The 230,686-nt window shown below is 53.5% G+C and carries 219 protein-coding genes, 2 tRNA genes, 12 pseudogenes and 1 other annotated feature (2 of these 234 cut by a window edge); of the genes and pseudogenes, 67 read left to right on the forward strand and 166 right to left on the reverse strand.

The genetic code is table 11. The features are described 5' to 3' along the window. The 16 genes from BFV65_RS22435 to BFV65_RS11080 all read right to left on the reverse strand — a co-directional run. On the reverse strand, positions 1-544 hold the 5' portion of the coding sequence (locus BFV65_RS22435) for a C40 family peptidase (RefSeq protein ID WP_071892843.1). 407 nt of this gene lie to the left of the window's left edge; the window shows 544 of its 951 coding nt (coding positions 1-544); its start codon is at positions 542-544; its stop codon lies off the left edge, out of view. Positions 545-590: 46 nt separating this feature from the next. After that, positions 591-908 (reverse strand): hypothetical protein, encoded by a 318-nt coding sequence (locus BFV65_RS11015; protein WP_127353267.1) that lies wholly within the window; start codon positions 906-908, stop codon positions 591-593. Positions 909-1,194: 286 nt separating this feature from the next. Beyond that, on the reverse strand, positions 1,195-1,470 hold the full coding sequence (locus tag BFV65_RS11020) for an XAC2610-related protein (RefSeq protein WP_069596628.1): 276 nt from the start codon (positions 1,468-1,470) through the stop codon (positions 1,195-1,197). Between the two features lie 558 nt (positions 1,471-2,028). After that, a complete protein-coding gene (locus BFV65_RS23115) occupies positions 2,029-2,211 on the reverse strand; it encodes a hypothetical protein (RefSeq protein WP_062932966.1) in 183 nt (60 codons plus the stop codon). A gap of 451 nt (positions 2,212-2,662) precedes the next feature. Next, the gene (locus tag BFV65_RS23120) at positions 2,663-3,478 is read right to left on the reverse strand and encodes a hypothetical protein (RefSeq protein ID WP_127913519.1); all 816 of its coding nucleotides are present in this window, start codon (positions 3,476-3,478) and stop codon (positions 2,663-2,665) included. Positions 3,479-3,577: 99 nt separating this feature from the next. Continuing rightward, positions 3,578-4,036: an XAC2610-related protein gene (locus BFV65_RS11030; protein WP_236724035.1), complete on the reverse strand. Its 459-nt coding sequence runs from the start codon at positions 4,034-4,036 to the stop codon at positions 3,578-3,580. A gap of 6 nt (positions 4,037-4,042) precedes the next feature. Beyond that, a complete protein-coding gene (locus tag BFV65_RS11035; RefSeq protein WP_069596629.1) occupies positions 4,043-6,211 on the reverse strand; it encodes a M23 family metallopeptidase in 2,169 nt (722 codons plus the stop codon). Positions 6,212-6,225: 14 nt separating this feature from the next. Further along, entirely contained in the window at positions 6,226-8,667 is a 2,442-nt protein-coding gene (locus BFV65_RS11040) for a type VI secretion system Vgr family protein (RefSeq protein ID WP_081330544.1), read from the reverse strand. After that, a complete protein-coding gene (gene tssH, locus BFV65_RS11045) occupies positions 8,664-11,309 on the reverse strand; it encodes a type VI secretion system ATPase TssH (RefSeq protein ID WP_069596630.1) in 2,646 nt (881 codons plus the stop codon). Before tssH (BFV65_RS11045) ends, BFV65_RS11040 begins: the two co-directional genes overlap by 4 nt. A gap of 172 nt (positions 11,310-11,481) precedes the next feature. After that, the gene (hcp, locus tag BFV65_RS11050) at positions 11,482-11,973 is read right to left on the reverse strand and encodes a type VI secretion system effector Hcp (protein ID WP_069596631.1); all 492 of its coding nucleotides are present in this window, start codon (positions 11,971-11,973) and stop codon (positions 11,482-11,484) included. A 5-nt stretch (positions 11,974-11,978) separates the two neighbouring features. Next, positions 11,979-13,685 (reverse strand): OmpA family protein, encoded by a 1,707-nt coding sequence (locus tag BFV65_RS11055; RefSeq protein WP_069596632.1) that lies wholly within the window; start codon positions 13,683-13,685, stop codon positions 11,979-11,981. Next, positions 13,682-14,371, reverse strand: coding sequence for a type VI secretion system protein TssL, short form (gene tssL / locus BFV65_RS11060; RefSeq protein WP_023300235.1), 690 nt, complete (start codon positions 14,369-14,371; stop codon positions 13,682-13,684). The genes BFV65_RS11055 and tssL overlap by 4 nt, the downstream gene beginning before the upstream one ends. Then, positions 14,368-15,708, reverse strand: a complete 1,341-nt coding sequence (gene tssK / locus BFV65_RS11065; protein ID WP_022648283.1) for a type VI secretion system baseplate subunit TssK — start codon at positions 15,706-15,708, stop codon at positions 14,368-14,370. Before tssK ends, tssL begins: the two co-directional genes overlap by 4 nt. A gap of 15 nt (positions 15,709-15,723) precedes the next feature. After that, positions 15,724-17,265, reverse strand: coding sequence for a type VI secretion system contractile sheath large subunit (gene tssC, locus BFV65_RS11070; protein WP_081330545.1), 1,542 nt, complete (start codon positions 17,263-17,265; stop codon positions 15,724-15,726). Positions 17,266-17,299: 34 nt separating this feature from the next. Next, the gene (tssB, locus tag BFV65_RS11075; RefSeq protein ID WP_023300236.1) at positions 17,300-17,791 is read right to left on the reverse strand and encodes a type VI secretion system contractile sheath small subunit; all 492 of its coding nucleotides are present in this window, start codon (positions 17,789-17,791) and stop codon (positions 17,300-17,302) included. 612 nt (positions 17,792-18,403) lie between these two features. Next, positions 18,404-20,020 (reverse strand): peptide ABC transporter substrate-binding protein, encoded by a 1,617-nt coding sequence (locus BFV65_RS11080; protein WP_069596633.1) that lies wholly within the window; start codon positions 20,018-20,020, stop codon positions 18,404-18,406. 183 nt (positions 20,021-20,203) lie between these two features. On the opposite strand from BFV65_RS11080, the gene mpaA reads away from it, so the two are divergent. Then, positions 20,204-20,917, forward strand: coding sequence for a murein tripeptide amidase MpaA (gene mpaA / locus BFV65_RS11085; protein WP_063145833.1), 714 nt, complete (start codon positions 20,204-20,206; stop codon positions 20,915-20,917). Here mpaA and ycjG read toward each other — a convergent pair. After that, positions 20,908-21,873, reverse strand: coding sequence for an L-Ala-D/L-Glu epimerase (gene ycjG / locus BFV65_RS11090; protein ID WP_045308907.1), 966 nt, complete (start codon positions 21,871-21,873; stop codon positions 20,908-20,910). The two genes, mpaA and ycjG, sit on opposite strands and share 10 nt — an antisense overlap. Positions 21,874-21,979: 106 nt before the next feature. On the opposite strand from ycjG, the gene tpx reads away from it, so the two are divergent. Next, on the forward strand, positions 21,980-22,486 hold the full coding sequence (tpx, locus tag BFV65_RS11095) for a thiol peroxidase (RefSeq protein WP_003856889.1): 507 nt from the start codon (positions 21,980-21,982) through the stop codon (positions 22,484-22,486). Positions 22,487-22,520: 34 nt separating this feature from the next. On the opposite strand, the gene tyrR is transcribed toward tpx, so the two are convergent. The 3 genes from tyrR to BFV65_RS11110 all read right to left on the reverse strand — a co-directional run bounded on the left by tyrR (position 22,521) and on the right by BFV65_RS11110 (position 26,620). Beyond that, the gene (gene tyrR / locus BFV65_RS11100) at positions 22,521-24,062 is read right to left on the reverse strand and encodes a transcriptional regulator TyrR (RefSeq protein ID WP_023300239.1); all 1,542 of its coding nucleotides are present in this window, start codon (positions 24,060-24,062) and stop codon (positions 22,521-22,523) included. A gap of 111 nt (positions 24,063-24,173) precedes the next feature. Continuing rightward, entirely contained in the window at positions 24,174-25,226 is a 1,053-nt protein-coding gene (locus tag BFV65_RS11105; RefSeq protein ID WP_069596634.1) for a YcjF family protein, read from the reverse strand. Next, positions 25,223-26,620, reverse strand: a complete 1,398-nt coding sequence (locus BFV65_RS11110) for a YcjX family GTP-binding protein (RefSeq protein ID WP_022648291.1) — start codon at positions 26,618-26,620, stop codon at positions 25,223-25,225. Before BFV65_RS11110 ends, BFV65_RS11105 begins: the two co-directional genes overlap by 4 nt. 155 nt (positions 26,621-26,775) lie before the next feature. Here BFV65_RS11110 and BFV65_RS11115 point away from each other — a divergent pair, with 155 nt between their 5' ends. Then, a complete protein-coding gene (locus BFV65_RS11115; RefSeq protein WP_022648292.1) occupies positions 26,776-27,786 on the forward strand; it encodes a LacI family DNA-binding transcriptional regulator in 1,011 nt (336 codons plus the stop codon). A 33-nt stretch (positions 27,787-27,819) separates the two neighbouring features. On the opposite strand, the gene BFV65_RS11120 is transcribed toward BFV65_RS11115, so the two are convergent. From BFV65_RS11120 to pspA, 15 genes are all read right to left on the reverse strand, one after another. Further along, on the reverse strand, positions 27,820-28,734 hold the full coding sequence (locus tag BFV65_RS11120; RefSeq protein WP_023300241.1) for an OmpG family monomeric porin: 915 nt from the start codon (positions 28,732-28,734) through the stop codon (positions 27,820-27,822). A gap of 66 nt (positions 28,735-28,800) precedes the next feature. Next, positions 28,801-29,883: an ABC transporter ATP-binding protein gene (locus tag BFV65_RS11125; protein WP_022648294.1), complete on the reverse strand. Its 1,083-nt coding sequence runs from the start codon at positions 29,881-29,883 to the stop codon at positions 28,801-28,803. Between the two features lie 13 nt (positions 29,884-29,896). Beyond that, complete coding sequence (pgmB, locus tag BFV65_RS11130) at positions 29,897-30,562, reverse strand: beta-phosphoglucomutase (protein WP_022648295.1); 666 nt, start codon at positions 30,560-30,562, stop codon at positions 29,897-29,899. Then, positions 30,552-32,831 (reverse strand): glycoside hydrolase family 65 protein, encoded by a 2,280-nt coding sequence (locus tag BFV65_RS11135; RefSeq protein ID WP_069596635.1) that lies wholly within the window; start codon positions 32,829-32,831, stop codon positions 30,552-30,554. Before BFV65_RS11135 ends, pgmB begins: the two co-directional genes overlap by 11 nt. Next, positions 32,825-33,883 carry a D-glucoside 3-dehydrogenase gene (locus tag BFV65_RS11140; RefSeq protein ID WP_113788074.1) on the reverse strand — a complete coding sequence of 353 codons (1,059 nt, stop codon included), beginning with the start codon at positions 33,881-33,883 and terminating at the stop codon, positions 32,825-32,827. The genes BFV65_RS11135 and BFV65_RS11140 overlap by 7 nt, the downstream gene beginning before the upstream one ends. A gap of 11 nt (positions 33,884-33,894) precedes the next feature. Then, positions 33,895-34,638 (reverse strand): 3-dehydro-D-guloside 4-epimerase, encoded by a 744-nt coding sequence (locus tag BFV65_RS11145; RefSeq protein WP_236724036.1) that lies wholly within the window; start codon positions 34,636-34,638, stop codon positions 33,895-33,897. A gap of 62 nt (positions 34,639-34,700) precedes the next feature. After that, entirely contained in the window at positions 34,701-35,753 is a 1,053-nt protein-coding gene (locus BFV65_RS11150) for a D-guloside 3-dehydrogenase (RefSeq protein ID WP_069596636.1), read from the reverse strand. Between the two features lie 28 nt (positions 35,754-35,781). Continuing rightward, entirely contained in the window at positions 35,782-36,624 is an 843-nt protein-coding gene (locus BFV65_RS11155) for a carbohydrate ABC transporter permease (RefSeq protein WP_003856865.1), read from the reverse strand. Next, positions 36,611-37,492, reverse strand: a complete 882-nt coding sequence (locus tag BFV65_RS11160; protein ID WP_022648300.1) for a carbohydrate ABC transporter permease — start codon at positions 37,490-37,492, stop codon at positions 36,611-36,613. The genes BFV65_RS11155 and BFV65_RS11160 overlap by 14 nt, the downstream gene beginning before the upstream one ends. Positions 37,493-37,513: 21 nt before the next feature. Next, positions 37,514-38,806: an ABC transporter substrate-binding protein gene (locus BFV65_RS11165; RefSeq protein ID WP_069596637.1), complete on the reverse strand. Its 1,293-nt coding sequence runs from the start codon at positions 38,804-38,806 to the stop codon at positions 37,514-37,516. Positions 38,807-38,819: 13 nt separating this feature from the next. Continuing rightward, a complete protein-coding gene (locus BFV65_RS11170) occupies positions 38,820-40,517 on the reverse strand; it encodes a sugar phosphorylase (RefSeq protein ID WP_045308902.1) in 1,698 nt (565 codons plus the stop codon). A 184-nt stretch (positions 40,518-40,701) separates the two neighbouring features. After that, the gene (gene pspD, locus BFV65_RS11175) at positions 40,702-40,926 is read right to left on the reverse strand and encodes a phage shock protein PspD (RefSeq protein WP_006810818.1); all 225 of its coding nucleotides are present in this window, start codon (positions 40,924-40,926) and stop codon (positions 40,702-40,704) included. Between the two features lie 12 nt (positions 40,927-40,938). Next, positions 40,939-41,298 carry an envelope stress response membrane protein PspC gene (gene pspC / locus BFV65_RS11180; RefSeq protein ID WP_006810819.1) on the reverse strand — a complete coding sequence of 120 codons (360 nt, stop codon included), beginning with the start codon at positions 41,296-41,298 and terminating at the stop codon, positions 40,939-40,941. Further along, complete coding sequence (gene pspB / locus BFV65_RS11185) at positions 41,298-41,522, reverse strand: envelope stress response membrane protein PspB (RefSeq protein ID WP_022648304.1); 225 nt, start codon at positions 41,520-41,522, stop codon at positions 41,298-41,300. Before pspB ends, pspC begins: the two co-directional genes overlap by 1 nt. Positions 41,523-41,571: 49 nt before the next feature. Then, the gene (gene pspA / locus BFV65_RS11190) at positions 41,572-42,240 is read right to left on the reverse strand and encodes a phage shock protein PspA (protein ID WP_022651342.1); all 669 of its coding nucleotides are present in this window, start codon (positions 42,238-42,240) and stop codon (positions 41,572-41,574) included. A gap of 151 nt (positions 42,241-42,391) precedes the next feature. Between pspA and pspF the strand changes: the two genes are divergently transcribed. From pspF to sapF, 6 genes are all read left to right on the forward strand, one after another. After that, positions 42,392-43,384 (forward strand): phage shock protein operon transcriptional activator, encoded by a 993-nt coding sequence (gene pspF, locus BFV65_RS11195; RefSeq protein ID WP_169819292.1) that lies wholly within the window; start codon positions 42,392-42,394, stop codon positions 43,382-43,384. An 88-nt stretch (positions 43,385-43,472) separates the two neighbouring features. Then, the gene (gene sapA, locus BFV65_RS11200; protein ID WP_069596639.1) at positions 43,473-45,113 is read left to right on the forward strand and encodes an ABC transporter substrate-binding protein SapA; all 1,641 of its coding nucleotides are present in this window, start codon (positions 43,473-43,475) and stop codon (positions 45,111-45,113) included. Then, positions 45,110-46,075: a putrescine export ABC transporter permease SapB gene (sapB, locus tag BFV65_RS11205; protein WP_022648308.1), complete on the forward strand. Its 966-nt coding sequence runs from the start codon at positions 45,110-45,112 to the stop codon at positions 46,073-46,075. Before sapA ends, sapB begins: the two co-directional genes overlap by 4 nt. Next, the gene (sapC, locus tag BFV65_RS11210) at positions 46,062-46,952 is read left to right on the forward strand and encodes a putrescine export ABC transporter permease SapC (protein WP_003856843.1); all 891 of its coding nucleotides are present in this window, start codon (positions 46,062-46,064) and stop codon (positions 46,950-46,952) included. Before sapB ends, sapC begins: the two co-directional genes overlap by 14 nt. Further along, positions 46,952-47,944 (forward strand): putrescine export ABC transporter ATP-binding protein SapD, encoded by a 993-nt coding sequence (gene sapD / locus BFV65_RS11215; RefSeq protein WP_003856840.1) that lies wholly within the window; start codon positions 46,952-46,954, stop codon positions 47,942-47,944. Before sapC ends, sapD begins: the two co-directional genes overlap by 1 nt. 1 nt (position 47,945) lies before the next feature. Then, a complete protein-coding gene (sapF, locus tag BFV65_RS11220; protein WP_003856838.1) occupies positions 47,946-48,752 on the forward strand; it encodes a putrescine export ABC transporter ATP-binding protein SapF in 807 nt (268 codons plus the stop codon). On the opposite strand, the gene BFV65_RS11225 is transcribed toward sapF, so the two are convergent. Beyond that, positions 48,749-49,339: a TetR/AcrR family transcriptional regulator gene (locus BFV65_RS11225; RefSeq protein WP_022648309.1), complete on the reverse strand. Its 591-nt coding sequence runs from the start codon at positions 49,337-49,339 to the stop codon at positions 48,749-48,751. The two genes, sapF and BFV65_RS11225, sit on opposite strands and share 4 nt — an antisense overlap. A gap of 132 nt (positions 49,340-49,471) precedes the next feature. Between BFV65_RS11225 and BFV65_RS11230 the strand changes: the two genes are divergently transcribed. From BFV65_RS11230 to pdeR, 5 genes are all read left to right on the forward strand, one after another. Beyond that, the gene (locus tag BFV65_RS11230) at positions 49,472-49,873 is read left to right on the forward strand and encodes a RidA family protein (protein WP_045308900.1); all 402 of its coding nucleotides are present in this window, start codon (positions 49,472-49,474) and stop codon (positions 49,871-49,873) included. A 281-nt stretch (positions 49,874-50,154) separates the two neighbouring features. After that, complete coding sequence (fabI, locus tag BFV65_RS11235) at positions 50,155-50,943, forward strand: enoyl-ACP reductase FabI (protein ID WP_003856831.1); 789 nt, start codon at positions 50,155-50,157, stop codon at positions 50,941-50,943. Between the two features lie 153 nt (positions 50,944-51,096). Beyond that, positions 51,097-52,083, forward strand: coding sequence for an oxidoreductase (locus BFV65_RS11240; RefSeq protein WP_069596640.1), 987 nt, complete (start codon positions 51,097-51,099; stop codon positions 52,081-52,083). A gap of 88 nt (positions 52,084-52,171) precedes the next feature. After that, the gene (locus tag BFV65_RS11245; RefSeq protein WP_023300251.1) at positions 52,172-54,106 is read left to right on the forward strand and encodes an exoribonuclease II; all 1,935 of its coding nucleotides are present in this window, start codon (positions 52,172-52,174) and stop codon (positions 54,104-54,106) included. Between the two features lie 206 nt (positions 54,107-54,312). After that, positions 54,313-56,301 (forward strand): cyclic di-GMP phosphodiesterase, encoded by a 1,989-nt coding sequence (pdeR, locus tag BFV65_RS11250; RefSeq protein ID WP_032624132.1) that lies wholly within the window; start codon positions 54,313-54,315, stop codon positions 56,299-56,301. Here pdeR and BFV65_RS11255 read toward each other — a convergent pair. Further along, positions 56,298-57,167 carry a crotonase/enoyl-CoA hydratase family protein gene (locus tag BFV65_RS11255; RefSeq protein ID WP_022648314.1) on the reverse strand — a complete coding sequence of 290 codons (870 nt, stop codon included), beginning with the start codon at positions 57,165-57,167 and terminating at the stop codon, positions 56,298-56,300. The genes pdeR and BFV65_RS11255 overlap by 4 nt on opposite strands. A 191-nt stretch (positions 57,168-57,358) precedes the next feature. On the opposite strand from BFV65_RS11255, the gene BFV65_RS11260 reads away from it, so the two are divergent. The 3 genes from BFV65_RS11260 to osmB all read left to right on the forward strand — a co-directional run bounded on the left by BFV65_RS11260 (position 57,359) and on the right by osmB (position 58,812). Then, positions 57,359-57,541, forward strand: coding sequence for a YciZ family protein (locus tag BFV65_RS11260; RefSeq protein WP_022648315.1), 183 nt, complete (start codon positions 57,359-57,361; stop codon positions 57,539-57,541). A 37-nt stretch (positions 57,542-57,578) separates the two neighbouring features. Beyond that, positions 57,579-58,331, forward strand: coding sequence for a DNA-binding transcriptional regulator YciT (gene yciT, locus BFV65_RS11265; protein WP_022648316.1), 753 nt, complete (start codon positions 57,579-57,581; stop codon positions 58,329-58,331). Positions 58,332-58,593: 262 nt separating this feature from the next. Then, on the forward strand, positions 58,594-58,812 hold the full coding sequence (gene osmB / locus BFV65_RS11270; RefSeq protein ID WP_003856823.1) for an osmotically-inducible lipoprotein OsmB: 219 nt from the start codon (positions 58,594-58,596) through the stop codon (positions 58,810-58,812). Positions 58,813-58,916: 104 nt separating this feature from the next. Here the strand turns inward: osmB and yciH are convergent, their stop codons facing one another. The 5 genes from yciH to pgpB all read right to left on the reverse strand — a co-directional run bounded on the left by yciH (position 58,917) and on the right by pgpB (position 62,565). Beyond that, entirely contained in the window at positions 58,917-59,243 is a 327-nt protein-coding gene (yciH, locus tag BFV65_RS11275) for a stress response translation initiation inhibitor YciH (protein WP_063147223.1), read from the reverse strand. Further along, positions 59,243-59,980, reverse strand: coding sequence for an orotidine-5'-phosphate decarboxylase (gene pyrF, locus BFV65_RS11280; RefSeq protein WP_022648318.1), 738 nt, complete (start codon positions 59,978-59,980; stop codon positions 59,243-59,245). Before pyrF ends, yciH begins: the two co-directional genes overlap by 1 nt. 184 nt (positions 59,981-60,164) lie before the next feature. Further along, positions 60,165-61,334, reverse strand: coding sequence for a lipopolysaccharide assembly protein LapB (lapB, locus tag BFV65_RS11285; protein ID WP_003856819.1), 1,170 nt, complete (start codon positions 61,332-61,334; stop codon positions 60,165-60,167). Positions 61,335-61,340: 6 nt separating this feature from the next. Beyond that, entirely contained in the window at positions 61,341-61,649 is a 309-nt protein-coding gene (locus BFV65_RS11290; RefSeq protein WP_006810839.1) for a LapA family protein, read from the reverse strand. A gap of 148 nt (positions 61,650-61,797) precedes the next feature. Further along, positions 61,798-62,565, reverse strand: coding sequence for a phosphatidylglycerophosphatase B (gene pgpB, locus BFV65_RS11295; RefSeq protein WP_069596641.1), 768 nt, complete (start codon positions 62,563-62,565; stop codon positions 61,798-61,800). A gap of 197 nt (positions 62,566-62,762) precedes the next feature. Between pgpB and ribA the strand changes: the two genes are divergently transcribed. After that, positions 62,763-63,353, forward strand: a complete 591-nt coding sequence (ribA, locus tag BFV65_RS11300) for a GTP cyclohydrolase II (protein WP_013096372.1) — start codon at positions 62,763-62,765, stop codon at positions 63,351-63,353. Between the two features lie 37 nt (positions 63,354-63,390). On the opposite strand, the gene acnA is transcribed toward ribA, so the two are convergent. The 6 genes from acnA to topA all read right to left on the reverse strand — a co-directional run bounded on the left by acnA (position 63,391) and on the right by topA (position 70,876). After that, positions 63,391-66,066 carry an aconitate hydratase AcnA gene (acnA, locus tag BFV65_RS11305; RefSeq protein ID WP_069596642.1) on the reverse strand — a complete coding sequence of 892 codons (2,676 nt, stop codon included), beginning with the start codon at positions 66,064-66,066 and terminating at the stop codon, positions 63,391-63,393. A gap of 165 nt (positions 66,067-66,231) precedes the next feature. Then, the gene (gene ymiC, locus BFV65_RS23390) at positions 66,232-66,330 is read right to left on the reverse strand and encodes a small membrane protein YmiC (protein WP_032103392.1); all 99 of its coding nucleotides are present in this window, start codon (positions 66,328-66,330) and stop codon (positions 66,232-66,234) included. Between the two features lie 137 nt (positions 66,331-66,467). Then, complete coding sequence (locus BFV65_RS23125) at positions 66,468-66,632, reverse strand: YciX family protein (RefSeq protein ID WP_162200559.1); 165 nt, start codon at positions 66,630-66,632, stop codon at positions 66,468-66,470. A gap of 8 nt (positions 66,633-66,640) precedes the next feature. Further along, on the reverse strand, positions 66,641-66,781 hold the full coding sequence (locus BFV65_RS11320; RefSeq protein WP_096168876.1) for a YmiA family putative membrane protein: 141 nt from the start codon (positions 66,779-66,781) through the stop codon (positions 66,641-66,643). Positions 66,782-67,117: 336 nt separating this feature from the next. Continuing rightward, positions 67,118-68,092 (reverse strand): HTH-type transcriptional regulator CysB, encoded by a 975-nt coding sequence (gene cysB, locus BFV65_RS11325; protein WP_006810844.1) that lies wholly within the window; start codon positions 68,090-68,092, stop codon positions 67,118-67,120. A 186-nt stretch (positions 68,093-68,278) separates the two neighbouring features. Then, positions 68,279-70,876 carry a type I DNA topoisomerase gene (topA, locus tag BFV65_RS11330; RefSeq protein WP_022648322.1) on the reverse strand — a complete coding sequence of 866 codons (2,598 nt, stop codon included), beginning with the start codon at positions 70,874-70,876 and terminating at the stop codon, positions 68,279-68,281. A gap of 398 nt (positions 70,877-71,274) precedes the next feature. Between topA and BFV65_RS11335 the strand changes: the two genes are divergently transcribed. Beyond that, positions 71,275-71,526 (forward strand): YciN family protein, encoded by a 252-nt coding sequence (locus BFV65_RS11335; RefSeq protein ID WP_003856804.1) that lies wholly within the window; start codon positions 71,275-71,277, stop codon positions 71,524-71,526. Positions 71,527-71,561: 35 nt separating this feature from the next. Here BFV65_RS11335 and sohB read toward each other — a convergent pair whose 3' ends face one another. Continuing rightward, entirely contained in the window at positions 71,562-72,608 is a 1,047-nt protein-coding gene (sohB, locus tag BFV65_RS11340; RefSeq protein WP_045621558.1) for a protease SohB, read from the reverse strand. A gap of 252 nt (positions 72,609-72,860) precedes the next feature. Here sohB and BFV65_RS11345 point away from each other — a divergent pair, with 252 nt between their 5' ends. Then, positions 72,861-73,622 (forward strand): YciK family oxidoreductase, encoded by a 762-nt coding sequence (locus tag BFV65_RS11345; protein WP_022648324.1) that lies wholly within the window; start codon positions 72,861-72,863, stop codon positions 73,620-73,622. Beyond that, positions 73,619-74,209, forward strand: coding sequence for a cob(I)yrinic acid a,c-diamide adenosyltransferase (gene cobO / locus BFV65_RS11350; RefSeq protein WP_023300262.1), 591 nt, complete (start codon positions 73,619-73,621; stop codon positions 74,207-74,209). The genes BFV65_RS11345 and cobO overlap by 4 nt, the downstream gene beginning before the upstream one ends. 35 nt (positions 74,210-74,244) lie before the next feature. Here cobO and rluB read toward each other — a convergent pair whose 3' ends face one another. The 3 genes from rluB to rnm all read right to left on the reverse strand — a co-directional run bounded on the left by rluB (position 74,245) and on the right by rnm (position 76,716). Further along, positions 74,245-75,120: a 23S rRNA pseudouridine(2605) synthase RluB gene (rluB, locus tag BFV65_RS11355; RefSeq protein WP_003856794.1), complete on the reverse strand. Its 876-nt coding sequence runs from the start codon at positions 75,118-75,120 to the stop codon at positions 74,245-74,247. A 97-nt stretch (positions 75,121-75,217) separates the two neighbouring features. Beyond that, positions 75,218-75,838: an L-threonylcarbamoyladenylate synthase gene (locus BFV65_RS11360; protein WP_003856793.1), complete on the reverse strand. Its 621-nt coding sequence runs from the start codon at positions 75,836-75,838 to the stop codon at positions 75,218-75,220. Continuing rightward, positions 75,835-76,716, reverse strand: a complete 882-nt coding sequence (rnm, locus tag BFV65_RS11365; protein WP_032622438.1) for an RNase RNM — start codon at positions 76,714-76,716, stop codon at positions 75,835-75,837. Before rnm ends, BFV65_RS11360 begins: the two co-directional genes overlap by 4 nt. 139 nt (positions 76,717-76,855) lie before the next feature. Here rnm and trpL point away from each other — a divergent pair, with 139 nt between their 5' ends. From trpL to yedF, 8 genes are all read left to right on the forward strand, one after another. Beyond that, on the forward strand, positions 76,856-76,900 hold the full coding sequence (trpL, locus tag BFV65_RS23130) for a trp operon leader peptide (RefSeq protein WP_071524153.1): 45 nt from the start codon (positions 76,856-76,858) through the stop codon (positions 76,898-76,900). Further along, positions 76,877-76,971: a sequence feature (Trp leader region), on the forward strand. It overlaps the preceding gene by 24 nt. Positions 76,972-76,994: 23 nt before the next feature. Next, entirely contained in the window at positions 76,995-78,557 is a 1,563-nt protein-coding gene (locus BFV65_RS11370) for an anthranilate synthase component 1 (protein WP_063849110.1), read from the forward strand. Next, positions 78,557-80,152: a bifunctional anthranilate synthase glutamate amidotransferase component TrpG/anthranilate phosphoribosyltransferase TrpD gene (gene trpD / locus BFV65_RS11375; protein WP_022648332.1), complete on the forward strand. Its 1,596-nt coding sequence runs from the start codon at positions 78,557-78,559 to the stop codon at positions 80,150-80,152. Before BFV65_RS11370 ends, trpD begins: the two co-directional genes overlap by 1 nt. Before the next feature lie 3 nt (positions 80,153-80,155). Then, a complete protein-coding gene (gene trpCF, locus BFV65_RS11380; protein WP_032624116.1) occupies positions 80,156-81,514 on the forward strand; it encodes a bifunctional indole-3-glycerol-phosphate synthase TrpC/phosphoribosylanthranilate isomerase TrpF in 1,359 nt (452 codons plus the stop codon). 10 nt (positions 81,515-81,524) lie between these two features. Beyond that, positions 81,525-82,718, forward strand: coding sequence for a tryptophan synthase subunit beta (gene trpB / locus BFV65_RS11385; RefSeq protein ID WP_022648334.1), 1,194 nt, complete (start codon positions 81,525-81,527; stop codon positions 82,716-82,718). After that, the gene (gene trpA / locus BFV65_RS11390) at positions 82,718-83,527 is read left to right on the forward strand and encodes a tryptophan synthase subunit alpha (protein ID WP_022648335.1); all 810 of its coding nucleotides are present in this window, start codon (positions 82,718-82,720) and stop codon (positions 83,525-83,527) included. Before trpB ends, trpA begins: the two co-directional genes overlap by 1 nt. A gap of 174 nt (positions 83,528-83,701) precedes the next feature. Further along, a complete protein-coding gene (gene yedE, locus BFV65_RS11395; RefSeq protein ID WP_069596643.1) occupies positions 83,702-84,913 on the forward strand; it encodes a selenium metabolism membrane protein YedE/FdhT in 1,212 nt (403 codons plus the stop codon). Further along, positions 84,910-85,143: a sulfurtransferase-like selenium metabolism protein YedF gene (gene yedF, locus BFV65_RS11400; protein WP_003856774.1), complete on the forward strand. Its 234-nt coding sequence runs from the start codon at positions 84,910-84,912 to the stop codon at positions 85,141-85,143. The genes yedE and yedF overlap by 4 nt, the downstream gene beginning before the upstream one ends. 35 nt (positions 85,144-85,178) lie before the next feature. Here the strand turns inward: yedF and ymcF are convergent, their stop codons facing one another. Together ymcF and ompW are read right to left on the reverse strand one after the other, a co-directional pair. Beyond that, positions 85,179-85,466, reverse strand: coding sequence for a cold shock small protein YmcF (gene ymcF / locus BFV65_RS23610; protein ID WP_463726436.1), 288 nt, complete (start codon positions 85,464-85,466; stop codon positions 85,179-85,181). Further along, a complete protein-coding gene (ompW, locus tag BFV65_RS11405) occupies positions 85,430-86,062 on the reverse strand; it encodes an outer membrane protein OmpW (protein ID WP_063150506.1) in 633 nt (210 codons plus the stop codon). The genes ymcF and ompW overlap by 37 nt, the downstream gene beginning before the upstream one ends. Before the next feature lie 282 nt (positions 86,063-86,344). Between ompW and BFV65_RS11410 the strand changes: the two genes are divergently transcribed. The 5 genes from BFV65_RS11410 (at position 86,345) to yciA (ending at position 90,932) form a co-directional block, all read left to right on the forward strand. Beyond that, positions 86,345-86,749 carry a YkgJ family cysteine cluster protein gene (locus tag BFV65_RS11410; protein WP_069596644.1) on the forward strand — a complete coding sequence of 135 codons (405 nt, stop codon included), beginning with the start codon at positions 86,345-86,347 and terminating at the stop codon, positions 86,747-86,749. Positions 86,750-86,774: 25 nt separating this feature from the next. After that, positions 86,775-87,518, forward strand: a complete 744-nt coding sequence (locus tag BFV65_RS11415) for a YciC family protein (RefSeq protein ID WP_023300270.1) — start codon at positions 86,775-86,777, stop codon at positions 87,516-87,518. A 13-nt stretch (positions 87,519-87,531) separates the two neighbouring features. After that, a complete protein-coding gene (locus BFV65_RS11420) occupies positions 87,532-88,071 on the forward strand; it encodes a septation protein A (protein WP_003856762.1) in 540 nt (179 codons plus the stop codon). 180 nt (positions 88,072-88,251) lie between these two features. Beyond that, positions 88,252-90,438, forward strand: coding sequence for a TonB-dependent siderophore receptor (locus BFV65_RS11425; RefSeq protein WP_069596645.1), 2,187 nt, complete (start codon positions 88,252-88,254; stop codon positions 90,436-90,438). A gap of 98 nt (positions 90,439-90,536) precedes the next feature. Then, a complete protein-coding gene (gene yciA, locus BFV65_RS11430) occupies positions 90,537-90,932 on the forward strand; it encodes an acyl-CoA thioester hydrolase YciA (protein WP_022648341.1) in 396 nt (131 codons plus the stop codon). 39 nt (positions 90,933-90,971) lie between these two features. On the opposite strand, the gene tonB is transcribed toward yciA, so the two are convergent. Next, entirely contained in the window at positions 90,972-91,694 is a 723-nt protein-coding gene (gene tonB, locus BFV65_RS11435; RefSeq protein WP_069596646.1) for a TonB system transport protein TonB, read from the reverse strand. 221 nt (positions 91,695-91,915) lie between these two features. Between tonB and BFV65_RS11440 the strand changes: the two genes are divergently transcribed. Both BFV65_RS11440 and BFV65_RS11445 read left to right on the forward strand, forming a co-directional pair. After that, positions 91,916-92,212, forward strand: coding sequence for a YciI family protein (locus BFV65_RS11440; protein ID WP_032624111.1), 297 nt, complete (start codon positions 91,916-91,918; stop codon positions 92,210-92,212). A gap of 366 nt (positions 92,213-92,578) precedes the next feature. Beyond that, a complete protein-coding gene (locus tag BFV65_RS11445; protein WP_069596647.1) occupies positions 92,579-92,839 on the forward strand; it encodes a hypothetical protein in 261 nt (86 codons plus the stop codon). Positions 92,840-93,044: 205 nt separating this feature from the next. Here BFV65_RS11445 and BFV65_RS22455 read toward each other — a convergent pair whose 3' ends face one another. The 8 genes from BFV65_RS22455 to BFV65_RS11480 form a co-directional block, all read right to left on the reverse strand. Further along, a complete protein-coding gene (locus BFV65_RS22455) occupies positions 93,045-93,266 on the reverse strand; it encodes a DNA-binding transcriptional regulator (protein ID WP_071892846.1) in 222 nt (73 codons plus the stop codon). 76 nt (positions 93,267-93,342) lie between these two features. Continuing rightward, positions 93,343-94,512: a phage late control D family protein gene (locus BFV65_RS11450; protein WP_069596648.1), complete on the reverse strand. Its 1,170-nt coding sequence runs from the start codon at positions 94,510-94,512 to the stop codon at positions 93,343-93,345. Next, complete coding sequence (locus BFV65_RS11455; RefSeq protein WP_069596649.1) at positions 94,509-94,973, reverse strand: phage tail protein; 465 nt, start codon at positions 94,971-94,973, stop codon at positions 94,509-94,511. Before BFV65_RS11455 ends, BFV65_RS11450 begins: the two co-directional genes overlap by 4 nt. Before the next feature lie 10 nt (positions 94,974-94,983). Then, positions 94,984-97,434 (reverse strand): phage tail tape measure protein, encoded by a 2,451-nt coding sequence (locus tag BFV65_RS11460; protein WP_069596650.1) that lies wholly within the window; start codon positions 97,432-97,434, stop codon positions 94,984-94,986. Next, positions 97,424-97,546, reverse strand: a complete 123-nt coding sequence (locus BFV65_RS11465; RefSeq protein ID WP_006175769.1) for a GpE family phage tail protein — start codon at positions 97,544-97,546, stop codon at positions 97,424-97,426. The genes BFV65_RS11460 and BFV65_RS11465 overlap by 11 nt, the downstream gene beginning before the upstream one ends. A 32-nt stretch (positions 97,547-97,578) precedes the next feature. Then, a complete protein-coding gene (locus BFV65_RS11470; RefSeq protein WP_032658725.1) occupies positions 97,579-97,872 on the reverse strand; it encodes a phage tail assembly protein in 294 nt (97 codons plus the stop codon). 56 nt (positions 97,873-97,928) lie between these two features. Further along, positions 97,929-98,447 (reverse strand): phage major tail tube protein, encoded by a 519-nt coding sequence (locus BFV65_RS11475; RefSeq protein WP_006175773.1) that lies wholly within the window; start codon positions 98,445-98,447, stop codon positions 97,929-97,931. 12 nt (positions 98,448-98,459) lie between these two features. Then, positions 98,460-99,653 (reverse strand): phage tail sheath protein, encoded by a 1,194-nt coding sequence (locus BFV65_RS11480; protein WP_069596651.1) that lies wholly within the window; start codon positions 99,651-99,653, stop codon positions 98,460-98,462. A 228-nt stretch (positions 99,654-99,881) separates the two neighbouring features. On the opposite strand from BFV65_RS11480, the gene BFV65_RS23500 reads away from it, so the two are divergent. Next, positions 99,882-100,004 carry a hypothetical protein gene (locus BFV65_RS23500; protein WP_255303433.1) on the forward strand — a complete coding sequence of 41 codons (123 nt, stop codon included), beginning with the start codon at positions 99,882-99,884 and terminating at the stop codon, positions 100,002-100,004. Between the two features lie 23 nt (positions 100,005-100,027). Here BFV65_RS23500 and BFV65_RS11485 read toward each other — a convergent pair whose 3' ends face one another. The 18 genes from BFV65_RS11485 to BFV65_RS11570 all read right to left on the reverse strand — a co-directional run bounded on the left by BFV65_RS11485 (position 100,028) and on the right by BFV65_RS11570 (position 111,954). Next, positions 100,028-100,543 carry a tail fiber assembly protein gene (locus tag BFV65_RS11485; protein ID WP_069596652.1) on the reverse strand — a complete coding sequence of 172 codons (516 nt, stop codon included), beginning with the start codon at positions 100,541-100,543 and terminating at the stop codon, positions 100,028-100,030. 2 nt (positions 100,544-100,545) lie between these two features. After that, positions 100,546-102,378, reverse strand: a complete 1,833-nt coding sequence (locus BFV65_RS11490) for a phage tail-collar fiber domain-containing protein (protein ID WP_081330546.1) — start codon at positions 102,376-102,378, stop codon at positions 100,546-100,548. Between the two features lie 11 nt (positions 102,379-102,389). After that, complete coding sequence (locus BFV65_RS11495) at positions 102,390-102,920, reverse strand: phage tail protein I (protein ID WP_069596653.1); 531 nt, start codon at positions 102,918-102,920, stop codon at positions 102,390-102,392. Continuing rightward, positions 102,913-103,821 (reverse strand): baseplate assembly protein, encoded by a 909-nt coding sequence (locus BFV65_RS11500; RefSeq protein ID WP_069596654.1) that lies wholly within the window; start codon positions 103,819-103,821, stop codon positions 102,913-102,915. The genes BFV65_RS11495 and BFV65_RS11500 overlap by 8 nt, the downstream gene beginning before the upstream one ends. Positions 103,822-103,826: 5 nt before the next feature. Next, positions 103,827-104,177 carry a GPW/gp25 family protein gene (locus BFV65_RS11505; RefSeq protein ID WP_069596655.1) on the reverse strand — a complete coding sequence of 117 codons (351 nt, stop codon included), beginning with the start codon at positions 104,175-104,177 and terminating at the stop codon, positions 103,827-103,829. Further along, positions 104,174-104,815 (reverse strand): phage baseplate assembly protein V, encoded by a 642-nt coding sequence (locus BFV65_RS11510; RefSeq protein WP_069596656.1) that lies wholly within the window; start codon positions 104,813-104,815, stop codon positions 104,174-104,176. Before BFV65_RS11510 ends, BFV65_RS11505 begins: the two co-directional genes overlap by 4 nt. Before the next feature lie 129 nt (positions 104,816-104,944). Continuing rightward, on the reverse strand, positions 104,945-106,111 hold the full coding sequence (locus BFV65_RS11515; RefSeq protein WP_069596657.1) for a hypothetical protein: 1,167 nt from the start codon (positions 106,109-106,111) through the stop codon (positions 104,945-104,947). A 162-nt stretch (positions 106,112-106,273) separates the two neighbouring features. Further along, positions 106,274-106,726, reverse strand: a complete 453-nt coding sequence (locus BFV65_RS11520) for a phage virion morphogenesis protein (RefSeq protein ID WP_069596658.1) — start codon at positions 106,724-106,726, stop codon at positions 106,274-106,276. Then, positions 106,719-107,186 (reverse strand): phage tail protein, encoded by a 468-nt coding sequence (locus BFV65_RS11525; protein WP_069596659.1) that lies wholly within the window; start codon positions 107,184-107,186, stop codon positions 106,719-106,721. Before BFV65_RS11525 ends, BFV65_RS11520 begins: the two co-directional genes overlap by 8 nt. Continuing rightward, the gene (gene lysC, locus BFV65_RS23395) at positions 107,149-107,394 is read right to left on the reverse strand and encodes an Rz1-like lysis system protein LysC (RefSeq protein WP_074166796.1); all 246 of its coding nucleotides are present in this window, start codon (positions 107,392-107,394) and stop codon (positions 107,149-107,151) included. The genes BFV65_RS11525 and lysC overlap by 38 nt, the downstream gene beginning before the upstream one ends. Next, positions 107,282-107,707: an Rz-like lysis system protein LysB gene (gene lysB / locus BFV65_RS11535; protein ID WP_069596660.1), complete on the reverse strand. Its 426-nt coding sequence runs from the start codon at positions 107,705-107,707 to the stop codon at positions 107,282-107,284. The genes lysC and lysB overlap by 113 nt, the downstream gene beginning before the upstream one ends. After that, on the reverse strand, positions 107,704-108,213 hold the full coding sequence (locus BFV65_RS11540; RefSeq protein ID WP_069596661.1) for a lysozyme: 510 nt from the start codon (positions 108,211-108,213) through the stop codon (positions 107,704-107,706). The genes lysB and BFV65_RS11540 overlap by 4 nt, the downstream gene beginning before the upstream one ends. Then, the gene (locus BFV65_RS11545) at positions 108,197-108,418 is read right to left on the reverse strand and encodes a phage holin family protein (protein ID WP_014170137.1); all 222 of its coding nucleotides are present in this window, start codon (positions 108,416-108,418) and stop codon (positions 108,197-108,199) included. Before BFV65_RS11545 ends, BFV65_RS11540 begins: the two co-directional genes overlap by 17 nt. Next, positions 108,409-108,612 (reverse strand): tail protein X, encoded by a 204-nt coding sequence (locus BFV65_RS11550; protein ID WP_017382979.1) that lies wholly within the window; start codon positions 108,610-108,612, stop codon positions 108,409-108,411. The genes BFV65_RS11545 and BFV65_RS11550 overlap by 10 nt, the downstream gene beginning before the upstream one ends. Beyond that, positions 108,612-109,118, reverse strand: coding sequence for a head completion/stabilization protein (locus BFV65_RS11555; RefSeq protein WP_032609900.1), 507 nt, complete (start codon positions 109,116-109,118; stop codon positions 108,612-108,614). The genes BFV65_RS11550 and BFV65_RS11555 overlap by 1 nt, the downstream gene beginning before the upstream one ends. Positions 109,119-109,217: 99 nt before the next feature. After that, positions 109,218-109,973, reverse strand: a complete 756-nt coding sequence (locus tag BFV65_RS11560; RefSeq protein WP_023323597.1) for a phage terminase small subunit — start codon at positions 109,971-109,973, stop codon at positions 109,218-109,220. A gap of 3 nt (positions 109,974-109,976) precedes the next feature. Continuing rightward, positions 109,977-111,044, reverse strand: coding sequence for a phage major capsid protein, P2 family (locus BFV65_RS11565; protein WP_069596662.1), 1,068 nt, complete (start codon positions 111,042-111,044; stop codon positions 109,977-109,979). Between the two features lie 55 nt (positions 111,045-111,099). Further along, the gene (locus BFV65_RS11570) at positions 111,100-111,954 is read right to left on the reverse strand and encodes a GPO family capsid scaffolding protein (RefSeq protein WP_069596663.1); all 855 of its coding nucleotides are present in this window, start codon (positions 111,952-111,954) and stop codon (positions 111,100-111,102) included. A gap of 166 nt (positions 111,955-112,120) precedes the next feature. Here BFV65_RS11570 and BFV65_RS11575 point away from each other — a divergent pair, with 166 nt between their 5' ends. From BFV65_RS11575 to BFV65_RS23135, 5 genes are all read left to right on the forward strand, one after another. Further along, positions 112,121-113,890, forward strand: a complete 1,770-nt coding sequence (locus BFV65_RS11575) for a terminase ATPase subunit family protein (RefSeq protein ID WP_069596664.1) — start codon at positions 112,121-112,123, stop codon at positions 113,888-113,890. A 1-nt stretch (position 113,891) separates the two neighbouring features. Then, complete coding sequence (locus tag BFV65_RS11580) at positions 113,892-114,917, forward strand: phage portal protein (RefSeq protein WP_069596665.1); 1,026 nt, start codon at positions 113,892-113,894, stop codon at positions 114,915-114,917. A 490-nt stretch (positions 114,918-115,407) separates the two neighbouring features. Further along, on the forward strand, positions 115,408-116,145 hold the full coding sequence (locus tag BFV65_RS11585; RefSeq protein ID WP_069596666.1) for a hypothetical protein: 738 nt from the start codon (positions 115,408-115,410) through the stop codon (positions 116,143-116,145). Then, positions 116,142-116,912 carry a hypothetical protein gene (locus BFV65_RS11590; protein ID WP_069596667.1) on the forward strand — a complete coding sequence of 257 codons (771 nt, stop codon included), beginning with the start codon at positions 116,142-116,144 and terminating at the stop codon, positions 116,910-116,912. The genes BFV65_RS11585 and BFV65_RS11590 overlap by 4 nt, the downstream gene beginning before the upstream one ends. A 38-nt stretch (positions 116,913-116,950) precedes the next feature. Continuing rightward, a complete protein-coding gene (locus tag BFV65_RS23135; RefSeq protein WP_071892849.1) occupies positions 116,951-118,009 on the forward strand; it encodes an MBL fold metallo-hydrolase in 1,059 nt (352 codons plus the stop codon). 65 nt (positions 118,010-118,074) lie between these two features. On the opposite strand, the gene BFV65_RS11600 is transcribed toward BFV65_RS23135, so the two are convergent. The 5 genes from BFV65_RS11600 to BFV65_RS11620 form a co-directional block, all read right to left on the reverse strand. Next, positions 118,075-120,135 (reverse strand): replication endonuclease, encoded by a 2,061-nt coding sequence (locus tag BFV65_RS11600; RefSeq protein WP_236724037.1) that lies wholly within the window; start codon positions 120,133-120,135, stop codon positions 118,075-118,077. A gap of 1 nt (position 120,136) precedes the next feature. Next, on the reverse strand, positions 120,137-120,400 hold the full coding sequence (locus tag BFV65_RS11605; RefSeq protein ID WP_062934567.1) for a DUF5405 family protein: 264 nt from the start codon (positions 120,398-120,400) through the stop codon (positions 120,137-120,139). A gap of 22 nt (positions 120,401-120,422) precedes the next feature. Next, entirely contained in the window at positions 120,423-120,641 is a 219-nt protein-coding gene (locus BFV65_RS11610; RefSeq protein WP_069596669.1) for a DUF2732 family protein, read from the reverse strand. Positions 120,642-120,707: 66 nt separating this feature from the next. Beyond that, positions 120,708-121,208, reverse strand: coding sequence for a phage replication protein B (locus tag BFV65_RS11615; protein ID WP_032658815.1), 501 nt, complete (start codon positions 121,206-121,208; stop codon positions 120,708-120,710). A gap of 166 nt (positions 121,209-121,374) precedes the next feature. Further along, positions 121,375-121,650 carry a regulatory phage cox family protein gene (locus tag BFV65_RS11620; RefSeq protein WP_059354248.1) on the reverse strand — a complete coding sequence of 92 codons (276 nt, stop codon included), beginning with the start codon at positions 121,648-121,650 and terminating at the stop codon, positions 121,375-121,377. Between the two features lie 124 nt (positions 121,651-121,774). Between BFV65_RS11620 and BFV65_RS11625 the strand changes: the two genes are divergently transcribed. Next, positions 121,775-122,074 (forward strand): helix-turn-helix domain-containing protein, encoded by a 300-nt coding sequence (locus BFV65_RS11625; protein WP_069596670.1) that lies wholly within the window; start codon positions 121,775-121,777, stop codon positions 122,072-122,074. 96 nt (positions 122,075-122,170) lie between these two features. Then, complete coding sequence (locus BFV65_RS11630; RefSeq protein WP_069596671.1) at positions 122,171-123,181, forward strand: phage integrase; 1,011 nt, start codon at positions 122,171-122,173, stop codon at positions 123,179-123,181. A 110-nt stretch (positions 123,182-123,291) separates the two neighbouring features. Here the strand turns inward: BFV65_RS11630 and leuE are convergent, their stop codons facing one another. From leuE to BFV65_RS23140, 4 genes are all read right to left on the reverse strand, one after another. Beyond that, positions 123,292-123,927 (reverse strand): leucine efflux protein LeuE, encoded by a 636-nt coding sequence (leuE, locus tag BFV65_RS11635; RefSeq protein ID WP_006810877.1) that lies wholly within the window; start codon positions 123,925-123,927, stop codon positions 123,292-123,294. Positions 123,928-123,994: 67 nt separating this feature from the next. Continuing rightward, complete coding sequence (locus tag BFV65_RS11640) at positions 123,995-124,405, reverse strand: Exc2 family lipoprotein (protein WP_023300275.1); 411 nt, start codon at positions 124,403-124,405, stop codon at positions 123,995-123,997. Positions 124,406-124,416: 11 nt separating this feature from the next. Then, the gene (locus BFV65_RS23565; protein ID WP_209662595.1) at positions 124,417-124,545 is read right to left on the reverse strand and encodes a KPN_01571 family protein; all 129 of its coding nucleotides are present in this window, start codon (positions 124,543-124,545) and stop codon (positions 124,417-124,419) included. 118 nt (positions 124,546-124,663) lie between these two features. After that, positions 124,664-124,837 carry a YciY family protein gene (locus BFV65_RS23140; protein WP_017384232.1) on the reverse strand — a complete coding sequence of 58 codons (174 nt, stop codon included), beginning with the start codon at positions 124,835-124,837 and terminating at the stop codon, positions 124,664-124,666. A 143-nt stretch (positions 124,838-124,980) separates the two neighbouring features. On the opposite strand from BFV65_RS23140, the gene cls reads away from it, so the two are divergent. Together cls and BFV65_RS11650 are read left to right on the forward strand one after the other, a co-directional pair. Next, on the forward strand, positions 124,981-126,441 hold the full coding sequence (cls, locus tag BFV65_RS11645) for a cardiolipin synthase (protein ID WP_022648349.1): 1,461 nt from the start codon (positions 124,981-124,983) through the stop codon (positions 126,439-126,441). A gap of 33 nt (positions 126,442-126,474) precedes the next feature. Then, positions 126,475-126,804: an HI1450 family dsDNA-mimic protein gene (locus tag BFV65_RS11650; protein ID WP_006810881.1), complete on the forward strand. Its 330-nt coding sequence runs from the start codon at positions 126,475-126,477 to the stop codon at positions 126,802-126,804. A 31-nt stretch (positions 126,805-126,835) separates the two neighbouring features. Here the strand turns inward: BFV65_RS11650 and BFV65_RS11655 are convergent, their stop codons facing one another. From BFV65_RS11655 to BFV65_RS11690, 7 genes are all read right to left on the reverse strand, one after another. After that, positions 126,836-127,672, reverse strand: coding sequence for an ion transporter (locus BFV65_RS11655; RefSeq protein WP_022648350.1), 837 nt, complete (start codon positions 127,670-127,672; stop codon positions 126,836-126,838). Between the two features lie 46 nt (positions 127,673-127,718). Next, entirely contained in the window at positions 127,719-128,723 is a 1,005-nt protein-coding gene (gene oppF / locus BFV65_RS11660) for a murein tripeptide/oligopeptide ABC transporter ATP-binding protein OppF (protein WP_022648351.1), read from the reverse strand. Further along, positions 128,720-129,733 (reverse strand): ABC transporter ATP-binding protein, encoded by a 1,014-nt coding sequence (gene oppD / locus BFV65_RS11665; protein ID WP_017384234.1) that lies wholly within the window; start codon positions 129,731-129,733, stop codon positions 128,720-128,722. Before oppD ends, oppF begins: the two co-directional genes overlap by 4 nt. A gap of 11 nt (positions 129,734-129,744) precedes the next feature. Next, positions 129,745-130,653 (reverse strand): oligopeptide ABC transporter permease OppC, encoded by a 909-nt coding sequence (oppC, locus tag BFV65_RS11670; RefSeq protein ID WP_069596672.1) that lies wholly within the window; start codon positions 130,651-130,653, stop codon positions 129,745-129,747. Positions 130,654-130,665: 12 nt separating this feature from the next. Then, positions 130,666-131,586, reverse strand: coding sequence for an oligopeptide ABC transporter permease OppB (oppB, locus tag BFV65_RS11675; RefSeq protein ID WP_003856738.1), 921 nt, complete (start codon positions 131,584-131,586; stop codon positions 130,666-130,668). Positions 131,587-131,668: 82 nt separating this feature from the next. Continuing rightward, positions 131,669-133,300 carry an oligopeptide ABC transporter substrate-binding protein OppA gene (gene oppA / locus BFV65_RS11680; protein WP_023300277.1) on the reverse strand — a complete coding sequence of 544 codons (1,632 nt, stop codon included), beginning with the start codon at positions 133,298-133,300 and terminating at the stop codon, positions 131,669-131,671. A 769-nt stretch (positions 133,301-134,069) separates the two neighbouring features. After that, on the reverse strand, positions 134,070-134,717 hold the full coding sequence (locus BFV65_RS11690; RefSeq protein WP_017384236.1) for a YchE family NAAT transporter: 648 nt from the start codon (positions 134,715-134,717) through the stop codon (positions 134,070-134,072). A 480-nt stretch (positions 134,718-135,197) separates the two neighbouring features. Here BFV65_RS11690 and adhE point away from each other — a divergent pair, with 480 nt between their 5' ends. Then, positions 135,198-137,879: a bifunctional acetaldehyde-CoA/alcohol dehydrogenase gene (gene adhE, locus BFV65_RS11695; RefSeq protein ID WP_069596674.1), complete on the forward strand. Its 2,682-nt coding sequence runs from the start codon at positions 135,198-135,200 to the stop codon at positions 137,877-137,879. 70 nt (positions 137,880-137,949) lie between these two features. Here the strand turns inward: adhE and tdk are convergent, their stop codons facing one another. Next, positions 137,950-138,564, reverse strand: a complete 615-nt coding sequence (gene tdk / locus BFV65_RS11700) for a thymidine kinase (RefSeq protein ID WP_032622434.1) — start codon at positions 138,562-138,564, stop codon at positions 137,950-137,952. A 550-nt stretch (positions 138,565-139,114) separates the two neighbouring features. Here tdk and hns point away from each other — a divergent pair. Then, positions 139,115-139,528, forward strand: coding sequence for a histone-like nucleoid-structuring protein H-NS (gene hns, locus BFV65_RS11705; protein WP_003856724.1), 414 nt, complete (start codon positions 139,115-139,117; stop codon positions 139,526-139,528). Between the two features lie 201 nt (positions 139,529-139,729). On the opposite strand, the gene galU is transcribed toward hns, so the two are convergent. From galU to rssA, 3 genes are all read right to left on the reverse strand, one after another. Then, positions 139,730-140,635: a UTP--glucose-1-phosphate uridylyltransferase GalU gene (galU, locus tag BFV65_RS11710; protein WP_022648355.1), complete on the reverse strand. Its 906-nt coding sequence runs from the start codon at positions 140,633-140,635 to the stop codon at positions 139,730-139,732. Positions 140,636-140,834: 199 nt separating this feature from the next. Beyond that, positions 140,835-141,848, reverse strand: coding sequence for a two-component system response regulator RssB (gene rssB, locus BFV65_RS11715; protein ID WP_003856721.1), 1,014 nt, complete (start codon positions 141,846-141,848; stop codon positions 140,835-140,837). An 89-nt stretch (positions 141,849-141,937) separates the two neighbouring features. Further along, entirely contained in the window at positions 141,938-142,840 is a 903-nt protein-coding gene (rssA, locus tag BFV65_RS11720; RefSeq protein ID WP_022648357.1) for a patatin-like phospholipase RssA, read from the reverse strand. 113 nt (positions 142,841-142,953) lie between these two features. On the opposite strand from rssA, the gene BFV65_RS11725 reads away from it, so the two are divergent. From BFV65_RS11725 to BFV65_RS11740, 4 genes are all read left to right on the forward strand, one after another. After that, entirely contained in the window at positions 142,954-143,418 is a 465-nt protein-coding gene (locus tag BFV65_RS11725) for a YchJ family protein (RefSeq protein WP_022648358.1), read from the forward strand. A 41-nt stretch (positions 143,419-143,459) separates the two neighbouring features. Next, positions 143,460-144,302 (forward strand): formyltetrahydrofolate deformylase, encoded by an 843-nt coding sequence (gene purU / locus BFV65_RS11730; protein ID WP_003856715.1) that lies wholly within the window; start codon positions 143,460-143,462, stop codon positions 144,300-144,302. A 157-nt stretch (positions 144,303-144,459) separates the two neighbouring features. Then, positions 144,460-144,544, forward strand: a tRNA-Tyr gene (locus tag BFV65_RS11735). A gap of 34 nt (positions 144,545-144,578) precedes the next feature. Beyond that, positions 144,579-144,663 (forward strand) — tRNA-Tyr (locus tag BFV65_RS11740). 211 nt (positions 144,664-144,874) lie between these two features. Here BFV65_RS11740 and narI read toward each other — a convergent pair. The 5 genes from narI to BFV65_RS11765 form a co-directional block, all read right to left on the reverse strand. Further along, positions 144,875-145,552 carry a respiratory nitrate reductase subunit gamma gene (gene narI / locus BFV65_RS11745; RefSeq protein ID WP_022648359.1) on the reverse strand — a complete coding sequence of 226 codons (678 nt, stop codon included), beginning with the start codon at positions 145,550-145,552 and terminating at the stop codon, positions 144,875-144,877. Further along, positions 145,552-146,262, reverse strand: coding sequence for a nitrate reductase molybdenum cofactor assembly chaperone (narJ, locus tag BFV65_RS11750; protein WP_022648360.1), 711 nt, complete (start codon positions 146,260-146,262; stop codon positions 145,552-145,554). Before narJ ends, narI begins: the two co-directional genes overlap by 1 nt. Next, a complete protein-coding gene (gene narH, locus BFV65_RS11755; RefSeq protein ID WP_069596675.1) occupies positions 146,259-147,794 on the reverse strand; it encodes a nitrate reductase subunit beta in 1,536 nt (511 codons plus the stop codon). Before narH ends, narJ begins: the two co-directional genes overlap by 4 nt. Further along, a complete protein-coding gene (locus BFV65_RS11760) occupies positions 147,791-151,534 on the reverse strand; it encodes a nitrate reductase subunit alpha (protein WP_023300281.1) in 3,744 nt (1,247 codons plus the stop codon). Before BFV65_RS11760 ends, narH begins: the two co-directional genes overlap by 4 nt. Before the next feature lie 381 nt (positions 151,535-151,915). Next, a complete protein-coding gene (locus tag BFV65_RS11765; protein WP_022648363.1) occupies positions 151,916-153,313 on the reverse strand; it encodes a NarK family nitrate/nitrite MFS transporter in 1,398 nt (465 codons plus the stop codon). A 309-nt stretch (positions 153,314-153,622) separates the two neighbouring features. Between BFV65_RS11765 and narX the strand changes: the two genes are divergently transcribed. Both narX and narL read left to right on the forward strand, forming a co-directional pair. Beyond that, on the forward strand, positions 153,623-155,419 hold the full coding sequence (gene narX, locus BFV65_RS11770) for a nitrate/nitrite two-component system sensor histidine kinase NarX (protein WP_069596676.1): 1,797 nt from the start codon (positions 153,623-153,625) through the stop codon (positions 155,417-155,419). Next, complete coding sequence (gene narL / locus BFV65_RS11775; RefSeq protein WP_003856701.1) at positions 155,412-156,062, forward strand: two-component system response regulator NarL; 651 nt, start codon at positions 155,412-155,414, stop codon at positions 156,060-156,062. Before narX ends, narL begins: the two co-directional genes overlap by 8 nt. 1 nt (position 156,063) lies before the next feature. Here the strand turns inward: narL and BFV65_RS11780 are convergent, their stop codons facing one another. The 7 genes from BFV65_RS11780 to nasR form a co-directional block, all read right to left on the reverse strand. Continuing rightward, on the reverse strand, positions 156,064-157,482 hold the full coding sequence (locus tag BFV65_RS11780; protein WP_023306424.1) for a YchO/YchP family invasin: 1,419 nt from the start codon (positions 157,480-157,482) through the stop codon (positions 156,064-156,066). Positions 157,483-157,656: 174 nt separating this feature from the next. Continuing rightward, positions 157,657-160,134 carry a nitrate reductase gene (locus BFV65_RS11785; RefSeq protein WP_069596677.1) on the reverse strand — a complete coding sequence of 826 codons (2,478 nt, stop codon included), beginning with the start codon at positions 160,132-160,134 and terminating at the stop codon, positions 157,657-157,659. Continuing rightward, positions 160,131-164,117, reverse strand: a complete 3,987-nt coding sequence (gene nirB / locus BFV65_RS11790; RefSeq protein WP_081330547.1) for a nitrite reductase large subunit NirB — start codon at positions 164,115-164,117, stop codon at positions 160,131-160,133. Before nirB ends, BFV65_RS11785 begins: the two co-directional genes overlap by 4 nt. Positions 164,118-164,129: 12 nt before the next feature. Beyond that, a complete protein-coding gene (locus tag BFV65_RS11795) occupies positions 164,130-164,918 on the reverse strand; it encodes an ABC transporter ATP-binding protein (protein ID WP_042715167.1) in 789 nt (262 codons plus the stop codon). A gap of 9 nt (positions 164,919-164,927) precedes the next feature. Further along, on the reverse strand, positions 164,928-165,806 hold the full coding sequence (gene ntrB, locus BFV65_RS11800; RefSeq protein ID WP_022648369.1) for a nitrate ABC transporter permease: 879 nt from the start codon (positions 165,804-165,806) through the stop codon (positions 164,928-164,930). Positions 165,807-165,808: 2 nt separating this feature from the next. Continuing rightward, a complete protein-coding gene (locus BFV65_RS11805; RefSeq protein WP_063146351.1) occupies positions 165,809-167,056 on the reverse strand; it encodes a CmpA/NrtA family ABC transporter substrate-binding protein in 1,248 nt (415 codons plus the stop codon). 227 nt (positions 167,057-167,283) lie between these two features. Beyond that, complete coding sequence (gene nasR / locus BFV65_RS11810) at positions 167,284-168,456, reverse strand: nitrate regulatory protein NasR (protein ID WP_069596678.1); 1,173 nt, start codon at positions 168,454-168,456, stop codon at positions 167,284-167,286. 73 nt (positions 168,457-168,529) lie between these two features. Here nasR and BFV65_RS11815 point away from each other — a divergent pair, with 73 nt between their 5' ends. From BFV65_RS11815 to BFV65_RS11825, 3 genes are all read left to right on the forward strand, one after another. Beyond that, positions 168,530-168,883 carry a DsrE/DsrF/TusD sulfur relay family protein gene (locus BFV65_RS11815; protein WP_023300288.1) on the forward strand — a complete coding sequence of 118 codons (354 nt, stop codon included), beginning with the start codon at positions 168,530-168,532 and terminating at the stop codon, positions 168,881-168,883. Between the two features lie 106 nt (positions 168,884-168,989). Continuing rightward, positions 168,990-170,774 carry a methyl-accepting chemotaxis protein gene (locus tag BFV65_RS11820; RefSeq protein WP_063146350.1) on the forward strand — a complete coding sequence of 595 codons (1,785 nt, stop codon included), beginning with the start codon at positions 168,990-168,992 and terminating at the stop codon, positions 170,772-170,774. Positions 170,775-170,970: 196 nt separating this feature from the next. Continuing rightward, complete coding sequence (locus tag BFV65_RS11825; RefSeq protein WP_015570352.1) at positions 170,971-171,210, forward strand: hypothetical protein; 240 nt, start codon at positions 170,971-170,973, stop codon at positions 171,208-171,210. A gap of 30 nt (positions 171,211-171,240) precedes the next feature. Here the strand turns inward: BFV65_RS11825 and BFV65_RS11830 are convergent, their stop codons facing one another. Together BFV65_RS11830 and chaB are read right to left on the reverse strand one after the other, a co-directional pair. Further along, positions 171,241-171,936, reverse strand: coding sequence for a gamma-glutamylcyclotransferase (locus tag BFV65_RS11830; protein ID WP_017384255.1), 696 nt, complete (start codon positions 171,934-171,936; stop codon positions 171,241-171,243). 177 nt (positions 171,937-172,113) lie between these two features. After that, positions 172,114-172,344, reverse strand: coding sequence for a putative cation transport regulator ChaB (gene chaB, locus BFV65_RS11835; RefSeq protein ID WP_003856674.1), 231 nt, complete (start codon positions 172,342-172,344; stop codon positions 172,114-172,116). A gap of 268 nt (positions 172,345-172,612) precedes the next feature. On the opposite strand from chaB, the gene chaA reads away from it, so the two are divergent. Next, positions 172,613-173,713 carry a sodium-potassium/proton antiporter ChaA gene (gene chaA / locus BFV65_RS11840; protein WP_003856672.1) on the forward strand — a complete coding sequence of 367 codons (1,101 nt, stop codon included), beginning with the start codon at positions 172,613-172,615 and terminating at the stop codon, positions 173,711-173,713. A 105-nt stretch (positions 173,714-173,818) separates the two neighbouring features. On the opposite strand, the gene kdsA is transcribed toward chaA, so the two are convergent. The 6 genes from kdsA to hemA are packed head-to-tail and all read right to left on the reverse strand — an operon-like array spanning position 173,819 to position 179,122. Next, positions 173,819-174,673, reverse strand: coding sequence for a 3-deoxy-8-phosphooctulonate synthase (gene kdsA, locus BFV65_RS11845; RefSeq protein WP_022648375.1), 855 nt, complete (start codon positions 174,671-174,673; stop codon positions 173,819-173,821). A gap of 36 nt (positions 174,674-174,709) precedes the next feature. After that, positions 174,710-175,519: an invasion regulator SirB1 gene (gene sirB1 / locus BFV65_RS11850; protein ID WP_022648376.1), complete on the reverse strand. Its 810-nt coding sequence runs from the start codon at positions 175,517-175,519 to the stop codon at positions 174,710-174,712. Between the two features lie 3 nt (positions 175,520-175,522). After that, positions 175,523-175,915, reverse strand: a complete 393-nt coding sequence (gene sirB2, locus BFV65_RS11855; RefSeq protein ID WP_069596679.1) for an invasion regulator SirB2 — start codon at positions 175,913-175,915, stop codon at positions 175,523-175,525. Beyond that, the gene (prmC, locus tag BFV65_RS11860) at positions 175,912-176,742 is read right to left on the reverse strand and encodes a peptide chain release factor N(5)-glutamine methyltransferase (protein ID WP_069596680.1); all 831 of its coding nucleotides are present in this window, start codon (positions 176,740-176,742) and stop codon (positions 175,912-175,914) included. The genes sirB2 and prmC overlap by 4 nt, the downstream gene beginning before the upstream one ends. After that, positions 176,742-177,824: a peptide chain release factor 1 gene (gene prfA / locus BFV65_RS11865; protein ID WP_003856667.1), complete on the reverse strand. Its 1,083-nt coding sequence runs from the start codon at positions 177,822-177,824 to the stop codon at positions 176,742-176,744. The genes prmC and prfA overlap by 1 nt, the downstream gene beginning before the upstream one ends. Before the next feature lie 41 nt (positions 177,825-177,865). Further along, the gene (gene hemA, locus BFV65_RS11870; RefSeq protein WP_003856666.1) at positions 177,866-179,122 is read right to left on the reverse strand and encodes a glutamyl-tRNA reductase; all 1,257 of its coding nucleotides are present in this window, start codon (positions 179,120-179,122) and stop codon (positions 177,866-177,868) included. Between the two features lie 201 nt (positions 179,123-179,323). Between hemA and lolB the strand changes: the two genes are divergently transcribed. The 4 genes and pseudogenes from lolB (at position 179,324) to dauA (ending at position 183,677) form a co-directional block, all read left to right on the forward strand. Further along, positions 179,324-179,935 carry a lipoprotein insertase outer membrane protein LolB gene (lolB, locus tag BFV65_RS11875; RefSeq protein ID WP_069596681.1) on the forward strand — a complete coding sequence of 204 codons (612 nt, stop codon included), beginning with the start codon at positions 179,324-179,326 and terminating at the stop codon, positions 179,933-179,935. Then, positions 179,932-180,771 (forward strand): annotated as a pseudogene (ispE, locus tag BFV65_RS11880) (4-(cytidine 5'-diphospho)-2-C-methyl-D-erythritol kinase); the annotation flags it as partial. The gene lolB and the pseudogene ispE, both read left to right, overlap by 4 nt. A gap of 154 nt (positions 180,772-180,925) precedes the next feature. After that, on the forward strand, positions 180,926-181,873 hold the full coding sequence (gene prs, locus BFV65_RS11885; protein WP_003856663.1) for a ribose-phosphate diphosphokinase: 948 nt from the start codon (positions 180,926-180,928) through the stop codon (positions 181,871-181,873). 124 nt (positions 181,874-181,997) lie between these two features. Beyond that, entirely contained in the window at positions 181,998-183,677 is a 1,680-nt protein-coding gene (gene dauA / locus BFV65_RS11890) for a C4-dicarboxylic acid transporter DauA (RefSeq protein ID WP_023300295.1), read from the forward strand. Here the strand turns inward: dauA and BFV65_RS11895 are convergent. After that, positions 183,663-184,721 carry a MerR family transcriptional regulator gene (locus BFV65_RS11895; protein ID WP_069596682.1) on the reverse strand — a complete coding sequence of 353 codons (1,059 nt, stop codon included), beginning with the start codon at positions 184,719-184,721 and terminating at the stop codon, positions 183,663-183,665. The genes dauA and BFV65_RS11895 overlap by 15 nt on opposite strands. 120 nt (positions 184,722-184,841) lie before the next feature. Next, on the reverse strand, positions 184,842-185,117 hold the full coding sequence (gene ychH / locus BFV65_RS11900) for a stress-induced protein YchH (protein ID WP_022648382.1): 276 nt from the start codon (positions 185,115-185,117) through the stop codon (positions 184,842-184,844). A 274-nt stretch (positions 185,118-185,391) separates the two neighbouring features. Between ychH and pth the strand changes: the two genes are divergently transcribed. Together pth and ychF are read left to right on the forward strand one after the other, a co-directional pair. Next, positions 185,392-185,976 (forward strand): aminoacyl-tRNA hydrolase, encoded by a 585-nt coding sequence (pth, locus tag BFV65_RS11905; RefSeq protein ID WP_032624091.1) that lies wholly within the window; start codon positions 185,392-185,394, stop codon positions 185,974-185,976. A gap of 126 nt (positions 185,977-186,102) precedes the next feature. Beyond that, positions 186,103-187,197 carry a redox-regulated ATPase YchF gene (ychF, locus tag BFV65_RS11910; RefSeq protein ID WP_010432886.1) on the forward strand — a complete coding sequence of 365 codons (1,095 nt, stop codon included), beginning with the start codon at positions 186,103-186,105 and terminating at the stop codon, positions 187,195-187,197. Positions 187,198-187,747: 550 nt separating this feature from the next. Here the strand turns inward: ychF and BFV65_RS11915 are convergent. Both BFV65_RS11915 and BFV65_RS23570 read right to left on the reverse strand, forming a co-directional pair. Continuing rightward, positions 187,748-188,536 (reverse strand): macro domain-containing protein, encoded by a 789-nt coding sequence (locus BFV65_RS11915; protein WP_069596683.1) that lies wholly within the window; start codon positions 188,534-188,536, stop codon positions 187,748-187,750. Between the two features lie 153 nt (positions 188,537-188,689). Next, positions 188,690-188,848 (reverse strand): annotated as a pseudogene (locus BFV65_RS23570) (RHS repeat domain-containing protein); the annotation flags it as partial. Here BFV65_RS23570 and BFV65_RS11920 point away from each other — a divergent pair. Then, positions 188,835-189,242, forward strand: a pseudogene (locus BFV65_RS11920) (DUF933 domain-containing protein); the annotation flags it as partial. The pseudogenes BFV65_RS23570 and BFV65_RS11920 overlap by 14 nt on opposite strands. 32 nt (positions 189,243-189,274) lie before the next feature. Here the strand turns inward: BFV65_RS11920 and comJ are convergent. The 3 genes and pseudogenes from comJ to BFV65_RS22475 all read right to left on the reverse strand — a co-directional run. Then, positions 189,275-189,757 (reverse strand): competence protein ComJ, encoded by a 483-nt coding sequence (gene comJ / locus BFV65_RS11925; RefSeq protein WP_023314287.1) that lies wholly within the window; start codon positions 189,755-189,757, stop codon positions 189,275-189,277. 164 nt (positions 189,758-189,921) lie between these two features. Then, positions 189,922-190,473 carry a hypothetical protein gene (locus tag BFV65_RS22895; protein WP_022651387.1) on the reverse strand — a complete coding sequence of 184 codons (552 nt, stop codon included), beginning with the start codon at positions 190,471-190,473 and terminating at the stop codon, positions 189,922-189,924. A 929-nt stretch (positions 190,474-191,402) separates the two neighbouring features. Further along, a pseudogene (locus BFV65_RS22475) lies at positions 191,403-192,146 on the reverse strand (RHS repeat domain-containing protein); the annotation flags it as partial. Between BFV65_RS22475 and BFV65_RS23400 the strand changes: the two are divergent. Then, positions 192,130-192,285: pseudogene (locus tag BFV65_RS23400) on the forward strand (hypothetical protein); the annotation flags it as partial. The pseudogenes BFV65_RS22475 and BFV65_RS23400 overlap by 17 nt on opposite strands. A 52-nt stretch (positions 192,286-192,337) precedes the next feature. Here the strand turns inward: BFV65_RS23400 and BFV65_RS23575 are convergent. The 5 genes and pseudogenes from BFV65_RS23575 to BFV65_RS23405 form a co-directional block, all read right to left on the reverse strand. Then, positions 192,338-192,684, reverse strand: a pseudogene (locus tag BFV65_RS23575) (YciI family protein). A gap of 100 nt (positions 192,685-192,784) precedes the next feature. Next, complete coding sequence (locus BFV65_RS22480; protein ID WP_236724038.1) at positions 192,785-193,114, reverse strand: hypothetical protein; 330 nt, start codon at positions 193,112-193,114, stop codon at positions 192,785-192,787. 296 nt (positions 193,115-193,410) lie between these two features. Next, entirely contained in the window at positions 193,411-193,638 is a 228-nt protein-coding gene (locus tag BFV65_RS11945) for a hypothetical protein (RefSeq protein WP_023300301.1), read from the reverse strand. 132 nt (positions 193,639-193,770) lie between these two features. Continuing rightward, entirely contained in the window at positions 193,771-194,214 is a 444-nt protein-coding gene (locus BFV65_RS11950; RefSeq protein WP_058646411.1) for a DUF6386 family protein, read from the reverse strand. Between the two features lie 8 nt (positions 194,215-194,222). Then, positions 194,223-195,396, reverse strand: a pseudogene (locus BFV65_RS23405) (RHS repeat domain-containing protein); the annotation flags it as partial. On the opposite strand from BFV65_RS23405, the pseudogene BFV65_RS11960 reads away from it, so the two are divergent. Then, a pseudogene (locus BFV65_RS11960) lies at positions 195,395-195,643 on the forward strand (DUF933 domain-containing protein); the annotation flags it as partial. The pseudogenes BFV65_RS23405 and BFV65_RS11960 overlap by 2 nt on opposite strands. Before the next feature lie 427 nt (positions 195,644-196,070). Here the strand turns inward: BFV65_RS11960 and BFV65_RS11965 are convergent. From BFV65_RS11965 to BFV65_RS12125, 33 genes and pseudogenes are all read right to left on the reverse strand, one after another. Next, on the reverse strand, positions 196,071-196,550 hold the full coding sequence (locus tag BFV65_RS11965) for a hypothetical protein (protein ID WP_058677893.1): 480 nt from the start codon (positions 196,548-196,550) through the stop codon (positions 196,071-196,073). Next, positions 196,547-197,923 (reverse strand): annotated as a pseudogene (locus BFV65_RS11970) (RHS repeat domain-containing protein); the annotation flags it as partial. The pseudogene BFV65_RS11970 and the gene BFV65_RS11965, both read right to left, overlap by 4 nt. A gap of 32 nt (positions 197,924-197,955) precedes the next feature. Then, positions 197,956-198,232 (reverse strand): annotated as a pseudogene (locus BFV65_RS23410) (YciI family protein). A gap of 116 nt (positions 198,233-198,348) precedes the next feature. Continuing rightward, a complete protein-coding gene (locus BFV65_RS11980; protein ID WP_038416218.1) occupies positions 198,349-198,714 on the reverse strand; it encodes a hypothetical protein in 366 nt (121 codons plus the stop codon). A 16-nt stretch (positions 198,715-198,730) separates the two neighbouring features. Beyond that, positions 198,731-199,111, reverse strand: coding sequence for a hypothetical protein (locus tag BFV65_RS11985; RefSeq protein WP_023300298.1), 381 nt, complete (start codon positions 199,109-199,111; stop codon positions 198,731-198,733). 176 nt (positions 199,112-199,287) lie between these two features. Next, positions 199,288-199,692, reverse strand: coding sequence for a hypothetical protein (locus tag BFV65_RS11990; protein ID WP_069596687.1), 405 nt, complete (start codon positions 199,690-199,692; stop codon positions 199,288-199,290). 371 nt (positions 199,693-200,063) lie between these two features. Beyond that, positions 200,064-200,918: pseudogene (locus BFV65_RS11995) on the reverse strand (RHS repeat domain-containing protein); the annotation flags it as partial. 331 nt (positions 200,919-201,249) lie between these two features. Next, complete coding sequence (locus BFV65_RS12005; protein WP_023300305.1) at positions 201,250-201,447, reverse strand: hypothetical protein; 198 nt, start codon at positions 201,445-201,447, stop codon at positions 201,250-201,252. 14 nt (positions 201,448-201,461) lie between these two features. Then, positions 201,462-203,027, reverse strand: a pseudogene (locus BFV65_RS23415) (RHS repeat domain-containing protein); the annotation flags it as partial. Positions 203,028-203,323: 296 nt separating this feature from the next. Further along, positions 203,324-203,842 (reverse strand): hypothetical protein, encoded by a 519-nt coding sequence (locus tag BFV65_RS12015; protein ID WP_063148493.1) that lies wholly within the window; start codon positions 203,840-203,842, stop codon positions 203,324-203,326. Positions 203,843-204,126: 284 nt separating this feature from the next. Continuing rightward, positions 204,127-204,333, reverse strand: a complete 207-nt coding sequence (locus BFV65_RS12020) for a hypothetical protein (RefSeq protein ID WP_022648388.1) — start codon at positions 204,331-204,333, stop codon at positions 204,127-204,129. Between the two features lie 5 nt (positions 204,334-204,338). Then, on the reverse strand, positions 204,339-208,772 hold the full coding sequence (locus tag BFV65_RS12025; protein WP_069596690.1) for an RHS repeat-associated core domain-containing protein: 4,434 nt from the start codon (positions 208,770-208,772) through the stop codon (positions 204,339-204,341). A gap of 3 nt (positions 208,773-208,775) precedes the next feature. After that, positions 208,776-209,216, reverse strand: a complete 441-nt coding sequence (locus tag BFV65_RS12030) for a DcrB-related protein (protein WP_022648394.1) — start codon at positions 209,214-209,216, stop codon at positions 208,776-208,778. Positions 209,217-209,422: 206 nt separating this feature from the next. Further along, on the reverse strand, positions 209,423-209,929 hold the full coding sequence (locus BFV65_RS12035) for a hypothetical protein (protein ID WP_227746611.1): 507 nt from the start codon (positions 209,927-209,929) through the stop codon (positions 209,423-209,425). A 1-nt stretch (position 209,930) separates the two neighbouring features. Continuing rightward, positions 209,931-212,513: a type VI secretion system Vgr family protein gene (locus BFV65_RS12040; RefSeq protein ID WP_069596691.1), complete on the reverse strand. Its 2,583-nt coding sequence runs from the start codon at positions 212,511-212,513 to the stop codon at positions 209,931-209,933. Positions 212,514-212,597: 84 nt separating this feature from the next. Next, complete coding sequence (locus BFV65_RS12045; protein WP_227022502.1) at positions 212,598-213,014, reverse strand: hypothetical protein; 417 nt, start codon at positions 213,012-213,014, stop codon at positions 212,598-212,600. 52 nt (positions 213,015-213,066) lie between these two features. Further along, on the reverse strand, positions 213,067-213,828 hold the full coding sequence (locus tag BFV65_RS12050) for an ankyrin repeat domain-containing protein (protein WP_023300316.1): 762 nt from the start codon (positions 213,826-213,828) through the stop codon (positions 213,067-213,069). After that, a complete protein-coding gene (locus tag BFV65_RS12055; protein WP_069596692.1) occupies positions 213,825-215,291 on the reverse strand; it encodes a Tle-like phospholipase domain-containing protein in 1,467 nt (488 codons plus the stop codon). The genes BFV65_RS12050 and BFV65_RS12055 overlap by 4 nt, the downstream gene beginning before the upstream one ends. A gap of 25 nt (positions 215,292-215,316) precedes the next feature. Then, positions 215,317-216,750, reverse strand: a complete 1,434-nt coding sequence (locus BFV65_RS12060; protein ID WP_069596693.1) for a serine/threonine protein kinase — start codon at positions 216,748-216,750, stop codon at positions 215,317-215,319. A gap of 24 nt (positions 216,751-216,774) precedes the next feature. Beyond that, a complete protein-coding gene (tssH, locus tag BFV65_RS12065; protein WP_045621071.1) occupies positions 216,775-219,390 on the reverse strand; it encodes a type VI secretion system ATPase TssH in 2,616 nt (871 codons plus the stop codon). Between the two features lie 38 nt (positions 219,391-219,428). Next, positions 219,429-220,472 (reverse strand): type VI secretion system baseplate subunit TssG, encoded by a 1,044-nt coding sequence (gene tssG / locus BFV65_RS12070; RefSeq protein ID WP_022648402.1) that lies wholly within the window; start codon positions 220,470-220,472, stop codon positions 219,429-219,431. Beyond that, entirely contained in the window at positions 220,469-222,340 is a 1,872-nt protein-coding gene (tssF, locus tag BFV65_RS12075) for a type VI secretion system baseplate subunit TssF (protein WP_063146339.1), read from the reverse strand. The genes tssG and tssF overlap by 4 nt, the downstream gene beginning before the upstream one ends. 2 nt (positions 222,341-222,342) lie before the next feature. Next, positions 222,343-222,906, reverse strand: coding sequence for a type VI secretion system baseplate subunit TssE (tssE, locus tag BFV65_RS12080; protein ID WP_015570336.1), 564 nt, complete (start codon positions 222,904-222,906; stop codon positions 222,343-222,345). After that, entirely contained in the window at positions 222,899-223,711 is an 813-nt protein-coding gene (locus BFV65_RS12085; RefSeq protein ID WP_069596694.1) for a type VI secretion system accessory protein TagJ, read from the reverse strand. Before BFV65_RS12085 ends, tssE begins: the two co-directional genes overlap by 8 nt. Positions 223,712-223,720: 9 nt before the next feature. Then, positions 223,721-224,707 carry a hypothetical protein gene (locus tag BFV65_RS12090; RefSeq protein ID WP_023300322.1) on the reverse strand — a complete coding sequence of 329 codons (987 nt, stop codon included), beginning with the start codon at positions 224,705-224,707 and terminating at the stop codon, positions 223,721-223,723. 16 nt (positions 224,708-224,723) lie between these two features. Then, on the reverse strand, positions 224,724-225,521 hold the full coding sequence (locus BFV65_RS12095) for a PP2C family protein-serine/threonine phosphatase (RefSeq protein ID WP_022648406.1): 798 nt from the start codon (positions 225,519-225,521) through the stop codon (positions 224,724-224,726). Beyond that, positions 225,518-227,293 carry a type VI secretion system-associated FHA domain protein TagH gene (tagH, locus tag BFV65_RS12100; protein ID WP_069596695.1) on the reverse strand — a complete coding sequence of 592 codons (1,776 nt, stop codon included), beginning with the start codon at positions 227,291-227,293 and terminating at the stop codon, positions 225,518-225,520. Before tagH ends, BFV65_RS12095 begins: the two co-directional genes overlap by 4 nt. 90 nt (positions 227,294-227,383) lie before the next feature. Next, complete coding sequence (locus tag BFV65_RS12105) at positions 227,384-227,806, reverse strand: hypothetical protein (RefSeq protein ID WP_063147831.1); 423 nt, start codon at positions 227,804-227,806, stop codon at positions 227,384-227,386. Between the two features lie 4 nt (positions 227,807-227,810). Beyond that, positions 227,811-228,203, reverse strand: a complete 393-nt coding sequence (locus BFV65_RS12110; protein ID WP_058677560.1) for a hypothetical protein — start codon at positions 228,201-228,203, stop codon at positions 227,811-227,813. Next, positions 228,204-229,220: a hypothetical protein gene (locus BFV65_RS12115; RefSeq protein ID WP_069596696.1), complete on the reverse strand. Its 1,017-nt coding sequence runs from the start codon at positions 229,218-229,220 to the stop codon at positions 228,204-228,206. A 128-nt stretch (positions 229,221-229,348) separates the two neighbouring features. Beyond that, positions 229,349-229,579: a hypothetical protein gene (locus BFV65_RS23270; RefSeq protein ID WP_123906481.1), complete on the reverse strand. Its 231-nt coding sequence runs from the start codon at positions 229,577-229,579 to the stop codon at positions 229,349-229,351. Positions 229,580-229,819: 240 nt separating this feature from the next. Further along, entirely contained in the window at positions 229,820-230,302 is a 483-nt protein-coding gene (locus tag BFV65_RS12120) for an Hcp family type VI secretion system effector (RefSeq protein WP_014884229.1), read from the reverse strand. Between the two features lie 180 nt (positions 230,303-230,482). Further along, on the reverse strand, positions 230,483-230,686 hold the 3' portion of the coding sequence (locus BFV65_RS12125; protein ID WP_052952468.1) for a T6SS amidase immunity protein Tai4 family protein. It continues 246 nt past the right edge of the window; only the last 204 of its 450 coding nucleotides appear in the window; its start codon lies off the right edge, out of view — the gene reads right to left on this strand; its stop codon occupies positions 230,483-230,485.

Consider the following 230,686-nt stretch of genomic DNA (forward strand, 5'->3'; position numbering starts at 1 on the left):
CTAGATTTTTTATCCATTTATGACCTATTAATGCATGATAATTGCTGGTAATAGAGTCTTCTTTAGTTCCATGCCATTTCTTTGCCTCACTCAGTGCAATATTCATCCACGGAGCTTCTCTCTGGTCGTGAAGGAGTATAGCTATTGGATTTCCAGAATTTTTTCCCCCAATCGATTCCAGCGTTTTTTTATTCACTGATTTTGATGCTGGAGGGCTAACTGCTGGTTTTTCTGTTTCGCCAACAGCATTACTACCACTTTTGCTTATGGAAAATGATTGCCCTGGGTAAATTTTATTAGGATCGGATATGTTGTTCTGTCGTGCGATTTCGTCTAAACTAACATCGTATTTATCCGCGATCTCCGCAAGAGTATCACCCGGTGAAACGATATACACTGAAGGGTCACTAGTATTGACACCATAAATCGTCAAGTGCTGACCGGGGAAGATCTTACTTACATCTTTTATATTATTATTTTTAGCAATTTCATCAGTACTTGTCTTATAACGTTCGGCAATTTTCGAGAGGGAGTCTCCTGACATGACTATGTACTCTATCGTTTTTCGCTGTCGACCAAGAGGCCGAGATTCAGCTGGCTCTTGCTTTTTTGGTACTAATTACTCTCTCCCCACCGGAAACATGCAAGGAATATTGCCCATACTTATTACAACCAATTCTGCCAGAAGATTGAGTGCAATATTTATTCAGTAATTTAATGTATTCCTCTTTTGCCTGAAAACCCGTATCTTCGCTTAAATTTTGCGTAGCAAATTGATTCCACGCCTCATAGTCACTAATAAAATCAATGACTGTTTGTTGAGGAGTAAGTTTTGCATTTGATCTCATTGCAAAAGCTGAGAAGATCATTAACACAAATAATATAATTAACAACTTAAGAAATTTCATTTTCATTACGTAATAGCATAATAATCGGATTCTTGTTCTGTAGAATCGTTAGGCACATACCAGGTATACTTAAACGGAGGCCATCTGACATCCTCAAATGTCATTCTTCCATTTAATCCATTTATCCCTTGACGATTTTGTTTGCTGATAGTTCCAGACAAATTCATTGTTGCAATAGCCCTCCAGAATGCTGATTTTCTAAGCCATCATCTTCACTAGTTTTTACAATCAAAGGTGATTTTTCACAACTATTACCAATTTTCACTTCCTTATATTGATACTTATTTCACTTAAGAGCGTCAATTGGCATAGCGCATGATTTCGGAGCGTTACCATCATAAAACGTGTTAATTAAATTGTCACCATCAATCCGAATATTAACAAAGTCATCGCCGCATCCAGGCTTTATCTCTTTGAATTTTCCCTCAGGTGGAGAAAAGATAAATAATCTATAAATTTTATACGTACCCATTCCTTCATCTAAATGCCATACACTGAAGTCTTTATAACCATCACGATTATAATCTTCGAGTGTAAAATGATTTTTTCTCAGATGAAACATCTATTTCTTCTGTGCTAATAATCTTACCATGATTTAAAATCGACATTAACAACGAATCATTATTTTTCAGCAAAACCTTCGCAGAAATACCTTCTGCAAAGTTAACATCTAAAAGTTTATTATCACAACCTAATGCAGTATTTGTAAAAATGTAAAAAAGAAAAATAATATACCTCATTATAACACCTTAGGATTTTGTTAAGTCCACAACAATGCGAGATTTTCCAGTAAGGCTTACAGTAACAGTTGCTTAACGCCGGGTAAAACTATTCGCTTTACTGTCCTGTAATGGCCAGAGCCATATGCGAAAACCGAAACTTACAATCCACACAACGACAGGTGTGCCAATAGCAAGCAACCAGAAGTGTCTGGTATCGATGTAGCGTCAGAATATACGCATAAGGGTCACGCTAATAACCAACATTGCCGCCAGAACGACAAACCAGCGGGATGTTTTTGGTGAAACTGGTCGTGGATAACATTCAGGAGGATGTTTCAGTGAGTACGACATTCATACTTCATAATTTATAATTTATAATTTATAAATATTAACTAAGGTTAGTTATCATCAAATGAAATACTCTCAAGCAGTTTCAACGCATCTTTAGAGAGCTCTTCATTTTTATCATCAGGGGAATTAATGCCAGAGCCACATAGAGCATTATTTTTATGTATCAAACAGAAATAAATGCTCTCACCTAGAGTTCCATCTATGAGTTTCGCCATACTGTTAACAGCCATAAAACCAGATGCATTTTTACTTTTTACCTGCACTAGGGATAGATGATTTATCTTTCCATTTTTTACATAAGCTGTATCTGGTATTAGTTTCCATATCTTATTCTTATAATCATAAACAATTTTATTATCAGTACTACTAACACTAATTCCTTTAGTGTTTACTTGCTGTGTATCATATCCCGCTTCAAATGCCTCACCAGAATATAAACAACTCCACTCTGATATTGGCGATTTTTTTTAAAGTACTCATCCTCTGACAATGTAGGGAATTTGTAATCCCTGAAATGCACATTACATGCATCAAAACTGGATGACGAAGAGATTTCTGCGTTAGAATCTGAAGTCAATGCTCTGGTTACTGAAGTATTTTCAACTTTAGCTTCAGGAGCAGAGGCCATAGCGAAGGAACTAATACTGAGAAAAACCACTATATATAACAATTTCATATAATTTACGTCTTATGATTATATCCTTCTGGAAACTCCAAAACAAAACTTCCAGAAGCATTCGGGAATTTATTTTCAGTTAAAATAGCAATGGCAACTCCGTAGGCACAGCATCTTGAATCGAATCCATTTAGTGAGCGATGGTAAAGTGAACCGATCCTTCCAGGTAAATTAACTGCGGCACTTGCTTTCCAAAAACTAGGACTTTGGTAGTAATACTTAATTCCTAAATTTGAATTAACAGAAACCCTCTCTAAAACATGCTCCTCATCGGCATATTTAGCTATCTTATTTTTTACCCAATAAAACCCAGCGCTATCTGCAGCTAATGTACCTTGTGAATCACTAACCTCGCTCCTTAGTCCTATAAACTCTGTTGGAAGCGTAGGGAAGTGGCGATCTTGCAATGTCGCATTAGTTCTATTCGCAGGTGGTTGTGCTGCAATTAATGCATATGCGTCAACCAAACTTCGTTTTAAGTGATCCTGAACTACCTTGCCAATATATTTAAAATAATTTAGATAGTTTTCTGGATTAGTTAATTGCAAAAAAACGCGTCCGTACCACGGGGCGTACCAGAGGTTACTGCCATTTCCTTCATGAAGGGTACTTAACCAGCCTGTTTCTTGTATTGCATTACCTAAAAAACAAGAAATCCTAAAGGGAGTATTAATACAATACTTTCTCATCGAGGAATTTAAATTTGAAATCTGGTTACTTAAAATAGAGCCCGGCTTTCTTAAATTCGTATTAATTGCCTCCCAAGCAAACCGATCTCTGCCAGTTTGCCGCAGTGCATGGCTAGGTACTATTTGTTTCATTTCATAGAAACTTAACCATCCATAGTTTCTAAAATGTTTAATGAATGTTTTTGGCTCAAAATGCCACAGTCTTCCACTACTCAATTATTGATACTTATTTCACTTAAGAGCGTCAATTGGCATAGCGCATGATTTCGGAGCGTTACCATCATAAAACGTGTTAATTAAATTGTCACCTTCAATCCGAATATTAACAAAACCATCGCCGCATCCAGACTTTATCTCTTTGAATTTTCCCTCAGATGGTGCAAAGATAAATAATCTATAAATCTTATACGTACCCATTCCTTCATCTAAATGCCATACACTGAAGTCTTTATAACCATCACGATTATAATCTTCGAATGTAACATGATTTTTTTTCTCAGATGAAACATCTATTTCTTCTGTACTAATAATCTTACCATGAATTAAAATCGACATTGACAACGAATCATTACTTTTCAGCAAAATCTTCGCAGAAATACCCTCTGCAATGTTAACATTTAAAAGTGTATTATCACAACCCAATGCAATATTTGTAAAAATGTAAAAAACAAAAATAATATATATCATCATAACACCTTAGGATTTTGTTAAGTCCACAACAATGCGAGATTTTCCAGTAGGGCTTACAGTAACAGTTGCATCAGTATTTATCTCATCCATTAAATAAAAACCAATAAATTTCGAGTAGGCTTGTCTTTCATAGTACCCATTCGAGCCCCCATTAACCAAACGATTGATTAACCCGACATTATCTGCTGTGAAATCTTCATCCGCGACTCTATTCATTGAGGTTTTTCGTCTATATACCTTTGAAGCCCAATAAAATCCACCAGAATCACAAGCGTTGTATTTATCTTCAGCCACGATATCAGGATCGAATCTTGGAGACCACCGAAACAAAGTCCCCCCATCATCGGGATGGGCTGCATAATGGGTTGAGATTGAAGTAAGCCGCGGAGCATCAGGGCGTAATCGATCCGTATATGAACCTGAATGATTTGGAAAATTTCGGTATTCACCGTAGGTTTTATACAGTCCTGCCCATGTAAGTTGCATGATCCCTCTACCATAAAAAACAGTATAATACTCCGTGGCAGGATTCACTGAATTATAACGTCCAAACCCCCACTCATGTAATAACCTCTTACTACCACCTAAATCCCTCCACTGAGCAGTTTCTAGTAATGTTTGGGGTAGAAAAAATGATATTCTTTTTTTGTCGTTTCCAATGTATTTTCTAATACACAAATTCAACGATTCGTAATGCGACTCAATCCTAGTTTTGGCTTGTTCATGATCTATTGTATACACGCTTGCAGGCTGCTTTTGAGCAGTTCTTGGGTTTCCATTTGAAGAGTAAAATAAATATTTCGGAAATGTGGCAGCTAACTCATCAAGATTCATCCAACTACATTTTCTAAAATGTTCAATGAATGCGTTTGGCTCAAAATGCCACAGTCTTCCACTATTGAATGCTCCGGAATCAAAGCACAACGCTTCTGCATGAGCCTTAAATTTTGCATAATCTGCTTCCGTCATCGGAGCACGCTTGTCATTCCCCGTTTTCAGCCATGAAAAACGGGTATCGAACGTACTTTTTTCCCATTCGAACGGGAAATGACAGATTAACTTTCCACACTGATTATTGTACTCACCGTCCTCCTGCAGTTTCCTGATTATGGCTGAGCTACACTGACTATTACTGTCAGTATCGTCATCAACCAGCTGCCAGCCCGTCCAGTGAGGAAAATCAGCGTCACTGAATTTTTTAATATTCGGATCAGCGAGATTGACCACCCCTTTGCCACCCGGATAACTGACCGTCATCCATAATGGCGCATCTGCCGGTACCAGCGTTTCATGCTCCGTATTGATCACCCGGCCAAAACGAAGCAGCTCAAACCCGGCGCTGGGGCTTTCCTTATAATTCCGCATCGCGGTGTTATAGAGATTATATTCGTAGTCCTCTCCGTCAGCATTCACCAGAGGGTCGCCCAGCAGGTCATACTTCCCGTCAGTCTGCGTATTTTTCTGCCGGGTCACCATCGTGCAGCTGCCCTGTGCCAGCGTCATACTGGCATACAGAGGCGCACTGCTGGTATACAGCTCAGAAAGCCCGGTTATGGAAGTACTGTTATTTGCGGGTGCCTTATCATAAAACTTCGTTCCGGCCGGAAGATAAAAGTGAATATCTCCGTAAACGGCATCAGTCCGGCCATCTTTCGACACGTCCAGTTCACGGGTCGTTCTGCCCGTCAGCTTGCTGATATTGTTGTCATCACAGAAAATCTGGAAATGGAATTCATTCCGTCCACTGCACGTGCCTGAAGAGCCCAGGGGGGCTTTACGGTATATTTTTGCATCCTGCTTTATTTCTGCCTCCAGAAATTTCATATGCATGCACAGTGAATAGAATACGACCTTCCCGTCATCTCCGCTTCCTGTCTCCGTTTCATGCTTCAGCAACACATAGCCGTCATCTGTCGGTCCGAGATAATTGAGTGGTTCTGCATCTTTAGACGGCGATGGCTGGCGGAACGAAACAACCACGCCATCAGCAATTGCCCGTATTTTTTCATTAGGCATTCCTTCGTCTGTATGTGTGATGTGAACACCTCCATGCCAGGATTCTGCTCCGTTCAACGGGAATCCCTGGTCTGGATTAACCGGCATCATTGCGCCAGTCCAGTCGGCATCAGACTGGGATGCAGTTCTGTTTCTCAGAAACGGTGGGCTGATAATCATGTTATGACTCCGTGTCAGGAAAAAAGGAAATAACTGGCTGGCTCTGCTGCTTCCGGAGCAGCAGGACCAGTACCCGGGACATCTTCGTCTTTGTCTGGTTTTTCTTGCTGGTTGTTACCGGAGCTGGCAGGTTCTGCTGCTATCGGGGCAATACTCGGGAAATCTTCTGGTTTATTTGCCTTCTGCTGCCGGTCATAAAATCCCGCCCGTGTCCGGTAATCCCCGAGCGTCGCCGCCTCAATCGCATTCGCATCCAGTGTGATATAGCTCCCGCCACCATTCAGCGTGATCTTCTTCTTCGCAAGGATTTTGATTTCATCTTCCGTGCTGACGATGCTGATTTCCTTGCGGGCCAGTAATTCCATCAGGTCATTCTGTGCCTGTACCTGCACCGGCCCCTGGTTCGCGATAAGCTTTATTCCCAGCTTGCGCACAAACACGCTCAGGGCACTGCCCACCCCGATGAACATATTTTTCACCACGCTGACGTCCGCATTTTTACCGGCTGTGGCAATCAGGTTCTGCCCGGCCGAGACCTGCAGGTGTTGTCCGCTGGTCAGCGCCATACCGTCCGGTGCGCTCATCAGCAGCACCGATTTTTTAAGGTCCGTCAGATGCTGCTCCAGCAGGGCGATTTGCGCCTGAAGGTCTGCCGGGTTCGCGGTCGCCTGCTGCGCATCACCGGAGATGGATGTCATCTGCTCCCGGGCATCGCCGAGATTGCTGACCGCCGGCGCCATCTCCAGCACCTGGCCCTGCGCCTTCGCCTGGCCGTCAGCACTGATAAAAATCCCCTTCTGCGCCCGGATGGCACCCCGGCTGTCCGTCCTGAGCTCAAACCCCTCGCCGCGCTTCTGCCTGTCGCTGTCAACCAGATGGCCTAGATTCAGCTGGCTCTTGCCGCCGTACTCCGTACTGACCTTGATATGCTCTTTCCCGCGCTCGTCGTCGAGGCGGATTTTGTTGTTCGCCGGCGTGCGCAGCACGTTGCGTCTGTAGTTGCGGATGGTGACGTGGTCGCCATGCGCCGAGTCGTGCAGCACACCGGCAATGTACGGCCGGTCCGGGTTGCCGTCCTCAAAACCAATCGCCACCTCGGTGCCTGCCAGCAGCGGCAGGTGCAGGCCGTAGGTGCCCCCCGCATACGGGCGGGACTGACGGACCCACAGGCTCTCGAACCCGGTTTCCCAGTTCTCACGGTCAAACAGCATATTGACGCGGTAGCGACCGTCCTTGTCGATATGCCCGTAGGTGTCATTTTCGGTGGTGCTGGTGACGCGGGCCGGTAAGGTGCCGGCCATCACCGGGCGGCGGCCTGGCGCCGGGCGGAAGCAAAAATCCGCGCTGTCCGGGATACCGTCAAACCTGACGCAAAAGTCTGCATCACGCCGGGCATGGCTGTGCATCGCCGTGACCACCACGCCCTGGGTAAACACCTCCGCCACTTCGTACCCGCCGGTGACTTTCAGCCGCATACCCGGTGAAAGGGTCGGGCAGCTGGTGAAAGCAACGGTCTGCGTCTGGCCATTCAGGTAGCGCTCATGCCGGATGCGGGCGTAAAACGCCCCGGACTCCGCTGCCGGGTTGCGGTCATACGCGCTGCCCGGCGTCAGGTAGTTATCCGCCCAGTGGTAGGCATCACCGTACGTGGTGACATCCCCGCCGGTCGCGTCAACCCGGGTGTTCATGTCCTGCGTGGCCTGACGGTAGTTGTAGTCCCGGGTGCTGACCTGCTTCTGCACCACATTGTGATGGCATTCCATTCCCCAGACTGAATCCACGCCTTTTGAATGCTGGCCCGATGGCGGTACAGACGGCAGCGTCAGGCCTTTCTCATACCCCTGCTGGCTGTCATAAAACTCCACCACGTCAATGCTGAGGCGCGTGTCGGTGGTGAAGCGGAACCATATACCGACCTCACCCAGCAGGCGGGTGATAAAGTGCAGGTCGTCCTCAGCGTACTGCATCACCTGCTCACGGCGTGGATACTCTTTACTCAGTGAGAACAGGAAGTCCTGGCCGCGCATGCCGTGACGTTCGCGCAGGATTTTTTCCACGATTTGCGGGACGGACATGTCCTGGTAAATCGCGTTCTGGTGCGAGCGGTCGAGCAGCGCCAGACGCGGCTCAAGCGTCAGGGCGTAGCGGGTTTCATCTTTTGACGTGCTGAGGCGTTCAAAACCGGTCACCACGCCCTGAATCACCCGCACCGGCTGCTGTATTTTGATACCGTAACCCTGGTCTACCGGGGCCTGTAGCGTCAGGGAAGCCGCTTTCATCAGCATCATCTCTTTGCTGATGGCATGATCCGCGCTGGTGAATTCAGTACGGTAGCTGAACGGCGTGCTCAGGGCTTCATCGCCCTCAAATGCCAGCACATCAAGCCCTGCATCGCAGCCCTTCACCGAAAGCAGGTGATGGCTGTGGCTGAATCGTAAGGGAAGATTACTGCTCATGCATGCTCACCTTCTGTCCGGTCAAACTCGAGCACTATGCCCTCTTCCTCATCCCAGCCAAGCGTCAGGGTATGCGGCTTCCTTCCCGCCGCCATCTGGCTCAGCAGCTGCTGGCTCAGGACCGGCAGAATCTGCTGGTTCAGCAGGCTGTCGATATTGCGCGCCCCGGTGTCCGGCAGCAGGCAGGCATCGGTCAGCGCATCAGACAGGCTGTCTGCTATAGCGGTTTTCATGCCGTAATGCCGGGCCAGGCGCTGACTCACCTGGCCGAGCTTCATGCCGACAATCGTACGCATCGCTGCCTGTGCCAGCTGACGGTAAATCACCGTCTGGAAGCGCGCCAGCAGCGCGGGCTGGAAGTGGTCCCGCAGGACAGGACGCAGCAGTTCATGCAGGTCGCCTTCGGTGGCGTCCGGATTTTCATCCAGCATCTGCATGATAAGGTCGCTGCCAAGGTTCGAGGTCATCAGTATCACCGTGTTACGGAAGTCAATTTCCCGCCCCTCGCCGTCGCGCATGAAGCCCCGGTCAAACACCTGGTAGAACAGGTTCATCACGTCCCGGTGTGCCTTTTCCACTTCATCCAGCAACACCACGCTGTACGGGCGCTTACGGACGGCTTCGGTCAGAATGCCGCCCTGACCGTAACCCACGTAGCCCGGCGGTGAGCCCTTGAGCTGCGAGACGGTGTGTGGCTCCTGGTATTCCGAGAGGTTGATGGTGATAAGGGACTTCTCGCCGCCGAACAGTTCATCGGCCAGCGCCAGGGCGGTTTCGGTCTTGCCTGTGCCGCTCGGCCCCACAAGCAGGAACACGCCCTGCGGGCCGTTCTCCGGCGCCAGACCGGTTTTGCTGGCGCGCAGGCGCTGCGCAATGGCATTCAGTGCGCTGTCCTGGCCGACAACGCGTTTCGCCAGACTGTGCTCAAGACTCAGCAGTTCCGTCTGCTCGTCCTTCATCAGGGAAGAGAGCGGTACGCCCGTCCAGTCGGCGATAACGGTGGCGACGGTACGCGCGTCCACATCCAGCCCCAGCAGCGGGGTATTCTGCTGCACGGCAGTAAGCTGCATCTGAAGGTCCGCAATCTCTCCCTGGCGGGAGATATCCGTACGGCAGGCAAGCAGTTCTTCCGTGAGTTTCAGCTCCTGGCCGTACCGGGTTTCCCGTTCATCGAGCTGCAAAATGATGCCGACTTCTTCCTCTCCGATGGCGGCCAGACGTTCGCCGTGGGCGGTATTGCCCACCGCGATATCCTCCAGCAGCGCCTGTTTCTCCATGGCAAGTGCCGTGAGCTGCGCCTTCATCCTGGTCAGTGGCTCCGGCACCGTATCGAGGCTCATGCGGACACGGGCCGAAGCGGTGTCCAGCAGGTCAACCGCCTTGTCCGGCAGCTGGCGTCCGGTCAGATAGCGTCTGGAGAGCGTGACGGCCGCCCTGACCGCCTCATCGGTAATATGCACACCGTGGTGCTGCGCGTAACGTGGCTTGAGTCCCCGCAGCATCAGGCACGCGGTGTCGTCGTCCGGCTCGTCAACTTTAACCATCTGGAAACGACGCTCCAGCGCGGCGTCGCGCTCAAAGTACTGCTTGTATTCGCTCCAGGTGGTGGCGGCGATGGTTCTGAGCTCACCGCGGGCGAGCGCCGGTTTCAGCAGGTTGGCCGCATCGGCGCCCCCCGCCTGGTTGCCCGCACCGATAATGGTGTGCGCCTCGTCAATGAAGAGCAGAACCGGCAGGGGTGACTGCTGCACCGCGTCGATGATGTTTTTCAGGCGCTGTTCAAACTCACCCTTCACGCCTGCACCCGCCTGTAACAGGCCGAGGTCAAGGGTGCGTACCGAGACCGGCTTCAGCGCGTCCGGCACATTGCCTTCCGCGATGCGCAGCGCCAGTCCTTCCACGAGCGCGGTCTTGCCGACTCCCGGTTCGCCGACCAGAATCGGGTTGTTCTTGCGGCGCCGGGAAAGAATGTCCACCATCTGGCGGATTTCATTGTCGCGGCCATAGACCGGGTCGATTCTGCCCTCACGGGCGCGGGCGGTGACGTCGAGGGTGAACCTGTCCAGCGCATTCTGTAACGCCGGGTTCAGCTCTCCTTTTATATCCGCATTCACCGGACGGCCGACAAACTCCACCTCATCGCCCTGCGTAAGCTCCGCTTCCTGCTGCACCTCCGGGCGTTCATCCGACTGCGCATCCAGAAGCCCCCGCAGGCGCTCAAGCTGGCTCTGCGCCAGCGTCAGCAGCGGCCACAGGCCGTCGCAGCGCACCAGTTTCGGTTTGTCCACCAGGGCCATCAGGAGGTGAATGCTGCGGATGTGCTCTTCCCCCGACAGCGAGGCGTGCAGCCAGGCCTCCTGCATCAGAGCCCGGACACTGTCCGACAGCTGCGGACGGCTGCGCACCGAACGTGGCAGGCTGTCCAGAAAACCCAGCATATCCTGCCATATCGTATCCATATCCCATTCGTAGCGCCGCGCCAGCACCGTCAGGTCGCCCTCACCCTGCTCCAGCAGCTTCAGCAGCCAGTGCTCGGGCAGGATTTCCGCATGGGCGCGGGTCTGGCACAGGGAAGCGGCCCCTTCCATCGCGCGGGCACAGTAAGGGTTAAGACGGCGTAACAGGATGGCTGGATTTTCCATGAGACTCTCTCTTTATCAGTTCCGGACACGCTACCGCCCGTCGCTGTTCCCTGTTATTCAGGATCCCAAAGCGCATCAGGTCGGGCAGGCAGATTGTGTTTTTCTTTGCACAGCGTCCGTGCATACAGACGCTGTGCAAAAAACTGCGGACAGGGCCCTGTCCGCATGCGACTTACGCGGTGGCGCGTTCGTTCCAGGAATCGGAATGAATGATGTTGCCGTCCTTGTAGGTCCAGGTGATTTTTTCGTAGCGCAGTTCAATCTGCTCGAGGTGGTTGTGCTTCTCGAACGCCGGATCTTTGATGTCGTGCATCTTCGGATTCACTTTCACCAGCTTCACGTTCTCAAGCTTCGTGTTGAAGTACTCCACTTCCTGGCCTGCGTCATTGATTCTGTACCACTTAAATTCCGCAGACTTCAGGGTCTGGCCGGTGGTCACCGCCTTGTACAGGTACGGGCTGGAGGAGTCGATTTCCTTGGTGAACAGGAACGGGGTGTGGATACGCGTGCCGGTCAGCTTGCCGGTGTTATTGTCGGTCGGGATGTACAGGTTATGCTCCTGGGCCACCACCTCGATGCTGCCTTCACGATCCTGAACGTCCACAGACCCTTTGATGTCCGAGCCGCCGTCGTCCTTCAGCCACAGATAGACTGGTATTGCCATGTTAATTACTCCGTTAAGTTGTTATCAGCGCCATCATCCTGCGATGACGCGGGGGTGTTGCCCGGCAGCTGGCAGGCGTTCGCCTGCGGCACCAGACTGATTTCGACACGGCGGTTCAGCGTCCGGCCTTCTGCCGTGTCGTTGGTGGCGACAGGACGGCTTTCACCGTAGCCCTGCACCGCAAAACAGCTCTCCGGCACGTCGCCGGTATCACGCATCCAGTCGCGCACGGACTCCGCACGCTTCAGGGACAGGACCTGGTTGGACTGGTCATCCCCGGTGCTGTCGGTATGGCCTGCGACCACAATCAGCCAGCCGGGTTTCGCCTTGATCCCCACAAGTGAGTTCACCAGCAGCTTTGTTGAGGCGGGTTTCAGCGCCCATTTGCCGGTATCGAACAGCGACATGCTGTCGAGGCGGATGATTTTCGGCGCGACCTTTTCCACAGGCTTTGGTGGAGGAGGTGGTGGCACATATGAGCGGATCGCTTCCAGCACCGGTATTCGCAGACGTTCCCCCCGATAAAGCCCCAGACCCAGCCGGGCCGGTACACCATTGCGTGCATGCTCATCCAGCAGCGCCGCATCCTCGCGCAGCACCTGTACGGCGCTGGCTTTAGGACCGTAATCATCCATGGCGATGCTGTTGTAACGGACAATATCGAAGCTAACGCGTTGCAGCAGCTGGCGGTTGTTCCAGCCACTGCTGAGCAGTGCAGCAATGGTCGCCAGCGTGACGATTCCGAGCGCACCGCGCCAGGTTCGTCCATGCGGTGTCAGGCCTCGTCCTTCTGGCAGTAAAGGGAGGACAAAATTCGGGAACAGGGAAATAACCGTACTGTCCGTTCCCGCCGGCTGCCAGCCAGACACCTGCTGCATCGCAGTATGGCGGGACAACCACGCTGTCCAGACAGAGGTGGCCATGCTTCCGGCCAGGATCGGGCCCAATCCCCACAGAACCGCAACAGGTTCAATGACAGGAATATCGGGGTTTTCATCCATAAGGACAGCGTGGACGTGCTGTTGGAACCAGCTCATCAGGCTGTTCATAAGCACCTGTTGATGCATCGCAGGCGTTCCGCCAGTATTAACCCATTCAGCAACTGAGCCAGGCGCTGAAGTCCCACTCCAGACTTTTACCCCTTCCCCCAGGATCGCCGTCTGCCAGAGCATGTCATTCATCATCGCACTGCCGACCTGTCCATTCAGAACCAGTGGCACAGAATGGCCGGTTGCTTTACGCAACCGACTAATCTGCCAGCGCAGGGCAAGCAAACGACTGGTAAGGCGTTCACTGTCAGGGTGCTGCTGCGGACAAACACTGACCATCACTGACAGCTGACGTCCCCAGTCGGGGCGCAACCACAGTACCTGACGGGCGGCCTGCTCCAGTTCCAGATGATCCTCCACACGGATCCAGCAGCCCTGCGTGACAGTAAGTACCGGTGACTGATGCGGCCAGGCAAGCGGCAGATCGCCACAGACCAGTACCACGGGCTGGCAATAACTGGTTTCAGGCAGGTCCTCCAGACACAGGGTTAAATCGTGCTGCACGCGACGGCAGGCGACAGCCCAGAACGCCATGATTAGCCCCAGTACCGCCAGCAGGACGAGAACGGAAACCAGCCGGGATGCTGGCAGAAACCACAGGCAGACCACTGCACTCAGCAGGGCAGCCCAGAGCGCAAGCCCGCGCTGTTGTGCAGGGCTCATTTCACGGCTCCCGGCAGCAGGGTAAGCAGTGTCTGATCCAGCCAGCAATCCAGTCCCCACCATAATGCGGTGACCACCACCACACTCAGGCCAATGCGCATGGGCCATGAAGCAAGCCAACCCCCTATCCCCCGTCCGGCATGGCTTTCCGCCAGAACGGGATGGGGTTGTGAATAGCTGAACGGCGCAACATGTTCATTAAGTGCATTCATGAGTTTCTGCCGCTCAGGATCGTTCAGGGAGCGGAAGTTGCCGAGGAATCCGAGCATCATGACCCGCTGGAAGCAGGTCACGACAGCGTGGTCAGGAGCCGGTTCACGCAGCACATCGCGCATCCGATCGCACAGCGTGTCACCGGCGTCCATGGTGCCAAGGAAGTGCCCCTGCAGGGGAATGTCATACCACTGCACGCAGGCATCATCCTCCACACCGCGACTCTTAACCGCCTCATCCAGCAGCGCACATTGTGCGGTGAGAATATGCCGGCAGCTGGCTTCATCAAGTTCGCCCGCTTTCAACTCACGCTGCACACGTTCGACATCAGCAATGCAACGCTCCCACAGCGTGCGCCCTTCTCCATCCTGAAATTTCGGACCGTGACGCAGGCTGATCACCTGCAGCCAGGTATCCTGCAGCAGGGCATCAATATCAATGGCCGCGGCAGCGCCGCGTTTACGCTCACTCATGTTCTCAGCACCGCAAAGAGTTCAAGTTCAGGCTCGCCGAGCATGCCCGGAACGTAAAACATGCAGGTGCCGCCCTGGAGCATTTCAGTGGCCTGAGGATGAGAGACATCAAGACTGAAATACTGATTTTCCAGACGTAACGGAATGGCTGCCGGCACATGGCGCAGCGGGGTCAGCGGCACGCCCACCCGCGATGAATTGACGATACTTCTGACATGATCGGGGCTGCCAACCTTGCACTGGCGCGGGAACTGCTCCTGCAGCTGAGCTACCGGCACCATTGAACGCACGGAGAGGTAGTAATCCGCCCCTTCACGCAGACGCGGATCATGCAGACGGGCCTGCCAGAAGTGCAGCCGGGCATCGTGCTCAAGCTCAATCGCCACCACCCGCGATGGCAGACTGGCTTCCAGAAGGTCCCCCAGTAAATCAAACAGCGGCGGAAATACGTTATTCAGTTGCTCGTGCTGCCAGACCGGGATCGCACTCACCTGGTGCTCCAGCGAGAAGGTCAGCAGGCTGCCCGCCAGGCGGGCCAGCTCCGGATACAGGCGTTCAGGCGGACTTTGCGGATGGCGCTGAAACTGCCCCAGCACGGGCTCAGCGCTGTTGAGGGCATTCAGCAACCAGAACAGCGACACGTCGGCCACGGCAAAGTCTGCCATGCGCTCATTACTTTCCCGTCGCATGGCCATCAGTCGGCTCAGGCGTACACGTAGCTGGATCATCAGCTGTTCGAGCTGGGTTAACAGCCAGCGGCTGCCCTCGATGGCCAGGAGCGGGGGGAGAAACGTCTCATCAGGCTGCCACGCCCCCTGCAGATCCTGCTGCAGGCGGGCAACCGGACAGGTCAGGTAATCGCTGTTGTTCTGATGTGCAAACCGCAGCGTCAGCTCAGGACGCATTACCGCAATCTGGCGGGTATCGTCCCCGAAGGTATTGCGGATATCCTGCCAACGCTGGCGATAGCGAACAGGACGCCCGGCTACCTCATCGGGCTTAAGACAGTTGCCACCATTCGCGCGCAGCAGCGGTAGCGCGAGCATCACTACCACCTCATTTGATTCACTCTCCAGCGCCAGAACCGGTGGCAGATCGTCAGCATTATCCGTGTCGATAAGCGTCCCGTCGGGGAAACGGATGTGCAGATGGCGGGCCTGCAGGCGGCCCAGTTTCAGTGCATCCGGTTCGAAAGTGGCTTCAATCACTCCCCAGGGATGGGAGAGGCCTAACCGGGCGATGCATTCCGCAGACCAGGCCGCATACGCGGCCTGTTGCTGGAAGTGCTGGGGAGAGACCATCTGGCCCCTGCCCCATAACGGTTGTTCCGTTTTCATGCTTCCTGCCTTACGTTACGCTTTCGCTTTCGGCATCTGGCTCACCAGAGAAAGGTTCACATCCATGCCTTCCACCTGGAAGTGCGGCACCGCAAACAGCTTCACGCGGAAGAAGCCCGGGTTGTCTTCGATATCTTCCACCACCACCTTCGCGTCACGCAGCGGATGAGAAGCCTGCAACTCATCGCCCGGATCGGTCATTTCCGTCACCAGACTACGCACCCAGGTATTCAGCTCCAGCTCCAGCAGACGGCGGTCCTTGGTGGTGCCGATGTTCTCGCGCTGGATGAGCTTCAGATAGTGCGCAATACGCGACAGCAGGAAGATGTATGGCAGACGGGCGTTGATGCGGCTGTTGGCCGTGGCATCTGCGGTGTCGTACAGCGCCGGTTTCTGCGCGGAGTTCGCCGAGAAGAAGCAGGCATAGTCGCGGTTTTTGTAATACGAGAGCGGAATAAAGCCGAGGTTGGCAAACTCAAACTCGCGGGTCTCCGGGATCATCACCTCAGACGGGATTTTCACCTGGTTGCCGGTACCCAAATCGTACAGATGAATAGGCAGATCTTTCACCGCCCCGCCCGCCTGCGGGCCACGGATCTGCACGCACCAGCCGTTATTGATGAAGCTCTTCACCATGTTTGACGCGAAGGAGAACGACGCGCTGGTCCACAGGTATTTCTCATGATCCGGGCCTTTCACCTGCTCAACGTAGTTAAAGCTGCGTACTGGTACGGTGTCCGGGCCATACGGCAGACGCCCCAGCACGCGCGGCATCACGAGGCCGATGTAGCGGGCGTCGTCGGTGTCGCGGAAAGATTTCCACTTGATGTACTCGGCGCGGTCGAAGTAGTTGCCGATATCCTTAATCGCAGCAACCTCTTCCATAGAGTCTTTCAGGAAGAATTTCGGGCCGACAGAGCCAATAAACGGCATGTGTGCGGCGGCAGACACTTTCGAGATGTTGCGCAGCAGCGCCACATCCTGCGGGCTGGCGTCAAATTCATAGGATGAAATCACGGAACCAATCGGCTCGCCGCCCGGGGTGTCGTATTCGGCGGTATAGGTGTGCCAGTAGAGGCCGCTCTGGATCAGTTCCGGTGCATCCTCAAAATCCTGGCGCAGGTCGTCCTTGGAGACGTCCAGAATCTCGGTTTTCACATTCTGGCGGTAGTCGGTGTTGTCCACCAGCTGCTTCAGGCCGCGCCACAGGGACTCCACCTTCTGGAACGCCTGGTGATGCATTACGGCATCCAGCTGACGGCTGATCTGGAAATCCAGTTCGGCGATATGGTGGTCAATCAGCGTTTTGTCGAGCTTCTCCACGGGCTGACCGGATTTGCGGATGCAGTCCATAAACACCTGCATCGCCGCCGTCAGGCGTTCACCCGCCGGCGCGTCAGAAAGCGCGGCATCATCCAGAAACGCATTGATATCACCCAGGCTCGAGGCCGGAGTCAGGTTGATTTTTTCAAACAGGGAGGCGTAAACGCCCTCTTTTTCCAGTACGATGATCTGCCCCTGCGCGGAGGCGGTTTCACTATTCACAGACATCAGCATATTCCCGGTTAATCCATTAAATTACACATGCCGCTTATTTCGGGGCCAGTGCACTCATTTCGTCGCGTAATTCCTGAGACAGCGCCGGGTCCTTAAGAATTTTCTCGAGTTCTTTTCTGAAAGTGGCGTTATCAAGAAGATTGGATTTGAGGTCGCGTAATAAATTACGCATGGCCAGCATGGCGCGGAGCTGGGGGATCTGGCGGGCAACCTGTTCAGGTTCGAAATCCTTAATATCGGAGAAATTCAGTTTTATACTTTCCTCCGAACCATCGACAGCCATGGTGTTAGGCACCGTCAGATTAACCTCCGGGTTAAATTCCGAAAGTACGCTATTAAAGTTATTTTTGTTGACGTTGATTTTCTTCCTTTCGGACAATGGACGATTCTCTTTTCCATTACTGAAATCACCGACGGTGAGAAGTTTAAGCGGCAGTTCGACTTTCTTCTGCGCGCCGCCTGTATGCAGCGCCAGTTTTAAATTTATGCGTGCCTTGGGCACCTCATTCTGAAATGAATCGGCCATAGCAGTCCCTTTCTTTGCAAGAAATACGAGTTAAGTGAGTGACGGGTCTTTACAAAACCATATTAGAGCAAAAGCCCATTCATGATCAACTTTTCAGATCAAAGATCTGTATATGGATTTTTCTTAAGAATTTTCCACTAATCAGTAGTATTTATAAATTCCAGATATAAGTGGCACGCAGAAAGTATTAACCATTTATTCACAATAGATTAGCAGGAACGTCTGCCTTGATAGAGAATATTGAATTCATTGCCACCTGTCGTTGAATAATTGATTTATATCAATGCTGATCTAAGCATCAGCTGCAAAATCGCAGAGACATATCATCTTATTCAATAAACCTCCTGAATATGGAAAAATCCTATATCGGACAAAAGTCAGGTTTTAAATAGCAGGAATTAAGCTATTACATGGAGGATGTATAAATGCTTGCACGCTTTTCAATAAACTGGAAAAGAGATGTCGCTCGAAGCATTCATCAAAAGAATAAATGATTTTTTATGAAAGGAATTTTGATAATAACTAGCCTGTAGGTACCATGAACCGTGTGTTCAGGCGCTTAAGCGATGTATAGCTATTTGCCAAAACCACTTAAGCGCCTTTCCTGTTTTTTTAATGCTTTTCAATATACATTGTACGACTGTACGCAACATCCTCTGGGTTATTTATCGGATACCCTTTAACCCAGGGCTTAATGAGGCGGCCATTGGTGTATTGATAAATAGGGGCTATCGGCGCTTTCTCGGCGAGGATCTTCTCGGCCATGTTGTAGTCTGCATTACGCGCTTTTTCAGTGGTTTCGAGCGTCGCCTGATGAATAATCTTATCGTAAGCAGGGTCGTTGAACCGTGAGATGTTGCCGGTGTGAGAGGACGTCAGCAGCGACAGGAATGTCGACGGCTCATTGTAATCCCCTACCCACGACGCACGGATCACGTCGAAATTCCCGGTATTGCGGCTGTCGATGTAGGTCTTCCATTCCTGATTCTGCAACTTAACGTCAACACCCAGATTTTTCTTCCACATAGATGCGACGGCAATGGCGATTTTCTGGTGGTTTTCAGACGTGTTGTACAGCAGCGTTAATTTCAGCGGGCGCTGGGGACCATAGCCTGCTGCCTGTAATAACGTTTTCGCCTGAGCGTTTAGCTCCTGCTGCGACATCTGCTCAAATGGCGAGATTTCCGGTGTAAAACCGGCAGTGACATCGGGAGTGAAATGCCAGGCCGGTTTCTCACCGGTTCCCAGGACTTTTTCCGCCATAATACGTCTGTCGATAGTCATGCTGAGCGCCAGACGTACGCGGGCATCCGCAGTTGGGCCTTTTCGTGTGTTAAACGCGTAGTAATAGGTCCCAAGCTGTGGCGGTGTATAAACCTGTCCCGGAATATCTTTAAGCAGCTTCTGGTACATGTTTTTCGGAAATGATTCCGTAATATCGATATCGCCCGCCAGGTAGCGTTTGGTCGCTGAGGACTCCTGGTTGATTGGCACAAAGGTGACTTTTTTAAGCACCGTGTTGGCGTTATCCCAGTAGTGAGTATTCGGCTCAACTACCAGTTTTTCATTCACCACGCGATCTTTCAGCACATACGCACCGTTGCCGATGAGCGCGCCAGGGCGCGTCCATTCTTTACCGCTTTCCACGTTTGCCTTTTGAACAGGATAGAACGCAAAGCTAGCCGTGAGGTTGCTGAACCATGGCAGCGGTTTATCCAGCTGCACGCGCAGCGTTTTAGCATCGACTGCCGTCACGCCGAGCGTTTCCGGTGCAGCTTTACCATCGATAATGGCCTGCGCATTATTAATACCCGCCAGCGCTGCAAACCAGGCGAAAGGTGACGTAGTTTTAGGATCAACCAGACGACGCCAGCTGTAGACAAAATCTTGTGCCGTCACCGGAGTGCCGTCAGACCACTTCGCGTTATCCCGCAACGTAAACGTCCAGACACGGTTATCGTTGCTCTGCCAGCGCGTCGCCACGCCGGGAACCAGCTCCCCTTTTTCGTTCTGATTCACCAGCCCTTCATAAAGGTCGCGGATCACCTGTATCTCGGGTAAACCCACCGCTTTTGCCGGATCGAGCGAGGCGGGTTCATCTTTAATGTGTCGAACCAGCTCCTGCTTTTGCGCCAGCTCCGTTCCCCTGGGAACCTCCGCGGCATATGAAAGTGAAGAAAACCCGCACAGCCACAGCGCAGTGCAAAGAAGCGAAACAGGATGCTTCATACGATCCCCTTAATGATGTCAGGTAACAGGCAGATGCGTAATTATTTGTTTCGAAACGGAGAAATGCAAATGCTTCCTCAGGAAAGTTGATGTCAGGCAATTTTACACACAGACGGAAACTATTTGATTAAGCGCGGGTTTTGCACAACACTGCCAGAAGCGACTTCATCATCAGGGTTTATTATGGCAACCACCCGACCAAGAACGGAACGCGGCGCCTTCCCGCCCGGGACTGAACATTATGGCCGCTCATTTTTAGGCGCCCCACTGATCTGGTTTCCGGCTCCCGAGCCCGATCGCACTAGCGGCTTAATCATTGCGGGCACACATGGCGATGAAAACTCGTCCATCGTGACGCTTTCGTGCGCGCTACGTACGCTGGCCCCCGATTTACGACGACATCATGTGATTTTGACCGTCAACCCGGACGGATGCCAGCTTGGATTACGGGCGAACGCACGAGGCGTTGACCTTAACAGGAACTTTCCGGCAGCAAACTGGCGTGCCGGTGAAACGGTGTATCGCTGGAACAGTTCGGCGCAGGAACGAGATGTGGTCCTGCTTACGGGAGAAAAACCGGGTTCCGAGCCCGAAACCCAGGCGCTGTGCCAGCTTATTCATAAGATCCACCCGGCCTGGGTTGTCTCTTTCCACGATCCCCTCGCCTGTATTGAAGATCCTCGTCATACGGCGCTCGGGCAGTGGCTGGCGGAAGCGTTTGCTCTACCTCTGGTAACCAGCGTCGGGTATGAAACGCCCGGGTCGTTTGGCAGCTGGTGCGCGGACCTCAGTCTTCACTGTATCACCGCAGAGTTTCCGCCTATTTCCTCGGATGAAGCGAGTGAAAAATACCTCAGAGCGATGACAGATCTTCTGCGCTGGCAGCCTCAAAGATGAAGTACGCCGGAGGTAAAACTCAGGGCGGGTGAAACGTCAACCGCCAGCCAGGTTGGGCCATCCAGATCGGCAAAACGCACGCTGTTCACCAGCGGGAGTGCAGCACCGATCGCTCTGGACGTGCACAACATACAGCCCAGCATCAGGGAAAAGCCTTGCGCCTGGGCATCTTGTGCCAGTGCCAGGGCCTCGGTTAACCCACCCGTTTTATCCAGCTTGATGTTCACCATCTCGTAGCGGCCCTTGAGGGCTGACAGGCTCTCACGGGTATGACAGCTTTCGTCTGCACAGACGGGAAGCGGATGAATAAAATTCGCCAGCGCGGCATCGTCTTCTGCCGGGAGAGGCTGCTCAAGCATGGCAACGCCCAGATCGGCAAGCAGCTGACAACGGGCTGCCAGCCCTTCGCTGTGCCATGATTCGTTCGCATCGACGATAAGGGTGGCATCAGGTACCGCCGCACGAATGGCGACCATGCGTTCGCTAATCAGACGATCGTCGAGCTTCACCTTTAATAAGGTTGCACCGGTTGCATATAGCGCCTGGGCGCTGGCCGCCATTTGCTCTGGTTCACCGATGACCACCGTTTGCGCGGTGACGATCGATTGCGGCAGCGTAACGTCCAGCAGCGAAGGTAGCGGTTTTTGTTGTTTCGCCGCTTCCAGACTCCAGAGTGCGCAGTCAATCGCGTTACGTGCCGCTCCGGCCGGCAACCTCTGCTGAAGAGCCTCACGCGTCAGGCCCGCCTGCAACTCGGGCACCACCGTCATAATTTGCGCCATGACTGACGCCAGGCTTTCTCCGTAGCGAGGATAAGGGGTACATTCCCCGACGCCTTTTACGCCGTCCTCTTCACATTCAACCACGACCACACAGGCCTCATTACGGCTGCCACGCGAGATCACAAACGGGGTGTGCAATGGCCAGGCTTCTTCATAGACCTTAACGCTTCTCATCACTGACTCCTTGCAGGCCGGAAAGGCAGAAAATTGGTTTGCCGTGCTAACTGCGGATGACATACACTAGCCACGACGTTAACTATTTGTAAACAGGAAGATATCTATGTCACAACTCGTTCATTTCCAGGGCAACCCGGTTGCTGTTGCAGGTTCCATCCCACAGTCTGGCAGCAAAGCACAGCCTTTTACTCTGGTGGCTAAAGATCTGTCTGACGTCACGCTGAGCCAGTTTGCTGGCAAACGTAAAGTCCTGAACATTTTCCCAAGCATCGATACGGGCGTTTGTGCTGCATCAGTGCGTAAATTCAACCAGCTGGCGACCGAAATGGACAACACCGTAGTGCTGTGCATTTCTGCTGACCTGCCGTTTGCCCAGTCCCGCTTCTGCGGCGCTGAAGGCCTGAGCAACGTCATCACCCTTTCCACTCTGCGCAGCCCGGATTTCCTGGAAAAATACGGTGTTGCCATTTCCGAAGGCGCGCTGAAGGGTCTGGCTGCTCGTGCGGTGCTGGTGATCGACGAAAACGACAACGTTGTTTTCAGTGAGCTGGTTAACGAAATCACTACCGAACCGGATTACACCGCTGCACTTGAGGCACTTAAAGCCTAAACGTAAAAAAGCCTCTGCAAAGAGGCTTTTTTATTTATTCGTCACCCTTCTTCTGATTTAACCCATACTCGCGCAGTTTATTCGCAATCGCGGTATGTGACACCCCAAGACGTTTAGCCAGCTTGCGCGTGCTCGGATAGCTGCGATAAAGCTGCGTTAACACCGAACGCTCGAAACGGCTGGTGATGTCATCCAGCGAGCCTTCCATTGCCTCTTCGCCTACCGAGACCGTCCCGGCATCGTAATCCGGCAACAGAATATCCTGAGGACGCAGTTCATACCCTTCAAGCTGAGTTAATGCGCGATAGACCGCATTTTTTAGCTGACGAATATTGCCCGGCCAGCCGTAACGCGTCAGCACGGTACCCAGGTCGGCAGAGAGCTTCGGACGCGGCACGCCCTGCTCGTCGGCAAAACGGGCGACGAAGAGTTCCGTCAACGGCATGATGTCCTGCGGGCAATCGCGCAGCGGAGGAATATTAAGCGTCAGAACGTTGAGACGATAGTAGAGATCTTCGCGGAATACCCCTTTCTGCACCAGCTCCACCAGGTTTTTCTGGGTGGCGCAGATGACGCGTACATCCACGTGCACTTCATGATCTTCCCCCACGCGGCGGAACGTGCCGTCATTGAGAAAACGCAGCAGTTTCGCCTGCATGCGTGGCGACATTTCACCAATCTCGTCCAGCAACACCGAGCCGCCATTCGCCTGTTCAAAGAAGCCTTTTTTGCCTTCCGGCGCATGCCCGAACAGTTCACTTTCCACCGCATCTTCAGGAATAGACGCGCAGTTCAGCGCCAGATACGGTTTTGCCGCACGCGGGCTGGCCATATGCACAGCATGCGCCAGCAGATCTTTCCCCGTACCGGTATCCCCGGTAATCAGCAGCGGTGCCGTAAGATTTGCCAGCTTGCGCGCCTGGTCGAGCACGTGACGCATCTTCGGGCTCACCGCAATAATCTGGCTGAATGCGCCGACGTCCTGGCTGGAAAGGTTCTGTAACTGGCGTCCCATGCGCACCGTGGAGCGCAGCATGATTACCGCGCCGGTGAGCACCCGCGCGGCATTTTCCCCTTTCAGGTAGACCGGCGTGATCTCCATCAGGAAATTCTGTCCATTGATGACGACGTGCTCGCTATGGGTATTTTGCGGGTTGCTGTCCAGCCAGCGCTGGAAATTAAAACCTGGGATCAATTGCGTGGCGTGATGACCGATAAGCTTTTCCTGAGTCTGCGCAAACAGCTGGCAACTGGCCTGGTTAACGCGCTCGACTTTGTTTTTCAGATCGAGAGAGAGAAACGGCTCCGGCATTGCTTCCAGCAGTGCGCTCAGCGCAAGGTGTTCCCGCTCGGATGGCATCCAGGGGATGGTGCGTACATCCGTAACGCCAGCGATACGGCGGATTTCGGCCATCAGGCTACTGAAGGTATTAAATTCAATTTCGGCAAAATTGAGGTAAATTCGCCCGACAGGGTCGATCTCTATGCCACGTAAATCAATGCTACGTAAAACAAGAAGATCAAGTAACTCGCGGGTCAGACCGAGACGGTCCTCACAAAAGACTTCCAGACGCATGGGAAATTCACCGTTTAAGCCAATAACAGTAAAATGATATGTCAGATCACGGTATTCGGGAAGGTGGCTGTCAACAAATATTGACAGCCCGCACGATTAGTAAACGAAACCTCACTGAGCAGGTTTTTTATTGAGCGTCTCTTTAAGCTGACCAATCAATTCGCGACGGAAATCCCCCAGCCGCGGCTTATCGCCATCGATCCAGGGGAGTGGACGACAAACCTCCATCGCTTTGATTCCTAAGCGTGCCGTCAGCAGACCGGCACCAATCCCCTGCGCCGCCCGGGCAGAGAGACGCGCCGCAAGATCCTGCGACATCCAGTCCATCCCGACCTCCCGCACCAGTTCGCTTGCCCCGGCGAAGGCGATATTCAGCAACACCAGTTTGAACAGGCGCAGTCGGCTGTAATAGCCAAGCTCAATGCCATACAGTCTGGCGATGCGGTTGATCAGGCGCAGGTTGCGCCAGGCGATAAAGGCCATGTCCACCATCGCCAGCGGACTGACGGCAATCATCAGGGTGGATTCCGCCGCCGAGCGGCTGATCTCACGACGAGCCTGCGCATCCAGTACCGGCTGAACAATGTGCGCATAGAGCGTGACCACTTCCTGGTCATTCTGGGTTTCGTGGATCGCCGCATACCAGCGCTGAAGCGCCGGGTGAGAGTGATCTATCCCGGCCTGAGCCGCAAGCTTTTCACAAAAAGCACGCCCTTTTCCGGTGCCGTGACTGTGCAGCAGATCCCGCGCTTCATCGCGTTCGTGCGCACGCTGACGCAGACGCCAGAGGCGACGCCACTCGGTCACGACCGAGCCGACGCCCGCACCAACGATCAACGCCCCGGCGGCGCATCCCCCCAGCGCTACCCAGTCCTGGGTTTGCCAGGCATTGACGCCCCACTGCACGCCCTGACCAATTACGCTCACACCAAAAAGGGCTAACCCGGCGGTCACCATCTTACGCCACAGGCTGCGTTTCGGGCGCAGTGCCGCATCAACGACCGCTTCCGCCTGCCCCTCTTCAACCAACGGCTCCTCTGCCAGCACGGGAGCAAAGTTGTCGGCCTGCGGACCGGTGAAGGTTTGCGCTGTTCTAAACGCCTCATGCGGGGACTGCTCAAGCTGGCCGGTAAAATCAATGCGGGGCTTTAACGGTTCCGTCATCGTAATTTATCTCCAATTAAAAACTCCAGCGCGGCATCCAGACGGATATGCGGCAATGGCTGGTCAACGTTCATGCTCTGCGGACGGAAGTCTTCAAACTGAAAACCCTGGCTTTGCCAGAAAGCCTGGCCCGGCAGACGTGGGGGAACTTCGCCCGGATAGACCGTGAGCGGCTCACCGTCGCTGAGTCGGTTGCCCCGCAGGGCCGGAATTTTCTCGCCATTCACGTCAATCAACCCACTCTGCGTAGCCTGTACGGACGCCAGACCCAGACAATCCATACTAATCCCTTCGAACGCCGCGTTCTGCCAGGCATCCTGCACCAGCTGTTGCAGCAGGGATACCATGTTGGCGTGCTGATCGACCGTCACATGATCAGCTTTTGTGGCGGCAAACAGCAGCTTGTCGATGACCGGCGAGAATAAACGGCGAAACAGCGTACGCTGGCCATAATGAAAACTTTGCATCAGCTGCGTCAGCGCCAGCCGCATATCATTGAACGCCTGCGGCCCGCTGTTGAGGGGTTGCAGGCAGTCCACCAGCACGATCTGGCGGTCAAAGCGTAAAAAATGATTTTTATAAAAACCCTTAACCACCTTCTCACAGTAATAATTGTATCGCTCGCGGAGCATACCGGCGTTGGTGGTCTTGTCTGCCTGCGCCAGCTTCGATTCGCCGATGCGGTCAACGTCCGGCCACGGGAAAAACTGTAGCGCGGGAGCACCGGCTAGATCTCCCGGCAGAACAAAACGGCCCGGCTGAATAAAATGCAGCCCCTCCTGCTTGCACTGATGCAGGTAATCCGTCCAGGCCTGGGCTATCACGGCCAGACGGTTTTCATCCGCCGGCGCCAGCGGATCCAGCCCTTCGCAAAGCTGGCGCCATTTGGTCGACCACTCTGCCCGCTGCCCCTGCAACAGACCGGTCATCTGCCGGGACCAGCTCAGGTAATCCTGCGCCAGCATCGGTAAATCGAGCAGCCATTCTCCCGGATAATCCACAATTTCGAGATACAGCGTGGACGTTTCTTTGAAGTGACGCATCAGGGATTCATTCGAGCGAAAACGAAGCGCAAGGCGAATTTCGCTCACGCCACGCGTCGGGGTGGGCCAGGCGGGAGGCTCCCCGTATAACTGTGCCAGACCTTCATCATAGGTGAAACGGGGGATGCCAAAATCACGTTGCGGTACGCGTTTTACGCCTAACAATCGCTCCTCGCGCACCGCGCTAAGCAGTGGCAGGCGCGCCCCAGCATGCAGGTTCAACAGCTGATTGACCATCGCCGTAATGAATGCCGTCTTACCGCTGCGGCTCAGCCCGGTAACGGCAAGACGCAGATGGCGATCAACGCCACGGTTCACCAGAGAATTGAATTCGTTTTTAAGTCGCTTCATCGCCGTCCTTCATTGTCTGGAACCCTGAACAAAGTCACTTCAGAATACAGTAAATTGGGGCAGATCGTTGATTATCAATTCTTAATTATTGCTATTGCCGTTTTCTCTCCAGTAAGATGGACGCAATTGCTGTCCGTCTGGAGTGAGTAAGGTGTATGTCACCCACCATCTATGATATTGCCCGCGTTGCTGGCGTTTCGAAATCAACCGTGTCACGCGTTCTGAATAAACAAACGAATATTTCTCCTGAAGCGCGTGAAAAGGTGTTGAAGGCGATAGATGAGTTAAATTACCAACCTAATAAACTTGCCCGCGCACTCACCTCTTCTGGCTTCGACGCCATTATGGTTATTTCGACCCGCTCAACCAAGACCACTGCAGGAAATCCCTTTTTCTCAGATGTACTGCATGCCATTACGGCAAAAGCAGAAGAAGAAGGTTTTGATGTTATTTTACAAACGTCCAAAAGCAGTGAAGATGATCTGCAAAAATGCGTGGGTAAAATAAAGCAGAAGATGATCAAAGGCATCATCATGCTAAGCTCGCCGGCGAACGAGTCGTTTTTCTCGACGCTGGATGAATACGGTGTGCCCGTGGTCGTCATTGGTAAAGTGGAAGGAAATTACCAGAATATCTATTCTGTCGACACGGATAATTTCCGCGACAGCGCCATATTAACAGACTCGTTTATCACGCATGGCCGCACCAAAATTGCCTGCCTGCATGCCCCGCTCGATTATCACGTCTCTATCGATCGCCTGGCGGGTTATAAATTCAGCCTTGAGAAACACGGCATCGAAATTAACCCGACCTGGGTTATCGATGGCGGCTATACCCATGAAAGCGCGCTTCAGGCGGCCTGCCAGCTACTCTCCTCAGACAACCCGCCCGATGCGGTTTTTGCGACTGATAGCATGAAATTGCTGAGTCTTTATCGTGCCGCGGATGCGCTAAATCTGGCGATCCCGGAACAGGTCGCAATGGCAGGATACAGCGACCCGATGCTATCTCTCATTTTAACCCCTGCACCAGGCGGCTTTGATATCCCCACGAAAAAGCTGGGCGAAGAGAGCTGCGATTTGTTGTTCAGGTGCATTGCGGATAAACCTGCGCCGCATAAGGTATTGGTTGAAACACATTTTTCAGATGCAGCTTCGTTACGCTAAAAACCAGGGGCAAACGCCCCTGGTATAACGTCATCAGAACGCGTAATTGACGCCGACACCCGCATAGTGGAAGCGGTCGCTCTCGCCTTCGTCATGATTTTCCCATTCGTAGGCATACTCGAGCGTCATGGAAAGGCCATTCGCAAAGTCATAAGCATAGAGCAGACCCAGTCGGTTGAAGTCATGCCCTTCACGAGTTGGATCGTCCTGCCAGTCCCAGTTTGACCAGCGATCGAGCCCCAGACGGGTGTAAGGTGTAAGCGTTGTCTGGCCTAATGAAACAGGCAGGTAGGCACGAATCTCCTGGGTGGAGAATTCACCGTTATTACGTGAACTGTCCATATTGAAGCCACGCTCTAAATAGTAGTTAACTTTTGCAGAGACGGTTTCGTTTATTGTCCAGGTAAATCCGGTTTCCGTTTCGACGCGGCTGTCAGAATAACCGGTTTTTCCCAGGTCATTCGCAAACTGGTACATGGCAAACCAACCGCCAAAACGCCAGTCATCTGTTAATTTCACATCCCAGTCAGGCTGAATTTTATAGCGCTGCATATTAGCACTACCGTCTTTCGCACCGTGCTCATCTTTAAAATGATATCCATAATTACGGAAACCGCCCGTAAGACCCAGCGTAAAATCCTCTGTGCCAATGAAGCGATACCGTAATTCAAATTCAGGACGATCGAAATAGGTGCCGCGCGTCATGCTGCTGTAATCAACCGGGCCTTCCTGATACATCGCCAGTGAAATTGTCCACGCATCATACGTGGCGTTAAACCACACGGAAGGTTCATATAATCCATCTTTATCGTCGCCCTGACCTTCGACGTTTTCAATTTCATACATGGCACCAATATTAAATTCCCACTGTTTGGTTGACTCTGTTGCTTGCGCGCAGCTTACCCCTGCGCACAGAACGAGCGCAGCACTTCTTAGTAGAGTACTCATTAAAATATTCCTTTATAATTAACATACAAAAAAACCGGAAACTTTCATTTCCGGCGAATACCTTTCTTATCTAATAGCTGCTTCAGTATCAGCATCGAAGAAATGGCACTTACTCATATCGAACTGGATGCCGATATTATCTCCTGCAACGTAATCATCCGCCGCTCCCGCACGGACAACCAGTTCATGCCCGCCCACGTTGGCATAAAGCATAAATTCTGCCCCAGTCAGCTCAGCGACGCTGATCTTCGCCGCGATGTTTTCACCGCTGCGCTGTAGCGTGAGAATGTCTTCCGGACGGATCCCAAAGACGACCGCTTTGCGCTGGTAACCTTGCGCATTCAGTACGGCCAGCTTCTCCTCCGGGATCTCCAGACGCAGCGTTTCCGTCACGAAGTATCGGTCGTCGATCGCGCCACGAATGAAGTTCATCGCAGGTGAACCAATAAAGCCTGCAACGAACATATTCGCCGGCTCGTTGTAAACCTGCTTCGGCGCGCCCACCTGCTGGATGATGCCGTCTTTTAAAATCACGATGCGGGTCGCCATGGTCATGGCTTCCGTCTGATCGTGCGTCACGTAAATCATGGTGGTATTGAGCTTCTGGTGCAGCTTGCTGATTTCAGCGCGCATCTGCACACGAAGCTTGGCATCAAGGTTTGACAGCGGTTCATCCATCAGGAAAACCCCGGCTTCACGCACTATCGCCCTGCCTAACGCCACGCGCTGACGCTGACCACCTGACAATGCGCCAGGTTTACGCTGGAGATAGTCGCGTAAACCCAGGATCTGGGCCGCCCAGCTAACACGTTCTTCGATGATGGAAGGTGCTATTTTTTGCATCTTCAGACCAAACGCCATGTTGTCGTAGACCGTCATATGCGGATAGAGCGCATAGTTCTGGAAGACCATTGCGATATCACGGGACTTGGCGGGAACATCATTCATACAAACCCCGTCAATAATCAGTTCACCTGCGCTGATCTCCTCAAGGCCGGCAATCATTCGCAGCGTCGTGGATTTCCCACAGCCCGATGGACCGACGAAGACGATAAATTCTTTATCTTCAATCTCGAGATTGAAATCCTTAACCACGTGGACCTGGTTATCATAGATTTTCTGAATGTGTTTCAGAGACAGTTGAGCCATTATTAATTCCTTATCAATACGCCCGGGATGCCCAGAACGCCGTCAGGCGTTCCCAGGTCAGTTCCTGCGTTGAATGAAGTTGTAATCCCGCATGGTTCAGGCCAGGCCCAATCCCGACCGACAGCATTCCTGCGGCGTTGATCGCATCTACCCCTGCGGCGGCATCTTCGATACCAATGGCCTCTTCTGGACGCACGTTCAGTCCTTTACAGGCTGCAAGGAAGATCTCCGGGTCCGGCTTTGAGCGGCAAATGCGCGAAGCATCGGCGCAAAAATCGAAAGCCTGATGAATACCCAACGCGTGCAAAATCCCAGGGGCATTAAGCGATACGGATGCCAGCCCAATTTTGACCTTCGCGGCGCGAATATCCGCCAGCACGTCGCGAATACCCGGGAGCAGCGAATCCTGCGTCAGTGATGCCAGCGACTGGACGTAAAGCGCGTTTTTTTTCGTTGCCAGCGCCAGGCGCTGCTCGTCACTGAACATCCCCTCTTTCCCGCCATGTTTCAGAATGCGCTGGAGGGAGTCCATACGGCTTATTCCCTTCAGCTGTTCGTTAAATACTTCATCGAAGGTAATACCAATCTCCTCCGCCACGGCGCGCCAGGCCAGAAAGTGAAGATGCGCGGTATCGGTGATCACCCCGTCCAGATCGAATACAACAGCGTTAAGCGTCATGGCGCCCCTCCGTGGTAGCGGTCCCATTAACAGGTGCAAGAAAGTCCTTATACGCGCAGACTTTACGCCCTGATACATGCAGCGTTTTACCCCACAGCGTCAACGTGACAGGTGCGGTAGTCTCAATGGTTAACTGGTCATTTTCACAGTTAATGTGCATTGTTGCGTCCCGCCACCGCAGCGGGAAGGCGAGTTTCTGCCAGTGAACAGGCAGTTTCGGTGAAAGATGCAGCTCCCCTTCGCTAATGTGCAGGCCAGCAAACCCCTGAATAGCGCCCAACCAGATCGCACCGGTGGCGGCAGCATGAATACCGTCATCACTGCTGTGTGGGTCGTCCCCCAGGTCGATGGCGATACCGTCACGCCAGAAGGCATACGCCCCCTCGGTGTCACCGCAGCGTGCGAGCACAATGCCGTGAATCGCTTTACTCAGGGATGAATCATGAATCGTACGTGGCTCGTAGAACGCCAGATTGGCGGCACATTGCTGCGGCGTAAACCGTTCCGGCAGCAGGTAGTTAAGCATCACCACATCGGCCTGCTTCAGGATCTGCATCTCGTTCACTTCCGCGCGAGAGTAATCAAGCAAAATGGTTTGCTTACCCGCTTTGGCTTTATAGCGGCTCAGATCGATGGCAGGTTTTGCCATGAAGGTATCATCCTGCGGGATCACACCGTCTGCGTCGGCCTCTGGCAGCCACAGGCGCGCCAGGAACTTCCCGGCATTCTCCGTAAAACGCGCATCTTCACGGCCAAACATCGCCATAAACTGACGCGCGCAGGCAACGTTGTGCCAGGCCAGATAGTTGGTGTAGGCGTTGTTGTTGACATGCTCGGTGTATTCATCCGGTCCGATCACGTCATGGATCTCAAGACGACCATTGATTTCCGTCGCGCGTCCCATCCAGAACGAAGCGGTTTCTATCAGTAGCGTCAGCCCCTCATTGCGCATAAAGGCATCGTCGTGTGTTGCCTGCCAGTAAGCGACCACGGCCCAGGCGATATCAGCCACGATGTGATGTTCAGCGAGTGCGGAAGCCACCTTCTGGCGAACCCCGGTGCGGATGTTAATGGCCGCGAATTCTGGCGTCTCTTCCTGTCCGCTGGCCGCACTTTCCCACGGGAACAATGCACCCGGCCAACCGTTACGGCGCGCTTTTTCCCGTGCGCCTGCCAGATTAAGCCAGCGATAGCGTAGCAGGCTGCGGGCAATCTGCGGGCGGGTAAACAGATGGAACGGCAGCAGGAAAATTTCGGTATCCCAGAAGACGTGCCCCTTGTACCCCTCACCCGTCAGCCCTTTCGCCGCAATACTGCTTCGCTCATCATGAGCAGGCGTCATTGTCGTCAGATGCCAGACGGCGTAATCCAGCGCCAGCTGATCCTGTTGCTCTGTGGAAGTCACTTCCACACGTGCGTCGCGCCAGACATCTTTCCAGGCATACGCTGAGCTTTCAAGCAACGCCTCATAACCTCTTGCCGCACAGACTTTAAGATCGGCCAGCGCGTTGCGCGCGAATGACTCCTGCGACAGCGCTTTCTCGCTACGATGAGCCACCCAGACGATCTTCTCAAGCGTGACAGTGTCACCTCTAGCAATCGTCAGCGAATGATGCACGCTGAGACGGCGGTTTTTGGCGGTGAAACAGCTGTCGCTTTTCGTCGAGAGCTGGCAATACGCCGAAACCACAACCTCAGATGCACGGTCCTGCGTTTCATACACGCCCTGCATGTAGTGCTGGTCAAAGATCCTGACCGAGATTTCATCCAGATGCTGTCTGCCGCTGTTCGTTTGTGTCGCATCTATGCCGGTTTTCAGCACGGCCTGAGCGTCGCCATCAAGCGGTGTGATCGAGAACTGCATTGCCACTAAGGGCAACTGGTCCAGCGAAACAAAACGACGGCTCTCCAGCCGATAACGTTTCCCGTCGGGTGCACGCCAGACAACGTTGCGATGCAGTTCGCCGTTAGCAAAGGCCAGCTCGCGCTGCCATTCAAGAATTTCGCCTGACAGGAGCGTGAAATTGACGCCATCAAGCTCAACATCAATACCGGTGATATCCGGCAGATTGACCAGCTCAGTAGTCTCGTTGCGACCCGCGCAATGATAAAGCCCCGCGAGATACATGCCTCTGGTCTGCTGGGTGTAATCTTCTTCATGCGTAGCGCGAATGCCCATGTATCCATTCCCGCATGTCATGACAGAGGCATATTTGTTCAGGCTGTGAGGACAAAAGCCCGGATCGTTTAATACAGACACGTTCAGCATAATGTCACGCTTTCCCCTGTTTCTGCTGATTCATAAAGCGCGGCAACAAGCTGTTGTATAACCAGACCCTGTTCTGCGTCAGCGATCATAACGTGCTCTCCCAGCACATGACGCACGAAGGCATCCATACTGCGCAGATGGCGCTGATCGTCCGCCTCTTCACGATGGAAAAGGGTTTCTAAAACACCGGCTTCGTCGTTATAGATATGCGCCGGGAACAGCGTTGCGCCTGCCTTTTCACCGCAGAAAGAGACGTTCATGATGGACTGCTCGCGGATGTTAAGCGCAAAGGAGGTGTCCAGACGCAGAACGCCGCCGTTGCAGAATTCAATCGTGCCAAACAGGGCATCTTCCACGGTAAACTGCGTAGGATCCCATTCGCCAAACTGACCGTTGTGTTTCCGGTTCCCCAGTCTCTGGAAGCTGTGCGCGGTTACCCGCTTCACAGCCGGGAAGCCCAACACGTACATCGCAGCATCCAGCATATGAATGCCGATATCGATAAGCGGCCCGCCACCCTGGAGCGATTTATTGGTGAAAACGCCCCACCCCGGCACACCGCAGCGACGCAGCGCCTGCGCGGAAGTGAAGTAAATTTCACCGAGTGTGCCGTTCATTACCGCATCGCGCAGGAGCTGGGTGTCCAGGGCAAAGCGATGATGAAAATCATACGCAAGGACTTTTCCTGCCTTGCGCGCCGCGATGCGCATCTGGTCGGCCTGTTCCGGCGTCATTGCCGGCGGCTTTTCACACATCACATGGCAACCCGCTTCGAGAGCCGCCATCACATGTTCAAAATGGAACCGGTTAGGCGAACAGACGCTCACCACATCCGGTTTTACTTTCTGCAACATCTCGTGAGCGTCCTGCCATGCCGTTGGAATGGCATAACGTTTCGCGAACGCCTGTGCCTGCTCAAGGCGGCTGTCCATGACAGCCACCATTTGAACATCACTGCGCGTGGCGTAATACGAGGCATGCACTTTGTCTGCAACCTGCCCGGCGCCAATGATGGCGACGCGCAGAGGCAAAGGTGTAGAAGCACTCATCACGCTCGTCATCCTTAGCATTCACGCAGGTAATTGAGTGAGTCCTGATAGGCTTGAGCCGGATCGTCGGCACGAACCCGGCACTCGTACACCACATAACCCTGATAGTTATCAGCACGCAGCTGACCGAACAGGCTGGCGAAATCAAGGCTGCCGCTGCCCGGCTGATAGCGGTGGTTATCAGCAATATGCACATGACCCAGCAGATCGCGGTTGTGATGCAACGCTTCCGTCAGTGAGTCTTCTTCAATGTTCATGTGGTAGAAATCACCGATGATCTGCACGTGCTTCAGGCCGTTCTCTTCGATATAACGACGCGCGTCGGCCAGGGTGTTGATCATATGATCCTGATAGCGGTTCAGCGGCTCCAGGTAGACGGTAGTACCGGTGCGCGCTGCTACCTCATCCAGCCAGCGCAGGGAAGCGCTGACCGCTTTGCGATCGCCATCCAGGCTACGTGGCGAAGTCATTGGCGGCAGACGGAAGGTAAACATCCCCCAGGCAGCCGGGACGATAATCCCTTTGCCGCCCACTTCTGCCAGCGCTTCCAGAATGCGTTCAATCTGCTGGAGACCGTTCAGGCGGCGTTCTTCGATGAAATCCCCGATCCAGCCATCGTATCCGCCACACGCCGTCGTAACCGGCAGACCGGTGGCTTTGATAGCGGCTTTCACTTCGTCGAGATGTTCAACCAGCAGCCGGCCATCTATTTCGTAGCCATCAAATCCCATCGCTTTGATGTATTTGAATTTTTCCATGATAGTGGTCGGGAAAAAGGCCTAGTTTTGTGTTGCGATTTTCATGATTTGCTGTCCTTAGCTTAAAAAGTAACGCCCATTTTGATACTGAGTTCCGGGTGCTGATCGACATACTTCATGTAGCTTTCCGGGCTGGTGGTGAAGGTGACGACCGGGTCGATCAGATCTTCACAATTGAGATAACCGTTCATCAGCAATTCCCAGCAGGTCTCTTCAATACGCTTGCGACTCCAGCGTGGATAATCCGGGTTGGGTTCACTGCATGCGCGGGAGAAGACAATCTTCGCGTTGTTGAAGTGTGCTTCGCGGCCCAGGTTGAAGCCTGCCGCAAAAGGTTTGGCGAAAGCCACGTAAGAGATCGTGCCGCCGTAGGCGAGTCCGCGCAGCGCAGATTGCAGCGCATCTGCAAAGCCGCTGGTTTCGATGATCACATCCGCGCCCTGCTTGCCGGTCAGTTTCTTAATTTCAAGACCGACATCGGTACCGATTGGGTTCAGGCAGTGGTCTGCACCGTGACGGCGGGCGATCTCACAGCGATGTTCAATAGGATCGACACCAATAACCACTGACGCGCCAGCTTTTTTCGCCAGCTGAATCGCAATCTGGCCAATAGCGCCCAGCCCGACAACTACAACGAAATCCCCTACGCGGACGTTAGCATCACGCACGCCGCTCATGGCGAACTGAGCCGGATCGTAACAAACGGCGTTTTTCCAGGATGCGCCCTGCGGCATTTTGCGCAGCTTATAGTTGTTCACCGCGTTGACGATGACCGTTTCCTGCAATGGACCGTAGCAGCAAACGCTGTCGCCGATCTGGTATTCCGTTACGTCCGCACCACATTCGATGATGTCGCCGACGATCATGTTTCCCAGCTGGCATTTACCAAATTCGATGCCGCGTGCTGCCCCCTCTTCACGTGGGGTAAACATCTGCCACTCGGCGTTAAACTCTTCATCAATGAACGGGCTTGCCGCGCGGAAATCCACAACTTCGGTGCCGTGTTTCGGGGCGCCATAACGGGCACGAATCTTCACTTCATGTGCTGCAACAGGACGATCTTCGTATTCCACCAGCGCCGCTACACGAGGCGCTGTCGCAACTAATTTTTTCATGACTCACTCCTTGTTAAAATCGGCCGCCTCAGCCCTTTACGCCGCCGGCGGTCAAACCACTTTTAATAAAACGTTCAGACAGGGCATACATAATGACAACGGGCAGTGCGGTCACAAGCGATGCCGCCATCATGCGACCCCAGATGTAATCTGGCGTACTGAAGAGCGTGTTCAGCCCCACCGGCAACGTGAAGTTGCTGGCGCTGGACAGGAAAATGGAGGCGAACAGGTAGTCATTCCACGCCACCATGAAGCAGTAAACGAAGACTGACACCAGACCCGAGATCGCCAGCGGCACGGTGATGCGGAAGATGATTTGCAGGCGGTTCAGGCCGTCCATCATCGCGGCTTCTTCTATCTCATCCGGGATAGTGTCGAAATAGCTGCGCAGCATAAAGACCGCAGTCGGCAACGTCTGCGTCACCATGGTGATGATCAGCGCCAGCTCGGTGTCATAAATGCCGAGCGCGGTGATGATTTTGAACAGCGGCACCACCAGCAGGATCCCGGAGAACATATAGACGGTGTAGAAGCTCGCATTGATCGTCGTGCGCCCTTTAAAGCGCAGTTTGGATAACGCATAAGCGCCCAGCGTACCGAGAAACACCGCAATGACAGAGGAGGTCAGTGACACCACCATGCTGTTACGGAAATAATCCACAAACGGGAAAATCAGCGGGTTAAAGATGTCGATGTAGTGCTGTAACGTCCACTCCTGCGGCAGGATAGTCGGGTGCAGTGAGATCGCCTCTTTCGCGCTTTTGAACGATGTCATCAGCATCACAAAAAACGGAAACAGCGTGATAATCAGGAATACCGCCAGTCCCAGATAAAAACCGATACGGCCCAGAACGCGTTTATTTGTTGCCATTGAGGTTTACCCTTTTTCTGGTCAGCAGAATGACAGCGAATATGATCACAAACAGCACAACGGAAATGGCGGCTGCTTTACCCAGGTCATTGAACGCAAAGGCGGTTTTGTAGAGATATACGCCCAGAATGTCGACCTTGGTGGTGAGCAGATAAACATCCGCAAACATGTAGAACATCCAGATGGTGCGCAGCGTGACCACCGTGGCCAGCACCGGCATGATGGCGGGCAACGTCACGATACGAAAACGCTGCCAGGCATTCGCCCCGTCCATCTCTGCCGCTTCGTACAAGGATTTATCAATGGTCTGTAGAATCGCGAGGAACGAGATAAAGGCATACGGGAAGTAACGCCAGATGGCGAACAGCACGACCAGGACAAAACTGCTGCCAGGGTTATCGAACCACAGCGGCGCCTGATCGTAGAGATGCAGCAGATCAACGCCAAGATAGTTCACAATTCCGTAGCCGTTGTTGAACATGTATTTCCAGGCAAATACCAGTGAAATAGACGGCGTCACATAGGACAGTATCACCAGTGAACGTGCCGTTTTCCGCATGCGGAATTCACGGTTAAAGAAGATCGCTACGGCCAGCCCCAGTCCGGTGCTGCCGATCACCACCAGCGCCGTATACCAGAACGTCATCCACAGGGAGTGCCAGAACGCAGCATCGCCCAGGATGCGAATGTAGTTATCCAGACCGACGAACACCGCATCAATACGCGGATTCAGCGGTAAACGTAAAAAACTGATTTCAATGTTAGAAATCATTGGCCAGGCCACCAGGCCCCCCAGCAAAATCAGGCTGGGGGCCAACAGCAGCATGGCGAAAGGCATATCTGAACGACCAGAAAACAACGTCTTCATAATTCCCTTCGCAAAGCGCTCCTATCGTTGTGATATCAGGTCAGTCAGTTTCTTCTGGCTGTTGCTTAACGTCGCACTGAGATCTTTTTGTCCCACCGTCACGTTATGCACCATGGAACTGATAATGCCGGACCCGGTAACATCTCCCATGCGGGTAAAGTTCTTGTCGCCCACGGCACCAAACACCTGGACGTTCGGGAACTGCGCAATCAGCTCGTAAGGCAGTTGACCAAAGGCCTTGATAACGTCGTTGTTTTTCCAGGAATCAGTGCCCACCACGAGTTTATTGACCGGTAGCGCGGCGCCCGGAGACATCATGACCCAATCAGAGGCGTTCTGAGCCTGCTCCATCCAGGTGACAAATTTCTCGGCGGCCTGCGTTTCCTCTTCGGTCTGGCCGGTAGTGATCGTCAAAGAAGTGATCATGCCGTACACGGCTGATGATTTTTCCGTCGGGACAACGAACCCCAGGTTGGCCGGATTGCCATCTTTGAAGACCGCGGGCAGGATATAGGTAGAGTAAACGGCCATAGGCGCAGAACCGTTCATGAAGGCGTCTTTGATCTCCATGACATCATTCGAGCCCGGCATGGTGTTCGCGGCCAGTGCCCTATAAAACTCCAGCGCTTTCGACATCTCAGGGGTATCGATTTTCACGCTGCCGTTTGCATCAAAGACGTTGGCCCCTCCTGACAAAGCAAATTGCGAGAAAGCCTGCTCCGTCATGACGCTTTCTGCGGTTGGAAGCGCGATACCGTAATGTTTTTTAGCCGGATCGTTGAGCGCCTGACTGGCTTTCAGCAGTTGCTCCCAGTTGTGCGGCTCTTCAATACCCGCTGCCGCGAGCGCATCTTTGTGATACCAGACGCCGGACAGCCAGGCGCTAACCGGCACCCCCGTCCATGCGTTGCCATCTTCCGTGCGAACTACGCGTAAAATGCCGTCGTAAAATGTCTCCTCGCCCACCGCCTTGATGGCGCGGCCGATGGCGTCACGATCCAGTAGCTGCTCTTTATCCATGACTTTGGCGTAGTCATGGCTGATCTCAATCACCTCCGGCAGCGCACCGGTACGAGCCAGGGTAATTACCTTGGTGTTGTAGGCATCTTCTTCAACGGGTACCTGCTTCACCGTAATCGACGGGTTCTCTTTCTCGAATTTTTCAATCAATTTCGTGATAACGGCCTGACGCTCCTGTTCTACCGACGAGTGCATAAACTCAATGGTGACCTGAGATGCTTTATCGTCCTTACAGCCTGATAACAGGGCGCACGAAACCAGTGCTGATAACAGCACAATTTTTGGCATTTTCATTTTAGGGTCCTTTTTAGTTTTCTTTAATCCACATTACCTGCCATGGATTGAGGATCAGCTCCGTACCGCTAATATCCTGTCCTGATAATAATTCCTTACCAGAAAGCGTTTGTTCATAAACGGTCTGCATTTTATTGCTAAAATTAAATAATGCTGTAATTCGCTCGCCATTTTCAGCAACACGAATAATTTTAAGAATTTGTTTACCCACTGCGTCGAAAGCAGCCTGACTATCCGGATGGAACGCCCTCTCGCCGCGACGAATAGCGATAAACTCACTCAAACGAGAATAAATTTGATAACGAATACTCTTCTTATTATTCAGTTCGCTATCAAGCTGCCCCGCCGTGTATTTTTTCCGGTTAATCGCGCGGTTATATCCGAGGCGTTCGACGCCTTCATAATCGTTCCGCGAACCAAGAATGCTCTGAATATAAACAGCCGGGACGCCTGGGAAACTTAACAACACAGCATGCGCGAGGAGGAACCGTGCAATACGTTCCTCATCTGAACTGTCTTGTAAACTTAACGCATCAAGATAGGTGACATTAATTTCATAAGGGCTTCGCGTTCCGTCAGGATTATTTTTCCAGTTGACCAGCGCGCCTTCCTGCTGAAGATTTTCGACCAACGAGAGGATCTCTGATTCCGGAAGAATGCCGCGCAGCGGATTCAAACCGATACCATCATGCGAGGCCAGGAAATTAAACCATGTAGTGTGTGAAGAAGGCAGTGCCAGCGACCCCGCCCATTGGCAAAGTGCTTTCACATCCTGACGATGAACGGCATGCAGCACCAGCGGAGGTAAGGAAAACTGATAGACCATCTGGGCTTCGTTTTCACCATCACCGAAGTAAGAGATGTTGTCTTTGTGCGGAACATTTGTCTCAGTAATGATCACCGTTCCAGGTGCCACGGCGTCCGTAATGGCGCGGAACAGCTGGATAAGGCAATGAGTTTGTTCCAGATGGATGCAGGTTGTTCCCGGGATTTTCCACATAAACCCGACCGCATCCAGACGGATATAACGCGCCCCTTCCATGAGGTAATGGAGCAGAACGTCAACCATTGCAATCAGCACCTGCGGCGAGGCGAAATTGAGATCGATCTGGTCATCGCTGAATGTAGTCCATAAATGACGAACGCTGCCATCATTAAGCGTAAACGGCGTCAACAGCGGTAGAGCGCGTGGGCGCGTCACCGCGGATAAATCGGTTTCCGGGTCGACAGAAATAAAGAAATCTTCATAACCAGGCTTCTGCGCCAGATAATTAGCAAACCATTCGCTTTTCGCTGACATATGATTGCAAACGAAATCAAACATTAAGCTGGCTGACTGTTTTAATTCCGCGACATCGCGCCAGTTTCCCGTTTCAGGTGCAACGGTATGATAATCAATAACGGAAAAACCATCATCTGATGACCACGGATAGAAAGGTAAAAGATGGACATGAGAAAAAGTACGAGAAAGCCACTCATTATAGAACCGGGTAAATACCGGCAATGCTTTCTCCCCTTTCGCGGAGATCTGATCGGCATAGGTAATCAGAACAACATCTTTTTCATCCCAGCCTGACTTACGCTTCTCCGTAATATTAACCGCCGCCTGTTGAAGCTTAGTTAATAACACGTCAAGGTGTGCATCTGAAAATGATTCACCGTAAATATGATTGATAAGGTATTTAATTTTTGCGTTCACATTATTTTCCATGGTAGCGGTCCCACGGAGTGGCAATCTACTCCCATGAAAAATATCTGTCAACGGACCAGGGGGCTGAAAAAGGCATTCTCAAAGCAGCGCAATGCAGTAATGTGAGCTGCCGCAAAGAAAGAGAAAAAGCAGAGGGGGAATTCATGCCCTCTCTCAGCGCGAGAAAGGGCTTATATGAGCGGGATTAGCGTGAAAAGTAGCGACGTGAAACGCGTTTTGCCAGTTTTTGTAACAGCGGCTCCAGGGCGACCGCCAGCAACATTCTGACCGGCTTACGGGCAACAGACTTGATCGCCCAGCCCGCCACACCAGCCGGACCATAACGTAACGCCGTCATCAGAACCAGTTTACCTGCGATTTTCAGGCCGGGTTTTACCTTCTGACCGGCCTGTTGCCAGTTTTGTTTCATGTAAGTTCTCTCTTAAAGCTGACGGAAACGACTTCTCAGCGTAAAGGTATCGGAGGTGACATAACGTTCCATCTCGCGCAATCGCTTCTCCCCTGCGCTCAGCTGTTCATCCACCGCGTTAAGAAGATCGCTGCTGGTTGGCGTGTTTTCCGCATCCAGCTCACCTTCCGGCATCGGATCAAGTACAAACGACAGAATGATGTAAGCCACCAGTGTAATAAAGGCCAGGCCAAAGAAAATCGACAATACGGTGACCACACGTACCAGTTTTACCGGGACATCCAGATAGTGTGCCAGCCCGGCGCAAACGCCCCGAACCATGCCCTGCTGCGGGATGCGCCACAGTTTTTTATTCAGATTTAGTCCAGCCATTAACGCTCCCTCCAGTTCGGGTGTTCCGCATCCAGGATGGCTTCCAGCGCCTGAATACGTTCGCGCATTTTGTTTGCCTCAGAAGAGAGCTGCGCCAGCCGCTGTTGCTCGCTTTGCGACAGCTCCCCGCGAGAAGAGCGGTTGCTGTAGTGCAGCCATAACCAGATGGGCAGAACAAACAGCACGAAAATTGTCAGGGGTATTGCCAGAAAAAGCGCGCTCATGTGTACTCCTTGTCTTGCGATGCGGCACGCTCAGGTGCCGCAGGATTTATTATTGGTTGTCTTGCTTCATTTTGGCTTTCAGCGCCGCCAGCTGCTCGCTAATTTCATCATCGGCTTTCAGGTCAGCAAACTGCTGATCCAGGGTTTTCTGCTTACCGATGCTGTGGCTTTCGGCTTCCGCTTCCATGTGGTCGATACGACGTTCGAACGATTCGAAACGCGCCATCGCTTCATCCAGTTTGCCGCTGTCCAGCTGGCGACGCACGTCGCGGGACGAACTTGCAGCCTGGTGGCGCAGCGCCAGCGCCTGTTGACGTGCACGGGTTTCGCTGAGTTTGTTTTCAAGCTCACCAATCTCTTTCTTCATACGCGTCAGAGTATCATCCACCAGCGTCACTTCATGTTCCAGCGTGGCCACCATATCGGTCAGCTTCTGCTTCTCAATCAGCGCAGCGCGGGCCAGATCTTCTTTATCTTTGCGCAGCGCCAGTTCAGCTTTTTCCTGCCACTCGTTAAGCTGGGCAGTCGCCTGCTCGATACGACGCGTTAACTGCTTCTTCTCTGCCAGCGCGCGGGCGGAGGTGGAGCGTACTTCAACCAGCGTGTCTTCCATCTCCTGAATCATCAGGCGCACCAGCTTCTGCGGATCTTCTGCTTTCTCCAGCAGCGAGTTGATGTTGGCGTTCACGATGTCGGCAAAACGAGAAAAAATACCCATAATTCAATCCTCATAGTTCTGTTATCGGGCGATGCCCTGCTGAGTAGTTAATACAAATCCCATGCCAACTTTTTATCTTATTGATTTTACTGAGTGTGATTGATATTTATCCATCCAGCGGCTATTCTCACCTGGTGAATATCACTAAGGAGTGGTTAATTTCATCATGGCTGAATATAAAGACAATTTGATTGGCGAGGCAAACAGCTTCCTGGAAGTGCTTGAGCAGGTATCGCGCCTGGCGCCGCTGAATAAACCGGTGCTCATTATCGGTGAGCGCGGAACGGGTAAAGAACTTATCGCTAACCGTCTGCACTTTCTGTCTGGCCGCTGGGACGGGCCTTTTATTTCGCTTAACTGCGCGGCGCTGAATGAAAATCTGCTCGACACGGAGCTTTTCGGTCATGAAGCCGGCGCGTTTACTGGCGCACAAAAACGGCACCCCGGTCGTTTTGAACGTGCCGACGGTGGAACGCTCTTTCTCGACGAGCTGGCGACCGCGCCAATGCTGGTGCAGGAAAAGCTGCTGCGCGTCATTGAGTATGGCGAACTGGAACGCGTTGGCGGAAGTCAGCCGCTTCAGGTTAACGTTCGCCTGGTGTGCGCCACTAACGCCGATCTGCCCGCGATGGTGGCAGAAGATAAATTCCGCGCCGACCTGCTGGACCGGCTGGCTTTCGATGTCGTCCAATTGCCGCCGCTGCGTGAGCGGCGCAGCGATATCATGCTACTGGCCGATCAATTTGCCATTCAGATGTGCCGGGAACTGGGCCTGCCGCTCTTTCCGGGCTTCAGCGAACAGGCCACCGAGACCCTGCTCGGTTACCACTGGCCGGGGAATATCCGTGAACTGAAAAACGTGGTGGAACGGTCTGTTTACCGTCATGGCAGCAGCGAGACCGAACTGGACAACATTATTCTCGATCCGTTTCGGCGCGAGGTTAAACAGCCCCTTGCTCCGGCGGCGCGCCAGCATGATCCGGCGTTGCCGCTCGATTTACGCCAGTTCCAGCATCAGCAGGAGCAGCAACTGCTGGAACGGAGCCTGAAAGAGGCGAAATATAACCAGAAACGGGCAGCTGAACTGCTGGGTCTGACCTACCATCAGTTAAGGGCATTGCTCAAAAAACATCAAATGCGCTGACATTATCAGCACTTACCCCCAGACATTTTTACGAAGCAGGCGTAAGTGCGATACACTTTGCAGATCGAATCTAAAAACCTTAAAAACTATGCGCCTGGTTTTATCATCCCTGTTTGCACTCGGTCTGTTCAGCAATCTGGCCTTTGCTGCGCCCGATCGTACTGCGCCTCCTGATATTCGTGATAGTGGTTTCGTCTATTGCGTCAGCGGGCAAGTTGATACCTTTAACCCGCAAAAGGCGGGGAGCGGCGTGATTGTTGATACGCTGGCCGCACAGATTTACGATCGCCTGCTCGACGTCGATCCTTATACCTATCGGCTGGTTCCGGAGCTTGCTGAAAGTTGGGAAGTGCTTGATAACGGCGCTACATACCGCTTTCGTCTACGCGATGATGTCGCCTTTCAGCACACCCCGTGGTTTACGCCAACCCGTAAACTCAACGCGGATGACGTGGTTTTCACCTTCCAGCGCATATTCAACCGCAATCATCCGTGGCATAACGTTAATGGCGGAAACTTCCCCTACTTCGACAGTCTGCAATTCGCGGACACGGTCAAAAGCGTTCGTAAGCTGGATAACCGCACGGTTGAGTTTCGCCTGACGCGCCCGGACGCCTCATTCCTCTGGCACCTGGCGACGCACTACGCGTCCGTCATGTCAGCCGAATACGCGGATCAGCTGACGAAAAAGGATCGTCAGGAACGTCTCGATCGTGAGCCTGTGGGCACAGGACCCTTCCAGTTAGCTGAGTACCGCGCCGGACAATACATTCGCCTGCAACGACACGATCATTTCTGGCGCGGCAAACCGCTGATGCCGCAGGTTATTGTCGATCTGGGTTCAGGTGGAACAGGCCGCCTCTCCAAACTGCTGACCGGTGAGTGCGACGTCCTTGCGTGGCCTGCGGCCAGCCAGTTGACTATTTTGCGCGACGACCCCCGCCTGCGCCTGACCCTACGCCCGGGAATGAACATCGCCTATCTGGCGTTTAACACCGATAAGCCACCGCTGAATAATCCGGCCGTGCGCCATGCGCTGGCGTTAGCGATCAACAATCAGCGTCTGATGCAGTCGATTTATTACGGCACCGCGGAAACCGCCGCCTCTATTCTGCCCCGCGCCTCCTGGGCCTATGACGGCGAGGCGAAGATCACGGAATATAATCCGGCGAAAGCGCGCGAACAGCTTAAAGCACTGGGGGCAGAAAACCTGACGCTTCAGCTGTGGGTACCCACCAGCTCTCAGGCGTGGAACCCCAGCCCGCTGAAAACCGCCGAACTGTTGCAGGCAGATATGGCCCAGGTGGGCGTGAAGGTGATCATCGTTCCTGTCGAAGGCCGTTTCCAGGAGGCGCGTCTGATGGACATGAATCACGACTTAACGCTGGCTGGCTGGTCTACCGACAGTAACGACCCGGACAGCTTCTTCCGTCCGCTGCTGAGCTGTGCGGCGATCAACTCCCAGACCAACTACGCCCACTGGTGTAACCGGGAATTTGATGCTGTGCTGCAAAAAGCCCTCTCATCTCAACAGCTTGCTTCACGCATTGAGGCCTACGATGAAGCGCAAGATATTCTGGCCAGAGAGCTTCCCGTGTTGCCGCTTGCCTCTTCCCTGCGCCTTCAGGCCTACCGTTACGATATAAAAGGGCTGGTACTCAGCCCGTTTGGTAACGCCTCCTTCGCGGGCGTGACTCGTGAGAAAGAACAAGAGGTGAAAAAACCATGATTATATTTACCTTGCGGCGGCTGCTGTTACTGCTGGTCACCCTGTTCTTCCTGACCTTTGTCGGCTTTAGCCTTAGCTACTTTACGCCGCACGCCCCGCTTCAGGGCTCATCCCTCTGGGACGCCTGGCTGTTCTGGTTTAACGGCCTGTTGCACTGGGATTTTGGCGTGTCCAGCATCAACGGACAGCTCATCTCTGAGCAGCTGAAGATGGTTTTCCCGGCCACCATGGAGCTGTGTATACTCGCCTTTGGCTTTGCCCTCATGGTGGGGATCCCGGTGGGGATGCTGGCGGGAATTTATCGCAATAAATGGCAGGATAAATTCATCAGCGCGCTTGCCTTAATTGGCTTTTCCATCCCTGTTTTCTGGCTGGCGCTGCTGCTTACCCTCTTCTTTTCACTGACGTTAGGCTGGCTTCCGGTGTCTGGCCGTTTCGACCTGCTATATAACGTGCAAACGGTGAGCGGCTTCGCCATCGTTGACGCCTGGCTTTCCGATTCAGTCTGGCGCGACGAAATGATCGTGAGCGCCCTGCGCCATATGGTGCTGCCAGTGCTCACGCTGGCCGTCGCACCGACGACCGAAGTGATCCGCCTGATGCGCATCAGCACTATCGAAGTCTTCGATCAAAACTATGTGAAAGCCGCCGCCACACGCGGACTGTCTCGCCTGACGATTCTACGTCGCCATGTGCTGCACAATGCGTTGCCGCCGGTAATCCCACGGCTTGGGCTGCAATTCTCAACCATGCTGACGCTGGCGATGATCACCGAGATGGTTTTCAGCTGGCCGGGCCTTGGACGCTGGATGATCAACGCCATTCGCCAGCAGGATTACGCTGCGATCTCCGCCGGAGTGATGGTGATTGGCTCGCTGGTTATTATTGTTAACGTTGTTTCCGATATTTTGGGTGCCATGGCCAACCCGTTGAAGCATAAGGAATGGTATGCCTTACGATAACGTCTACAGCGAAAAGCGCACGCCTGGTGCGCTACGCACCGTGTGGCGTAATTTCTACGGCGACACCACGGCGATGATCGGCTTTTACGGCTGCATTGGCCTCGTGTTGCTGTGTGTTTTGGGTTCGTGGTTTGCGCCGTATGGCATCGATCAGCAGTTCCTTGGTTATCAGCTTTTACCGCCATCGTGGTCGCGTTACGGGGAGGTTTCGTTCTTCCTGGGGACTGACGATCTCGGACGCGACGTGCTAAGTCGTTTACTGAGCGGCGCCGCACCTACGGTAGGCGGCGCGTTCGTGGTCACCCTTGCCGCCGCGATATGCGGCCTTGCGCTGGGCATTTTTGCCGGCTCAACCCACGGGCTGCGGTCTGCCGTGCTTAATCATATTCTTGATACCTTGCTCTCGATTCCTTCGCTGTTGCTGGCGATTATCGTCGTGGCCTTCGCGGGGCCGCACCTCACACATGCGATGTTCGCCGTCTGGCTGGCCATTCTGCCCCGCATGGTGCGATCGGTTTACAGCCTGGTTCACGACGAACTGGAGAAAGAATATGTCGTCGCCGCCCGTCTGGACGGCGCCACCACGTTTAATATTTTGTGGTTTGCCGTGCTGCCTAACATTGCCGCCGGGCTGGTGACGGAGATCACCCGCGCTCTGTCGATGGCGATTCTTGATATCGCAGCGCTGGGCTTCCTGGACCTGGGCGCACAGCTCCCCTCCCCGGAATGGGGCGCAATGCTCGGCGATGCGCTGGAGCTGATTTACGTTGCGCCGTGGACGGTCATGCTGCCGGGCGCGGCCATTATGGTGAGCGTTCTGCTCGTTAACCTGCTTGGCGACGGGATCCGCCGCGCAATCAATGCGGGGGTGCAATAATGCCGTTACTTGATATCCGCAACCTCACGATCGAAATTAAAACGGGCGAAGGCTGGGTTAAAGCGGTGGATCGCATCAGTATTACGCTCGCTGAGGGCGAAATACGCGGGCTGGTGGGCGAATCGGGTTCCGGTAAGAGTCTAATCGCCAAAGCCATTTGCGGCGTGGCAAAGGACAACTGGCGGGTGACCGCCGACCGTATGCGTTTCGACGACATCGATCTGTTGCGTCTCTCCCCACGCGAACGCCGTAAACTGGTGGGCCATAACGTCTCGATGATTTTTCAGGAGCCGCAATCCTGTCTCGATCCGTCCGAGCGCGTCGGGAAACAGCTGATGCAGAACATCCCCGGGTGGACCTATAAAGGCCGCTGGTGGCAGCGTTTCGGCTGGCGTAAACGCCGTGCCATTGAGCTATTGCACCGTGTGGGGATCAAAGACCATAAAGACGCGATGCGCAGTTTCCCCTACGAACTGACCGACGGTGAATGCCAGAAAGTGATGATTGCTATCGCCCTGGCCAATCAGCCGCGTCTGCTGATTGCGGACGAACCGACGAACGCGATGGAGCCAACGACTCAGGCGCAGATTTTCCGCCTGCTCACGCGTCTGAACCAGAATAACAACACCACCATTTTGCTGATCAGCCATGACCTGCAAATGTTGAGCAAGTGGGCGGATAAAATTGACGTGATGTATTGCGGACAAACGGTAGAAACCGCGCCAAGTGAAGACCTGGTGACGACGCCGCATCATCCCTACACGCAGGCGCTGATCAGGGCGATCCCTGATTTCGGCAGCGCAATGCCACACAAGAGCCGTCTGAATACTCTGCCTGGCGCGATACCGCTGCTGGAATCGCTGCCCATTGGCTGCCGTCTGGGTCCGCGTTGCCCGTATGCTCAGCGTAAATGCATTGAAACACCGCGCCTGACAGGGCCGAAAAATCATCTGTTTGCCTGTCATTTCCCGCTGAACATGGAGAGAGAGTGAAATGGTCGAAACCTTACTGGAAGTGCGTAACCTGAGTAAGACCTTTCGCTATCGCACCGGCCTGTTTCACCGTCAGACCGTCGAGGCGGTTAAACCGCTGAGCTTTACGCTGCGCGAAAAGCAGACGCTGGCGATTATCGGTGAAAACGGCTCGGGCAAATCGACCCTGGCAAAAATGCTCGCGGGTATGGTTGAGCCAAGCGGCGGTGAAATACTGATTGACGATCATCCTCTGGAATTTGGTGACTACTCTTTCCGCAGCCAGCGCATTCGGATGATTTTTCAGGATCCGTCAACGTCCCTCAACCCGCGCCAGCGTATTTCGCAGATCCTGGATTTCCCGCTGCGGTTGAATACCGACCTGGAGCCGGAAGCACGTCGCAAACGGATTGTCGAAACCCTGCGTCTGGTAGGTCTCCTGCCCGACCATGTCAGCTATTACCCCCACATGCTGGCCCCGGGCCAAAAACAGCGTCTCGGACTGGCCCGCGCGCTGATCCTGCGCCCGAAGGTCATTATCGCCGACGAAGCGCTGGCGTCGCTGGACATGTCGATGCGTTCGCAACTCATCAACCTGATGCTGGAGCTACAGGAAAAGCAGGGGATATCGTATATCTACGTGACTCAGCACCTGGGCATGATGAAGCACATCAGCGATCAGGTGCTGGTGATGCACCAGGGTGAAGTCGTTGAGCGCGGCAGTACCGCTGACGTGCTGGCCTCCCCGCTCCACGACCTGACAAAACGCCTGATTGCCGGACACTTTGGTGAAGCATTGACGGCCGATGCGTGGCGGAAAGATCGTTAGCCGTTGCGTAACCCGCTTGCCAGCAGAGTAAACACCTCGATGGCATGCGGCAGCGTCTTCTGCGGCTCATCACTCGCGGCAATCATCAAGGCAGCATTCAGCGCAACGCCGTTCAACAGATGGGCTGCGACTTTCGCATCCATTTTTTTAAGCACGTTGCGTTCGATTAATTTTTCGATGGTCTGGCGGGTCGACTCAAGACAGCTGTTCTGGCTGGGCCATTGCGCCGGATCGCCCAGAACGGCCGGACCGTCAAGAAGCACGATACGCTGAACTTCCGGAACGAGCGCCATGTTGATGTAGGCGATGCCTTCCGCCAGCAGTCTCTCCCAATCATCGTCTGTGGCCGCGGCAACGGCTTTCGCGTTGCCCGCCATTTCGCTGTCTATCTGCGCGACCACCGCCGCCAGTAACCCTTTCTTATCTCTGAAATTATGATACAGCGCACCGCGCGTTAACCCCACGCTTGCCGTCAGTTCATCCATCGACGCTGCAGCAAAGCCTTTCTCAGCAAACGCCTTTCGCGCCGCATGAATCAATTTTTCGCGATTTTCCTGAGCTGTTTCAGCACGACGTTTTGTAGCCATAGAACTTCCTATAAAAGCGATATTTTTAATTTGACATACGCGGCGTATGTGAATTACATTTTTTCACATACATTGCGTATGTTACTTCTCTTAAGTAACCACAACAACGCCTCTGACAGAAAAGGAAATGCCATGCATCCACGTAATCCTGTCTTCCCTGCCAATCGACATGCCCTTTATGAGGAGCATGGCTATTCGGCTGCCATTCGCTCTGGCGATCTGTTATTTGTTTCCGGTCAGGTCGGCAGCCGCAGCGATGGCACGCCTGAGCCTGATTTCGCCGCTCAGGTGCAGTTGGCATTCGATAATTTACAGGCGACTTTGGCCGCCGCAGGATGCACTTTTGACGATCTGATTGATGTCACGACGTTTCATACCGATCCAGAAAACCAGTTCCCCGTCATCATGGAGGTGAAAAAACTGGTGTTTCCACAGCCACCTTACCCAAACTGGACGGCTATCGGCGTTAACTGGCTGGCCGGATTTGATTTTGAAATTAAGGTTATTGCCCGAATCCCCTCGCCAGCGAATTAATATCCGGCCGTCTTAGCGTGAAGCTTCTGGCCAACCTCTGGTTGGATGAGGCGAACCCAGCACCTGGTGATATACTGCTGGAATACACACGAAATAGCCTGATAAAGAGTCAGTTCAACGTCTTTCGTGCGCCCAGCCACGGCACGTGAGCGAGAAATATCGTGACACAAGGGGCTGTGAGTGGGCTATAATTTCGAGCTAATTTCGAATGATTTTGAAATACTGCCTGTAACGCTATGAATTACAAGGCAAAATAAGCAATGAATATAAGGATTAAAGCTATGGGTTTTCTTTCCGGTAAGCGCATTCTGGTAACTGGCGTTGCCAGCAAACTGTCCATCGCATACGGCATCGCACAGGCTATGCATCGCGAAGGCGCTGAGCTGGCGTTCACCTACCAGAACGACAAGCTGAAAGGCCGTGTTGAAGAATTTGCCGCGCAGCTGGGTTCCAGCATTGTTCTGGAATGTGACGTTGCACAAGACGAAAGCATTGATGGCATGTTTGCTGAACTGGCTAAAGCATGGCCGAAATTCGACGGTTTCGTTCACTCCATCGGCTTCGCTCCGGGCGACCAGCTGGACGGCGACTACGTGAACGCGGTTACCCGTGATGGCTTCAAAATCGCCCATGACATCAGCTCCTACAGCTTCGTTGCGATGGCAAAATCCTGCCGCGCGATGCTGAACCCGGGCGCAGCCCTGCTGACCCTGTCCTACCTGGGCGCAGAACGCGCTATCCCTAACTACAACGTTATGGGTCTGGCGAAAGCGTCTCTGGAAGCCAACGTGCGCTATATGGCGAACGCAATGGGTCCTGAAGGCGTGCGTGTTAACGCAATTTCTGCGGGTCCAATCCGTACTCTGGCCGCTTCCGGTATCAAAGATTTCCGTAAAATGCTGGCACATTGCGAAGCGGTTACCCCGATTCGTCGTACCGTTACCATCGAAGATGTGGGTAACTCTGCGGCATTCCTGTGCTCTGACCTTTCCGCGGGTATCTCCGGCGAAGTGGTTCACGTGGACGGCGGCTTCAACATCGCTGCCATGAATGAGCTGGAAATCAAATAAGTCTGTTACTCTCTTCCCGCCTGGGAAGAGAGTTTTCTCCCCTCCCCGCACTTCGTTATTCCGTTCTGCTATTTGTTATCACCTAACAATATTTTTCCCCTCATCCGCCTTACGCCAGGATATTGATCGCCATTTTGAGATCAAGGAACGCCCATGGAACAACGCCGTTTTTCCGGCAAAGGCCACTGGTATCACGAAACCCAGTCGAATCATTCGCAGACGGACGTTCTGCCGCTGGTGCCTGAAGCCGCTAACGTCGACGATCGTTTTTTGCTCGATTTAGCCCTGCCTGACGACATTGCCGCAAGCTGTTGTGGGTGGCTTACGCCAGCCCGAACGTTGTGCCGCCTCTTATTCCCACTCGATACTCCCGTAAACCGTCTGCACACGCTTAGCGCCTACGACAGACTGAGCACGGCGTTGACGGTTTCCCAGGCGTGTGGCGTCCAGCGGCTCTGTAACCACTACGCGGCGCTCCTCGCCCCCCTTCCGGGCCCCGACTCTTCCCGGGAAAGCAATCGACGCCTTGCAGAAATCACTCAGTATGCCCGCCAGCTGGCGAGCTCTCCGGACGTCATTGACGATAAAGCGCAAACTCAGCTTGATGAGGTGGGACTGACAACGTATGACATTGTGCTTATCAACCAGATCATCGGCTTTACTGGTTTTCAGGCGCGGGCGGTTGCAGTGTTTCAGGCGCTGCTTGGCCATCCGGTACGCTGGCTACCGGGACACCACATTCAGCCCCATACACTACCGCTGAGCTTTACCCGATGGACAGCCACCCAGCCCGTAGTCGAACTAAAATATGCCAGTGCGGTTCAACTTGAGGCGCTCTCACGCTGGCAGGCCGAACCTGCGCTTTCAGCGCTCACGCCGGTTCTCTGCCATGAGCCGATGCTGCTGAATCTGACGGGCGAGATACTGGTTAACCACCCACAAAGCGAAGCCCAGCCATCTGCATTGCTCTCAGCCGCCCATACGCTGCTGCTTACGTCTCCCGATCGTTTTAGCGCCGCCCAGTTAACGCCTCTCACGGAGGCCGGTATCCCACCGGGCAAGGCAATTAACCTGTTAACCCACGGCGCTTTTAATGGCTGGCTGGACCGTCTTCGCGTGGCGCTTGGCAAAGAGGAATAACCACACGCTTTACCTAAAGAGCGCTTGCTGTAGCAGTGAGAATCGCGTAAAACTGTCAGCCGCTCAATGGCTACGAAAATAGAACATTATGTTTCAGGACAACCCGCTGCTAGCGCAGCTTAAACAGCAACTACATTCCCAGACGCCCCGTGCAGAAGGGGTCGTAAAAGCCACGGAAAAGGGCTTTGGCTTTCTTGAAGTTGACGGACAGAAGAGCTACTTCATTCCGCCTCCTCAGATGAAGAAAGTGATGCATGGCGACCGCATTTCGGCCGTTATTCATACCGAAAAGGAACGAGAGTCTGCCGAGCCGGAAGCACTGATCGAACCTTTCCTGACCCGCTTTGTCGGGAAAGTGCATAAAAAAGACGATCGTCTTTCTATCGTACCGGATCATCCTCTCCTGAAAGATGCCATCCCTTGCCGCGCTGCGCGTGGCGTTGAGCATGACTTTGTCGAGGGTGACTGGGCGGTTGCCGAAATGCGCCGTCATCCTTTAAAAGGCGATCGCGGTTTCTACGCCGAGCTGACCCAGTTCATCACCTTTGGCGACGACCATTTCGTCCCATGGTGGGTGACGCTGGCGCGCCACAACCTCGAAAAAGAAGCGCCGGATGGCGTAGCGACCAAAATGCAGGACGAAGGTCTTGAGCGTCGCGATCTGACAGCGCTGGACTTTGTCACCATCGACAGCGCCAGCACCGAGGATATGGACGATGCGCTGTATGCCGAAGAGGCAGCGGATGGCAAAATGCATCTGACCGTCGCCATCGCCGACCCTACCGCATGGATTGTCGAAGGCAGCAAGCTGGACGAAATGGCCAAAGTGCGTTCGTTCACCAACTACCTGCCGGGCTTCAACATCCCGATGCTGCCGCGCGAGCTTTCCGACGATCTCTGCTCCCTGCGTCCCCATGAAGTGCGTCCGGTACTGGCCTGCCGCATGACCATCGCGGCTGACGGTACCATTGAAGAAGATATCGAATTCTTCGCCGCCACTATCGAATCCAAAGCTAAACTGGCTTATGACAACGTGTCCGACTGGCTGGAAAATACCGGCAGCTGGAAGCCTGAATCCGATAATATCGCTGCGCAAATTCGTCTGCTGCATCGCGTCTGCCAGAGCCGCAGTGAGTGGCGCCAGACCCACGCGCTGGTATTTAAGGACCGCCCGGACTACCGCTTTGTGCTGGGGGAAAAAGGCGAAGTGCTCAATATCGTCGCCGAGCCACGCCGTATTGCCAACCGTATCGTTGAAGAAGCGATGATCTCCGCCAACATTTGCGCCGCACGCGTGCTGCGCGACAAGTTAGGCTTTGGCATTTACAACGTGCACACCGGCTTTGACCCGGCTAACACCGAAGCGCTGGCCGCCCTGCTCAAAACCCATGACGTCCACGTCGATCCGGAAGAGGTGCTGACCCTGCCAGGCTTCTGCAAGCTGCGCCGCGAGCTGGACGCACAGCCGTCAGGTTTCCTTGACAGCCGCATTCGCCGCTTCCAGTCCTTTGCGGAAATCAGCACGGAGCCAGGCCCGCACTTCGGTCTCGGTCTTGAGGCTTACGCCACCTGGACCTCCCCGATCCGTAAGTACGGCGACATGGTTAACCATCGTCTGCTGAAAGCGATCATCAAAGGGGAATCTGTTGCCCGCCCACAGGATGAGACTACGTTGCAGATGGCAGAGCGTCGCCGTCTGAACCGTATGGCGGAGCGTGATGTCGGCGACTGGTTGTACGCGCGTTTCCTGAATGATAAGGCAGGGACTGACACCCGTTTCCCGGCTGAAATCATTGACATCAGCCGCGGCGGTATGCGCGTGCGTCTGGTGGATAATGGCGCCGTTGCCTTTATTCCTGCCCCGTTCCTGCATGCCGTTCGCGACGAACTGGTTTGTAGCCAGGAAAACGGGACCGTGCAAATTAAAGGCGAAACGGTTTACAAAGTCACTGACGTGATTGATGTAAACATCGCTGAAGTCCGCATGGAAACCCGCAGCATTATCGCGCGCCCTGTCGCCTGATAACCGCGTAGACTCCCGGCCGTTCCGTTCAGGGATGGCCGGGAGTTCTCCCCAGTATTATCTCTCGCAAAATCATCGTTTTTTCTCACACTTTTCTGTTTCCTACCGCCACATTTCGCCAGAATTATCTACAGTAAAAAGAGCCGTCATAGTCGACTGCAAATGAATAATTTGTGCGCTACTCAGCAGCCGCGGGAGAAAACGGGATGGACGATCTGGAGCAGAATTTGCTGTTTCGTTACATGGGTACGCATAGCCCCTGGTGGCGACTAACAGCAGACAGCAATGCTCTGCATCTTGCTGCCAGTGAAAGCGCTGACATCGTTCAGGTGGTTGCGCTGGACGATGAGCAGGCTGCTCTGATTCGCCAGCTCACCGTTATCACCGCCAGCATTGCCATGACCCTTCCCTTGTATGGTTTGGACGTTCCCGTCCATCTTGTCGGTCGTAAAATTAACAAAAATGAGTGGGCGGGAACGGCATCAGCATGGAACGACACGCCTTCCGTGGCGCGCGATCTGGCGCAGGGACTCTCCTTCGCCGAACAGGTGGTGTCCGAAGCTAACTCCGTAATTGTCATCCTCGACCAGAACGGGAATATTCAGCGCTTCAACCGTTTAAGTGAAGAATATACGGGCCTGAAGGAACAGGAAGTCATCGGGCAAAACGTGTTTAAACTGTTCATGAGCCGCAGCGAAGCCGCGGCCTCAAAACGCAACATCACCGGTTTTTTTCGTAACGGCAGCTCCTACGAAGTCGAACGCTGGATCAAGACCCGCAAGGGGCAACGCCTGTTTCTCTTCAGAAATAAATTCGTTCACAGCGGCAGCGGGAAAAATGAAATTTTCCTCATCTGTTCGGGTACCGACATCACGGAAGAGCGTCGGGCCCAGGAGCGCCTGCGCGTTCTCGCCAATACGGATACGATTACCGGTTTGCCTAACCGAAATGCCATCCATGAGCTGATCTCCGACGCCATCACCTCCCGGGGTGAAACGCAGGTGGGCGTGGTTTATCTCGATCTGGATAACTTTAAAAAAGTGAACGATGCCTATGGGCATATGTTTGGCGACCAGCTGCTACAGGCCGTTGCGCTGGCGATCCTGAGTTGCCTGGACGACGGACAAACCCTGGCGCGCCTGGGTGGGGATGAGTTTATCGTGATGGCCACCGATACCTCGCAGGGCGCTCTGGAAGCTATGGCGTCGCGCATTCTGACCCGACTGCGGCAGCCTTTCCGCATCGGGCTGATAGAGGTTTACACTGGCTGCTCGCTTGGTATCGCGCTTGCGCCCCAGCACGGTAACGATCGGGAAAGCGTCATTCGCAATGCCGACACCGCCATGTACACCGCCAAGGAAAATGGCCGGGGTAAATTCTGCGTCTTCTCGCCAGAGATGAACCAGCGCGTATTTGAATATCTGTGGCTGGATACCAACCTGCGTAAAGCGCTGGATAACGATCAGCTGTTAATTCACTACCAGCCAAAAATGACCTGGCGCGGCGAAGTCAGAAGTCTGGAGGCGCTGGTGCGCTGGCAGTCACCAGAGCGTGGCCTGATCCCGCCGATGGAATTTATCTCCTATGCAGAAGAGTCAGGGCTGATAGTGCCCCTTGGCCGCTGGGTTATGCTCGATGTGGTGCGCCAGGTGGCAAAATGGCGCGACAAAGGGATCAACCTGCGCGTCGCGGTCAACGTCTCCGCCCGTCAGCTGGCGGACCAGACCATCTTCAGTGACCTGAAGCAGGCGCTGAAAGACCTGAATTTTGAATACTGCCCGATTGACGTGGAATTGACCGAAAGCTGTCTCATCGAAAATGAAGAGCTGGCCCTGTCAGTGATCCAGCAATTTAGCCGCCTGGGGGCGCAAATTCACCTTGATGACTTTGGTACGGGGTACTCTTCCCTGTCGCAGCTGGCGCGCTTCCCTATCGACGCCATCAAGCTTGACCAGTCCTTCGTCCGGGATATCCATAAGCAGTCCATTTCACAGTCGCTCGTGCGCGCGATAGTCGCCGTGGCACAGGCGTTGAATCTGCAGGTCATTGCTGAAGGGGTGGAGAGTGCAAAAGAAGACGCCTTTCTGACGAAGAATGGCGTCAACGAACGGCAGGGTTATCTTTTTGCTAAGCCCATGCCCGCAGCCGCATTCGAGCGATGGCTAAAGCGCTATCAGGCCAGGAATGTCCGTTAGCTGGCTTTGCGTAAGCCCGTCGCCTGATGGCGATTTTGCAGCATAACCAGCCGCTCCATGTAGGCGATATCCTTCGGTTCAAGGCAGAAGGCGGCATCCACCCAATCCTCTGTAATGTCCATCAACTCGCTTCGCGGAAGTGGCAGAACACGCGTACGCGCGCGCAGCATGGCCCTTACGCCGTTCAGCTTCGGCTGTAGCGTGTCGATAAACGTCCGTACCGAAACATAGCTCTGTAACGGCTCGAATAAGAGATCCACAAGACCGTGCTGTTCATACCATTCCGCCGTATGCGACTCACCTTTATAAATCAGCGCCTCTGCCATTTTCATGCCGGCACGACGCGCCACCAGTGAATAACCGCCCATGCCCGGGAACAGATTGAACGCGATTTCCGGAAAGCCTAATCGGGCATCGCGCTGGGCCAGAATGAAATGATGCGCGAGCGCGGCTTCAAACCCGCCCCCTAACGCGCTTCCTTCCACCATCGCCAGCGTGACAGCACCGGTATCGAACCCTCGTGAGGCGGCATGAACGCAGTCCACACAGGCCCGGGCATAGGCGCGTAACGCTTCGCGTCGGTTGTTTTTGATGCACTCAACGAAGAATTGTAAATCACCGCCAGTATTGTAGATGTCAGGGACCAGCGATCCGGTGACCCAAAAATCAACGACATATCCGGACTGGCGAACCAGCCAGGAGAGATTCATGATCTCCTCGATCAGCGCATGATTGAAGCAAGGCCGTGGCGTGGCACGTAACATCATCCACACCGTGCGCCGTTCGGCCTCATAATAAGCCGCCAGTTGAGTGAATCGTTCAGCATCAGTAAACAATGTGCAGGTTGTCTGGTTGATAACTGTCATAGTCGAATTCCTCTTATAAAAAAGCGCGTTGCGCGCAGTTTTAGACTAATCCACCCCTACAACCCGCAGCATACGGGGGTTAAATTTGTCACTTTCATTTATGAACTTTGGTTATTGCATTTTTTACCTTCTCTTTTGAATCAATTTTCTGCATCATTGATAATATTAACTTTTCGCTTCAGGGTGAGCTTATGTCTAACATTGATGCAACAGCCGTGGCACAGCGTATTGATACTGTGCTGGATATTCTTGTCGCGGGCGATTATCACTCTGCTATCCGTAATCTTGAGATCCTCAAGTCTGAACTGCTGGCTGAGAACGGCACTGATAACGCATCAGAATCCACTCAACCAAAAGCCCCGTGGGAAGTGTAACCACGTCGTTTTCGCCCTTGCCTTTTAAATGGATGCTATGAATTCCCGACAACAAATCATTTTGCAGATGGTGATCGATCAGGGACGCGTAAGCGTAGTCGATCTCGCTAAAGCTACCGGCGTTTCTGAAGTCACCATTCGTCAGGATCTGAATCTTCTGGAAAAACAGAGCTACCTGCGGCGTGCGCACGGATATGCCGTTCCACTGGACAGTGACGACGTTGAAACCCGCATGATGAACAATTTTGCGCTCAAGCGGGAACTGGCGGAGTTTGCTGCATCCTTAGTGAATAACGGTGAGACCGTCTTTATTGAAAATGGCAGCAGTAACGCCCTTCTGGCGCGCACGCTTGCCGATCAAAAAGACGTTACCATCATTACCGTAAGCAGCTATATCGCCCATCTGTTGAAGGAAACTCGCTGCGAGGTCATTCTGCTGGGCGGCATTTACCAGAAGAAAAGCGAAAGCATGGTGGGGCCATTAACGCGTCAATATGTTCAGCAGGTTCACTTCAGTAAGGCATTCATTGGCATTGACGGCTGGCAGCCCGACACCGGCTTTACCGGTCGCGACATGATGCGTTCAGACGTGGTGAACGCCGTACTCGCCAAAGAGTGTGAAGCGATTGTGCTGACCGATAGCTCTAAGTTTGGCGCCGTACACCCTTATACGATGGGTCCGGCTTCGCGCTTCAGCCGTGTGATCACGGATGAGCGTTTACGCGATGAATATCGCCAGCAATTAGAACAAGACGGCCTGACTGTCGATATTGTGAAAAAAACGGCCTGATTATCCTGCTGCGCCCGAATAATGGGCGCACTTAAACCTTTCTCTGAGAGTATTCCGACCCTTCCTTTAAGAGTTTTTACCTGTTGAAACTGTTCTAAACACGTAAAATTAATATTAGCGATATAACAGGAAGTGACTATCACCTGCGTGATGATGTAACGCCTGCGCGACCAGCTTTCACGGGAACAGAATTTAAGTATGGATATTGTCTATACTTAAAGTGCATTCCTTTCCGTGAATCGATAATTCAGGAGAAAGTATTATGACCTTTACCAGCAAAAAATTAGCCGCCGCTGTTCTGGCAATCACTGTAGCAATGTCTCTGAGCGCTTGCTCTAACTGGTCTAAACGTGACCGTAACACCGCGATTGGTGCCGGTGCTGGTGCGCTTGGTGGTGCAGTATTAACGGATGGTAGTACGCTGGGTACATTAGGTGGTGCTGCCGTAGGTGGTATTATCGGTCACCAGGTGGGCAAATAATCACCATAACGGCTCTCACCGGTATAATAATATATTTTGTATTTTCAGGTCTGACTTACGCACGTAAAAAAAAGAGCCACGGCAATGTCCGTGGCTCATTTATTTTAACCGCCCGCCAGTTTGACTTTCATACCTTTGGCTTCCAGCAGCGTTTTAATTAAATCCCGCTTATCGCCCTGAATCTCAATTATGCCGTCTTTTACTGCCCCACCGCATCCGCACTTCTTTTTAAGCTCAGCGGCGAGCTTTACCAGCTCTGCATCATCCAGATCAATGCCGCTGACAAGGCAAACGCCTTTCCCTTTTCTGCCACTGGTCTGGCGCTGAATACGCACGATTCCATCGCCTTTCGGACGTTCAGCTTTCTCTTTTGGCTCTTCAATGCGCCCGGTATCTGTTGAATAGACCAGACGAGTGTTGGCATCACGCATTATGCCCCCTTTTTCAGTGATGCATTAATCGCTTTCAGAGTCTCTGCCGGATGAGCGGATTGCGTCACCGGGCGACCAATTACCATATAGTCTACCCCCGCGCTCAGCGCCTGCTCTGGCGTCATGATGCGTCGCTGATCCCCTGACTCGCTGCCTGCCGGACGGATACCTGGCGTTACCAGTTTAAATTCGCGGCCTAACTCAGATTTGAAGCGAACCGCCTCCTGAGCTGAACAGACCACGCCATCAAGCCCACACTGTTGCGTGAGGCGCGCCAGACGCTCCGCATGTTCGGCAGGTGACAACGTCACACCCAGGTCACGAAGGTCAGATTCATCCATACTGGTCAGCACGGTGACGGCGATAAGAAGCGGAGCGTCATTGCCAAACGGCACCAGCGCTTCGCGCGCAGCCGTCATCATACGTGCCCCACCGGAGGCATGAACGTTAACCATCCACACACCCAGTTCAGCCGCCGCAGCAACGGCGTGGGCAGTGGTATTCGGAATATCGTGGAATTTCAGGTCGAGGAAAACGTCGAAACCACGCTGGTGCAGATCGCGGACGATTTGCGGACCGAACAGCGTAAACATCTCTTTGCCTACTTTAAGACGGCAATCCCGGGGATCAATACCATCAACAAAGGCCAGTGCGGCGTCACGGTTATTGTAATCCAGAGCAACAACTACAGGAGAATCGGTAACTACGCGGGAAGTGGAGGAAGTAACAGACGTCATGACCAGCCCTTTTCGTCTATGGGCGCGCAGCGGCGCGGAACAGATAAACGGCGTGCATTCTACCTGCCCTCGGGGTAAATGAACAGAATCGAATGCTTTTCCTGTTGAACCACAGACCGCACGGTGCTGAAAGAAATAATGCACTCTTTAGTATGTTGTAACTAAAATGGAGTGTTTTAAAAAATCACTGCCCGTCCAGACCACGAATTGGCTTGATGGTGGACCAGGCCCGGCAGGAAGGGCAATGCCAGTAGAGCGAATAGGCGGTGAAGCCGCATTTCTGGCAGCGATAGCGCGGCTTGCTCCGCACCTGTTCACCGACCATGTCTCGCAGCACCATCAGGCTCTCTTTAGCGCGCCCTTCTTCTGCATCGTTAAGATGATAATCCATCAGCTTGTGGAAGACGCGCATCGTCGGATGGCGCTGCAACTGACGGGTAATGTATACCTGGGCGGTATCACTCCCTTCGTGCTCTTCGACGACATCCGACAGCATCAGCTCGGCTGTGGCACCGGTGTTTTCTTCAACACAGCGGCGCAGGAATGCAACCCACTCGTCCTGCTTACCTAACTGCTGATAGCAGGTTTGCAGCATTTCCAGCGTTTCGCTGACCAGCTCTTTGTCCTGATCGATAACGCGAAGCAGGCTTTCCACGGCTTTGGCGTAATCACCATTAGCCATAAAGACCCGCCCCATCATTATCGAGATGCGGGCGCTGTTGCGATCGGCCGCGGCGCCTTTTTTTAGCAATGCCATGGCCTTATCCATGTCATCGCTACCCATTTGCTGAAGGGCCAGCTCGCAGTAAAAATGGGCAATTTCGACGCGCTGTTTATCTTTGCCGAGTTTGACCAGCCGTTCGGCGGTATCAATCGCTTTTTGCCAGTCGCTGGTTGCCTGGTAGATTTGCAGAAGTTGCTGAAGCGCACCGATACGGAAATCGGTCTCATCCACCAGCTGAGAGAACATATCTTCTGCGCGATCGTACAGGCCCGCCGCCATGTAATCTCTGCCCAACTGCTGCACGGCCAGCAACCGTTGCTCATAGGTCAACGATGCGCTTTCCATCAGGGTCTGGTGGATACGGATGGCACGGTCAACCTCTCCGCGCGAGCGGAACAGGTTTCCCAGGGTGAGATGCGCCTCTACGGTGCCGGTATCCTCTTTGAGCATGTCGAGGAACAGATCGACCGCTTTATCCTGCTGATTGCTCAGCAGGAAGTTCACCCCCGCAACGTAGTCACGGGAGAGTCGGTTTGCTTCATCCTGTTTTGTTTGTTGCGCGCTTCTGCGGCCCATATACCAGCCATAGGCTGCGGCGACAGGCAAAAGCAGAAACAACAACTCCAGCATATTCGATTATTCCTTGACTACCGGCACACCAGAGCTCGCCGGAATGTCAGTCGCAGGCGTAAGTTGATGTTCAAGTCGTTTAATTTTACGTTCAGCGCGAACAAGGGAAACACGAACCTTAAGCCAGAACAGGCCACATACAAGCCAGCCGATGACAAAACCCGCTGCGAATAACACAGCCAGCAGGCTCGACACCCGGTACTCGCCCTGCGCCAGCAGATAGTTGAAACTTACCTGTTGATCGTTTTGCGCGCCCAATGTGACTGAAATGACAAAAATCGCCAACACCAGTAAGAAAATGAGTAAATATTTCACATGACTTCCCGTTATGTGGTTCGAGCGTATAAAGCGTGTTCAACTCACTGCAATCAGCCTTATAAGCTACCATTTTAGTGGCGGGCGCGAAACGGAAAAAGTAATGCGCCCTTCATGGATTTATGGTCAAAATGCGGAATATCAAGCTTCAGGTTCCGCCTGACTCCCTTTCGGCTATTTCTTCCTTCTCTTCCTGCGGTGGCGTCAGAGGCCCACAGAAACGTTGTGCAAGCCAGGTCGCCAGCGTAACCAGTACCCACGAAATCAGCGTAGCCACCACCAAATCACGCGGCCAGTGCATCCCCAGCAGCATCCGGCTGCCCATTACGCCTGTCGCCCAGACCAGCAAAATCGCAATCGTGAGGGTACGTCGACGTGGCCAAAGCAGCCCCACGCCGAGTAGCGCCCAGCTGGCAGCAAACATCGTATGTCCGGAAGGAAACGCAAAGCCGGTCTCTTTTTGCCAGTGTTTGCGTAAAAATGTCGGGATATCCTGCTGTTCCGCAAGCTGTTCTTTCACCAACGCCCCGCGATCCTTACGCTTTAAAGTGTAGAACTCATCTACCGGAATATGGTGCGTTTTTTCCAGCCAGATAACAAAGGGACGGGGTTCCTGCACGCGATCTTTCACCCACGACTTCACCCCCTGCCCGACAAGAATGGCACCTCCGAGAATGGCAAATAATACCAGAGCCGCGCGAAGACGAAAGCGCAGGCACCACAGGAACCAGGCACAGAGCAGCACGTGCGTAATAATCCCCCAGGGCTGGGTGACCGTCTCAGTTATCCAGTATAAGGCTTTCAGCCACGTCTCGTTTTGTCCGGGCTTCCACATCCAGCCGGAGAACCAAACAATCAGGGGTATAACAAGCAATACGGCGGCGCCTGCGGCCGTGCGTCTGGCAATTGAATGCATGTCCTCTCCTTTTTCACTAAGCACCACAATCATAACTGAATTTCCACCTTCTGGTGGATATGTCGGATCGTGCGTTTAACGTCCGTATAGCGTGGTGGTGATTAGGTGAAGTAGCCGGGCTTGTGGCAAAATAGTCCAATACAGAAAGCAAAATGGGGCAAAGGCACGAAACGTGTCAGCCTGGTATGGAGAATCACATGCAGCTTAAACGTGTGGCAGAAGCCAAACTGCCAACCCCATGGGGCGATTTCCTGATGGTGGGTTTTGAAGAACTGGCAACCGGACAAGATCACGTCGCCCTGGTATACGGTGACATTTCGGGGCAGACGCCGGTACTGTCCCGCGTTCATTCTGAGTGTCTGACCGGTGACGCGCTCTTCAGCCTGCGCTGTGACTGCGGTTTCCAGCTCGAAGCCGCTCTTTCTCATATCGCAGAGGAAGGACGTGGCGTGCTGCTGTATCACCGCCAGGAAGGACGCAATATCGGTCTGCTGAATAAAATCCGCGCCTACGCGTTGCAGGATCAGGGCTATGATACCGTCGAAGCAAACCATCAGCTCGGCTTTGCTGCTGACGAGCGCGATTTCACCCTCTGCGCAGATATGTTCAAGCTGCTGGGCGTGGACGAAGTGCGTCTGTTGACCAATAACCCGAAAAAAGTGGAGATCCTCACTGAAGCGGGCATCAATATCGTTGAACGCGTGCCGCTGATTGTTGGCCGCAATCCGAAAAACGCGCACTACCTCGATACCAAAGCTGCAAAGATGGGGCACCTGCTGAGCGAGTAAACGCAAAACGCCCGGCACTTCTGCCGGGCGAGATTTATCAGTCCAGCATTTTACGAATCACATAATGTAAAATGCCGTCATTCTGGTAATAGGTTAGCTCTGTTGCCGTATCAATACGACACCGACAATCCAGCACTTCTGTTGTACCATCTGCCCGCGTTAACTTCATCGGAACGGTTTTACCCGGTTGCAGATTTTGCAGACCGCTGATATCAATCTGCTCTTCCCCGGTCAGACCCAGCGTTTTACGCGTTATGCCCTGCGGGAACTCCAGCGGCAGGATCCCCATCCCGATCAGGTTTGAGCGGTGGATACGTTCAAAGGATTCGGCAATCACCACGCGAACCCCGAGCAGACGTGGACCTTTAGCCGCCCAGTCGCGACTGGAACCAGAGCCGTACTCTTTACCGGCAATAACGGCCAGCGGCGTACCCTCCTGCTGATACTTCATGGCTGCGTCATAAATTGAAATGACCTCTGTATCTGGCAGGTGGCGCGTCATGCCCCCTTCCACGCCCGGGACCATTTCATTACGAATGCGGATGTTGGCAAATGTCCCGCGCATCATCACTTCGTGGTTACCGCGGCGCGAACCGTAGGAGTTAAAATCGCGACGTTCCACGCCACGGCTTTGCAGATACCGACCTGCCGGACTGTCCGCTTTGATGCTCCCCGCTGGTGAGATATGGTCAGTGGTGACGGAATCGCCCAGCATCGCCAGAATGCGCGCGCCGTGAATGTCTTTCAGCGGTGCAGGCTCCGCCAGCATCTCATCGAAGAAGGGCGACAGGCGAATATAGGTGGAATCATCCTGCCAGTCATAGGTATCGGAACCCACCACGTCGATCGCTTTCCATTCCGCTGTACCTTCGAACACTTCCGCATACTCTTTGCGGAACATCTCGGTGGAAACTTTCTCTACCGCGCGCGCAATTTCACGCGATGATGGCCAGATGTCTTTCAGATAGACAGGTTCATTTTTGCGATCGTGACCAATCGGATCGGTCGCCAGGTTAATGTTCATGTTTCCGGCCAGAGCATAGGCTACAACCAGCGGCGGCGAGGCCAGCCAGTTGGTTTTCACCAGCGGATGAATACGCCCCTCAAAGTTTCGGTTACCGGAAAGTACCGCGCCAACGGTCAAATCACCCTGCTTGATCGCCACTTCAATAGGCTCAGGCAGTGGACCAGAGTTACCGATGCAGGTCGTACAGCCGTAACCCACCAGATTAAAGCCCAACTCGTCGAGGTACGGCGTGAGTCTGGCCTGCGCCAGGTAATCGGAAACCACTTTCGAACCAGGCGCCAGGGACGCCTTAACCCACGGCTGTGGCTTGAGTCCCAGTTCTACCGCTTTTTTCGCCAGCAGCCCGGCAGCCATCAACACACTCGGGTTGGACGTGTTGGTACAGGAGGTGATAGCGGCGATCACCACGGCGCCGTCAGGGAGCTGATACTGATGCCCGTTCAGAACATAGTCCACCGGACGGTGATCTTTTTGCGCGGCGTTAACCTCCAGCTCATTGCTGGCGGCAAAGGCTTTCGGAACGTTGCTCAGGGCAACGCGGTCCTGCGGTCGTTTCGGCCCTGCGAGGCTTGCCTCAACGGTGCCCATATCCAGTTCCAGCGTGCTGGTAAATACCGGCTCGTCACCCGGGTTACGCCACATGCCCTGCGCTTTGGTGTAGGCCTCTACGAGCGCCACCTGCTCCTCGCTGCGACCACTGAGGCGCATATACTCCAGCGTAACGCTATCAATCGGGAAAAAGCCGCAGGTCGCACCATATTCCGGCGCCATGTTGGCGATGGTGGCCCGGTCCGCCAGCGGCAGTGAATCCAGACCATCACCATAAAATTCAACGAATTTACCCACCACGCCATGCTTACGCAGCATCTGGGTGACCGTCAGAACCAGATCCGTGGCGGTAATGCCTTCGGACAATTTACCGGTCAGCTTAAAGCCCACCACATCGGGAATGAGCATCGATACCGGCTGGCCGAGCATGGCCGCTTCCGCTTCAATACCACCGACGCCCCAGCCCAGAACGCCAAGGCCGTTAATCATGGTCGTGTGTGAATCGGTGCCCACCAGCGTATCCGGGTAAGCCACCCACTCTTTATCCTGCAATTCACTCCAGACGGCTTTGCCGAGATATTCCAGGTTGACCTGGTGACAAATGCCGGTGCCTGGTGGAACAACGCTGAAGCGGCTGAACGCCTGCTGACCCCATTTGAGGAAGACATAGCGTTCATGGTTACGTTCCATCTCCAGACGGACGTTTTCACCGAAAGCATCGTCGTCACCAAAGTGATCGACGGTGACGGAGTGGTCGATGACGAGGTCTACCGGTGAGAGCGGGTTCACCTTAGCCGTATCGCCCCCGAGACGCTTAACAGCTTCACGCATGGCGGCCAAGTCCACAACCGCCGGCACGCCGGTGAAATCCTGCATCAATACCCTGGCCGGGCGGTAGGCAATTTCTTTGTCTGCGTGAGCATTTTTCAGCCACCCTGCCAGAGCCTGGATATCCTCCTCGGTAACCGAGTCGCCATCTTGCCAGCGCAAGAGGTTTTCCAGTAGTACTTTCAACGACTTGGGTAACCGCGAAATGTCCCCAAGCGTCCTGGCAGCCAGCGGTAAGCTGTAGTAGCGCCAGGTTTTATTTTCCGCCTGTAATGTGTCCTTACTGGCTTCGCGTAGGGTTAACGACATAAGCTCCTCCTTAAAAACAGGGATGTCCTGACAATCATCAGGGCTGTAATTAAAGATAACACAAAGATGTCGTAACGTTTTGATAACAACCCAAATTGATAAATTTAGGAATGGTCCAACGCGAGGGATTAAACAAAAAACCCCGCCGTGGCGAGGTTTTACGATTTAGTGTAAGGCCAGCCAGAGGAGCTGACACCAGAAGAGGATCGAGGCTGAGAATACGCCGAGCCATGACCAGTATTTTACGGTTGTCATGTTATTCATCATAGGGACACCAGACTTTAATTATTTAAGGATGCGAGGTCTGCCCTCGTTCTATATTGCTGATGTGTATTTATTAAGGAGTACAAAAGTGCACAGTCTTTATTCAGACTATTTGCATCATTACGCAAAAATCAAAATTATTGTTTTTTGGGTTCGTCTTCTGCGAACACATCAATAAAGGCCTGCTGCTGTGGCGTCAGTTGCCAGGAGGCTGGCACGCTGGTTCCTGGCGCCTTACGCGCTTTGTGAGCATTGTCACGAAGCTGACACATCTCTTTTCTCGCGTCAGTACGCACCGTCATGACCATATTCAACCCCAATATTTCCAGACGAGAAGAGCAACAACCACCCAGAACAGGGCAGAGCCGAGAAAGACCGCCAGCCAGGCTTTACGCTTAAGCGCGGGATCCCTTTGCGGTTCTTCACTTCCTGACGGCATTGCTAACCTCATACAATCGATATCGCTTATCATTTAGAGACCAAACAATTGGCACAAGTAATCATCTGATGAGATAAATCCTAAAGAAACTTTAGCCGAAAAGCCAGTGAATTTACGAATCTGAGCCTGGGAAAATTCAATCTTTTGACCAGAAATAAATAATTGAAAAGAATAATTTGCACACCTGTAAATTAGTTTCTACTTTTGTCGCAAATTTGCGACAGTAAAACCCTATTCATCAAATGGGTTATGACGATATATGACAGTAGGCGCAGATGAGGTTAATTCTAATTTAGATTTAAAGTGGGAAACCGGTATCTTTCCAGAAGAGAAAGATACCGGGTGTAATTATTTGGCAGGAAGTTTGATGTCTTTAAACATCTCTTCGATGTCTTCATTGGAGCGTAACGCCACGGCCGTGTCGACCACGTCACGCGTTAAATGCGGTGCGAAGCGCTGAATAAAATCATACATATAGCTGCGAAGGAACGTGCTGCGACGAAAACCTATCTTGGTGGTGCTGTGGCTGAAGATATCATGCGCGTCCAGACGCACCAGATCCGGGTCTGATACAGGATCCACCGCCATGCTGGCAATAACGCCTACGCCCAGACCCAGACGCACGTACGTTTTAATGACGTCCGCATCCGTTGCAGTGAAGACGATCCGTGGCGTTAATCCGGCGCGGTTAAAGGCGGTGTCTAGCTCAGAACGGCCCGTAAATCCGAACGTATAGGTAACCAGCGGGTATTGCGCCAGCTCTTCGATTGTCACTTCGCCCTTCCCCGCCAGCGGATGATCGGGGGTCACGACAATAGAGCGGTTCCAGTGGTAGCACGGGAGCATGACCAGATCATCGTACAGATGAAGAGCTTCCGTCGCGATGGCAAAATCGGCATTGCCTTTAGACACGGCCTCTGCGATTTGCGTCGGTGAGCCCTGATGCATATGCAGGGAAACGCGGGGATAGCGTTCGATGAAACCTTTGATCACCCCGGGAAGCGCATAACGCGCCTGTGTGTGCGTGGTGGCAATATAAAGGGAGCCTTTATCCGGCCAGGTATGTTCCCCGGCGACGGATTTAATGGCGTCGACTTTGGAAAGCACTTCTCGTGCGATGCGAATGATTTCCTGCCCTGCCGGCGTGACCTGAGTCAGGTGCTTACCGCTGCGGGCAAATATCTGAATACCTAATTCATCCTCCAGCATACGCACCTGCTTACTGATGCCAGGCTGCGAGGTATAAAGACCTTCTGCGGTGGAAGAGACATTGAGGTTATGATTGACGACCTCAACGATATAGCGAAGCTGCTGTAATTTCATGCCAGACCATCCGATTTAGCGCATGCGTCAATCGCTTAATACGATTTGATAATAAGAAACGGGTTAACTATAACCACTATATCATTTATAGCCAGGCTGTATAGTACGGAACAAAAAATAATAACAACGTAATAAAAAAGGGCCGGAAGTCCGGCCCTTTCACAGGTAAGTTACGGTAAGGGAAGATTATTTTTTACCTTCAACCCATTTCCCGTCGACAAAGAAGGCTGACCAACCGGTCGCTTTACCCTCTTTCTCTGCCGCCACGTACTGCTGCTTCGTTTTACGGCTAAAGCGCACCACGGTTTTGTTGCCTTCCGGATCCTGCTGTGGCGCATCGGCCAGGTAACGCAGTTTCTCCGGCAGACGGTCGCGGAAGCGGTACAGCTCTTCTACCAGCGGCGCACGGGTTTCGCGCGATTTCGGGAAGGTGTTGGCCGCCAGGAATACCCCGGCAGCGCCGTCACGCAGCACGAAATACGCATCTGACTTCTCGCACGGCAGCTCAGGAAGCGGAACCGGATCTTCCTTCGGCGGCGCAACTTCACCGTTACGCAGGATCTTACGCGTGTTTTTACAGTCGTCGTTGGTACATGCCATGTACTTACCGAAGCGTCCCATTTTCAGGTGCATTTCGGAACCACATTTCTCACACTCAACGATCGGACCGTCATAGCCCTTAATGCGGAACTCACCTTCTTCGATCTCATAACCGTCGCAGGTTGGGTTATTACCGCAAACGTGCAGTTTACGTTTTGGATCGATCAGGTAGCTGTCCATCGCCGTGCCGCATTTCTTACAGCGGCGCTTGGCGCGCAGTGCGTTGGTCTCCGCATCGTCACCTTCCAGCACGTTGAGAACTTCGTTCTCCGGCACGAGGTTGATAGTGGTTTTGCAACGCTCTTTCGGCGAAAGCGCATAACCAGAACAGCCGAGGAACACGCCCGTGGTTGCGGTACGGATCCCCATTTTACGGCCACAGGTTGGGCAGTCGATGCTGGTCAGTACCATCTGGTTAGGCAGCATGCCGCCTTCTTCAGGATCTTTCTCAGCTTTCTCAAGCTGGTTGGTAAAATCGCTGAAGAAGCTGTCGAGAACTTTCTTCCACTCGGCCTTATGGCTGGCAACCTCATCGAGACTGTCCTCCATCTGCGCGGTGAAGTCATAGTTCATCAACTCACGGAAGTTAGCTTCCAGACGGTCGGTAACAATCTCACCCATTTTTTCAGCATAGAAACGACGGTTCTCAACGCGAACGTATCCACGATCCTGAATGGTCGAAATGATTGACGCATAGGTAGACGGGCGACCGATGCCGCGTTTTTCCAGCTCTTTTACCAGCGACGCTTCGCTGAAACGCGCAGGCGGCTTGGTGAAGTGCTGGGCCGGTACCAGATCAACCAGCGACAGCTCGTCGCCTTTGTTGACGGAAGGCAGAGTTCTGTCTTCATCACCTTTACGCAGCGCAGGCATCACTTTTGTCCAGCCGTCGAAACGCAGAATGCGGCCGCGCGCTTTCAGGCGGAAATCACCCGCGCCAACGGTCAGCGTAGTGGAGTCGTATTTCGCTGGCGTCATCTGGCAGGCCACGAACTGGCGCCAGATCAGCTGATACAGCTTCTGGGCGTCCGCTTCCATATCTTTAAGAGATTCCGCCAGAACGGAAACGTCAGAAGGACGGATCGCTTCGTGCGCTTCCTGAGAATTCTCTTTGCTGGCGTACTGATTAGGACTGTCCGGCAGGTATTTCTTACCGAAGTTGTCCTCGATATAGCCACGCACCATGCTGACAGCGTCCTGGCTCAGGTTGGTGGAGTCAGTACGCATGTAGGTGATGTAACCCGCTTCATACAAACGCTGGGCCATCATCATGGTTTTCTTCACGCCGTAACCCAGACGCGTACTTGCCGCCTGCTGAAGCGTTGACGTGATAAACGGTGCGCCAGGCTTGCTGCTGGTCGGTTTGTCTTCACGATCCAGCACCTGATAACGCGCTTTTTCCAGCAGCGCTACGGCGGCCATGGTCTGATCGCGATTTTCAGGACGGAACGGTTTGTCGTTGTGGTGGCTCACCTGCAACGGCAGCGCATCGCCGCCCGGCGTGGTGACATTCGCATCCACTTCCCAGAACTCTTCCGGGACAAACGCTTTGATCTCGCGTTCACGTTCGACAACAAGACGAACAGCCACAGACTGCACACGTCCCGCAGACAGGCCGCGAGCGACCTTTTTCCACAGCAACGGCGAAACCATGTAACCTACAACGCGGTCCATAAAGCGACGCGCCTGCTGAGCGTTAACACGGTCGATATTCAGTTCACCCGGCTTTTCAAACGCCTGACGAATCGCATTCTTTGTAATTTCGTTAAACACTACACGGCTGTAGCGTTTGTCATCACCCCCAATCACTTCCCGCAGGTGCCATGCGATGGCCTCCCCTTCGCGGTCAAGGTCGGTTGCGAGATAAATGTGGTCTGCTTTTTCAGCAAGCTGCTTCAGCTCGTTAACGACTTTTTCTTTGCCTGGCAGCACTTCGTATTGTGCATCCCAGTTGTGCCATGGGTTAACACCCATGCGGTTGACAAGCGCGCTACGTTCATCCTTTTTAGGCTTTTTAGCCCCTTTGGTGGAGGTAGAGTCTGCGCTCTTTTTGCTGGCTGAGCCACTTGTCGGCAAATCGCGAATGTGACCAACGCTGGACTTAACCACGTAGTCATTGCCCAGATATTTATTGATCGTTTTGGCTTTTGCCGGGGACTCAACGATGACGAGAGCTTTACCCATATTCACCTTTACCTAATTTAATTCTTCCAGGAATACGCCGCACGTTGATTTCCCTTCCGCTGACGACGAGCCATTGATATTGCGACGTCGTCAGGGGATATCAACCCCTTTGTCTTACCGAACGTCAGTATGGCGACATCCAGGTCATTGAGTTTTCGGGTATTTTTCTCACATCAAAGTTCATTCGTGACGAATTCCCGGTCGAATGTCAAGCAATTCTGTTGCCAGAATGACGAAAGCGCACACTGTACCTGATAAAATTCGTTACGCAACTTTATTAGCATGCAAAAGCAAATCCCGCCAGCCAGCCCCTGTTCCTTATACCCGTGGATAGCAGGGAAAATTTGCCCCCGAAGCGACCCAGGCGTAGACTATTGTCACTGTTTAAGGAGTGGAATATGCAGAATACGACCCAACCCATTGACCGAGCTTCACTGCTTATCGAAGCAAACAAACTCATTCGCGACCATGAAGACACCCTGGCGGGGATTGAAGCGACTGGCGTGGAACAACGTAATGGCGTGCTGGTGTTCAGCGGTGAATACTTCCTTGATGAACAAGGGTTACCAACCCCGAAAAGCACCGCCGTGTTTAACATGTTTAAATACCTGGCGCATACCCTCTCAGAGAAGTACCACCTGGTCGATTAAAACGAAAACGCGAGGCATCTGCCTCGCGTTTTTCTTTACAGCAGCGGCTTTTGTCCGCGCTGCAACCAGCGTATCAGCAGGCGATCCGCGCTTTCTGCCGCACTATTGGTTAAACGGTCGAGCAGGCGCTTACGTCGGGTGAAGCGCACCCCCACCAGCTCACGACCTTCCATCAGGTTGAGCAGGAGGTCGTCGCTGGTACCCACTTCATCCACCAGCCCTTTCTCCTGCGCCTGCGTGCCGTACCAGTGTTCGCCCGTAGCCACCTGCTCAATGTCCAGCGTTGGGCGCATGCGGTGCACGAAATCCTTGAACAGATGGTGGGTTTCGTTCAGATCTTCCCGGAACTTCTGCCGTCCCTCTTCGGTATTTTCGCCGAGCAGCGTTAGCGTACGTTTGTACTGACCCGCCGTATGCAATTCGATGTCGATCTCTTTATTTTTCAGGAAACGATTGAAGTTAGGGATCTGCGCAACCACCCCAATCGAGCCGATAATGGAGAACGGTGCTGCGACGATTTTATCCGCCACGCACGCCATCATATAGCCGCCACTCGCCGCGACCTTATCTACCGCCACGGTGAGCGGGATCTGTTTATCCCGCAGACGTTGTAACTGCGAAGCCGCCAGTCCATACCCATGCACTACGCCGCCCGGGCTTTCAAGGCGTACCACCACCTGATCCTGGGCTGTCGCCACGGCCAGCACCGCGGTCACTTCCTCACGCAGAGAGGAGACTTCATGCGCATCCATGCTACCTTTAAAATCGAGCACATAGACGCGCGGTTTTGCGTCAGCCTGTGGCGTGGCGAGCTTAGCTTTCGCCTTCGCGGCTTTGGCGTCCTGCTTATGTTTTTTCTTCTGGGCTTTTAGCCACAGCTTCTGTTGATGATCGTCAAGCAGCGCCAGAGACATCTCTTCCCGCATCTCTTTATACTGCTCGCTCAGGCGGGTAATGCGTAACTCACCACGCTGACGCTTACGCTGCGTCAGGTTGACAATCAGGACGGCAATCACCGCGACAGCAATAACCACCGTCGCGATTTTGGCCAAAAACAACCCATACTGAGAAAGTAATTCCACGCGTTCCACCTTGATTTAACCACGAATCTTTCACGCCAGTGTACAACAGCCCTGCGCAGGCGTCTCGCTCTGGACATTAGCTCTGCGAGGCGGCTTCAGGAATCCCCCGTTTCTGGTTTAAATCTTTGCAAATTGTTAATTTCCCAGCGTTCTGTCCTGTAGACTGATTGAATTCTGACGCGGTTTCGGGCATAAAGCCGAAAAGTCATAAATAAAGGTGCAAGTCACGCCCAATGCGCCTGAGGAGCCACCGTGCATTATCAGCCACAAAAAAACCTTCTACAGAACCGCATCATTCTGGTTACCGGTGCCAGCGACGGGATTGGTCGCGAAGCGGCGCTGACTTATTCTGAATACGGTGCGAGCCTTATTCTGCTGGGACGTAATGAAGAAAAGCTCAAAGCCGTTGCCCGTGAAATCGAAAACGCAGGCGGTACCCCCACGCCCTGGTATACGCTCGATCTGCTGACCTGTACGTCAGCGTCATGTCAGGCCCTTGCCCAGCGCATTAGTACGCATTATTCGCGTCTGGACGGCGTACTACACAACGCGGGGTTACTGGGCGAAGTGCGCCCGATGGATGAACAGGATCCGGAGATTTGGCAGCAGGTGATGCAGGTTAACGTCAATGGGACGTTTTTCCTGACCCAGGCCTTGCTTCCTTTATTACTTAACTCAGATTCCGGTTCGCTGGTGTTTACCTCCTCCAGCGTGGGGCGTCAGGGTCGTGCGAACTGGGGGGCTTACGCCGCCTCAAAATTTGCCACCGAAGGAATGATGCAGGTGCTGGCCGAAGAGTATCAAAACCGCCATCTGCGGGTTAACTGTATTAACCCTGGCGGTACGCGCACTAAAATGCGTGCCAGCGCGTTCCCGACAGAAGATCCGCAAAAGCTTAAAACCCCGGCCGATATTATGCCTCTTTACCTGTGGCTAATGGGTGACGACAGCCGTCGTAAAACCGGAATGACATTCGATGCTCAGCCAGGCCGCAAACCGGGGATATCGCAATGAGTGAAGACCGTCATCAGCAGCGCCAGCAGCGTCTCAAAGAACAGGTTGATGCACGCGTGGCGGCCGCTCAGGACGAGCGCGGGATCCTCATCGTGTTCACCGGCAACGGCAAAGGCAAAACCACCGCCGCATTTGGGACCGCCACCCGCGCAGTCGGGCACGGTCAGAAAGTGGGCGTGATCCAGTTTATCAAGGGTGAATGGCCCAACGGCGAGCGTAATCTGCTCGAACCGCATGGCGTTGAGTTTCAGGTGATGGCGACCGGTTTTACCTGGGATACCCAGAACCGGGAAACAGATACCGCAGCCTGCCTCGCCGTCTGGGAGCATGCCAAAAGAATGCTCTCTGACCCGTCGCTGAACATGGTGTTGCTGGATGAGATCACGTATATGGTGGCCTATGACTACCTGCCGCTGGAAGCCGTGCTGGAGGCCCTCAGGAACCGCCCTGCACACCAGACGGCGATCGTCACGGGGCGCGGGTGTCATCGGGACATTCTGGAGCTGGCCGATACCATCAGCGAGCTGCGTCCGGTTAAGCATGCGTTCGATGCGGGTATCAAAGCGCAAATAGGGATTGATTACTGAAGAAAAAAGCCCGGTATATTCACCGGGCTTTTAGATTAACCGTTGTTATTACGACTGCCAGAGCGGCGATTGCTGCTGACCTGGCTGTGACGTTTAACCGCACGGCGGATCTGATTCGCCTTCATACGACGACGATCTTTCTCTACCGCCACTTTCGATGTGGTTTCTGGCGTCAGGCCAACCAGATCGCGCAAGTAGTTGGTTTGCGTCAGATCCAGCTCGGTATAGCCGCCACGTGGCAGGCCTTTCGGCAGCAGGATGTCGCCATAGCGGACACGAATCAAACGGCTTACCTGGACACCGACCGCTTCCCACAGACGACGCACCTCGCGGTTACGTCCCTCTGTCAGGGTAACGTTGTACCACTGGTTAATGCCTTCACCACCGGTAAACTTGATGGTTTTGAACGCCGCTGGGCCGTCTTCCAGCTGAACGCCACGCGACAGATCGCGCAGTTTGTTCTCATCAACCTGACCGAAGACGCGCACGGCGTATTCACGTTCCACTTCACGACTTGGGTGCATCAGGCGGTTTGCCAGTTCACCATCGGTGGTGAACAGCAGCAGGCCACAGGTATTCACGTCCAGACGCCCTACGGCAATCCAGCGGGCGCCACGCAGTTTTGGCAGACGGTCGAACACCGTCGGGCGGCCTTCCGGATCGTTGCGGGTACACAGTTCGCCTTCCGGCTTGTAGTAAGCCAGCACGCGGCAGATCTGTTCAGCGGACTCTTTCACGGAGATAAGATGGCCGTCAATGCGGATCTTCAGCCCCGGTACGATTTCAACGCGGTCACCGAGTGTGGCGATTTTACCGTCCACACTCACGCGGCCTGCTTCAATAATGGCTTCGATTTCACGGCGCGAACCGTGGCCGGCACGCGCCAGCACTTTCTGTAACTTCTCGCTCATTGAGCTTCCTCAGGTGTCGCCTTCACAGGCGTCGAATCAGGTCAAAAACAGGGCAACGCCCTGCTTTGATGGCCGCGTAGTATATCTGCTTACACCCTTACAAGAAAGGCTTAACATCGCCCACGCCTTCACGAATCACTTCTGGCGCGTCTTCGGTGAGATCCACCACGGTGGTCGGTTGCTGGCCTAGATAGCCGCCATGAATAATCAGCTCCACCACTTTCTCCAGACGATCTTTGATCTCTTCCGGGTCGGACTCGGTAAACTCACTGCCCGGCAGCATCAGCGAGGTAGACAGCATCGGCTCGCCGAGGGTTTCCAGCAGCGCCTGGGCAATCGGGTTCGACGGCACGCGCATGCCGATGGTTTTACGTTTTTCCTGCAACAGACGACGCGGCACCTCTTTTGTCCCTTTCAGAATGAAGGTGTAGTTTCCCGGCGTGTTGTTTTTGATCAGGCGAAAGGCCACGTTGTCGACATACGCATAGGTCGACAGCTCAGAGAGATCGCGACACATCAGGGTGAAGTTGTGGCCGTCCGGCAGCTGGCGGATGCGACAGATGCGCTCCATCGCCCCTTTATCTTCGATTTTACAGCCCAGCGCGTAGCCAGAATCGGTTGGGTAGACAATAACGCCGCCTTTACGGACGATTTCCACAGCCTGATTAATCAGACGTGGCTGTGGGTTATCCGGATGGATATAGAAAAACTGACTCATACTTCCCTCTCTTCAATTTGCTGTGGCTGTTCCCAGAGTTGCCAGACGGGCTCAACGCCAGCGGGTAACCAGAGCTTGCGCCCCAGTTCAATCCACGCGCAGGGCTGATGGAAATCTGAACCCTGTGACCCAAGCAGGCCAAACTGACGGGCGTAGGTCGCGAGCTGCGAACGCTCATTGGGTGCCTGCTGACACTGGGCAACTTCCATCGCCTCACCGCCGGATTCGGCAAAGTGGGCCAGCAGCCTTTTCAGCCATTTAGCAGAAAGATTATACCGCCCCGGATGGGCCAATACGGCCTTACCACCAGAATGATGAATCACATCAATAGCTTGTTTTATTGTACACCACTGGGGAGGAACGTATCCGGTTTTCCCGCGCGCAAGATATTTTTTAAACACATTCGCCATGGTCGTCGCTTTACCGGCGTCAACCAGAAAACGGGCGAAATGGCCGCGCGTGACCGCCCCACCGTTCGCCAGCTTGCGCGCACCTTCCAACGCACCGGGGATATGCGCCTTCTCAAGACGTTCGCCTATCAACTCCGCGCGTTGATTGCGTCGTGCTTTTTGTTCTTGCAAAAATGCGCACATTGCCGGATGTTCTGTATCAATATTCAGGCCAACGATATGAATTTCGTGGTTTTCCCAGAGCGTGGAGATCTCGACCCCGGGCACCAGATTTAGCGCCAGCCCGCTTCGGGCAATCTCGGCGCGCGCGGCGGGGATGGCGTCTGTTGTGTCGTGATCGGTTATTGCCAGCGTGCCGACACGCATTTCAACGGCGCGATGGACCAGGGCTTCGGGCGTCAGCAGGCCATCTGAAGCCTGCGTATGGCTGTGTAAATCATAAATTACGGCGTAGGTGGTATCGCTCAAAGCACTTCCCATAACAGTCTGGAGACATCCGAAGCACCTATGATACCGACTTACCGCGAAATACTGAAATCAGGGGTTGACAACACGCCATCGAACTAGTTAACTAGTACGCAAGTTCACACGAGAAAGGTATCTGAAAATGACAGCACATTTCGCTCTGCACGGTTGGTGGCGTACTTCCTGATCTTCGGGCAGTGTCACGCGTCTGCGAAAAGCAAACAGATACCCGGCCCGCTCCCAAGCGGGCTTTTTTTTGAACAGAATATGAGAATAACAACATGCAAACAGCCAAACCCCACCTCGAACTGCTGACCTGCGAAGCGGCCTATCGCCATAACCCTACCGCGCTCTTTCATCAGGTGTGCGGTGCACGTCCTGCGACGCTGCTGCTGGAATCTGCTGATATCGACAGCAAGGACGATCTCAAAAGCCTGCTGCTGGTTGACAGCGCGCTGCGCATCACCGCATCGGGTGACACTGTCACTATTAAGGCGTTATCCGAGAATGGCGCGTCGCTGCTGCCGCTGCTGGATGCGGCTCTGCCTTCAGGCATTGAAAATGAGGGTCATCCGGACCTGCGAATTCTGCATTTCCCGCCGGTAAGCCAGTTGCTGGATGAAGATGCCCGCCTCTGCTCACTCTCCGTTTTCGACGCCTTCCGTCTGCTGCAAAATCTGGTCATTGTGCCGGAAGATGAGCGCGAAGCAATGTTCTTTGGCGGGCTGTTTGCTTACGACCTGGTTGCTGGCTTTGAAGATTTACCGGAAACCGAGCAGGGTAACCGCTGCCCGGACTACTGCTTCTACCTGGCCGAAACCCTGCTGGTGATCGACCATCAGAAAAAATACACCCGCATTCAGGCAAGCCTGTTCACGCCATCTGTGTCTGAGAAAAATCGCCTCGCGCAGCGCATCGGCCAACTGCAACAGCAGATGTCAGAAGCACCGCCCGCGCTCCCGGTGCAGCGTGTTGAAAAGATGACCTGCGAGGTGAGTCAGACCGACGATCAGTACGGCGCGGTGGTGCGTCAGATGCAAAAAGCGATTCGTGCCGGGGAGATTTTCCAGGTGGTGCCGTCCCGTCGCTTTTCACTGCCCTGCCCGTCGCCGCTGGCGGCTTACGATGTGCTGAAAAAGAGCAACCCAAGCCCGTACATGTTCTTTATGCAGGACAATGATTTCACTCTGTTCGGCGCGTCACCGGAAAGCTCCCTAAAGTACGACGCCACCAGCCGCCAGATTGAGATCTACCCGATAGCGGGAACCCGTCCACGCGGCCGTCGTGCCGATGGCTCCCTGGACCGCGATCTCGACAGCCGCATCGAACTGGAAATGCGTACCGACCACAAAGAGCTCTCCGAACACCTGATGCTGGTTGACCTGGCGCGTAACGACCTGGCGCGTATTTGTACGCCGGGCAGCCGATATGTGGCAGACCTGACCAAAGTCGACCGCTACTCCTTCGTCATGCACCTGGTATCCCGCGTGGTGGGTGAGCTGCGCCACGACCTCGACGTCCTGCACGCCTACCGCGCCTGCATGAACATGGGCACGTTGAGCGGCGCGCCGAAAGTCCGCGCCATGCAGCTGATTGCCGAAGCTGAAGGCCGCCGTCGCGGCAGCTATGGTGGCGCGGTGGGCTATTTCACCGCTCACGGTGACCTCGATACCTGCATCGTGATCCGCTCCGCCTACGTTGAGGACGGCATTGCTACCGTCCAGGCCGGGGCCGGGATTGTGCTGGATTCTGTTCCGCAGTCGGAAGCCGACGAAACCCGCAGTAAAGCGCGCGCGGTACTGCGCGCCATTGCTACCGCACACCATGCACAGGAGATTTTCTGATGGCTGACATTCTGCTGCTCGATAATATCGACTCCTTTACCTACAACCTGGCAGATCAGCTGCGTGCGAATGGACACAACGTCGTTATCTATCGCAACCACGTTCCGGCCCAGACGCTGATTGACCGTCTGGCGACCATGCAAAACCCGGTGCTGATGCTCTCCCCGGGGCCAGGCGCACCGAGCGAAGCGGGCTGTATGCCTGAGCTGTTGACCCGTATGCGCGGCAAGCTGCCGATTATCGGCATCTGCCTCGGCCACCAGGCGATTGTCGAAGCCTACGGTGGTTACGTGGGTCAGGCGGGGGAGATCCTGCATGGTAAAGCGTCAAGCATTGAACATGACGGTCAGGCGATGTTTGCCGGTCTGCCGAACCCGCTTCCGGTAGCGCGTTACCACTCGCTGGTCGGCAGCAATATTCCGGCCGGGCTGACGATTAACGCCTCGTTTGAAGGGATGGTGATGGCGGTGCGTCACGATGCGGATCGCGTCTGCGGGATGCAGTTCCACCCGGAATCTATCCTGACGTCTAACGGCGCGCGCCTGCTGGAGCAAACGCTCAACTGGGCGCTGCAAAAGCTGGAGCAGACCAACACCCTGCAACCGATTTTGGAAAAACTGTATCAGGCCCAGACCCTGAGCCAGCAGGAGAGCCACCAGCTTTTCTCCGCCGTCGTGCGCGGCGAGCTGAAGCCTGAGCAGCTGGCCGCTGCGCTGGTGAGCATGAAAGTGCGCGGCGAAAGCCCGCAGGAGATCGCCGGTGCGGCAACCGCGCTGCTGGAAAATGCCGCCCCGTTCCCGCGCCCGGACTATCCGTTTGCCGATATCGTTGGGACCGGTGGCGACGGCAGCAACAGCATCAATATTTCGACCGCCAGCGCCTTTGTGGCGGCGGCATGCGGACTGAAAGTGGCGAAGCACGGCAACCGCAGCGTGTCCAGCCGTTCCGGATCGTCCGACCTGCTGGCGGCTTTCGGTATCAATCTGGACATGAACGCCGAGCGTTCCCGTGAAGCGCTGGATGACCTGGGCGTCTGTTTCCTGTTTGCGCCGAAGTATCACACCGGTTTCCGCCACGCTATGCCCGTTCGCCAGCAGCTTAAAACCCGGACGCTGTTTAATGTGCTCGGTCCACTCATTAACCCGGCGCACCCGCCGCTGGCGCTGATTGGCGTTTACAGTCCGGAGCTGGTCCTGCCGATTGCGGAGACGCTGCGCGTCCTCGGTTACCAACGCGCCGCCGTGGTACACAGCGGCGGGATGGATGAAGTTTCCCTGCATGCGCCCACGCTGGTGGCCGAACTGAATAACGGCGAAGTGCTGAACTATCAGCTTGAGGCCGCTGACTTCGGGTTGACCCCGTACCATCAGGACGCCCTGGCGGGCGGCACGCCGGAAGAAAACCGTGACATTCTCACGCGCTTATTACAAGGTAAAGGTGAGGCCGCCCATGAGGCCGCCGTGGCGGCCAACGTAGCCATGCTGATGCGTTTACATGGCGAGGAAGATCTGAAAGCCAACGCCCAAAAAGTTCTGGACGTACTGCGCTCCGGTGCAGCTTACGATCGCGTTACCGCACTTGCGGCAAGAGGGTAAATAATGCAGACCGTTTTAGCGAAAATCGTCGCCGATAAGGCCATCTGGGTGGAAGCCCGTAAGCAACAGCAGCCGCTCGCCAGTTTTCAGAATGACGTCGTTCCGAGCAGCCGTCGTTTCTATGATGCCCTCCAGGGCGCGCGTACCGCGTTTATTCTGGAGTGTAAAAAAGCGTCTCCGTCCAAAGGCGTGATCCGTGACGATTTCGACCCGGCGCGTATTGCCGGTATCTACAAGCATCATGCGTCTGCCATTTCTGTGCTGACGGATGAGAAATATTTCCAGGGCAGCTTCGATTTTCTGCCCGTAGTCAGCGGCATCGCGCCGCAGCCGATTCTGTGCAAAGACTTTATTATCGACCCGTATCAGATCTGGCTGGCGCGCTTTTACCAGGCCGATGCCTGCCTGCTGATGCTCTCCGTGCTGGATGACGAACAGTACCGCCAGCTCTCCGCCGTCGCGCACAGCCTGAATATGGGCGTGCTTACCGAAGTGAGCAACGAAGAGGAGCTGGAGCGCGCCATCGCGCTGGAAGCCAAAGTGGTCGGCATTAACAACCGCGACCTGCGCGACCTGTCGATTGACCTCAACCGTACGCGCCAGCTTGCGCCGCGTCTGGGTGCGGGCGTCACGGTGATCAGCGAATCCGGAATCAACAGCTACGCTCAGGTGCGCGAACTCAGCCACTTTGCCAACGGTTTCCTGATCGGTTCCGCGATGATGGAACACGACGATCTTAATGCGGCCGTGCGCCGCGTGCTGCTGGGTGAGAACAAAGTTTGCGGCCTGACCCGTGAACAGGATGCGCAGGCCGCGTATGAGGCGGGCGCAATCTATGGTGGTCTGATCTTTGTTGAGTCCTCTCCTCGCGCCGTTAATGAAGAACAGGCGCGCAAGGTGATTGCGGCTGCGCCACTGAGCTACGTGGGCGTGTTCCGCAATGCGGATATTAACGACGTTGCGGCGAAAGCGGACGCGTTATCCCTGAGCGCGGTTCAGCTACATGGCGATGAAGATCAGACATACATCGATGCTCTGCGACATGTTCTGGCACCTCAGGTTCAGATCTGGAAAGCGCAAAGCGTTGGCGCCATACTGCCCGCGCGTAACCTTACGCATGTTGATAAATACGTGCTCGACAACGGCCAGGGCGGCACGGGGCAGCGTTTCGACTGGTCACTGCTGCGTGGCGAAGTGCTGGACAATGTCCTGCTGGCGGGGGGATTAAGCCCCGATAACTGTGTGGAAGCAGCCAAAACCGGCTGCGCCGGCCTCGATTTCAATTCAGGCGTAGAGTCCCAACCGGGCATAAAAGACGCCAGCAAGCTGGCATCGGTATTTAAAACTCTACGTGCATATTAAGGAAGAGAAGATGACGACATTACTTAACCCGTATTTTGGTGAGTTTGGTGGGATGTACGTCCCACAAATCCTGATGCCCGCGCTGCGCCAGCTGGAAGAAGCGTTCGTGAGCGCGCAGAAAGATCCGGCGTTTCAGGCGGAGTTTACTGACCTGCTGAAAAACTACGCCGGTCGTCCGACGGCACTGACCAAATGCCGCAACCTGACCGAAGGCACCAGAACCACGCTCTACCTTAAACGTGAAGATCTGCTGCACGGCGGCGCGCATAAAACTAATCAGGTGCTTGGCCAGGCTCTGCTCGCCAAACGTATGGGTAAAACCGAAATTATCGCCGAAACCGGCGCAGGCCAGCACGGCGTGGCCTCTGCCCTCGCCAGCGCCCTGCTCGGCCTGAAGTGCCGCATCTATATGGGGGCGAAAGACGTTGAACGCCAGTCGCCTAACGTGTTCCGTATGCGTCTGATGGGGGCGGAAGTGATCCCTGTACACAGCGGTTCTGCCACGCTGAAAGATGCCTGTAATGAAGCGCTGCGCGACTGGTCTGGCAGCTACGAAACCGCCCACTACATGCTCGGTACCGCGGCAGGCCCGCACCCGTTCCCGACCATCGTGCGTGAATTCCAGCGCATGATCGGTGAAGAGACTAAAGCGCAGATCCTCGAAAAAGAGGGTCGCCTGCCGGATGCGGTAATCGCCTGCGTTGGCGGCGGATCTAACGCCATCGGCATGTTTGCCGATTTTATCGACGAAACCAGCGTTGGGCTGATTGGCGTTGAGCCTGCCGGCCACGGCATTGAAACGGGTGAGCACGGTGCGCCGCTGAAGCATGGCCGCGTGGGGATCTATTTCGGCATGAAGGCCCCGATGATGCAGACCGATGAAGGGCAGATTGAGGAGTCTTACTCAATTTCAGCCGGGCTGGATTTCCCGTCCGTAGGGCCGCAGCACGCGTTCCTCAACAGCACCGGCCGCGCAGATTATGTCTCCATCACTGATGACGAAGCGCTGGAGGCCTTCAAAACCCTGTGCCGCAATGAAGGGATCATCCCGGCGCTGGAGTCTTCCCACGCGCTGGCACACGCGCTGAAAATGATGAAGGAAAACCCGGAAAAAGAGCAACTGCTGGTGGTAAACCTTTCCGGTCGCGGTGACAAAGATATTTTCACCGTTCACGATATTCTGAAAGCACGAGGGGAAATCTGATGGAACGCTACGACAACGCATTTGCACAACTGAAAGCCCGCCAGGAAGGCGCTTTCGTTCCCTTCGTGACGCTGGGCGACCCCGGTCCGGAGCTGTCGCTGAAGATTATCGATACCCTGATTGACGCCGGTGCCGACGCGCTGGAATTGGGGATTCCGTTCTCCGATCCGCTGGCGGATGGCCCGACCATCCAGAACGCGACGCTTCGCGCGTTTGCTGCGGGCGTGACGCCGGGCCAGTGCTTCGAAATGCTGGCGGCGATCCGCCAGAAGCACCCGACCATTCCGATCGGCCTGCTGATGTACGCCAACCTGGTGTTCAGCCGCGGTATTGATGCGTTTTACGCAGAGTGCGCCCGCGTGGGCGTTGACTCCGTGCTGGTGGCTGACGTGCCCGTTGAAGAGTCTGCGCCGTTCCGTCAGGCGGCGATGCGCCACAACGTCGCGCCGATTTTCATCTGTCCACCGAATGCCGATGACGATCTGTTGCGCCAGATTGCCTCTTACGGACGGGGTTACACCTACCTGCTCTCCCGTGCGGGCGTCACCGGTGCGGAAAACAAAGCCGCGCTTCCGCTGCATCATCTGGTGGAGAAGCTGGCAGAATACCATGCTGCGCCGCCGCTTCAGGGCTTTGGGATTTCCTCTCCGGATCAGGTTACTGCGGCGATTGACGCGAAAGCCGCCGGGGCCATTTCCGGTTCGGCTATCGTGAAAATCATCGAGAAGAATGTGGATAAGCCAGAGCAGATGCTGGCTGAGTTACACGCATTCGTCACATCCATGAAAGCGGCCACACACAAGGCGTAACCGTTAACACCGTCTGGCCCCGGCGTCAGGCGGTTTTCCCTTCTCTCTTCCTGAAAGAAGCAGGTCAAAATTGATCCTGTCGATATTTTCGGTGTGAATGACTTTTCAAACGTTCGCGTAAGCGTATGATCTGGGCTCTTTTTAGCGTTACCCTTCTGAGTTCAGAGGTTATTCATGTCCTGGCATTCCTTCAAACAGACTTACATGGTTAAGTTCTGGTCACCTGTTCCGGCCGTTATCGCGGCAGGCATTCTCTCTACCTATTATTTCGGCATTACCGGCACCTTCTGGGCTGTTACGGGCGAGTTTACCCGCTGGGGTGGGCAGCTATTACAGCTGGCAGGCGTTCATGCCGAAGAGTGGGGTTACTTCAAACTGATCCATCTTGATGGCTCACCGCTGACCCGCATCGACGGGATGATGATCATTGGCATGTTTGGCGGATGTTTTGCGGCCGCGCTGTGGGCCAACAACGTTAAGTTGCGCATGCCGAAAAACCGCATCCGCATTATGCAGGCCGTGGTCGGCGGTATCATTGCCGGGTTTGGCGCCCGCCTGGCGATGGGCTGTAATCTGGCCGCGTTCTTTACCGGTATTCCGCAGTTCTCGCTGCATGCCTGGTTCTTTGCCGTCGCCACCGCCATAGGCTCATATTTCGGTGCAAAGTTCACCCTGCTGCCACTGTTCCGCATTCCGGTGAAAATGACGAAAGTTAGCGCTGCATCTCCGTTAACGCAAAAACCCGATCAGGCGCGTCGTCGCTTCCGCCTCGGTATGCTGGTCTTTTTTGCTATGGTTGCCTGGGCGATTTGCACGGCGATGAATCAGCCCAAACTCGGTCTGGCCATGCTGTTCGGCGTCGGCTTTGGTCTGCTGATTGAACGCGCGCAGATCTGCTTTACCTCCGCGTTTCGCGATATGTGGATCACCGGACGTACCATGATGGCGAAAGCCATTATTGCCGGGATGGCCGTGAGCGCGATCGGGATCTTTAGCTATGTTCAGCTCGGCGTTGAGCCGAAAATCATGTGGGCCGGTCCTAATGCGGTCATTGGCGGGCTGCTGTTTGGTTTTGGCATCGTGCTGGCGGGCGGGTGTGAAACTGGCTGGATGTATCGCGCCGTGGAAGGCCAGGTGCATTACTGGTGGGTTGGTCTGGGTAACGTGATTGGCTCAACCCTCCTGGCGTACTACTGGGATGACGTCTCTCCAGTACTGGCAACCAACTGGGACAAGGTCAATTTGCTGAATACCTTTGGTCCAGTCGGGGGGCTCATGGTGACCTACGCCCTGCTGCTTATCGCCTTCTTACTGGTTATTGCGCAAGAAAAGCGCTTCTTCCGGCGTGCCCCCCTCAAAACTGAAACTCAGGAGAATGCCGCATGAAAGAGATCGTGCCTGATTATCGTCTCGATATGGTGGGTGAACCCTGCCCTTACCCGGCCGTTGCCACGCTTGAGGCGTTACCGCAGCTTAAGAAAGGTGAAATTCTGGAAGTGGTGAGCGATTGCCCCCAGTCGATCAATAACATTCCGCTTGATGCCAAAAATCACGGCTATACCGTGCTGGATATCCAGCAGGACGGACCAACGATTCGTTATTTAATTCAGAAGTGATTTCACGATCGAAAAAGGCCTCTCAGAGGCCTTATCTAGTTTACTGGCTTTGGCCACCGTCGTCGTCTGAGTTTCGGCAGGCATGAATGAGTGGTGAGACGTGTTCCGCAAACGGAACAGATAGCACCGTGAGGTAGGCTATGTGCTGGGCTGAACGTCGTGAACTGAAACTGTTTACCTGCACAAACGGGACACTCAAATTTGATGTTGGGGATATCCCCTCCAGCCAGGTATGTGGAACAACCACCATACAGCAATCCCCGGCTGACCGGGGATATATCTTCTGTCAGAAACGATAACCTGCTGAGAACATAAATACCCACGGATCCAGACGGGTACTGATACTCTGCTGCTCACCGCCAGCTTTAAAGCGCACGTCTGTATCAATGTCCATATACCAGACCGAGGCGTTGATCAGCCAGTCACGGTTAATCAGATAATCCAGACCAACCTGCCCCGCCATGCCCCACGAGTCTTTCAGGCTGAGATCGGATAGCCCAGCCTCTTTACCGGTATCGTTAAATTTCTCATCAAAGAAGGTGGTGTAGTTAACGCCTGCACCAATATAAGGGCGTAACTTGCTACTGGAATCGCCGAAGTACCACTGCGCCATCAGGGTTGGTGGTAAATGGTGCACCGTAGCAATGTCCCCGGTCGGCCCTAAACCGACGCGGTGACGGAATGGCGTGGCGGCCAGAAGCTCAACGCCAATGTTATCCGTAGCCATATACGTGAATGTCAGGCCTAACTGGGTGTTATTGCTGACGCTAAACCCGCCCATACCCAGTACATTGTCGGAACCTTCCGTTGGACGCACCGTTGCCGAACCGGCACGAATAAAGAATTCACCTGCTTCATGCGCGTACGCGCCGCCAGAGAGACTGCTTAAGATAAGGGCTGCCACCGCTAATTTTTTCATATCCGCTCCATCGTTGTGGTTTTAATTGCGGAGGAGAATATACTCACAAATGAGTAATAAGTGATCTAACACAGATCACATTAAAACCAGTAAGTTAACATTCATTGATCTAGGTTAATTTTTGGTGACGCCTCATAAAGCAATAAGTTGTTACCGCGTCAATTTTTGGCATTTCACAGTTAAAAAATTTTCTGTTTTTCCTCTCTTGCGCTTCCTGTAGCGGCTGGATAATTTATCGCTCTCACAATCTGATTTGATGCGTTCTACTTTTGCAGGTGTGCCATGAGTGATCATAACCCGTGCATGACGTGCGGAGCCTGTTGTGCGTATTTTCGAGTCTCTTTCTACTGGGCTGAAGCCAGCGATGGCGGCGGCACCGTTCCGGTTGATCTCACTGAACCCTTGCCCCCTTTCCTGCGTTGCATGCGCGGCACCAACCAAAAACAGAGCCGCTGTGTGGCACTGCAAGGTGAACCTGGGGTATCCACCCGCTGTTCCATTTACGCGGATCGCCCCAGCCCGTGCCGCACTTTCGCGATGTCGGGAGAGGATGGACAGGTCAATGAGGCATGCAATCGCGCCCGCGCCCGCTATGGATTACCGCCGCTTTACAAAGATATGCTTTTCCATACAAGCCTTGATGCTGCCACCAGCGTGTTATCCGGTGTACAATTGCCGGCTAATTAACACCTGCAATACTCAAGGAGAGTGCATGTCTATCACGGCGAAGTCTGTCTACCGTGACACGGGAAATTTTTTCCGCAATCAGTTCGTTACTTTTTTACTGATCGCGTTGTTGTGCGCCTTTATTACGGTGGTGCTGGGTCATGCGTTCTCACCCAGTGATGAACAGATTGCCTCGCTGAGCCAGGGGGATCATCTTGCAGGCAGCGCAGGGTTATTTGACCTTGTGCAGAATATGACGCCAGAGCAACAGCAAATCTTGCTGCGTGCATCTGCGGCATCTACCTTCTCGGGGCTAATCGGCAACGCCATTCTGGCGGGTGGCGTGTTGCTGATGATCCAGCTGGTGTCTGCCGGCCAACGCGTCAGCGCGTTACGTGCCATCGGGGCCAGTGCTCCGGTGCTGCCGAAACTGTTTATCCTCATCTTCCTGACTACGCTGCTGGTCCAGATGGGGATAATGTTGGTTGTCGTTCCGGGCGTGCTGCTGGCTATCGTGCTTTCATTTGCGCCAGTAATGGTTGTGCAGGACAAAATGGGTATTTTCACCGCCATGCGCAGCAGTATAAGGCTCGCGTGGGCGAATATGCGTCTGGTCGCCCCGGCCGTTATCAGCTGGTTGCTGGCCAAGACTCTACTGTTGCTGTTTGCGCCGAATTTTGCGGTATTAACGCCAAACGTCGGCGCGGTTGTCGCCAATACGCTGAGCAATCTGATTTCAGCTGTACTGCTGGTCTATTTGTTCCGCCTGTACATGTTAATTCGTCAGTAACCGGGATCGCAGAATGAAGCAGTTTCTTGATTTTTTACCGCTGATCGTATTTTTCGCTTTTTATAAGTTGTACGACATCTATGCCGGCACGCTGGCGTTGATTGTGGCAACGGCTGTGGTGCTGATTTACAGCTGGGTTCGCTATCGCAAAGTTGAAAAGATGGCGCTCATCACTTTCCTGATGGTGGCGGTGTTTGGTGGTCTGACGTTGTTCTTCCACAATGATGAATTTATCAAATGGAAGGTCACAGTGATTTACGGCCTGTTTGCGGGCGCGCTGCTCATCAGCCAGTGGGTGATGAAGAAGCCGCTGATCCAGCGCATGCTGGGGAAAGAACTGACGCTGCCGCAGGCTGTGTGGGGGCGTCTGAATATCGCCTGGGCGCTATTTTTTATTCTGTGTGGTCTGGCGAATATCTATATCGCATTCTGGCTGCCGCAGAATATCTGGGTCAACTTCAAGGTGTTTGGCCTGACGGCGCTGACCCTTATCTTCACCCTGCTCAGCGGCGTTTATATTTATCGCCACATGCCGCAGGATGACAAGCACTGATCCTTCTGGCCAGATCGTCACGCGGTCTGGCCTCTTTTCCCGCCTTCCCTTTTCTCCACAACCTTCCTGCGAAAATGTCTGAATCATGAAGATTTTATGGAGATTGCTGTCGCTTTATTGTAATGAGAATCACTATCATTAATATTCTTCATCGCATTTTTAACAAATGGAAATGAGTTGATGAATAACATAATAAGATTTGCCCCGGCTACACTTACACTCGCCATTCTTTCAACGCTATACCAGAGCGCGCACGCAGCGGAAGATCCTCTCGCCGATGGTGAAACAATGGTCGTTCAGGCAACCGCTGAAGAGGCCCTAAAGCAACAGCCGGGGGTTTCCATCATCACGGCAAAGGACATAGAAAAGGATCCACCGGTTAACGATCTTTCGGAAATTATTCGCAAAATGCCCGGGGTTAACCTCACCGGAAACAGCGCGACAGGCAGTCGTGGTAACAACCGTCAGATCGACATCCGCGGTATGGGGCCAGAGAACACGCTGATTCTGATTGACGGTGTGCCGGTGACGTCACGTAACTCGGTGCGCTACAGCTGGCGCGGGGAGCGCGACACCCGCGGGGACACCAACTGGGTTCCGCCAGAGATGGTTGAGCGTATTGAAGTGCTCCGGGGACCAGCTGCCGCCCGCTATGGTTCGGGGGCTGCCGGCGGCGTCGTCAACATCATTACCAAACGCCCGTCCAACGACTGGCACGGCTCCCTCTCCCTGTACACTAACCAGCCTGAAAATGATAAAGAGGGGGCGACGAAACGCGCTAATTTTGATCTGAGCGGCCCCCTCGCGGGCGATGCGTTAACGATGCGCCTGTACGGGAACATCAACAAAACCGACGCAGATGCTCAGGACATCAACACCGCGCAAAACGGCTCTTACGCCGCCGGGCGAGAGGGCGTACGTAACAAGGACATTAATGCCCTGCTCTCCTGGAAACTCACGCCACAGCAGATTATCGATTTCGACTACAGCTACAGCCGCCAGGGCAATATCTACGCGGGTGATACTCAATACAGCAACAGCAACGTCAGCCCTGACGGTCTGGTGTCGTCCCTGTATGGACACGAAACCAACCGAATGTACCGCCAGTCTTATGGCATTACGCACAACGGCATCTGGGACTGGGGTCAGTCAAAGTTCGGGGTTTATTATGAAAAGACCAACAACACCCGACTGGAAGAAGGCTCTACGGGCAAAGTTGAAGGGATGATCAATAGCGATAAATACGATACCAGCCGGCTGGAGTCATACCGTTCAACGGGTGAACTGAACATTCCTTTCTTCTGGCTGGTAGAACAGACGCTAACCGTGGGTGCAGAATGGAACCGTGATGAACTGAACGATCCGGCCTCAATGCAGTCGACAAATGTGTCGGGAGAAGTGATTAACGGCGTTCCCGGCACGGCTTCTGAGCGCAACAGCAAAAACAGCGCTGACCTCACCGGCATCTATCTTGAGGACAATATTGAAGCGCGTCAGGGCACCAACCTGATCCCAGGGCTCCGCTTTGATTATCACAATCAATTTGGCAGCAACTGGAGTCCGAGCCTGAACCTCTCTCAGGATTTGAGTGACATGTTCAAGGTTAAAGCGGGTATCGCTCGGGTATTTAAAGCGCCAAACCTGTATCAATCCAGCGAAGGCTATCTGCTTTCCACCCGCGGTAATGGCTGCCCGAATAACGTTTCCGAAGGAAGCTGTTATCTGTTAGGTAACCCGGATCTGGATCCGGAAATCAGCGTGAACAAAGAGATCGGCCTGGCCTTTGCCCTGGAAGGCTACGAGGCTGGAATTACCTGGTTCCGCAATGATTACCAAAACAAGATCGTTTCAGGAACGGACGTGCTGGGGCAGACAAGCAGCGGCGCAAATATCCTGCAATGGGAGAACGGTGGTAAGGCCGTTGTTGAAGGGCTGGAAGGCAACCTCACCGTCCCTGTTATTCGCGACACGCTAACCTGGCGTACTAATGCGACGTATATGATTCAGTCTGAAAGTAAAGACACCGGTAATCCGCTGTCGATTATCCCCAAATATACCGTCAACACCATGCTGGACTGGGAGGTTAACAGCAAGCTTTCAGCCAACGTAAGCTGGACGATGTACGGCCGCCAGAAGCCCAGAGAAAACGCTGAAATCCGCAAAGAGGAAAATGCGATGTCCAACAGAGAGATCGGCGCGTATTCCATCGTGGGTATCGGCAGTAACTATCAGCTGACCAAAAACCTGCGCCTGAATGCCGGCATCAGCAACCTCTTTGACAAGCAGATTTACCGTGAAAATGACGGTGCATCTACCTATAACGAACCGGGCCGCGCCTATTACGCTGGCGTAACCATGTCCTTCTGACCTTCAGGCGCCCGCGCTGCGGGCGCTAACCCTATTCTCTCCAGCCAGAAATCATAGTAGCATCCCGCCTGAAGTCTTCAGTTACGAGTTTAAAAACAATGACAACAAATGACGCCCCACAGGGCGAACTGGTTTTACGCACACTGGCAATGCCTGCGGATACGAATGCCAATGGCGATATTTTTGGCGGCTGGTTAATGTCGCAGATGGATATGGGCGGTGCAATCCTGGCAAAAGAGATTGCACACGGGCGCGTGGTAACCGTCCGGGTCGATGGCATGACCTTCCTGCGCCCTGTCGCGGTGGGGGACGTGGTGTGCTGTTACGCACGCTGCGTAAAACGCGGCAATACGTCTATCTCCATTAACATTGAAGTATGGGTGAAAAAAGTCTCTTCTGAACCGATTGGTCAGCGCTATAAGGCGACGGAGGCCCTGTTCATCTACGTGGCAGTGGATAGCGACGGTAAGCCCCGCCAGCTCCCACGGAGCTGATCCTCAGGTAAAAAAAAAGCCTCCTTGCGGAGGCTTCTTTTATTCCATCTGTGCCCCGCCGTTCAGGCGGAAGACAATATTTACAATCAACCCATTGCCGGGTTTACCGGCTTCATAACGCCACCTGCGCATGGCCGATTTAACTTCGCGTTCAAACATATTCGCCGGCTGTGCGGACAGGATTTCCACGTTATCCACACGTCCATCAGCCGTAACGTCGAATTTCACCCGTACACGCCCTTCAATACGTAACGCCTGAGCACGTGCCGGATACTGCGGCTGGTTACGGCTCAGCGCGCGCGGGCCCGCTGGCGCCGTTACCGTCGGTTTTGTCGCGGTCGTGGTGTTACTCATCAGCGGACGTGACGGGGCGGCATTTTCAACCAGCTGCGTGGTGCGTGGCTCAACCGGACGCACTTCGCGTTTCGGACGCTCTTCCACCTTTTTGACCGGCTTGGGTTTTGGCTTCGGCTTAGGTTTCGGCTCTGGCTTATGGATCACCACCGGCGCTTCTTTTGGCGGTTCAGGAATCGGCTCGGGTTCCGGCTCGGGTTCAACAACGGGCTGTGGCGGCGGCGGCGCAACCTGCGGCGGTTCAAGATCCGCGGGCGATACCATGGTCACAGAAATTGGCTGCGCTGGCGCTGGCATTTCAATAACCTGATGAACCGAGGTATAGAGCAGACCCGCCACGACAGCACCGTGAATAACGACGGAAAGCAGCGTCGGCCATGGAAAGCGGCGAGGTAAATCAAGGGTCATCGAAGTCATAATCATCAACGTTAAAAAACCGAACCTCGATTTTAAATGCAAATAGCAATCATATTCAATAAGACACTTTGTCCTGGCGCAATTTAAGCGTATAAGAGGGCAAAAAAGGGGCATCCAGATCAGGGTTTTAACATTGTTATTATCTTTACATTGCAGTCATTTGTGCTTTCACATAACGTAAATGTCACTTTTACCGGTTAAGGAGCTTTGCCGTGCTTTATGTGATTTACGCTGAAGATGTACCTGATTCTCTGGAAAAACGTCTTTCCGTTCGCCCTGCCCATCTGGCGCGTTTACAGCTGCTACAGGATGAAGGTCGGTTGCTGACCGCAGGCCCGATGCCTGCCGTTGACAGCAACGATCCGGGCGCGGCGGGTTTTACCGGCTCCACGGTGATTGCCGAGTTTGAATCTCTGGAAGCCGCGCAGGCCTGGGCAGAAGCAGACCCGTACGTCGCAGCCGGCGTGTACGAGAAAGTCGCGGTTCGCCCGTATAAAAAAGTGTTCTGAAATGAAAGGCTCCCTCAGGAGCTTTTTGAAACGCTTTAACGCAATGAAATAAAAGGATTTATTTCATTCAATGTCCACACATTGACCACATTGACATTGAAGCCCCGCATTTGCGGGGTTTTTGTCTTTATGTTGTGATGAAAAAAGAGGAATGGTCAATGCACATAAATCTCAGTGAAATGTGTAAAAATCAGAGAGTTGCTATACCAGCGAGAGGGCGATTACTAACTATCATTTACTAAAAATGTGTTGTCGACCCCAACATTAATCTCAAGAGCAATCTTATCAGATTGTATTGTTTCATTTTTTCTTGATGGGAGTTAATGTATAACTCGAAATTCCCCGATTTAAAAAGGATTGATTAACATGTCTATCAATGAAAGCGAAATTACTGTTGGTGGAGTTTACAAAACTCCTAACAATCAAGAGCGCGTAGTCGTAGCAATCGAGGACGATATAGTTAAATACTCTCCTCGAGGAGGAAACGTTCAGAATCCATTTGATCAAATGCAGAAATCCAAAAAGGCTACTTTTGCAGACGCATGTTCTGAAAAGATTGCAGATATGCCCCAAGAGGAATTTGATGAAATTGAATCTTTTTTTAAGGGTAGAGGATTAATCAATTAATAGTTGACCCGAACTGACTTGAAATGAATAATTTCTTTTTAACGTTATGATTATAAAAACAATTTTCTTTCAATTAAATTGCCGCAAACTTGACTTGTCGTATGATTGCAATGCCTCTTTGGCATACTTTGTAAAGTCATAGAGTTAAGTTCAGCGCCTCAATTAGATTATGAAAAAGCCCCGCAGTTGCGGGGCTATCTTTTGGTCACTGCCAGTGAATCTGTTGCTGGCCTGACGTTGTCGGATGCGGAGGTGCAGGCACTACCTCACCTGGGGAAACGATAAAGCGTTCGACCGTTTCAGAAGTGACAAATGTGCTACTGCAGTTGATATTTGTGCACTGATGATAACGCTCTTTGGTCGTGTCAGAGAAATAGCGGCTAGTGCGAGCGTGTGCAGCAAAGTGGCATTTTGGACAGTGAAACATGGCGAGCACCTCTTTTAATTTCCGATGCGCTAATTTTAACCATTAAATCCTTGCATAACAAACACTTAAATCATAATTATTGATTTAACTCCTCGCTTTCATACTCCACATCCGAAACCTTAACCTCAAGCTCTAAGCCCGTCGTGTAGCCGTTCCCGTTAAGGTTATGCACCACCCGACTGATTATCCAAGCCTGCTCGTCTATAACGCGCTTAAAGCCTCTAACCGCCACAGGCGTTTCAGGAAATAAATCAGCACGGCCAAACGCCAGCGAGATTGAAAACTCCGCAACCCCTCGCTGTAACTTGTCCCACTTTGCCTGAGCAGCGCGCATGGCCTGCGCCTTTGTCGCGTAGATGGTCGTGAGCTCCAGTACGTTGTCAGACTCACCGACCATGTACTCGCCCTCGCGCGCTTCCTGCTCCTTTTTAGCTTTGGGCTTTGCCGTGGCTTTGGTGGCCTTTGGGTGCTGCAGCGCGCGTAAGTGCTGCTCTTTGGGCTTACGCTTAAGCTTGACCTTTTGCTTTTGCGGCTTCGGGTCTTTGGTGTGCAGCCATTTAGCCGTAACGCCGGTATAGGCTTCGCGGTCAGCAATCGCAAACTGGTGCCGGTCGCCGTCGCCGCGCTCTAAGGTCATCAGCGGAATGGTCCTGCCACTGGCCGTCATGCCGCTCCCGGCTTTCAGGAGCAGCAGTTTTCCCGCTTTTACCGACACCGCCGCACCGTTAAGGTCAGCCAAACGGGAAAGAAACACCGCGTCGGATTCCTGAGTCTGGTCAATGTGAGGTACTGGGATCGCTTTCAGCGTGTCGGCCACGCTGGCCTCCAGTTTATTGCGCGCCGCGATGGTCTCAACAATGACGCCGAGCGTGGTGCCGTGCCATGACTGTTCCCTGCGGGAGTTCAGCGACCCGCGAAAATCAGCGCTGCGCCCCCGGATGGTCAGCATATCAGGCGCGCCCCGGTGCTCGATTTCATCGACCGTAAAGGTGCCTTTTTTTATCAGGGCGCTATCCTGCCAGCCAAGCCACAGCGTTAACGTTGCGCCACGCGGGGGCAGTGCAATTTGCCCGTCGGCGTCATCGAGCTCGATATCGAGCTGGTCGGCCTCGAATCCGCGATTGTCTGTCATGGTCAGGCTGATTAGCCTGTCGCTAAAATCCTGCGTAATATCTTCGTTATCCTGCTTGAGCATAAATGCCGGGGCAATCTTTGCACCAGCCTGAATATTCATACCCGTAATCATCCCGCCAGCCCTCCCAGCCAGTTACCGGCAGACGTGACCAGATTGTCAGCCTGCGTTTTCAGGTCGCCGTAAATTGCCGCGAGCGACTCATCGACCCGTTTCAGCGAGAGGCTAAACTCGATTTTTCTGGCCGCGCCGTCGCTGAATAATTCGCTGTGCGTATGGCTCACCTTATCGATGACATACATGCCGTGGATCATGCCCGTTCCGTCAATCAGCGGCCACGCCCTACCTTCGTCGGCCATCAGCTCGATGGCGGTCAGTGACAGACGGCCGCCGGTGATTTCCGGGTACAGCACGCCCGACAGCGTGCGCGAGGTTTCCCCCTCCCCGAGAAACTGATAGGCCGGGGGTTTGCCGGTGCGGTCATTTGACGCCCAGCGGTACTCTTTCGAATACTGCATTGACTGATGCTGCAGCGTACGTCGTTCAAACACAAATAAACCTAAAACCATTAACATGCTTTAGCCCTCATCCATCGTGACGCATACTTGAGCGCTGACGCGCACGGTTTTGCTGGTCGAGTCTTTCGACAGCTTCGCGGAGCTGCCGGTCAAGGTCTGTACCCGGTGCGATGCCACCATGTAGGGTGATGTTATATTCTGGCTTGCTCTGGTCTACGTAGGTCTTCCCGGCAGGAACCGGCACAGGGTGATACCACTGAGAATCGCCAAATAACGGCGTTGGTCTGATAGCGGACTCTTTACCCGATCCCGTTGCGGCATTGGCTTTTGCGGCTTTCTGGTCAAGGTCGCTCGACTCTTTATTGATTACCCCGAGCTTCTCCAGTAACCAGTTAACGCCGCCGCGCAGTTTGTTAAAACTATTGAGCGGTAACATCAGCGCGTCGGCCAGTGCCTTACCGAACAACACCCCCGCATTTTTGCAGCTGTCGAGCGTCTCCTGCGTTGCCTTAACCGGCGCTATCAGCTTAGTGAACCACTGCCAGACCCCGCGCAGTTTTTCAATGATGGAATCAAACACCGGCGCGAGCGGCGAGAAGATTTCAGCCACCGGCGCAAAGGCCGCTTTAAGCCCCTCCACCACGCCCGAGAAGAATGTGCTGATGGGCTCCCAGTATTTACGGATGAGCAGCGCACCGGCCACCACGGCAGCGACCACAGCGACCACCGGCAGACTGATTGCCCCTAATGCCGCGACAATGGCACTTCCGGCAGTAGTGAAAACGACGCTCAGCATGCCAGCAGCAGCGATAATCGCGTTTATCCCTGCAATGACAGGCCATGCAATCAGACCAATCCCGCCGAGCACCCCAACCAGTGCCAGCCCACCGGCGACAAGGTTAAACAGGGTTTGCGTCAGTTCTGGATTCGCTTTAGCCCATGCAGCCACCTTGCCGAGCCAGTTGGTCGCGGAAACCGTCAGGCGGCGCAGTGCTGAATCTTCTTTTTCGAAAACCTCAATCTGCAGGTCTTCCCATGCCGACTGCAGGTTTTTCAGATCGCCGTCGAGGTTGTCCGTCTGGATTTTCGCAATGTGCTCGGTCGTGCCTTGAGAATCCCGGATTTGCTGGCGCTTATTGTCGAGCGAGCCATCACCGGCAGCGGCGACGAGTTTAATCGCCCCCTTCATGGCCTCTTCACCAAAGATGACTTTCAGGTATTCGCCCTGCTCCGCCGTACCGAGTTTGTTTTTCGCAAAGGACTTGTGAATATCTTTGAGGATTTTCTCGACCGGCAGCATGTTCCCTTTTGAGTCTCGGGTTTTCACGCCTAATTCTGAAATGGCCTCAACGGCCTTACCCATAGGAGCCTGCAGACGGTTGAAAATGGCACTCGCGCCCGTACCGGCCATCGAGCCTTTAATCCCGTTATCAGCCAGAATGCCGAGCATGGCGGTCGTGTCTTCGATGCTCGCCCCTGCAGCCTCGGCAATTGGCGCAACATATTTCATCGCCTCGCCCAGCTCGACGAGGCCGGTGTTTGATGACGTAAAGCCTTTCGTCATCACATCCGCGACACGCTCAATCTCGGTGGTCGGCAGGTTAAATGCCGACTGCATGTTAGTGATAATGTCGGCGGCTTCTGCGATATCCACGTCGGCCGCGAGGCTCAGGTTTACGGTCGAACCGGTCGCAGCCAGCACGTCATCGGCGTTATAGCCCGAGCGTGCGAGCGTGGTCTGCGTGCGCGCTACATCCCCCGGCGAAAAGGCGGTTGTCGCACCGATATCACGCGCCTGTTGACGAATGGCCGCGAGCTTATCGTCGCCCTTATCAAGCCCGAGGATCGCCTGCGTGCCTGACATCTGCTTATCAAAACCGATACCCGGCGCAATAAAGCGTGACGCACCATAAAGCCCGGCGGTCGCCACCCCGACGCCCACCATCCCGGCATTACGCGCACCGGCGGCGAGCTGTTGCCCGGATTCATAGCGGCTTTTTACCGCGCTGAGTCTGGCCTGTTGCTGACTGACGCGCGCCAGTGCATCACGTTGCCGGTTAAGCTGCGCGGTTGTTTCGCTGATGCTGGATTTCAGACGGCGCTCATCCGCCGACAGCGTGCGGGTGTTTATGCCAGCCTGCGCGAGCTCGGTGCGCTGGCGCTGTACCGACTGCCTCAGCCCGTTATATTTGAGCTGCAGGTCAGCGGCGGATTTCTTTGCCGCCTCCATCGCGCGCGCCTGCGCGTTAGTGGGGTTTTCGGTGTTTTTAAACTGGACGGCCAGCGCTGCGGCCTCCTGTTTCGCTTTGTTAAGCGACTTACCGGTCACGGCAAGCTGTGCGCTCGCTTTCCTGAATCCGTCAATTCGGGACGCCTGCGCATTCAGATCGCGCAGGCTGTTTTGAGAAGTGCGGATATCGCCAGCAAGGGATTTACTGGCGTTCTGGATAGCTTTGAGCGGTCGGCTTGCCCGGTCTACTGCGTTAAGCAGCACCTCAAGTCTGACGTTATTGCTCATGGTGGTTTCCGCTTCGCTGCAGCGCCTTATCGCGCCATGTGATGAGCTCGGTCACGCTCAGGGAATAAAGCTCTGATGGCGGCCAGTGAAAAATCACCGCGATATCCGCCATCAGGTCATCGACCGAAAGGTTATCGGGGAACGTCAGCGAGCCGAAGATGGCGACAAAAAACCGACCACCTTACCGGCGAACAAAATCAGGTCTGACGCTTCCAGACGCATGACCTCATGCTCGGTGAGCGCCGGGTACGTCATGCGCGGCAGCACCTTAATCAGCGCATCGACGTCAGAGTTTGCCAGCGAGGCCAGACTCACACCGCGCAGGGTTCCCGCGTTGGGTTTTGTGACGGTCACCTGCTCGATTTTCTGCTCACCGCGCATGATGGGGTTATCGAGGATCACAATGTTTGAGTTTTCGGTTTCGTTGATGTTTTCCATGATGTTGGTCTCGTCAAAGTTAACTGAGCGGCCAGCCTGACTGACCGGTTAAGGGGTTACAGGCCGATGGCCTTACGGTGTTCCGCCAGACGGTCGACGCCGTCGACTTTCATCACCATGTTGATGACGTCAATCTCGATGACCTCTTTGCCGTCAATCGTGAGCTGGTAGTAAGTACACTCGGTCGAGATTTTGGTCGTACCGCTTTCGCCCTGTTTGTTTTCGCCGCCGTCATACTCTTTGTGACGGCCACGCATGACCACCTCAACGGCAGAAATTGCGCCGGTGTCATCGCGCTGGTATGAGCCGGTAAAACGCAGCGGCACGCTATCCGCGCCCGGTGACGCGTACTGCGCCCACAGCTCGATATCAGGCAGACCGCCGAGCGTCCACTCAAGCGACAGCGCGTCATCATCGAGGCCGAGGTCAATCGACACCGAGCCCGGCATCCCGCCGCCACGGTATTTCTCAAGCTTACGGGTCAGCTTTGGCAGGGTGACGGATTCAACGACGCCCATGTAGCTGAGACCGTCGTTAAACATGTTCAGATATTTCAGTTTGCGTGGTAACGCCATGCTCTGAGCTCCTTAGCTGTTGACCGAGTCTGACAGGTTCGCCAGATAGGTATCGGTGATGCGCTGGCGCAGGGTCAGGTTTTCCAGCGGCGGGACGGGGGTGTAGTCGTAATCGATATACAGTTTCCCCGCCTTGAGCGTTTCCACGCTGTTTGACTCCGGGTCGTACCAGCAGGAGCCGTCAACGATATAACCGTTGTTTTTCAGCTCGCGGAATTTCGCATTCATACCGGCGACGATGTCGCGGATAAGCGTCGCGGTGACGGGTTTATCAATCGCCCACGCATGCGCCTCCGCCATCGTGTCGGCAAGCACCTGCGCCGTGCGAGTGTAGTTTTCAAACAGGAAAAGCGGGTCATCTGAGCAGGTACGGTTGCCCCAGAATTTAAACCCGTCGTTACGAATAAGCGTGGTGACACCAGCCTGATTAAGCAGGTTTGCGTCGGTGGCTTTCTCCTGCAAATCCCACGAGACCGAGGCGCTGACGCCGGTGACGCCATTCACGCCGACGTTAGACAGCGTTTTGTGCCAGCCGGTCTCCTGGTCGATTTTAGCGCGCAGGCCGAGCGCGCGGGCGGTCGCCCATGCAATATCGGTATCGTTCGCCGTGGTGTCCCATGCCAGAAAATCAGGGTGAATGACCATCAGTTCGCGCTGGCTGAAATTCTCGCGGTAGGCAATGGCTTCAGAAATGGTCTTGCAGCCCCACGCGCTGATATAGCCAAACGCGCGCAGGCTCTGACAGGTCGCCGCGAGCGCGGTCGCCACTTCCTGAGAATCCAGCCCCGGCACGGCGAGAATGCGCGGCTTAACGCCGGTGACGGTTTTTGCAGCCAGCAGCGCCTTAAGCCCGGTGTATTTGCCGTTTTCGTCGGTGGTGCCGATGATGTTGGAAATGGTCTCTTTCTGCGCCGCCTCCGGGTCTTCCGGGTCGTCGATACCTTCGGCAACACGCACAACCACAACGACCGGCTTGCACTGGTCGGCAATGGCCTGCAGGGATTTTGACAGGGTGCCAAGTTTACCGGCTTTAACGATGGCGTTTTGCACGCTGGTAATCAACACCGGCTCATTAAGCGGGAATGTTGAGTCGTCAGCATCGCTGGCCGTGCAGACCATGCCGATGATGGCCGTCGAGACGGTGGAAATGGTGCGCGTGCCATCGTTAATCTCGATGACCTCGACGCCGTGATGATAGTCGCCCATCTGTTTAACTCCGTGGTTAAGGGGTGCGACTATTTTCTGTTGTGTGTGAGGAGTGAGAAACGAAAGGCCGTTGTGGAAGTGACAGCACAACGCGCAGTGACCGGTTGCCGTGTGAGGAAAGGGTTATTGATCGTTATCAGCGATCAATAACGGTTAATTGATCGCTGATAACCATTATCAATGAAGGGATATTGTCGCTATCGTTGCGCCATTAACGAGGGAGCGAGAATGACAATTTTACTCTGGATTGTTGGTGGTCTGACTGCATGGTGTCTCTTTGGCTTTTGCTGGCTCAGGCTGTTTGCCGGTGATGAAACAGAAAATGACTATGAAGAATGCCCCTACGACTAAACCCGCTTAACGCGGGTTTTTTATTAGCTTTTCGAGGGTGGCTCAGGCCATACAATGTCTTCGGGCTTACTGGTATCAACCCTGTATAGTAATACCCGGTATCTCTTCCACGCCGATAAGTTGGCCTTTTCAGCATCAGTAGCCATCGACTCATCGACGGCACCCTGCAGAACGGAAATGGTAAGCCCCGCATCCTCAATGAGCTGCTTTTGTGTTTGTTCGGCAAGCGTTGCCGCATCAGGCCGGATATCATAAAAAACGCCGTCCGCGTATTTGAAATTCCCTGACACATCATCTGGCACGTTCAGGGGATCGACCTCGTAGACATCGCGCCCCTCCTCCATACCCATATACGAAACATCCTTTTCATAAGCGATGACAATCCCGTCATCATCCAGAGAGACCGCGCCTTTCCAGCCCATTAAGGTTTCATACCAGTCCCGGCCATGTACATCCTGAAAATAGAGTCCGGTGCGCATTACGCCGTTTATTTCAGCATGTTCATATTTATAAATAACTGGATTAATAAACGTATCCATATCTAATCTCCAAGGTTAACCCATGCGCCAGTTTGTTTATTCAGGTACTGCATTTGACGGAAATAAACGCCGAGCTTGCGGCCATCACTTCTGCCGTTCATTTGAATTCCCGTCACTACGCAGCCAGCAGGTGATTCCCAGTTATCAAACCACGTATCAGTCGGGTTTCGGATTTGCTGACCACCCCGGCGGATACCGTTGACAATCCCATATCGCGCATCACATTCGGCTTTCGTGTAAGCGCCTACATTACCTGCAGGGATCGCGATATTTGCCGTACCGTTAAATGACACGCCTGCAATAGTGCGTGCGGTTTGTAATCTGGTTGCACTGGCTGCATTACCTGTCGTGCTCTGGTTCCCGCCAGTATTCACCCCCGGTAAATTAATGTTTGCCGTTCCGTCAAAGGCAACGCCACCAATCGTGCGCGCGGTCTGTAGTTTGGTTGCAGTGGCCGCATTACCTGTCGTGCTCTGGTTCCCGCCGGTATTCACCCCCGGCAAATTAATGTTCGCCGTTCCGTCAAAGGCAACACCACCAATCGTGCGTGACGTCTGTAATTTTGTGGCTGATACTGCGTTACCATTACTGGCTAGTGCGCCTATATCTGCAGGAGTGGGTTTATTGGCCGCGTCATACTGCTTAACCCATCCAGACCACGTCCCGCTGTAGAGCGAACGAATGTACGAGCGGGAGCTGTTATAAATCCGGTAAATCTGCGTGATACCAGCATGCTTATAAACTTCCAGCGAACCAGCGTTAGCCTCTGGATAGTTCCTCCCTGTTTGCGCCTGCGCGTTTGCTGGCTGGTAATACAGTCCCGGCGTGGTGTAGGCATTTAAATCCTCAGCATTACCAATTCCCACAGCCTGACCGTTAAAGATATCCTGCGCGGTAATATTGATATCGGTACTCAGCGCCCGGCCATTGACCTTGCGCCCTGACGGAACGCGACCACTTGCATTGTCATTCGCGGCCTTAACGGCTTTCGGTGTGGCAGCCAGCGCCTCAGACGTGCTGTCGGTCGCGCTGCTGAGCTGGACGATACCCTTTTGCGCCGTTGTGGCGTCCTGAGCCGTGTACTTACCTTTCGCAAGGTCATACGCTGCCTTAACCGCTTTCGGCGTCGCTGCGACGCTCTCAGACGTGCTGTCGGTCGCGCTGCTGAGCTGGACGATACCCTTTTGCGCCGTGGTGGCGTCCTGAGCCGTATATTTACCTTTCGCAAGGTCATACGCCGTCTTAACCGCTTTCGGTGTCGCTGCGACGCTCTCAGACACGCTGTCGGTCGCGCTGCTGAGCTGAGTGAAGCCCTTTGCGGTTAGCGTGGCGTCAGGATGGCGGCGGGACTGCTCATGCTCAGCAATTTTGTCGTCGACGTAGTCCTGCGTTGCCATCACCGTTGAGGTATCAATCGTCAGTTCCACTGACTCGATGTCGCTCACCATGATAACCATACGCACGGTCTGCGCGCGGCCTGACCCCTCCGCCAGCGCAGGCTTGTAGCTTTCGGCCATGTTGCCGACCGCAATCAGCGTGCCGGTGTCATCATAGAGCCCGAGCTCGCGCATCCAGAAACCGCCGGTCTCCGGCGGGATAAGCAGTTCCGCCACAACGTAATTTTTATTCTTTTTGTCCTGGCTGATTTTGTTCAGCGCGTGACGCCAGACCTCTTTGACGAGTTTTGTCTGGTTCGGGTCAGGCACCGGCAGCGTGCCGCCACCGTCACCCACGGCCATCGCCGTCAGGTTCACCTTTTTCCCGTTCGGGAGGGTCGCTGCAGCCAGCTTGATTGCACCGGCTTTGGTGATGACCGTTTTGTATTTCACTCTCACTGTGCTCTCACTTATCCGGGGTAAACCGTGATGATGTCGCCGTCATAGGACAGAGCGCCGGTGTAGAGGTAGCCGGGGATGTCCTGAATAATATTGAGGCCAATTAAATGGCGGCTGGCGGGCTTTGCATCGGCGATAAGCCGCTCCATTTCGTAGTACATTTCCTCGGTGATGCCGGTCTCCAGCACGCCGATATCGAGGCGAAACGTGCCGGGCGGGTCCTTTGTCTCCCACCATTCAGAGACGTTAATCAGGTAGCCGAGCGGCTCCACCACGCGGCGCACTGCGCCAATCGTCCCCTTGTGCGCATGGATAAACCAAGCCGCGCGGATCACTTCCCGCTTTGTGTCCTCCGGCCAGCTCTCATCCCACCGGTCGACGGAAAACGCCCACGCCAGCCACGGCAGCAGGTTTGCCGGGCAGTCGTCAGGGCTCCAGAGACGGCGCAGGGGAACGGGGGTGTTTTCGATTTCAGCGCAGGCGCGCGCCGCCGCGATCTCAAGCGGTGACGAGCCCACCGGCAACAGGCGGGTGTCATTCATCGTTGCCCCCTATGGTGACGCTGTACTCGCTGCACCATGACGCCTGCGTGTCATCGAGCACGATGTCGGCCACCGGCGCGGCCAGCTCGACGCGCTGCACGCCCTCGACGTGTAGCGCTGCATAGATGGCAGATTTACGGATGTCACGCCCGAGGCGGTGCTGCGCGCTGATATACGCCTGCAGCTTTGTTTTTGCCGCACTGAGCACCGGCTCGCTTTCGGGACCTGGGTAAAGGTAAAGCGACGCGGTGATTTTATAGTCGACAATTTTTGCTGACTGCACTGTCACGCGGTCGGCAACCGGCCGGACGTCCTCGTCGTTAAGCGCAGTGCGCACGATGGCGAGCAGCTCGTCAGAGGCGACGCCGTTATTTTCACGCGACAGCACAGACACGGTCACACACGCAGGCGCGGGACTGATGACGGAAATATCTGCGACACGCCCGTCAGCGCTGCGGCCATGAAACTGGTATGAGCCGGTTGAGCCTGCGGTACTCAGCCCCTCAAAAGCCTGTTGAATGCGCAGGCGGTAGTCGGTATTCGACTCCATCACAGCTGGCGTGGGCGGAAACGTCGTGTCGTCTGCAGGCGTGATGACAAGGCGCTCGACGTTATAATTTCCGCCTATCTGATCAAGGTCGGCATCTTCTGCATACGCCAGCATGACCGCACGCGCGGCCTCGTTGACGCGCTGTCGCCAGATAACTTCCCTGTAGGCGTTTTCCTGCAGCAGCTTCACAATCGGCTCTGATTCGAGTGTCAGCGTGCGCGCGACGGCCTCCTGCTGTTCCTCGGGATATAACGAGACGAGCGTCGCCTTACGCTCTGCGAGAATGGTCTCATAGTCCAGCATTTCCACGACATCGGGCGCGGCGAGCTGGTTCAGGTCAACAATTGCCATAGCGTTTAACTCAGTGGAATGGTGAGGGAAAAGAGCTGGCCGCTGGCCGAGCGCGTGCCGGTGATGTCGACATACAGCCCGCCGTCATCCTCCGACCGCTCAAAGGTGATGCTCGTCAGGCTGACGCGCGGCTCCCATTTCTGGATCGCGGAATAACACGCGGCCATAATCTGCAGGCGCAGCGCCGGGGTCTGCGGCTGGTCAATCAGTGCTGACAGGAGCGAGCCGTATTCACGGCGCATGACGCGCGAGCCAACCGGCGTAACCAGAATGTCGCGCACGCTTTGCCTGATGTGCTCGACCTCAGAGATACTGAGGCCGGTCTGGCTGTTCATTCCCAGATAACGCACTATCATTTAGTACCCTCCGTCCAGCTTCCGCCCCGTTCGACGCCGCCGTGGTCGTGGTTATCCACCTGCACGCCGTTTGAGGTAAATGTCCCGCCGGTGTGCTCAATGTTCCCGGACATCTTCCCGCCTTTCTGCACTTCGAGCGTGCCGGTCGTCAGCTTGTTGGTGCATACCACCTCGGGCGTATCGAGCGTGATACGGGTTTCCGCTTTCACCAGCACCACCGGCACGGTGACCGCTATGGACTCAGACGCGGTGACGTCTGCGGTTTTGATGCCTGACACAGTGAGCGCGCCGTTTTCGGGCTCGTACTCAATAACCGCCCCGTCAGGAAAGGAAACGTGAAGCGCATCAGGGGAGGCTGACGGCGCGGGATGGTCATCCGAGAAAATGCCGGGCAGCACAAATGCCGTATCGAGTTCGCCGCCGATCGCCAGCAAAAGCACTTGCTCGCCAACGGATGGAGCCCACCACACCCGCGAGCGACCGGCGCGACTGGTAAGCCAGTTCAGCCAGGTAGTTTCCATGCCGCCGGTCTGGACACGACAAAGCCCCTCGTAGTGGTCGACGTCGGTCACGATGCCGGTGCGGATAAGGTTGCGGATCGCGCGTGCGATTTCCTGCAGAGAATTTAGATTATTCATGGAGAAAGGATGCCGCCGGGCAAGGCCAGCGGCAATCGAGGGGGGTTTTGTGATGTATGAAACAACAGCCTAGCTAATAAGTTGAATCCAGCCTTAGTAAAATTTACTTAGAACATCTACAAAGTAGGTTTACTTTCCGTCTTTCGGAATAACTTTGCCAGCCAACTCCGCAACCGTTGCAGCCCCGTCTAATAAAGAAGGTATATTCTCAGAGGAAAGCTGAATAGGACTAAAAATTAACTTCTCAAATAGCACCCATGATTCCTTATCGGCGCTGCTTTTATTTTTTGTTTCTACGTAATCATGTATAAATTCACATAAACTCAACCTCTGCTCAACTTGCAGCATTTGCGTTTTAATCGCTTTACCTTCAATGTAATACAACCGCATAAAATAAAAAATCAACAACTCGAGTGAAAATATCGGCAAGTAATATGCAATTGCAGTAACGTCAATCTTAACTTCATACAAATTAAACACATGATTCAAAAAAACCAAGGCCGGAATCAATATTAAAACAAAAATAAAATATCTTGTCACACGCGAATTTTCTTTGAATTCATTTTTTTTGGCGCTTAGTAAATTTGAAAATGCCTTGCTAAGTAAAACAAAATTAAAATCACCTTTGTATTCTGTTAATTTATCACAATAACCTTGTAAATCACCCTTTGAACTCTCAGCCTCATTTATTAGGATGCCAATATCTGTTTTATATTGTTCAATTTTCACGCCTCCAATCTCGATCCCCCTGTTAATTTGAGCAGTAAACTTCTCTTCATATCCGCTTACATCATTAGCCATTTTTTTCATGTCATCGAAATCTTTGGATTTTAGCAACCCCATTATCATTGCTGAAGGAAGAGATCGTTCAATCCATATGAACTGAACATTATATTCTGAGGAAGGAGTTAATTTATCTAATCGTTCTAAAACTCTTGTTGATATGAAAGAAGGTGTGCGGTACGAATCTTGATTCCAAAAGTAATACTCATAAACAACTCTCAACAGGTTGCTTAAAAAGTACATTTTATTTAATTTAATCTCCTCAAAACTTGGCCTTGCTCTATCCTCGAGATGTCTTTGATTAAATTGCGTGCATTTGTTAAGCTCATCCCTTCTGTTAACGTACAACCTCCCAAAATACGTCCATGAAAGAGCAATAACAGCATCAACAAGATACTCATCCGATACCATTTCCAAATCATTAGGGATCTTTTCGACATCACCACACTCTGAACGAATGTAATTATTAATCATGTCAAATTCAATTTGATAACTATCATTCCAAAATGTCACTTTCAATCTCCAAATAAACCCAACGTTAATTTAAAACCAACATATCACCTTAAAATCAAAACATTCATAAACCATCAACAAGCCAGCAAGTTACTGAATGCATCATCCAAAAGCCCCTTCCTTAACGAATACTTAAAACACAGGATTTATAAGTTAAACCCTCTAATGTTTACTAATATATCTAATCACAAGCACTTCAATAAGTTTTTTTTCTTCCACGCCCAAACCAAGTAATTGGCGTTCAGGGTACTTAACAAGATGAGCATGAGCGTTTGGCCGGTCTTTAAGGCCGTGCTGATGGACGCGCGCGATGCGTTGCACATTACTGGTAAACTCCACCACAGCACCGTTTTCACGACCACTGGCTTTCATGTATCGGCTCGTGCGCAGCTTCTGAAACATCGCCCGTTTAATCCGCCCGGTCTTAGCCCTGAGAGGCTGACGCTTTCGCGCCTGATACGGTGAGCCGTCCGGTGCTTTTTGCTGTTTAATCCGTTGCTGTTGCGACTTGCGCAGCTCCTTTGCAATGTCACCAGCAAGCTTGCGACGCCCTGCGGGTGACAGGGCAGCAAGCAGCCCGGCGAGCTGGTTGTCAAAAGGCTTAAAGTCACTCATCCCATTTGCTCACCAGTTCGCCGTTAATATAGAGCTCTTTCGGCCGAGTGACGGGCTCAGGCAGTGGCGGCTCCGGGGCATAGCTAACATGCAGCGCGCCGTTTTCCTCCTTGATGATGGTGCGCTCGGTGAGCTGCAGGCTGATGCTGATATCGACACTATCCTCATTGTTCAAATCCAACTGGAAGCCGTAGCCCTTTTTGCGTCCCTCATCGAGCGTACAGATATCCGGCTGGTTTTCCCTGAGCCATGCGGCCACCGGCACGAAAATCAGATCAGGGTCGCCCACAAAATCACACACAATCACATTCAGGGTGTAAATTTTCTCGTGGGACAGCGAGGCCGCGAGCCGCGCATCGATATTCCCCTCGTCGGCAAAAATGCGCATCATCTCGGGGTTTGTTTCAAGCTGCGGAACGGCTTTAATCAGCGCTTCGCGCAGGCTGCGTGCTTTCTTCATCGAGTTTATCCTGACAGTCTTTGACGGTTTCAACCTGCAGCGCGCAGGCCGCGAGCGCGTGCTCAAGCCTGCGAATATCGGCGCTCAGGTCGCCATTAGTGGCCGGGTCGCTGCCCGGCATCGGGCAATAGCTCACCTTCGGGCAGGCGCTGTAAACAATGACCGGCGGAGGCGCAACCGGTGCGGGTGTGCAGCCTGCGCACAACATCAGGCAACTTGTCGCTATACCAGCGGCGTAACGTTTCATTCTCATTTATCAGCCTCGTAATGGTTTCTTCACGCCGCACGGCCATCGCACCGGCGGCCAGCAGCTCGCCGCGTAAACTGACCTGCGCGGTTTCATTTCGCCTGGCAATTCCCTGAGAAACGGAAAGCTGATTTTCCAGCATCCCGATCACGTTTTTTTGTTCGGTGGCGATCCTGTTCGCCCGTTCAAACGAGCGCGTCAGGTTGCCGTTTTCATGACGCTGCCAGAGCACAATCGCCATCAGCGCGACCAGTAAAAACAACATCAGTTTCATTGAATCCCCCTCAGGCAGTAAGCACGCTCGCGCGCGCGGCGGTTCTCCAGCCCTTTGTTAACTTCGCCATTTACATACACCCAGCGGGTGAGCTGGTCGCACGCCTGCAGCCATTGCTGGCGTTTGATAAACGAGACCAGCGTCGACCGGCAGGCCGCTCCGGTTCCCACGTTGAATGAGAAGCTGACCAGCGCGTCGTAAACGTGCTGCGGCATTTTCACCGGCGCGCATACAGCCAGACGTTTCTCGACGTTCATCACATCCGCGACGAGGTTCTCCGCCGCCTGCCGCTCGGTGATTTCGCCCTTTGGCACGACGCCTGCAGTGTGGCCGATGCCCGACGTCCACACTCCCGCGCTGCACTGGTAAGGCGTCAGGCGACAACCTTCGAGGTCGGCAATCAGCGCCAGCCCCCCGGGCGAGGTGTTAAGCAGACGAAAGTCAGGCATCAGCGCTGCCAGCGCCAGCACGGCGGCCACACTGCATTTTTTAACGATTGATTTCACGAATAGCCCCTTTATCGAGTCCGAGCGATGTCAGGTAGAGGTACGTCTTGCGCTTAAACCAGTAGTTCGTCAGCGCGGTAAAAATGGCGCATCCGCCGCCCACGTATAACGCCATCTTTTCGGGCGATATTGCACCGAGGTACGCCAGTGCAACGGCCAGCCAGTAGGCGATAAACGTGGTGATTTTTTCCATACTCAGTCCCATAGATTCACCGTTTCGGTTCTGGCCGCGCTGTCGGTCTCTGGCAGTTCAATTGCCGTGCCGTGCGGCAGGATGACGCCGAGCTCAGACAGACCGGGATTCGCTTCTAAGACGGTTTCGACCACGCCCTCGGTGCGCCCGTAGTACCGCACACAAATCGCGTCGAGGGTGTCGCCCTGTAGCGCATACGCTTTCATCAGATTTGCCCCACAATGCAGCGTGCTTTGTCCTGGATGCGCGCCACAGACCAGCGCATATCCCGCCACATTTCATCGATAGTGCTGTCGATGCTGTCGGCTTTTTTGTCACCTCTGGCGGTCGCATCCACGCCGCGAAAACGCTCGTAAAGCGTGGCGGTCGTCATGGCACACACGGCGTTGAAGTAGTGGAAAACACGCACACTTTCGCCGTCGAGCCTGTCGGTCGGGACATCCGCCAGCGTGGCGTAACCGGCATCGAGCTGACGCTCGCGCCATTCGCCAAGCTCCGCGTTCGTCTCCGCGATGGCGGTCTTAATTGCCCGGCGCAGGCGCACAGGGGAAACGGTCTGCTCTAACCGCATTTCCTCACGCACGCGCTTCGGATCAACATCAGGAAAAAACGGGGTGTTTTTGATTACCGGCTCGCTCACGCCCGGCGGCGGTATCACCACGCCCGGCACATCCTGCGGCTCTTTGTTTTGCTCAATAATCAGCGTCGTCATGACAACCTCGGGTAATAGGTGGGCGGTGGACGCCGGTCGCAGTCAGGGCAATTGATACCCGCTTTGACCGGCGTGCCGCCCGGCTCGGGGAGCGCTCGGTTAACCTGCGGCTTTTGCCGCCTTTGGTGGACGCCCGCGACGTGCCGCCGGTTTGGCGGCAGGTTTGCGCGTGCGCGGTTTAGTCGTTTTGGTTTTCGGTGCCGGTTCGGGTTTTGGCCTGAGCTGGCGCTCTAACTGCTCGATATCCTTTTTCACACCGATTGTGCGTTCTAACTGGATCGCACGTTGCAGGTGCGCCAGCGCCTCGGGCAGTTGATTCGCATCACGCAGGACATAGCCGGTGATTTTGTGCAGCTTCGCGCGCACGATATCGGGCATGTCAGCGCGTTCAGTCAGCGCAATGGTGTCGAGCAGGTTCGCCAGTTCGACCGGCTGTTTTGCAGCGAGCAGGCGCTGCGCGGCCAGTGCCACCTCTTCGGCCAGCAGGTAAGGCGTCGGACGTCGACCGGTCGGCATGGTCAGGCCATAGGTCATGGCGTAACGGGCAATTTCCAGCGCCCCGGCGATATCGTCAGCATCGAGACGCCACAGCATGACCGTCATGACGATGTCATCCTGAGCGCCCTTGCCGTTTGCGAGGACGCCAGCCACCCATGGCAGATAGAACGGCAGCAGCTCACGCTTTTTATCTGCCTTGCGCTCATTGGATCGGATTTGTTTTAGCGTGCGGTTGTCTGCGGCCAGCTTAACGAGCATCTGCTCATAGGCAGTTGCATTGCGCAGCGGGACAGCAGCCCGCCGCGCTGTTTCAGAGGCCGAGACCCGCATCATGTGACGCGCTGCGGGACTCGTCATGGCTTACTCCCCGCCTTTCGGTGCAGCAGGTGCGGTGAAGTCACCGAGCGTGATGTTTTCAATCAGGCACCCGGCGGCGTAAGCCTCGACCACGTAGTCGATATTCATTGACTCGTAATTTTCGACGCGGTCTTTTTTCGGCTCTTCGATGATGGCGCGGCGGTGTGCGTCATCCATGAAGTAAATCGACAGGTTATCGAGACGCGTCACCATCAGGGCATTAGCCGGGAAGTACGGCACGCGCACGGCTGGCAGGTTGCCGATGCGCTTCTGGCTGATGATGATGTCAGCGGCCAGCGACTCGGTGTTTGCCTGCTCTTTGTTAACGATAGGGAAATATTTATCAGCCATCAGCTTACGCCCGGTGATAACAACCAGCTCCGGGCCGTCCTGATAAATCTCGTCAATCAGATTGCCGGTGGCATCCATGACCAGCGCGTCGAGGTTCGCATAGTCGCCGTTTTTACCCACGCGGATCACTTCAGAAATCACCGCCCCTTCCTCGTCGGTAATTTTTGACATCACGCGCGCTGGCGCTTCATTGCGGTACTTCTGCAGCCAGCCGGTCGCCACGTCCTGCAGCATCGGATTCTTTTTGCGGTCGGACGTCGCCGCGCGCTCGATGCCGTTGAATCCCGCCATGATGAAATCGAGCGACTGACGCTTGATAATCGCGTCGCGGATACGGGTCTGGAAGTCCTGGAATCGCGCCCACAGGTCGAGCTGTTTGTAGCGGATATGGAAGTCAAAGTTAATCTGCGCGCACTCGTATTTATTGGACTCCAGCGCGGTAAAGTCTGCGGTCTTACGCTCATTATCACCGGCGGTGTCGGCGGTGCTCGCAATCGTACCGTTAACGCCGACCCCGACCTTTTCGCCTTTCAGCTCGTCGACCGGCACGATGTTGATTTTGGTCAGAAACGCGGATGACATCTGCAGCGTGGTCATCAGGGTTTGCGTGACCGACGGCTCGACGGTGAATTTCTTCGCCACGTCATCGGTGGAAACGCCGTTCAGCTCCGCAACGCGGGACAGGTAGGCATTAAATTTGAAGCGGGTATCTTTACGCATGGTTATTCCTGTTCGGGTATTAGGTATCAGGCCGGGCTGCACGCCCGGCGGGTTATCAGCAGTTGGTCAGCAGCTCGTCGCCAGTACCGCCTTTTGAAAGCTCACGGCGCGGCTGGCGCTGGCTTTCAGTGCTGTCGAGGGAGCTTTTCAGTGAGGTAAACGCCTGCGCGTTTTCATCGACTTTGCTGGTCACGTCCTGCTTAAGCTGAGCAAAAGCTGTCTCCAGCTCGGTGATGCGCTGGTCGGTGACGTTGAGATTGGTTTGCACCTGCTCGGTAACGGTGGTTACCGCCTCATGCACATCGGCGAAACGGGCGTCATCGCTGGCCTGCTTACGGCCAAAAATGGCTCTGACCTTATCGGTTAGGCTGTTGAGCATGGTGTCGGGAACGTCCTCAAATTCCAGCGCAGCCAGTGAGGCCACAGAGAAGAGATCGCCCGGCTGGTCTTTTTTACCGGCGAGCGGGTTCTGCGCGGCGCGGCTGCAGAATTCGAGGTATTCGGTGCCGAGACTTGCCGGGTCATCGGTGACGGCAAGGCCAACGAGGTAACATTTACCGCTGTTGGCAAAGTTCGGGCGGATCTCCATGGAGGTGTAAACCTTCTGTCCGGCCTTCACCATGCTGACCAGCTCGTCGAGCGGGGCGATTTTGCCAAACAGCGCTTTTTTGCCATCGAGCGCAGAACCATCGCTGATAATCTCCGCCTTAAGCTCGGTCACATCGCCATAACGTTTAAACTGGCTGTCAGGCATCAGCCCCCGGATATGTTCGAGGTTGATGCGGCAGCCGTAGACGCGCGGGTCGAACGTGTCAGCCATATCCTGAATATCATCGCCGCTGATGACACGGCCATCGCAGGTGTCACCCTCGACGCCGATGCGAAACCATTTAGAAACTTTCTTTGCCATTGTTCAGGTGTCCTGATGTTAGGTTTTCGGGTCGGGATTAGTTTCCCGACTCCTTCCCGCATCAGCCACCGTTTGCGCTCCTGTTAGATCTGATACAACAGTCACTTAGCGCGAATAACCCCCTATTTCCTTAGCCTTGCCACGTCACACCAAAAACGAGGCAAGCATGACCATTTCAACTGACCTTTCTGTGTTAAATGACCCGCGACGACAGGCGCGGCTGTTGTACTGGCAGGGGTTCGCCGTGCCGCAAATCTGCGACATGCTGCAGCTCAAGCGCCCGACCGTGCAGAGCTGGAAACAACGGGATGGATGGGAAGAAACCGCGCCGATTAACCGCGTGGAATCGACATTAGAGGCGCGGCTTATCCAGCTCTACGCTAAGCCAGACCTGACCGCGCATGACTTCAAAGTCGCGGATTTTTTGTCGCGCCAGATGGAGCGGCTCGCGCGCATTAACCGCTACGGCCAGACCGGAAACGAGGTGGATTTAAACCCCAATATCGCCAGCCGTAACAAAGGGGATCGCAAAAAGCCGAAACGCAATTTCTTCAGTGATGAAGCGATTGAAAAGCTGGAAGAGATTTTCTTCGACCAGTCGTTTGACTATCAGCTCCGCTGGCATAAAGCGGGGTTAGAGCACCGCATCCGCCACATCCTGAAATCCCGCCAGATTGGCGCGACGTTCTACTTTGCGCGTGAGTCACTCCTGCGCGCGCTTAAGACCGGGCAAAACCAGATATTTTTGTCGGCCAGTAAAACGCAGGCTTACGTGTTCCGTAAGTACATCATCGCCTTTGCCCGTCTGGTTGATGTCGATCTGTCAGGCGACCCGATCGTCATCGGCAACAATGGCGCTGAGCTGATTTTTCTCGGGACCAATTCCAACACTGCGCAGAGTCACAACGGGGATTTGTACGTCGATGAAATTTTCTGGATACCCAATTTCCAGAAGCTGCGCAAAGTCGCCTCGGGCATGGCCTCGCAGTCGCACCTGCGCACCACCTATTTTTCGACCCCGTCGACGCTGGCGCACGGCGCTTACCCGTTCTGGTCAGGCGAGCTGTTTAACCGTGGCCGCAGCAACCGCGACGAACGTGTCGACATCGATATCAGTCATCAGGCGCTTGCCGGTGGAGTGCTGTGCGGTGACGGCCAGTGGCGGCAGATTGTCACCATTGAGGACGCGCTCGCCGGGGGGTGCACCCTGTTTAACCTCGACCAGCTTAAGCAGGAAAACAGCGCGGATGACTTCCGTAACCTGTTTATGTGCGAGTTCGTCGACGATAAAGCGTCGGTATTCCCGTTCGAGGAGCTGCAGCGCTGCATGGTCGATGCGATGGAAGAATGGGAGGACTTCGAACCCTTTGCCGACCGTCCGTTTAACTGGCGCCCTGTCTGGATTGGTTATGACCCGTCACACACCGGCGACAGCGCAGGCTGTGCGGTGCTGGCTCCGCCGCTGGTTGCCGGTGGCAAGTTCCGCATTCTTGAGCGTCACCAGTGGAAAGGCATGGATTTTGCCGCGCAGGCCGAGGCCATCCGGGCGCTGACCGAAAAATACAACGTCGACTATATCGGCATCGATGCGACCGGCATCGGCCAGGGTGTTTACCAGCTTGTGCGCTCATTCTTCCCGGCGGCACGCGCCATCCGTTACACGCCGGAAATGAAAACGGCGATGGTGCTGAAAGCAAAAGACACCATTCGACGCGGGTGTCTGGAATATGACGCCGGTGCGACCGACATCACTCAGTCATTCATGGCTATCCGCAAAACCATGACCAGCAGTGGCCGCAGCGCCACCTATGAAGCCAGCCGCAGTGAGGAAGCCAGCCACGCAGATATCGCGTGGGCGACAATGCACGCCCTGTTAAACGAGCCGCTTTCCGCAGGTAGCGGTATGCAATCAAGCTCAATTCTGGACATTAACTAAGATGAAAAAACGCCAAAATAAACAGCCAAAACAGACCAACATGACTGCCAGCGCACCGCAAAAAATGGAGGCATTCACCTTTGGCGAGCCGTCACCCGTTCTGGATCGCCGCGACATTCTCGACTATGTCGAGTGCATCAATAACGGCAAATGGTACGAGCCGCCGGTCAACTTCTCCGGGCTGGCGAAAAGCCTGCGCGCTGCCGTGCACCACAGCTCCCCGATTTACGTGAAGCGCAACATTCTGACGAGTACCTACATCCCGCATCCGTTGCTTTCACGTCAGGATTTCAGCCGCCTTGTGCTCGATTATCTGGTCTTTGCTAACGGCTATCTTGAGAAGCGCATGAGCGTCACCGGCCAGCTATTTAAGCTGGAAACCTCCCCGGCCAAATATACCCGCCGTGGCGTGGAGGATGGCGTTTACTGGTACGTGTCGGACTTCACTCACCCGCACCAGTTCGCGCCCGGCTCGGTGTGCCATTTGCTGGAGCCCGATATCAATCAGGAGCTCTACGGGATGCCTGAATACCTTAGCGCGCTCAATTCAGCCTGGCTGAATGAATCCGCCACGCTGTTTCGTCGCAAGTATTATCAGAACGGCGCGCACGCGGGTTACATCATGTACGTGACCGACGCGGCGCAAAGCAGCACTGACGTCGAGGCGCTGCGCTCCGCGATGCGCGACTCGAAAGGACTCGGGAATTTCAAAAACCTGTTTTTCTACGCTCCGAACGGGAAACCGGACGGCATTAAGATCGTGCCGTTGAGTGAAGTCGCTACGAAGGATGATTTTTTTAACATCAAGAAGGTGAGCGCCGCTGACCTGCTCGATGCGCACCGCGTACCGTTCCAGCTCATGGGCGGCAAGCCCGAGAATATCGGCTCAATGGGCGATATCGAGAAGGTGGCGCGGGTCTTTGTGCGTAACGAGCTGACGCCGCTGCAGGAGCGTTTCAAAGAGATTAATGATTGGTTAGGGATGGAGGTGATCCGCTTTAAGGATTACGGCATCGATACCGACTAAACCCGCCCAAAATGCCGCCTCCGGGCGGCATCCCCTCAGAGCAAGCCAGACGCCGCACACGCGGCGCAACTGCCCCAACACCTCATTAGCCGACCGCATCCATCAGCGCGCCGCCACGACGCGCATAGACGCGCAAAATAAATCCTGTCACCACGTCTGGCGCGCAGTGCTATCCCCGCCTCGCCTGCACGCTTAAGGTATTGGTCTTGATGCAGTTGCAAATGAGCATGAAGGTAAAGCTGGCTATACCTCTTCCCATGAATTTAAACGAAAATTTCACATGCAAATTGATGCAAACTATTGACCCAATAGTGTAAGTGCAGATAGACAATTTACATTAATGATGCCTATAATTTTAAAAAATTTTTAAACAAGAGCTCACTTGCATTTATGCAGGTGTGCGGTAGCCATCACCTTAGAATTTATCATCAAAAAAAACACCTTAGAATCAATAGGTTATCTCTAAATCATCTCATCGGATTATCTGATTATGAAGTTTTCTATCCAAGAACAAAGCTCTAGCATTGTTTGGGTTGCCGCAGTCAACCAAATGAATCTCACTCCTGACTGGTTTAAACACTATGAGATTCTTCCTTCAGATGATTGCGATCAAGCAAGCGTAGCAATAAACAATAATTCAATATGTTGCGATTTTGGTTGGTTCGAAATTATTTCATCAGACAAAAAAATTCATTTCAAACTGGCTAAAAACGGGCTAGAACAAGATTTTGTGGATATGGTTAGTTCAGTTATTTCTGTCATGGGTACTGTCAAGACCTATGGCTTAGGCATGAATACTAAAATAAAATTTAAAGTAAACAGTTTTGAAGATTATCATAAAGTAGGTGATGAATTAGTTCCTAAAAGCAAACTTTACGAAGCTAGTAAATCAGGTTTAATAGGAAATCCTGATGTACATATAGGTATGGCACGTTGCAGAATTGCATTTGAGAATGCCATTCATCATAATTCTGATAAAGAAGTCAAACCTATAGATGATAATAAATTCCTCGATACAATCTATCTTGATATTAGTGGCATTAGTGATAAAAGCACAGGAATGGAATATGGTGTTTTATTCTCCTACAACCATCACATTGCATCTGTTAAAGAGCAGGAAATACAATTTACAGAACAACTTCCAGACTTGCTTATAAATAATTTCGTTTCCGATATTACAAACAATCGCGAAACAGCAGAAAATATCATGAGGAACATATTATCATGACATATGCATTAAATCCTGCTTCTGATTCATTCTCAAACGAGCTAGGTAATTCTTTTTTTGAGGATACCTCAAGCATCAAATCACTTCCTAAAAACTTCACTAACTCAAATGGCTGGGAAAAGAAACAAGCGAATAATAACAGCACCGAAGTTTTAAAAGAAGCAATTAGTACGCCCAATCAGACCGTTTATGACATAAGTGATCAGGATAATCCAAATAACGGCCTATCAAAAGATTTAATGAAGGACAATACTTTTTCAGAAAATTACTTCTTGACTCAATCTAATGTAGGGATGGTTGAGGTTGAAATCGATACTATTCCCGATGAAACTTACACTAAACCCATTAATGATCTTTTAACTAAAGCCAAGGCTGAATTAGACAAAAAAGTTCGGGCTCTGCTAAGTCAGAAAGTTGTATATTTCGAAAAACAGCTTGAGTGTTATGGAGTTATTGATAATATCTACTTAGAACATAAAACAAGATTAATCGATGCTCGAATTTATGATATCAACACAAACAAAATCATAGATAACATCACGTTCGAAGCTAAAGAATTTCCAAAAAGTGACCAAGGTTATCTTTCCGAGAATTCCGTTTTTTACTGGCGTGTTGGGAAAGACCATCATTTATTTGGTGGGCATCGTAAAGTCTCTGATTTTAGACTTAGACGTAGAGTGATAAAGCTTAGCCCAGCTCAATTAAAGCAAAAACAGCAAGATATAAACGATACCATCAATTTCTTTGAATCAATTATTAAAAAATAACACATAGTAATCACCACTAAAATATAAGAAGCATCCGTATGTCATCAATATGTGAAACTGTTATTTTTGGAAAAGGAAATGGCGAATCTGTACTCGTTCATTTAAAGAATAATGAGTGGTTGATTACTGACTCTTGCTTAAATAACGATAACAATCCAGCTGCGCTTGATTATTTACGATCTAATGGCATCGATCCTGTAACCGCAGTTAAGATAATTGTTATCAGTCATTTTCATGACGATCATATCGCAGGAATTCTAGAAACCATAAAAACATGCATTAATGCAAAAGTATATATTAGCGCAGCCTTGACAAATAAAGAATTTGTCAACTATATATTCGAATTCAACAGCCCTGAGATAAGCAACAAGGCAAGGGAGTTTTCTGAATTATTCGCTTATTTCCGTTTATCCAAGCGAAGTAATATAGAGCAAGTTGTAGTTGACAAATGTCTTTACAGGAATGGAAATATTACTGTTGAGGCTCTTTCACCTTGTGATACTGATATGCAAGAGTCAAGAGATGAGTTTATCAATCACGCATATAATGCAGGACGTAACCCCCATCAACTCCAAGCACTACCCAAGGGTAAACCAAATCATTATTGCATTGTATTACGCATTTACGATACAACACTTACAACATCACATGACATTTTACTCGGTGCCGATCTAGAAATTAAAACGAATCGAGGCTGGGATTCAGTATGTCAAGCGATTTGCGCTCCTAAAGGAAGAAAAGTAGGGTTATTTAAAATACCGCATCATGGTTCTCAAACCGGTTATCATGTTCCAACATGGCAAAACCTAATTTCCCAAGAACCTATCGGTATTTTAACAACTTATGATTCCAGCTCTCTTCCAAGGGAAGAAATGGTCAATCTCTACAAGTCCCATACTAAAGAGTTGTATTGCACCGCAGATCCAAAACACACTACAAGTTATATACAAAACAAAGAAGCAAAAAAAACGCTTGCAAGCCTAAATGTTAACATTAGGTCTAAAGGTGCAATCGATCGTTTTGGTTTTATTATTATTAAGCAACCATTCATACGACCAAGCATCCTCCTTCAAGGCTCAGCTGTTCAACTTAAGTAAGTTAATTTTAATAAAAGGCGTCTTAAATGCATCCAAGACGCCTTTTGAACTCATTAATATTCCATTCACTTTCTTTCATATCCCTGCACATCCCTCAAATAACTACCTTTCTCTTCGCCCCTTGCTTTTACATTATTTAATCCAAAATTAACTACTATTTTTATTGGATATGCTTTTTGAACTCGACATTTCTTATACGTCATATCATAAGTGTATGTATCAAAATCATTTTCCAAACATCTACAGTTATTGACAGAACTCCGAGGCGCGGCAATGCCGCTTTTTAAAGTCAAAGGCTCAACGGCCAAAAGCTTTGGAACAATGCGCCATTCGGCTGTCCGGGTAACACGTACCAGCTCAGAGCCCAAGTGCGGGGCGTAGATGCCCACTACTCTCTCTATATCCTCTTCGTAGGCGTTGACCTCATCAGTCACGTTACGAGCCACACGGACGGTCTGGCTATCGCGTGGAACATTCGCCCCACCCTGCGCTGCGATATACCGGTCAAATTCACCTTCATCAGCTGCAGCTCTGGCCGCCTCGACACGCTCATCGAATTCATCAGCAATACTTACCCCGCGAGGCAGTTTGCGCAGTTCGCGGTATGCGCCCATCGTCGGCAGACCAATTGATTTGAATTGCGGGATACGCCATGTTGACGCCCATGCGGTTACAGCTGCTGCGGTATCGGTTAGAGGTTTGCCGGTGTCGTGATCGACCTGACCATCGAGCGCGTAACCATCGATATTCTTCGCGATGTATTTTGCAATGTAACCGGCTGCGCCACCTTGATTGAGGTGCTTAGCTTCAAAGCGCTGTGCTTCAGCGCCTTTTTCATCGCCATCTTCTTTTAAGGCATAACGGCGCATGATTTCGGTGACCTGTTTGCTTTGCTCTGGTTTGCAAAAAAGCATCATATGCCAGTGCGGAGTCCCGTCATGATGCGGCTCAACAACACGCATCCCGTAGACCTGCAGACCGTTATCCTTAAAAGCTGTACGCATCAGGCTCCAGATACGGCACAAATACCGCTGTCCATCCTTGGGCGTAAAGGCAGTGTCATTCCATCCGTGGTTAAGCTGCACCGTCTTTTTGTCGCCCTTTCCAACCTGACGTGTCGGGTGATACTTCGACGGCGTGGTGATAGTGATAAACATCCCGACGTCACCCTGACCGGCCGCATAGCGTTCAATCCCTGCGATAGTATTCATCAGTTCCATACGACGGATTTCGGGGTTTGAAATACTTCCCATGACTTTGCTGATGAGATCGATGCGCTCACCGGTGACTTTGTTTTCCAAGTCACACGACTTCAAGTATTCGAAGTTAGCCTGACGGCGGGAATGTACATCACGGATCGCCGTTTTGCTGGCGTATGGGGAGCGGTCTTTATTCACCTCACCGGCGGCAATCAGCAAAGCCTCGTGCCAGCGCATACGCTGCGCCTTAAACTGGTTAATCCACCATTCATCGTTAATCAGACGAGAGATGGCGGAAAATGCCTGGCGGATCGTGATTTGCCCTTTGCGGTATTTCTTCCAGAACATTGGGGTAATGTTGAATGCACGAGCTGCACCGGCAACGTGACCATATAAGTGCGCCTGCGCTTCATCGGTGAAAAGGGTTTCTTTACCGCCATGAGCATCTGCCCATGCGTCGCTAAGTTCCTCATAAGCAACATAGAGCTGCGAAGCAATACGAGCAGCAAATTTTTTGAGCGCTTTGTCACTCATACCCGCTAATCGTGAATAGCTTTCGCGCTCGCTCAGAAAGAGAAGCGATGCAGTCTCGTTCATTCCATTTAACTGATTAACCCGCTCAAGACGCGGCCCCACCCTTTGCTCAACTGTATTCTTGAGGAAATAGAAACCATGAAGTGGGCTTTTTGTACGACGGATGAAGTCATACCGCGAGTTAAACAACGTTTTTAAGACATATGGCAGGCGATTAACTTTAACTAAAACGCCTTGCACCTGACGGAATTCGCCACGTTTAAGGGGTCTATCACGGCCAATTGCAGGACGTGGAGCATTCCATGGGTAAGCACCAACGAATGAATCACTGGTGCCCTTCAAAAATGGTGGTGGTGGCGAGGGGGCAACACGCCCCCGAGGTTCGTTGGACATATTATTTAAAGGCGTCCAGACATTGCTTCCCCAAGCGTTCAATTCGAGCTTCCAACGCTGAGAAGCCGGTAAGATCGCTGGTCAAAAGATCATGCAATGCCAAGCCTGAGATAAGCTTAGGGATAGTTGGGTAGTAACCCACAACGTCCAGCCATTCCTTACCTTCATTCTTACCGGATGTGGCAGTCTTCTTCTCCTGCAAAATGAATTGATAGCGGTCGCTGGTAATGACGTACTGGTTATTTATCTCAATGCGTAGGCTCATTTTTTCTTCCTTTTAAAAGTGGTTAGCCAGCTCTACCGAAAATTGCGTTGTGTAACTTTTCCGACTCCTGACCCAATAACTCGATAATCTCGGTGCGATTAAGTTCTGACTTGCTGATGTGCGCGATAAGCCCGTCAAACCAAGAAGAGAAACGGGTCGCCGTGTCGCGCTGTGCCTCGCTTACTGCATGCCCCAGAAGTGCCGAACACATCCCCGGCTGCGCTGTATTTTGCTTTTGCATTTGCCTATCTCCGGACAAAAGGAGTCCCCACGCTGTAAGGCGCGTAATAAAACGAATCCAGATTAATTAATGTAAATACTGCTCAGGCTTTACCGAGGTTAAAATGGTTGGCGCGTACTCAAAAAGACTGAACAACTCTCGCAGAGCGCGGAAAAGTTTCTCACGCCAATAACAGTCCTCCTCGTTCAAACGCCAATGCGGCATCATAAACTCCTGCTCTGTCAGTCCCGCATGAAGAAACAGTGAGCGCCTTTGGCTGACGGTCAGGCGGCTGATGAAAGTTGCTTTTGACGCGCCAAGTTGGCGATACCGGGTGAATGCATTTCTCAATTCATCAAGCGCACAAACAAGACGCTCACGATCGGCTTCAGACATTTCCTCTAAGCGCATCACAGAGTGACGCTGTTTTAATTGAGCGTGGAAACAAACCGTAAGACGCTCCCGCTCCATCATCTGATTGTAAAAATCACAAGTGTCCTGCCAACGAGGCTGAGCCAGATACTTGCAGACCAGACCGCGAAGTGCTGTTGGTTGCTTCTGGATCACATCAAGTGTCATGACCGTCATAACTACAGTCCTCTCTTTTTGACCAGGCGGCGAAGCTTCTCGATAACACTCGTCTTACGGGTTCGGATGATGATGCCCTTGCGTCCGCGACCATGAGTGATAGTGAAGTTGGTAGGTTTAGGGCTTTCTCTTCGAAGCAGCTGTGCAATGCAGCGAGGTTCATTATTCATACTGGCTCCCCTAACCCGAGCCACATCAGCCAACCATCACGAATTTCCTTCGGGCGGCTGTCGTAGGCCATCTTCATACCCTTGTTCCAGGCGGGCAGATAAACCCAATATTCCCCTGCGCGCCCACTCGTTGACTGCGGATCAGTCATCTCGACTACAGGCAGCTTGCCCTTCTCAATCATGCCTTTGACTGCAGCGGGGGTTTTACCAATAAGACGGGCAAATTCCTGATATGGAACCGCATCTGTTCTGCTTACAAGCTGGTTAGTCATCTGCTACGATTCTCCTTTAGTGTGATTAATTGCTCTAAATAGGGTTTAGTTGCTCTAAAAGGTGATTCATCTATCGGCTAGTTAAATCTACGATAGGTGATAATGTTCAACTATAGGTGATTTTATGTCAATACAGATCCATGAAAAAATCAAGCTGATAAGAGAGTCAGAAAGGTTAAATAGACGACAATTCAGTGAGTTAACTGGAATCGTTTACGGTTCTTTTTGCAGTTATGAAGCCGGTGACAAAAAGCCGGGAGTCGAACAAATCATGAAAATCCTGCAGCATCCGCGCTTCACGAAATACACCATGTGGTTTATGACTGATCAAATAACACCCGAAGCTGGGCAGATTGCACCGGCTCTCGCGCACTTTGGGCAGCAGACAACAACGTCACCCCACTCAGACAAGAAAACTGGCTAACCATTTACGGCGCTTATTTGTGCAGTAAATGCGCAGTGAGTTTTTGCTATTTAAATCAGGAAATTGAAGTACGCAGTAACATCATCGGGAGGCTTTATGTCTGTTAAAAAGCTCGATGATGGTCGATATGAAGTGGACATTAGACCGACCGGGCGTAACGGAAAACGCATCCGTCGGAAGTTCGACAAGAAAAGCGAGGCGATGGCTTTTGAAAAACATACTCAATATAACCATCACTCAAAGGAATGGCTTTCAAAACCAACGGACAAACGCCAATTGTCGGAACTGAAAGAGTTATGGTGGAAGCTGAAAGGTAAACATGAGGAGCACGGTCAATCGTATCTCAGGAAAATTGAGCGTTTCGAAACGATGACCGGAAATCCGTGCGCTTTCCAGATCACCAAGTGCCTGATAACGCAATATTGTGCTCAACGCCGGGGTGAAGGTATTAAGCCAACTACCATCAACCGCGACCTGATCACGCTAGGTGGGATGTTCACAACCCTGATTGAGTCAGAACTGTATAACGGTGAGCATCCATTCAGGGGATTCAAAAAACTGAAAGAGCAGACAGCCGAAACGGGCTATCTCACTCTTGAGGAAATTGACGCCTTACTTGCTGCGCTCTCAGGTGATAATCGTAAAATTGCGGTTTTGTGTTTGAGTACCGGGGCAAGATGGGGAGAAGCTGCGCGATTGAAGGCGGAGAATGTGATTCATAATCGGGTGTCTTTCGTTAAGACGAAAACCAACACACCGCGCACGGTCCCGATCTCTGATGACGTTGCGGCTTATGTAGTCGGCAAAGCACGAGGCTTTCTGTTTCCTGAGGCCAGTTATGCTGATTTCAGGCGAATCCTCAAAGAAGTTAAGCCCGACTTACCGGCGGGGCAAGCAACACATGCGCTACGACACTCTTTCGCCACGCACTTTATGATTAACGGGGGCAATATCATCACACTGCAGAGGATCTTAGGTCATACGAAAATTGCGCAGACAATGGTCTATGCGCACTTCGCTCCTCAGTACCTGCAGGACGCGATTTCGCTTAACCCGCTGAAGGGTGCTAATGGTGGTAAGAGTGTCCACAATGTGTCCACACCCTAGCCGCTTTTTATGGCTTTTGGCTGCTAGTAGTGAAACGTGAAGCCTTGTCTGGCGCGGCTTTCCAGCTACGCTAGACATTAAAAAGGCTCCCTCGGGAGCCTTTTCTTCATTCAGTGCAGCGACGCCAGCCTCGCCGCAAATCCAACAAACAGCAGGCCTATCAACCCATTCCCCAGCTTCGCCAGTTTCTTTTTGGTTTTCAGATAACGCGTGACAAACGCGCCTGAGAAAATCAGGAAGCTCATGTACATGAAGCTGATCAGCTCAAGCGTTGTGGCGAGGATCAGGAACGACGTGCCGGTATTCTTCGCATTGACATCAATGAACTGCACGAAGAACGATACGTAAAAGAGAATCGCTTTCGGGTTCGTCAGGCTCAGCACCAGCGAACGCTTAAGGATCGCGCTTGCCGGTTCGGCGCTACTTTCGTGCGCATTTTTTTGACGTGTCATAACGGACCAGAGCATTTTTCCGCCGAGCCACAGCAGATAAAACGCCCCAAGATAGCGGACAATATTAAATAATACCGGAGTGGTCTGGATCAACGCGGCGACGCCCGCCCAGGCCAGAAACATCAGCACGGCATCACCAATAAACACACCGGTGGCTGCCAGATAGCCTTTCTTAACGCCGTGGCCAATCCCTGTTTTCAGCACAAACAAGGTGTTCGGTCCTGGAACCAGCACGATAAAAAATGCGCCGACAACATAGGTCCAGAAATTCAGTACACCAAACTCCGCAAACACGTCTCACTCCTTTTTCTCAAAAACAGCGGGGATACCGGTAATTACGGTATCCCCTGAATCAGTTGCGCTATTGTACGCCGTTATAACCATCAAGATAAGTCGCGGCCAGTTCATTACCAAATAATATGGCGTCTTTACTGTCCATGTCCGAAGACCATTTATCCTTCGCGTTGCCTGCGTACAATTCCTGCGACTTCGCATTTTCTTTCAGCTGATCGCGAATGCTTTGCGCGTATTCACTGGCTTCAGCCTGAGTCCGCCCTTCCGCACGGTCAGCTTTGCCCCGGGCATAAAGCTCGCGGAACTGCGCTACGTTCAGGTGATAATTTTTCTGCACGCTGGAGGTGTAATTGCCGCCAGTAAAGCTGGACTGATGCGACACGAAATAAAACGCGTGCCGTTCGGGTGAGGTTTTGCTACTGGCACAGCCGCTTAATATTGCAATCCCGAAGAGTGCTGCCATCACTTTTACGTTCATCCTTTTTTCCTTTAATAAAGCCAATGTATTCCCCACGCAAAAACATAATCTGCCAATGAGGAAAATGACGAAAGTCCTAAACCTTCCCTGAGCGCATCCAGCGCCAAAAGTGCAATAAAAATCCAGAGATAAGGATTCATCTTTTAATATCATGACGTTATGGGGACGTAGTATATCGTGGAAAGCAGACGGGAGGAGACTGCAAAGATTGATAGTCTGGATGTTTAATGGGCACCTTTACGGTGCCCCTCATGCTTTTCAGATATCCTGGACCGCGAACAGCAGCGCGTTACGGTGTCTGTTCAGGCCACATTTTCTGATGGCGTGGATACGCATATTGCGGCGGGATTGTGCTTCCAGCCAACGAGCCTTACGACGACTCACCTGTCGCAACATGCGCCAGCGCCCTACTTCAGTTCTACTGCGCTTCATGTCTACAACTCTTTCTCTAACAGAGATGCCATTATATGCCTAAGCAGGCGGCAAACCAGCGCTTTTATCTGCCGTTTTTATTTGCCAGATGAATCCTGATGCGTAAACTCATAACAATACGCTTTCAAAAGGATTTTTTATTTATGACAACCTTCTACACCGTGGTGAGTTGGCTGGTCATTTTAGGATACTGGCTGTTAATTGCCGGGGTGACGTTGCGCATTCTGATGAAACGCAGAGCGGTACCTTCCGCCATGGCCTGGCTTCTGATTATCTACATTCTGCCGCTGGTGGGCATCATCGCCTATCTCTCTTTCGGTGAACTTCATCTTGGTAAACGCCGGGCCGAACGCGCCCGTGCCATGTGGCCCTCCACGGCAAAATGGCTTGCCGACCTTAAAGCCTGCAAGCATATATTCGCCGAAGAGAACAGCAGCGTGGCCGCATCTTTGTTCAAGTTGTGCGAACGCCGCCAGGGCATTGCTGGGGTAAAAGGCAATCAGCTGCAACTGATGACCTCTTCCGATGACGTGATGCAGGCGCTGATCCGTGATATCCAGCTCGCCCGGCATAATATCGAGATGGTGTTTTATATCTGGCAGCCGGGCGGCATGGCGGACCAGGTCGCCGAATCGCTGATGGCCGCTGCACGTCGCGGTATCCACTGCCGCCTGATGCTGGACTCCGCCGGCAGCGTGGCCTTTTTCCGTAGCCCGTGGGCAGGCATGATGCGCAACGCCGGTATCGAGGTGGTCGAGGCGCTGAAAGTGAATCTTATGCGCGTCTTTCTGCGCCGCATGGATCTTCGTCAGCACCGGAAAATGGTCCTGATCGATAACTATATCGCCTACACCGGCAGCATGAACATGGTCGACCCCCGCTTCTTTAAACAGGATTCCGGCGTGGGGCAATGGATCGATTTGATGGCTCGCATGGAAGGTCCAGTGGCAACCTCTATGGGCATCGTCTATTCGTGCGACTGGGAAATTGAAACCGGTAAACGCATTCTTCCCCCGCCGCCGGATGGCAATATCATGCCGTTTGAGGAAGCCAGCGGGCACACTATCCACACTATCGCCTCCGGTCCTGGCTTCCCGGAAGATCTGATCCATCAGGCACTGCTTACCGCCGCGTACTCAGCGCGGGAATATCTGATCATGACCACGCCCTATTTCGTCCCCAGCGACGACCTTCTGCACGCCATCTGTACAGCGGCACAGCGCGGAGTGGATGTGAGCATTATTATGCCGCGCAAGAACGATTCGCTGCTGGTCGGGTGGGCAAGTCGCGCGTTCTTTAGTGAGCTGCTGGCCGCGGGCGTTAAAATCTATCAGTTCGAAGGCGGTCTGTTACACACCAAGAGCGTGCTGGTAGACGGAGAGCTGAGCCTGGTGGGTACCGTCAACCTCGATATGCGCAGTCTGTGGCTGAATTTTGAAATTACGCTGGTCATTGATGACGCCGGTTTCGGCGGCGATCTGGCGGCGGTTCAGGATGATTATATCTCCCGCTCACGCCTGCTGGACGCCAGACTGTGGGCGAAACGTCCGCTGTGGCAGCGAATTGCCGAACGACTGTTTTACTTCTTTAGTCCGTTGCTGTAAAACGTGCCCAACGATGTTTAACAGGTAGTCATCATGGAAATGGATCTGAACAATCGCCTGACCGAAGACGAAACGCTCGAACAGGCCTACGATATTTTTCTCGAGCTGGCGGTCGATAATCTCGACCCTGCTGACGTCATTCTTTTCAACCTGCAATTTGAAGAGCGTGGCGGTGCTGAGCTGTTCGATCCGTCTGAAGACTGGGCCGAACACGTCGATTTTGATCTCAACCCGGACTTCTTCGCTGAGGTGGTAATTGGCCTGGCAGATGAAGACGGCGGAGAAATTAACGACATCTTTGCCCGCGTCCTGCTGTGCCGCGAGAAAGACCATAAGCTGTGCCATATTCTCTGGCGCGAATAATAAAAAAGGCTGCCCGCGCAGCCTTTTTTATTTAATCCGGCAAGGCATTTCCACAGCGGTGACAAAACCGCGCCCCGGGTTCATGATTTCCCTGCTGACAATTCGGACATTTGCGTTGCTGCTTGCTGTTCTGGAAGGCGCTGCTCATATGGGTGGTAATTAGCCCCGTCGGTATCGCTATTACCGAATAACCGATCAGAATAAGAATCGATGCCACAATACGTCCGAGCGGCGTATGCGGTGTAATATCGCCATAGCCCACGGTGGTCACCGTGACGATAGCCCAGTAAACCGACGCATTAAGCGTGGTAAACCCGTATTTTGGCCCTTCGATTAAATACATCAGGGAGCCAAAAACGATCATCACGATAGCAATAAATGAATAGAAGAGAATAAGCTGGTGGCGGGCGCTGACAATGGCGACCCAAAAAACCCTCAGCGACGGCATAAAGCGCAGCAGCTTCAAAATTCGTAACACACGAATCGCCCGCATTGCGCGCCAGGCAAACACATAATTCAGGCTGATCTCAGGCCACAGCCACATGACATACAGCGGCAGGATAGTGGCTAAATCAATAAATCCCCAGAAGCTGAAAACGTATTTCGCCGGATTTGGCCAGCTAATGACCCTCAGCACATACTCTGCGGTAAACACCAGCGTGACGATCAATTCCAGCCAGACAAAAACGTGCCACTCCTCATACGTCATGTGGTACTGCGTTCCGGCACCGGATTCGATAAAGATAATAATGACGCTAATCAGTGCAAATAAGCCACACAGACCCTCGAAACGGCGACCGGAAACCGTTTCTGGATCAAATAAAAGGTGATAAAGCCGCTGACGGGCCGACGTGAATAATCGCGACACATTAACCTCGAAAAAATAAGGGCTGACATCATGTCAGCCCTTGCGATTATAACGGGTCTACTTTCAGGCAGGAAACCGCATGTCGGAAACTGCCCTCCAGAACCGGCCGTGTTTTTGCACATTCCGGCCCGGCTATTGGGCATCGCGTACGGAATACGCAGCCTGAAGGCGGGTTGATTGGCGAAGGCAGTTCACCTTCCAGAAGCTGAATGGTTTTATTTTTTTCCAGATCGGGATCCGGAACGGGAACCGCAGACATCAGCGCTTTGGTATAAGGGTGCAGCGGATTATGGTACACCTCATCATACGTGCCCAGTTCCACGGCGTGGCCCAGATACATGACCAGCACACGGTCTGAAATGTGTTTTACCACCGCCAGATCGTGGGCGATGAAGATCAGCGACAGCCCCATTTCCCGTTGCAGTTTCTGTAGCAGGTTAACCACCTGGGCCTGGATGGAAACGTCCAGCGCCGAAACCGGCTCATCACAGATAATCAGTTTCGGTTCAAGGATCAACGCGCGTGCGATACCGATACGCTGGCACTGACCGCCGGAAAACTCGTGAGGGTAGCGGTTGATGAGGTTAGGCAACAGACCCACCTTCAGCATCATCGCTTTCACCCGATCGCGAACTTCCTGGCGCGGCATCTTCGGATGATAGGTGCGCAGCGGCTCGGCAATGATTTCGCCAATGGTCATACGCGGATTCAGGGACGCCAGAGGATCCTGGAAAATCATCTGGATATCACTGCGCACATTGCGCCATTCATCCGGCTTCATCCCCAGCAGATCTTTGCCAAGCCAGGCCACTTTCCCGTCGGTGGCTTTCACCAGGCCGATGATCGCACGCGCAAATGTCGACTTGCCGCAGCCGGATTCGCCCACCACGCCCAGGGTCTCCCCTTCGTACAGGCGTAGCGTGACGCCATCCACCGCTTTCAGGGTTTTGGCAGGCTGCCAGAACCACTGTTTACCGTCTTTGATATCGAAATGGACCTTCAGGTCAGCGATTTCGAGCAGCACATTTCTTTTTTCGTCGATTGCGTTCATACCAGCTCCTCCAGCGGCTTAAAGCAGGCGCGTAGACGGCCTGGGGCAAACGCTTCCAGCGGCGGTGCGCTGTTACAGATTTCCATCGCATGCGGACAGCGTGGCTGGAACGGGCAGCCTTTTGGCAAACGCAGCAGGTTTGGCGGGTTGCCCGGGATAGTCAGCAGCGACTCCCCTTCCGCATCGAGGCGCGGTACGGCATTCAGCAGCCCGATAGAGTACGGGTGGGCTGGCTGGTAGAACACATCGCGGGCATTACCGTATTCCATCGTGCGGCCTGCATACATGACTAACACTTTGTCGCAGATCCCGGCAACGACGCCTAAATCGTGGGTGATCATGATGATGGCGGTGTTGAACTCACGCTTCAGCTCGTTCAGCAACGTCATGATCTGCGCCTGGACGGTCACGTCGAGAGCGGTGGTTGGTTCATCAGCGATCAGCAGTTTTGGCCGGCAAAGCAATGCCATCGCGATCATGACGCGCTGACGCATACCGCCGGAGAACTCGTGCGGATACATGCGCATGCGCTTGCGTGCTTCAGGCATTTTCACCGCATCCAGCATTTTGACGGACTCTTCAAACGCTTCGGCTTTGCCCAGCCCCTTGTGGAGCATCAGCACTTCCATCAGCTGTTCACCCACCCGCATATAGGGGTTCAGGGAGGTCATCGGATCCTGGAAAATCATTGAAATCTGCTCGGCGCGCAGTTTGTTCAGCTCATGTTCCGGCAAATTCAGGATCTCTTTCCCGTTAAACGTCGCCGAACCCCCTATCACGCCGTTTGACGCCAGCAGGCCCATCAGCGCGAATGCGGTCTGGGATTTACCGGAACCGGATTCGCCCACAATGCCCAGCGTTTCACCGGCACGCAAGTCGAAGTTGAGATCGTTAACGGCAGTCACATCACCGTCGGGGGTTTTAAACGTCACGCGGAGGTCTTTAACGTCCAGCAGTGCGCTGGTCCGCTGTTGCGCCTGTGGCGCGGTTGCCGTTTCAATAATGGTCATGACGGCGCTCCTTAACGGTCTTTCGGGTCGAGGGCATCACGCAGGCCATCGCCGATAAAGTTGAAACAGAACAGGGTGACGACCAGGAAGCCCGCCGGATACAGCAGTAACCACGGTGACACTTCCATGGAGTTTGCGCCGTCACTTAACAGAGCGCCCCAGCTACTCAACGGCTCTTGCGTACCTAATCCCAGGAAGCTCAGGAAAGATTCAAACAAGATCATACTTGGCACCAGCAGGGAGGCGTATACCACCACCACGCCCAGCACGTTAGGAACGATATGACGCACCACAATACTGGCGGTAGAAACGCCACCAACCTGTGCGGCTTCGATAAACTCCTTACGTTTGAGGCTCAGCGTCTGGCCGCGCACAATACGCGCCATATCCAGCCAGGACACCATCCCAATCGCCACGAAAATCAGCAGGATATTTTGACCAAAGAAGGTCACCAGTAGAATGACGAAGAACATGAACGGGAAGGAGTTCAGGATTTCAAGCATACGCATCATCACGGAGTCCACTTTCCCGCCGAGGTAACCGGAAAGCGAACCGTAAAGCGTGCCGACAATTACCGCCACCAGCGCCGCTGCGATGCCAACCATCAGGGAGATACGGCCGCCAATCGCCACACGCACCAGCAAATCACGCCCGGAGGAGTCGGTACCGAAATAGTGCCCGGATTCCATATCCGGCGCGCTGGACATCATGCCCCAGTCCGTATCGAAATAGGTGAACTGAGAGAGCATTGGTGCCAGGGTTACGAACAGCGCGATAAGCACCAGCACGACCAGGCTGGCAACGGCGGCACGGTTATGCATAAAACGACGGCGGGCGTCCTGCCAAAGGCTACGACCTTCGACCTCCAGCTTTTCACTGAAGTTTTCCAGCGCCTCGCTGTTTTTCTTACTCAACATCATGGCGTGCTCCAGTTAGTAACGGATTTTCGGATCGATAACGGCATACAGCACATCGACAACGGCATTAAACAGAATGGTCAGCGCGCCCACGAGGATCGTCAGGCTCAGCACCAGCGAATAGTCTCGGTTAAGCGCCCCGTTAACAAACAACTGCCCGATGCCCGGCAGGCCATAAATGGTTTCAATCACCATTGAACCCGTAATAATGCCGACGAATGCAGGACCCATATAGGAGAGCACCGGTAACAGTGCAGGCTTGAGAGCGTGACGGAAAATAATCCGGCGCATCGGCAACCCTTTCGCTCGGGCGGTACGGATAAAGTTCGAGTGCAGGACTTCAATCATTGAACCACGCGTAATACGGGCGATACTGGCAATGTAGGCCAGAGATAATGCCACCATCGGCAATATCATGAACTTCAGCGCCCCGCCATTCCAGCCGCCCCCGGGCAGCCATTTAAGGGTTATCGCGAATATCATGACCAGCAACGGCGCGACAACGAAGCTGGGGATAACCACCCCGGTCATTGCGACCCCCATTACGGCGTAATCCCATCGGGTATTTTGTTTTAGTGCGGCGATAACGCCCGCAGTGACACCGAGAACAACGGCCAGGATAAATGCAGCAGCCCCTAATTTAGCCGATACCGGGAAGCTGGACGCCACCAGGTCGTTAACGGAATAGTCTTTATATTTGAATGACGGACCAAAATCACCGTGTGCAAGTTGCTTCAGATAGTTGAAGTACTGCGTGGTGATAGGATCGTTTAAATGGTATTTCGCTTCGATGTTGGCCATAACTTCTGGCGGAAGCGTGCGTTCACCGGTAAAAGGACTGCCCGGCGCAAGACGCATCATAAAGAAGGAAATTGTAATTAGAATAAATAACGTTGGAATCGCTTCAAGACAGCGACGCAGGATAAATTTCAACATTGCCCGTACCTTCTGGCGTGTGCCTGATGAATGTTACAAAATAGACACAGTGGGGCAAGCTCGCTCGCCCCACGTATTGCCATTAATGCTTGATAATATAAAGATTCTTAACGGAAATATTATCTAACGGGTCTTTACCGGTATAACCCCCTACCCATGGTTTCACGAGGCGGGCGTTAACGTAGTAGTAAACCGGAACGATCGCAGAGTCTTTATCGAGCTGTTGTTCTGATTTCGCGTACAGATCGGCGCGCTGGGCGTCATCTGCCACTTTCAGGGTATCGCCAATCAGCTTATCAAACGCCGGGCTCTTATAGTGTGCGGTATTGTTCGAACTGTCGCTGAGCATGGTGTTCAGGAATGAGGTCGGTTCGTTATAGTCCGCACACCATCCTGCACGTGCCACGTCAAAGGTTCCCTGATGGCGCGTATCGAGGAAGGTTTTCCATTCCTGATTTTCCAGCTTCACGTTCACGCCGAGATTTTTCTTCCAGATTGACGCGACGGCAATAGCCAGTTTTTTATGCAGATCGGAGGTGTTGTACAGCAGACTAAACGTCAGCGGCTTGTCGGCGGTATAGCCCGCTTCAGCCAGCAGCTTTTTCGCTTCTTCATTACGTTTTTCCTGGGACCATTTGAACCATTCAGGTTCAACCAGCTTCATACCGTCGGTGTAAGGCGGGGTGTAGCTGTAAGCCGGCAGGTCGCCCTGATTCTTCACTTTATTCACGATAATGTCGCGATCCAGAGCCAGCTTCAGTGCGGTACGAACACGTACGTCGGTGAACGGTGCTTTCTGGTTGTTAATTTCATAATAGTAGGTGCACAGATACGGATCGACGTGAACTTCTTTCGGGATCTCTTTTTTCAGCTTCTGGAACAGTTCAATCGGCATGTTGTTATAGGTCATGTCGATTTCGCCGCTGCGGTAGCGGTTTACGTCCGTTACCTCAGAAGAGATTGGCAGGTAGGTGACCTGATTGATAACCGTCTTGGCATTATCCCAATACTGCGGGTTGCGCTCCAGCACCATACGCTCGTTAACGACCCAGTCCTTCAGCTTATATGCACCGTTGGTCACGATATTCGCAGGCTGCGTCCATTTTTCACCAAATTTTTCTACCGCGGATTTTGGTACCGGAGAAACGGACGGGTGAACCAGCAACTTATAGAAGTACGGAACAGGTTCGCTCAACGTCACTTCAAAAGTGTTGGCATCGATGGCTTTTACGCCCAGGTCGGTTACTGGCTTTTTACCCGTGATGATGTCATCAATATTGGCGATATGGCCATACTGGAGGTAACTCGCGTACGGGGAGGCGGTATTCGGATCCGCCAGACGCTGCCAGCTATAGACGAAATCTTCGGCGGTAACCGGCGTACCGTCAGACCATTTGGCATCTTTACGCAGATGGAAGGTCCAGACTTTAAAATCTTTGTTGTCCCATTTTTCCGCCACGCCCGGAGCCGGGTGGCCGTCTACGTCAGTCACCAGCAGACCTTCAAACAGATCGCGGTTAACGTTAGACTCTGGAACACCTTCAATTTTGTGCGGATCAAGAGACTGCACTTCCGCACCGTTATTACGTACCAGCGTTTGCTTCTCAGCCAGCTGAACACCAGCAGGAACGTCCGCAGCCATTGCAGCGTTGCCCGCGATTAGCGCAGTTAAAATCCCCGCCGCTACCAGACTTTTTTTTGTGATGATGGACATTGTGTTGATACTCCACTCATTATTATGACTGGCCTTCGCCAGTTGTGTAATCCCCTGTTGGGGCCTGTACAGCGCAGGAGTTTTTTTTGCTGCTGTCAGGTTCTTTTTTTACTTCTTGCTATCATCGACTTCATTATTACTGACCGCTCGTACGGCGATCTTGCGTCGATTCTTTACACCTCTCCCCTGTCAGTGAGGTGTGCTGGAAAGCTTAAGTGAGGTCTATATGAAAATAGTTCTCATCAACTTGTTTAATGCCGCAAAATATAAGGCCGGAAAGTACCAAATGGTGCCAACTCTCGCCAATACATTTTGCAAATTTGTTAAGCATTTCTCTTTTACGGAGTCAGGCGTAGCTATGCCGCCGACCACCTTTCACGCCAAAAACAAGTAAAACCCTTACAACACATTCAGTTGTAGAGTTCTCTCGTGACTGGTGCGATGACATGACAAATTCGAACGATTTTTCACGAAAATTTAACATCTGGTTATTATTTAGCACATTCGTCTGGGTCAGCGTCGAAATTACTAATATCATTTCGGTTATCTGTCAGCAAGCCCCAGAGTATCATGTGAGTAAAATAACAGAGCGTTTGAAGGATTTATGGGCAGAGAAGCATACTGAAAATAAACAACCTCTTGAAAATCAACAAAAGAGGGTTATTAGTAGAACTTATTATGGCTGGTGCGTATTTCAACTTTATTTATATGATTTGCTGATATTCACGTAAAAAAACGGAGCCGCTGGCTCCGCTCTTTCAAACGAAAGTCAGTGTACTAATCCGGGGAATATACTTTTTATACCGGTAACGATAAATTCGATGCCTAACGCCATTAACAACAGACCCATGATACGGGTAATCACGTTGATGCCCGTTTGTCCCAGCAAGCGAACCAGCCATGGTGCCATACGAAATACGCCCCAGCAGCAAAGTGCGAACAGGGCAATGGCGACAGAGAAGCCAATCAGGTGCATCAGGCTGTGATAGCGTGTTCCCCATACAATGGTAGAGCTGATTGCCCCCGGGCCCGCCATCAGCGGCAGTGCCAGTGGCACCACGCCGATGCTCTCGCGGATAGCTGTCTCTGATTTTTCCTGCTTGTTCTGTTTATCCTCCCCCAGCTTGCCGCTGATCATCGACATGGCAATCGTCACCACCAGGATCCCGCCTGCTATTCGGAACGAATCAATCGAGATGCCGAAGACCTGAAGAATGGCGTCCCCCAGATAAAGAGACGTAAGCAAGATAATCGCCACCGACAGGTTTGCCGTCAGGTTGGTTTTATTTCGCGCGGCAGCTGTCTGATAACTGGTCATACTGATGAAGACAGGGATAATCCCTACCGGGTTGACCAGGGCAAACAAGCCAATAAAAAACTTGAAATATGTAGGGAAATCAAAGAGCGTTTGAATCACATTAAGCTCCGCAATTGAGCATGGTCAGGGAGAGACAGCGTGTAATGATAAATCCGCGCTGAAGATACGCTTTTTAGCCGCACACTTCACCAGAAATCTGTTCTAAAACGTTATCAATTCATGATGTTAAACATTTGTATAATCAATGATAGCGCCACTTCCAATAGTTACTTAATTATTTAACACTGGAATAATTAGCACAAAATAACCCTGCTGAAAGGTATCAGCTTAGGACAAAATTGATCTTGATCATAATTTTCGTACTCAGAAGTGAGTAATCTTGGTTACGCCGCCAGGGAGATCACCTATCAAAAAGGTATGATGCTAAGGTAAGGCTCTTTTAGTAAATTAGTGAGCGGAAGCAGTGAGTAATCCTTTGTTTTACTGTGTGTTACGCAAGTGGGATCGGCTCTGACTATACTGTCAGACGTATCGAGCGCTGGTTTACTAAAAGAGTTTAAACATTATCAGGAGAGCATTATGGCTGTTACCAATATCGCTGAACTGAACGCCCTCGTCGAGCGCGTGAAAAAAGCCCAGCGTGAATATGCCAATTTCACCCAAGAACAGGTTGATAAAATCTTCCGCGCGGCCGCTCTGGCTGCTGCAGATGCTCGAATCCCTCTCGCTAAAATGGCCGTTGCCGAATCCGGTATGGGTATCGTTGAAGATAAAGTGATCAAAAACCACTTTGCTTCAGAGTATATCTACAACGCCTATAAAGATGAGAAAACCTGCGGTGTGCTGTCAGAAGACGACACTTTTGGCACCATCACTATCGCTGAACCCATCGGCATTATTTGCGGTATCGTTCCAACCACTAACCCAACCTCTACCGCCATCTTCAAATCTCTTATCAGTCTGAAAACACGTAACGCAATCATTTTCTCCCCGCACCCACGTGCGAAAGACGCCACCAACAAAGCAGCGGATATCGTGCTTCAGGCTGCCATTGCTGCGGGTGCGCCAAAAGATCTGATCGGTTGGATCGACCAACCTTCTGTTGAACTGTCCAATGCCCTGATGCATCACCCGGACATTAACCTAATCCTGGCGACCGGCGGTCCTGGTATGGTTAAAGCAGCATACAGCTCCGGTAAACCAGCCATCGGCGTAGGCGCAGGTAATACCCCTGTTGTGATCGACGAAACGGCAGATATCAAGCGTGCAGTTGCCTCTGTGCTGATGTCAAAAACCTTCGATAACGGCGTTATCTGTGCATCTGAACAGTCTGTTGTCGTGGTTGATTCGGTATACGACGCCGTTCGTGAACGTTTCGCCAGCCACGGCGGCTACCTGTTGCAAGGTAAAGAACTGAAAGCCGTTCAGGACGTGATTCTGAAAAATGGTGCACTGAACGCAGCTATCGTAGGTCAGCCAGCGTATAAAATCGCTGAACTCGCCGGCTTTAGCGTCCCTGCTACCACCAAGATTCTGATTGGTGAAGTGAAAGTCGTTGATGAAAGTGAGCCGTTTGCTCACGAAAAACTGTCCCCGACACTGGCAATGTACCGTGCGAAAGATTTCGATGACGCGGTAGAAAAAGCAGAGAAGCTGGTGGCGATGGGCGGTATCGGCCACACCTCTTGCCTGTACACCGACCAGGATAACCAGCCAGAGCGTGTTGCTTACTTCGGTCAGAAGATGAAGACGGCACGTATCCTGATCAACACCCCTGCTTCTCAGGGTGGTATCGGTGATCTGTATAACTTCAAACTCGCACCTTCCCTGACTCTGGGTTGTGGTTCCTGGGGTGGTAACTCCATCTCTGAAAACGTTGGTCCAAAACACCTGATCAACAAGAAAACCGTTGCTAAGCGAGCTGAAAACATGTTGTGGCACAAACTTCCGAAATCTATCTACTTCCGCCGCGGCTCTCTGCCAATCGCGCTGGACGAAGTGATTACTGATGGCCACAAACGTGCGCTCATCGTGACTGACCGTTTCCTGTTCAACAATGGCTATGCAGACCAGATCACCTCTGTTCTGAAAGCTTCTGGCGTCGAAACTGAAGTCTTCTTTGAAGTTGAAGCTGACCCAACCCTGAGCGTTGTACGTAAAGGCGCTGAACTGGCTAACTCCTTCAAACCTGATGTGATCATCGCACTGGGTGGCGGTTCCCCAATGGACGCCGCGAAAATTATGTGGGTCATGTACGAACATCCGGAAACCCACTTCGAAGAACTGGCGCTGCGCTTTATGGATATCCGTAAACGTATCTACAAGTTCCCGAAAATGGGCGTGAAAGCGAAAATGATCGCCGTCACCACCACTTCCGGTACCGGTTCAGAAGTGACGCCATTTGCTGTTGTGACTGATGACGCAACGGGTCAGAAATATCCGCTGGCTGACTACGCACTGACGCCAGATATGGCTATCGTTGACGCCAACCTGGTCATGGAAATGCCGAAATCACTGTGTGCGTTCGGTGGTCTGGATGCGGTAACTCACGCCCTGGAAGCTTACGTTTCCGTACTGGCTTCTGAGTTCTCTGACGGTCAGGCTTTACAGGCACTGAAACTGCTGAAAGAAAACCTGCCAGCTTCTTACAACGAAGGTTCGAAAAACCCTGTAGCTCGTGAACGTGTACACAGTGCGGCAACCATCGCGGGCATTGCATTTGCGAACGCCTTCCTGGGTGTCTGTCACTCCATGGCGCACAAGCTGGGTTCACAGTTCCACATTCCTCACGGTCTGGCGAACGCCCTGTTGATCAGCAACGTTATCCGCTATAACGCCAACGACAACCCAACCAAGCAGACTGCATTCAGCCAGTACGACCGTCCGCAAGCTCGTCGTCGCTACGCTGAAATCGCAGACCACCTGGGTCTGAGCGCACCGGGCGACCGTACTGCAGCGAAGATCGAGAAACTGCTGGCATGGCTGGAAAGCCTGAAGGCTGAACTGGGTATTCCTAAATCTATCCGCGAAGCAGGCGTTCAGGAAGCTGACTTCCTCGCTCACGTAGATAAGCTGTCTGAAGATGCATTCGATGACCAGTGTACTGGTGCTAACCCGCGCTACCCACTGATTTCCGAACTGAAACAGATCCTGCTGGATACCTATTACGGTCGTAACTTCACTGAAAGCGATATCGCTGCCGTAAAAGTTGACATCCCCGCAGTTGTAAAGGCTGACAAGAAAGCGAAGAAAAATGCTTAATTGACAGTGTGAAAAAAAACCCGCCGCTGGCGGGTTTTTTTATATCTGAGGATCCGTAAGACATTTTTTTTTATTTGCGATTGTCGCCCTGTAACGCCGTCAGCGAGCCTACAGCCAGCGCCTCTTTATAATGCTTGCGGCAGACCGAGACATAACGTTCATTGCCCCCTATCACAACCTGCTCGCCATCAGCATAAGGCTTACCCGACTGGTCCAGGCGAAGAACCATACTTGCCTTGCGGCCACAAAAGCAGATAGTTTTCAGCTCAACCAGCTTATCCGACCAGGCGAGCAGATACTGGCTACCGGCAAATAACTCACCGCGAAAGTCAGTGCGTAATCCATAGCAAAGAACGGGAATATCCAGCTCATCAACGACCTCTGAAAGCGCATGGACCTGCTCACGGGTCAGGAACTGGCTTTCATCTACCAGCACGCAATGGACAGGCTTAGAGGCATGCTGGGCACGAATGTCCTCAAGCAGGTCCGTTTCAGGGTTAAACAGCCTTGCAGGCGACGAGAGCCCTATTCTTGAGCTTACCTTCCCTGCCCCAAAGCGATCGTCGATTTCGGCGGTATAAACAACGGTACGCATCCCCCGCTCCTGATAATTGTATGAGGATTGCAGTAACGCCGTCGATTTCCCTGCATTCATTGCCGAATAGTAGAAATAAAGTTGTGCCATTGGCCGAAGAACCCTAATCAATGTGTAATATTCCCGATGGATCATTGTACCATATTTTGTATTGTCATCAGCGGCGGGCTGCGTGCTCCAGGCTGTTCTGCACCAATAAACTCTTCGTTGATAGCGCAAAATAATGCGTTAAAACAGACAGTAAAGGCTTTTAGCACGGACAATAAGGCGAGCTCGACACCGGAGATAACACTTCTTTTTATAGTGGCTTCTGCAATCTTTAAAATTCACTATTTATTAACTATTCTTCTGTTCGCTGCGCTTAGCCGGAGTAATACGAAAGGCTGATATTTATCAACCGCAACTATAATTCCTGAGGTAAAAGTCACAAAACAAACATGCAAATGACGCGCTTTTGCCGTTTGAAACGATATCTCATCGCCCCAGCAAACAATGAAATTTAAGTTAGCGTAATTAATAATAGCGTCATTAATTTTGTATTTTTTGAATTCCTTACATTCCAACCTATTGCACAAGTGAAATTAACGCTCTATTATTAGGACAACAAACCCACCCCCATTATAAGTTTGAGATTACTACAATGAGCGAAGCACTTAAAATTCTGAACAACATCCGTACTCTTCGTGCGCAGGCAAGAGAATGTACCCTCGAAACGCTTGAAGAGATGCTCGAAAAATTAGAAGTTGTCGTTAACGAACGTCGTGAAGAAGAAAGCGCAGCAGCGGCTGAAATCGAAGAACGTACACGTAAACTGCAACAGTATCGCGAAATGCTGATTGCCGATGGTATCGATCCAAACGAATTGCTGAACAGCATGGCTGCGGCTAAAACCGGTACCAAAGCAAAACGCGCAGCACGTCCTGCTAAATATAGCTACATCGACGAGAACGGCGAAGAGAAAACCTGGACCGGCCAGGGTCGTACTCCTGCTGTAATCAAGAAAGCTATGGACGAACAAGGTAAACAACTGGATGACTTCCTGATCAAGGATTAATCTGGAAAGATTCTGAAAAATCCCGCTTAATGCGGGATTTTTTATGCCCATAATATTCCCCAAACATCTCCTTACATTCTGTCATATTGCCTGGCTCACTATTTAACGTCCTTGACAATCTCCAGCCAATTACGGATCGACAGGCATAAAAAAACCGGTGGGCATCGCCACACCGGTCTTGTTCACTGGTCCGTGAGTTTATTACTTAATACCCACGCTACCTTTGAGCCAGGCTTTAAATTCTTCACCCAGGCTGTTATGGCGAATGCCATATTCGACGAATGCCTGCATATAACCGAGCTTATTACCGCAGTCATGGCTCTTACCTTTCATATGGTAGGCTTCCACGGTCTCTTTCTCGATCAGCATATCGATAGCATCCGTCAGCTGGATTTCATCGCCCGCACCCGGAGGCGTTTTGGCCAGCAGCGCCCAGATTTCAGCACTCAGTACGTAACGGCCAACGACAGCAAGGTTAGACGGCGCGACGTCCGCTTTAGGTTTTTCAACAACGCCAACCATCGGTACGCTTTCACCAGGTTGCAGGGCAACACCTTTGCAGTCAACCACACCGTAAGCAGTCACATCGTCGACTGGCTCAACCATAATCTGGCTGCTGCCGGTTTCGTCGAAGCGTTTAATCATTTCCGCCAGGTTTTCCTGGGAAAGATCGGACTCATACTCATCAAGGATCACGTCTGGCAGAATAACCGCGACCGGCTCATCACCCACTACCGGATGTGCACACAATACTGCGTGTCCCAGGCCCTTCGCCAGGCCCTGACGAACCTGCATAATGGTAACGTGTGGAGGGCAAATAGACTGCACTTCCTCCAGCAGCTGGCGCTTTACGCGTTTTTCCAGCATTGCTTCAAGTTCGAAACTGGTATCGAAATGGTTTTCGATAGAGTTTTTAGATGAATGCGTCACCAATACAATTTCGGTGATACCTGCCGCAATACACTCATTCACGACATACTGGATTAATGGCTTATCAACCAGAGGCAGCATCTCTTTTGGGATTGCCTTCGTCGCTGGCAACATCCTGGTACCCAATCCCGCCACCGGGATAACGGCCTTTCTGACTTTCGAATTTAGGGCAGCCATTGAAATTCTCCTGAACTGTTCAAGTTTTGAACTTTTATGCATTGAATAACGCGTTGAGTATACAGTCTCAGCCACTAATACGGGTCTGAAAAGAACGCGTTGCCGATCAATTAAGACAAATACGCATGAAACTTGCAGCGATAGTAGCACTGCCAGCAAAAACACAGGTAAAGCAATCTGAAAAATAAAATCTGACTGCTTACTCCGTGGACAACATTAAGCGTAACCGCCCACCGGCACCCCAAATTTGGCACTGCCAGGAGGTGCAGCGATGGCTAATTTGATTAAGGTAAGTATTACCCAACGTTCCCAACGGCACACCGTTACTCACCTGTATATGGTGTTCGCCGGTATTCAGCGTGGCATTTAATCCAGCAGAGACCAGAATAAGGTTATTCAACCCGCTGTGATAATAGCCAACCAGAAGCGGGAACTGCCCCGGCAAATTGGCCTGGCGAAAAAGTTGGTTGACCTGTTTTAGTAAACTGCCTAACTCAGGAAGTCGTTGCCCCTGATGGGATAATTGTTCCTGTAGCAATCCATTAAACAGCGCACGGAGTAATAAGGCCGCCAGAACGCCGTTATCTCCCGCTCGGGTAACATCCAGGCAATAAAAAGCGAGGTCGGAATCTGATAGCGGCGCAATATCCAGCACCAGTCCAGGCTGGTCAGCCGCTACCAGCTGGCGATAATTTACTCTGCAATGAGAGATATTTTGCTGCACCGGCGGCTGAAGTTCCTGAAGCAGCTTCGCGGCCGCGAGCGGATTACTGACTAAAGCATCCCAGTCCTGGAAAAGACGTTCTTCTTCTTCCACCCGGGAATTAAACATATTGGGATACAGGCAGGCCAACACCGTTTCACGCAGTCGGTTTAAATCTTTAACCGGTTTGAGCAGGATATCCTGCACACCCAAACGCAACGCCTTAGCAATATCCGCCATATTTTCGGTTGCCGAGATCACCAGTATCGGTGTCTGATAACCTTCGTTACGCAGGTTTTCCACCAGCATTAATCCGTCCATGCGCGGCATCTCGAGATCGCAGATCATCAGATCAGGCGCCATGCTGGCCATTTTTTCCAGTGCCTCGACGCCATCTTCGGCAAGGGACGTGGTTGCACCCAGTGAGGATAACCACGAATCCAGTAGCGATCGGAAAACGGGCTCGTCTTCTACTATCAAAATATGTTTTCCGGCCAATGGCTGTGTCATGGTTCCTCCCCTGGCTGACAGTTACTCAATAGTGGCATGCTATTGGTACTATCGCCTGTCAGATTTTGCTGAAGTAATCAAAAAAGTGCTCAACGTGCTGTACGCACAAAAGGCAACAGTTCATCTATTTTCTTTTCGACGGCTAACGAGCCCGCTGCTATGGCGGCCTCAGCCCGGTGGAAATCAAGGGTAGAGATTTGTGGACAATAGGGCTGAATAAGAATATCCGGAGGATCGCCAGCCATACGGTTTCGCTTCAGGCGATTCTCAAGAATTTGAATGGAGGTCGTCATGATTTCAATGGCGTTCGGCGCGGTCACCGTGCGACGGGCAGTCAGGCGCCCTATTCTGCCGCGTAAACGCGCATGCCAGGCAAGTTTCTCTTCTTCCGCATCATCGCTCTGAAGATTAACCGGCATCAAATCCTGCTGCATAAGGTGAGCGTCGTGCTGTAAATCCACTGCAATGACGATATCTGCCCCCATGGCGCGCGTCAGAGAGATGGGCACAGGATTCACCACGCCACCATCAACGAGCCAGTAGCCATTATGAGGCACAGGCGCCATTAACCCAGGCATGCTACAGGATGCGCGAACGGCGAGATGAATATCCCCTTCGGTGAGCCATAACTCCCTGCCCGTACTGAGGTTGGTTGCAACGGCGCCGAAAGGCATTTGGCAGTGGCTGAAGTCAGCGAGGGGCATTATCTTACGAAACTGATTGAATACGCGTTCGCCGCGCAGCAGGCCGCCACGCTGCCAGGAGAGATCCATCAGGCGCAGTACATCCCAGTAACTAAAGGAGCGCACCCAGCTTTCAAGCTGCGGGAGCTTACCGCAGGCGTACGCGGATCCGACCAGCGACCCGATAGAACATCCTGCGACAATATCAACGTCAATCCCCATCTGGTTTAAGGTATTGATAACGCCAATATGTGACCAACCCCGGGCTGCACCTGAGCCCAACGCCAGTCCAATTTTTACCTTTCTCATTAGCCCTGTTTTACTTCCCCTGGATTCCCGACATAGCGTCAACGCACCTGCTCAGTTAACATATTGCTACCTTAAGCGTTTAACGCCTTATTTTTTGTTCCAGGAAGAGAATCGTGTCTCAACTCTGCCCCTGTGGTAGCGCTCTGGAGTATAGCCTATGTTGCCAGCGATATCTTTCTGGCGAGCAGGTTGCACCAGACCCGTCACACCTTATGCGCTCGCGGTATACTGCTTTTGTGATCAAAAACGCAGACTACCTGATTAAAACCTGGCATCCGTCCTGTGATGCTGCCGATTTTCGGCAAGAGATTGAAGCCGGATTTGCCAACACCGTCTGGCTGGGCCTTACCGTCTTTGATGCCGCTCCCGGCCGCGATGCCAACGAGGGCTATGTCAGTTTTGTCGCCCGCTTTAGCGAACAAAACAAACCCGGCGCCATCATTGAACGCTCACGGTTCTTAAAGGACAGCGGGCAATGGTATTATATTGACGGCACACGTCCGCAATTCGGTCGTAACGATCCCTGCCCCTGTGGTTCAGGAAAAAAATTTAAAAAGTGTTGCGGCAGTAATGCCTGACAACTCAGACTTCGCAAATACATAAACAGGATTTCCCGGCGATGCAATCATTACAACGTAAAGTTCTGCGCACTATCTGTCCCGATCAAAAAGGACTGATCGCACGAATTACCAACATTTGTTACAAGCATGAACTGAATATCGTGCAGAACAACGAGTTCGTTGACCACCGTACCGGTCGCTTCTTTATGCGTACCGAGCTGGAAGGTATTTTCAACGACACAACCCTGCTTGCCGATCTGGACAGCGCCCTGCCGGAAGGCTCGGTGCGCGAGCTAAACCCGGCGGGTCGTCGCCGCATTGTCATTCTGGTCACCAAAGAGGCGCACTGCCTGGGCGATCTGCTGATGAAAGCCAACTACGGTGGCCTGGACGTCGAAATTGCCGCCGTCATTGGCAACCACGAGACGCTGCGTACGCTGGTTGAACGTTTCGACATTCCGTTTGAACTGGTCAGCCATGAAGGTCATACCCGCGAAGAGCACGACAACCTGATGGCTGCTGCGATTGAAGCACATAACCCGGACTACGTGGTGCTGGCAAAATACATGCGCGTGCTGACGCCATCCTTCGTGGCGCGCTTCCCGAACAAAATTATCAACATCCACCACTCCTTCCTGCCAGCCTTTATTGGCGCGCGTCCGTATCACCAGGCGTACGAGCGTGGGGTGAAGATCATTGGCGCAACCGCGCACTACGTGAATGATAATCTGGACGAAGGCCCAATCATCATGCAGGACGTGATCCACGTGGATCACACCTACACGGCAGAAGATATGATGCGTGCTGGCCGTGACGTTGAGAAGAACGTACTGAGCCGTGCGCTTTATCAGGTACTTGCTCAGCGCGTCTTTGTGTACGGCAACAGAACGATTATTCTTTAATCCTTCGGAAAATGAATTGATTAGCTTTACGCCTTTACGGATAAAAAGCAGGCAAACAGCTTCATTTTCCTAAAGGAATGCTTTACAGGGGCGTCTCATTTGATATGATGCGCCCCGCTTCCAACAGGAAGCAGGCCAGTTAAAAGCATTACCCCGTGGTGGGGTTCCCGAGCGGCCAAAGGGAGCAGACTGTAAATCTGCCGTCATCGACTTCGAAGGTTCGAATCCTTCCCCCACCACCATCTCCAGCTTTACCTCAAAATATGAATTACCCCTGGTGGGGTTCCCGAGCGGCCAAAGGGAGCAGACTGTAAATCTGCCGTCATCGACTTCGAAGGTTCGAATCCTTCCCCCACCACCATCACTTCCAGATTCTTTAGCACTCTCCAAAAGCACAATGCCCCATGGTTCTCCCATGCGGGGAAAGATGAGAAGCTTCGACCAGGGTTCGATCCGAGCATAGTGAATTCCGTAGGCCGGGTAAGGCGCAGCCGCCACCCGGCATCCGCACGAAACCCTGGTTCCAGGACAAAAAAAACCCCGCAAATGCGGGGTTGTATCAATACAGCGAATCAGCGACGAGCACGCACGATCTGATATTTGCGCGTCAGGTACTCCACCGGCGCACTCCAGATGTGCACCAGGCGAGAGAACGGGAACAGCACAAACAGGGTCATACCCAGCACCAGGTGAACGCGGAAGATGAACGCCACGCCGTCCAGATGCTCAGAGGCACCACCGCGGAAGGTCACGACAGACTGCGCCCATCCCACCAGCTTCATCATCTCGCTGCCGTCCATATGCTGCGCAGAGAATGGAATGGTCAGCAGACCCAGCGCACACTGCACCATCAGCAGGGAGAGGATCAGGATGTCCGCTCCGGTCGTGGTAGCCCGCACGCGTGGGCTGAACAGACGGCGTTTCAGCAGCAGCAGCCCACCCACCAGGGTCATCACGCCGCAGGCGCCACCGGCGAGCATCGCCATCTTCTGCTTCACTTCAATCGGCAGCCACGCTTCGTACATCCAGTGCGGCGTCAGCATCCCCAGGAAATGACCGGCGAAAATACCCAAAATCCCGATGTGGAACAGGTTTGACGCCAGGTTCATCCCTTTACGATCCAGCATCTGGCTGGAGGCAGCACGCCAGGTGTACTGGCCATAGTCATAACGCAGCCAGCTTCCCACCAGGAACACGGTGCCCGCGATATACGGGTAAATGTCAAAGAAGAACATATTCAGGAAGTGCATTAGTGCTGTCCTCCGTTAGAGATATTCAAATATTGCGGAGCCACCGCTCCGGCAAAACGACGCTGATGCGCGGAGATTTCAGATTCGCCACAGCTCTGGTCAGCAAAGAATTTCACCTGCTCTTCTTCCCAGACGGCATCCAGTGCTTGTGGGGTGTCGTCACGGGCTTCATCCGCAATTTTTTCCGCCACTTTTTGACTGTCAACCGAGGCGTTAGCCAGTTTCACCAGCAGATCGAACAGGACTGCATAATTGCTCTCACGTTGCTGGAGACGTGCGCCGAGCAACGCCAGAATGGGAGCGATGTCCTGCAACCCGCCCAGCGCTTCCTCTTTCGGCAGCTGCGCCAGATATTCCAGGTACAGAGGCAGGTGATCCGGCAGCTCGCGGCTGTCGAGTTGCAAACCGTGCTGCTCGTACTGGGCCATCAGATCCACCATCGCCTGACCACGGTCGCGGGATTCACCGTGAACGTGTTCGAACAGCAATAGAGACGTGGCACGACCACGGTCAAACAGCTGGCTGTAGTCCGCCTGCGCATCAAGAAGATCGCGCGCCAGCAGGTCGCGGAGGAAAATGCCCAGCGTCTGGGCATCCTCTTTATCCAGGTTTTCAGATGACGCGAGTGCATCAAAGAGTTCCTGTTGATGCTGCACAAGCGCAGCATCAGGGTACTCGAGCAGACGCGAAACAATGACGAGTTCAATCATTGGTGCGGCTCCGTTTTGCTGGTCACATCCATCGCGTCAATGCGGCGGCTGTTGAACAGGTTGAATTTGCTGTCTGACCCGTGGCAACCGTCGCCAAAGGTAAAGCCACACCCACTTTTCTCCGGGAAGGCCTCGCGAGCCAGCTCGCGGTGACTGCTCGGCACCACGAAACGATCTTCGTAGTTAGCGATTGCCAGATAGCGGTACATCTCCTGCGCCTGCGCTTCGGTCAGGCCGACCTCTTCCAGCGCGCGGGTATCGTTAACGCCGTCAACGGTTTCCGCACGTTTGAAGTGACGCATCGCCAGCATACGTTTCAGCGCCAGCAGCACCGGCTGGGTATCCCCTGCGGTGAGCAGGTTGGCCAGATACTGAACCGGAATACGCAGGCTTTCCACGTCCGGCAGAATGCCGTTGCTGCCCAGTTCACCTGCGTCAGCCGCAGACTGAATCGGAGACAGCGGCGGCACGTACCAGACCATCGGCAACGTGCGGTATTCCGGGTGCAGCGGCAGCGCCAGCTTCCAGTCCATCGCCATTTTGTACACCGGGGACTGCTGTGCGGCGTCAATCACGCTCTGCGGAATACCGTCTTTCAGCGCCTGCTCGATCACCTTCGGATCGTTCGGATCGAGGAAGACGTCCAGCTGACGCTGATACAGATCTTTCTCGCTCTCGGTGCTTGCGGCATTTTCAATCGCATCCGCGTCGTACAGCAGCACGCCGAGGTAGCGGATACGCCCTACGCAGCTCTCTGAGCAGACGGTCGGCATACCGGCTTCGATACGCGGGTAGCAGAAGATACACTTCTCAGACTTACCGCTCTTCCAGTTAAAGTAGATTTTTTTGTACGGGCAGCCGGTGATGCACATACGCCAGCCGCGGCACTTGTCCTGGTCGATCAGCACAATGCCATCTTCTTCACGCTTGTAGATGGCGCCGCTTGGGCAGGTCGCCACGCACGCCGGGTTAAGGCAGTGTTCGCACAGGCGCGGCAGATACATCATGAAAGTGTTTTCGAACTGGCCGTACATCGCCTTCTGCATGTTCTCGAAGTTCTGGTCTTTGGCGCGTTTTTCGAACTCGCCGCCCAGAATTTCCTCCCAGTTTGGACCGCTGGTAATTTTGTCCATGCGCTTACCGGTGATCAGCGAGCGAGGACGGGCGATCGGCTGGTGTTTGCTTTCCGGCGCGTTGTGCAGGTTCTGATAGTCGTAATCAAACGGCTCGTAGTAATCTTCGATGCCCGGCAGATGCGGGTTAGCAAAGATTTTACCGAGCAGCATCGCACGGTTACCCATGCGCGGTTGCAGTTTGCCGTTGATTTTACGGATCCAGCCGCCCTTCCACTTCTCCTGGTTTTCCCAGTCGGTCGGGAAGCCGGTGCCCGGCTTACTTTCCACGTTGTTGAACCAGGCGTACTCCATACCTTCACGGCTGGTCCAGACGTTTTTACAGGTGACTGAGCAGGTATGACAGCCGATGCATTTATCCAGATTCAGCACCATGCCGACTTGTGAACGAATTTTCATTTTACGCTCTCCTGTACCTGGTCATTACCTTCGCCATCTAACCAGTTAATATTCTTCATCTTACGTACCACCACGAACTCATCGCGGTTTGATCCTACAGTGCCGTAGTAGTTAAAGCCGTAGGCCAGCTGGGCATAGCCGCCGATCATATGCGTCGGTTTCGGCGTAATACGGGTCACAGAGTTGTGAATACCGCCGCGCTGCTCGGTGATCTCTGAACCCGGCAGGTTAACGATACGTTCCTGCGCGTGGTACATCATGGTCATCCCGGCTGGTACACGCTGGCTCACCACCGCACGTGCCGTCAGGGCACCGTTGCTGTTGAACACTTCGATCCAGTCGTTATCTTCGATACCCAGATCTTTGGCGTCCGCTTCGCTCATCCAGACGATCGGCCCCCCGCGTGACAGCGTCAGCATCAGCAGGTTGTCGCTGTAGGTGGAGTGGATACCCCACTTCTGATGCGGCGTCAGGAAGTTCAGCGCCTTCTCAGGGTTACCGTTTGATTTCGCCCCCATCACCGCTTTCACGGAGCGGGTATCGATTGGCGGCCGGTAAACCAGCAGGCTTTCACCGAAGTCACGCATCCACTGGTGATCCTGATACAGAGACTGACGGCCAGAGAGCGTGCGCCATGGGATCAGCTCGTGAACGTTGGTGTATCCGGCGTTATAGGACACATGTTCATCTTCGAGGCCAGACCAGGTCGGGCTGGAGATAATCTTGCGCGGCTGAGCCTGAATATCGCGGAAGCGGATTTTCTCTTCTTCTTTATTCTTCGCCAGATGCGTATGGTCACGGCCGGTAAATTCACTCAGAGCCGCCCACGCTTTCACCGCCACGTGGCCATTGGTTTCCGGTGCCAGGGTCAGGATCATTTCCGCTGCATCAATTGCCGTGTTCAGCATTGGCTGGCCTTTGGCCGGGCCGTCTGCTTTGGTGTAATTGAGCTTGCGCAGCAGGTCCATTTCGCTCTGGGTATTCCAGGCGATGCCTTTACCGCCGTTACCGATCTTCTCCATCAGCGGACCGATAGAGGTAAAGCGCTCGTACGTTGCCGGGTAATCACGTTCAACCGGAATAATGTGCGGCGCGGTCACGCCCGGGATCAGGTCGCATTCGCCTTTTTTCCAGTCCTTCACGTCAAGCGGCTGCGCCAGTTCGGCAGCGGAGTCGTGCTGGATTGGCAGCGTCACCACGTCGGTCTCTTTGCCCAGGTGCCCTACACAGACTTCGGAGAATTTCTTCGCGATGTCTTTATAGATTTCCCAGTCGCTTTTTGATTCCCACGCCGGGTCAACGGCCGCAGACAGCGGATGAATAAACGGATGCATATCCGACGTATTCATGTCGTCTTTTTCGTACCAGGTGGCGGTAGGCAGCACGATATCGGAGTACAGGCAGGTACTGGACAGACGGAAGTCCAGCGTTACCACCAGATCCAGCTTGCCGTCCAGACCGTTGTCTTTCCATTCAACTTCTTCTGGCTTCACGCCGCCCTGCTTGCCGAGATCCTTACCCTGAATACCGTTTTCGGTACCGAGCAGGTATTTCAGCATGTACTCATGGCCTTTACCGGACGAACCCAGCAGGTTGGAGCGCCAGATGAACAGGTTACGCGGATGGTTTTTGCCGTTCTCAGGCTGTTCTGCCGCAAAACGGATTGAGCCATCCTTCAGCGATTTCACGGTGTAGTCCACCGGTGACATGCCCGCTTTCTTCGCCGCTTCCGCAATGCGCAGCGGGTTAGTGCCCAACTGCGGTGCAGACGGCAGCCAGCCCATGCGTTCAGCGCGCACGTTGAAGTCAATCAGATGGCCGCTGTAGCGGGATTTATCCGCCATCGGCGACAGCAGCTCCTGCGCGGTCACCGTCTCGTAGCGCCACTGGCTGGAGTGGTTATAGAAGTAGGAGGTGCTGTTCATGTGACGAGCCGGACGCTGCCAGTCAAGGGCAAACGCCAGCGGCTGCCAGCCGGTCTGCGGACGCAGTTTTTCCTGGCCCACGTAGTGCGCCCAGCCGCCGCCGCTCTGCCCGACGCAGCCGCAGAAGATCAGCATGTTGATCAGGCCGCGATAGTTCATATCGAGGTGATACCAGTGGTTCAGACCGGCACCGACGATGATCATGGAGCGACCGTGAGTTTTGTCTGCGTTTTCCGCAAATTCGCGGGCGATACGGGTGATTTGGGCGCGTGGCACACCGGTGATCTGCTCCGCCCAGGCTGGTGTATAAGCCTTCACGTCGTCATAGCTGGTCGCGCAGTTTTCGTCGTTCAGACCGCGCTCCAGGCCATAGTTCGCCATGGTCAGATCGTAGACCGTAGTGACCAGAGCGGTAGAACCGTCCGCCAGTTGCAGGCGCTTAACCGGCAGTTTGTGCATCAGAACGTTTTGCAGCTCAACCTTGTTGAAGTGCTCGGAACCTTCACCACCAAAGTACGGGAAGCCGACATCGGCGATTTCGTCCTGGCTGCCCAGCATGCTGAGGCGAAGTTCTGTCTCTTCACCCGTGGTGCCGTTACGCTGTTCCAGGTTCCATTTGCCTTTTTCTCCCCAGCGGAAGCCGATAGAACCGTTTGGCGCCACCAGCTCGCCGTTGCTGTTGCAGGCGACCGTTTTCCACTCCGGGTTGTTTTCCTGACCCAGCGCGTCCACAAGATCCGCAGCACGCAGCATACGGCCAGCGGCGTAATAGCCGTCACGCTCTTCAAGCATCACCAGCATTGGCATGTCGGTGTAGCGACGCACGTAATCGGTGAAATACTGGCTTGGCTTGTCGAGGTGGAATTCACGCAACATGACGTGGCCCATCGCCAGCGCCATGGCGGCATCAGTACCCTGTTTCGGTGCCAGCCACAGGTCGCACAGTTTGGCGATTTCGGCGTAGTCCGGGGTCACGGCAACGGTTTTGGTCCCTTTGTAACGTACTTCGGTAAAGAAGTGCGCATCAGGGGTACGGGTCTGCGGAACGTTAGAGCCCCAGGCGATGATGTAGCTGGAGTTGTACCAGTCAGCGGACTCCGGCACGTCGGTCTGTTCGCCCCAGGTCTGCGGCGACGCTGGCGGCAGGTCGCAGTACCAGTCGTAGAAGCTCAGACAGGTACCGCCGATAAGTGAAAGGTAGCGCGCGCCGGAGGCGTAAGAGACCATCGACATTGCCGGGATTGGCGAGAAGCCTGCCACGCGGTCAGGACCGTAAGTTTTCACGGTATAGACGTTGGAGGCCGCAATCAGCTCGTTCACCTCTTTCCAGGAAGAACGAACGAAACCACCGCGACCACGCGCCTGTTTGAAGCTTTTCGCTTTGTCGGCGTCCTCGATGATGGATGCCCAGGCATCAACCGGATCGCTGTGCTGCACTTTCGCTTCACGCCACATTTTCATCAGGCGTTTACGCATCAGCGGGTATTTCAAACGGTTGGCGCTGTAGAGATACCAGGAGTAGCTGGCCCCACGCGGGCAGCCGCGCGGTTCATGGTTCGGCATATCCGGACGGGTACGCGGATAGTCGGTCTGCTGCATTTCCCAGGTCACCAGACCGTTTTTAACGAAAATCTTCCAGCTACATGAGCCAGTGCAGTTTACACCGTGGGTAGAACGGACAACTTTGTCATGCTGCCAGCGTTGACGGTAACCGTCTTCCCAGTCCCGGTTGGTATCCAGAACCTGGCCGTGCCCATCGGCAAAAGTTTCACCCTTCTGTTTGAAGTAGCGAAACCGGTCCAAAAATTTGCTCATCGGGTATCTCCTGTGTGGAGCCTGTGGCTCTCTAAATCGACATTGCTGATTTGCAGCGAAGGTAACGCTATGAAAGATGGTGAGAATTGATAACGATCAAGACGGAGGGGGGTCTCTGTGGGGGGGATTAGATCAAATACCACCAAAGCGGTAGCTGTTAATATTTTTTAACTTAATGATTTATATGGATATATTTTATTTATCGTACAATAAGTGGAGCAAAATTTAACATCTAAGGTATTAAGGGGTAGAGACACCTGTAAAGCGATGGCGATCACAGCGTTACCTGCGTGCGACTACGGGAAACGCTATTAGTATGTTGTAACTATTAAGCGATTAAAAAAAGCGCGGCACTCAGGCCGCGCAAACGGATAATCAAGCTTACTTGTTTTTCTTGGTATTACGGCCATATACCAGCCAGGTGATAACCACACAGGCGATATAGAAGACGAGGAATACCTTCATCGCACCCGCCGGAGAGCCGGTCAGATCCAGTGAGATACCGAACGCTTTTGGAATAAAGAAGCCGCCAATCGCGCCAATCGCAGAGATAAACCCAAGCGCCGCAGCAGTATCGGTGGCGGCTTCACGCATCGCCTGCTCGTCGCTCCCGCCCTGCGCTTTCACGCGGTCCATGGTCAGCTTGCGGAAGATGACAGAGATCATCTGGAAAGTAGACGCACTGCCCAGCCCGGCGGTCAGGAACAGCACCATGAAGACGCCGAAGAAGGCAAAGAAGTTACCTCCCTCACCACCCGCAGGCAGCGTCAGGAACAGCAGTGCACAGAAGATGGCCATCAATACAAAGTTCACCAGCGTAACGCGCGTTCCGCCCAGACGGTCGGAGATCATCCCGCCCAGCGAACGTGCCAGCGCGCCAATAAACGGACCGAAGAAGGCAAACTGAAGGATCTGTACGTCCGGGAACTGGGTTTTCGACAGCATGGCAAAGCCTGCGGAGAAACCGATGAACGAGCCGAAGGTCGCCAGATACAGCAGTGCCATTACCCACAGGTGGCCACGTTTCAGAACCGGCAGCTGCTCGCTCAGGGACGCTTTGGACGCGGACAGGTCGTTCATGAAGAACCATGCCGCTAGGGTAAAGACCACCAGGAACGGTACCCAAATCCAGGAGGCATTTTGCAGGAACAGCACTGAACCGTCGGGCTGCGTCACACCGCCGCCGCCAAACGCCGCAAAGATGGAGACCGAGATCGCCAGCGGAGCAATCAGCTGCATCACGCTCACGCCCATGTTACCCAGACCGCCGTTAATGCCCAGCGCACCACCCTGCTTCGCTTTCGGGAAGAAGAAGCTGATGTTTGCCATACTGGACGCAAAGTTCGCCCCCGCAAAGCCGCACAGCAGAGAGATAATCACGAACACGCTAAACGGTGTAGAGGTATCCTGCACCGCAAAACCGAGCCACACGCACGGCACGATCATGATCCCGGTACTGAAAGCCGTCCAGCGACGACCACCAAAGACCGGCACCATAAACGCGTAAGGAACGCGCAGCAGTGCGCCTGAAAGCGACGGCAATGCAGTCAACATAAATAGCTGATCGGTGGTAAAGGTAAAACCCACTTTTGGCAGGTTAACCGCAACCGCACTGAACAACATCCAGACGCAAAACGCCAGTAACAGACATGGCACGGAAATCCACAGATTACGACTTGCTATACGGTGGCCGCGCTGTTGCCAGAACGCCGGATCCTCTGGACGCCAGTCTGTAATAACGGCACCAGTTTCCCTTTCGGGAGCGGAAGAGTGACTCATAGACACCTCTGATTCTCGAATGATGCTGCAAACATTAGGGCTTTAGGGCGGCGGTAAGTTGATATAAATCAAAGGAAAAGTGGGAGGTTTTGCGGCGAAAAAAAAGCCATCACTCTTAATGAGTAGATGCAAAACGTAAAAAAGGTGTGGTTTTTCACGGTGCTGACGCATCCCTGCTTCGTCCACCCACTAACCGTTACCTGTCTGGCAATTTAGAGGTAATCCTTTATTGGTATGGGTATACTCCAGGGTATGCACCAGAATAGCGCCATTCCTGCAATCAGGTCACGTCAGGAGCCCGGCAACTCTATGTTAAAAAGATGTTTATCTCCGCTGACGCTGGTTAACCAGCTGGCGCTTATTGTTCTGCTGTCCACCGCTATCGGTGTGACCGGCATGGCTATTTCTGGCTGGCTGGTACAGGGTGTGCAGGGTAATGCGCATGCCATCAACGAGGCAGGCTCGCTACGTATGCAGAGTTACCGGCTGCTGGCGTCGGTGCCGCTGACGCAGGCTGACCAACCGCTTATCGACGAAATGGAGCGTACCGCATTCAGCCCTGAACTGGAAAGAGCCGCCATCCGTGACGGCCAGCAATCTCAGCTTAAGGCGCTTCAGGGCTACTGGCATACCCAGCTGGAGCCCGGGTTAAAGCGGGCGGAAGACCGGGAAACGGTCGCCCAGGATGTCGCCGGGTTTGTGTCACGCATCGATCATCTCGTCTCCTCGTTCGATCGCACCACAGAGTTACGCATTGACCGCGTGGTGATGGTTCACCGCGCAATGGCGCTGTTTATGGGTTTGCTGCTGATTTTCACGGTTATCTGGCTGCGCGCGCGGTTGCTTAACCCCTGGAAGCAACTCCTGGCGATGGCCCGCGCCGTCACACAGCGCGATTTTACCCAACGCACGCACATCAGCGGGCGCAACGAAATGGCGATGCTCGGCGAGGCGCTCAACACCATGTCGGCGGAGCTATCTGAAAGCTACGCGATACTGGAAAAACGCGTTCAGGAGAAAACCGCCGGGCTTGAGCAGAAAAATGAGATCCTCTCTTTCCTCTGGCAGGCGAACCGTCGCCTGCATATGCAGGTACCGCTTTGCGAGCGTCTCTCGCCGGTACTGAACGGCCTGCAAAACCTGACTCTGCTCCACGATCTTGAGCTACGGGTTTACGACGTTGAAGATGAGGAAAACCATCAGGAATTTACCTGTCAGTCGGACATCTCCTGCGACGATAAAGGGTGTCATCTTTGCCCGCGCGGCTTGCCGCCGCTTACCACCAGCGGCACGACCCTCAAGTGGCGGCTGATGGACAGCCATACCCAGTACGGTATTTTGCTGGCCACCCTGCCCGCCGGACGTCACCTGAGCCACGACCAGCAGCAGCTGGTCGATACTCTTGTAGAGCAGCTCACGGCCACGCTGGCGCTCGACCGTCACCAGGAAAAACAGCAGCAGCTGATCGTGATGGAGGAGCGCGCCACCATCGCTCGCGAGCTGCACGACTCCATCGCCCAGTCCCTCTCCTGCATGAAGATGCAGGTGAGTTGCCTGCAAATGCAGGACGAAGGCATGCCCGAGAGCAGCAAACAGCTGCTCAGCCAGATCCGCAACGAGCTTAACACCTCGTGGATTCAGCTTCGCGAGCTGCTGACCACCTTCCGTTTACAGCTCACCGAGCCGGGGCTACGCCCTGCGCTGGAGTCCAGCTGTCAGGAGTTTAGTGCCCGGCTGGGCTTCCCGGTGAAGCTGGATTACCAGTTGCCACCGCGTTTTGTCCCCTCTCACCAGGCGATCCATCTGCTGCAAATTGCCCGTGAAGCCCTGAGCAACGTGCTCAAGCATGCCGAGGCGACGGCCGTCACGGTCACCGTCAGCTGCCAGGATAATCAGGTGAAGCTCAGGGTTCAGGATAACGGCCGCGGCGTGCCGGAAAATGCCGAACGAACGAACCATTATGGTTTAATCATCATGCGAGACCGCGCGCAAAGCCTGCGCGGTGATTGCCAGGTTCGCCGGGGAGAGTCAGGTGGCACCGAAGTCGTGGTCACCTTTATACCCGAAAAGCCCCTCATAACTGCTCAAGGAGAAAACCATGACTAATCAGGAACCGGCATCTATCCTGTTGATTGACGATCATCCGATGCTGCGCACTGGCGTTAAACAGCTTGTCAGCATGGCGCCCGATATCACCGTCGTCGGGGAAGCCAGCAACGGCGAACAGGGTATTGAACTTGCCGAATCGCTCGATCCTGATTTGATCTTGCTCGATCTCAACATGCCGGGCATGAATGGCCTGGAAACCCTCGACAAGCTGCGGGAGAAATCCCTCTCTGGCCGGGTGGTGGTCTTCAGCGTCTCAAACCATGAAGAAGACGTGGTCACCGCCCTCAAGCGGGGGGCAGACGGCTATCTGCTGAAAGATATGGAGCCGGAAGATCTGCTCAAGGCGCTGCAACAGGCTGCCGCAGGCGAGATGGTGCTGAGTGAAGCGTTAACGCCGGTACTGGCCGCCAGCCTGCGTGCGAACCGCGCCACGTCTGACCGTGACGTCAGCCAGTTGACCCCGCGCGAGCGCGACATTCTGAAGCTGATTGCTCAGGGTCTGCCGAACAAAATGATCGCCCGCCGTCTGGACATCACCGAGAGCACGGTCAAAGTGCATGTCAAACACATGCTGAAGAAAATGAAGTTAAAATCCCGCGTCGAAGCCGCCGTCTGGGTGCATCAGGAGCGCATTTTTTAACTTACTCATCCGGCAGCAACTTCCACCGTGGATCGTCGGCAGGCATTGCGACGAGCGGTTGCACCACGGAAAGCGTGATCTCATTGGAGGAGACACGCTGCCCATCCTTATCTTCCACCACGGCCGTAAGCCGCCATTCGTTTTTCGCCCCTTCCGCGTCGTTCCAGGCGGGCATGATTATGCTCCAGCCATCGCTGCTGTTGCTGTTTGCCGGTGAGGTCAGGCTGAGCGCCTGGGTATCACCCAGCCAGTGGATCTGACGGATACCGTGCGTGCTGCGAATTTGCAGCTTCAGCATCACAGTTTCGCCTGGCTTAAGATCCCACGGCGGCGTGGCCAGATAGACCGAGAGGGTTTTACGCTGACGGAATTCCATCACGGGCAGATTATCACGCTCAGGTGAATCATAGCGGCTGCCCCGCAGCGAGCGCGTCGCCGCCACTTCCCCGGCGGAAAGCTGTTTCGCCAGCGGCACGCCAAAGCGATAGTTGAGCTTCAGCCCGAGGTTATTCTGGCTAACGCCGCTCTCCCCCTGCTTATGGGCAGCCGTCAGGGTGACCAGCGGAACGGGGGTATAGTTCAGCCCCAGGTTGACCGCAACCGGGTTGTGATACCCCGTACCGCTGTTAAACAGATCGACGTTATCGCCAAAATACTGTTCAAAGCTGACGCTGGTGTTAAGGTGATGAAACCAGGGAAGCCAGGCTTTGGCCGTTACGTCGTACCCGCGCGCCATGCGCTGCTCCCGGATGTCGGAACGCGGCTGCCAGCCAGCGAACGGCTGGTAGTAATTGGCCGACAGGCGAAGGTTTTCGCCCCACGCCTCTGCGCCCAGTCCGGCACGTTGCAGGTTGTCTTCCAGCAGGTTGTCGTAAAAAGTGTTGTAGCCCAGCAGCCAGTTTCCGGCAACCCAGCGCTGCCCGATCCCGACGTTGCTCACCAGCCCGTCTGTCTGCTGCGTCAGGCCAAGCTGGCTCCAGCTCAGATAGCGGGTGTTGTCGTTCCAGGGGATAAACCAGCTTCCGCTGCTGCCGTTAAAGTTACCGTCGTCATCCACCAGTACATTGACATTGGCGTTACCCCAGGGGGAAAGCCAGGATTCAATCTGCTCGTTGACTTCCCCGCTGACGGCATCCCGCACCTTGCCAAACGCGAACTGTCGCGCCTGCTGCCCGGCCGTCAGGCCGTTATCGATCATACTGGCTTCACCGAAGGCCTTTGCCATTTCAGCCAGGTGTTTTTCGCCTTCGGTAGTCGGTTGCGCCATACCGAGATCCGGCAGACTATCGCCGTTGTTATCAAACGGATTTTGCGCCTGCTGCACGAAGGATTTCGGCGCACCGTGAACGGCTCCAGCCGTAAAAAGGGGGAGTAACAGCAAAAAACGGATGCGGGACGATACAGCCTTCAACGTCGTCAATCAGAACCTGTGTTTATGAACAAACACTTATTATGTTAACGCCATAAGCCCTGAAAACCAGTCTTAACAGAAATTTCAGGAATATCCTGAACAGAATTGTCGGGTGGCGGCTTCGCCTTACCCGACCTACAAATTCGTGCCGGTGCGAAGCCGCCACCTGACGCCTTTACACTATTATCCCAACAGCCCTTTCAGCTCCGGCAGGCAGGAGCCGCAGTTCGTACCGCAACGCAGCTTCACGCCCAGCGCTGCGGCAGAATTACAGCCTCCGGCTATCGCCTTACGTATCGTATTTTCACCCACGCTAAAGCAGCTACAGATAATTCGCCCGGGATCTGCATCTTCGCCCGGCCGTTGTCCGTGCAGCAGCGCGTGGCGTTCAGCGAGTTGTACGGGCGCAGCAGCAAAGGCTTCTTCAATAAACGCATGCGCCAGCGCCGGCAGCGTATGGCCCTCCCAGTAGCCCAGCATCAGCTCGCCGTGATGCCAGGCGAGCACGCTGCTGCGTTCTCCCGTCTGTGCCACCTGTAACTGCCAGCCCCGACCGCTGGCGTACGCCATGACCCACGACAGCAACGGCTGCTCCCCCGCCACCGTCAGACGTGAGGCTTTACGCCACCAGCATACCGACGGCGGCAGCGCTGGCAACTCGCGGGCATACAGCTCCCCCTGCCAGGCGGGTAGCCAGGGCAGGATCCTCACCGCGGTTTGTTTACTCTCCGGCTGGCCGGACCAGGCATCAACCCGCCCTTCCACCAGCGCGTTGACCTTCCCCTGCCGGGCAAACTGCGCGTTCCAGTGCATCGGCGCAAACAGCTCGCCCGCACGCTGTGCGGTAGAGATACGTACTCTGGCAACCATGACCCCGCGCGGGGAACTTATCCGCGCCAGCTGGCCGTCAGTCAGCCCCGCGCGCGCCGCATCGGTTGCGTTCATCTCAATAAAAGGCTCATCGATATGCTGCATCAGGCGCGGAACATACCCCGTGCGCGTCATGGTGTGCCACTGATCGCGGATCCGCCCGGTATTCAGTATCAAGGGGTACAATTCGTCGACGCCTGCCCCATGTGAGAAAGGATCAACCGGTACAAGATTTCTTTGCGGGAAATCACCGGCATGCCACTGATAAGGCGCCAGCTCGTCCCACGCCTCTCGCGACAGCGACGCCAGTTCGCGCAGGTTTAGCGCCCGTTCGCCGTTATTTTCAAACGCCGTCAGCGCCGCATGTTCACAAAATATCTCATGAGGGTGTTCCCAGGCGAAGGCATCGCCATAACCGAGCTGCTCTGCGATCCGGGCGATGATCCACCAGTCCGGTCTGGCCTCGCCCGGCGCAGGCAGAAACGCGCGCTGGCGCGAAATACGCCGCTCGGAATTGGTCACCGTTCCGTCTTTTTCGCCCCAGCCCAGGGCGGGAAAACGGATATGAGCAAACCGGCTGGTGTCCGTCTCATGCATCACCTCAGATACTATAACCAGCGGGCAGGCTGCCAGGGCCTGGCACACCGCGTGGCTGTCGGGAAGTGACACGGCAGGATTGGTGCCCATGATCCACACCGCCTTCACCTCGCCGCGGGCAATCGCGTCAAACAGCTCTACCGCCATCAGCCCCGGCGTTTGTGCCAGCCGCTCGGTTCCCCAGAAACGCGCCACGCGCGAAAGATCGTCCGGCTCGAAGTTCATGTGCGCCGCCAGCTGGTTCGCCAGCCCCCCCACTTCCCGCCCGCCCATGGCGTTTGGCTGTCCGGTCAGCGAAAACGGGCCGCAGCCCGAACGGTTGAACTTCCCGCTGGCAAGATGCACGTTAATGATGGCGTTACACTTGTCGCTGCCGCTGGAGGACTGGTTGATCCCCATGGTGTAGAGCGTGATCGCGCGTGGCGCAGTGACAAACCAGTCGTAGAAGGTGCCAATCTCGTCTGAAGGCAGATCGCAAAACGCGGCCACGTGAGGAATCGGCCACTCGCCGCTACCCTGAATCAGATTGAGCAACCCCACAAACAGCCCGGCGTCGCTGCCGGGCTTAAGCGCCAGATGCAGGTCAGCGACATCGCAGGTGGCGGTTTTGCGCGGATCGATCACGACCACTTTCATCTGCGGGTTGCTGCGTTTTGCCTGCACCAGCCGCTGATACAGCACCGGATGCGTCCAGGCCGCGTTTGAGCCAACGAGTACCACCAGATCGCTGTTTTCCACGTCCTCGTAGCTGCACGGCACAATGTCTTCACCGAAGGCGCGTTTGTAGCCCACCACCGCCGACGACATGCACAGCCGCGAGTTGGTATCAATGTTCGCCGCCCCGATAAAGCCTTTCATCAGCTTGTTGGCCGCATAGTAATCCTCGGTCAACAGCTGGCCGGAGGCATAAAACGCCACCGCCTGCGGCCCCCATTCGTTGATGATCTTCCGTAGCCGCTCGCCCGCTTCACCCAGCGCCTGCGGCCATGCCACCTCCATGCCGTCAACAACCGGGCGCAGCAGACGTCCCTGCAACCCCGTCGTTTCCCCGAGGGCAGATCCTTTTACGCACAGGCGACCAAAGTTCGCCGGATGAGTTTCATCCCCACGAACGCTTACCGCGCCATCTTCCACACTGGCGACCACGCCGCAGCCCACCCCGCAGTAAGGGCACGTTGTACGGGTTTCCGTCATGAGGCCTCCGCACGCATCACCAGCTCTTGGCTTCCAACCCAAACCTTGCCGTTTTCAATTTTTACCGGCCAGGCGCGCACCACGGGTTCGCCGTTCTCCACCTGACACCCATCGCGCAGACGTATGCGCTGCTTGTAAAGCGGGGAAATCACCACCGGCTCGCCCACTGCATCGCCAAGGATGCCGCGCGAAAGCACGTTCGCGCTGCTGCCCGGCTCCAGGTCGTCCAGGGCATAAACGGACGTTCCAAAGCGGAACAGCGCAATCGGTTTTCGGCCAAGCCGCGCGCCGATGCCCGCCTGCTCGGGGATATCATTGATACCGCAAATTTCCTGCCAGCGCTTGCTCTCCGCCGCGGCAGGGACATTCACCGCGGTGCGGAACAGCGCCAGGCGATCAGGATCGTTGAGGGTGGTTTGCCATTCGCACTGATAGGTCTCCACCACCCGGGCCATCTCCTGCTCCAGCTCGTGGGCGATCCCAAGGCTGTCGTTCAGGATCACCTCGCGCAGATAGTCGAGGCCGCCTTCCAGGTTATCCATCCAGGTACTGGTGCGTTGCAGACGATCTGCCGTACGAATGTAGAACATCAGGAAACGGTCAACGGTGCGGATCAGCGTTTCGTCGTCCAGATCGCTGGCAAAGAGATCCGCGTGGCGCGGCTTCATCCCGCCGTTGCCGCACAGATAAAGGTTCCAGCCCTTGTCCGTGGCAATCACCCCCACGTCTTTGCTCTGCGCCTCTGCGCACTCACGGGTACAGCCGGAGACCGCCATTTTGATTTTGTGCGGCGCACGTAACCCCTTGTAGCGATGCTCCAGTTTGACCGCAAGGCCGGTGGAGTCCTGCACGCCATAGCGACACCAGGTCGACCCGACGCAGGATTTCACCGTGCGCAGGGATTTCCCGTACGCATGTCCGGTCTCAAATCCGGCCTCCACCAGCGCCTGCCAGATTTCCGGCAACTGTTCGAGCGTGGCGCCAAACAGGTCAATACGCTGTCCGCCGGTGATTTTGCTGTAAAGGCTATAGCGTTTCGCAATCTGGCCGATGGCGATCAGCCCGTCGGCCGTCACTTCCCCGGCGGGCATGCGCGGCACGATGGAATACGTTCCGTCCTTCTGAATATTGGCAAAGTAGCGGTCGTTGGTGTCCTGCAGCGGCAGATGCGCCGGTTTCAGCAGGTATTCGTTCCAGCAGGAGGCCAGCACTGATCCCACCAGCGGTTTACAGATCTCACAGCCGTGCCCTTGTCCGTAACGGCTGATAAGCTGGTCGAAGGTCCGGATATGGTTGACGCGCACCAGGTGGTATATCTCCTGACGCGAGTACGGGAAGTGCTCACAGATATCTTTTTTCACCTCCACGCCCTGCTCCGCAAGCTGGAACTCCATCACCTGCTTCACCAGCGCGCTACAGCCTCCGCAGCCGGTCGCCGCTTTGGTGCACTGCTTAATGGCGCCGATATCCGTTGCGCCCGCGCTTACCGCCTGGCAGATATCCCCTTTGCTGACGTTATGACACGAACAGATCTGCGCGCTTTCCGGCAGCGCCGCCACGCCCAGCGCTTTCGGCGTGCAGCCTGACGACGCGGGTAAGATCAGCGTTTCCGGCTCTTTTGGCAGACTGATGCCGTTAAGCATCATCTGCACCAGCGTGGCGTATTCGCTGGCATCGCCCACCAGCACGCCACCCAGCAGGGTTTTGCTGTCGTGACTGACCACAATTTTTTTGTAGATTTGCTGCGGCCCGTGCGTCCACTGGTAGCTCAGCGCCCCCGGCGTGCGCCCGTGGGCATCGCCAAACGACGCCACATCCACACCCAGCAACTTGAGTTTGGTACTCATATCCGCGCCGGTGAAGCGCTTCTCCTCACCCGCCAGCACAGCGGCGGCCACGCGCGCCATCTGGTAGCCCGGGGCCACCAGGCCAAAGATTTTCCCCTCCCACAGCGCGCATTCCCCGATGGCAAGCACGTCCGGGTCGGAGGTCCGGCAGCCGTCGTCAATACAGATCCCGCCGCGCTCGCCAATAGCCAGCCCGCTGCTGCGCGCCAGCGCGTCCTGCGGTCGAATACCGGCAGAGAAGACGACCATGTCCGTTTCCAGCTGTTCACCATCGGCAAAGCGCAGCACCAGCCCGTCGTCTGCGGTGGCAATCTCCGTCGTCGATTTACTGGTGTGTACCCCTACGCCCAGCGCCTCAATTTTCCTGCGCAGCATTGCCGCACCGTCGCTGTCGAGCTGCACCGCCATCAGGTTCGGCGCAAACTCCACCACGTGGGTTTCCAGCCCTAGCTGCTTAAGCGCATTCGCCGCCTCCAGCCCCAGCAGGCCGCCGCCAATTACCACGCCGCGGCGAGAGCCTGCCGCATGGGCCGCAATGTTGTCCAGATCGTCGAGGGTGCGGTAGACAAAACAACCCGGCAGATCGCTGCCCGGAACGGGCGGTACGAACGGGTACGAGCCGGTCGCCAGCACCAGCTTATCCCAGTGGGTTTCATGGCCGCTGGCGGTACGCACAACGTGTGCATCACGATCGATAGCGACGATCTGCTGCGAGAGGCGCAGCTCTATACCGTTATCGGCAAAGAACTCCCCCGCCACCAGCGAGAGCGAGTCCGCGCTGCGTCCGCCAAAATATTCCGACAGATGCACGCGGTCATAGGCCGCATAGCGCTCTTCGCCAAAAACAATAATCTGATACTGCTGATGCAAATTGCGGTTAACGCAGTCTTCGAGGAAATGATGGCCGACCATACCGTGCCCAACCACCACCAGAGTAGGTTTTGTCATAGCGTTCTGTCCTGCAACCTGCGGTTGCGTTGTGAAACGATCGAACAGCCAGTCCGCGTGGGCGGGCGCAGCCGTTGCCAGTAAATCGGTAAAGGTTGCCGCGCTGCGGCAGTCACCCAGCAGCAGCACGCCAGCCAGCGTCCCCTGATGGATCAGTAAACGTCGATAGTGACGGGTCAGCGGATCCCATGAACTCCATACCACATCGTCCGCCTGCGCCGTCGCGCGTCCGAGGCTGAACAGCTCCACGCCGGTCACCTTAAGACGCACGCCGTTGTCGGTCCGGGTAGACGGCGCAGTGACCTCCCCGGCCAGCCGCGCGGCGAGAATATCCGCCTGCGCCAGACAGGGGGCGACCAGGCCAAATGTCTGGCCGTCAATTTCGCAGCACTCGCCGATGGCGTAGATAGCCGGCACGGAGGTTTGCATCTGTTGATCCACTACGATGCCGCGCGCGCAGTGAATGCCGCTGGCTTTTGCCAGCGCAACGTTGGGTTGTACACCCGTGGCCAGCACCACGCGCGCGGCGGTGACGCTGTGCCCGTTGAGTAGCGTCACGCTCTTGCCGTTAATCGCCGCGATGCCAGAGGCGAATTCACAGCTAACACCCCGCGCCGCCAGCGCCTCTTCAAGCAGCAGTCCCGCCTGCTGATCCAGCTGCTGTTCCATCAGCCAGGGACCACGATGGATAAGCGTGACGTTGTCACCGTTGCGCGCCAGCGCTGCCGCTGCTTCCACGCCAAGTACGCCACCGCCCAACACTACCGCCGGACCGGAGAGGTTCCGGATGGCGCGGGTCTCTGCCAGGGTGCGAAAGGTGAACACATGCGGCGCATCGCCGCCGGGGATCGGCGGCACAACAGGGGTAGACCCGGTGGCAAACACCAGCGCATCCCAGCCCAGCGTGCAAGAAGAGGTACGCACTTTACGCGCGTTAACGTCTACTGCGAGCACCGTTTCTCCTCGCAGCACCGTCACGCCTCGTGCCGTGTACCAGTCTTCATCGTGCAGACAGATGTGCTCCGCCTGCTTTTCACCACTCAGCACCGGCGAAAGCTGGATGCGGTTGTACGCCTGCTCCGGCTCGTCACCGATGACGGTGATAGCAAAACGACCGGGCACACGCCCGGTGAGCGATGCAATCAGCCGGGTTGCCGCCATACCATTACCGATAATGACCAGTCGCATCGTGCCCCCTCATTACGCCGCTTTCGGCTGTTTTTCGTAGAGGAAATGGAGGATCTGCTGGCGCATATGGTGATAGCGGCTATCGTCCGCCAGCTGCACCCGGTTGCGCGGGCGCGGCAGATCGACGCGCAGGATCTCACCCACGGTGGCCGCCGGGCCGTTGGTCATCATCAGTACGCGGTCAGAGAGCAGTACCGCCTCGTCCACATCGTGGGTGATGAGCACGATGGTGGTGTTCAGCGCCTGCTGGATCTGCATCACCGAGTCCTGAAGATGGGCACGCGTCAGCGCATCGAGCGCGCCAAACGGCTCATCCATAAGCAGCACTTTCGGCTTCATTGCCAGCGCCCGGGCAATACCGACGCGCTGCTTCATACCGCCGGAGATCTCCCCGGGGCGCTTATGCAGCGCGTGGCCCATCTGCACCCGGTCGAGATTGTGCTCAATCCACTCTTTGCGCTCGGCCTTACTCATGGTGCGACGGAAGACCTGATCCACCGCCAGCGCCACGTTGTCGAAGCAGGTTAACCACGGCAGCAGCGAATGGTTCTGGAACACTACCGCACGCTCAGGCCCCGGCCCGGCGATTTCGCGGTTGTCGCAAATCAGCCCGCCTTCCGTCGGCAGCGTGATCCCGGCGATCAGGTTTAACAGGGTCGACTTGCCGCAGCCGGAGTGACCAATCAGACTGACGGTTTCGCCCTCGTGGATATCAAAAGAGACGTTTTGCAGTGCCAGAAACTCGCCGCTGGCGGTGGAAAAACGCTGGCTCACGGCCTGGACCTGAATTAAAGGTTTCATCTTCACTCCTTATTTTTCCTGCCAGCTAAAGCGACGGGCGATCAGCATCAGCCCCTGCTCCAGCAGCAACCCGACCACGCCAATGATGACGATGGCGATGAGAATGTTTTCGACGTTGAGGTTGTTCCACTCATTCCAGATCCAGAAGCCAATGCCTAAACCTCCGGTGAGCATCTCGGCGGCGACAATCACCAGCCAGGCAATGCCAATGGAGAGACGTACCCCGGTCAACACCGCAGGCAGCACGGCGGGGAAAAGAATGCGGCGCATGATGGTCCACTCTGAGAGTTGCAGCACCCGGGCCACGTTGAGGTAGTCCTGCGGAATACGGCGCACCCCTTCGGCGGTGTTAATGACCATCGGCCAGATGGAGCAGATGAAAATGGTCCAGCTCGACGCGGGCTCCGCTTTCTGGAACAGCAGCAGGCCGATAGGCAGCCAGGCCAACGGGCTGACCGGACGCAGGAGCGCGATCAGCGGGTTGAACATGCGGGAGAAAAAGGTGAAGCGCCCAATCAAAAAGCCCAGCGGAATGCCCGCCAGCGCCGCCAGACCGAAGCCGATGGCGACGCGCTGCAACGACGCCAGCACGTTCCAGCCAATGCCCATATCGTTTGGCCCGTCGCGATAAAACGGATCGGCAAACAGGGTCATGGCCGAATCGAGCGTGCTGAGCGGCGTCGGGAAACCTTTACTGTTTATCGCCGCCAGCTGCCAGAGCACCACCAGCAGACCGAGACCGAGCAGCGCCGGGATGACGCGCTGTAAAAACTCATTCATCCGACGCGTAAACGCTGGCGCACGACGGCGAACCTGTAGCGGAGGCAGGACAATCACTTCCCCGCTCTCTGACTTCTCTTGTGGTTGCGTATTTTGCAGATGCTGCATACTCAGGCCCCTTTACGGTGAATGGCGAAGCGGTTGGCGTACCCTTCCGGATCGGTGCCGTTCCAGACGGTGCCGTCCATCAGGGTACTGCTGCGATACGGTGATGACGGTGTGGACATGCCGCCCACGGCGGTCGCGGCATCCTGCCAGACCGCGGTCTGGTTAATGCGCTGTGCGATGCCCGCATAATCCGGCGCGGCGTTGAGCAAGCCCCAGCGACGGAACTGGGTTAAGAACCACATGCCGTCGGAGAGATACGGGTAGCTCACGGCACCCTCATTGAAGAAACGGATCGGGTGCGCATCCTGCCAGCGCTGACCGAGCCCGTTGTCGTATTCGCCGAGCATGCGTCCGGTGAGGTATTGTTCCTTGCAGTTGAGCCATGCGCGGCGCGAGAGGATCTGCGCGGTTTCACGTTTGTTTTCCGCTGACGCCTCGATCCAGCGCGCGGCTTCCATCACGGCGCTCACCAGCGCCCGTGCGGTGTGCGGATTTTTCGCCACCCAGTCGCGTCGGGTGCCGAGGATCTTTTCCGGGTGATCGGCCCAGATGGACTGTGACGTGGCGGCGGTAAACCCGATGCGGTCGTTAATCGCCCGCGCGTTCCACGGCTCGCCGACGCAGAACCCGACCATGTTGCCGATGCGCATGTTCATCACCATCTGTGGCGGCGGGACCACCACAGTGCGCACGTCGTCAAACGGGTTAATGCCCGCACTGGCCAGCCAGTAGTAGAGCCACATAGCGTGTGTCCCCGTCGGGAAGGTATGCGCGAAGGTGTAGGTTCCCGGTGCCTGCTGTGTAATCAGCTTTTTCAGCCCGTCGAGATCACGAACGCCCTTCTCCGCCAGATCGCTGGAGAGCGTAATGGCCTGACCGTTCTGGTTGAGAGTCATCAGGTTCGCCATCTGCTGCGGCTTGCCCGCGATACCCAGCTCCAGTCCGTACAGCAGGCCGTAAAGAATGTGTGCGGCGTCCAGCTCCCCTGCCACCAGCTTGTCGCGCACCGCCGCCCAGCTCGCCTCTTTAGTAGGTACAATGGTAATGCCGTGTTTTTTATCGAACCCTTTCAGGGCCGCGATAACCACTGGCGCGCAATCGGTCAGGGGGATAAACCCGATACGCACGGTATCCTGCTCCGGCTTATCTGACCCCGCCGCCCATGCGGCCTGCATGACACCCGGCAACAGCAACGCACCACTCGCCAGCATGCTGGCCTGCAATAACCGCCGTCTCGACAAATCCGCCATAATTGCTCCTGAAAAAAGGCAAAAAAAAGCGCCCGACGGTGCTGAAGCACCGCTGGACGCCTTTATCCCGAAGACGTATGCACCACCGTTGGCGCATCGTCAAAAATAGTTAATCTGTTAATGCAAAGGTGATGCCAGCTTTTTAACCCCGGCGTTACGGGGTTTCTGCAAGGAGAGCGCTCTTTTACGCACCTCAATCAGGCATTAAATGCCCACTGACTGTGCAACTACTCCCCAGGGGGTATCTTCCACAGATTTTTCACCGTAAGGAGCGCACGGGCGATATCCACCATGCGTTGGTTTTTATCCATCGCCATTTTGCGCAGGGCTGTCCACGCCTGCTCCTCGCTCATGTTCTGATGCGTCATTAGCACGCTTTTGGCCTTGTCGATGGTCTTGCGCTCCTCCAGCGTGTCGCGCAGGGAAGCAAGCTGACGGGAGAGTTGCTCAATTTCACGCGCCTGCTGGCGCACCAGCGGCAGCAGTGGTCTATCCGGAAATCGCGCCAGGATATCGTCGTACTCATCGTCTATGTGCAGGTTTTCGCTATAGCGACGCTCCTCAACTGCCGTCATCAGATCGGCAATGGCCACCTCCTCCAGCGTGCGCAGATGTTCAAGACGCGCGGTTTGCAGGGCAAACCATTTGAGAGCGGTATCGCCATTATCTGCCGGAGGCTGGCGGGTGCACGCTTCACGCCTGAGTTTTTCAGTCTCCAGACCCGGCTGACAGTTGAGGGTAAACGTCTCCTGCACGTCTGGAGTGCAATGGGAGATAAAAACCTCAAAGCAGGCCTGCTGGCCATCAATGCGATCCACCAGCCGCTGGCGAGTTTCATCGTCAAAGAATCCCTGGGTGAAACCAATAGCCCCTAACGCCCGCTCTTGTCCCACAAGTTCTTTGCCCTGCATCAGGCTGTAAAGGGCCACAAATCGGCCCGCGATGTGCGGATCGTCAATGCTGTCGCTGAGTTGAGGTACGATATTGAGCAGAAGCCGCAGTATGCGGCTGTAGTGTTCCATCGCCTGCGGCGCGGTGACGCGTTGACCTGTAACACCATCACGCAGCACCGTCAGCGTTTCAAGGCCGTGCAGTGCGCTGGCGATACGTTCGCAGAGGGCGCTGCCCGGCAGCGGTTCGCTAAACAGGAGGTGCAATGCAGCAAGGTTTTCATCCACCAAAGCCCTGCTGGCCTTGCATTCAGGCCCGTACAATTTACCCTGCGAGCAGAGCCAGACATTTGACGCACCGCGTTCGCACTGTAGCATATGCACCAGTCGACTGATGCCGTTCACCAGTGCGCCCAGCTGCGCTAATCTGCCGAGCTGTTCCTCCCGCAGCATTCTTGCACGCTGGAACCATTCGGTCGCGCCAGGCGAACTGCCAGCCACTATCGTCATCGTTTCTCTCTCCGATACATATTCTTCGGTATGAGAAGCAATATTCGTGCCTTTTCAAAGAACAGGAGTCAACATGCAGAAGATTGTGATCGTCGCCAACGGTGCGGCCTACGGCAGTGAATCCCTTTTTAACAGTCTGCGCCTGGCAATCGCGCTGCGCGATAAGGAGAGTGAGCTGGAGCTGCGCCTCTTTTTGATGTCCGATGCCGTCACGGCCGCGCTGAAGGGGCAGAAACCCGCTGAGGGCTACAACATACAACACATGCTGGAGATCCTGACCGCGCAAAACGTTCCGGTCAAGCTGTGCAAAACCTGTACCGACGGTCGCGGCATTACCGGGCTGCCCCTGATTGATGGCGTGGAAATTGGCACGCTGGTTGAACTGGCTGAATGGACTCTTACCGCTGATAAAGTATTAACTTTTTAATAATAAATCGCTAAAAATATTATTTTCTTATGGACGCGGTTTCAGCATCAAGTTTACCTGCGCCATTGCCGATAGGCATGGAAACAACACAGCAGGTATTACACTTATGTTCAGATCCATTCGCGCCCGCATCATTGCGGCGACGACAGGCTGTATGGTCGTCGCCCTTCTTCTTAATACCATTATCAACTTTCAGGTCACGCGCCAGGATAATCAGCAGTCGCAGCGCGATATACTGACCAGCACCAGCGCCAGCCACAATATGGCGATTGCCGACTGGGTCAAAAGCAAAATGACGGTGATTGCCTCCGCGCAGAGTATCGCGCTGGCTGACGATCCGGTTCCGGTGTTTAAGCAATTAGCCCAGGCAGGCGGCTTCACCAACGTCTACGCAGGCTACGCCAGCAAGACGGCGAAATTCTCCGATCCTGCGGGGGTCCCGGCGGATTATGACCCAACCATTCGTCCCTGGTATCAGCAGGTGGTGAGCACGGATGGCCCGGTTGTGACCGCGCCCTACGTTGATGCCGGGACCGGGAAGCTGGTGGTGACGTTTGCAGTACCGGTGAAGGAGAATGGTACTCTGATAGCGGTGGTAGCGGGCGATGTCGCCATGGATAGCGTGGTGGCGAACGTGCGCGGGATCCACCCAACGCCTGCCAGCAGCGGGTTACTCCTGAACAGCGACGGCACGGTTATTGCCGCCAACGAGCCAACCCTGACGCTGAAGCCGTTTACCGGGACGATCAAAGGCATCGACCTTACGGCGCTGAAGAGCGGTAATCCGGTCGACGGGACGCTGAATGATGAGGAAAAAACCTTTATAGCCTCAGCCGTGCCGGGCACGAACTGGCTGCTGGTCGTCGCCCTCGACAGCAGCGACGCTACCTCCGGCATGCGTTCCTTGCTGAAAGCGTCGGCAATCTCGCTGGTGATTCTGGCGCTTCTGAGCGGCGCCATTGTCCACCTCCTGATAGCCCGCCTGCTTAAGCGCCTGTCCGACATTCGCGACGCGATGCACAGCATTGCCAACGGCACCAACGATCTATCCCAGCGTCTGCCGGATAGCGGCGATGACGAAGTGGCGCAAATTGCGCAGGCGTTTAACGCCTTCAGCAATAAACTCTCGGTGGTGATGGTCCAGCTTCGCGACGCCAGCGCCTCAGTGAAAAACGCCGCGCAGGAGATTGCGGCAGGCAATCAGGATCTCTCCGGACGAACCGAGCAGGCCGCGTCCAGCCTGCGTGAGACCGCCAGCGCCGTGGAAGAGATAACCGCCTCCGTTACCCAGTCGAATGAATCGGCCGAAGAAGCCAACGACCAGGCCAGTAAGGCCTCTGCGGCCGCAGCGCGCGGCGGCGAAGTTGTCTCGCAGGCAATCAGCACCATGCAGTCCATCGAAGTGGCTTCTGCAAAGATTGGCGATATCACCAGCGTGATTGACGGCATCGCCTTCCAGACCAACATTCTGGCGCTTAACGCCTCCGTCGAAGCGGCTCGTGCCGGTGAGCAGGGCCGTGGGTTCGCGGTCGTTGCGGGGGAAGTGCGTAATCTGGCCAGCCGCAGCGCTCAGGCGGCGAAAGAGATTAAATCCCTTATTGACTCCACTACCGAAAGCGTTGCAACCGGCTCCCGATTTGTGCACCTTGCGGGCGACAGCATGGATGAGATCCGCGCCAGCGTCGGGAGCGTGTCTGGCATTATGCGTGAAATATCTATTGCCACCCGCGAGCAGATGAAAGGCATCCATGAAATTAACCACGCGGTGACTCACCTGGATCGCATGGTGCAGCAGAACGCTGAACTCGTTGTACAGTCTGCTGCTGCGGCCAGCGCGCTGCAAAGCCAGGCGGGCGACCTTGCTGAGACCGCTGGCCATTTCCGCATATAATTTTTCCCGGACGCGCGTTAAGCAGGGAAAACGCGCGTCGGCTGAAAGGTTTCAGAAATTTTGTCATTTTTGTTTAATCGTTGCGCCATTTTTTGATCGAAATCAGCATCACCCACCTTCCCCTTTGGTGTTATGCAATGAGTAAATTGTGAACAACATCACGCTCGGGATGGGCAAAAACGACGGGGTATAAAAAATGGCACGAGTTAAAACGAGTCTGAAACTGTTTGGCGGGGATACGGTAGTGGTGCGTTGCTCAGAACGTTGCCGCATCCATCTGATGAGTACAAAAGGGCAAAAGCAATCGCAGGCAGATATCCTTACCGTCCAGGATGATAAGGCCTGGCTGACGGTGCCTTACACCGGCACCTGGGATGTGCTGATCGACAGCCACAGCCAGTCGCTCGAACATTCCGTAAGTTACGTGGCAGCATAACCATAAACGCCCGGCCAGCCGGGCGTATTATCAGGCAAAACCCGGGCGGAGCGTATTGCTGAGCGGGTTCCCTTCCAGCAGCGCTTTAACCTTCACCACCAGCTCACTCAGACAGTCGTCCTGCATACCGAGACGCGTCAGCTCCTGATCGAGCGAGAAAAGGTACTGGGCATTAGTGCCCAGCGGTCCACTGGCGGCGGCAATCAGCGGGGCAATCACCTGGGTTCGGGTGTCGGCTTCATACAGCGGGTGGCGCGGATCCATAATGAACACCAGCGCGTTGACGGTGCGGCCGTCGTCCAGTTCCAGCTTGCACCAGCTGGGCATATAGCAGCCGGTGATCATCTCGCGCTTCCACAGCAACGTGAGCTCATCTTCCAGCGTGGTATCCGGCAGCCGGTATGCCACGCCCGTGGTGCGCCCGCCCTCTTTTAGTGCAAGCATACGTCCAGGCTGACACGCGCTGCCGCGTCCGGCGGTCAGGCGCAAACAGAAGGCGCGGTGCCAGCCAGGCAGCGTTCCGGTTGCCGATTCAACAAACTCGAGGGCCGGGTTCCACATCAGCGAGCCGTAACCAAAAATCCAGACCGGGCCATCATCCGGGCGGCAGGCCAGCGTTGCCGCAAGCGACGCCGCACGTTGTTCAGCCGACCACAGAAGCGATTCCTCAATAGCACCAAATGCCGTCTTACAATCTGCCTTCATCAAGAAATCACGCGTTAACACATTCCACCTCCGCCACTGCATGCTTCCTTGCGACATCTTTAATGCGCCTTCCCGGCATTCTGTGCTGTTCATTTTAACAGCAGTTGAGCAACGATAAGCAATTCGCGGGCCAGATGCAATACAGCGGCAGTTCAACCGCCTGAAATGTCAAAATGGAGGCAGCGTATTATTCGGCAGCTATTTCTTTTTGTGCCATTTGTCATCATCCCCTTTCTCATAGTCATTTTTTACGGCGGCCCAGGCCACTTTATGCGCCGTCTCTTCACGGCTGGCATCGTCCCGGCGATCTTCTTTATCTTTGTATTGATCCCAGGCGCTGTTAAAGGCTTCTTTATAGATATCCTGAGCGTGGGCAGGCAGTACGTTTTGCACGTTATCCGGTAATTCGCTTTTCGATTTGTATGGCATCGCTAACCTCTCTTTTGGCTAAAAGATAAGTGTGGACGACGATACGCCAGGGTGCCAGCCGACAGCGAGAAATGAACTATTTAAGAGTGCAAGGCATTGTTATTAAATTATTATTTTGTGTAAATGAGGCATTATAAGCTTCAGGAAGAAAAATCCCATTAAAGGGTAAAATTAAGTAAAAAATACAGGGTATTTAACCGTTTTCTGTTAATTTAACACCCTCAAAATCTATCTATAATTACAAGCACCTGCACTGTTGGAGAAACACATGACAGCAACACACGAGGCGGTAAAGACCCGCCACAAGGAGACCTCTCTCATTTTCCCGGTTCTGGCACTGGCTGTGCTGCTCTTCTGGGGAAGCAGTCAGTCATTGCCAGTGGTTGTGGGGATCAATATTCTGGCTCTGGTGGGTATTTTAACCAGTGCATTTAGCGTGGTACGCCATGCGGATGTTTTAGCCCACCGTCTTGGAGAGCCGTATGGGTCATTAATTTTAAGCCTTTCGGTTGTGATTCTTGAGGTCAGTCTAATTTCCGCATTAATGGCCACCGGCGACGCCGCACCAACGTTAATGCGCGATACGCTCTACTCCATCATTATGATTGTTACCGGCGGCCTGGTCGGTTTTTCGCTTTTATTAGGTGGCCGCAAATTTGCCACCCAGTACATGAACCTTTTTGGCATTAAACAGTATCTGATCGCCCTGTTCCCGCTGGCGATTATCGTGCTGGTATTCCCGATGGCATTGCCGGGCGCAAACTTCACCACCGGCCAGGCGCTGCTGGTGGCGCTGATTTCCGCGGCAATGTACGGCGTGTTCCTGCTGATCCAGACCAAAACACACCAGAGCCTGTTTGTTTACGAGCATGAAGACGACGGCGACGATGATGACCCGCATCACGGTAAGCCGTCGGCCCACAGCAGCGCGTGGCACACGGTTTGGCTGATCGTGCATCTGATTGCGGTAATTGCGGTCACCAAGATGAATGCGAACCCGCTGGAGGCGCTGTTAACTGAACTGAACGCGCCGGTCGCCTTTACCGGTTTCCTGGTAGCCCTGTTGATCCTGTCGCCAGAAGGCCTGGGAGCGCTGAAAGCGGTGCTCAATAATCAGGTGCAGCGTGCGATGAATCTGTTCTTTGGCTCCGTTCTGGCGACCATCTCCCTTACCGTTCCGGTGGTCACGCTTATTGCCTTTATGACGGGGAATGAATTGCAGTTTGCGCTGGGTGCACCAGAGATGATTGTGATGGTAGCGTCGCTACTACTGTGCCAGATTTCCTTCTCAACCGGTCGCACCAATGTGCTGAACGGCGCGGCGCATATGGCGCTGTTTATTGCGTATCTGATGACGATATTTGCGTAATTTTTTTGCCGGGTGGCGCTGCGCTTACCCGGCCTACGAAACCCGTAGGCCCGCGCAAGCGTAGCGCCGCCGGGCAAAGAAAAACCCGCCGAAGCGGGTTTTTTATTAGTTGCTGGTATCCAGCTCGTCGAAGCTCTTCACCAGATCGTCAATCGCTTTAATCTGTTTCAGGAATGGCTCCAGCTTATCCAGCGGCAGCGCGGATGGACCGTCGCATTTCGCGTTAACCGGATCCGGGTGCGCTTCAATGAACAGACCCGCCAGGCCGGTTGCCATACCGGCGCGCGCCAGTTCGGTCACCTGCGCACGACGCCCGCCAGAGGCGGCGCCAAACGGGTCGCGACATTGCAGGGAGTGGGTCACGTCGAAAATCACCGGAGACTGGTTAGAGACGTTCTTCATTACGCTGAAGCCCAGCATATCCACAACCAGGTTGTCATAACCGAAGTTTGAACCACGGTCGCACAGGATCACCTGGTCGTTACCACCTTCGATAAACTTATCGACGATGTTACCCATCTGGCCAGGGCTCACGAACTGCGGTTTTTTCACGTTAATCACGGCACCGGTTTTCGCCATCGCTTCTACCAGGTCAGTCTGGCGCGCCAGGAACGCCGGAAGCTGAATCACGTCTACCACATCAGCCACGGGCTGTGCCTGAGACGCTTCGTGCACGTCGGTGATCACTTTCACGCCAAACGTCTGTTTCAGCTCCTGGAAAATCTTCATCCCCTCTTCCAGGCCCGGGCCACGGTAGGAGTGAATGGAGGAGCGGTTGGCTTTGTCAAAAGAGGCTTTAAACACGTACGGGATGCCCAGCTTCTGGGTCACGGTCACGTAGTGTTCGCAGATGCGCATAGCGAGATCGCGGGATTCCAGAACGTTCATACCGCCAAACAGCACGAACGGCAGGTCGTTTGCCACGTTGATATCACCAATGCTAACCACTTTTTGTTTCATAGGATCGCCTTATTCAGGTGTGAATCGGAATTAAGATTAATGCAGTGTAATGTGTTTATGCGCGATCGCGTTGATCTGCGCGCGAATCATTTCGCTGATCGGATCTTCCGGACATTGCTCGACGAAATAATTCAAATCATTCAGCGCCACGTGTTCGCAGTCGAGCTGCGCATAAATCAGGCCGCGGTCGCGGATTTCGTACGGATCTTCCGGATTGAACTGCAACAGCACTTCGCTTGCGCGCAGGGCCAGCTCCATCTGACGCTCTTCCATCAGCGCAGACTTCAGCGTATCCAACAGCTTGCGGATCACTTCGGCGTTATCGGCTTCATCGAGATCTTCATTGAACAGCTCCGCTATCGGGCTGATGTTGCCTTTCAGCCAGACGTCCAGCGTATGCTCATCCAGCGTGTCGCCGTTAAACGGATTGATTAACCACATCTCACCGTCCAGCCACTCCGCCCGCAAAATCATCTGCGTGGGGAAAATGACCGGCACCAGTGGAATATCCAGTCGGTGCGCAACCCACAGTAAAATGGCGCCCAACGCGACGGCGCTACCCTGTCGATTTTTCAGCACCTGGTCCAGCCACAGTGCGTCAGACAGGCGATACACGCCTCGCGTGTCGCAGAAACCCCATTCGCCGTAGAAAAGCTCAATCAGCTTCTCTAATTGCCAGTCTTGCGGACGTGCCTGATTGATCTCTTCGCGCGCCAGGCTGACCAGATTTTCCAGTTCAGCGTAAACGTACTGTGATGTGAAATCGTCGCGGATCATCTCTGAAATCAGGATCATACCATCGCATAGCGGCACTTTGTTAAATTCGAAATCGGCTAAGGACCTCATGACTTACCCCAGTAACGGTATTCTTGTGGTGGCGAGTTTAATGATGATGTACAGCACCACCAGACCCAGCAGAAAGGCGATAAACCCTGTCTGCTGGCTGCGCGGACGATGACGCCCAAGCGCGATAAAACCCAAAACGATGTAGATGATAACGCCAAACAGCTTTTCAGTCAGCCATAGGCCTTTATCAGTAAATGGCAGATAGCCGGTCTTCCACATTAACCCGGCTCCGGAAAGGAACAGCACTGTGTCGATACCGTGTGGGGCGATACGTACCCAGCGGGCGTTAATCAGCGGATTATTGCTGTAGCGCCACCAGTAGCGGACAATGAAAAAGCCGATGGTCAGGGCAACGGAAACCAGGTGAACGGAGATTAGCAGCGTAAACAGGTTCATGACCACTGCCCCAGCGTCAGACGTTCATTGCCGCCGTAATCCCGGCAGGTTTCCACGGCGGCGTATCCGGCACGCGTAAACAGTGCTCGCACCGCCTTTCCCTGCGTCCACCCATGTTCCACCAGCAGCCAGCCACCGGGAAGCAAATGTTGCCGTGACGTTGTCACAATGTGATCGAGATCCGCAAGTCCCTGATTCGCAGCGACCAGCGCGGTCAACGGTTCGAAACGCACGTCGCCCTGCGCGAGATGCGGATCGTCTTCGTCGATGTAGGGCGGATTGCTGACAATCATTTCGAACATGCGGCTTTCAAGCGCGGCAAACCAGCTGCTTTGCAGAACGGAAACATTGTTCAGCCTCAGCCGTTCAACGTTGCGCCGCGCGAGGGCGACCGCATCAGGCATCACGTCTACCGCCATCACGATACAGTCCGGCCGCTCGCTGGCAAGCGCCAGCGCAATCGCGCCGGTGCCGGTACCCAGATCGAGGATCTGACACGACTGCGCCGGTAACCGCGCCAGCGCCTGCTCCACCAGACACTCTGTGTCCGGGCGCGGGATCAGCGTCGCCGCTGAAACATACAGCGGAAGTGACCAGAACTCGCGCTCGCCAACCAGATGCGCCACCGGCTCGCCGGTTTTACGGCGGGCGAGCAGCGCCTCCAGCTGCGATAGCTGTTCAGCTGTCAGTTCGGTTTCGCCGAAAGCCAGCAGATACGTGCGGGCTTTACCCGTCACATGCTCAAGCAGAATTTCGGCGTCCCGCTTCGGGCTTTCACTTTCTGAAAGTTCACGGGCCGCCTCACGTAACCAGCGCTGAAAATCCATTAATCCTGCTCGGACAGCGCCGCCAGCTGGTCGGCCTGGTATTCCTGCACGATAGGCTCAATCAGCATATCGAGCTTGCCTTCCATTGCCTCATCCAGACGGTAGAGCGTCAGGTTGATGCGGTGGTCGGTTACGCGCCCCTGCGGGAAGTTATAGGTGCGGTTACGATCGCTACGGTCGCCGCTGCCCAGCAGGTTACGGCGGGTAGAGGCTTCCGCCTGCTGGCGTTTCGCCATTTCCGCCGCGTGGATACGGGCACCCAGCACGGATAACGCCTTAGCTTTGTTCTTGTGCTGGGATCGCTCGTCCTGACACTCAACCACAATCCCGGTGGGCAGGTGAGTAATACGGATAGCGGAGTCGGTGGTGTTAACGTGCTGACCACCCGCCCCTGAAGAGCGGAAGGTGTCGATGCGCAGATCCGCCGGGTTGATATCCGGCAGTTCCGCTTCCGGCAGCTCGGGCATGACCGCCACCGTACAGGCCGAAGTGTGAATGCGTCCCTGAGATTCTGTCGCAGGCACACGCTGCACGCGGTGACCACCGGATTCAAACTTCAGCCGACCATAAACGCCGTCGCCGCTGATTTTGGCGATAACCTCTTTGTAGCCGCCATGCTCGCCTTCGTTGGCGCTCATGATCTCTACGCGCCAGCGGCGTGATTCCGCATAACGGCTGTACATACGGAACAGATCTCCGGCGAACAGCGCCGCTTCGTCGCCGCCGGTACCGGCGCGGACTTCCACAAAAGCGTTACGCTCATCGTCCGGATCTTTTGGCAGCAGAAGGACCTGAAGCTGCTGCTCCATCTCTTCTGACCGCGCTTTAGCGTCCTGCAACTCTTCCTGGGCCATCTCGCGCATTTCAGGATCGTCGAGCATCATCTGCGCGGTTTCGATATCTTCCTGGACCTGTCGCCAGTCGGTAAAGCATTTTGAAACATCACTTAACTGCGCGTATTCACGCGACAGCGCGCGAAAACGTTCCTGGTCGGCAATGGTCCCGGCATCGCCGAGCAGCGCCTGGACTTCTTCATGGCGCTCGTGCAGAGCTTCCAGTTTAGCGACGATAGAAGGCTTCATAGGCGTAAATGCACCTTGTCTTAGAAAATGGGTATAGGGCGCTATTCCAGCCCGAGGCTGTTGCGCAGAATAGTCAGGCGTTCATCGTCCCCGTCACGGGCAGCCTGCTGAAGAGATTTGGTTGGGGCATGGATCAGGCGGTTGGTCAGTTTCCAGGCTAAATCCTGCATAATCGCCTGCGCGTCGCCGCCCTGTTCAAGGGCCGCTAACGCTTTGGCCGTCAGGTCATCACGCACCTGCTCCGCCTGACCGCGGTATTCGCGGATGGTCTCGCTGACGCTTTGCGCGCGCAGCCAGGCCATAAATTCGCTGGTTTCCTGTTCAACGATGGTTTCCGCCTGCACAGCCGCCGCCTTACGCTGGGCAAGGTTGTGCGAAATGATGCTTTGCAGGTCATCCACGCTGTACAGGTAGGCGTTCGCCAGTTTGCCCACTTCCGGTTCGACATCACGCGGAACAGCGATATCCACCAGCAGCATCGGCTGATTGCGGCGTGATTTCAGCGCACGCTCGACCATCCCTTTCCCGATAATCGGCAGCGGGCTGGCGGTAGAACTGATAATAATGTCCGCCTCTTTCAGACGTTCATCGATGTCGCTCAGCGCAATCACCTCAGCGCCCACTTCATCTGCCAGCACCTGCGCACGTTCGCGGGTGCGGTTAGCGATGATCATCTTCTTCACCTTGTGTTCGCGAAGATGGCGCGCCACCAGCTCGATGGTTTCGCCCGCCCCCACCAGCAGTACGGTGACGGTCGACAGCGATTCAAAGATTTGACGGGCAAGAGTACAGGCCGCGAAAGCAACCGAAACCGCACTGGCGCCAATGTCGGTTTCGGTTCGCACACGCTTCGCCACGGAGAATGACTTCTGGAACATTCGCTCCAGTTCGCTGGCTTTCAGATGCCCTTTCTGGGAATCCGCGAAGGCTTTTTTCACCTGGCCGAGGATCTGCGGCTCGCCCAGCACCAGCGAATCCAGACCGCTGGCCACACGCATCAGATGGCTGACCGCATCGTTATCCTGATGCCAGTACAGGCTGTTGCGCAGCTCTTCTTCGTTGAGGTTGTGATAGTCACATAGCCAGCGGATCAGCGCCTCGTGCAGGTTGTCCTGCTCCTCCACGCTTAAATAGAGCTCGGTACGGTTGCACGTCGACAGCACCACGCCACCCTGCACCATCGGCTGTGCAAGCAGGCTATCCAGCGCCAGGTCGAGCGTATCCGGCGAAAACGTAACGCGTTCTCGCAGTGAAACCGGGGCCGTTTTGTGGTTAATACCGAGTGCTAATAGGGTCATGTTGAGCGGGAGTAGTACCAGCGTTAATAAGGTTAGCAGGACGCATCATACAGGATGCGCGAGATCAATAAAAGAGACTGCCCCCTTTCGGAGTAATAGCTTACGCCGCGCTTTGAGATAATTTGAACGTAGACGGTGGCACCCTTCAACGCTAGCATTAACAGTTATAACTGCAACGTATCTCAAGGATTTGTCATCATTATGAACCGAATGATTCGCCTGCTGCCTCTGGCGGCCCTGGTTCTGACCGCCTGTTCCGTTCATCAGCCGAAAGGCCCGGGCAAAAGCCCCGACTCACCGCAGTGGCGTCAGCACCAGCAGGATGTGCTGAAATTAAGCCAGTACCAGACCCGCGGTGCATTTGCATATCTCTCTGACGAACAAAAAGTTTATGCTCGCTTCTTCTGGCAGCAAACGGGGCAGGACAACTATCGCCTGCTGCTGCTCAACCCGCTGGGCAGCACCGAGCTGGAGCTTAACGCGAAGCCTGGCGAAGCGCAGATCACCGATAACAAAGGCCAGCACTACACCGCGACCGACGCCGAAGAGATGATTGGCAAGCTGACCGGGATGCCGATTCCGCTCAATAGTCTGCGCCAGTGGATCCTTGGCCTGCCGGGTGACGCCACCGACTATACGCTTGATGACCAATACCGTCTGAGCCAGGTTAACTACACCCAGGACGGTAAAACCTGGAAAGTGGTGTACAGCGCGTATGACAGCAAGACGCAACCATCGCTGCCGTCCAATATGGAGCTGACGCAGGGTAGCCAGCGTATCAAGCTGAAAATGGATAACTGGATCGTTAAATGATGACCCACTGGCCCTCTCCCGCAAAACTGAACCTGTTTCTCTACATTACCGGGCAGCGCGCTGACGGCTATCACACCCTGCAAACCCTGTTTCAGTTTGTCGACTACGGCGACACGATCTCAATCGAACCGCGTCAGGACGGGCAGATTTGCCTGCTGAAGCCAGTCGACGGCGTGGCGCATGACGATAACCTGATCGTGCGCGCTGCCCGCCTGCTGATGAAAACGGCGTCGTCGTCGGGTCGTCTGCCAGCGGGAAGCGGTGCGGATATTCGTATCGACAAACGCCTGCCGATGGGCGGTGGTCTTGGCGGCGGTTCGTCAAACGCCGCGACCGTACTGGTGGCGCTTAACTACCTCTGGGGCTGCGGTCTGACGACGGACGAACTGGCAGCATTAGGGTTAACGCTGGGTGCCGATGTACCAGTATTTGTGCGCGGCCACGCGGCGTTTGCTGAAGGGGTGGGCGAAATCCTCACGCCGGTCGATCCGCCGGAAAAATGGTATCTGATCGTTCACCCTGGCGTGAGCATTCCTACCCCGGTCATCTTTAAAGATCCTGACCTGAAAAGAAATACCCCGGTACGGTCAATAAAAACGTTATTAAATTGTGAATTCAGCAACGATTGCGAGGATATCGCAAGAAAACGTTTTCGCGAGGTTGATGCGGTGCTTTCCTGGCTGTTAGAATACGCGCCGTCGCGCCTGACCGGTACAGGGGCCTGTGTCTTTGCTGAATTTGACACCGAATCCGCCGCCCGTCAGGTGCTTGAGCAAGCGCCGGACTGGCTGCATGGTTTTGTAGCACGCGGGATGAACACCTCCCCCTACAGCAGGCCATTCTGGCGCAGACTGAGTTTCGGTGACAACGTCACCCTGTTCCAGACGTTGCATCGCGCTCTATAATACACCGCCTGGATAGCGTTTGCTTAGGCCCCGCAGTTTGCGGCGAACGCTATCCACCACTGGACGCATGCCTGAGGTTCTTCTCGTGCCTGATATGAAGCTTTTTGCTGGTAACGCCACCCCGGAACTAGCACAACGTATTGCCAACCGCCTGTACACTTCCCTCGGCGACGCCGCTGTAGGTCGCTTTAGCGACGGCGAAGTCAGCGTACAAATTAACGAAAATGTACGCGGTGGTGATATTTTCATCATCCAGTCCACCTGTGCTCCAACGAACGACAACCTGATGGAATTGGTTGTTATGGTCGACGCGCTGCGTCGCGCTTCTGCTGGCCGTATCACTGCTGTTATTCCTTACTTTGGCTATGCACGTCAGGACCGTCGCGTCCGTTCCGCGCGTGTGCCAATCACCGCTAAAGTTGTCGCAGACTTCCTCTCCAGCGTCGGCGTTGACCGCGTACTGACGGTCGACCTGCACGCAGAGCAGATCCAGGGCTTCTTCGACGTGCCGGTTGATAACGTTTTCGGCAGCCCAATCCTGCTGGAAGACATGCTGCAACTGAATCTGGACAACCCGATTGTGGTTTCTCCAGACATCGGCGGCGTGGTACGTGCTCGAGCTATCGCGAAGCTGCTGAACGATACCGACATGGCGATCATCGACAAACGCCGTCCGCGTGCTAACGTTTCACAGGTGATGCACATCATCGGTGACGTGGCTGGCCGCGACTGCGTGTTGGTGGACGACATGATCGATACCGGCGGTACGCTGTGTAAAGCCGCTGAAGCGCTGAAAGAGCGTGGTGCGAAACGCGTATTCGCTTACGCGACTCACCCGATCTTCTCCGGCAATGCGGTAAACAACCTGCGTAACTCCGTCATCGACGAAGTTGTGGTGTGCGATACCATCCCGCTGAGCGACGAGATCAAAGCGCTGCCAAACGTGCGTACGTTGACTCTGTCCGGGATGCTGGCCGAAGCGATTCGTCGTATCAGCAACGAAGAATCCATCTCTGCAATGTTCGAACACTGATCGAACACGGCCAAAAAACCCGCTACGGCGGGTTTTTTTGTTTATAGTATTTATTTGTATGACTTATGCCTCCTTCACCTGCCATTCATATGACAGATGATGCGCACACGGATGATAGATAATTGTGAAAAACGTAACCTCCTCACATGTTCTGCCCTTTCGCGCCCTCATCGACGCCTGCTGGAAAGAGAAATACACGTCGTCACGCTTTGTTCGTGACCTAATAGCCGGGATCACCGTCGGGATTATTGCCATCCCGCTGGCGATGGCACTGGCGATTGGTAGCGGCGTCGCGCCGCAGTACGGGCTGTACACCTCGGCCGTTGCGGGGATTGTGATTGCGCTGACGGGCGGGTCCCGCTTCAGCGTCTCCGGCCCAACTGCCGCCTTTGTGGTGATCCTCTACCCGGTTTCCCAACAGTTTGGTCTGGCAGGCCTGCTGGTTGCCACCCTGATGTCCGGCATCTTTTTAATTCTGTTCGGTCTGGCCCGCTTTGGTCGCCTGATTGAATATATTCCCCTTTCCGTGACGCTGGGGTTCACCTCGGGGATTGGGATTACCATCGGGACCATGCAGATTAAAGATTTCCTCGGCCTGCAAATGGCCCATGTTCCGGAGCACTACTTACAGAAAGTGGGCGCGCTGTTTATGGCGTTGCCGACTGCCAACCTGGGCGATGCAGCCATTGGCATCGTTACCCTCGGCACACTCATCGTCTGGCCTCGCTTAGGCATTCGTCTCCCGGGGCATCTCCCCGCTCTGCTGCTGGGCTGCGCGGTGATGGGCGTCGTCAACCTGCTCGGTGGACAGGTCGCCACCATTGGCTCCCAGTTCCACTATGTTCTGGCGGATGGCTCACAGGGTAACGGTATTCCGCAGCTGCTGCCGCAGCTGGTTCTGCCGTGGGACATGCCGGGCTCCAGCTTCACCCTGAGCTGGGATTCCCTTCGCGCTCTGCTGCCTGCCGCGTTCTCCATGGCAATGCTGGGCGCGATTGAATCCCTGCTCTGCGCCGTCGTGCTCGACGGCATGACCGGCACTAAGCACAAAGCCAACAGCGAACTGGTCGGTCAGGGCTTAGGGAACATCGTTGCACCGTTCTTCGGCGGTATTACGGCTACGGCTGCGATTGCCCGTTCCGCCGCGAACGTACGTGCGGGCGCGACATCACCGGTTTCCGCGGTCATTCACTCCCTGCTGGTGATCATGGCGCTGCTGATCCTTGCCCCACTGCTTTCATGGCTTCCGCTCTCTGCCATGGCTGCGCTGCTGCTGATGGTGGCCTGGAATATGAGTGAGGCGCATAAGGTGGTGAATCTGCTGCGCCGTGCGCCGAAAGACGACATCATCGTGATGCTGATCTGCATGTCGCTGACCGTGCTGTTTGATATGGTTATCGCTATCAGCGTCGGCATAGTGCTGGCCTCGCTGCTGTTTATGCGCCGCATCGCGCAGATGACGCGTCTCTCCCCGGTTAACGTTGAGGTGCCTGAAGATGTGCTGGTGTTGCGCGTGATTGGCCCGCTGTTCTTCGCCGCGGCGGAAGGTTTGTTCAGCGATCTGGCGTCCCGAATCGCGGGCAAACGGATTGTGGTGCTGAAGTGGGATGCCGTCCCGGTGCTGGATGCCGGCGGTCTGGATGCCTTCCAGCGCTTTATTGCCCGCCTGCCGGAAGGCTGCGAGCTGCGGATCAGTAACCTCGAATTCCAGCCCCTGCGCACCATGGCGCGCGCGGGCGTACAGCCGATCCCTGGCCGATTGTCCTTCTACCCTAACCGTGAAGCTGCATTAGCGGATCTGTGAGTCATCTGATGCAGAGATACGTCTTTGCATCATCACCCCGATCGCCTGCTGGAGCCATTCAAGCACGGCAGGCGTCATCCACGTGCCTTTCATCAGATGCGGCTCCTGCTGCATGGCAAGACGAAATTTTTGCTGGGTCTGCGGGTTTGTTCCCGCATAGGACTGGAATAAAACCAGCCACTTTTCTGCCAGCTTTTGCGCATCGTCAGAAGCGGGACTGAGATTATCCCGCTGCGCCTGATGCAGCTTCGCCACCAGCGGCGGCCATTCCATCATCCGGTCAAAGTAGTGCGCCCGGGTAAAGGCCATCTCTTCAGCAGTGAGATATTGCTCCCAAATGCTGAGCTTTGATTCGGCAAACGCCCGCGTGATGTAATCCGTAATCTCCGGCGTAATGCCGGTTTGCTCCTGCATCTGCGGCTCCACGCTGTGCATTTCGTTCAGACGGGTCAAAAATTCCGGTTTACCTGCGGTATCCTGTTCCAGGCGTTCCATCCACCGTGAAGCCAAATCGGTCGCCCGCGCGTCCGTGACGCTGACGTTCTGTTCCAGCAAGTGTTTAACCTCCGTCACCAGACCCGACCAGATATCCGCCAGCGCCTCTTTCTCTGCCGCAAACGGCAGTTGCTGCAACTCTTCATTGCTAAACCAGCGATCGTACATATTCATTAACTCCAGAGTCTGTAGCCAGGATTCCAGATCCGGCGTCGCATCGTCAGTCAGCCCGGTACGCAATTCCACCAGCCGGTTGCGCAGCGTATGGATGCTACGCAGTTGCTTGTCCAGCAAAGTGATTTGCCCGTCGAGTAATTCGGCTAATGACAGCGAACGCTGTTCCAGAAAATCCCTGATTTCGGCAAGCTCCAGTCCGGCTTTTGCCAGCGCCTGGATCATATGCAGACGCTGCACATCCGCCAGGTTATAAAGCCGGTAGCCTGCCGCGCTTCTGGCAGAAGGTAACAACAGCCCTGTTTGCTCGTAGTGATGCAAAGTCCGCACGGTGATCCCTGCGCGTTTCGCCAGTTCACCCACCTGAATCAACATAACGGCTCCTTTTGTTCTGCCAGTGTCGCTACTCTGAAGCCTTACGTTACGTGAGGGTCAATGCGTCATGCAAAAAAAAACGACTTCAGATGAAGTCGTTTCGGTGTTCTTTATGGGGCACTAGCCGTGCTTATGCTGGTCGCGGCGGCATCGTTTATCGTAATGGCGCACCCACCAGTATTTATCGCAGACTTCCTCATGTCCGCTCACGCGCGCCCCGGCGAGCCACAATACCGCACCGAGGAAGATACTCAGCACCGCGCCATGCGCAAAGTATTGTGGGAGGTCAAGCTGCGGTAATTGGTTTAAAATTGAATAACCGACACCGGCGACCATCACGAACAGTCCCAACCCCATTAGCACGTTACCGAGCATTGAAGCGTTTTTGCGTTTCATATGTCACCTCCGGAACTTTGGGTTGTCAGGGGAAAAACCCCTTCTCCTTGTGTGTAAAGTATAGACAACGCCACTTATATGAGTTGCGTGAATGATCACATTTACAGATAACTCCCGGACAAAAATTTACAAATAAGACATTGAACAGCTTGAAATTCTAATTGTTCAAAGAAGAAATTATTCGCATTTCGATGTACAGCAGGCAGAACTTTGTCAAGCGGCGCGCCAGACAGTAAACTACGCGCCAGATCTGGAACCCATTAGGAAGTAAATCGTGACGATTAAACTGATTGTCGGCCTCGCCAATCCGGGCGCAGAGTATGCCGCTACCCGCCATAACGCCGGCGCCTGGTATGTTGATCTGCTGGCGGAACGTCTGCGCGCGCCCCTGCGTGAAGAACCCAAGTTTTACGGGTATACCTCACGCATCAATCTTGCGGGTGCCGACGTGCGGTTGCTGGTGCCAACCACCTTTATGAACCTGAGCGGCAAAGCCGTGTCGGCCATGGCAACGTTCTATCGCATCAATCCGGATGAGATCCTGGTGGCCCACGACGAACTGGATCTGCCGCCAGGCGTGGCGAAGTTCAAGCTGGGCGGCGGTCATGGCGGCCACAACGGCCTTAAAGACATCATCAGCAAACTGGGTAATAACCCTAATTTCCACCGTTTGCGCGTGGGAATCGGCCATCCGGGCGATAAAAACAAAGTTGTTGGTTTCGTACTGGGTAAACCACCGGTTTCTGAGCAGAAGTTGATTGACGAAGCGGTGGACGAAGCGGCCCGCTGCACCGAGATTTGGCTTCAGGACGGCCTGACGAAAGCCACCAATCGACTGCACGCTTTCAAAGCGCAATAATCGACGCCCTGGGGCTTTTTTACCGCGCGTCGCGCGGGTTACGTGTATAATAGGCGTAGTTATTTACTTTTCTTCAATCGGTTATCGTTAACGGATTGATTATCAAGATATTAAGGTGATTTAGAAATGGGATTCAAATGCGGTATCGTCGGTCTGCCAAACGTGGGCAAATCCACCCTGTTCAACGCGCTCACCAAGGCAGGTATTGAAGCGGCGAACTTCCCGTTCTGTACCATCGAGCCGAACACCGGTGTTGTTCCTATGCCCGATCCGCGTCTGGACCAGCTCGCAGAAATTGTGAAGCCGCAGCGCATTCTGCCAACTACCATGGAGTTCGTGGACATCGCGGGCCTGGTAAAAGGCGCATCCAAAGGTGAAGGCCTGGGCAACCAGTTCCTGACCAACATCCGTGAAACCGAAGCGATCGGCCACGTTGTGCGCTGCTTCGAGAACGACAACATTATCCACGTTAACAACAAAGTGGATCCGGCTGACGACATCGACGTCATCAACACCGAGCTGGCCCTTTCTGACCTCGACACCTGCGAGCGCGCCATTCACCGCGTGCAGAAGAAAGCCAAAGGCGGCGACAAAGACGCGAAAGCGGAACTGGCTGCCCTGGAAAAATGTCTGCCACAGCTGGAAAACGCGGGCATGCTGCGCGCGCTGAAAAACCTGACTGAAGAAGACAAAGCGGCGATCAAATACCTGAGCTTCCTGACCCTGAAGCCAACCATGTACATCGCCAACGTTAACGAAGACGGTTTCGAGAACAACCCGTACCTCGACAAAGTGCGTGAAATTGCCGCGGCTGAAGGTTCTGTGGTGGTAGCGGTTTGCGCGGCCGTTGAATCTGATATCGCCGAGCTGGACGATGCCGACCGTGAAGAGTTCATGGCCGAGCTGGGTCTGGAAGAGCCGGGCCTGAACCGCGTGATCCGCGCGGGCTATGAGCTGCTGAACCTGCAAACCTACTTCACCGCTGGTGTAAAAGAAGTGCGTGCATGGACCATCCCTGTCGGTGCGACTGCGCCTCAGGCGGCTGGTAAGATCCACACCGACTTCGAGAAAGGCTTCATTCGTGCGCAAACCATCGCGTTTGAAGACTTCATCACCTACAAGGGTGAGCAAGGCGCGAAAGAAGCAGGCAAGATGCGTGCGGAAGGGAAAGATTATATCGTTAAAGATGGCGACGTAATGAACTTCCTGTTCAACGTCTGAGTCGTCTTGAATAAAAAAAATCCACGCCCTGGCGTGGATTTTTTTATAGAGTAACAAACTTATCCCCTTTTGCGCAGATAGAACTCTAGATATTTTTTTAGATCTATCCTGAAACGCACGCTCTTTGCCGTAGTTATAAGCATCGTTAAAATATTTATACGCTTCCTCGAATTGATTTAACTCATAACAGACCATGCCGAGATCGATTAAGGGTGCAGTGTCTATATCCGATCCACGTGTCCGTAATGTCGTCTCTCCCCATTTCTCTGCCTCAGCGTAATCCGCGAGATCAAAATATGCGCTGTACATGCAAGCAGAGATCCAGTTGGCGAGCTCCCATTGGAGCTTTGGCTCAGGAAGAGCTTGCCAGGCTTTTTGGTATTGCTCTAAAGCCTCGACGTATTTTTTATCATCGTGAAACTCGTTTCCTTGACCAATAGTATATTATTATAGATATTATCATACTTAAGTTCTTGCCCTTTTAAATAAAAAGCCTTGCCTAAGAAACCGCCAGAAATACCATAATATATGGTTAAATTTTTATTTAAAATTATAAAGTTATTACATTGCAATCAATCATTTTATAGCAAATATTTTTTAGTATTAATGACTCTATGACATTCCAATCACCACCACCGAGGCCAGCTCCTATCCTTGGCATTTGTACAGAAAGGCGATTCACTAAAGCAAAGTCAGATAATTTTTCAAGACAAACTTCCAGAGAGTCATAACAAACGTATTGTTTTTTGTCGTTGATATTTTTCTTTATACCATCCTGCGCATACATATTAGCAATAAATATCTTCTCCTGAGCATCAACCATAACAAAATCAACCATCCCTAATTCTGGGAAGTTATTTTCTTTGAAGCTACTAAGATAGCTTTTTTTTGCCGCAGGATATTTATTTGAAAGGGACAGAACAAAACCTTTACCCCACTTCCCTTTATTATTCACAATATGAGCAATAACTGTGGATTTATTCAAAGGTTCCACAGCATCTCCAGACAAGTATTTTATTCGCTTTTTTTCTTGCAATGAACCCGTTGATGTTTGCCAGAAAACTTCAAATTCCTCATTTGAAATTTCTTCGGCGTCACTTAAGTCCAGGTCGCTTTTCTTACCATCATACAGCAGGAAGCCAACTTTTTCTTTTTTATCTAGCAAAGAGGAAGAAGCATAATAATTTCCATCTATAATATTTATTTGTCGCGTGGCTACTTCTCCTATGAACTCATTGAGAATAGTCCCTTCACCTGCAATAAAATCAACACTTCCTTTATAATATTTTTTCACCTCAACCACAACTCCTCCCACTTTTAACAATTCTTTTAGAGACAACGAGATCTTTTGTGTTTAAGATCAAAAATGTATTTTTCCGGGGTTCAATTACATCTAAGCCAGTTACATCTAATTTTACCTGTAACGCTTGATGATAACCCAAAGGATCACCTCTATATTGATTGACTGTGGGGAATGTCACAATGTATGAGGGTAACGGAAGCTGACCTGCGTCCGCGGCCTGTTACGGTCCCGCAGCTGGCTGATGACCTCCGTCAGGTGATGTTCACCGTCATAACAGTAGTGCCAGCGAATGACGTTCAGCTGCGTCAGACGGTTGTGCGTGACCTTCTCAGTAGAGTCTTCAAGCGGTAAAGGTTCTGTAGAGGTAGCGGTTTACGCCGCGGTTGAATCCGATATCGCTGAAATCATCGACGGCGACCATAAAGAGTTCATGGCCGAGCGGGGGCTGAACCGCGTGATCCGCGCGGGCTATGAGCTGCTCAGCCTGCAAACCTACTTCACCGCGGGCGTGAAAGAAGTGAACGCGTGAATCATCCCTGTCGGTGCGACTGCGCCTCACGCGGCCGGTAAGATCCACACCGACTTTGAGAAGGGCTTCATTCGTGCGCAGACTATCGCGTTTTAAGACTTTATCACCTGCAAGGGTGAGCAAGGCGCGAAAGAAGCAGGCAAGATGCGTACGGAAGGGAAAGATTACTTCGTTAACGAGGTTCATGTGGTGAACTTCTTGTTTAACGTATGATTTTTTTTCATTCGATTTAGTTATTATTAACTTTAAAAAAAACCCTCTTTTAGAGGATTGTATTTTTTCCCTCCCCAAGGGTCGTCTAATAAAAACTTAGCAGGGATTGCTTCTTTTTCAGGCACAAGAGTAAAATTATAATAAATCTCGTCCCCTTCACAAACCTCATAAAAGAGCGAATAAATCTTGCCGGTTACGTTAATGCTTACATCAAATTTCTCTGTCGCAGATGCGATCTGGATCTTATTTTTATCCGTAATAAAAAATGGAACAACAATGCAGCGTTGTGCATTTTGATCTAATTTAAAAGCATTATCTATTTTGATATTGACGTTTGCTCCAAATGCGTCCTCTGGTAATGGATCGAATACAACATAATCCTTGTGTAAAACAGCGCCTTGAGAAACATTACCTTTTCCCCACTGACTCAGCTTTTCGTCATAGTCTCTGGATCGTAACAATATTTGACTATGTGAAATTAGCAGATCTACTGTTTGCATGATCTTATCACTCATTATATTCCCTAGACTTTTATTCTTGTTCCATATAATTGTTATGGAAAAACATTACCAATACTCGAACCTGCACCAAAATTACTGCTTTTAGATATCAGTTATAAGTTGTGCCGTGCCGTTGGATTGGCAATGGACCCAGAAGATATATGAAGCATCAACACTATCTACACGCGCCAGCAAATCGTAGTTGTCCTGACCACTTTCGTCGACGTAGGTGAACAGCACATCCCCGTGCGCTTCCCCCAGTAGGCAGTCATTCCCAGACACACCGGGTGGTGATGGCTTGCCGGTTGGCTGTCCGCCCAGCTTCTGGCGTCGCGTTTTACTGATGCGGCGACCGAGCGGATCGTAGCGGAAGCTGACCTGCGTCTGCGGTTTGTTGCGGTTCCTCGGGTTTGGCCGTTATCCTTCTCTACAGTGCAAGCATGGGTATTATAACGCCAGCGAATATCATTCAGCTGCGCCAGGCGGTTGTGCGTAATGTTCTCAACAGAACCTTCGAGCGGGTTAGCGGCTGCATCCCAGACCCCCTGCTCCTCTCCGGCCAGCGTGCCGTCCTGAACCAGGAGACGCCCGGCACTGTCTGTCGTACTGCCAGCGGTACCATTTGAACGGGTTATCGTCCCGCTCTTCGCGCACCAAGTTATTGCGGTAGTAGTAATCCCAGCGGCGCTGCGACGGGCGCTGGGTATTTTACTTACGACAGTGGATGTCATGACTCCAGAAAATGCTTACCTAGGGTTTTATGTAAAGTAAATAATCCGAGGGATCAACCCTAACCCACACTTCAGCGTTTTATTTTTTGTGGGTTCCAATCAGAGTAATCAGCAACACGGATTTCATTAAGAACAAGATCTAGTGGAACATGTGCAATGCTATCTGCAATTTCATCATATGGCGCTGGCAACTCGAATGAAAAACCAAAGTCGTCATTTATAATAATACAGCCATTAAATATACGCTGTTTGTAAGTCAACCCTATTATTTCCCCCATCGTTTGGCCTGTTTGTAATATTTTATTATACCTCCCCTTATAGTTTACGTTACAACCAATAGAAATGATCGTTCCATCTTCAAGGGTAGCGATTGTCATTGTGTCATCTACAATATATGCAAGCCTTTTCTTATCATCAGGCAAGAAATAATCAAAGTAAGTTACCTTATAGCCAGCATATAACTCGCTTATGTACTTACTGATATTATCCCCCAAAAAAACGTTACCTAGTGCTCTTCCTGATAAAATATCAGCATTAAAATCAATCATTTTATACCCCCCATTAAGTAAAACTCCGTCAACATAAACAGGTGAATCGGTTATTAAATCATAATTTTTAAACTCTCCATGACCAATTCTCCCATATACTACATCAGCACCATCAACTTCGCGATAAACTTTCCAGTAATCATTACCATGAATATTAGGTTGAGTTGGAGTCCCTCCGGGATGATAATCTAATTTGTACGTAGTACCTGATTTTGTTGTTTTGACATATTGAATATGTTGGATAGCTCCTGGTTTATTGGCTTGTGGATATGTTCTCGTCCAACCTTTGGATGTCAAAATATTATGAACATCAGCGGGTTTTTTCCCTGTTAATCTATCCACCCATCTTTGTGTTATACGATCTTTTTGAGAAAAACCACATTTTAACCCCCACGGATCCACCCACCCCAGCGCATTCGGCGCATACTGGTAAAGGTTTATCCCCCCCGCCAGCCCTATCGGGTCCTGCTGCGTAAATCGTCCGCAGTCCGGGTCGTAATACCGGAACAGATTGTAGTGCAGCCCTGTCTCACGGTCCAGGTATTGTCCCTGCATGCGCAGGTTCTGGGAATATCCTGATACCTGCGTCTCGCTTTCCCGCAGCAGTTTGCCCCAGGCGCTGTTCACCCCTTCCCAGCGCACCTGCCCTTCGCTATCCGTCATCCGCTCCGGCGTGCCGTTGGGCTGGCAGTGGAACCAGAAGATTTCCGGGGCATCAACGCCGTCAATACGCGCCAGCGGGTCGTAGCTGTCCTGATCGCTGTAGACGTAGGTCAACAGCACATCCCCGCACATTTCCTGTAACAGCCGTAACCGTTCCCGGACAAACCGCGTGGCGACCAGCTTACCGGTTGGCAGGCCGTCAGGCATCTGGCGGTGCGTATTGCTGATGCGGCGGCCCAGTGGATCGTATCGGAAGCTGACCTCCGTCTGCGGTCTGTTGCGGTCCCGCGGCTGGCTGATGACCTCCGTCAGGCGGTGCTCGCCGTCGTAGCGGTAGTGCCAGCGGGTCTGGCCGTTATCTTTCTCCATGGTGCGTCCGTGGACGTCATAGCGCCAGCGAATGCCGTTGAGCTGCGTCAGACGGTTTTGCGTGAGCTTCTCAGCAGAACCTTCAAGCGGTGAAGGTTCGTTAGTGGTAGTAGTTTGCGCCACGGTTGAATCCGATAATGCTGAACTGGACGATGCCGACCGTGAAGAGTTTATAGCCGAGCTGGGTCAGGAAGGGCCAGGCGCGAAAGAAGGAGGCAAGATGCGTGCATAAGGAAAAGATTACATTGTTGAAGATGGCGATGTGATGAACTTCTTGTTTACGTTTAATTTTTATGAACGGGAAAATCCACGCTTAGGGGTGGATTTTTTATTGCAGGGTAAAAGTTATTGTCTAAGAGAACTGTCTTCAAGCTGGGTACAAAAGTAATGATTTCAGAGTCTCAAACTTTAAAGTCTGTAAAGACTTCTCGCGTAGATGCTCTCCAAGTAAGGCCTGACACTAGCACTTAGCGAGACTGACACCTCCGATTCACAGTATCAGTATGCCGGACGCCTGAAAGATCCGCTCTGAATTCCCCTTTTCTAGCCATTCCACATGAGCAGGTATCGCTGCGTCAATCTCTTTGACTGGTTTTATATAGGTAAATATGACAAAGTAAACAGTGCTCATCCTTTGCTTCTCAGCACAGTTTATCAGCCACTTGTTAGAACTGCTTATGCAACCCTCTTTTGCCACTAGTTATTGTTAATATTTTGGGGCGCTTTCGATCTCAACACGCAGGGCCTGACCGAGACAGCGTGTTAAGCTTCATATCATAGGTATAAAACCAGTCATACCAGCCATTTTGGTGAATTGCGAAACTACAGACAACAATGACTTCCTTCGACAAATTAAATGTTAAGTAATAGAAATAAGCGTTTTCAGGTGGTGCAGAAAGTAATAGCTCTTGGCCCTCAGCATTGAAGATTTTCAAAACGGTTGATAATGGTTCTGGTTCGCTTATCGCAAAGACTAATTGGCGTACAGGATCGACCTTTGCGGCATCTAAGCGAGGTATGTTTAGTCTAATAATTTTTGAACAGAAAATCCATTCTAGCACGTTGCTTTCTCAGATAAACCTGAAGTCAGCGATCATATTCGCTCTCAATAAAAAATTATTTTTATACATGGATGATGTTGAAAGTTTTTGATATTGATGCTGACTTTACTCTTTAAAACGGCCTCAAGATTCCAATGAGGCTTCAGGTTTTTATCATTAAGAATAACAACTTTAAACTTAGTTTTGATTTGAATATCTTATCTGAGAAATAATAAAAATATCATCTATTTGGTTGTTGTTAGCTTTCCAGGCTCTGGAATTATAATATTTTAAAAGAAAAGGATTGATATGCTTAATCACGGGCCATAAAAATGCATCAATGTACTAAGATCATCTAAATCTTGTGCGGTGAGTTCATTTCTCTCCATTTTGTCATACTTATACATTATACCTTTCATCGGAGGGCCGGAATCATGTTTAGTTGCCATGCTCATTAACTCATCAATATCTGATTCTTTTATTAAAGTTCTCTTTAAAAATTCAAAGAGCATTTTTTCTGCATCTTTTCTTTCTAAAAAATACATTTTGATTACCTTACTGATTTTATGTAAAAAGTCACAAGTATAACTAGAAGTGCCTTTTTGTCGCTGATCTATGGTTCTTCATTTTAACATTTTTTTGGATGAAAAAATCTACGCCAGGGCGTGGATTTTTATTCAGAGATAAACACCCTCTTCTAATGAGTTTTCAGTAAACGTTGCTTTTGTAAAGGAAATTAGCACATCTGAACCATGCTTTTTATATTTAACCTCGTAACTACCTGGTTCTAAAGTAATAAACTCGCCTGAAATAGCATCTGAATCATCTGGCTCCAGATCTCCGCCAGTGACATCCTCTCCCGCCCCTATGAAAACCTTTCCAGTAGGTACGTTTAAAAATAACGATCCGGCATATTCACCAATTTCACTTTTAATATCAACTTTATAGTTACCATCATCTCCAACATTGAGAAATAATACATTCCCTTTATTTATTTCTTCAACTTCATCTTCTGGAAGACTCCACCAATCTGCATCATCATTAATCCTATGCTTTAATGACATCAAATCATAAATTACTAATGTGGCAGTATCCGTCTGTATATTAATAGATTTATTCATTTTACCCCCTATTGAAATATTATTTCACTGATGGTATCTCCGGGCTGAAGCCCCGCCTTTCTGCCTGCATTTTTCAAAGAACTACCGACACTTTTATTAATAGTTTCATTCAGCATTTGTAATCTTTGTGTAGGCGAACCTCCAACAATTAAATCAACAGGATGATCAGCGTTTAATTTACTTAGATCAGGTGCTGAACAAAACATTTTTTCAAAGCGTGCAGAAACAGCCTGCCTGTAAGAACTTTGCAAAGATGAAATCCTAACCTCATGGGTGCCAGGAGACCAAACTAACTCTCCTCTTTGAGCCGCTCGGTTTAAGGCATTCATTTTTTTCATAAACTGTCTTTCGAGGAATTTTCTCTCAGTTGATGACAGCTTTGTGCTGCTTAAAATCTTCGGTTTATTAACAGTTAAGCGGGTACCTCCAGAACACCTACTCAACCCCCACGGATCCACCCATACCAGCGCATTTGGCGCATACTGGTAAAGATTTATCCCTCCCGCCAGCCCTATCGGGTCCTGCTGCGTAAACCGTCCGCAGTCCGGGTCGTAATACCGGAACAGATTGTAGTGCAGCCCTGTCTCGCGATCCAGGTATTGCCCCTGCATACGCAGGTTCTGGGAATATCCTGATACCTGCGTCTCGCTTTCCCGCAGCAGTTTGCCCCAGGCGCTGTTCACCCCTTCCCAGCGCACCTGCCCTTCGCTATCCGTCATCCGCTCCGGCGTGCCGTTGGGCTGACAGTGGAACCAGAAGATTTCCGGGGCATCAACGCCGTCAATACGCGCCAGCGGATCGTAGCTGTCCTGATCGCTGTAGACGTAGGTCAGCGGCACATCCCCGTGCACTTCCTGCAACAGCCGGAACCCTTCCCAGACAAACCGGGTGGTGACCGGCTTGCCGGTTGGCTGGCCGCCCAGCATCTGGCGGCGCGTTTTGCTGATGCGTCGCCCGAGCGGATCGTAGCGGAAGCTGACCTCCGTCAGGCGGTCTGTTGCGGTCCCGCGGCTGGCTGATGACCTCCGTCAGGCGGTGCTCGCCGTCGTAGCGGTAGTGCCAGCGGGTCTGGCCGTTATCCTTCTCCACGGTGCGGCCATGGATGTCATAACGCCAGCGAATGCCGTTGAGCTGCGACAGGCGGTTGTGCGGGATCTTCTCAGCAAAATCTTCGAGCGGTGAAGATTCTGTAGTGGTGGCGGTTTGCGCCGCGGTTGAATCCGATATCGCTGAAATGAACGACACCGATCGTGAAGATTTAATGGCCGAGCCGGGTCTGGAAGAGCCGGGCCTGAACCGCGTGATCCGCGCGGGCTATGAGCTGCTGAATCTGCAAATCTACTTCACTGCTGGCGTAAAAGAAGTGCATGCATGGACCATCCCTGTCGGTGCGACTGCGCCTCAGGCGGCCGGTAAGATCCACACCGACTAAATCATAGGGTAATTGCGTCCTATCCCTAGCAGCTGTAATGTTCCACCATTAATTTATTCAAGATATGCACTTGAAAAGTTGCAACAGTGCAGCGGGCACGCTCGTTAGAGCTCTACACAGTTTAACAGAAGATGTCATAGTTCCAGCGAATGCTTGCGCTGGGCTTTTTATCAAGTAATAATCCGTAGTATAAATCCTAATTCATACTGGGGCATTTTATTTTCGAAGGCTCCAATCTGTGGAATCAGCTACACGGATTTCATTAAGAATGAGATCTAGAGGAACGTGTGCAATTATTTACCCCTCATTAACTACACTGAATCGACCACCTGTGGACGTGGTACACCATTGATATGTTTATGCGTATCGATTATTAAAAAAGAAAAGATCAAAAAACAGTCAACATGCGATACTTATTTGATAGTTAATTCCATGTTATATAGATACCGCAATTAAATGATTTAATGTCATAGCAGACAGTAATATCACCCCATTCCAAACGCCATGTTACACTATGTTTTTCTTTTGCATCTGGTTCGCCAAGATCATATTCCTCTGCTACCCAACGATATAAGAAATTAACTTCTTTGTTTAACATATCAATGTTAGAAACTTTATTCCAATCACTTATTGCCTGATAATACTCACCCTCTTTATAAATTAATTGCACCATAAATGGAAAATTGCTAAAGCATAATGGGCGTATTATAAGCTCAAATTTCTTATCAAACCAAAGAACGGTATTAACGGTATAATGATAAGGAATTAATCTTTGCATTTTATTTTTTGATTCAAGATATTTGTAAAGTTCAGAAACTATAAACGTATCCTCCCGTTGTATGAAAAGATATTTATTATCTAACTTAACTTTGCCATCTGCGATGTTAATTTCAAAATCAATCATATGCTTATAACCTTCCCCGGTATCAGTAGATTTCTAAATTCCTCAGGGATAAAGAATTGCATCCCTCCCCCTCGGCCATAAATGTTATTAGCCAATGCTCTTCCATATGCGACATCAATATCCTCGCTGACATAATAAGCTCTTACTTGCGTTCTTAATGTACGATGAGGATCAATTTTAACCTGAAGCGCTTCATGGTAGCCTATAGCATTTCCTTTGTTTTGCCTAACGGTTGGATAAGTCACCGCATATGATGGAGGAGTATCACCGTTCGGATATAATGCATACAAAATCGTGCCTTTTTTCAGTTTCCTATTTTTGTAGACATCTATACCTTTGTAATCACCTTGACCTTGCCATTTCGTAGCTTCTTTAGATGGATCCTTACATTTACGGCTCAACCCCCACGGATCCACCCATCCCAGCGCATTCGGCGCATACTGGTAAAGATTTATCCCCCCCGCCAGCCCTATCGGGTCCTGCTGCGTAAACCGTCCGCAGTCCGGGTCGTAATACCGGAACAGATTGTAGTGCAGCCCTGTCTCGCGGTCCAGGTATTGCCCCTGCATGCGCAGGTTCTGGGAATATCCTGATATCTGCGTCTCGCTTTCCCGCAGCAGTTTTCCCCAGGCGCTGTTCACCCCTTCCCAGCGCACCTGCCCTTCGCTATCCGTCATCCGCTCCGGCGTGCCGTTGGGCTGGCAGTGGAACCAGAAGATTTCCGGGGCATCAACGCCGTCAATACGTGCCAGCGGATCGTAGCTGTCCTGATCGCTGTAGACGTAGGTCAGCGGCTCATCCCCGTGCACTTCCTGCAACAGCCGGAACCCTTCCCAGACAAACCGGGTGGTGACCGGCTTGCCGGTTGGCTGGCCGCCCAGCATCTGGCGGCGCGTTTTGCTGATGCGTCGCCCGAGCGGATCGTAGCGGAAGCTGACCTCCGTCTGCGGTCTGTTGCGGTCCCGCGGCTGGCTGATGACCTCCGTCAGGCGGTGCTCGCCGTCGTAGCGGTAGTGCCAGCGGGTCTGGCCGTTATCCTTCTCCACGGTGCGGCCATGGATGTCATAGCACCAGCGAATGCCGTTCAGCTGCGTCAGGCGGTTGTGCGTGACCTTCTCAGCAGAGCCTTCGAGCGGGTTACCGGCAGCATCCCAGCGCCACTGCTCCTGGCCAGGCAGCGTGCCGTCCTGAACGAGCAGGCGCCCTGCGCTGTCGTACTGCCAGCGGTACCAGCTGAACGGGTTATCGTCCCGCTCTTCGCGGACAAGATTATTGCGATAGTCGTAATCCCTGCGGCGGGACCAGCGGCGCGGCGACGGGCGCTCGGCGTTGCCAGTAAAGACGTCCCGGCGATGCAGTCGCCCAAGACGGTCATTAACGTTTGATTGGTTTTTTTATTGCGGGGTTAAAACACATTTTCTAATAGTTCTGTTTTCATACTGGGTTCAAAGAGAATGATGTCGGCAGTCGCAAGCTTTAATGCCTGAAAAGGAACCTCACGCAAGCGTTCTTCGAGAGAGACCAGACTCTCACATTTAGCGAGTATGACTCCACCGGTTCTTGGGCTCCGTCTACCCAATGCCAGAAATATCCCCTCTGAATAACCTTTTAAGCCACTCCACATGAGCAGGTATCACTGCGTCAATCTCTTCGAGTGGTTTGATATAGGTTAAAATGACAATCTAAACCGTGCTCATCCTTTGCCTCTTAACTCTGTTTTTTAAACTGCTTGTTGGTACTGCTGTACAGTCCCTCTTTTGCCAACAGTTATTGTTATCGTTTTTTGGCGCTTTTGATGTTAATACGCAGGGCCCAATTGAGACAAAGCATTATGCTTCATATCCCAGGAATAAAACCAGTCATGCCAGCCGTTTTCCTTTTCCGCATAGCTACAGACCACAACCACTTGCTTTGACAGGTTGAAAGTTAAGTAACAGAAAGCTGCGCCTTCAGGAGGTGCTGACCAAAATAGTTTTTCGCCCTGCGGATTGAAGATGGTCAAAACGGTTGATAGTGGCTTTGGCTCGCTTAACGCAAAGACTAACTGACGTGTTGAGTCGACCAGTGCATAGTCTAAAAATGGCATACTAACCAGTATGTTACTTTCACCACACGCCCATTGAAGCAGGTCATTTTCTTTAATACAAATGAGATTTTCAATCATTGGTAAACCTCAACTTTTAAAGTTTGATCTGTTTCAAATCACCTTCAAAAAGCCCCACAAGATATACCCGATATCGGGCTGGCTGCACTTCTTTATACGTTAATACAGCAGAAAACTCTTTCAAACACTTTGAACAAATGTTTTTCGAAGCGTCTAATTGGCTTTCATCGTAGTTATATTTATTATATTCACTAACAAGCTTCACGCATCTCATTTTCTTAACCAAAAAGCATTTTACCTCTTCAGAGAGCGTGTCAAACTCATATGAGTTTACTATGGAATAGACTATTACGCCTTCGCATTCAGGGCATGCTATTTCTGCGCCATAATTTATAAAGTCATTATCTATACCATCCAGGACCAATAACTTCCTCTTCAGCTGATTAGTTATTTTCATTTTTCATCAAAACCTTAATTAAAACGCAACAAATCAGAATTAATTATAGATATAATGAATAGAGGTGATGTTTTAATTGGATAGATAATTCAAAGATGAACGCGAGCACAAATACATGCCAGAATGCTATGCATGCACACGCCGGGGAAATTGTATGCAATCAAAATTAAAACTGACTAATCATCTTCTATATCAGGGGGTGGTGTCGTAATACCAAGTATTTCTCGGCCAAATCGAATTTCCTCTGCAGTTTTCTTTTTAAGTTTAAGGATAATAACACCCAGTAAAGTATTATTATTTTCATCTAAATAAATCTTGAACGAGTACAACTTACTTCGGATATTAATTACGAATACATTTTCCTTTTCAAAATTTTCAAGGGCAATGATTAAATCATCAAGACCATTAACTTTCAACCCTGTAAATTTAGTATTTTCTTTATGCGCTTTCATTATTCTCAATTCATTTTGAGTACTACTTATAAATGATGCACATTGAAGATTATTCTTTTCATTTAGATAAGAACGAAACTCATCCGGTATTTTTTCTCGTGCATACTCAATAAGTTTATCATTTATCATGGTAGGAATACCTCCACATCGCCACTTCGAATTCCTTTAAGTAAGATTTCGCGTTCCATCCATTCATCAAAAGAATACTCCCACGACCAAGAATCGCCAGGCTTAGGAGCACCAACTTTGACTCTCAATATGACCCCATCAGGCCCTGCGAAGCCTCTAGCTACATCTGGACTATCTGTCCACGAAGTATAGGGGCTGATGCTGGATACCCCTCCGAAGTTATGTTGCTCCGGAGTTATTGATGAATGAACATCCCCAGGAATTACCTTACCATTAAGTGCATTTTCCCATTCGGGATGGTCTTTATGTATACCCCTGTAATTATATTGCCCAGGTTCCGCATCAGGTAGATGTTTATCGGGCTTACAAGGCGACAACCCCCACGGATCCACCCACCCCAGCGCATTCGGCGCATACTGGTAAAGATTTATCCCCCCCGCCAGCCCTATCGGGTCCTGCTGCGTAAACCGTCCGCAGTCCGGGTCGTAATACCGGAACAGATTGTAGTGCAGCCCTGTCTCGCGATCCAGGTATTGCCCCTGCATACGCAGGTTCTGGGAATATCCTGATATCTGCGTCTCGCTTTCCCGCAGCAGTTTGCCCCAGGCGCTGTTAACGCCTTCCCAGCGCACCTGCCCTTCGCTATCCGTCATCCGCTCCGGCGTGCCGTTGGGCTGACAGTGGAACCAGAAGATTTCCGGGGCATCAACGCCGTCAATACGTGCCAGCGGATCGTAGCTGTCCTGATCGCTGTAGACGTAGGTCAGCGGCTCATCCCCGTGCACTTCCTGCAACAGCCGGAACCCTTCCCAGACAAACCGGGTGGTGACCGGCCTGCCGGTTGGCTGGCCGCCCAGCATCTGGCGGCGCGTTTTGCTGATGCGTCGCCCGAGCGGATCGTAGCGGAAGCTGACCTCCGTCTGCGGTCTGTTGCGGTCCCGTGGCTGGCTGATGACCTCCGTCAGGCGGTGCTCGCCGTCGTAGCGGTAGTGCCAGCGGGTCTGTCCGTTATCCTTCTCCATGGTGCGTTCGTGGACGTCATAGCGCCAGCGAATGCCGTTCAGCTGCGTCAGGCGGTTGTGCGTGACCTTCTCAGCAGAGCCTTCGTGCGGGTTACCGGTAGTATCCCAGCGGTGCAACCAAGAGCACTGAGAATTACCGGTAACTATATCCCGGCGATGCAGGCGGCCAAGACGGTCATATTCGCTGCGGGTAGACAGCCCCCCTGCGTGCGCCTAGAGCAAGGGCTTATACGTGCTCAAGCTATAATGTATAAGGACTCCACGCCGACAAGGATAAGCAAGGCACGAAAGTAGCGGACAAGATGGTTGTGGAAGGGGAAAATTACTTCTTACAGATTTCTATGAGATAATTTTTTATTTAACTTTTAATCGCTTTGAACAAAAAACGCCCCCCATGCGTGTTTTTAGTTCTCTATTATAATTGGCTAAAGTTAACTTTTACAAAGAACCTCATTGAGCGACTTATTTTGGTTTGTAGTAAAAAACCATCCTTATTACTGATCGACAGGTAATTATTAAAAATGAGGCCAATAATTTAGCTTTTCTTTTTTTCAATGGCTATTAAAACCTCATAAGCATCCTTTTCACTCATTTGAACTTTTTTGGCCTCATCAATGCTCAATTCTTCTTCCTCTTCTTTCATAACTATCCCCCCTGAATAAAACCTAATAAAAAAACGCCCTTCTCTTTCGATAAGGATTACTCCATAATTATTAAATATTATTTTATCCATTGCGCCTCCTTTTTTTAATTTTTCAACGGTGTGATCTTTAATTGATTTAGCGGAGTAGGATCTATGGCCGCCTCTGGGATACCACCTGAAGTATATCCTCCCGGCAACCAAAATTCATTTGCTCCTCGTTCATTTCCTGTTGGCATTCTTAAACCTGTCGGATTATTAATATCAACTCTTAAAGGAGCGTCTCCGAGATCACCTGCATTTAACCCTAACAATCTTTCAAGCTTTGGAATGTTCCCACCCGAACGTCTAATTAAGTCATCAGCAACGGTCCTTGGCATAACAAAGTGGCCTCCTGGAGGACCTAAATGACTAAATTCAGGATTAATACCCCAAACGAACTTAGTAACCCCTCCCTTGAATAGTTCTAAATGCCTACTAATTTTTCCTGCATCGAGGTATGTCGCCGGATTAGGGAAATCTGGCTTTGAAATTCCATGAGTAGCTCGGTAGGCCCGTGCAGCATGACCTCTTGTAGCAAAAGCACCTCGAGTTTTGCTCTGGAAATCATTCCAGCTATTTCTGCACGATAACCCCCACGGATCCACCCATCCCAGCGCATTCGGCGCATACTGGTAAAGATTTATCCCCCCCGCCAGCCCTATCGGGTCCTGCTGCGTAAACCGTCCGCAGTCCGGGTCGTAATACCGGAACAGATTGTAGTGCAGCCCTGTCTCGCGGTCCAGGTATTGCCCCTGCATGCGCAGGTTCTGGGAATATCCTGATACCTGCGTTTCGCTTTCCCGCAGCAGTTTGCCCCAGGCGCTGTTCACCCCTTCCCAGCGCACCTGCCCTTCGCTATCCGTCATCCGCTCCGGTGTGCCGTTGGGCTGACAGTGGAACCAGAAGATTTCCGGGGCATCAACGCCGTCAATTCGTGCCAGCGGATCGTAGCTGTCCTGATCGCTGTAGACGTAGGTCAGCGGCTCATCCCCGTGCACTTCCTGCAACAGCCGGAACCCTTCCCAGACAAACCGGGTGGTGACCGGTTTGCCGGTTGGCTGGCCGCCCAGCATCTGGCGGCGCGTTTTGCTGATGCGTCGCCCGAGAGGATCGTAGCGGAAGCTGACCTCCGTCTGCGGTCTGTTGCGGTCCCGTGGCTGGCTGATGACCTCCGTCAGGCGGTGCTCGCCGTCGTAGCGGTAGTGCCAGCGGGTCTGGCCATTATCCTTCTCCACGGTGCGGCCATGGATGTCATAACGCCAGCGAATACCGTTGAGCTGCGTCAGACGGTTGTGCGTGACTTTCTCAGCAGCCCCCTCAAGCGGGTTACCGGCCGCATCCCAGCGCCACTGCTCCTGACCGGGCAGCGTGCCGTCCTGAACGAGCAGGCGCCCTGCGCTGTCGTACTGCCAGCGGTACCAGCTGAACGGGTTATCGTCCCGCTCTTCGCGGACAAGATTATTGCGATAGTCGTAATCCCAGCGGCGGGACCAGCGGCGCGGCGACGGGCGCTGGGCATTGCCGGTAAAAACGTCCCGGCGATGCAGTCGGCCAAGGCGGTCGTATTCGCTGCGGGTGGTCAGCAGCCTCTGGGTGCGGCTGGTCTCACGGTGGAGTTCGTCGCGGGTATACTGACAGCTTATTGAGGGTAGGATTCAGCAAGGAGCGTAAGAGGCAGCCCGAATATGAGCTGAAGGTAAAAATTACATCGTTAAAGATGGCGACGTGATGAGCTTCTTGTTTAACGTTTGATTTGTTTTGAATGAAAAAAATCCACGCTTTGGCATGGATTTTTTTCGATTTTCACCCTGAGCGTTGAAGATGGTCAAAACAGTTGGCAACGGCTTTGTCTCGCTTAACACAAACACTAATTGGCGTGTTGAATCGATCATTGCATTATCTCAAAATGGTATGCTGAAAATATATTTTATCCTTTAGCGATCAAAACGCTTCTATGATCAGTTTCATTTTTTATCCAGAACATTTCATCTTGAGGTAACGATCCATTACTGCAAAAATCAACAAGTTCACCGTGCCAACCATCAGGCACATATTCTTGATAATGCATACTCTCAACATATTCCGAATATAATTTTTTATTATCAAAGTCTATAAATAAATCCGGCATAAGTTCATATATATCCCACCAAGTTGTTTTTTGCGAAAGCCTATTATAAAACTCCTCAGCTATGTCATCCTTTTCGTATGAATAACCATCTTTAATTAAATCATCAATGAATATCTGCGCGTTTCCCTCATTTACTACTGGTATGTCATATCTTTCCTTATGGATATCCTGAAGGTTTATTTCCACCCCACTTTTCACAAAATCCTCTACCCATTTAACTCTGTCGAAGACCCACATTTCCTTGAACGCAACGAACCAATAAAATCTTCCTTCATACTTAACTATCACAAGGAGTTCGTCATCTTTATTGATATTCATATAGTAACCTATCTTACATTCCCGGAGCCTGGAATCGCTACTTCTTCAAGCCATTCTGGCCATATTGATGGTAATTCATGCGACCTACCTGGCGTAGTCGGATCCACGCGTTTAGGAGCTAATCCCCCTTGATTTAACGGATTAGTACGATAACCTGCCTGAGGTATTGCACTTTCTTCAATGAAATCCGCCATCCATTTAGGTACTTTAAAGAGACAACTTCAGCATTTCCACCTCTAATATCAAGGAAATGCTGAGCATGTGAGCTATCTCCAATATATCTGTCAACAAAAATAAAAGTAAATATCCCGTATTAAATCTCCATCAACTTCATCGACAGTTCTGGTTTTGATTTTATTAAAGTCAGCTAAAATACCTTTCACTGGCACAGTAGACTTTGATATATCATCATAAAATGCTTTTTGTTGACTTTCCGGAACATATTTTTTTATTAAAAAAACAAGATTCTTTCGTAACTCTTCATCTGTCATCACTTTTACTCCGGAATTATAGTAACACGTTCAAAAATAACAGGGTAATTTCGTTCGATTGGTAGCAACTGTAATGCCCCACCTTTACCATACTCAGGATATGCACTGGTGAAAAGCTCATATCCAGGCCCTCGACCACCATTGGCAAGAGGTACTTGCACTTGAGGTACTCCATTTTTATACAGTTGTAATGTATCAAACTCACCTAATAAACGTGCATCACTCCATGAATCAGGATTACCTTTCTCATAAAAAATTTGATAGGCGTCCCTGGCTTCATTTGCAGATTTATATTTCGTATACCCAAAATAACTTAACGGGGCTGATTTATTTTCTATTGTCTGTGGAGCATATTTGCTATCCATATAACGATATGCTGTAGAAGGCATAGTCGAACTAGGGCCACTTGGACCAACATAGAAATCAGGTTTTGTTTTACCACTACACTCACGGCTCAACCCCCACGGATCCACCCATCCCAGCGCATTCGGCGCATACTGGTAAAGATTTATCCCCCCCGCCAGCCCTATCGGGTCCTGCTGCGTAAACCGTCCGCAGTCCGGGTCGTAATACCGGAACAGATTGTAGTGCAGCCCTGTCTCGCGGTCCAGGTATTGCCCCTGCATGCGCAGGTTCTGGGAATATCCTGATACCTGCGTTTCGCTTTCCCGCAGCAGTTTGCCCCAGGCGCTGTTCACCCCTTCCCAGCGCACCTGCCCTTCGATATCCGTCATCCGCTCCGGTGTGCCGTTGGGCTGACAGTGGAACCAGAAGATTTCCGGGGCATCAACGCCGTCAATACGTGCCAGCGGATCGTAGCTGTCCTGATCGCTGTAGACGTAGGTCAGCGGCTCATCCCCGTGCACTTCCTGCAACAGCCGGAACCCTTCCCAGACAAACCGGGTGGTGACCGGCCTGCCGGTTGGCTGGCCGCCCAGCATCTGGCGGCGCGTTTTGCTGATGCGTCGCCCGAGAGGATCGTAGCGGAAGCTGACCTCCGTCTGCGGTCTGTTGCGGTCCCGTGGCTGGCTGATGACCTCCGTCAGGCGGTGCTCGCCGTCGTAGCGGTAGTGCCAGCGGGTCTGGCCATTATCCTTCTCCACGGTGCGGCCATGGATGTCATAACGCCAGCGAATACCGTTGAGCTGCGTCAGACGGTTGTGCGTGACTTTCTCAGCAGCCCCCTCAAGCGGGTTACCGGCCGCATCCCAGCGCCACTGCTCCTGACCGGGCAGCGTGCCGTCCTGAACGAGCAGGCGCCCTGCGCTGTCGTACTGCCAGCGGTACCAGCTGAACGGGTTATCGTCCCGCTCTTCGCGGACAAGATTATTGCGATAGTCGTAATCCCAGCGGCGGGACCAGCGGCGCGGCGACGGGCGCTGGGCATTGCCGGTAAAAACGTCCCGGCGATGCAGTCGGCCAAGGCGGTCGTATTCGCTGCGGGTGGTCAGCAGCCCCTGCGTACGGCTGGTTTCACGATGGAGTTCGTCGCGGGTAAAGTCGGAGACCGACAGCTTATCAAGGGCAATGCTGAGCAGATGCCCGCTACCGTAATAGAATTGTTTCAGCTCCCGGCCATCCGGCAGCGTAACGGAGGTGCGGTTGCCAAGGGCGTCATACTGCCACGCCAGCTCGCCGTGTTCGCCCGTTTCGCGCGTGACGCGTCCAAGCGCGTCATACTCAAACACAAGCTCCTGCTCGGCTTCGGCGCTCCAGGCATCGGCTGAAAGCGCAGGATGCAGTCCAATCCGGCTCAGAAGGCCGGACGGGGTGTAATGGTAGCGGGTCTGCCATTCCGGCGTGGTGCGGGCGACCAGCTGGCCGCTCGCGCTCCAGGCGAAGGCATGGGTAATGGCCTCCGGATGTCCGGCGGCAAAGGTGCGCGCTATCGTACGCCCGCAGGCGTCGTAGCGATACTGCGAGGCCACGCCATCCAGCCCCACCTCTTCCAGCAGCAGCGAGTCCGCACCCCAGCGGAACTGATACGCTTCGCCGTTTTCGTTTTCCAGGGCAATCAGACGCCCGCGGCTGTCCCAGCGGCGACGCACCTCTTCACCCTGCGTATTACGGGTGGCGGTTAAGCGTCCTGCCTCGTCGTATCTGAACTCGCTCTCTTTCCCGTCGGCGCCCGCATGCTTCACCGGCAGGCCACGCGCGTTCCATTTGAGCGACTCGGTCCAGCCTTCCGGGCGGTCGAGCTGCACCGGACGCCCCGCGGCGTCGTAGCGGTAACGCGTCTCTTCGCCGTCGGCGCTTATCTCAGCCACCAGCCAGCCCAGCGGATGATAACGGTATTGTGTCACACGGCCCGAACAGTCCGTAACACGCACCATCTGCCCGGCCTCGTTGTACTCCTGGTAGCGGCTGTTGCCGGCGGCATCAACTTCTTCCACGACCTGACCAAACTCGTCCCGACGAAGCAGCGTGGTCTGCCCCATCGGATCCACCACGCACTTCAGCCCGTGATGTTCGTCATACAGGAAACGGGTGGCGCTACCGTCGGCTTCGATGATGGAGGCCGGAAGCGCACGGTGCTCCAGCCAGGTGGTGGCGCGTGTATTGCCGTCGGCGTCGATCTCCTGCACCCGGTTGCCCATGTCGTCATAGACGAAGGTAACGGCATGACCGAGCGGATCGATGCGGCGCGTGAGGAGTTCGTTGTCATCCCACTCGTAGCGCCAGTTCTCACCGCGCTCGTCAACGTAGCGAACAATCAGGTTCTGCGCGTTCCAGTAATGCTTTCGCGTCTGGCCGTCGTAGTGAACGACGGTCGTCAGCCCGGCGGCTAAATCGTAGCTAAAGCGACAGCCGTCGCCGGTGCTGGTGCGGTTTTCCACCACGCGCCAGTGGTCGAATTTTTGCCAGCGGTATTCACTCTCCAGACCGCCCGGCAGACGGTGCCAGACCATCAGGCCATCATCGTTATAACGGTATTCACGGGTTACCACGCCGGAGGCATCCGTTGCGCTGGCCAGTTGGCCGCGCACGTCGTACCCCCACTGCATCATCGGCCATGTCTGGTTGCCGTCAAAATGGCTCGCCGAGGTAACGCGCTGCGGGAAACGTTCATTTTCATAACGCAGGGTGACATCGATCGCCCGCGGCTCATCGTGCAGACCGACCAGCCGCCCGTGTTCATCCCATTCTGTCAGCAACGCGTTGCCGTACTCGTCGCTGAGGGAGGCCAGGCGCAGGATGGCTGGGTTAGCGCGGGTCGGTTTATACAGACGCCACACCGCGCCGTCATCGTCGGCAATCGCCACGTCGCCGCTCTCATTGCGGCGGATGATAATGCCTTCGCTGATGCTGTAAAACGCGCGGTCGACCGGCGGCAGTTCAAAGCTCAGCTCGCGCCCGGTTTCATCGAACCAGGTGGCGTTGTTTTCTTCCAGCGTCAGATAGCTGTCAAAGGTGGTAGCCCAGCCCAGACCAAACAGCCCTTCGCGGGTGGTCAGGCTGTTGTAGCTGCGTTGCCAGCGTAGCGGAAAGCGCCCCGGCAGCGAGAAATCGAGTTCGTCGTCGTCATTCAGCACCTTCACGCCGGTAGCGGCGTGAACCGGGTGCGAGGAGCCGAACACGGCGTTGACGGCCATATCAGCCAGCATCCCGCCACCGGCAGCAGCCAGCGCGCAGGGCATGTTTTTCAGGATCTTGCCCGGACGCCCGCGCAGCAGGGAGAGCGCAATCATCCCCAGCGCCAGGCCCGGCGTTTTGCCGCTTTTAATATCGCGAACTGTGAGGGTGTCGCCGCCGATGATCACGTTCGGGGAGACGTCGTCGGAAACGGTGCCTTCGCAGGTGGTGCGATCTTTTGCACGCACCGCGGGCTGCCCGTTGATAAAAACGCTTTTCGAGCCTTCCGCCAGATACTGCGGCCCGGAGTGTTTCTCGCACGCCACCTTGTCTTCTTCCAGCGGCGAGGTCCCGGCAGCGGCAGAGGCCACGCTCGGCTGCCACATTTCGCTGCCGAACTGTCCGGCAGCGGCAAGCAGCATGCCCGCGTAGTCGGCAAAGCTGCCCGGAGACTGCGGCTCAGGGGAAGGAGTATCGGCAGGCGTCAAGGTCCCGGCTGCGCGTGCAGCGGGGATCGCATTGGTAAGAACGTTGCTGGAACCGGTAGTGATCTTACCCGCAGGCGACGGCGGGAAAAGCGCGTTGCCCAGCCCTTCAGCGGCGTTGCTGATATCGTCGGTGATCCCCGCAACGTTCGCCAGGACACCCCCAATAATGCCGCTCAGCAGACAGCTGGATCCGATCGCCGCCACGCCTGCGGCTGCCGCCCCGGCTCCCAGCAGTGGCGCCGCCACGGTAGCTGCTGCCCCCACCGCCGCGCCAATCACCGCATAGGCGGCACCTTCCGCCACAATGCTGGTTATATCAGCAAAAATGCTGGAGTGAATAATCTCGTCGCCCTTACGGGCCGCGTTGTTATCGCTCATGCCTTACACATTCCGGTTGTCGTTTAGCGTCAGACTTTGCTTCAGTGCGCTCCAGCGCGCCTCGTCCTCTTCCGTAAAGGCTTTTAAGGCCGAGAGGGTAAAAATCATCAGTACCGGTTTGCCCGGCGTCTGCACGGCCAGCTGTTTTTGCCACAGGCGCTGGCCGTTACGGTCAAAGGTGGTCTCAACTTCCAGTCCGCTAATGTTTCCGTCTGGCCCGGCTTTTACGTGCTGAAATTCGCTCTGGGCGATCTCCCCCATCTGAGGGCGCAGGACTTCCCACTGACGGTGGAACTCTTGTTCGTAATCGCTACCATCCGGGATGACGCCGCGGCTGACCACTACAGATAACCCGCTTTCGTCATCGCGAATAATGTTCATGCTGTTATCCTGCCAGGCAGCAGGGAAAAGGGAAAACGAACCTTCCTGGAGGGTGTATTTCATAAGTGAACTCGGGATGATATTAGAAAAATAAGATTAAAAGCGCTAAAGTTTATACAGCCAATATTAATTACTGCTTAGCGACTCAGAGGGACAAGATCATTACAACGTTAGCACTTTCTTTTTTTCCGCAAAAACTTTAGGGGCAGCGATATTATTGGCCGTTTGATAATTATCTTCTTTCACAGCCCGTAAAGTTGCCTCGCAACTTAATGTTCGTAGCGTGACATAACTACCCTGCTCAGGCATTCCTGATTCAGAACTGGAAAGCTAAATGCCCATGCCAGCCCGCGTTCATCGGTAGGAGTGCGATATCCAACTGATTGTCCCGGCGTGTTTCCGCGAGGGATATTAGACAATTTCAGATCTGGAAAATGAGATTTGACTTGTTCAAGAGTAATACATGGTTGATTAATTACGAAAGAAACCAAAGATACGCTGTTATCGCCATTTCCCCATAAACGAACATCCACATCGCTGATCCGTGTGCCATCAGTTAACGTAAAGGGAGCTGAAGTATAACGGTCTTCTTTCTCCTGTGTATTATTAATCAGCGGTTGGTTAAACAGTTTACTGACATCCTCAACTTGTTTACCCCACACTGATTTCATTTCTTTGATCATTTGCCACAACGAATCTTGATTCATTTTATTATGCCCTGCATAGGTAAATGCTGAAAATAGTGGAAGAACAATGAGGAATGTAGCTTTAATCATCCTACTTTCCATAGAATCCTCCATAGTAATCATTATAATTTAAATTAGTCCCTGAGGCTATTTCGCCTTTACCATACACTTTTCCTATTGCTTTGGCTGCATCAATGCGAGATAACTCACCGCTCACCATTTTATCATATGCAGAATTATATGCTTTTAAGTTTTCGGCACTTCCCGCTATATCAATATCAATACCGCCGTTTGCAAGGATCTCGCGTTGTATTTTAATGTTATTCAGCGTTGCTCCACCTTCATCCATAAGCTGACTGTTGATGAAGTTTTCCTTACTCGAAGAATCTACCGCAACAGGATAAGTTGCATGCCCTGCCTCATGTGCCAGAGTTTGCACAGTTGTGGCTGTATCCTCCATGTGTTCAGGGTCCATGACAATCAATTTGTTATTTGTATCAGCGTAACTCCCCCCTCCTGCGGCTCCCGGCTGAATAGCCCACCCTTTATCTTTTAGATCTTTTAATTGTGTCTGAAGCGTTGGTGACTTATTGATTTCCTTAACTACATCTTCACTGAAGGGCATCACATCAGAGTTGTAGGAATTATTTTGATAAACGTAACTCCCTTTTAATGGTGGAGCTGCTGCAAATTTTGTTGTTGGTTTTGGTCTGGATGCTGCTGGCGCTGAAACCGCGGGAGCCGGATTCTTAGCACTTTTATTTGGAGAAAACTTCTCCTGCACCGCCGCATCAATATCCCCTTTATGCCCCGATCCCGGTGCCGTTGTGCCCGGCTTGGTTCCCGAGGTATTCAGGTGCAGCTTACCACCCGTGGTGATATAACCATCCCCTTCCACGAAAAAGTTAAACTCTTTGCCAATCAGGTTAATCTTGCCGTTAGCGTTAAGCTCAATAGCACTCTCACCCGAGACCAGCCGCAGCTTCGTCCCGGAAGCAATGACATACTGCTCTACCGCTGCATCCAGCTTGCCTTTGCCCGTCAGGATCTCGGTTCCGCCTTTCACGGCCTGGATCTGGTTCGCTTCAACACGATGCAGCTCATTTTTCTTCACGTAATGGCTGCGCGCGCCGCCAACGCTGTGCGTTTCATCATTCTTGACGCTGGTGTCCATGTTGCGCTCGGCCTGGATCCACACCTGCTCTGCGCCCGCCTTGTCCTCAAAGCGCAGGGCGTTGGCGTTGTCCACGGAACCGTCTTTCGTGCGGCTCATAAAGCCCATCTGCGTCGCGGCAGCCGGCAGCGCCCACGGCGGCATGCTGGCTTCGTTATACACGCGGCCGGTGATAATCGGTCGGTCCGGGTCGCCGTTGATAAAGTCCACCACCACCTCGTCGCCGACGCGCGGGATCTGCACCCCGCCGTAGCCCTGGCCCGCCCATGCGCTGGAGACACGCACCCAGCAGGAGCTGGTGTCATCGCCCTTCGCCAGACGGTCCCAGTGGAACTTCACCTTCACGCGGCCATATTTGTCCGTCCAGATACTCTCCCCCTGCGGCCCCACGACTTTCGCCGTCTGCGGGCCGTAGGTCCGCGGCCACGCCGTGCTCTGCGCCGGACGGTACGACACCGCCGCCGGGATAACGGTGAAATCGGTGCGGTGAATGGTTTCCCCCTCGCCGCTCGCGTAGCGGTTCTCCTCGAAGTGATACCCGGCCGCCGTCACCAGATACTCACCGTTATCGCTGAAGAATGGCGCGTTGGTCAGGGTAAAGATGTGGCCCGGCGCAATGCCCGCCGCCGTGGCCGTCGCCTGAATCTGCTGATGCTCCACCTGCCAGCGCTCCTGACGGATACGGGCGTAGAACTCCGCATGGCCTGTCTCCACAAAGCGGCCCGGCCAGTCGTACACGTCGATGCTGCCCGGTTTCGGTGACGCCGGGTTCTGCTGCGCCTGGAACAGCCACGCGTTCGGCTTGCGGAAGTCGTAGTCGTCGAGGCTGTAAATCCCCGGCGTCACGCTGTCCTCCAGCGCCCACTGGCTGATGCCCTCTTCATCCGTACTGCCGCCGGACGGCGTCTGGTGGTAAGGAATGACCTCATAGCCGCTGAACGGCTGATGCTGCGTCGCGGCGTCGGTCAGTACCAGGGTGTGCTTGTCCGCCTCGTGGCTGAAGTAGTACGCCATCCCCTCCAGCTCCATCAGGCGGCTGATGAAGTCCAGGCTCGACTCCTGATACTGCACGCAGTAGTCCCACACCCGGTAGCTGCCGGTGAGTTTGTCTTCAAGGTTAACCTGATGCTCACCCAGCAGGGTTTTCACAATCTGTGGTACCGTCTGGCCCTGGAAAATCCGCAGGTTACGGTCGCGCTTCATCGGCCACAGGTCCGGCTCCACCGTCAGCTGGTAGACCGCATAGCGGGTGCCCGTCAGCTCCACGGCACTCACCGCCACGCGCGTCACCTTACCGTTGATAAAGCGGGGAGTAAGCAGGCTCTGCGTGGGGATGGTCACTGTGACCGGCTGACCGAGCAGCCTGCTGCGGTCAATGCGCGCATCCGTGCCGAGCAGAGTCAGCGTCAGCGCGTACGACTCGGACATCGCCTCGCGGCCGGAGAGTTTCCAGAAAAGCAGCCCCTCAACCGGGAGCTGAACGGTAATTCGGTTGAGCATAATCTTTATTCCGTAATGGTTTATGCTGAGAATATTTTTAACGCAAGGTTTTTTTAAACGTGAATGTTCTGGTTGTTGGCCGTCTTACTCTTTAACCGGGGGCCTTTCCCCTTCATATTTATAAATCCACAGGGAATAGATTTTCAGAAACTCTGACAAAAAGAACAAAAAGCCATTTAGCCAGACATTCATCACGCCCGTGAAACTTAACACCAGGGGAAAAAGGGAAACTGAGTAGCGAAATCCAACCAGACGCAGTATTTCCTGGTAGAGCGCCAGTCTTCTCGCGTATAAATTCCGGGCGAAGAAGCACCATGCTGAGGCAATAAAAGAGAGCAACAACAAGAAATCGAGAATAAAGAAAAGAATAACCAAAGCGCTATACCCACCAGCAGACAGCGTGTTCACAACCGTACTGAAGGCGTGTATATCGGAAATAAAAGGGATCCTGTCATGTCGCACGGACTGGGCACAATAGAGCACAATGGCCAGGGCATCCATGCATCCCCAGAAAACGAAAACCTTATCTCTGGCGTTCATGACAGTTGAGCAATCACTTAACCGGCGCGGGTGGCCATTCGCCCCCCTTCTGGATGAGCTTCTCTTTTATTTCGTTTAATTTCTCGTATTGCTCACTGCCTCGGTCAAGTCCATTCAGCGCGTCCGCGAGCGCATTGCTCATCGACCAGCCATTTTTGGCCTTAATTGACGGATCCGCTCCCCGATCGAGCAGCAACAAGACATGATCGTAAGCCTGGTTATCCAGCGCATCAAACACCAGCGTTTTACCCAGTGAGTTGGTTGAGTTGACGTCAGCACCGCGATCGAGCATGGCTTCCAGCGTCTCTGTATTTTTCGCTTTAAGCGACTGGAAGACGATCGGTTCGTGGAAAACCTTATCTTTCACGTTGGGTGAGAGGCCACCGTCCAACATCGCGTCGATCCAGTCTGCACTGTCTCCCTTTAGGGCAAATTCAGCAGGACTGCTTTTTCCCTGCGGTCGAGGCTGGAGCGGATCTGCGCCATCCTTAACTAGCAACGTAATCACCTTTAAATGGCTCGACGTTTTTTTATCATTAATTGCGTTGCCAAGGGCCCAGAAAAGCAGGGTCATATCCTGCTTTCCTGGTTGATTAAGGTCGCTGTCTGGCGCAAGCGTCTTCACCGCATCGACGTCGCCTTCCTCAATCGCTTTCGCCAGTTCAAGCTGCTGGCCGCTGAAGTAGTCCTGTGGATTAAGGTCCATATCCTGCTTACACCCCTGAATCATGAATAAAAAACATAACGCGACAAAAGCCATCAACCCTTTTTTCACAATCGACTCCCGATTATCGAAATATCCTCATCCTTCTGTTGCTCTATGCAATCAATCGCTTGATTAATTCCGTGGCGGTCCAGCGCGCTTCCGGTTCCACCGGGAAGATCATGGGATATTCCGGCAGCATTAGGGCTCAGCGCAGAGATTTCCTCTTTGAGGATCCACGAAGGGACATGCCCTTTCATCGTTTTCAGATCTTCCCAGGGGTTAACTTCCTGAATCTTCGTCAGCAGTTCACCTTCAACCCGATACGCCTGGATATTATCCGTACTGCCTAATATCTTACCGCCGTATTTTTCTACGGTTCCGGCATTGAGGCCGGCGGCGTTAAACGTCCACCCCGCTTTCCCGCTGCCCATAGAGGTTGCAGAGGCGAGACCACCGCCAAGGGAATGACCGGCAATATCAATATTCTGCCCTGACCTTGCCAGCTCCTTACTGATACTCACGGCCTTTTTATAATAATCTGAAGCCATACCCATGCCCTGTGAGAAGTTATTCGACCAGTCAGCCCCGTTTACCACCGGCGCCAGTTCCCCTTTGGTCAGTAGAGAGGAGACATTCTCAGACAGAGAGGCGAAACCAGGCTCGCGCGATCCCCTGAATACCAGCGTGGGGTTCATATCTGCACCAAACACTTCCGGCTTCGGTTGATAGACGCGCGCCAGAAAATTGGGGGACGTATCATCGTCAAAGAGCATGGATTTGTTCAGCCCGAACTTTCCTAACAGCGCATCGTCATTACTGATATCTGTCCATCCCTCCGGCACGCCCGGTGTGGTTTCCAGCGGGTTCACGGTCTTATAAATATTTTCCGCAAGCTTCGCTTTTTCCACCGCGATATTATTCGCCGCCAGACGTTTCGCGGCGATCTGGGCATCCGGATAAAGGCTATTGCTCCCCTTCGCAATCAGATCCTTACGCGCCTGCCAGCGTTCTGCTTTGGTCATATTCTGAAGCTGCCCGGCATAGGTTTTACCGTCCTTGCCGGGAGTAGGTTCATCCGGCACCTGTGCCGTTTTAGATTTCACTACCTGTTTTGGCAGTACCGTTGGCGCAGGGCGAGATCCGTACGTTCTCACCATGGTTTCGTAGCGGTCAACAATCGTACTCACCGGATACCAGCCCAGGCCGACCAGCGAGGCAGCCTGGAGTTGCCCTTTGGCGTTGATATAAAAAATTTCCGTTACTGATGACCAGTCACGAAAACTTTCGTCAATGGCAACCACTCTGCCCATCTCTAAATCCTGCGCGATCAGCGTGCGGGTATCGCGCCCGGACTGATAAGGATTCGCACCGGTGATCGTGCGCAGCAGATCGTAGCGCGTGAAGAACGAGCGCAGCGAATGGTCGGGAACCGACATAATCCACTGTCCGGCAACGGACGGGCGGATTATTTTCGCAAACAGCGCTGGCGAGACGTTCTCGTGGAACAGATAGACAAACTTGATGTTATACATTCGCTCCGTCCTGTTACCCGCAGGCTTACGGATTCACCAGCCAGGTGCCTGGCTTCGCAATATTCAGCGTCTGGGTACGCGTTCTTCCATTGCCTTCCAGTTCAATGCGGGTCTCGCCTGCAGGCAGTTTCAGCGATGCGTAACCGTTATTCCCCGGACGCAGCGCTTTCGGCTCGCCGTTCACCTTCAGCGTCTCGCCATCAAGCATGCGGATATAGACCAGCGCGACCGGGCTGGCGTCGACAGGCGACGCACTCTGCTGCGCCGTAGCAGGTGGCGCTACCGGCTCGCTCACGTCGGCCGTTGCTGGTCTGGTTTCCGCTGCGGCGGAGGTTTCAGCCGGAGGGCTCACGGCAGGGGTTTGCGCCGTCTGCGCTGGCGTTTCCTGGCTGCCGCCGCCGAACAGCATCGCACCGGCAACCACCCCAACCAGCACGCCCGCGGCCACCAGCCCCGGAAGCTTGTAACGTCGCCAGTCCAGCGCGGAAGCAGATGTCTCCTCTTCCACCGGCACCAGCATCGTGCCGGTCTTCTTCGCGGTCAGCACCTCGTCGATACCGGCGACGGGCATCTCGATCAGCGCCGCGAACTCCTCGATAGATTGCGGACGGTCTTCCATATGCAGCGCCAGCGCCTTGTCGATGGCCTGAAGCAGCGGAATGGAATACCCCTGCGGCATCAGTTCCACCAGTGGTTTGCAGGTGTCCTGAATCGAACGCACCACGCTGACCGGTGGCGGAGAGCCGACGATGAGGGTGCGCAATACGGCGCCGAGCGCGTAGATATCCGTCCACGGCCCCTGCTCGCTTTCATTGTCGTCGGTATACTGCTCGATAGGCGCAAAACCCGGACGCAGCATGGTTTCCGTCTCATCCGAGAGATTACCGATGGTGCGGCGCGCCGATCCGAAATCAAGCAGCACCGGCAGACCGTTATCCTGAATCTGAATGTTATCCAGCGAGATGTCGCGGTGCAGGTAGCCCTCATCGTGGATCGTTTTGATGGCGCCGAAGAGCATTGGCAGCATGCGGCGGATCCACGCCTCGTTAATCAGCTCCGGTTTCTCTTCGCGCAGACGCGACAGCGTGGTGCCACTGTAAAACAGCGTCCCCATATAGGCCGTGTCGTTTTGCACCCAGAAGCGCAGCACGTGCAGCAGGTTCGGGTGGTTAAAGCGCGCCAGCAGGCGGGCTTCCTGGATGAAGCTGTTCAGACCGGCAGAAAACGCTTTGCCGAAGCGCTCGCTGCGCAGCACCAGCGTCATATCCTCGCCGCGCACGGCGAGGGAGGAAGGCATAAACTCTTTGATAGCGATAGTGCGTTCGAGCTGGTGATCCCAGGCGCGATAGACGATGCCGAATCCGCCGCCGCCAATCACCTCTTTTATCTCAAACTCATTGAAACGGTACCCGACCGGGAGCGCGTTTGGGACAGTCCGATTGTTATCATTATCCGTCATCTTTTACAGTTCTCTTGATGATTATTACGCGGCAAACTGACAATGGAACTCGCCCTGCTCGCAGGTGACATGCAGACGTCGGTACTGCTCGTCGCTGCGGCTGGCGGTAAGTAAAATCTGGCTCATCTGAGGCAGCAACGTATTGGTCAGAATCGCATCCACCATACGCCCGCCCGACTCAACCTCGGTACAGCGCTGAACAATCTGTTCGACCACGCTGTCGTCAAATTCAGAAATAATATTGTGATTCTCTTCCAGACGACGCTGAATGCGCCTGAGCTGAAGACGCACAATCTGCCCCAGCATCTCGTCGCTCAGAGGGTAATACGGCACCACCAGCAGGCGGCCCAGCAGCGCAGGTGGGAACACCTCCAGTAGCGGCTGGCGCAGGGCGCCGCTTAACGCATCAGGATCCGGCATCAGTTCCGGGTCGGCGCACATGGCTGCGATCAGCTCGGTACCGACATTAGAGGTCAGAATAATAATGGTGTTACGGAAATCAATGTGACGCCCTTCGCCGTCCTCCATCCAGCCCTTGTCGAAGACCTGGAAGAAGATCTCGTGCACGTCCGGGTGCGCTTTTTCAATTTCGTCCAGCAGCACCACGCTGTAGGGACGGCGGCGCACGGCCTCGGTTAAGACGCCGCCTTCACCATAGCCCACATAGCCCGGAGGCGCACCTTTTAACGTCGAAACGGTGTGCGCTTCCTGGAATTCACTCATGTTGATGGTAATGACGTTCTGCTCGCCGCCGTAAAGCGACTCCGCCAGCGCCAGCGCGGTTTCGGTTTTGCCCACGCCGGACGGCCCGCAGAGCATAAATACGCCGACCGGTTTGTTCGGATCGTCAAGCTTCGCCCGCGAGGTTTTTACCCGACGGGCAATCAGATCCAGACCGTGACGCTGACCAATAACCCGCTGGTTCAGCGTATCAGCCAGGTTCAGCACCGCGTCGATCTCATTTTTCACCATCCGGCCCAGCGGGATCCCGGTCCAGTCCGAAACCACCGCAGCCACCACGTTTTCATCGACCGCGGCAAACAGCAGCGGTTCGTCACCCTGTAAGGTCTTCAGCGCCTGCTGCTGTTCTGCCAGCTGGCCGCGCAGTTCAGCCGTATCCTCATCACTCGCCGCAAACAGTGCGGCACGCAGACGGATAATTTCCTGCACCCGCGTGCGCTCTTCTTCCCAGCGACGAGCCAGGGCCTCGCGTTGGGTTTCGAACGCGTCACGTTCGGCGCTTAATGTCGCCACGCGCGCCGGATCGCCCGCCCCCACGCGCGCTTCACGTTCGGCAATCTCCAGCTCCACGTCCAGGGCCGCCAGATGACGCAGGCAGTCTTCCAGCTGGGCAGGCGGCGCGCTCTGGCTGACGGCCACGCGCGCGCAGGCGGTATCCAGCAGCGCCACCGCTTTATCCGGCAGCTGACGCGCAGGAATATAGCGATGCGACAGTTTCACCGCCGCGCTGACCGCTTCGTCGAGGAGTAAAACCTGATGATGAGTTTCCAGCGGCGACACGGTGCTGCGCAGCATCAATACAGCTTTCGCTTCATCCGGCTCGTGAACCTGTACGGTCTGGAAACGGCGGGTCAGCGCCGGATCTTTCTCAATGTATTTTTTGTATTCCGCCCAGGTGGTCGCGCCGATGGTGCGCAGTTGCCCACGCGCCAGGGCAGGCTTGAGCAGGTTAGCGGCATCGCCGGTGCCCTGCTGGCCGCCAGCGCCAATCAGGGTGTGGATCTCATCGATAAACAGAATAATCGGCGTGGCGCTGGACTGCACCTCGTTAATCAGCGCCTGGAGGCGCGCCTCAAATTCCCCTTTCATGCCCGCTCCGGCCTGAAGCATGCCGATATCCAGCAGCCACAGCTGAACGTTTTGCAGCGGCTCAGGCACGTCGCCGTCAGCGATACGCAGCGCCAGCCCTTCCACCACTGCCGTTTTCCCGACGCCAGCTTCCCCGGTCAGCAGGGGGTTGTTCTGGCGACGACGCATCAGAATATCGACCATCTGGCGGATCTCTTCATCGCGCCCCACCACCGGGTCAATTTTCCCATCCCGGGCGCGCGCCGTCAGATCCTGACCATACTGCGCCAGCGTGCCCTGCGCAGCCGGTACTGCCCCGGCAGCTGCGTCCGCAGCGGCGGCGGCCTGCTGGCTCTCTTTGCTGCTGGCGCAAATAGCGTCGAACTGCTCGATCAGCACCTCGACGTTAAGACGGGTGAACTGCGCCGAAATACTTTTCAGCACGTTAGCCAGATTCCACGTTTTCAGTATGCCGATCAACAAATGGCCGCCGCGGATGCGGCTGACGCCAAACTTCAGCGAGCCGTAGACCCATGCGCGCTCGACGGCGCTGTCGATATGCTCGGAAAGATCAGAGACGGAACTCGCGCCACGCGGCAGGGCATCCAGCGCCGCCACGATATCGCGCGTCAGCTGCTGTTCATCAAGGGCGAAGTGACGGATGACCTGTTGCAGATCGCCATCCTGCTGCTGCATCAGCTGATGCAGCCAGTGCACCAGCTCAACGTACGGGTTGCCGCGCAGCTTACAGAAGGCAGTCGCGCTTTCCAGAGAGGTAAATAACAGCGTATCCAGTTTGCCGAAAAGCACGGCACGGCTAATTTCTGACATGTTAGTTTCCATTAACAATGATTCGGTATACGGAAGGATTATCGCTCTGCGCGATACACCAGATCGCCACGCGGAACAGGCTGAGGCTGAAGGCCCAGCCAGGTGTTGTACCCTAATCGCCCGGCGCTGCCGAGCGTGGTGCCCTGCACCGCATCGGCGCGCAGGATCACCCGTGTTTCCCATTCAAATTCCACCCCGGCGTACTGTCGCACCCAGTCGCGCAGCTCGGTGACCCACCCTTCACCCGGCAGAAAACGGTTGTATTCGTCTGCGCTCAACGGGCCAATCTCAAGACGAAATTTATGCTGCACGTCGCGTACCGCAATGCCGAGAAAAGCGGACTCCCCCATGCGCGGCAGGCGACGCCCCTCACCCAGCTGTGCCTGCTCCCGCGTTGAGAGCGGCATCCACTGCGGTACATTGGCCACCAACCTGACCGGAATGTTGAAATAGTTGCGCAGGATCTTCTCCAGCCCTTCCGGGTCCCGCCCATGGCGGGTCAGGTGACCGGCGTGAGTAAAGCGGGCATGCGGGCTCAGGCTGCCTTTCGACATCTGGCCGGGCTGACCCATGCCAATCAGCGATGCAAGATACCCTTCGAAGCGCCTGTTGTCGTCGCGATCCAGTGAAACGGCAGGCTGCGCGTCCGCCCAGGCGCGGTAAAACAGCAGCGTCAGGCGGTGGTGAAAGAGGTCGGCAAACGCGCTGAGGCTGTGATCCTGATGATGATGAATACGCTCGCGGGCATACTCGGTCATGTGCACCGGCAGTGGGCCGTTAGGACCAAACAGGCCGAAGCTCAGAATGGAAACCTCATGCAGTCCGTTCTCTTCCCGCTGCCGGACCTCGGCAACCGTTGACGGCGCAAACCCCATTGAAGGCTGCTGACCAATACGCAGCGGCTCAAATTTAGGCAGCGGCGCGCGCCCCAGCGGGTAACGTTCTCCGCCCTGGGCATCAATACGTCTTAACAGCTGAAACAGATCGTAGCGCCACGGCGTCTCGCGCACTCCGCGCCAGAACGCATCGGGCAGCGGCGTCAGGCGATGCACGCGCAGCGTTGCAGGGGCAACTTCACTCATACCAGCGCCCTTTTACCCATGCGCGGCGCCCAGTAGCCAATTTCGCCGCGCTGCTGGCTCTTGAGCGTGAACTCCGTAAAGCTGTTGATGGAGACCAGGCGGGCAAAAAGGCGTTCCAGCACGCTGCCGAAAAGCCACGGGCTGGCACCGGAAAAGGCGCGTTCGTCCACCGTCAGGGTGATGCCGATCCCGCGGGCGAACACCACCGGGCCGGGTTCCGGCACGCGGCGGTGCACCGGCTCCAGCACGCAGTGACGAACGCCATCCACCTGACGGGCAACCGGCGTCTCGGCGAGGTTAGCGTACAGCCCTAACAGCTGACGCAGCGCGGCAGCGCCCTCTTCGTTTTCGCTGTCCATCAGGCTGAGGTAGTTCATTTGCAGCTGGCTGATGAGCCGCCAGGTACTGAACCCTTCCGCCAGCGCCGGACGCGGCGGCGTCGGGCCTTTACGCAGGGTTAACGCCTTCACCGGCATGGAGTCGGCCATAATAAACTGCCCAAGCTCCTGCTGGAGCATCAGCGGCAGGTCGCGGCTGGTACACAGCACCTCGGCGGAAATGTAGCGCAAATTCTCCTGCCACGGCGCGTGCTGCGCATCCACCAGCGAGACGAAGACCTCCGAGCCGATATAGCCCGTACGGGTGCCGTAGCGCAGCGCGTGTTCAGAGAGGACGCGCTGTTCACGGCGCAGGGAAAAATAGGCGCCGTAGTTGCCCGCGTCTCCGCTCCAGGTACTCCAGAACGGACGAAACGTCTGGTCGTCCCGCTGACCATCCGCACTGGCATAGATTTTTTTCACAGCATAAATTTCATAATCCAGCGGGCGGATGTTATCGACCACCAGATGGTATTCATGCTGGCTTTCGCTCAGCTTCTGCCGGGCCGCCACTTTCGGGAACAGGTTGATCACCGGCGTACAGTGCAGCGCCATGTGGCTGGCTTCCACCACGCGCTCCAGCTGATCGTCGCTCTTGTCGAGCAGAACGAAGATATCAAACGCTTTTTCGTCTTCGCAGCGCTGGATCAGCTTGCCCAGCCCGCTCAGGCTGATGAAGCGAAAACGCGCCGGGAACGCAAAGTACTCCTGCAACAGGCGATAGCCGTCGAAGTTACGCAGATCGTCCGGGAGCAGCGCCTGATCCGCATCAAAGCCTTCCTGACGCAGGGCGTCAGACGACAGCAGCTGGCGCTGGGGCTGCTTGCTGACCGTCTGGCAGACAATACCCGCGTGGTGCTCCATCACCAGCTCCAGCAGCTTCAGCGCCTCGATGTCCGGGCCGCTTAAGAAGAACTCCAGGCGGTCAAAATCCAGGTGCCCAAGATGCTGCGGGCCATCGCAGGCAATGCGGATCCGTAAGGCGCTGCTGATCCCCCGCTGGCTCAGGCCGAGCTGGGCCAGCGGCAGATCGGCGGGAACGCCGCCCAGCTCGATCCGCTCAATTTTTAACGGCAGCAGGTTGACCTCGTGCGCCGTGGTATAGCTGCACGTAACGCCGGTTTTTTTCAGCGCCAGGCTGTCCATCATGGTGCCGCGCGGCACAATAAAGCCTTTGCTCAGGTCGCCCCGGCTGCTGTCGGGCTGAATTTCAGCGATCGCCATCGACGGCGTAGGCGCCAGATAATTTGGCGCAATCATCTCCAGCATACGCTGTGAAAAGCGTGGAAATTCGGCGTCCATTTTCATCTGCACGCGGGAGGTCAGGAAGGCGAAACCTTCCATCAGGCGCTCGATGTACGGATCCGCCACTTCGATGCCGCGCATGCCGAGCCGCCCCGCCACTTTTGGGTAGCGTTCGGCGAACTCCGCGCCCATCTCGCGCAGATAGGCCAGTTCACGGTTGTAATATTCGAGCAGTTTGCTTTCCATAATTACCCCGCATCCTTCAGTTCAAAATGGCCGTTCTCAAGATCGACGTCGGTGCGAAAGAGAAACTCCAGCGGATACGGTACGCACCACAGGCGGCCTTTGATTTCGATAGACAGCACGTTGTGCAGATCTAATGAGGAGGTATCGGACACGCAGCGAACCTGAAGCCCCTGCGGCAGGATCCGCGGTTCAAAGTTAATAATCGCTTCGGTGAGCTTGCGCTGAATGTCGTGCCATTCGATATCGGACATTCTTTTCCCCGCCAGCGGCGCCACGCCAAAGTTAACGACAGAACGGCTCACCTGCGTCAGACCACTCAGATCGCTGGAGGCATCGTGGTTAATGGTGTTAAACAACCACTGTAAATCCCGCAGGACGTTACGACGCAGCGCGGCGTGGGTAATCAGATTACTGTTGGCGGACTCGCGTTTTTTTTCCGGATCGTTATCCGTCAGGCGATCCAGCAGTGACGGCTGCATTTTGTCGCGCGCCCCCACTTTCTCCTGCCTGCTGCGGGCCTGCCAGCCGCTGCGCAGCAGATCGCCTTCGCCAGCGGGATTACTCATCCGCGCCATCCGCGGCGAACGTCACCAGGCTCAGGGTGAGCAGCGGGCTTTCGCTTTGCTCGCTCAGCCAGGCTTTCTGCCCCATGCCTTCATACAGGGTGCCGTCATCGTCGAGTGGAAGCCACTCGGTGGTGCGCCCCAGCTTAACGCTGTCTGGCGCTCCGTCAGCAAACGGATAACGCGCCGGGATCTGACACACCTGCTCGGTGCCGTCCGTGAGGCGGACCAGCGCATGACGCCACACCAGATCGGTCACGCTGGCCGGAGCCTGAAAACGGATCGTGTCGATGGCGCAGAACGGCACCCAGAAATAACGGCCATTGACCAGAGTTTCACACACCGGCCCCAGACGGGCATCGCCGTCCATCAGCCATTCAAAGGTGTGGCTCTCTTCATTCTCCAGCGTGACCTGCCCGCAGCTTGCCGGGGCCTGTTCGAGTGCCGCCAGGCGCAGCGTTTGCGCATGCCCTGCGCTTTCGGTCAGCGCCTGGGCTAACATGGTCAGCCACGGCCACTGCGCCTCGGGCATTGCCGGTCGTACCTCTCCCGCGAACACGCGCGCCCGCTGCTGTTCACCCTGAATGGCCTGCTCCAGCAGCGTCACGGTTGGTTTTGCCTGCGGCTTCAGCGCCAGCCAGCTTTTCAGCTGGGTCAGGGCGCGCGCCCAGTTGCCGCTGAGGATCAGAAACTGCACAAACGCAGCGCGCAGATCGGCATCCGCCGGACGAGCTTTGATTTCGGCTTCCAGGCGAAGCAGCGCGTCGCTAATCGACTCACCCGCCAGACGTTGATAAAGCGTATTCATAGCCCCTCCTTAATTCGCCGCGCGCCAGGCGCCCACAGCCGGATCGCGTAGCTGCGGACGCAGCGTGTCAATCAGAACAACGTTCAGCTCCGCGCCCGGTGTAATCCATGCGCTCCAGATCTTCTTCACCTCTGCGATACGCGCCTGGAGTCTGGCGTCGTCGCTGGCGATCTCACGGGTGATTTCCACCGCCACCGTGCCGTTGCTCTTCCAGCCGTTCAGGGTGCTGTCGTACGGCAGGATCATCCAGCTCTGATCGCTGTTCGGGGTGCTGAAGACCATGCGCTCTTTGTTGACGGAGGTGATCAGCGCCTTTTCAGGATCGACCGCGTTGTTCAGTCCCATCACCGGGAAGCCGTGAATGTAGGTGACCGGAATCGCTTTCTGCGTCCCGTTACGATTCTGCGTCACCACGGTGTGGCCGCTGAGCCAGCTGCCGTTGCCGCAGCGAGTGGTGTCGGAATCGGGAATAAACAGCGCTGGCGCGGAGGAACCGCCCTCCCAGAAGGTGCGCAGGTGGCAACCGTCCTGAAGGGTGAACTCCTGCCATGGCGTACGATCTGCCGCCACGGTGTGCGTCTCCGGATTCTGGTCAGGCGGTAGCAGCGCGCCTGAGGTGGTGGTCGTTGCCGCCGCCGTTTCCTGCTGTTTCACCACCAGCGCCCAGTCCTGCGCTTTAGCCGCTGTGCCCCGGGCAAGCGTCGTGCCTTCCGGATCGTTAAGCGTCCAGTTCAGGGTATTCAGCTTGCTGCACTGGTGCTCCAGCAGCGAGCCAAGGCGCGGCACGAAGTTTTCCAGCACCGAAACCTCTTTCTTGCCGTTCGCCACGATACGCAGCGCCACGTCCGCCTTACACCAGCTTTGCGGCGTATTGTCTTTAATGTTGTCGATCCAGATATCCAGCTTCTGCGCAGGAGACTGCACGATGCGGAAGTTTTCAGCCTGTGCGGTGGTCGCCACCGTCAGAAGAGCCAAACCCGATAGCCAAAGTTTCATATCAATCCTTGTGTGTCTAATCAGTTCCGCAGGGAAGAAATTGTGCTGCGTCAGAGAGCGTATGCAGCAAAGTGGTGTCCTGAGGGTTGCCCATCCACACCGCCACGGCGGTATAGTTATCCTGAGCTTTGCCCTCCTGTTCAGCATTCTTTTGAATGATTTGGTTCATCAAGGTCAGCCACTCCTGTGGCGTATTGACCATGTGCAGCGACTGTTTCATCTGCTCTTCGCTGACGCCGTGCCAGAAACCGTCGGTGCAGAGTAAAAACGCATCACCGTCTTCAACCTGCACGACATCGCTGTAGCTCGCTTCCGGTCCGCCATTCTCAATACCCAGCGCCAGATACAGGAGGTTGCTGTTGAGATCGTCGGTCTGATGCCCGGCATCTTTCATCTGCTGCACCAGGCTGTGGTCGGTGGTGACGTGCCACAGCCAGCCGCGGCGAAACAGGTACAGGCGGCTGTCTCCAGCGTGCGCCCAGTAAGCCAGACGGTAATCCCTGTCGATAAACAGGCTGACCAGCGTGGTGCCCATCCGGCGATAGTCCTGCACGGCCTGTTGTTCGCTGAGGATGGTGCGGTTCGCCGTTTGGACGTAGTCACGAATATGCTGCGCATTCAGGTGCTTGTCGCCGTCAAAGCGGGAAATAATGCTGTTGCGGGCCAGCTCAGCGGCCACCTCGCCGCCCGGCAGGCCCGCAATGCCGTCACAGACGACAAAGCAGGCTGAACGTTCCCCGATGGTTTCTCCCGTCTGATCCTGGTTGCTGGCGCGCGTCCCCTGGCGGGAGAGAGAAGCCGTTGCGATATTCATTTTTCTTCGGATCCGCTTTGTGAGTCTTTGTACTGATTGACCTCCATGTCATAGGCATGGAGGAAGGCTTCGCCAAACAGGGTGTGGAAGTCGTCCTCAATCTCGCCCGCCGTCTCGCCATAGCTGCGAACAAAATAATCCCACAGCGCGGCTTTACGGCTGCCCGGCAGCGCCAGGCGTGACGTCATTCCGTTCTGTTTCGCCTGCTCTTCCAGCTGTTCCGGGTTAAAGGATTGCAGCATGGCGGCGATAATGGCGCGGATACCGGAGATCATCCCCAGCTGGTGCGCCTGCAGATCGATCAGCGCATCACGCACCGATTTGGTCGGCGGCATAAAGCCCGGCATCGGCGTGCCGAACATCTGGATCAGGACCGTTTTACCGGTTGGCAGCAGCTTGAACGGGTTGTTGGCATCGTCGAGCACCATGGTCATATCAGCCTTCACCCCACGCTTGAGGATGGAGCGCGAGGAGAGCAGCGCCACGGTCCCCTGCGAGAACATGCCCAGGATCTGCCCCAGCTGACGCATATTTTCCCGGTCAAACTGCGGCACCGGCTGCATTTCGCTCAGGCCCATGCCCTCCAGCAGCGCCTCCAGCAGTTCGCCCTGAAGCACCTCGCCCCGCTCGCCGGTCTGCGTGGAGGCAGCAGGCGATGCAGCGTTTTTAACCGGGTCGATACGCAGGCGGCCTTTCGGCGCCTGCGCGTTGCTGCGCGCCACGGCCTGCGGCGTTGGCATGGTGAAGCCAGCGTAATCGGGACGCGCGGGCTCCTCTTCCGCGCGCGGCGCGTCCTGTGGTTCAGTCGGTTCCGGATCGAACAGCGGTGAGCTGGCAAGCGCATCCTCTTCCTGTGCGGCTTGCGCTTCAGGCTTTGGCTCCGGCTTATCTTCCACGATTTCATCCGGATGGGTTAACGGCGCGCCGCCCATCAGGCCGAGGGGGTCATCGTGACGCGCGGCAGGTGCGCTCGCCGACCCGCCAAACAGGGCTAACGGATCGAGTTCGTCCGACGCCTCTTCCTTTGGCTGGGCAGGTTTGCTTTCGTCCGGCTGTACCAGCGTTGAAGGGGTGACATCGTCAAAGATGCTCTCTTTTTTAAACAACGCTTCATCGCTGAACAGCGTGTCCGGGTCCACGTTTTTACGTTCAAGCGACGGATCGGCATCGTTGAACATCGCCAGCGGGTCTTCGGCATTCCGCTCCGGGGCCGCAGGCTGGGAGAACGGGTCGTGGGAGGCCGCGGGCTGTGGCTTTGCCCGATTGCTGGAGATGCTGTCGGAGATGGAGAACTCCTGCATCAGGCTGTCCCAGATTTCCGACGGCACGGCCGTAGGTTCAGCTTTTCCGCGAGGCGCGGCGCTGGCCGGTTTCGGTTGTGGCGCCGGAGCAGGTGTCGCCGCTGGGCGCGCCTGCTGCATGCTGGCCGCCATGCGGCTTACGGGCTGGGTGTCGTGAATGAGTTCGCTGACTTCAATGCGATAATCATCAATACCGAGAATATCCCCGTCCTGAAGCTCAACCTGACGCCCACGCTCCAGCGGGATATCATTCAGTACCACGCGGGTAACGCTGCCGCGGTTCGTGACGCGGCATTCGCCACTGGCGTCGACGTGAACGATGGCCTGCAAACGCGAGATGGTGCGGTCATTGTCCGGCAGCACCAGATTGTTATCCGTACCGCGCCCAATGGTGCCGCCCGGGGCATAAAAATCACAGCTGCTTTGCGGCGGCTGATGACCGGGTTTCGTAGAAATAATCGTGAATCGCATGGCGTATTCCTGCTGGTATGATTAGCGCTCAAACGCTGCCGCTCTCGGGGGTGAAAACGGCGGGGTTTGGGGGTTAAGGGCTGATTAAAGCTATTTGACTACATTCAGGAAAATAATGCCGATAAGCAGCCATAGCGTAAAAAGTAAGGCCTGAACTTTATAGCGTCGATGCAGTTTTAATATCCAGCCGATTCTCTCTTCCGGTAAAGCCTGAACGAATTTATAGGCATCATCCTGAACATTTCTGTCTTTGGTAAATTTCATCTTCACGCCTTTGCGAAGACGAACAAACCAGATTATTTTTTGATAGTTCGCCAGCGAGCCAAAAAAAGATGCGTAATTTGTCACCAGATCGAGATCGTAGCCTTTTTGGCGATATTCAGAGAGAAGCCACTTATAATCTGACTCGTGTTTTTTAAAAAACCGAGAACTGTAAACATCCATGATTACAACGTTAATAAATAAAAGCACAAGAAACAATAACGTTATATTTGCCAGGCATAAAGATGACATGCTTTTAGGGTCCTGTAGCAATCAATAAGAACAATAGAAGCATCAAAAAGACAACAAAAAGTGTCATCCTGTAAAACATTTTTATCCATGAGAAATCGTATATCGATGATACTAATGCCTCTGCCTCCGGAGGGAGATTTTTTTTGCTATTTTGCTTTGTGGCTTTTCCAGCCAAAATCCTTTTCATAAGGAACACACGATGCGCAAATCCGGGAAGACCAAGTTGTTCATAAAAAAGATAATCGTTTACTTCTAAATATTGCTTATCACTCAAAATATGAAATGATTTTGATAGCTCCAGGGAATATTTACGATAAAAATAAAAATAAAAACACAAAGAAGCAAACAGTCCTAAAAAAACCAATAAAAGCAATATTAAACGCAAATCTCCATACATTTATTCGTCCCCAGAAAAAATCAAGTTACTAATCCCTTCACCCAATTCAGCCCCTCCTTTAGTACCCATCCAGGCTCCCGCAGAAGTAGCGCCTAGTCCTACAACAATTCCACACACAAGGGCACCAGTACCCATCGTAGGTATTCCCATTGCACCGCAAAGAGCGCCAGTACCTAAAGACGCAGCCCAGGCTCCTCCCGCAGCACCAAGCGTACCTCCACCAAACTTACTATATTCAGTAACAGCAATTTTTCCACATTCATCTTCACGATCGACAGTACAGGCTTTATAAACATCATTAGAAGTATTCAAAAAAGAGAAACCTAGTGAGATCCAGCCCCCTGCTTTCATAATACTAGCCGCGCGAGAAGAGCGTACAATATAATCTGAATATCCAGGGATCGCGCCGATACCAACCGTACTCCATTCATGGACGATAGAGCGGCTTGATAAGTTCAATGCTTTTTTAATATTTTCGTAGGTTTGAATCTTAAGTGTTAGCTTGCTTACGTTATTTAATAAAGGTTTTAGCTGAGAGAATAACGCCCTTCTTTCCATATAAAACTGCTGACCAATTAAAGAACCTTGGGATATAAACTGATTCTGATAAGTCTTCTCAATTTTAATGAGTATATTTTCAATTTGCCTGAAATATTTCTCACCTAAATCACCAGCATTCCCAGCTAGTTTATCACCTAAAGAAGTCAATGCGGAAATATTGTCATAATTAGCGTGGAGATACTCTGCAACCGATGTGTTTAATGATGCCAGCGCATGGTTAATTTTCTGTTTTGCCCTGGAAAGAATACTCAGTTGCGATGACTGATTCGTGTTGTCTGGGTCAGCCACGATGAGTAACTGCCCTGGTTTCAACCAAGGTGTGTCATTGTTTATTTGCATAAAGTATCTAGCGGCTTCGCTATTGACATTATTAAACAATAATCGAGCTTGATAATCTAAAGTTCCAGGATGTTGGACCACACAGTAGCCCGGGCTAACGGTTGAACGATGTGTCATATTTAAACCCTTTAATCAACACACATAGTTGTCCAGAGTTTGCAGTGGTGAATTGTTTAATTATTTTATAATTAAATAAACATTCAAACGCCGATGCACTCTCGAAACACCGAGGTTTGAAAATTATATCATTCACTTGCCGTTAAAAGTAACTCGCAACTTATACCTTTCTTTAATATTAACCGTGCAGCATATCGAATAGCAGTTTTTTCATTGACAATCTTCAATACAACATCATACTCACTTTTGCGCCAGTCAACCTCATTCAGACGAATACACTCCTCTGTAATCAAGATATGCATTGCTGGAAGTTGGTCATGAGAATTAATAGTTTTCCATTGATTACCAACGCGTTTCATTACAGATGGTGCGTAAACTGATACAGGCCCAATAAAATTTGAATCCAGCCTGATATCAAAACAAGGGATTTTGTTTTTTTAACGTAACAGAAAGTTTCTAATACTGTGCAGGTGGTGAAATGCAAGCACTACAGGCTAATGCGATTGATATTACGTTTAACTCTCTAATCATCATTCACCTGCAACATATTTGGAATCAATCATCATGACCGGGGAGGTTCCCCGGTCATGGATGAACAATTACGCTTCTTTGTTTTCTTTAATGTTCCAGCCAGCGCTGCTTTCAGCACCTTTACCACCGGCAGTGGTCTGCTCCCAGTACTGCTGTTTCACTTTCGCAGCCTGGAATGCATAGGTCACGCCAACGGTATCGCCGTTGTCGGCACCGGTGTACTGAACGGAAGTCACGAGAACGTCTTCCAGGGTGATGCGGGTATATTCAACCTGCTGACCACCCGCTTTGCAGACGGACAGTTCAACTTTGGTCAGGTGTTTACCGCTTGCGCAGTGTTTCAGGATTGCTGTAGTGGATTTGTCGATCAGAGCGTTAACGTGCAGATCGTTAAAGTTAACTTTACCGGCACCGCCGCCACCACCCACACTCATATTACCTGGCTGGGACGCGCCCCAGGAGAAGGAGGTAATGTCAGTCCAGCCGGTGTGGTTAGAATCTTTAGATTCGCCCGTAACACCCTCGACCTTCAGAAACATATCAATAGCCATAATATCTACTCTTCGTGGATGAACAATATTGCTTTCGAAAAAGCCCTTATATGGCAAACAGGAAAGCATGGGGCTGAATAAAACCGTCCATATTTTACCTCTGCCTCATATCAAACGACCCGTGTCATTTGACAGTCTTACATTCCCCCTGAATGAACGGAAAGAATGTGAAGTCTTTTACTACGGCGGATTATCCTGAATCCAGGTACGATCAGGATCGCCAATGATGAGCTGCGGAACCAGTTTATTCAGTTCGTCGCTATGATAAAGACGTAGACAATTTAAGGTTACGCCTTTTACATCAGGTTTGCGCTCCGAGTGGAAACCATTAATTTGGTTTTTATACTTCCCAATAATGGCGTTAACTTTGTCAGTACCGTTTTC

This window comes from Enterobacter hormaechei subsp. hoffmannii, assembly GCF_001729745.1.
GTDB classification, from domain to species: domain Bacteria; phylum Pseudomonadota; class Gammaproteobacteria; order Enterobacterales; family Enterobacteriaceae; genus Enterobacter; species Enterobacter intestinihominis.

Coding starts and splice junctions, on each gene's coding strand:
- BFV65_RS11015 (WP_127353267.1), bottom strand. CDS start 908: ATGAAATTTCTTAAGTTGTTAATTATATTATTTGTGTTAATGATCTTC.
- BFV65_RS11020 (WP_069596628.1), bottom strand. CDS start 1,470: ATGTTTCATCTGAGAAAAAATCATTTTACACTCGAAGATTATAATCGT.
- BFV65_RS23115 (WP_062932966.1), bottom strand. CDS start 2,211: ATGGCTGTTAACAGTATGGCGAAACTCATAGATGGAACTCTAGGTGAG.
- BFV65_RS23120 (WP_127913519.1), bottom strand. CDS start 3,478: ATGAAACAAATAGTACCTAGCCATGCACTGCGGCAAACTGGCAGAGAT.
- BFV65_RS11030 (WP_236724035.1), bottom strand. CDS start 4,036: ATGATGATATATATTATTTTTGTTTTTTACATTTTTACAAATATTGCA.
- BFV65_RS11035 (WP_069596629.1), bottom strand. CDS start 6,211: ATGATTATCAGCCCACCGTTTCTGAGAAACAGAACTGCATCCCAGTCT.
- BFV65_RS11040 (WP_081330544.1), bottom strand. CDS start 8,667: ATGAGCAGTAATCTTCCCTTACGATTCAGCCACAGCCATCACCTGCTT.
- tssH (WP_069596630.1), bottom strand. CDS start 11,309: ATGGAAAATCCAGCCATCCTGTTACGCCGTCTTAACCCTTACTGTGCC.
- hcp (WP_069596631.1), bottom strand. CDS start 11,973: ATGGCAATACCAGTCTATCTGTGGCTGAAGGACGACGGCGGCTCGGAC.
- BFV65_RS11055 (WP_069596632.1), bottom strand. CDS start 13,685: ATGAGCCCTGCACAACAGCGCGGGCTTGCGCTCTGGGCTGCCCTGCTG.
- tssL (WP_023300235.1), bottom strand. CDS start 14,371: ATGAGTGAGCGTAAACGCGGCGCTGCCGCGGCCATTGATATTGATGCC.
- tssK (WP_022648283.1), bottom strand. CDS start 15,708: ATGAAAACGGAACAACCGTTATGGGGCAGGGGCCAGATGGTCTCTCCC.
- tssC (WP_081330545.1), bottom strand. CDS start 17,265: ATGCTGATGTCTGTGAATAGTGAAACCGCCTCCGCGCAGGGGCAGATC.
- tssB (WP_023300236.1), bottom strand. CDS start 17,791: ATGGCCGATTCATTTCAGAATGAGGTGCCCAAGGCACGCATAAATTTA.
- BFV65_RS11080 (WP_069596633.1), bottom strand. CDS start 20,020: ATGAAGCATCCTGTTTCGCTTCTTTGCACTGCGCTGTGGCTGTGCGGG.
- mpaA (WP_063145833.1), top strand. CDS start 20,204: ATGGCAACCACCCGACCAAGAACGGAACGCGGCGCCTTCCCGCCCGGG.
- ycjG (WP_045308907.1), bottom strand. CDS start 21,873: ATGAGAAGCGTTAAGGTCTATGAAGAAGCCTGGCCATTGCACACCCCG.
- tpx (WP_003856889.1), top strand. CDS start 21,980: ATGTCACAACTCGTTCATTTCCAGGGCAACCCGGTTGCTGTTGCAGGT.
- tyrR (WP_023300239.1), bottom strand. CDS start 24,062: ATGCGTCTGGAAGTCTTTTGTGAGGACCGTCTCGGTCTGACCCGCGAG.
- BFV65_RS11105 (WP_069596634.1), bottom strand. CDS start 25,226: ATGACGGAACCGTTAAAGCCCCGCATTGATTTTACCGGCCAGCTTGAG.
- BFV65_RS11110 (WP_022648291.1), bottom strand. CDS start 26,620: ATGAAGCGACTTAAAAACGAATTCAATTCTCTGGTGAACCGTGGCGTT.
- BFV65_RS11115 (WP_022648292.1), top strand. CDS start 26,776: ATGTCACCCACCATCTATGATATTGCCCGCGTTGCTGGCGTTTCGAAA.
- BFV65_RS11120 (WP_023300241.1), bottom strand. CDS start 28,734: ATGAGTACTCTACTAAGAAGTGCTGCGCTCGTTCTGTGCGCAGGGGTA.
- BFV65_RS11125 (WP_022648294.1), bottom strand. CDS start 29,883: ATGGCTCAACTGTCTCTGAAACACATTCAGAAAATCTATGATAACCAG.
- pgmB (WP_022648295.1), bottom strand. CDS start 30,562: ATGACGCTTAACGCTGTTGTATTCGATCTGGACGGGGTGATCACCGAT.
- BFV65_RS11135 (WP_069596635.1), bottom strand. CDS start 32,831: ATGCTGAACGTGTCTGTATTAAACGATCCGGGCTTTTGTCCTCACAGC.
- BFV65_RS11145 (WP_236724036.1), bottom strand. CDS start 34,638: ATGGAAAAATTCAAATACATCAAAGCGATGGGATTTGATGGCTACGAA.
- BFV65_RS11150 (WP_069596636.1), bottom strand. CDS start 35,753: ATGAAAAAATTAGTTGCGACAGCGCCTCGTGTAGCGGCGCTGGTGGAA.
- BFV65_RS11155 (WP_003856865.1), bottom strand. CDS start 36,624: ATGGCAACAAATAAACGCGTTCTGGGCCGTATCGGTTTTTATCTGGGA.
- BFV65_RS11160 (WP_022648300.1), bottom strand. CDS start 37,492: ATGAAGACGTTGTTTTCTGGTCGTTCAGATATGCCTTTCGCCATGCTG.
- BFV65_RS11165 (WP_069596637.1), bottom strand. CDS start 38,806: ATGAAAATGCCAAAAATTGTGCTGTTATCAGCACTGGTTTCGTGCGCC.
- BFV65_RS11170 (WP_045308902.1), bottom strand. CDS start 40,517: ATGGAAAATAATGTGAACGCAAAAATTAAATACCTTATCAATCATATT.
- pspD (WP_006810818.1), bottom strand. CDS start 40,926: ATGAAACAAAACTGGCAACAGGCCGGTCAGAAGGTAAAACCCGGCCTG.
- pspC (WP_006810819.1), bottom strand. CDS start 41,298: ATGGCTGGACTAAATCTGAATAAAAAACTGTGGCGCATCCCGCAGCAG.
- pspB (WP_022648304.1), bottom strand. CDS start 41,522: ATGAGCGCGCTTTTTCTGGCAATACCCCTGACAATTTTCGTGCTGTTT.
- pspA (WP_022651342.1), bottom strand. CDS start 42,240: ATGGGTATTTTTTCTCGTTTTGCCGACATCGTGAACGCCAACATCAAC.
- sapA (WP_069596639.1), top strand. CDS start 43,473: ATGCGCCTGGTTTTATCATCCCTGTTTGCACTCGGTCTGTTCAGCAAT.
- sapB (WP_022648308.1), top strand. CDS start 45,110: ATGATTATATTTACCTTGCGGCGGCTGCTGTTACTGCTGGTCACCCTG.
- sapC (WP_003856843.1), top strand. CDS start 46,062: ATGCCTTACGATAACGTCTACAGCGAAAAGCGCACGCCTGGTGCGCTA.
- sapD (WP_003856840.1), top strand. CDS start 46,952: ATGCCGTTACTTGATATCCGCAACCTCACGATCGAAATTAAAACGGGC.
- sapF (WP_003856838.1), top strand. CDS start 47,946: ATGGTCGAAACCTTACTGGAAGTGCGTAACCTGAGTAAGACCTTTCGC.
- BFV65_RS11225 (WP_022648309.1), bottom strand. CDS start 49,339: ATGGCTACAAAACGTCGTGCTGAAACAGCTCAGGAAAATCGCGAAAAA.
- BFV65_RS11230 (WP_045308900.1), top strand. CDS start 49,472: ATGCATCCACGTAATCCTGTCTTCCCTGCCAATCGACATGCCCTTTAT.
- fabI (WP_003856831.1), top strand. CDS start 50,155: ATGGGTTTTCTTTCCGGTAAGCGCATTCTGGTAACTGGCGTTGCCAGC.
- BFV65_RS11240 (WP_069596640.1), top strand. CDS start 51,097: ATGGAACAACGCCGTTTTTCCGGCAAAGGCCACTGGTATCACGAAACC.
- BFV65_RS11245 (WP_023300251.1), top strand. CDS start 52,172: ATGTTTCAGGACAACCCGCTGCTAGCGCAGCTTAAACAGCAACTACAT.
- pdeR (WP_032624132.1), top strand. CDS start 54,313: ATGGACGATCTGGAGCAGAATTTGCTGTTTCGTTACATGGGTACGCAT.
- BFV65_RS11255 (WP_022648314.1), bottom strand. CDS start 57,167: ATGACAGTTATCAACCAGACAACCTGCACATTGTTTACTGATGCTGAA.
- BFV65_RS11260 (WP_022648315.1), top strand. CDS start 57,359: ATGTCTAACATTGATGCAACAGCCGTGGCACAGCGTATTGATACTGTG.
- yciT (WP_022648316.1), top strand. CDS start 57,579: ATGAATTCCCGACAACAAATCATTTTGCAGATGGTGATCGATCAGGGA.
- osmB (WP_003856823.1), top strand. CDS start 58,594: ATGACCTTTACCAGCAAAAAATTAGCCGCCGCTGTTCTGGCAATCACT.
- yciH (WP_063147223.1), bottom strand. CDS start 59,243: ATGCGTGATGCCAACACTCGTCTGGTCTATTCAACAGATACCGGGCGC.
- pyrF (WP_022648318.1), bottom strand. CDS start 59,980: ATGACGTCTGTTACTTCCTCCACTTCCCGCGTAGTTACCGATTCTCCT.
- lapB (WP_003856819.1), bottom strand. CDS start 61,334: ATGCTGGAGTTGTTGTTTCTGCTTTTGCCTGTCGCCGCAGCCTATGGC.
- pgpB (WP_069596641.1), bottom strand. CDS start 62,565: ATGCATTCAATTGCCAGACGCACGGCCGCAGGCGCCGCCGTATTGCTT.
- ribA (WP_013096372.1), top strand. CDS start 62,763: ATGCAGCTTAAACGTGTGGCAGAAGCCAAACTGCCAACCCCATGGGGC.
- acnA (WP_069596642.1), bottom strand. CDS start 66,066: ATGTCGTTAACCCTACGCGAAGCCAGTAAGGACACATTACAGGCGGAA.
- ymiC (WP_032103392.1), bottom strand. CDS start 66,330: ATGAATAACATGACAACCGTAAAATACTGGTCATGGCTCGGCGTATTC.
- BFV65_RS23125 (WP_162200559.1), bottom strand. CDS start 66,632: ATGACGGTGCGTACTGACGCGAGAAAAGAGATGTGTCAGCTTCGTGAC.
- BFV65_RS11320 (WP_096168876.1), bottom strand. CDS start 66,781: ATGAGGTTAGCAATGCCGTCAGGAAGTGAAGAACCGCAAAGGGATCCC.
- cysB (WP_006810844.1), bottom strand. CDS start 68,092: ATGAAATTACAGCAGCTTCGCTATATCGTTGAGGTCGTCAATCATAAC.
- topA (WP_022648322.1), bottom strand. CDS start 70,876: ATGGGTAAAGCTCTCGTCATCGTTGAGTCCCCGGCAAAAGCCAAAACG.
- BFV65_RS11335 (WP_003856804.1), top strand. CDS start 71,275: ATGCAGAATACGACCCAACCCATTGACCGAGCTTCACTGCTTATCGAA.
- cobO (WP_023300262.1), top strand. CDS start 73,619: ATGAGTGAAGACCGTCATCAGCAGCGCCAGCAGCGTCTCAAAGAACAG.
- rluB (WP_003856794.1), bottom strand. CDS start 75,120: ATGAGCGAGAAGTTACAGAAAGTGCTGGCGCGTGCCGGCCACGGTTCG.
- BFV65_RS11360 (WP_003856793.1), bottom strand. CDS start 75,838: ATGAGTCAGTTTTTCTATATCCATCCGGATAACCCACAGCCACGTCTG.
- BFV65_RS11370 (WP_063849110.1), top strand. CDS start 76,995: ATGCAAACAGCCAAACCCCACCTCGAACTGCTGACCTGCGAAGCGGCC.
- trpD (WP_022648332.1), top strand. CDS start 78,557: ATGGCTGACATTCTGCTGCTCGATAATATCGACTCCTTTACCTACAAC.
- trpCF (WP_032624116.1), top strand. CDS start 80,156: ATGCAGACCGTTTTAGCGAAAATCGTCGCCGATAAGGCCATCTGGGTG.
- trpB (WP_022648334.1), top strand. CDS start 81,525: ATGACGACATTACTTAACCCGTATTTTGGTGAGTTTGGTGGGATGTAC.
- trpA (WP_022648335.1), top strand. CDS start 82,718: ATGGAACGCTACGACAACGCATTTGCACAACTGAAAGCCCGCCAGGAA.
- yedE (WP_069596643.1), top strand. CDS start 83,702: ATGTCCTGGCATTCCTTCAAACAGACTTACATGGTTAAGTTCTGGTCA.
- yedF (WP_003856774.1), top strand. CDS start 84,910: ATGAAAGAGATCGTGCCTGATTATCGTCTCGATATGGTGGGTGAACCC.
- ompW (WP_063150506.1), bottom strand. CDS start 86,062: ATGAAAAAATTAGCGGTGGCAGCCCTTATCTTAAGCAGTCTCTCTGGC.
- BFV65_RS11410 (WP_069596644.1), top strand. CDS start 86,345: ATGAGTGATCATAACCCGTGCATGACGTGCGGAGCCTGTTGTGCGTAT.
- BFV65_RS11415 (WP_023300270.1), top strand. CDS start 86,775: ATGTCTATCACGGCGAAGTCTGTCTACCGTGACACGGGAAATTTTTTC.
- BFV65_RS11420 (WP_003856762.1), top strand. CDS start 87,532: ATGAAGCAGTTTCTTGATTTTTTACCGCTGATCGTATTTTTCGCTTTT.
- BFV65_RS11425 (WP_069596645.1), top strand. CDS start 88,252: ATGAATAACATAATAAGATTTGCCCCGGCTACACTTACACTCGCCATT.
- yciA (WP_022648341.1), top strand. CDS start 90,537: ATGACAACAAATGACGCCCCACAGGGCGAACTGGTTTTACGCACACTG.
- tonB (WP_069596646.1), bottom strand. CDS start 91,694: ATGACCCTTGATTTACCTCGCCGCTTTCCATGGCCGACGCTGCTTTCC.
- BFV65_RS11445 (WP_069596647.1), top strand. CDS start 92,579: ATGTCTATCAATGAAAGCGAAATTACTGTTGGTGGAGTTTACAAAACT.
- BFV65_RS22455 (WP_071892846.1), bottom strand. CDS start 93,266: ATGTTTCACTGTCCAAAATGCCACTTTGCTGCACACGCTCGCACTAGC.
- BFV65_RS11450 (WP_069596648.1), bottom strand. CDS start 94,512: ATGATTACGGGTATGAATATTCAGGCTGGTGCAAAGATTGCCCCGGCA.
- BFV65_RS11455 (WP_069596649.1), bottom strand. CDS start 94,973: ATGTTAATGGTTTTAGGTTTATTTGTGTTTGAACGACGTACGCTGCAG.
- BFV65_RS11460 (WP_069596650.1), bottom strand. CDS start 97,434: ATGAGCAATAACGTCAGACTTGAGGTGCTGCTTAACGCAGTAGACCGG.
- BFV65_RS11465 (WP_006175769.1), bottom strand. CDS start 97,546: ATGGCGGATATCGCGGTGATTTTTCACTGGCCGCCATCAGAGCTTTAT.
- BFV65_RS11470 (WP_032658725.1), bottom strand. CDS start 97,872: ATGGAAAACATCAACGAAACCGAAAACTCAAACATTGTGATCCTCGAT.
- BFV65_RS11475 (WP_006175773.1), bottom strand. CDS start 98,447: ATGGCGTTACCACGCAAACTGAAATATCTGAACATGTTTAACGACGGT.
- BFV65_RS11480 (WP_069596651.1), bottom strand. CDS start 99,653: ATGGGCGACTATCATCACGGCGTCGAGGTCATCGAGATTAACGATGGC.
- BFV65_RS23500 (WP_255303433.1), top strand. CDS start 99,882: ATGACAATTTTACTCTGGATTGTTGGTGGTCTGACTGCATGGTGTCTC.
- BFV65_RS11485 (WP_069596652.1), bottom strand. CDS start 100,543: ATGGATACGTTTATTAATCCAGTTATTTATAAATATGAACATGCTGAA.
- BFV65_RS11495 (WP_069596653.1), bottom strand. CDS start 102,920: ATGAATGACACCCGCCTGTTGCCGGTGGGCTCGTCACCGCTTGAGATC.
- BFV65_RS11500 (WP_069596654.1), bottom strand. CDS start 103,821: ATGGCAATTGTTGACCTGAACCAGCTCGCCGCGCCCGATGTCGTGGAA.
- BFV65_RS11505 (WP_069596655.1), bottom strand. CDS start 104,177: ATGATAGTGCGTTATCTGGGAATGAACAGCCAGACCGGCCTCAGTATC.
- BFV65_RS11510 (WP_069596656.1), bottom strand. CDS start 104,815: ATGAATAATCTAAATTCTCTGCAGGAAATCGCACGCGCGATCCGCAAC.
- BFV65_RS11520 (WP_069596658.1), bottom strand. CDS start 106,726: ATGAGTGACTTTAAGCCTTTTGACAACCAGCTCGCCGGGCTGCTTGCT.
- BFV65_RS11525 (WP_069596659.1), bottom strand. CDS start 107,186: ATGAAGAAAGCACGCAGCCTGCGCGAAGCGCTGATTAAAGCCGTTCCG.
- lysC (WP_074166796.1), bottom strand. CDS start 107,394: ATGTTGTGCGCAGGCTGCACACCCGCACCGGTTGCGCCTCCGCCGGTC.
- lysB (WP_069596660.1), bottom strand. CDS start 107,707: ATGAAACTGATGTTGTTTTTACTGGTCGCGCTGATGGCGATTGTGCTC.
- BFV65_RS11545 (WP_014170137.1), bottom strand. CDS start 108,418: ATGGGACTGAGTATGGAAAAAATCACCACGTTTATCGCCTACTGGCTG.
- BFV65_RS11550 (WP_017382979.1), bottom strand. CDS start 108,612: ATGAAAGCGTATGCGCTACAGGGCGACACCCTCGACGCGATTTGTGTG.
- BFV65_RS11555 (WP_032609900.1), bottom strand. CDS start 109,118: ATGACGACGCTGATTATTGAGCAAAACAAAGAGCCGCAGGATGTGCCG.
- BFV65_RS11560 (WP_023323597.1), bottom strand. CDS start 109,973: ATGACGAGTCCCGCAGCGCGTCACATGATGCGGGTCTCGGCCTCTGAA.
- BFV65_RS11565 (WP_069596662.1), bottom strand. CDS start 111,044: ATGCGTAAAGATACCCGCTTCAAATTTAATGCCTACCTGTCCCGCGTT.
- BFV65_RS11570 (WP_069596663.1), bottom strand. CDS start 111,954: ATGGCAAAGAAAGTTTCTAAATGGTTTCGCATCGGCGTCGAGGGTGAC.
- BFV65_RS11575 (WP_069596664.1), top strand. CDS start 112,121: ATGACCATTTCAACTGACCTTTCTGTGTTAAATGACCCGCGACGACAG.
- BFV65_RS11580 (WP_069596665.1), top strand. CDS start 113,892: ATGAAAAAACGCCAAAATAAACAGCCAAAACAGACCAACATGACTGCC.
- BFV65_RS11585 (WP_069596666.1), top strand. CDS start 115,408: ATGAAGTTTTCTATCCAAGAACAAAGCTCTAGCATTGTTTGGGTTGCC.
- BFV65_RS11590 (WP_069596667.1), top strand. CDS start 116,142: ATGACATATGCATTAAATCCTGCTTCTGATTCATTCTCAAACGAGCTA.
- BFV65_RS23135 (WP_071892849.1), top strand. CDS start 116,951: ATGTCATCAATATGTGAAACTGTTATTTTTGGAAAAGGAAATGGCGAA.
- BFV65_RS11600 (WP_236724037.1), bottom strand. CDS start 120,135: ATGTCCAACGAACCTCGGGGGCGTGTTGCCCCCTCGCCACCACCACCA.
- BFV65_RS11605 (WP_062934567.1), bottom strand. CDS start 120,400: ATGAGCCTACGCATTGAGATAAATAACCAGTACGTCATTACCAGCGAC.
- BFV65_RS11610 (WP_069596669.1), bottom strand. CDS start 120,641: ATGCAAAAGCAAAATACAGCGCAGCCGGGGATGTGTTCGGCACTTCTG.
- BFV65_RS11615 (WP_032658815.1), bottom strand. CDS start 121,208: ATGACGGTCATGACACTTGATGTGATCCAGAAGCAACCAACAGCACTT.
- BFV65_RS11620 (WP_059354248.1), bottom strand. CDS start 121,650: ATGACTAACCAGCTTGTAAGCAGAACAGATGCGGTTCCATATCAGGAA.
- BFV65_RS11625 (WP_069596670.1), top strand. CDS start 121,775: ATGTCAATACAGATCCATGAAAAAATCAAGCTGATAAGAGAGTCAGAA.
- BFV65_RS11630 (WP_069596671.1), top strand. CDS start 122,171: ATGTCTGTTAAAAAGCTCGATGATGGTCGATATGAAGTGGACATTAGA.
- BFV65_RS11640 (WP_023300275.1), bottom strand. CDS start 124,405: ATGAACGTAAAAGTGATGGCAGCACTCTTCGGGATTGCAATATTAAGC.
- BFV65_RS23565 (WP_209662595.1), bottom strand. CDS start 124,545: ATGAATCCTTATCTCTGGATTTTTATTGCACTTTTGGCGCTGGATGCG.
- BFV65_RS23140 (WP_017384232.1), bottom strand. CDS start 124,837: ATGAAGCGCAGTAGAACTGAAGTAGGGCGCTGGCGCATGTTGCGACAG.
- cls (WP_022648349.1), top strand. CDS start 124,981: ATGACAACCTTCTACACCGTGGTGAGTTGGCTGGTCATTTTAGGATAC.
- BFV65_RS11650 (WP_006810881.1), top strand. CDS start 126,475: ATGGAAATGGATCTGAACAATCGCCTGACCGAAGACGAAACGCTCGAA.
- oppF (WP_022648351.1), bottom strand. CDS start 128,723: ATGAACGCAATCGACGAAAAAAGAAATGTGCTGCTCGAAATCGCTGAC.
- oppD (WP_017384234.1), bottom strand. CDS start 129,733: ATGACCATTATTGAAACGGCAACCGCGCCACAGGCGCAACAGCGGACC.
- oppC (WP_069596672.1), bottom strand. CDS start 130,653: ATGATGTTGAGTAAGAAAAACAGCGAGGCGCTGGAAAACTTCAGTGAA.
- oppB (WP_003856738.1), bottom strand. CDS start 131,586: ATGTTGAAATTTATCCTGCGTCGCTGTCTTGAAGCGATTCCAACGTTA.
- oppA (WP_023300277.1), bottom strand. CDS start 133,300: ATGTCCATCATCACAAAAAAAAGTCTGGTAGCGGCGGGGATTTTAACT.
- adhE (WP_069596674.1), top strand. CDS start 135,198: ATGGCTGTTACCAATATCGCTGAACTGAACGCCCTCGTCGAGCGCGTG.
- tdk (WP_032622434.1), bottom strand. CDS start 138,564: ATGGCACAACTTTATTTCTACTATTCGGCAATGAATGCAGGGAAATCG.
- hns (WP_003856724.1), top strand. CDS start 139,115: ATGAGCGAAGCACTTAAAATTCTGAACAACATCCGTACTCTTCGTGCG.
- galU (WP_022648355.1), bottom strand. CDS start 140,635: ATGGCTGCCCTAAATTCGAAAGTCAGAAAGGCCGTTATCCCGGTGGCG.
- rssB (WP_003856721.1), bottom strand. CDS start 141,848: ATGACACAGCCATTGGCCGGAAAACATATTTTGATAGTAGAAGACGAG.
- rssA (WP_022648357.1), bottom strand. CDS start 142,840: ATGAGAAAGGTAAAAATTGGACTGGCGTTGGGCTCAGGTGCAGCCCGG.
- purU (WP_003856715.1), top strand. CDS start 143,460: ATGCAATCATTACAACGTAAAGTTCTGCGCACTATCTGTCCCGATCAA.
- narI (WP_022648359.1), bottom strand. CDS start 145,552: ATGCACTTCCTGAATATGTTCTTCTTTGACATTTACCCGTATATCGCG.
- narJ (WP_022648360.1), bottom strand. CDS start 146,262: ATGATTGAACTCGTCATTGTTTCGCGTCTGCTCGAGTACCCTGATGCT.
- narH (WP_069596675.1), bottom strand. CDS start 147,794: ATGAAAATTCGTTCACAAGTCGGCATGGTGCTGAATCTGGATAAATGC.
- BFV65_RS11760 (WP_023300281.1), bottom strand. CDS start 151,534: ATGAGCAAATTTTTGGACCGGTTTCGCTACTTCAAACAGAAGGGTGAA.
- BFV65_RS11765 (WP_022648363.1), bottom strand. CDS start 153,313: ATGAGTCACTCTTCCGCTCCCGAAAGGGAAACTGGTGCCGTTATTACA.
- narX (WP_069596676.1), top strand. CDS start 153,623: ATGTTAAAAAGATGTTTATCTCCGCTGACGCTGGTTAACCAGCTGGCG.
- narL (WP_003856701.1), top strand. CDS start 155,412: ATGACTAATCAGGAACCGGCATCTATCCTGTTGATTGACGATCATCCG.
- BFV65_RS11785 (WP_069596677.1), bottom strand. CDS start 160,134: ATGACGGAAACCCGTACAACGTGCCCTTACTGCGGGGTGGGCTGCGGC.
- nirB (WP_081330547.1), bottom strand. CDS start 164,117: ATGCGACTGGTCATTATCGGTAATGGTATGGCGGCAACCCGGCTGATT.
- BFV65_RS11795 (WP_042715167.1), bottom strand. CDS start 164,918: ATGAAACCTTTAATTCAGGTCCAGGCCGTGAGCCAGCGTTTTTCCACC.
- ntrB (WP_022648369.1), bottom strand. CDS start 165,806: ATGCAGCATCTGCAAAATACGCAACCACAAGAGAAGTCAGAGAGCGGG.
- BFV65_RS11805 (WP_063146351.1), bottom strand. CDS start 167,056: ATGGCGGATTTGTCGAGACGGCGGTTATTGCAGGCCAGCATGCTGGCG.
- nasR (WP_069596678.1), bottom strand. CDS start 168,456: ATGACGATAGTGGCTGGCAGTTCGCCTGGCGCGACCGAATGGTTCCAG.
- BFV65_RS11815 (WP_023300288.1), top strand. CDS start 168,530: ATGCAGAAGATTGTGATCGTCGCCAACGGTGCGGCCTACGGCAGTGAA.
- BFV65_RS11820 (WP_063146350.1), top strand. CDS start 168,990: ATGTTCAGATCCATTCGCGCCCGCATCATTGCGGCGACGACAGGCTGT.
- BFV65_RS11825 (WP_015570352.1), top strand. CDS start 170,971: ATGGCACGAGTTAAAACGAGTCTGAAACTGTTTGGCGGGGATACGGTA.
- chaB (WP_003856674.1), bottom strand. CDS start 172,344: ATGCCATACAAATCGAAAAGCGAATTACCGGATAACGTGCAAAACGTA.
- chaA (WP_003856672.1), top strand. CDS start 172,613: ATGACAGCAACACACGAGGCGGTAAAGACCCGCCACAAGGAGACCTCT.
- kdsA (WP_022648375.1), bottom strand. CDS start 174,673: ATGAAACAAAAAGTGGTTAGCATTGGTGATATCAACGTGGCAAACGAC.
- sirB1 (WP_022648376.1), bottom strand. CDS start 175,519: ATGAGGTCCTTAGCCGATTTCGAATTTAACAAAGTGCCGCTATGCGAT.
- sirB2 (WP_069596679.1), bottom strand. CDS start 175,915: ATGAACCTGTTTACGCTGCTAATCTCCGTTCACCTGGTTTCCGTTGCC.
- prmC (WP_069596680.1), bottom strand. CDS start 176,742: ATGGATTTTCAGCGCTGGTTACGTGAGGCGGCCCGTGAACTTTCAGAA.
- prfA (WP_003856667.1), bottom strand. CDS start 177,824: ATGAAGCCTTCTATCGTCGCTAAACTGGAAGCTCTGCACGAGCGCCAT.
- hemA (WP_003856666.1), bottom strand. CDS start 179,122: ATGACCCTATTAGCACTCGGTATTAACCACAAAACGGCCCCGGTTTCA.
- lolB (WP_069596681.1), top strand. CDS start 179,324: ATGAACCGAATGATTCGCCTGCTGCCTCTGGCGGCCCTGGTTCTGACC.
- BFV65_RS11895 (WP_069596682.1), bottom strand. CDS start 184,721: ATGTTGATTCAGGTGGGTGAACTGGCGAAACGCGCAGGGATCACCGTG.
- ychH (WP_022648382.1), bottom strand. CDS start 185,117: ATGAAACGCAAAAACGCTTCAATGCTCGGTAACGTGCTAATGGGGTTG.
- ychF (WP_010432886.1), top strand. CDS start 186,103: ATGGGATTCAAATGCGGTATCGTCGGTCTGCCAAACGTGGGCAAATCC.
- comJ (WP_023314287.1), bottom strand. CDS start 189,757: ATGAGTGATAAGATCATGCAAACAGTAGATCTGCTAATTTCACATAGT.
- BFV65_RS22895 (WP_022651387.1), bottom strand. CDS start 190,473: ATGACATCCACTGTCGTAAGTAAAATACCCAGCGCCCGTCGCAGCGCC.
- BFV65_RS11945 (WP_023300301.1), bottom strand. CDS start 193,638: ATGTATTTTTTAGAAAGAAAAGATGCAGAAAAAATGCTCTTTGAATTT.
- BFV65_RS11950 (WP_058646411.1), bottom strand. CDS start 194,214: ATGAATAAATCTATTAATATACAGACGGATACTGCCACATTAGTAATT.
- BFV65_RS11965 (WP_058677893.1), bottom strand. CDS start 196,550: ATGATTGATTTTGAAATTAACATCGCAGATGGCAAAGTTAAGTTAGAT.
- BFV65_RS11980 (WP_038416218.1), bottom strand. CDS start 198,714: ATGATTGAAAATCTCATTTGTATTAAAGAAAATGACCTGCTTCAATGG.
- BFV65_RS11985 (WP_023300298.1), bottom strand. CDS start 199,111: ATGAAAATAACTAATCAGCTGAAGAGGAAGTTATTGGTCCTGGATGGT.
- BFV65_RS11990 (WP_069596687.1), bottom strand. CDS start 199,692: ATGATAAATGATAAACTTATTGAGTATGCACGAGAAAAAATACCGGAT.
- BFV65_RS12005 (WP_023300305.1), bottom strand. CDS start 201,447: ATGGATAAAATAATATTTAATAATTATGGAGTAATCCTTATCGAAAGA.
- BFV65_RS12015 (WP_063148493.1), bottom strand. CDS start 203,842: ATGAATATCAATAAAGATGACGAACTCCTTGTGATAGTTAAGTATGAA.
- BFV65_RS12020 (WP_022648388.1), bottom strand. CDS start 204,333: ATGACAGATGAAGAGTTACGAAAGAATCTTGTTTTTTTAATAAAAAAA.
- BFV65_RS12025 (WP_069596690.1), bottom strand. CDS start 208,772: ATGAGCGATAACAACGCGGCCCGTAAGGGCGACGAGATTATTCACTCC.
- BFV65_RS12030 (WP_022648394.1), bottom strand. CDS start 209,216: ATGAAATACACCCTCCAGGAAGGTTCGTTTTCCCTTTTCCCTGCTGCC.
- BFV65_RS12035 (WP_227746611.1), bottom strand. CDS start 209,929: ATGATTAAAGCTACATTCCTCATTGTTCTTCCACTATTTTCAGCATTT.
- BFV65_RS12040 (WP_069596691.1), bottom strand. CDS start 212,513: ATGCTCAACCGAATTACCGTTCAGCTCCCGGTTGAGGGGCTGCTTTTC.
- BFV65_RS12045 (WP_227022502.1), bottom strand. CDS start 213,014: ATGGATGCCCTGGCCATTGTGCTCTATTGTGCCCAGTCCGTGCGACAT.
- BFV65_RS12055 (WP_069596692.1), bottom strand. CDS start 215,291: ATGTATAACATCAAGTTTGTCTATCTGTTCCACGAGAACGTCTCGCCA.
- BFV65_RS12060 (WP_069596693.1), bottom strand. CDS start 216,750: ATGACGGATAATGATAACAATCGGACTGTCCCAAACGCGCTCCCGGTC.
- tssH (WP_045621071.1), bottom strand. CDS start 219,390: ATGTCAGAAATTAGCCGTGCCGTGCTTTTCGGCAAACTGGATACGCTG.
- tssG (WP_022648402.1), bottom strand. CDS start 220,472: ATGAGTGAAGTTGCCCCTGCAACGCTGCGCGTGCATCGCCTGACGCCG.
- tssF (WP_063146339.1), bottom strand. CDS start 222,340: ATGGAAAGCAAACTGCTCGAATATTACAACCGTGAACTGGCCTATCTG.
- tssE (WP_015570336.1), bottom strand. CDS start 222,906: ATGAGTAATCCCGCTGGCGAAGGCGATCTGCTGCGCAGCGGCTGGCAG.
- BFV65_RS12085 (WP_069596694.1), bottom strand. CDS start 223,711: ATGAATACGCTTTATCAACGTCTGGCGGGTGAGTCGATTAGCGACGCG.
- BFV65_RS12090 (WP_023300322.1), bottom strand. CDS start 224,707: ATGAAACTTTGGCTATCGGGTTTGGCTCTTCTGACGGTGGCGACCACC.
- BFV65_RS12095 (WP_022648406.1), bottom strand. CDS start 225,521: ATGAATATCGCAACGGCTTCTCTCTCCCGCCAGGGGACGCGCGCCAGC.
- tagH (WP_069596695.1), bottom strand. CDS start 227,293: ATGCGATTCACGATTATTTCTACGAAACCCGGTCATCAGCCGCCGCAA.
- BFV65_RS12105 (WP_063147831.1), bottom strand. CDS start 227,806: ATGTCATCTTTATGCCTGGCAAATATAACGTTATTGTTTCTTGTGCTT.
- BFV65_RS12110 (WP_058677560.1), bottom strand. CDS start 228,203: ATGTATGGAGATTTGCGTTTAATATTGCTTTTATTGGTTTTTTTAGGA.
- BFV65_RS12115 (WP_069596696.1), bottom strand. CDS start 229,220: ATGACACATCGTTCAACCGTTAGCCCGGGCTACTGTGTGGTCCAACAT.
- BFV65_RS23270 (WP_123906481.1), bottom strand. CDS start 229,579: ATGAAACGCGTTGGTAATCAATGGAAAACTATTAATTCTCATGACCAA.
- BFV65_RS12120 (WP_014884229.1), bottom strand. CDS start 230,302: ATGGCTATTGATATGTTTCTGAAGGTCGAGGGTGTTACGGGCGAATCT.